The following is a 230,686-nucleotide window of genomic DNA, read 5'->3' as shown; positions in this document are numbered from 1 at the left end:
GCTTGTAGGCCGCAGCATGGAATACGATTTCCGGGTGATAGCGATCAAAAACCTGACCGATCCGGGTCCGGTCACGGACATCACCCAGAATGCTTTCGCGCGGCAAATCGGGGTATTTTTCCGCCATCTCCATATCGATGGCATAAAGATTATATTCCCCGGCATCGACAAGTCTGACGCTGGCCGGACCGTAAGATGCGATCTGGCGCACCAGTTCCGACCCGATAGAACCACCCGCACCGGTAATCAGAACCCGCTTGCCGCCAATCATCTCGCGCACGCGGTCGCGATCAAGGCGGGCCTGCGGACGCCCCAAAAGGTCTTCGATGGCAACAGGGCGAATTTGCAGCGGATCAGCCAAACCTTCGCGCAGATCACCAAGCTTTGGCAGGCGGGCCAACGTCATGCCAAAACGTTCGGCAATCTCGACCCATTTGACATTGTCTTCATGGCGCAGCGCATCACCGGTCAGAACCAGTCGGCGCGGCAGGCCATGCTTGCTGATTTCAAGCTTGTTGATGACCTCTTCAAGCTTGTCGACCGTTGCAAGAACATCCACGCCATGCATGTTGCGCCCGACACGCCCCTCGGTCAGCGACACAATACCGACAACCTTGAACGGCGTATCTGAGGAACGCTCGGTTTCACGAATAAAGGCCTCGGCCTCGTCACCTGCACCAATCAACAGGACCGGCAGACGGGTCGTTCCCTGACGCACCAGTGCCCGTGCAGTCGATTTATCCTTGGCAATTCGATAGGTCAGGCGCGACCCGCCCAGCAATGCCATCAACAGGAACCACTGAATGATTGGGGCCGAACGCGGCATCCAGTCAAGGCGCGAAGTCAAAAACAGCACAAGGAACAGAACCGCAACCGCGACCGAAACAGCCTTGGCAATACGGGTCAGATCATTGAGCGACGCATAGCGCCAGATGCCGCGATAAAGACCGAAATACCAGAATGATGCCGCCGCAATCAGTGTAAACAGGCCTGCCGAAAACAGAATGTTTTCCGTCGCATAGAAACGCACGCCATCGCCAACCCGCAGATACAGGGCCAACGGGAATGAAATTGCAGCCATGAAAACATCATGGGCAAAGGCAATATGGCTTCGCTGTAAAATGCGCGACATGCGGTCCCTAAACGGCAGTTTTCTATTTATTCAAAGGATATACCCGCTTGATACCGCGCGGATAAGGCTTTCTTTTCGCGCCCGCCCGGAAACAAGTCAAGCAATGCGCATCCGCGTCACCGCAATCACGGCTCCGACCGGCCTTTGACCGGCATGCGAACCATCATGCCAACCAGTGACAGGACAACGATCATCGCGGCAATTACCCGCATCCAGTCGGGTGTTTCACTTTGCGCAAAACACACCCCGATCAGGATCAGGTTGCTGATCGCGATCATGGTGGAAACCCGCGCATGGGAAAATCCGCGCTGGATGGCTAACTGATAGAAATGTTCGCGATGGGCCTGCCAGATTTTTTCGCGACGTAACGCTCGCTTGATCAGGGTAAAGGTCGCATCAAACAGGTAATAGGACGGCAGGATAAGCGCCACCACCCACGCCCCCCGGGATGCCAGATCCAAAAGCATCCAGCCCAGAACAAAGCCAAGCGGCACCGATCCGACATCGCCAAGAAACAGCTTCGCCGGATGCCAGTTCCAGATCAGGAACCCGATCATGATCGCAAGGATGCCAAGCCCGATATAGCCAAGTCCGATAAACTGCGGCAGCGGCACCAAAAGTGCGAGAATGAAAACGCCAAGTCCTATTGATCCGGCCTCGACACCGGAAATGCCATCAATCCCGTCCATGAAATTAAACAGATTGATGAACCAGACCCAGGCAAGCACCACCAGAACATGATCAAGCCAGATCGGTACAATCCCGCCCAGAACCGGCTTGTCGATGGCAAAGACACCAATAATCACCGCAACGAATTGCAGGGCAAAACGCACCGCCGCCGACAGATCATGGCGATCATCAAGCCAGCTTAACAAACCAAGACCGGCTGCTGCGGCCAACATCAGCCAGTGGCTGATCGCCGTAACGCCGGTATGGATAAAGACAACAGCAACCAGAATGATCAGAAGCGGGGTAACCGCCAATCCGCCACCGCGCGGGGTTGGCACCGCGTGACTGGACCGATGGTTGGGCATATCAAGGATCGCCTTGCGCCGCAGATAGTTCAAAACCACCCAGGTCAGCAACATCGAGCCAATCAGAAAGATGCTCGAAAAGGTCGCAAGTCCGGCGAAAGTCATCGTTTGGGCGCCCCTGTCCCTGATCGGTGTAAACTGATCCGTCTGGATTAGCCGGACAGCCCCCTGATCGCAAGGTTTTTCACCCTCAAATCAGGGCCGGATACAGGTTAATATGACCTGTCACACAAGGCTGCCATGCCGTTCAAACACACGCTTGATGCTTTACACTTGGCCATGGCGGCCTTAACTACACGAGACAACACGAAACCGGAGATATCCCTTTGACAGAACGTCGTTCCCGTCCAGCACTACGCAATGCCCCGCGCAAACAGCCGGTCGAGGCACCCGATCCGCGTATGCTTGCACTTAAAACATTGCAGGAATTGCGTGGCGGCGAAGTGACCCTGGACGAACTTCTGTCAAAGCATGGCTATGGCATGCCATCACTTGATCGCAATTTCCTGCGTCAGTTGCTTGGGACCACGCTGCGCCATCTGGGCGAAATCGATGCCGTTCTGGCCCCGCGTTATCAGCCGCCGCAAGACCGCGTTGCTGCGCGCCTGACCAACATCCTGCGACTTGGCGTCGCACAGCTGTTCTTTATGGACACGTCTGATTACGGGGCGGTCGACAGTACGGTCAATCTGGCCCGTGATGCGGGTCTGCACAAATACACCAAACTGATCAACGCAGTTCTTCGCGGATTGCAGCGTGACGGCTTTGAATGGCCCGAAGGTGTCGAAGACTGGCAGCTTAACATCCCGGCATGGCTGCGCGGATCGTGGAAAAAGGCCTATGGCGCCGAAACCGCACAGGCCATTGCCGAGGCAAGCCTTGGCCACGCCATGCTCGACCTGTCGATCAAGGATCGCAGCACCTCTGCCGAGTGGGCCGAAAAGATGGATGGCCTTGTTCTTCCGACCGGTTCGGTCCGCCTTGAAAGCGGTCGTCGTATTCGCGACCTTCCGGGTTATCGCGATGGCGACTGGTGGGTGCAGGATGCCGCCGCTGCCATCCCGGCAACCCTGTTTTCGGCCTATAAGGGCAAGACGATCTATGATCTTTGCGCCGCACCGGGCGGCAAAACCATGCAGTTGGCATCCCTTGGTGCCAGTGCGATTGCGGTTGATAAATCCGAAGGCCGCCTGAAACGCGTTTTTGAAAATCTTGAGCGCGTTGCATTGGGGGCGGCAGTTGTCACCGGGGACGCCACCGATCTGGCGCCCGATACCCCGCGTGCTGATGCGGTTCTTCTGGATGCGCCCTGTTCGGCAACCGGCACCATTCGCCGCCATCCTGATATTTTGTTGCGTCAGAATGACAAACTGATGCGCTCGCTTTTGCCAATTCAGACCAAACTGCTTAATCAGGCCGACAAGCTTCTGAATGTTGGTGGGGAGCTGATCTATTGTACCTGTTCGCTGCAACCCGAAGAAGGCGAACATCAGGTCAAATCATTCCTGGCCGATCATCCGAATTATGAACGCAAACCCATCACCGCCACGGAACTTGGCGGCTGGGACGAGGCCATCAACGATGCCGGGGAACTGCGTGTTCTGCCAATCCATATGCAGGATTTTGGCGGCATGGACGGCTTTTTCTGTGCCCGGCTTGTCAAAAAGGCCTGATTTCGAGTCAGAATAACCGCCAAACGCGCAAACAAGGCAGCCATGAGTCCCATTCGGGTGACAGGGCGTCCGATTTGGGTTATGAGAAGCCCGAATTTCCCATATCCCGCATTGCTTCAGGACCCGTGACGCATGACCACGTCGAATATCAAAATCGCACCTTCGATCCTTTCGGCCGATTTCGCCCAATTGGGCGTTGATGTCCGCGCTGTTGACGCAGCTGGCGCCGACTATATCCACATTGATGTTATGGATGGCCATTATGTGCCCAACATCACCATCGGCCCGGACGTGGTCAAGGCACTGCGCCCGCATTCCGACAAGGTGTTTGACGTGCATCTGATGATTGCGCCGGTCGATCCCTATATCGAAGCCTTCGCCAATGCCGGTTCCGATATCATCACCATCCACGCCGAAGCGGGCCCGCACCTGCATCGTTCGCTTCAGCTGATCAAGTCACTGGGCAAAAAGGCCGGTGTGTCGCTGAACCCGTCGACGCCGGAAAGTGTCATTGAATATGTCATGGACATGGTTGATCTGGTTCTGGTCATGACCGTGAACCCGGGCTTTGGTGGTCAGAAATTCATTCCGAGCCAGCTTGAGAAAATCAAGCGCATCCGCAAGATGATCGACGCGACCGGGCGTGATATCGACCTTGAAGTCGATGGCGGTGTGAACCCGGAAATCGCCCCGCAGGTCATCGCTGCTGGTGCAAACGTTCTGGTCGCAGGATCGGCAACCTTCAAAGGCGGCCCGTCCGAATATGCCAACAACATCAAGGCAATCCGCGGCGCGTAAATCGTAGAACGCTGATCACCTGAAATGACAAAAGGCCGGAGCATGATGCTCCGGCCTTTTTCATATCTTGATATGGACCATCGCCGATCAGAAATCGATACAGCGGCCCTTGTTTTCCCAATCGCCAAAGCGTGTTGGTTCCGGGCCTTTGGGACCACCGATTTCCCGGACCTTGGCAGCGGCTTCCTTGAACGCCTTTGCTTCGGCCAGTGCATTGATCGCATCTTGCGACAATTGCGGGGCAACGTCGGCACCAGCGATCTCGCCTGCCTGATCTGCCGGATTGGCATCGGCTTGCGGTTCGGCCTTTTCTTTGGGCGCGACATTATGAATGACGGTCTCGCGGAACTTTCCGGCCATCCGGTTTCTCCTGCTTTGCACGCTTGCGCGCTCTTGAATTCACATTTGCCAAAGAAATAGCGTCATCAGTCCCGGCCCGCAAGCTTTGGTCCGGCGCATCCGAACCGCACAAAACGCATGGGATTTCAGTCCTTTGGAATCAAACACTGAATCGCGATCCGCGCTTTGGCAAAATTTTGGGGAAAACAGACTCTTTCCGTGGGAGCCCAAAGCCGCTATTTCAGGCAGACGAGCAAAACAAGGAGAAACCATGCGTCCAATTCCCCAGCGTATCGCCGAAGAACTTTCGGTTCGTCCGGAACAGGTCATTGCCACCATCGAGATGCTTAATGAAGGCTCGACCGTTCCGTTTATCGCCCGTTACCGCAAGGAAAAAACCGGCGGGCTTGATGATACTCAGTTGCGTACGCTGGAAGAACGTCTTCGCTATTTGACCGAGCTTGAAGAACGTCGCGCATCGGTTCTTGAAAGCATCCGCGAGCAGGAAAAACTGACCCCGGAACTGGAAGCCGCGATTAACGAGGCTGACACCAAGACCCGCCTTGAAGACCTTTATCTTCCATACAAGAAAAAGCGTCGGACCAAAGCCCAGATCGCCCGCGAAGCAGGTCTGGAACCGCTGGCCGACAGCCTGTTCAATGACCCGACCCTTGATCCGGAAACCGAGGCTGCGAAATTCGTCGATGCTGAAAAAGGCGTCGAAGATACCAAAGCCGCCCTTGATGGTGCCCGTCAGATTCTGATGGAACGCTTTGCCGAGGATGCCGATCTGGTTGCCAAGCTGCGTAACCATCTGTGGAACGAAGGCGAAATCACCGCATCGGTCGTCGAAGGCAAACAGGCCGAGGGCGCAAAGTTTTCCGACTATTTCGAGCATTCCGAAAAAATCAAAACCTGCCCGTCGCACCGTGCGCTGGCCCTTTTCCGGGGTCGCAACGAAGATATCCTTCAGCTGAAACTGACCCTTGGCAAAGAGGATGAAGATCGTCCGCGCAGCCAGCCGGGCCGGGCCGAAATCATGATCGCTGCCCATGTCGGCATTGCCGATAAGGGCCGTGCGGCGGATAAGTGGCTGGTGGATACGGTGCGCTGGACCTGGCGTGTCAAATTGTCGCTGTCGATCGAGCTTGATCTGTTTGGCACCCTTCGCGATAGCGCCGAAGAAGGTGCGATCAAGGTCTTTGCCGACAACCTCAAGGACCTTCTCCTGGCGGCACCTGCGGGTCAGAAAGCCACCATGGGTCTTGATCCGGGCGTTCGTACCGGGGTTAAGGTTGCCGTTGTCGATGCCACCGGCAAGCTGGTGGATACCGCTACTGTCTATCCGTTCCAGCCGCGCAATGACGTCGAAGGTGCGATCAACACCATGGCGGCCCTTGCCGCACGCCATCAGATCGAACTGATCGCTATTGGCAATGGTACGTTCTCGCGCGAGACCGATGAGCTTGCCGGTCAGATGCTGAAACGTTTCCCGGCCCTTAAGGCCACCAAGGTCATCGTCAACGAGGCCGGGGCGTCGGTTTATTCCGCATCCCAGTTCGCCGCCGAAGAATTCCCTGATCTTGATGTGTCGCTACGTGGTGCGGCCTCGATTGCGCGCCGTTTGCAGGACCCGCTGGCCGAACTGGTCAAGATCGAACCGAAATCCATCGGTGTCGGTCAGTATCAGCACGATGTGTCTGAAACCAAACTGGCACGATCCCTTGATGCCGTGGTCGAGGATTGCGTGAACGGGGTTGGTGTTGACCTTAACACCGCATCCATCCCGCTTTTGACCCGCGTGGCGGGTCTGACCGAAACGCTGGCCCGCAATATTGTCGGCTATCGCGATTCAAACGGGGCGTTCCAGTCGCGTGCCGATCTAAAAAAGGTCGAACGTCTGGGGCCAAAGGCGTTTGAACAGTGCGCAGGCTTCTTGCGTATTCGCGGGGCACAGAACCCGCTTGATGCATCGGCCGTACACCCGGAAGCCTATCCGCTGGTCGAAAAGATCAGTGCCAAGGCATCCCGGCCGCTGGCAAGCCTGATTGGCGACTCGGCCTTTATCAAAACGCTGCGTCCCGAAGATTTCGCCGACGAGACTTTCGGTGTGCCAACCATCCGCGACATCATTGCCGAGCTTGATAAACCCGGTCGTGACCCGCGTCCGGAATTCAAGACCGCCAAATTCGCCGAGGGCGTAAATGAAATCAAGGATCTGCGCACCGGCATGAAGCTTGAAGGTACGGTGACCAACGTTACCAATTTTGGTGCCTTTGTTGATATCGGCGTGCATCAGGATGGCCTTGTCCATATCTCGCAGCTGGCCGATAAATTCGTCGATGACCCGCGTCAGGTGGTCAAGGCCGGTCAGATCGTTTCGGTCACCGTCATGGAAGTCGACGCACCGCGCAAACGTATCGGTCTTTCGATGAAATCGGCCCCGGATTACGAAGGCACGCGTGAACGCCGCAATGACACTGCCGGGGGTGCCCCGCGCGGTGGCCATGGTGGCGGACGCCCGCAACAATCATCGGGCCCGCGCAACAACACAGGCAATGCAAATCGCGGAAATGGCGGAAATTCCGGCGGTGATGCCGGGGGCGCGATGGCAGCTGCCCTTAAGGCCGCGATGGAACGTCGCAAATAACTGCAATCAACCATCGGGATGATCTTTCAAATGGCGGGATGGCCTGGGCTGTCTCGCCATTTTCATATTCAGGCACCAGGACCAACGGGATGAATTGACAGAAAGCGGATTAAAACCCATTTTGAGCACTCACCAAGGGGAGCCCCGTCAGGGGGCTGAGAAACTGCCGTGTGAAAATCAGCGCAGTGACCCGTTGAACCTGATCCAGTTCATACTGGCGTAGGGACGGTGTGAACGCGATTTTCCGGCGTTCTCCATCTTTCCGACTTCGAACTGGGTCTCCAAACGCACTTGAATTTGCTGCATTGGAGCCTCGACATGACGACTGATCTTTCCTCAACCGCCACCGCCCTGTTTGAAAAGATGCGTGCGACCAATCCGCTGGTCCATTGCATCACCAACTATGTCGCAATGAACTATGCCGCCAATGTCCTGCTGGCAGCCGGCGCATCGCCCGCGATGGTGCATACCCCCGAAGAATCCGGTGAGTTTGCCGCAATTGCCGGAGCTTTGACGGTCAATATCGGCACCCTGTCACCGCACTGGGTCGAAGGCATGATTGCCGCGGCCCAATCCGCCAATGTGGCTGTAAAGCCCTGGGTGCTTGATCCGGTGGCACATTTCGCGACCCGGTATCGCCGCGACGTTGTCGCAGAATTGCTGAAACTGAACCCGACCGTCATTCGCGGCAACGCGTCCGAAATCATCGCCCTTGCTGGCGGACAAAGTGCCGGTCAGGGCGTCGATAGTGGCGATCCCGTTGAACAGGCCGAAGGCGCTGCACGCGCCCTTGCCACAGCACAGAAGGCCGTTGTCGCAGTAACCGGCGAGATCGATTTTGTCACCGATGGCACCCGTGCGGTTCGTATTGCCGGTGGTTCGCCGCTGATGCCGAAAATCACCGCCATGGGCTGTGCGTTGACCGGACTTGTTGGGGCCTATGTCGCAATTGCCAAAGATCAGGCGTTTGAGGCCACTTTTGCCGCCCTGACCAATTTTGCCGTTGCCGGAAGCATTGCCGCACAATCCGCAAACGGCCCGGCATCTTTCATGACGGCCTTTGTTGACGGGCTTCATAATCTTGACGCCACAACCTTTAACGACACTGCACGCATTGAGGCCCTATGAAATCCTTTGATCTGTCGCTTTATCTGGTGCTTGATCCCGATCTGTGCCGCACCCATTCGATGGTTGAAACCACCATGGCGGCCATCGCGGGTGGTGCAACCATCGTGCAGCTGCGCGATAAAAAGGCCGGGACCGAGGGACTTATTCGCATTGGCCGGGAACTGATCGAAGCCATGGCTGCCACCGGAGTCCCGCTTATCGTCAATGACGATATCGAAGCCGCAATTGCGATTGGCGCAGACGGGCTGCATGTCGGTCAGGATGATTTGCCATCACAAATGGCCCGCGAACGACTGGGACGCGACAAGATCATCGGCCTTTCGATCGAGGATGAAACGGTCGCGCGCAAGGTCGACCCGGGCATTGTCGACTATGTCGGCATCGGCCCGGTCTTTGCCACATCAACCAAACCCGACCATAAACCCGCCATCGGATTTGATGGTCTGGCTGATCTGGTAAAGATCGCCGGTCTGCCTTCTGTTGCAATTGGCGGTCTGAAAAAAAATCATGTCGAACCGGTCTTTGGCGCCGGGGCCAATGGCATTGCGGTTGTATCGGCCATTTGCGGCCAACCCGACCCCGAAGGCGCTACCCGTGCCATCGCCGACGCGATTGCGGCACTGAAATAGCCCATCGATATCAATATCCTAAAGACAGGGTCGCGATTGCGCCGACGATCCTGAACGCTTTCACCCCCTGCCCGATCACCCTGTCTGGCAGGGGGTGATTTTGGGGTACGCGCATGGCTGCCCCTCGCGACTTGCACGAAACCGCACGGAAATGCCTCAATTGCGCCGCTAATTCTCCGGCTTCGGGGTGCATCTTGGTTTCATGAGAACGATGCACACAAGCGCGAGGGATGTCATGTTGAAATCTATGCGCAGCAAAAAGCCGGTTGCCATTGCCCTGATCTGTATCCTGACAGGAACAACAGCCGCTGTGGCTGCAATCCGGATTGCGCCGAAACCGACAACTGATAGCGTTACAATCAATTCTGAAAAACCGGCCGGTGAAGTCATCCTGACCCATCAGGACGGGACAATCGCGCTTGATCGGGACTGCCATACCTTTCCATGCAAGCTTGATATCTCGTCGCTGCCAACCGGCGAATATGCCGTCATGATTCGCAATGGCACCGATATCGAGCATCGCAATGCGCTTTATAAGGAATAGGACGTCACGCCTTAACGGGGCAACCGGGCCGATGTGACTCGAAACTCGAAATTTTTCGTCAAATCCCCGGAACGTTTCGGTCGCCCGACTGTTTAGCCTTCAGAAGGCGCAACACCATAGCCCTGCTTCTGCGACCTTATTCCGCGCAATAGCCCCGCAATTTTCCCACAATTACCAAGGGGTGCATTGCATAAGCGGCCCATCGACCTAGATAAAGGCCCAGAGGCATCCTCCCTGCCTAGGGAAATGATCCCTGCAACAAAGGTTTCCAACAGGTTGCACGGGATTTTCACTTTCACCCAAGGTGCAAAAAGGGATATGTTGCGTTACCGCACAGACCAATAATGAAAGTCGAGGAACTGTATCATGGCATTTGAACTCCCAGCACTTCCGTATGCATATGACGCGCTTGCACCGGTCATGTCGTCTGAAACCCTTGAGTTTCACCATGACAAGCACCACAACGCATACGTTGTGAACGGCAACAAGCTGCTCGAAGGTTCGGGCCTTGAAGGCAAGTCGCTCGAAGAAGTCGTTGTTGCATCCTATGGCGACGCTTCCAAAGCAGGCCTGTTCAACAACGCTGCCCAGCACTGGAACCATATCGAGTTCTGGCAGATGATGAAGAAAAACGGCGGCGGCAACATTCCGGGCGAACTGGAAAAGAAAATCGTCGAGGATTTCGGCTCTGTTGATGCCTTCAAGGAAGCCTTCATTCAGGCTGGCGTTACCCAGTTCGGTTCGGGCTGGTGCTGGCTGGCAATGGACAAGTCGGGCAAACTGGTTGTGACCAAAACCCCGAACGCGGAAAACCCGCTGGTTCATGGTCAGACCCCGCTGCTCGGTTGTGATGTTTGGGAACATTCCTACTACATCGATTACCGCAACGCGCGCCCGGACTATGTCAAAGCCTTCCTCGACAGCCTGGTAAACTGGGAATATGTCGCAGAGCGCTTCTCCAAAGCCGGCTAATCAGCCCTGCTTTGAGACAAGATTAAAGAAAGCGGCTCCTACGGGGCCGCTTTTTTTCTTGTTATTCAAGACAACTAGAACTGTAGTTATCGGGTTAGCGACAAATCGATTCCTAATTTGTCTTTGTATACACCAATTCGCTTTTTAGCCCGATCCACAACGTCTTCGTAGAAAAGAACCTCTTGATATAGTTCTCCAAGATTTTGTGAACTCTCGGGGTCTACTAATGGACTTGTACGGAAATAGCCCTTGCCAGTTGGAAATCTAGTCCAGCCCGCTATACGCAAAGGGTTCAACGTGTCGCCAATAATATACCCATAGAATTTTTTGATTCTGCCTTTAGATTTAGCAGCCAGTATATGAGCGTACTCAGACAAATCACCAATGTGATCATCCATGCTAACGCCGGGCGCCTTGAATTCAATAATTATCGCCGATCCCTCTTCACTGAAGAGAGCAATATCTGGTCGTAGCTTTGAATTATCGTCCGTTCTTTTTGCAAGGATTTTTTCAAATGCAACATCAATTTCTGGATCGAATAACGGCGAGCCGTCCTCCCACTCTATCTGCGCAAGTGGTTTATCCGATGAAATATACTCGTAATAGTGGTATTCCTCATTCAGCAGCCAAATGTCATGATCTGCTACTTCTTTGCTATCCTTCTTCATCGGAAAGAAAACGCTATGAATGATTTTTTCGTCCTTGCGACGGCCCTCAACGTCAGGTGCTTGAAAATTCAGTTGCTTTCGGTGGGCTAAACTCAAGACCTCTACGATCGCGGCCCTTCTCACAACCAACTGAGACAGGTTGGCCATATCAAAGTTTTTCAAAGACGCAGTATACATCCAAGAAAGGTCATTGATCTTCTGCCTAAAATCCTCCGAATCTGGCTCCAGATTGAGAATCTCATCCTTTAAATCAACTATGCTTTCTGTCTCAACGACAACCCTTTCCTGATACTTCTTCAATACTCGATCAACTACAGAATGCGCAGTATCTCCGTACCTCACCCTTGTACCAGTATCAGCAAGCATTTTTTCAGAAATGCCAAAGTGCTTGGCAGCACTTTCCATCACTTTTTCTTTATTCCAATCAGGAGGTGTAACGAACTCTGCAATGACGTCGTCAATTACGTCGTAAATGTCTTGATAAGAAATTGGAGCACCTGACACCAAGTCACCACCTTCCAGCTCTTCTGGAAGGTCGTCGAAATCATCTCGCTGCTCATTTACACGATCATCAAGAAAATCGCCCTCAATCAAAACGATATGATGGAATTTCCCAACAGGATTATTCTGTTCAGCTTTGGTTCGGAGATATCTCTTCGTGATGTCTTTAACAGGTGAGGACTTCGCACAAAAGGCAATGGCATTTTTTGGGAGATCGTATGCATTCTTATCTAACTTATAATGAGATACCTTGAACTGCTGTTCAATTTTGATCTGCTCTCCGGTATGAGGATCGCGCTCCTTGACCATAACCGTACGAGTTTCTGAGACCGAGGGTAGGTCTGATTTTCTCAATGAGGCCGTGGCAGGATTACCGTCCTTACCAACCTTTGTTTCAAAAGTGATTTTGAAATCGCCAATTTGCTCATCAAGACCAATCAATCTTTGAAGAAACGATACAAGGACAGACTTTTTTAGAGAGCTCGCCGAAAAAATCTCGGATAAATCCTGCGCCAAGAATTTTCTATTCCGCGCAGTCTCCTTCAAATCTGATAAAGTGATGACCGTTCCGCTTCTAGTGGCGTCCGATGCTGAGGTAGAGAACATCTCGGGGCTAATCTGCTTATGGTCTTCATGAAAATCCAGAGTTCTTTGCAGAAAAACACCTTCTTCCTCAAAAATAGAAACAATATTCACGAGGGAGAAGTGATGGAAGTATTGAATTCTACCAGAACCCTTGCACTTTCCGATTCCAATTACATTCAAATCATCTTTGTACGAGGTGTCTTTGGTTAGAAATGCGAGAGCCTGATCTTTACCGATCCCACAACCATTATCGCTACATGTTATTTGGCAATCGTGCGCTGCTGCACCTAGCAAATCAATGCCCCAAAATTCAACCTTAAAGTGCACTTCTAATGGTTCAGCACTAGGATTGTCGTGCTTGCGAATTAAGTACGAATCTATTGAGTTTGACAAAAGCTCATCAAAGACAACGTAGGGATTTGAACTAAGTTTAGTGTTCTTAAGGCTTCCACGAACATCTAGCATGCAAAAATCTCTCGGGGATCACAAAACAACCAGAAATAATATGCTCTGATTATTCCAGCACTCGGCCGCATTGCGCAATGCAATTTAAACAACACCACCTTCTATCACAAAATCTGCTGATTAAAGCTGCTGCAGTCATAAAGAAACAAAAAACCCCGTCGGCGAACCGACGGGGTTTGGGTCGAACCTGATCGGGCGAGTGATCAGATATCGAATTTGATGCCCTGAGCCAGCGGCAGCTCGCGGGAATAGTTGATCGTGTTGGTCGCACGACGCATGTAACCTTTCCAGGCGTCCGAACCGGATTCACGACCGCCACCGGTTTCTTTCTCGCCACCGAACGCACCGCCGATTTCTGCACCCGACGGGCCGATATTGACGTTGGCAATACCGCAATCGGAACCAACAGCCGACAGGAACAGTTCGGTTTCGCGCACATCGGTCGAGAAGATGCAAGATGACAGACCCTGCGGCACACCGTTCTGAAGCGCGATGGCTTCTTCAAGGGTTTCATAGGTCATGACATAAAGGATCGGAGCAAAGGTCTCGTTACGGACCGTCTCGGTCTGAGCCGGCATTTCAACCACAGACGGGCTGACATAGAAGGCGTTCGGATATTCAGATTCCAGAACGCGTTCGCCACCATGCACAACGCCACCATCTTTCTTGGCATTGGCAAGGGCAGTCTGCATGTTGTTGAAGCTGTCTTCGTCGATCAGCGGACCAACAAGGGTGCCATCGGCAAGCGGATCACCGATTTTGACCGACTTGTAGGCAGCAACGATTTTCGGAAGCAGCTGATCCTTGATGTCCTTGTGAACGATCAGACGACGAAGCGAGGTGCAACGCTGACCACAGGTACCAACAGCCGAGAACACAACCGCGCGAACGGTCATATCAAGATCGGCTGACGGGGTTACGATCATGGCGTTGTTGCCGCCAAGTTCCAGAATGGTGCGGCCAAAACGTTCGGCAACACGCGGGGCAACTTCGCGGCCCATGCGGGTTGAACCGGTTGCCGAAACCAGTGCCACGTCGTGGCTGTCGGTCATGGCTTCGCCGATCTTGCGATCACCGATCACGATCTGATGCAGGCCTTCGGGCGCGTCACCGAATTTCGCCAGTGCCTTTTCAAAGATTTTCTGGCAGGCAAGGGCGGTCAGCGGGGTCTTTTCCGACGGTTTCCAGATCACGGCGTTACCGCAAACCAGCGCAAGCGCGGTGTTCCAGGACCAGACCGCAACCGGGAAGTTGAACGCCGAAATCACGCCAACGACACCCAGCGGATGCCAGGTTTCCATCATCTTGTGGCCCGGACGTTCGGATGCGATGGTCAGACCATAAAGCTGACGCGACAGACCGACTGCGAAATCGCAGATATCAATCATTTCCTGAACTTCGCCAAGACCTTCCTGATAGATCTTGCCGCATTCAAGCGACACCAGACGACCCAACGGTTCCTTGGCAGCGCGCAGTTCTTCACCCAGAAGACGGGCCAGTTCACCGCGACGCGGACCCGGAACCTGACGCCATGCACCGAATGCCTTTTTGGCATTGCTGATGATGTCGGTCATCTCCGCCGGATCGGTTTCAGCAACAACCGCAATCTCGGACCCGTCAACCGGGGTCTGAACCTTAAGGGTGCCATTGGCGATCTCGGCGTCAGTCAGACCAAGCTCGGTCAGGATGGATTTGAAACTCACAGTAAAACTCCCTTCTTTTTAAACTTTCCGGTGATCACCACCGGCCATTCCGTTTGATATCGTTCCGCGATCTATGCGACTTGCGCCACCTTGGGCAGAAGCTTGGCGATGATGGCAAAGGCCTCATCAACCTGATCGAACGGAATGGTCAAAGGTGCCAGCAGGCGCACCACATTGGCGTGTTCACCACTTGGCATTAACAATAGCCCGCTTTCACGCGCCAGTTGCAACAGGCTTTGCAGACGATTGGGCGACGGTTTGCCATCATCTGCAATCATCTCGAAGGCGCGCATTGCGCCAATTCCGCGCATATTGCCGATCACATGCCCGCCGGGCAGATCGCGCAACCATGCGATATGGGTCGCGTATTTTTCGCCAAGCTGCTTGGCACGACCCAGAATGTTTTCAGCTTCGAGCACCTCGAACACACCGGTTGCAGCCGCGCAGGCAACCGGGTTACCCGAATATGTCCCGCCAAGACCGCCCGGTGCGAGTGCGTTCATCACATCCTCGGCCCCGGTGATCGCGGCCAGCGGGAAACCACCGCCAATCCCCTTGCCCATGACAAGGATATCGGGGGCCACACCGGCATGCTCGATGGCAAACATCTTGCCCGTGCGCGCAAACCCAGACTGGATTTCATCGGCAATCAGAACCATGCCGTTTTCATCACACAGACGACGCAACGCCACAAGGAATTCGCCGTCACAGGCGCGGAAACCGCCCTCACCCTGAACCGGTTCGATGACGATGGCCCCGACCGATTTGGGATCGGCAGAAACCGCAAACAGTTTGGCGATGGCATTCATCGCATCCTCAACCGATACACCGGTTTCCGGGCAAGGATATGGCAGATGCCAGACCGGCCCCGGAAGCGGCCCAAGACCGGTTTTATAGGGCTTTGTCTTGCCGGTCAGTGCCAGGGTCGCAAGGGTTCTGCCATGAAACGCCCCTTCAAAGGCGATCACCCCGGGCCGGCCGGTAAAGGCGCGGGCCAGTTTCAGGGCGTTTTCCATGGCCTCGGCCCCGGAATTGGTCAGCATCGACTTTGCCGGGCCTTCAATCGGACAGTTTTTCGCCAGCCAGTCGGTGACCGCGACATAGGGTTCATGGGGCAGCGCGTTAAAGCAGCTATGGGTAAAACGGTCGCACTGGGCGATCACACGATCCATCACAACCGGGTTGCGATGGCCGACAGTCAAAACACCGATCCCGCCGACGAAATCGATATAGCGATTGCCTTCGCTATCCCAGGCTTCAGCATTCAGTGCGCGATCAAGATAGACCGGGTGCACATTGCGCACCCCGCTCGAAACCGAGACGGTCTGACGATCACGAATGGAAGCGCCGAGAGTTTCAGCAGTTTTGTTAGCATCATCACGGGGCATTGGGGCCTGCTCCGACCATTGGTTTAAGTATCTGATTTCGCATGTTCGTTACGAAATCGAATTAAATAACGTTAAGTTCGAGAACCGGGGCATTATCCCGGATGCGCTCATAGCCGAAGACCGACAGATCAAGGGTCTGATAGCCGCCCGTAGCGACGAGCTCGGCAATACCGCGACCAACCGCCGGGCTTTGCTGCAACCCGTGGCCCGAGAAACCATTGGCAAAGACAAAGTTCTTCACATCGGTATGACGGCCAAGGATCGCGTTCTGATCAAGCAGGTTATAGGAATAATGACCGGCCCAGGCATTAACGACCTTGATCGCCTCAAACCGTTCGCAACGCTCATACAGGCCCGGCCAGATGATGTCGTCAAACAGGCTGTGATCGACTTCGAAATCCCAGCATTCCGGATCACGATCTTTGGGCGGTGCAATCCCGGTGATGAAAAACTCACCTTCAGGACGGACATAAAGCCCGCTCGGATCGATCAGCATCGGACAGGTCGCGGTAATGTCGGCAGCATCGCGGCAGTTAAATACGAAAATGCAGCGTTTGCGCGGTTCAACCGGAATTTCAAGACCAGCCATTTTTGCAACCCTGGACCCGCCGGTTCCGGCCGCATTGATCAGGGTGCCACAGCCAAACCGACGCCCGTCTTTCAGGACAACACCGGTAATCTGATCGCCTTCGCGGGTGACTTCAACGACTTCGCCGTCGATATATTCGGCACCGCGACTGCGGGCCTGTTTGCGGAAAGACTGCATCAGGGAATAGGCATCAAACCAGCCTTCGCCCGTGCGGCCCCAGCAGCCAGCCGACAGATCGGATGTATTCATCCACGGATATTTGGCTGCCAGTTCATCGGGTTCCATCCAGACGATATCAGCACCAAATTCTGTCTGGGTCGCGTGGTTCTGCTTGAGGATGTCACGGCCCTGATCGGTTGCCAGAATAAGATAGCCCTTTTCATGCAGGGCAATGTCAACTTCGGGATCAAGGTCGCGCTTCAGATTGCGCAGGAACTCGATGCCATAAGCCGACATTTCGATATTGACCGGGGTCGAAAATTGCTGACGGATCGACGCTGCCGAAAGGGTCGTCGAACAGAATTCGTAATTGGGATCTTTTTCAATCACCAGAACCCGGCCCTTGAAATCATCCCGGCCAGTCAAATGCCATGCGATGGAGCTGCCAATAACCGCACCACCGACAATGATCACATCATAATTTGCGTCAACAGAACCCATTCTCGCCTTCTACCCGATAAATTGTTGAAGCCTTCCGGCCGCTTTCATCCCGGACATTTTATGGTTGGTGCGCTGGATGCAATCCCTGTCCGGAACGGGGAGACATCCTTCCGAAACATTACAAACTGATCACATTCCAGCGCGATGGCCCTTGGCCTGAACGCTTCATATGGTGGCGCGAGGAGGCTTGGAACCGTTTAAAACGTTACGCCTTGGCTGAACAGCAAACAAACGATATATTCGCACCATATCATTCCATTTTGTTATGAACCGGAATTTCCATGCGCCGCTTCCTGCCGTCCCTGACTGCCTTGCAATTCTTTGAAAGTTCGGCCCGTCATCTGTCCTTTACCCGGGCGGCCGAGGAACTTAACGTCACGCAAAGCGCGATCAGCCGTCAGATCAGAACGCTTGAGGAATATCTGGGACGCGATCTGTTTCGCCGGGTCAAAAAACGCCTGAAACTGACTGCTGCGGGCGAAGCCTATGCCGCACAGGTGCGCGATCTTCTGGACCGGGCAGAGGCCGCAACGCTTCAGGTCATGGCCTATTCCGATGCGGGCGGGATGCTCAATGTCGGGACGTTGCCAACATTTGGTGCGCGCTGGCTTGTGCCACGTCTTGGCGATTTCAAGGCAACCTGGCCGGATATCCAGCTTAATCTGATCACCCAGACGCGCGAGTTCAATTTCGACCGCGAAGGCATCGATATCGCGATCCATTTTGGCGATGACAATCTGCCCGGATGCGTGTTTCACCGCCTGATGGGCGAAACCCTGATTGCGGTTTGCGCACCCAAGCTGCTTAAGGAAAATGACGATCTGCCGATTGCGCGTGAAAGGGTGCGCAACTGCACGCTTTTGCAACATTCCACCCGCCCACGCGCCTGGCAGGACTGGCTGGCGGCAACCGGCGTTGCCGTGGTCGACGAGCTTGCCGGACCAAGGTTTGAACATTTCCACATGGTCATTCAGGCCGCCGTCGCCGGGCTTGGATTGGCGCTATTGCCGGAATTTCTGGTGCGCGAAGAGCTTGAAAACGGGCGGCTCGTTGCCCCCTTTGATGTCTCGATCCCCAATCATCACGCCTATTACGTTGTCTATCCCAAGGAAAAGGAAAACAACTTTGCCGTCCGCGCCTTTCGCGACTGGCTGGTTGCGACCTGCAAGGCCGAACAGAAAGAACGCGGATCATCATCAGGCAACGCCGCCTGATCAGACCGCCTGACTGACCAGAACATGTCCGCCCTTGGGATCCTCAATCGCGCGGATCGGACTTTTGAACACCGCTGACAGCAAGTCGGGCTGCATGACGTCTGCAACGTCTCCCTGCGCCACGATCTCGCCGGACTGCAAAACAGCGACCCGGTCGGCATAGGCCGTGACCTGATTGAAATCATGCAGGATCATCAAGACCCCGACATTGTTTTCGTGGGCTTCACGTCGCGCAACGGCCAGCAATGCGTGTTGATGGGAAACATCCAGCCCCGCTGTGGGCTCATCAAGCAAAAGGAACCGGTCAGAACCACACTGCGGGTCATGCACGGCATCTGATGTCACATCAAATCCACCCATTCCCCAGATTTGCACCAGGGCACGGGCCAGATGGACGCGCTGTTTTTCCCCGCCGGACAAGGCCGGATAGGGCCGATCTGCAAGATGATTGATATCGGCAACAGCAATCGCACGGGCCACCAGTTTCTGATCAAGCTGGCGCGTCGAGATTTTCCGAAACGGCGCACGGCCCAAGGCAACCACATCACGCACACCGAACGGGAATGTCATTGAGGCGGCTTGCGGCATTACCGCCCGCCTTTGCGCAAGGTTCAGGGCCGACAAGCTGGATATATCCTGCCCATTTTGCATGACGCACCCTTTGGCTGGTTGGTATTCACCTGCCAGCACACGCAGCAATGTGGATTTCCCGGCACCATTGGGGCCCAGAATTGCCAATACTTCCCCCGGCGCCAAAGCCAGCGAAATATCACGCAGCAAATGGCGGCCACGCGCCACAAAGCTCACGTCCTTTGCCATCAGGCTCATAATCTGCGCCTTTTCTTTTCACGCATCAGCAATCCAAGGAAGAACGGCCCGCCAACGATCCCCGTTACCAGACCAATCGGCAATTCTGCCGGCAATACAATGATACGGGCCACAGCATCCGCCCCGGTCAGCATGATCGCCCCGCAAATTGCAGATGCAGGCAACACATACCGGTTATCCGGCCCGGTCACTAGCCGCACCAGATGCGGGGCCACCAACCCGACAAACCCGATAATGCCCGACACAGCAACCGCTGCACCCACAACCAATGCCGTGGCAACGGTTGCCCGGCGTTTAAGATGTTCGACCTCGACACCAAGATGGCGTGCCTCGGCCTCGCCCAGCAAAAACAGATTAAGCGGTGTTCCCAGCGTCAGCAAATAAACGATGCCCAGGGTCATAATGATCATGGCGGGCATATCGGTCGGGCCGTTTCCGGCAAGCGCCCCCATCTGCCAGAATGTCAGACTACGCAACTGCGCATCGTCGGCCATATAGGTAAAGACACCAACACCGGCAAATGCCATGGCATTGATCGCCACCCCGATCAGCAACATGATTGCGGCATCGGTTTGCCCATCCTGGCGAGACAGAACCCGAATAACCGCCGTTGCAATGACCGCACCGCCAAATGCGGCAACCGGCACACCATAAGGCCCGATCACCGTATAGAAACTGCCCAAAATGATGTGACCGGCAACAATCATGGCCACCGCCCCCAAAGCAGCACTGGCAGACACCCCGATGATACCCGGATCGGCAATGGGATTGCGAAACAGGCTTTGCATCACCGCCCCGGCAAGACCAAGCCCGCCGCCAATCACAATGGCCCGCAGAATACGGGGCAAGCGCAAGGTATCAAGAACACGGGCATCAAATGCATCAATACCAATGCCGGAAATACCGATGCGATGGGCCAGATGCGCAAGCACATCACCCGACGCGATCGGTGCACCACCAATCCCGAGTGAAATCAGGACCGCACTTGCCAGCACCAACATCATGAGGACAAGAACCACCACAGGTCGACGAACCGGCCCGAACTGCCGCAGCGATGATGCCATCAGCTTCACCGTTTTCATCGACCCTGTTCTTGCTTGTGCAGAAATGCCGCCACATCGCGGATTTCAGACGCGGATTCCGGCCCGAACCCGAGTATCGTTGACGATGAAACTGTCAGAACCCTGCCATTTGCCACGGCCTTGTTCAGCCCCAGAACCGGATCGGTTTTAAGGCCTTCGAAGCCGCCATATTGATCAACGGTCGATTGCGGCAGCAATACATAATCAGACTGATCTGCGGCGATGACTTCGGCTGATACCGGTTTGAAGCCGTCAAATTCTGCCATCGGATTTCGACCGCCAACCAGATCAATGATTTCTGCAGCTGTCGTATGGTTCCCGGCCGAAAGCGGCTTACCGTGACCAACCGCCATCAGGAATATGATGCTTGGGCGGTTCGGCTCGACTACGGCCCCCAGATCGGCAATATCGGCACGAATCTTTTGTGCAAGTGTTTGCGCCTCGACAACACGCCCCAGCGCCGCGCCCGCAATGGCAATCGCATCGGGCAGATTTTTCATCTCGTCGAGTGATGGCAGTTTGACAATCGGTATCCCCAGATCACCCAGTTCCTGCAACACATTTTCCGGACCTGATTTCTCGACTGCGACAATCAGATCGGGCTTCAGGCTGATGATCCCCTCGGACGCCAGTTGGCGCATATAACCAACCTTTGGCAGGACTTCGACCACCTCCGGTCGGGTACTGGTGGTATCGGTTGCAATAACGCTGTCACCGGCACCAAGCGCAAAGACAATTTCGGTCGCCGGGGCCCCGACCGTGATTACACGGCCGGGACGCTCGGTGCCATGGGCATTCGCACCAAGCATGGCGAAGCTGAAAATGGCACATAGAATTGTGGTAAAGCTGCGCATCATCTACCCCGCAAGAGCATGCTCTTTGGCGTTAAAACGCGGCAGATCTTCTGCAAGCTTCTGCCATTCCGGATTCTCGGGATCCTTGGGTACACGTTCGCCGCAGAAGATCGCAAAGTTATTGAGATCTGCGTCATAAAGCTCAACCGTGGTGATCACACCTTCGCGGACAGGTTTACGGACAATCCATGCCTCGGCAATCATGTCCATACGCAGATGCAGGGTGAAACGCGGGTCCATGACATTGATCCAGTCCCCCATCTCGCGGATGGTTTTGACCGGACCGGTATGGATCTGTATGGCACCGGCATTGCCAACAAACACCATGATCGGCAAACCGCTTTCCGATGCTGATTCCAGCATGGTTTTAAGCGCATCATTGCTCAGCCGTTCGGCAAATTCGGTCCCGACAAGACGCAGCCCCTGCTGTCGTCCGACATTGAAATCTTTCAGCAACCCGTGGAACTGATGCACATCGGTCATCTTGCGCCAATGGGCACGAAGATTATCCACATCGACCTCTTCATCCTTGCGCGTCACGGCTTTGGGCAACGGCGCCAGGGTTTCGATCCCCGGTTCCTGATTTTCCGCTCGGAATTCATCTACCAGCGCATCATATCCGGCTTCGTTCGATTTGGCGGTCAGGAAGATCTTGTGAATCGCCTGGCCTTCATGATCAAAAAACTGCAGGCTGCGACGGCGTCCTGCGCGCGGATTGTTGGTTTCTACCGCAAATCCATGGCCCCAACGCCCCAGAAACAGGCGAAGGTCTACATCACCATTCAGCACCAGTCCCATTTCACCATTGATGCTGACCGCCCCGAACGTTCCGATCTTTTCATGAACCACACTTGGATTGCGGGTCAGAATCTTGACCTCGCCCAGTTCTTCAAGACGTTTGATCAGGTCACCCCAATCCACATCCAGACGAATAACGTTTTTCCCGGTACCGGCTGCAACCAGTTCACCCTCGGTCAAACCAAGTTCTGATGCGATATCGACGGCATAACCTTTGGCTTCACCGGCAGAAAAGGCCGCCCAGGCTTCTTGTGATGTTTTGAAATTGTTTTCATTCATGGCGTTTTTATACCTCCTGAAAGATCAGACGATGCAAGACACGCATCGTCTGATCCTCGTGCGTTAGAATTTCATGCTTGCGGAAATTTTGAAGTTGCGGCCCGGCTCATAAAGCCCCTGATCAGCAACCTGATAATTGTGATCAAACAGGTTATCGATCCCGGCATTGACCGTCAGACCCGGAACGGTTTCGCTTGCATCCCAGCGGGCAAACAGATCGAAGGTTGCGTAACCGGGAACTTCGCTGCCCGAAGCAATGCGGGTCAGGCGATCAACCATATTGGCGCGACCGCCAAGTTCGACACCGTAATCCTCGAAGCGATACCCGCCCGATACAGCAACCTTGTCGGCCGGAATATTGGCAAGGTTTTCACCGGTACGGGTGTTTTCCCCACGCAAACGCGATGCGGCCAAACCGGCAAAGACAACACCGGTGTCATAACTTAGCTCTGCTTCGAAACCTTTGATTTCAGCTTCGGGAACGTTGACACTTTTGGTTTCGGAACTACCGAAAGTCGCACCTTGCTGTTCGATGTAGTCTTCGATTTCGTTATGGAAATAGGCAACTTTGGCGCGGAAAGCGTCGCCCGCCGTCAGAAGGTTGTCAGACTTGAAGTTTGTCCCGAATTCCCACGTCTTGGCCTTTTCAGCTTCCAGATCGGGGTTGGCGACAAAATTGTTGCCCGGGAAGTGATAGCCGCTGGCATACATTTCGGTCATGGCCGGAGCACGGAAGGCTTCGGCATAACTGACATAGGGCTGCATCCAGGACGTCACGCGGTAGCTTGCCGAGAAGCGCGGGGAAATCGCGCTGTCCTCACGCGACCGCTGACCTTCCGCCGACAGGTCATAGGAGTCAAACCGCACACCTGCGGTCAGATCAAGCGCGTCGGTAACCGCAAAGGCATTGTCGACATAAACGCCATAGATGGTCATTTCCGCATCGGGAAACAGGTTGGCTACAGCAACGCCGTTACGACGGCCTTCCTGTGAATCCTGATAAAGCTCCCCGCCAACCGTTACTGCCAGTTCACGACCGGCCAGATCAAAGCGCGACGTGTTGTTGCCATCAATGCCGATGGTATCAAGTGTGCGTTCATCATGACGACCGTCGCTGACACGCTTTTCATCCAGATCCGTACGCATGCCATAGGCATTTACGTTTGCATCAATCCAGTCGTTACCCAAATCGTGATAGCTGTATCCCAGGACCAGCGAAGATTCTTCGCTTTCGCGATCCACAAGATAGTTGCTGGTGCTGTTTACAGCTGCACCACTATCCGGGGCAGCAGGCAACTGGTGATCATCGCTATAGCGCTGAACGCTCAGCGTCAGACGGCTCGCATCATTGATGTCGATCCCGCCCTTGAACATGCCATTGATGTAATCATCATCGGTATATTGCTGCTTTACGCCATCACCGGATTCAAAATTACCCGTGCTTTCGCGGGTGACGCTGACCAGAATGTCGGTATTGTCGGTCGGGCGACCATAGGCCATGCCATTTGTTGTCAAACCGTGATCAACAGACGCATATCCAACCTTGACCCGCGCACCAATTTTCTGGCCCGGATCAAGCAGATCATTGGCGTCCTTGGTGGTGAGTGCAATGACACCCCCCAATGCACCGGTGCCCTGCATGGTCGATGCCGCACCACGATAGACTTCAACCGATTTAAGGACTTCCGGATCGAAGAAGAAACGACCTTTGTGGCCAACACTCATATTGGCGCGGGCACCGTCAACACGCACAACCACACGGTCACCGGTCAAACCGCGAATGATCGGCTCCTGAACCGTGCTGCGCGGGCCACCATAAATCTCGACGCCGGGCATTCCGCGCAAGATGTCGCTCAGATCGGATGGCTGACGTCGTTCCAGTTCTTCTTCATCGACAACCGAAATTGATGCCGGTGCGTCGATGACCGATGTTTCAAGCTTGTTGGCGGTAATCGTGATTGCATCAAGTGCAATGCTGTTTTCGGCAATCAGGACCGGTTGGTCGGTGGTTGCAGATACATCTGCGGCATCGGTGCCCGATATATTCGTAGCATCTTGCGCATATGCAGCAGTGCCAAGCGCAAATGTTGATACTGTCGCCATAAGCAAGCGCACAGACTTGTTGAAAGCCATAATTTTCCCCTGTAAGGCAGCTTTGGTACCGATTTCGGCTGGCTGGCTGGCTTGTGCGGGGCACTGGCGCGCTGGCTGGCAAATCTGGTCAGATTTGATTGTGTGGCGTTAGTTAGACGCCTTATTTCGTCAGGATTAGCTTGTTGTTCGACGTCATACGAAGGCGGTATTCGTCTCCCTGATGGATAATAATGACCTCGCGGTCAGTTCCCATCAGTTCTTCCACCTGAATATGTTTCGCCTGAGCTGGAACGCCCGGTTTTTCAATCCTGCCTGTGATGTCAGGCATCACAAACTCCTTGTTTATGCACCGACTATATTAATAATGATTTGCATTCCTATATTCAATTGCGAATGAAAGTCAACTGCGCAGTTGCGCCAAAACATGAATGCGGGTCAATTACCGTCCCATTATGTGACAAAGGCCACATTTCCGGGTTGGAAATATGGCCTTTTGCATAAGGACCCTGAACTGATGGCGGTGAGGGAACGCTACCTAGTTGCTGACGCCGATCTTCTCGGACGAACCGGCACGCATTGCAGCGACAAGCTGCACTGCAACCACGATGAACAGGAAATAAAGCGCGACCTGCCAGTCGCCCAGAAGATCATGAAGGGCGCCAAACAATACCGGACCAATCGCCGCAAACAGATAGCCGACGGATTGCGCCATCCCTGAAAGACGGGCGGAAGTTTGCGGATCAGCCCCGCGCATCCCCACCAGCGTCAAGGCAATGCTGATCATGCTGCCCTGACCCAGACCAAGGCATACCGCCCAAAGATAGGGAAGCTCGGTCGTGGCAAACACAAAGCCCGGAATCGCAATGATCAGCGGGATATGCAGCACCAGCATCGCCAGTTTCTTGTTGGCAATTTTCGAATAGATCAGCGGTGCCGCAAAGGCTGCAGGAATACCAAAGACGTTAAAGATCGACAAAAGTGTTGCGGCCTCGGCCTCGGTAATGCCGTGATCGATGAAAACCTTCGCAAGCCAGGCAACCCCTGTGTAAAACATCAGCGACTGACAGCCAAAGAACAGCGCCAGCCACCATGCTTCGGTATTTTTCCAAAGCGATATTTTGGCATTCATCACCGGTGCCGGGGCCTTGTGGCGATAGCGCAGCATCGGCAACCAGCAGACAAAGGCAATTGCTGCAAATACCGCCCACACACCCAGTGACCAGCGCCAGTCCCCATCTGCGGCATTTCGTATCGGAATAGAAATGAATGCGGCAATGGTCGCGCCACTCGACATGGTAAAGGTGTAAAGGGCGGTCACAAAGGCAACATGGGTCGGGAAGCTGCGCCGCACCAGCGACGGAGTCAGCACATTCATCACTGCAATCGCAGCACCCAGAATGATCGTCCCTATCACCATGATGTCATAGGCTCCGCTGGCACGAAGCCCCTGCCCAAGGGCAATAAACAGCAACATCGTAAGAAGCGTTGCCTCAAGCCCGAATTTTTGTCCCAGTCGCGGTGCAAAAATCGACAGAACCCCGAAACTCAGAACCGGCAATGTGGTCAAAAGACCAAGCTGGGTTCCCGACAGCGACAAATCCGTTCCGATGATCTCAGCCAACGGACCAAGCCCGACAATACTGCCACGCATATTTGCGGCCAGAAGCAAAATGGCAAACAAAAAGCCGATATGCGCGCCAAGCCGGTGAAATCCGCGCCCGGCGTCGCTGTTCTGGTCGCTTGATGGGGCCGTCTTGTCAGTCATCGGAAAACTCCGTCTGGATCAGTCATGATCCGGGTTACGTCGTGATGGTGGCACGATCAGAATACGTAAATTCAGGAATGCATCAGACCGCCCTTATACAAAAGCGGTCACCCCCCACAGAACCCGAAGGGCAATCAGAACAAACAGAATGGCAATGATACGCTCGATCCAGGACGCGTGATCGCGCAACCAGGGCAAGACCGCCCCGTGCGATAACCCGATCGCCACAAGGCAATACCACGCCGCATCAATTGCTGCGGCGGTAAAGGCCAGAATGAACTTGCCGCTCCATTCAAATTCAGGCGACACGAACTGGCTGAACAGCGCAAGAAAGAACAGGGCAATCTTGGGATTAAGGAAGGCGATCATAAAGCCGTCACGTGCAGCCTGCCCGACCGAGCCGGAAAGCACACCGGCACCCTCGACATTGAACTTCTCGCCCGATCCCGCTGCCCGCCATGCCTTGATCGCAAGCCAGATCAGATAAAGCGCGCCAAGAATACTGACCGCGTTGTGAAAGACCGGCACTGTCTGAAACAGGATGCCAAGGCCGGTCATGGTGATCACGGCATAAAAGCCGATGCCCAGTCCATGTGCCAATGCGCAGGCAAAACCCGCCTGACGCGATTGCCCGACAGAATAGCGCAGAACAACTGCCAGGCTTGGACCCGGCGTCATCGCACCCAGAACGCAAATGGTTGCAACAGACAACCAGGCGGCAAAGCTCATGACGTTTCCCTTTGGTGGCGCAGGTTTCAAACCCGCCTCGTTTAGCTGCAAAGCTAGCGGCTTGCCAGAACCGTTTCAACGGAAATGAACTATCGCTATGATGGCGCCCTGCGTCACCGCGCATATGGTTGAACAATTCCCGCAAATCACGGTTTTAAATGATGTTTCTGCTGCTCAAGAACGCCAATGTTTTCGCCCCTGCCCCGATGGGCATCAATGATATCCTGATCTGTAACGATAAAATCATCGCCATCGCCCCGGATCTGGTTGTGTCGGTTCCGGGCGAAATCAAAACCATTGATCTTGGCGGCAAGCTAACAGTTCCGGGCTTTATTGACGGTCACGCCCATCTGATCGGGGGTGGCGGCGAAGGCGGATTTGCGACCAGAACCCCCGAAGTCGCGATTGGCAACCTGATCGAAGCGGGCATTACATCAATCTGTGGCCTGCTGGGCACTGATGCCGCAACCCGCCATATCGCATCACTTTATGCCAAAACCAAAGCCCTTCGAACCGAGGGCATCTCGGCTTGGTTCTTTACCGGGGGCTATCGGGTGCCGTCCCCGACCCTGACCGGGAATATCGGCGATGACGTGACTTTCCTTGATGCCTGTATCGGTCTTAAGACCGCAATTTCCGATCATCGCAGCAGCCAAAGCACCGTCGAGGAGCTTGCCCGGATCGCATCACAGTCGCGCATCGGCGGCATGACGTCGGGCAAGGCCGGGTCGGTTGTGGTCCATCTCGGCGATGGTGACGGGCATTTTGATCCGTTGATTGGCGTGATTGAAAATACTGAAATCCCGATTGCCCAGTTCATTCCGACCCATGTCAACCGCAAGCGCGCCCTTCTGGATGCCGCCAAAGACTGGGCAAAGCGGGGTGGCAACATCGATTTCACCACCGGGATTGATGCCGAACCCGATCCGGCCGGATCCGTTAAAACATCGACCGGCATTGCCGAATGCCTTGCCGATGGCGTGCCCCTTGATCGCATTTCGATGACCTCGGATGGCAATGGATCGCTTCCCGATTTTGATGCGCAAGGCAATATGATCGGCCTGACCGTTGCCGGATTTGACACTATACCGCGCGAATTTGCCGATCTTGTCGAACGCGAAAAGCTTGATATCACCACCGCACTTGCACCGATCACCCTCAATCCAGCCCGCATGCTGGGGCTCGATGGCTTCAAGGGACAGCTCAAGACCGGCTTTGATGCCGACATTCTTGTTCTTGACGATGCCCTGGCACCTGACACGGTGATTGCACGTGGCAAACCGGCAATGATCAGTAAGGAACGCCTGATCAAGGGCACGTTCGAGGCTTAAACACTGATATTTCATTGAATTTGACTGTCAAAAGGCATCGAAACCGGCATATTCCCCCGGATCGGTGCCTTTTTCTTGTCATATATGCCCGAATTAACGCGCAATAAGGTCAAACCCCGCTCGTATTTACCCGTCAAGCTTTTGCCAAGACACAGGCAAACCAATGACCTGTGCCAAAATGACGGAAAGGACACGAGAGATGCGACAGACAGCCATTACTCTGGCCGTTGCAAGCGCATTGGGGCTTTCAGCTTGTAGCGGATTGAATGACCGTAATCAGAAGATGCTCAGCGGTGCTGCAATTGGCGCCGGTGTTGGTGCTGTTGGCACCGTCATTACAGGTGGCTGCGTCACCTGTGGTGCCGTGATCGGCGGTGCCATCGGCACAGGTGCCGGTTACATCATGCATGAAAACGAGCAGGCCCGAAAATGATCAGAAAAATTATCCTTTTGACCGCAGCGCTCGGTCTTGCAGCGCCAATCGGCATTTCCACCCCGGCAAAGGCCGATCCACCACCATGGGCACCCGCCCATGGTTATCGCGCCAAGCAACATAAACACCATGGCGACAAGCACCGCTATAACTACCGGCCACGCGAAGATATCTTTGTCTCGAATGGAAGCTTCCTGCGCTGCAACCGTGACACAATCGGCGCATTGATCGGTGCCGGATCGGGTGCTGCACTCGGTTCGACCATCGGCAAAGGTGATGGACGGACTGCGGCGATGATCGGCGGTGCCATTCTGGGCATGCTGGGTGGCTATAGTATCGGCCAAAGCCTTGATCAAAGTGATCTGGCCTGTACCGGTTATACCTTGCAAAATGTGCCGGACGGACGGTCTGTGCGCTGGATCAATCCGGATTCGGGCAACAGCTATAATGTTGTGCCCACCCGCAGCTGGCAAAACACCAGCGGACGCTATTGCCGTGAATATAGCGCAACCGCCGATATCGGCGGAAGACAGCGCGAAACATACGGCACCGCATGCCGTCAGCCCGATGGATCCTGGCAAATTGTGTCATAAAGACGCGTCTTTACGTCGATAGATCAATTGGGAATTTCTCCCGCGAAAGCCCGGCACAGCCGGGCTTTTTTCATACTTTTCATCCAATTTTTGCATCTTAAAGTCACTTGAAATCAATGCCTTATTCGTCGCGCATATACCCTTTTCGTAATTTGATTTACGTTAACGTCACTTTGTATTACAGTCAGACAACAAACATAAAAAAATACAATCAAATATGAGGGAGGCGTTCGTGGATGACATCCTCGACACCGTAAAGGAAAAGCTGCCACAGCTGCGCGGTCTTAATGCCGTTATTGCGTTTGACTGCGGCGATGACGGACATATCGTTGTCGATGCCACCGGTGATGAGCCGGTGATCAGCGACGATGATCTGTCGGATGCGGACTGCATTCTGAAAATCAAGAAAGCCAACCTCGAAAAACTGATCGCCGGAAAACTCGATCCGATGCTTGCCTTCACTTTGGGCAAACTCAAGATCAAGGGATCCATGGGAGTAGCGGCAAAACTGTCATCCATGCTGGACTGACAAGGGCCGAAACGATCCGTTCTGCGGGGGAAACATGCGGCAACGCATCTGGAAACGTAGCGTATCAGCTTTGATCACGGGTATTTTCACCCAATGTGCCGTTCTTTCGATGGCATCTGCGGGGGAAGTCCTGAATTTCCGCGTTCTCAAGGACGGGGAACCCATCGGCTATGAAAAAGTCGAAATCACGCCGACAGCATCTGGTCGCACCGTCAGGGTTGAGACTCTGACCGACGTCAGCGTGCTGTTTCTGAAATTCCATTATGACCACCAGCGCACCGAGCAATGGCACGATGACAAGCTGGTTTCGGTCGAAATCACCACCAATGATGACGGCACACACTACACCTGGCAGGCAAGCTATGATGAAGACTGCTATCAGCTCGCTGGCAAAGGTGTCGGGAAACGGAATGCCTGTGATGGTGCCTGGCCACTCAGCCTGTGGTCCGAGGACATCACGGTAAAAACCGATCTCTATAGCGTCATCAATGCCGAACCTTACGGGGTTCAAACCCGAAAGGTCGGTACAGAAAATGTGACGGTCGAAAACCGGGAAACACCGGCGACCCATTACATCATGTCGGGCGATATCGAGCGTGACCTTTGGTATGGTCCCGACGGGAAACTTCTGAAAACAAGCTTTAAAAGAAAGGGTTACGACATCGACTTTATCCGGGTTGATGCGATGACCCTTCAACAATAAAAGCGGGCGTTTTGAATCAAGAATTTGAAGCGTTAAAAGATTAAGGGAGAAACAGATGTCTAAGCTCAAGATGAGCTGCCTTGCGGGGGCAGCTTCGGGTACAGCAATTCTTTGTGCACTGGCGACCATCGGTACTGCACATGCATCGGGTTTTCAGGTCCGCGAAACCAGCGGCACCCTGCAAGGCTCAAGCTTTGCAGGCATGACAACCCTGTCAACCGATGCCTCGACCATGTCCTACAATCCCGGCACCGTCGGCCAGTATGATGAAACGACCTATAGCGCCGGTGTCACGGTTATCCGCCCGGTTGCCAAGGCGAAAAACACCCTTGCAACTGACGGGTCAAGAACAAGCATTGCCCAGACAGGTGGCGGCTACAAGGATATGGCACAGGATGCCGCAGTGCCAAACGCACATGCCGTCTGGAAACTGAATGAGAATATCAATCTTGGTGTTTCCATTACCTCTCCCTGGGGGTTGGTCACTGACAACGATTCCGATTTCAGCGGACGTTTCTTTGGGACAACTTCGAAGATCAAGACCGTCAATATCAAGCCCGTCGTCGCATACCGGTTTGACAATGGCCTGAGCATCGGTGCCGGTCCGCAAATCCAGCGTTTCGAAGCCCGTTTGGACAAGGCTGTTGCCTCACTTGCTGGTGCAAAAACAGAAGGCAACTCATCACTTAAGGGCGATGATGTCGGCTATGGCTGGACAGCTGGTTTGAACTGGGAACTGACCGAAGCCACCCGTCTTGGCCTGTCCTATAACTCCGAGGTCGAGCACAAGCTTGAAGGCACGATCAAGTTTGACAGTGCCGCCAAGGGTCTTTTGACCCCCTATACGGACCGTAATGCCACAGCCAAAATCACAACCCCGGAAGCCGTCGCATTCGGGATGTCTCACGATCTCAATGATCAGTGGACTTTGATGGGTGATGTACAATGGACCAACTGGAACTCGGTCGGCGAACTGGTGTTCAACTATGATGGTCTGATCAACAGCAACCTCGCCACAAGCGGCAGCACCACCGAATATTACAACTGGGGTACGTCCTGGTTCGGGGCACTTGGTGCGCGGTACCAGTATGATGAAAACTGGGCCTTTACCGGCGGTGTTGCCTATGACGAAACCCCGATCAAGACCCGCAACCGCAATGTGCGCCTGCCGGATTCCAATCGCTACTGGGTATCGTTTGGCACCAGCTACAAGGTTGCTGACTGGGTCGCTTTCAATCTTGGCTACACGCATATCTTCGCTGATACGGCACGCGTCGATCATACCTCGGCAGCACTTGGTAATTATGCAGCCGATTACGAGGCCAGCGTCGATATCATCGCTCTGCAGGCGAATTTCAAATTCTGATCTGCTATAATGCTTGGCACGGGGTGGCAGTTGCCACCCCGACCGGGCTGCTTTTTTTTGCCCGCAAAGTGACGTTAACGTAATGGAGTTAACGCAAGTGAACAAAGTAAACGTCCAAGAAGCTCCCATCCTGATGAATGGCGTTGATATCAGCACGCCAGTTCACACACGTCGGGTCCACGAAATTTTTGATAGTGCCGCGGCGCGTTTTCCGCTGCGGCCCTGCCTGGATTTTCTGGGCCGGATTTATGATTACAAAACCATCGCCGATCAGATTGATCGCGCTGCCGAAGGTTTCAAGCAGCTCGGCGTGCGCAAGGGGGACAAGGTTGGTCTTTGTCTGCCCAACACGCCTTATTATGTCGTGTGTTATTATGCGATCCTGAAATGCGGCGGCGTGGTGGTAAATTTCAATCCGCTTTATGCCAAACGCGAGATTGCCTATCAGATCGAGGATTCCGGCTGTCGCCTGATGGTAACGCTGAACCTTAAACAGATCTATCCCAAGGTCGCGGCATGCCTTGATGAAACCTGCCTCAAACGCATCGTTGTTTGCGAAATGAGCAGCATCCTGCCACCGGTTAAAAGCGTTCTGTTTTCACTGTTCAAACGCAGTGAACTGGCCGACGTACCGACCGACTTGCGTCACATCCCATATGACCGGGTGATTGGCTGCAAGCCGATTGATACGGTGGTTGACGTCGCAGTCAATGATCTGGCTGTTCTGCAATATACCGGCGGCACCACCGGACGCCCCAAGGGCGCGATGCTGACCCACGCCAATCTCAGTGCCAATGTCGATCAGCTGACACGCTGGATGCCGGACGCCAATCCGGGACATGAAGTCACCCTGTGTGTTTTGCCGTTCTTCCATGTTTTTGCCATGACCGTGGCGCTGAATACATCAATCAATCTGGGGGCAGAGCTTGTTCTGCATCCCCGGTTTGAACTGGGAGCCCTTCTGAAATCGCTTGATAAAAAAAGAGCGACAATCTTTCCCGGCGTGCCAACCATCTATACCGCGATCAATAATTCGCCCGAGACCCCAAAGCACGATCTGTCTCATATTCGTTGTTGTATCTCAGGGGGTGCGCCCCTTCCGGTCGAGGTCAAACACCGGTTTGAAGAAATCACCGGGTCAAAGGTGGTCGAGGGATATGGGCTGTCTGAAGCAAGCCCGGTTTGCACCTGTAACCCGGTCAAAGGGGAAAACAAGGAAGGCTCTATCGGGCTTCCAATGCCCTGCACCGAGATCGAAATCCGTTCTCTTGCCAACCCGGAACTGGCCATGCCTTTTGGTGAAAAAGGCGAGGTTTGCATCCGCGGACCACAGGTCATGCCCGGTTACTGGCAAAACGAAACAGCAACCCGTGAAACCTTTATCGATGGCTGGTTGCGGACCGGTGATGTCGGTTATCAGGATGATCAGGGATATACATTCCTTGTTGATCGCCTGAAGGATGTCATTCTGTGCAGCGGATACAATGTCTATCCGCGCGCCATCGAAGAAGCACTTTATCTGCATGACCAGATTGCCGAAGTCACCTGCATCGGCGTGCCGGACAAATATCGCGGACAAGCCCCCAAGGCTTTTGTTCGCCTGAAAGACGGTGTCACCGGGATTACCCCCGATGATCTCCGCGCGTTTCTGGACGACAAGATTTCAAGAATCGAAATGCCACGCGAAATCGAAATTCGCGAAGAGCTTCCAAAAACCATGGTCGGCAAACTGTCGAAAAAGGAACTGGTCGAGGAAGAACGTCTGAAGAGAGAGGGGAAAACGTCTTGAAAAAACAGTGCGTTAACGTCGCATCACACACAACGGAAAAAATCCATGTGACGTTAACGTAAACTAATTGACGTTAAGATAAAAATATATACGATAAGGGGCGAAAGATGACCAAACTTGATGACCGGTTTTATACCGTTCCCGAACTGGCGAAGGATTTGGGGATTACGCCGCGCACCATCCGGTTTTACGAGCAAAAAGGCCTTGTAAATCCGCAACGTGCAGGTGCCACCCGGATCTATACCCGCCAGGACCGCGCAAAACTGTTGATCATTCTGCGTGGCAAGCGACTGGGCTTCAGCCTCAATGAGATCGCTGATTACCTTGATCTCTATGGGGCAGACCCGACACAGGCAGAACAGATCAAAATGCTGCTTGGGCGCGTCCGGGAACGGATTTCTGATCTGGAAGAACAACGCCAGGCACTGGACATCACGTTGGATGAATTGCGCGATATCGAACAACAATCGATTGATGCGCTTGAAGAAAAAGGAATCGATCCGGTTTCGTAACAAGTTCCCCGGATCAGAGGACAGCTCAGGAAGGAAGACATAGCCATGACCAACGCCGTTATTGCCGGATATGTCCGGTCGCCCTTTACCCCGGCCCGCAAAGGGGCCCTTGCCAAGGTTCGTCCCGATGACCTGGCGGCACAGGTCGTTAAAGGTCTGGTGGAAAAGACCGGCATTGATCCCAATGCCATTGAGGACCTTATTCTTGGCTGTGCTTTTCCCGAAGGCGAACAGGGTTTCAACGTTGCCCGCCTGATTACCTTTATTGCCGGTCTTCCGCGCTCGGTCGCGGGTGTCACCGTCAACCGTTTCTGCGGGTCATCCATGCAGTCGATCCATCAGGCCGCCGGTGCAATCGCCATCGGTGCCGGTGATGCATTTATCTGTGCCGGTGTCGAAAGCATGACACGCGTTCCGATGATGGGCTTCAACCCGCTGCCGAACCCTGAACTTTATAAAGCCATGCCAGAAGCCTATATGGGCATGGGCGATACGGCTGAAAATGTCGCGGCAAAATACAGCCTGACACGCGCCGATCAGGAAGCCTTCGCAGTTGAAAGCCACAAGCGCGCCGCAGCGGCACAGGCTGCTGGCAAGTTCGTTGATGAAATCATCCCGATTCAGACCAGAGACGGTGTTGTCTCCGAAGACGGCTGTATTCGTGGTGAAACCACCGCCGAAAGCCTTGCCGAACTCAAACCGGCCTTCCGTGCCGATGGTATCGTCACTGCGGGCACATCTTCGCCGCTAACCGATGGCGCATCTGCGGTGCTGGTATGCTCCGAAGAATTCGCTGCCAAAAACGGCCTGACCCCGATTGCACGTATCAAATCGGTTGCCGTTGACGGCTGCCTGCCAGAAATCATGGGCATTGGTCCGGTGGGGGCCTCGAAAAAGGCGCTGGCCCGTGCAGGCCTGACCTCTGCTGATATCGACGTGACCGAACTGAACGAAGCGTTCTCATCGCAGGCAATAGCAAGCATTTCCGATCTCGGTCTTGATGCTGCCAAGGTCAATATTGATGGCGGTGCGCTGGCCATCGGTCATCCGCTGGGTGCTACCGGTGCACGTATTGTCGGCAAGGCCGCAGCCATCCTGAAACGTGATGGCGGCAAATATGCGCTGGCCTCGCAATGCATTGGCGGGGGTCAGGGGATCGCGACCATTCTGGAGGCGATGTAATGACCACCATCAAACAGGTCGCCGTTATCGGCGCCGGCGTGATGGGCGCGGGGATCGCTGCCCATATCGCCAATTCAGGGACTCCTGTCCTGTTGCTTGATATCGTTCCCGAAGGTGCCAAAAACCGCAATGCAGTTGCCGAGAGTGCGGTTGCCAAGATGCTTAAAACCGATCCGGCACCGTTCATGTCCAAACGGGTCGCCAAGCTGATCACCTGCGGCAATATCGAGGATGACCTTGATAAGATCGCCAAATGTGACTGGATCATCGAAGCCGTCATCGAACGCCTTGATATCAAACAGGACCTTTATCGCAAGATTGATGCGGTCCGTGCCCGTGGATCGGTTGTGTCGTCGAACACCTCGACCATTCCGCTGGCCACCCTGATTGGCGGCATGGATGACAGCTTTGCGCAGGATTTCATCATCACCCATTTCTTCAACCCGCCGCGCTATATGCGTCTGCTGGAACTGGTTGGATCGGGTGTCACCCGTGATGGCGTGATTGACATGGTTGCCGATTTTGCTGATCGCAAACTGGGCAAGACCTGTGTCACCTGCCATGACGAACCGGGCTTCATTGCCAACCGTCTGGGCGTTTACTGGATTCAGGCCGCCATGGTCGAGGCCATGGACCGCCAACTGACCGTCGAAGAAGCCGACAGCGTGATCGGTCGCCCGTTTGGTATTCCCAAGACCGGCGTGTTTGGCCTGATGGATCTGGTTGGTCTTGATCTGATGCCCCATGTGCAATCAAGCATGGCGGGCCTTCTTGATAAGTCCGATCCGTTCCACGCCATTTATCGCGAAAGCGCGCTGGTCAGCAAACTGATCGCCGATGGCTATACCGGCCGTAAGGGCAAAGGTGGTTTTTACCGCCTGAACCGTGAAGGCGGGGAGAAGATCAAGGAATCGGTTGATCTTCAGTCTGGTGAATTCTCCAGATCCGAAAAGGCCCGCTTGGGTAGCGTTCGTGCCGCTGGCAAGGACCCGCGCAAGATGATGGGAGCCGATGACAAGGGCGGCCAGTATGGGCGCGCTGTCATGGGCAAAACCCTTGCTTATGCTGCTTTCATTGCCGAGGCAGCAGCCAATTCCATCGTCGATGTCGATGATGCGATGAAGCTGGGTTATGCATGGAAAACCGGCCCGTTCGAGCTGATCGACGCCATTGGGGTTAATGCCCTGATTTCGATGCTTGAAGAAGATGGTGTTGAAGTCCCGGCATTGCTCAAAAAGGCTTCTGGCAAATCGTTCTACAAGGTCGAGGATGGTGATCTTTACTATCTTGGCTTTGATGGCAACTACGCCAAGGTTACCCGCCCGGATGGGGTTCTTCTGCTTGAAGACATCAAACGCAAATCCGAACCGGTTGCCGGTAACCGTGCTGCATCGCTTTGGGATATTGGCGATGGCGTCGCCTGCCTTGAATTCCATACCAAGATGAATGCCCTTGATGCCGATGTTCTGGGCGCCATCAAAACGTCTATCCGGACTGTCAAAAAGCAGTTCAAGGCGATGGTGATCTATAACGAGGCCAGCAATTTCTCGGCCGGTGCAAATCTTGGTCTGGCCTTGTTTGCGGCCAATATCGCCGCATGGCCGGAGATCGAGAACCTTGTTGAAACCGGTCAGGAAACCTACAAGGCGCTGAAATATTCGCCGTTCCCGGTCGTGGGCGCACCAAGTGGTCTTGCCCTTGGCGGCGGATGTGAAGTTCTGCTTCATTGCGATGCAGTTCAGGCACATGGCGAAACCTATATCGGGCTGGTTGAACCCGGTGTTGGTCTGATCCCGGCTTGGGGCGGATGCAAGGAAATGATCCGTCGCTGGGCCGAGAACCCGAAATTCGTCAAGGGTCCGATGGCCCCGAGCGCCAAGGCATTCGAGATCATCTCGGTTGCAACCGTTGCCAAATCGGCGATGGAAGCCAAGGAAAACCTGTTCTTCCGCGAAACGGACGGCATCACCATGAACCGCAACCGTTTGCTGGCTGATGCCAAGGAACGGGCACTTTCGATGGTCGATGGTTACGAAGCCCCCGAAGAATTCACCTATCGCCTGCCGGGCGAAGCAGCCCGTGTCGCCTTTGAAATGGCGGTCGATGGTTTCCATCGTCTGGGCAAGGCAACCGATTATGACCGTGTGGTTGCCGGTGAACTGGCGCGGGTTCTTGCCGGTGGTGACACCGACGTAACCGAAGAACTTTCCGAAGACGATATTCTTGAACTGGAACGCGAAGGCTTCATGCGTCTGGTCCGTAACGAAGGCACCATGGCCCGGGTAGAGCATATGCTTCTGACCGGCAAGCCGTTGCGCAACTAGGCAGGTCCAGGAGGAAACAGAAATGGCTGAATATAAAGCACCCCTGCGCGATATGCGCTTCGTCCTGACCGAGCTGTTTGATTACAACGACATCAATCAGATGCCCGGTTGCGAGGATTTCACCCCCGACGTCGTTGACGCGGTTCTCCAGGAGGCTGCCAAGGTCTGCGAGGAGGTCCTGTTCCCGATCAACCGGTCGGGCGACGAGGAAGGCTGCACCTGGGATGACGGGGTTGTCACCACCCCCAAAGGTTTCAAGGAAGCCTATCAGACCTTTGCCGAAGGCGGCTGGACCGGCATTGCCTGTGATCCGACCTATGGCGGTCAGGGCGCACCAAAATCCATCAACGCCTTGGTCGAGGAAATGATCTGTTCGACCAACCTGTCCTTCGGGATGTATCCGGGCCTGTCCTTTGGTGCCTATGCCGCCCTGCATAGCCACGCTTCGGACGAACTCAAGGACAAGTATCTTCCGAAAATGGTCGAAGGCACCTGGTCGGGCACCATGTGTCTGACCGAACCGCATTGCGGCACCGATCTTGGCATCATCAAGACCAAGGCCGAACCGCTTGATGACGGGTCCTATGCGATTTCCGGCACCAAGATTTTCATCTCGGCGGGTGAACACGACCTGACGGAAAACATCATCCATCTGGTTCTGGCAAAACTGCCCGACGCCCCCAAGGGCACCAAGGGTATTTCCCTGTTCCTTGTCCCGAAATTCATGGTGGGCGATAACGGATCGCTGGGGGATCGCAACGCGGTAAAATGCGGTTCCATCGAACACAAGATGGGCATCAAGGCATCATCGACCTGTGTCATGAACTTTGACGGTGCCATCGGTTATCTGGTCGGCGAACCCCATCAAGGCATGCCTGCCATGTTCACCATGATGAACCAGGAACGTTTGTCGGTTGGCATTCAGGGTCTTGGACTTGGCGAGGCGGCCTATCAGGGCGCACGCGCCTATGCCAAGGATCGCCTTCAGGGCCGCGCACTTACCGGTGCGAAATCCCCCGACAAGGCAGCGGACCCGATCATCGTGCATCCCGATGTGCGTCGCATGCTTCTGACCGCCAAGGCCACCAATGAAGGCTGTCGCGCGATGGGCATGTGGGTTGCCCGCGCCCTTGATACGGCCAAGCATCACGCCGACCCGGTCAAACGTGAAGAGGCCGACGAGTTCGTTCAGCTGATGACGCCAATCGTCAAGGCACTGTTCACCGATTGGGGCTTTGATAACACCAACCTTGGTGTGCAGGTCTTTGGCGGTCACGGTTACATCCGTGAATGGGGCATGGAACAATATGTTCGCGACGCCCGCATTGCCCAGATTTACGAAGGCACGAACGGCATTCAGGCCCTTGACCTTGTTGGTCGCAAAATGCCGACCAAGGCCGGTCGTTACCTGCGCCGCTTCTTCCATCCGGTTCAGGAATATATCGAAGCCAATGTGTCCAAGGACGGGCTTGGCGACTTTGTCCAGCCACTGGCAAAGGCCTTCATGCGTCTGCAACAGGCCACTGGCGAACTGGCGCAACGCGGCATGAAAAACCCGAATGAAGCCGGTGCCGCTGCAACCGAATTCCTGCGTCTGTTCGGTCTGGTGGCCGTCGGCTTTATGTGGGCCCGCATGGCCGAGATCGCATTGGCCAAGCAGGATGATGACCCGGAAGGCTTCTATAAAGCCAAGCTGATCACGGCAAAGTTCTATATGGAACGCATTTTGCCGCAATCCGGTGCCCTGTTCAGTCAGATGATGTCGGGTTCCTCGACCATGATGGCATTGGACGAGGAGCTGTTCTGATCATGGCACCGGGCCGCACATATCGTCAGATCGCATCACTGGACGGAGCAGCGTCGTGAACCTGATTTTCCGACTGATCCGTGTTGTGATCCTGTCCTTGTTGCGGCCCCGCCTTTATCCGCTTGATCCGTCGAGCTTGCAGTTTCGCGCATGGCCGCTGGACCTTGATATCAATGTCCATATGACCAATTCGCGGTATTTCGCCCTGATGGATCTGGGCCGGACCGAACTGATTGTGCGCAATGGTATCGCCAAGCAGGTGTTCAAGCACAAATGGCAACCGGTTGTTTCGGGCACCACCATGCGGTTCAAACGCGCGATCAAGCCGTTTCAGAAATTCTCGCTCGAAACCCGGGCACTCTATTGGGATGACAAGGGTTTCTATCTGGAACAACGCTTTGTCGCCAAGGGCAAGACACTCGCCCTTGGTGTCGTAAAGGCCGTCTTTGTTGGCCCCCAGGGCATCATCCCGCCCGAGGAAGTCTGTCGTCGGGTCGGTGCGGATCAAACATCACCGATCATGCCCGACTGGCTATCCGGATGGCCGGATATGGAAAGTGCAATCGAAGCCCGACTTGCGATCTAAGGCACGCGATCAATAAAGCGGAAAACACCGCGGGAGGAAGTCACATGACGTCAAATGAAGCTGTATTGCTGAATATGTCCGACGAGATCGCAACGATCACACTGAACCGGCCGGACCGGATGAATGCCCTTGATCAGTCGATGGTCCAAGGATTGTCCGACGCCCTTGATCAGATCGAAGCCGGGATTTCGCAAATCGGTGCGGTGATCATCGAAGGATCGGGGGGCACCTTCATGGCGGGCGGTGATGTGAAATTCTTCCATCAGATGTCCCAATCCCCCGCCAACGAAGCCCGGCCAGTCATCGAAGCCATGATCAATCGCGTTCATGACATCATCACCCGCATCAACGCCCTTCCCTGCCCGGTTATCGCCAAGCTTGAAGGGGCGGTTGCCGGATTTGGCATCAGCCTGATGAATGCCTGTGATCTTGCGGTCGCCGCCGAGGAAACGGTTTTCACCCTTGCCTATATCCATATCGGCACCTCGCCCGACGGCGGATCAACCCATTCACTGACCCGTCTGGTCGGCATGAAAAAGGCCAAGGAAATTGCCCTTCTTGGGGATCGTTTCAGTGCAGACGAAGCCCATGATTGCGGCCTGATCAACAAGGTTGTGCCCGCCGATCTGCTGGCATCGGCAACAGCAAAATATGCAACCCGTCTGGCATCCGGCCCGCGTGGTGCGATTGCCCGGACCAAGGCACTTCTTAATGCCGCCCCCGAGGCCGGTCTTGCCGATCAGCTCGCAGCCGAAGCCAAAGCCTTCGCCGATTGCGCCATAAGCAACGATTTCCGCGAAGGCGTCACCGCCTTTGTCGAAAAACGTCAGCCCCGCTTTGGCAAATCATAAAAAGAATTCAGGGAACAGAAGTAATGGCCACACTTAAAGGCAAAACACTTTTCATCACCGGTGCATCGCGTGGCATCGGCAAGGAAATCGCCCTTCGTGCAGCGCGCGACGGGGCCAATGTCGCCATCATTGCCAAAACCGATGAACCGCATCCGAAACTGCCCGGCACCATCCATAGTGCCGCTGCCGAGATCGAGGAAGCCGGTGGCAAGGCGCTCCCGCTTAAGACCGATATCCGCGAAGAAGACCAGATTGCCGAGGCCGTTGCCAAAACTGTCGAAACATTCGGCGGCATCGATATCCTGATCAACAATGCCAGCGCGATCAATCTGACGCCGACTTTGCAGACACCGATGAAACGCTTTGATCTGATGCATCAGGTCAATACGCGGGCAACCTTTGCCTGCGCGCAGGCCTGCCTGCCGCATCTGTTGAAATCGGATAACCCGCATATCCTGACCATGTCGCCACCGCCGAACCTGTCACCGCAATGGTTTGCCAATCACACGGCCTATACCATTTCGAAATACGGCATGAGTCTGGTCACCCTGGGTCTGGCCGCCGAATTTGCCGATGAAGGCGTTGCTGTGAACTCTCTTTGGCCCGTCACGGTGATTGAAACAGCAGCGCTAAACATGATCCCCGGTCTGGAACAGGGCCGCGCACGCACGCCGCAAATTCTGGCCGATGCGGCGCATGCGATCCTGACGGCACCGTCACGGGATGTGACTGGCGGGTTCTTTACCGATGAGTCCGTCCTTGAAGCCATCGGCATTACCGATTTTGAACCCTACAACCTGACGCCGGGCAAAGCGCCCTATCCGGACTTCTTCCTTGAGCTTGATCGCAATGGAAAGAACGACCCGCAGGTTGCCAGGCTTCTTACGAAACTGGGCAGTTTTCACAAGGCTGCCTGACGATTTGGCGTCGGGGAAGTGTGTGCCCCGACGTCTGGTAGGGGCCTGATTTGACGAACGTGGATGATCCACACGGAAAATCGGGCTCTCTCGCCCGCTGAACTAAACCCGCCCTTTGGGCGGGTTCTTTTTTGGGAAAATGCCGTCAGCCACACATAAAGACACCGCCACATGACGGGCGGTGCCTACCTTCGCAGAAACGCATTAACGTTGAGGGTAAAGATGAAAAAGCGTAAGGCGCGAAGGATTTACCGGGTTACGAAGCCCGGCGTTCAAGTGCCCGCTTTTCCAGAGATTGGCGCGGCATCTCGCAAGCCTTAAGGCTTGGTGTCGGCAACATCATCTGTACCGAAAGAGCCATGGCAAGATCACGATGATCACTGTCCTGATCAAGGAACCGGCTTGACCAGATGCCATCACGGTTGGCCGAAAGAAACGCACAGCGCAACATCGAAAACGACGCCGAACCATAGCAATCCTGCTGACCGGTCACACGTGTCAGCCAGTCGGCAATCGCGTCATGTGCTGCCTGATCAAGAATATCCTGCATATTTGCCCGATCATGGGCCGCAACGCTGTCAGCCGCCAGTGCTTCGCGCAAGGCATTGATCATGCGCTGATTGGCCTGTGCGTCGGACAATCCGAAAGACCGAAGCCAGGCGCGCGCGGTGTCTTCAATCAGACGGGTCATCGCCGCCGACTCAAATGCGGCATAGGAAAAACCCTGTGATGCAACGGTCATGTCGGTCATGTATTCGGCCCTCCGGGCAGTAAACGATCATCGGCAATTAACGCTTCGTTAAGAATAAGCTTCGCCGAAAAAACGCGGGATAATTTGCTCGAATCTGGGCGTTTTTGTGGCGCACAAGATTCCATTAAAACAATTACTTGGTCGGACTGTTGGTCCGTTCAGGGCCCGTTGACATCCCGCCCTGCCATGATCTGGTCCAGCGGCTTGACCGGCCAGGACAGGATCAGGATTTTTTCATCCCGGGTCAGGCTTTCAATCCCCAGACGCGCAAGTTTTTCATAGATGATCCCGATTTCAATCGTCGTGCGCGCATCCGGTTTGCGCACCGGAAGCAATGCTGAATGCAGCGCATTGGCATAAGGATCCTCGATTAGGCGCATCAGGCCGTCCTTGACGTCACCCCCGGCAAGCTCCGAACCGATCCGGGCAAGTGCGCGCAGCTCATCGGGGCTGTCATATTCTTCCGGTGTCAGGAAAAGCTTCATCCGGCGTGCCAGCTTGCCAATCGCAAGGCTGCTTGAATAATGGGTCAGCCAGGGCGACAGAACCAGACCGGCCAGAATGGGCGACAGCCACCAGAAAAACGCCGTATCCACAAAGATCGCCACCGCCCCCCAGATGAGGCCGATCACAATGATCGTCCGATGGGTTTTAAGGGCCGCTTTGAATGGCACACCGGCATCATCGCGTTCCTGCGCATCCCAGCCAACCTGATTGCCGGTCAAAACCGAAAACACGAACTGAGAATGCAGCATCATCATGATCGGCGCTTGCAAGGCGGAATAGACGGTTTCCAGCAACCCACTGACCAAAACCATGACGCCACCATACTTTTTGCGGTCCCGTCCCAGACATACCATCAGGATCGAGATGATCTTGGGCAGAACCAGCATGCCAATGGTAAAGATCAGCAGCACCAGCATTTCAAACGACCGGTCCACCGGCCATTGCGGGAACATGGTGAAATGCCCCGGGAAGAAGCTATAGGTCAGTTGCGTGTTTTGCAGGGTCGCAATGGTCGAGCTGAGCAACAAAAGCAGCCAGAGCGGCGATGAAACAAAGCTCATCACCCCCATAAAGAAATGCAAACGGCTGAGCGGTTTGAATCCGTGCGCCACCATCAGGCGCGCATGCTGCATATTGCCCTGACACCAGCGGCGGTCGCGAATGGCAAAGTCAATCAGGTTCGGCGGCAGTTCTTCCCAGCTGCCTTCAAGCTGCGGGATCAGCCAGCACCGCCATCCGGCCTTGCGCATAAAGGCGGCCTCGACAAAATCATGGCTCAGGATATGACCACCCATTGGCGGTTTGCCCGACAGAACCGGAAGACCACAGCATTCGATAAAGGCCTTGGTGCGAATGATCGCATTATGGCCCCAATAGTTCGAACTGCCCATGCACCAGAATGACAAACCCGCCGACATGGTCGGCCCATGCACGCGCGAAATGAACTGTAAAATGCGCGCAAACAGGGTCTGACGTCCGGTCGGCTGCGGCGGACTTTGAATGATCCCCGCATCGGGGTTGTTTTCCATCAGATAGGCCATATTCACCATGGCCTCGCCCGACATCACACTATCGGCGTCAAACACGATCATATGATCGTAATTGGTCGCATAGGTTTCACAGAATTCCTTGAGATTTCCGGATTTGCGTTCGGTATTCTCGGTCCGGCGGCGGAAGAATATCTTGCCGCGCGCATTCAGGTCAGTACAAGCCTTCGCCCATGCCAGTTCCTCGGCAATCCAGATATCGGGATCACGGGTATCAGACAAAACAAAGAAATCAAACGCATCAATTTCGCCGGTCTCGGCCAGACTTTCGTAACTGGCGCGAAGCCCTGCAAAAACGCGATTGGGGTCTTCGTTGTAGACCGGGATGACGACAACGTTTTTGGATCGCAGTGACCCTTTGCGCACAATCGGTTTAAGCCGCTTGAGCGTAATCGCATCAAGCTTCAGACCACGCAGGATCAATCCGACAATCCCGGTAAAGAAGGACAACGAAATCCAGGCAAAGTTGATGGTAAAGAACGCCACCACCACCATTTCCATGATGGTCAGCTGATCCGCACCCAGAACATCGGCCATCAACCATGCGGCATAGGCCGTTGCGGCAATCGAGGCCCCGAACAAAAACAGACGTCGTTGACCAACGCCCGGTCCACGCAACTGGACGGTCGGATCACATATGGTTGTCTGGGTCTTGTCATTTGCCGGGTCAGAAATCTGACTCATCTGCATTTACCTGATTGTCGAGTCATTCATAAAGGCACGGGATCACGGGCGGGCCGGTTCTGGTTTAAAAGACCCAGGGCATGGTCCATGTTTCGCTCAGGACCTTGTCCTTGTGCAAAAGGAACACCCGCAAATTGCTTGATGCGGCATCACTGTCATCGACCAGATCAAAGAACACGCGCACACCGCCATTTTCGGGGTCCGGCATCACGCGGATATTCTCAAGCCTGCCTTCCGATGCGCTGACATCAGCGTGCAGGTTCTTGGTATCCTTGATGAAATAATCCAGATCACCACCGGCAAAATTCAAGACGAACCGCGCCCGGCCCGCGTCATCATCGCCTTGCGATGCAATCCGCATCAGGCGCGTGTCGGTGGCCTGTGCCAGATCATGCAATCCACCACCGTCGCGCATTGCGGTGATGCTGTATTCCATTGTCATCTCGTCGCCTGCAACCGGTTTGGTTTCAGGCACCCAATAGGCAACGATATTATCGTTGGTTTCAGACGGGCTGGGAATTTCGACCAGCTCGACATGGCCCTTGCCCCATTTTCCCTTGGGCTTTACCCAATATCCGGGCTGGCGATCAAACCGGCGATCAAGGTCCTGATAATGGTCAAAATTCCGGTCGCGCTGCAAAAGTCCGAACCCGATGGGATTTTCATCCAGAAACGAGCTCATCTGAAGATGAACCGGGTTATCAAGCGGTCGCCACAACCATTCGCCGCGCCCGTTATTGATCAGAAGCCCGTCACTTGAATGCACCTCGCCGCGATAGTCATCAAACGACCGGCGACGCTGTTCACCAAACAGGAACATGCCATTAAGCGGCGCAATACCGATCTTTTCCACACCATCGCGGAAAAACAGATTGGCTTTCACATCGGCCTGACTGCGCGTACCCGGTTTGATGTCAAACCGGAAGGCACCGGTAACGCGTGCACTGTCGAGAAGGCCATAAACCGTGATCGTCTGATCGCCCTTTTTGGGTTCAACGATCCAGAATTCCTTGAAGACCGGGATTTCCTCGCCGGTTGGTCCGGCAAGATCAATCGCAAGGCCGCGCGCCATCTGGCCAATAGACTGTCCTTCGCCCTGAAGACGGAAATAGGACGCGCCAAGGAACCGGGTCAGTTCATCGCTGCTATCAACATTGGATAACGGATAACGCAGACGGAAACCGGCATAGCCCTGTGTCGAGAAATCATTGCCCGACAGGCCCGTCTTGCCGAAATCAAACAGACCGGCCGAAAACGGAATGACCTGTACTTCGCCGTCGCGCACCAGATTGATCGCAACCGGCACATCATACATGTTGCCCGGATGGAACAGCTCGAGCGAGAAGTCCGAATTATCGGGATTAAAGAAGGCGCGCTGCGACTTGAAGCGGATCTGGTCGTAATCATCAGAACCCAGATTGGCCAGAACATCGGGCAATTCGCGATGCGGATTTTCAAACGGTGCCTTGGCCAGATTACGTGCCCGATCAATCACCATTTCCGGATCAAACATGACCGGTGCGCTCACCACAGGTTTTTGCTCATCCTCGGGCTGTGGCGTGCCCGGTGCTGCATCATTTTCCTGGCTATCGGTTACGGTTACGGCTTCATCTCCCGCATTCTGCGGTGCTGCTGTTTCCGGTGCTGCAGCGGGTGCAACAGGCCCGGACGCGTCTGATACCGATGCTGCCGCCGGATCAGTCGTTACGGCTGCAGGGTCATTGGCCTGTGCAGATGCCGGCAATGACGCGCCAAGCAAAACAGTTCCGGACGCCAAAGCGACCAGAAAAACATGTTTTAGGGCCAGCGCTGTGCGCTGAGGAAAATATTGCGTCATGCCTGTATACGCTACCAACCATTGGATTTTTTCGATTTGTTGATTGTGCTTGTGCACAAAAAACAGGGCAGGAATGTGTCGCCATCAGGGAAAGAATCCGCAAAGCCCGAACTGGCACTCCGCCATGACAGAATGCTCTATACCCGGATGTCGATTGCACGAAACGCCATTTTTGCATGGGCTATCCCCCTGAAATGCGGTGATTTGCATCTTGACAGAATCCGGAAATCCACAGGTGCCCTTTGGCCTGACTCGCAACAGTTCAAAAAAGAAAAGGCCGACCCATTTCTGGGCCGGCCGGGTATTCAGATGACTGCGAATGCCGATCTGAAAATCTGTTCTGTAATCAGTAGCCAACCGCACAACCATCCTTGCGCGGATCAGAACCAGCCACATATCCGGCATCGGTCCTGGCAATCAGCTGTGCGCCCCCAAAACCGAAATTGGTGCTGTCAGGTGCCTCGACCTTGATCGCATGCCCCTTGGCCTTCAGGGCCTCGATCACATCAGCACCGACCGAGGCTTCAACAGCGACCTCAAGCCCCGAAAGAGCCTGCCAGCGCGGTGCATCGACAGCCGTTTGCGGATCCTGTCCCCAAAGCTGGGTGCGCAAGGTCATTTGCAAATGCCCCTGTGCCTGCATCGGTCCACCCATGACACCAAAGCTCATGATCGGGTTGCCGTCATCGCCCATCAAAAAGGCCGGAATGATGGTCTGGAACGGACGTTTTCCACCTTTGACGAAGTTGGGGTGACCATCTTTAAGGCTGAAACCGTGACCCCGGTTCTGCAGACTGATCGAGGTTCCCGGCACCACAACACCGGACCCGAAGCCCATATAGTTCGACTGGATAAAGGACACCATCATGCCGCTTTCATCCGCCGCAGTCACATAAACCGTCCCGCCATGCTTTGGTGCACCGGCTTTGAAATCCTGGGCCTTGTTGGCATCAATCAGGGCGGCACGGGATTTCAGATAGTCATCGGACAAAAGATGTTCGACCGTGACGTCGGTCATGTAGTCAAGATCGGCGACATAGGCCCGCATATCGGCAAAGGCCAGTTTCATCGCTTCGATTTCAAGATGCAGCGCCTCGGTGGAATCGGGTTCATAATCTGCGATATTGGTATGACGCAGGATCCCCAGCGCGATCAGGGCTGAAATCCCCTGCCCGTTTGGCGGAATTTCATGCAGCTTCACCTTGCCAAACGATTGCGAGATCGTCCCGACCCAGTCAGCCTGATGATTGCCAAGATCCTCTTCGGACAAGGCTGCACCATTTTCACGGGCAAAAGCCGCAATTTTCGATGCAAGCTTGCCGCGATAGAAACTCTCGCCCTTGGTTTCGGCGATATCGATCAGGCTTTCAGCAGCAGCCTTGTTGACAAACAGCTCGCCCGCCTTGGGGGCCTTGCCACCGGGCAGGAAGGCCTCGGCAAAGCCCGGCTGCTTGCCCAAAAGATCACCACCCTTTTCCCAAAGGGTCGCGATGATGGGGGATACTGCAAAGCCACGCGATGCATATTCGATGGCCGGTTCGAACAGCTTTTCAAACGGAAGCTTGCCGAATTTCTCGGAAATCGCACGCCATGAAGATACAGCCCCCGGTGTGGTGACCGATTCCCATCCGCGCTGCGGCATCGTGTCCTGGCCTGCAAAGCGTTCCGGGTTCCAGGCCGCAGGGGCCCGACCCGACGCATTCAGACCATGCAGTTCCTTGCCATCCCAGATGATGGCATAGGCATCGGAACCAAGTCCGTTGCCGGTCGGCTCGACCACGGTCAGGGCAATGGCCGAGGCCAGCGCCGCATCGGCAGCATTCCCGCCCGCCAGCAACATGCGAAGACCGGCCTGTGCCGCAAGCGGCTGGGATGTGGAAACCATGTTGCGCGCCAGAACCGGTGACCGGCGTGAGGCATAAAGCGCGTCGTGACGAAGTTTCATTGGAGTCTCCTGATCGTGGGCTTAATCGCCGTCTTGTTCATCGGTGGCAGGACGGTCTTTTTTACGCATCTTCAGAACCGAGCGAACGCTGAAGATAACAGACAGCAGGGCAGCAGCCAGCAAGACCGCCGAAATCGGACGGGTAAAGAATACAGTCCAGTCACCGTCGCTCATCAGCGCGCGACGCAGGTTGGTCTCGGCGATCGGACCAAGGATCACACCAAGCACCAGCGGTGCCAGCGGGTAATCAAGCGACTTCAACCCGTAACCGACCAGACCGATCGCACCAAGCAGATAAAGGTCAGACACCCGGTTATTGAGCGCAAAGGCCCCGATCACACAGCAAATCATCACTGTCGGCACAATGAACTGCTTGGGAATGTCGGTCACGCGCAGGAACAGACGCATCGACAGCACACAAACCACCAGCATCATCAGCGAGGCGACAATCATCGCAACGAACATGCCATAGGCCAGATCCGCATTATCCATGATCAGACGCGGACCCACCGAGATGCCATGCACCATAAGAGCCGCCATCAGGATTGCATCAACCGCCGATCCCGGAATACCCAATGCAATCATCGGGATCAGTCCGCCACCCGCCGTGGCAGAGTTTCCAGCCTCGGATGCGATCACGCCGTCCGGGTTGCCCTTGCCAAATTCCTCAGGCGTTTTGGAGCTGCGCTTGGCCTGGTCATAAGCCAGCAGGTTGGCAATTGATCCACCGGCACCCGGCAAGGCACCAATAAACACACCAATCAGCGACGAACGTACCAGATTGACCGGATGCATCAGAACTTCGCGCATCACAGCCCAGGTCTTGAATTCGATCACGTCGGGGATCAGTGCCCCCTTGGTGTCTTTTTTGCCGTGATCCTCAACCTCGCCCATCAGCTGGCTGATAGCAAAAATACCGATCAGGACAATCAGGAACGGCAGACCCGGCATCAGGATGTCGGACTCAAATGTAAGACGCGGGCGCCCCATCATCGGATCCGGCCCGATGGTCGCAAGACCAAGACCAATGACACCGGCAATCAGACCACGCATCAACGAGTTGCCCACAAGGCTTGCAACAATCGTCAGGGCAAACACGATCAGCGAGAAATATTCCCACGGACCAAGTTTAACCGCGATCAGCGCCAACGGCGGGGCGGCAACAATCAGGATGATGGTGGAAATCACTGTCCCGAAAAACGAAGCCCAGACACCAAGTGAAAGGGCGCGTCCCGGCTCCCCGCCGCGTGCCATCGGAAAGGCATCAAAGGTCGTGGCAACCGAACTTGGCGTTCCGGGAATACCCAGAAGAGCCGCACTGATCAGACCCCCGGTATAACCCCCGACATAAACCGACAACATCACCGAAACCCCCTGAAGCGGGTCCATGGTAAAGGTCAGCGGCAATGTCAGGATGATGGCCATGGTCACGGTAAAGCCGGGAATGGCGGCTGCGACGATCCCGGCCACGGAACCGATCAGCATGTAAATCAGGGTATCGAATGCGAAAACCTGATGGGCACCGGCAAGAAATGCATCCAACATGATCGTAAACTTCTGTTAGCCCGCGAACAGCACGCCGCGCGGGAGAAATACGTTAAAGACTTCTGCAAACAGCAGGTTCAAGCCAACCGAGAAAATCAGGGCGGCGACCACGGACTGAATGAAGGTCTTTTTCGAAATGCCTGCGATCATCAGCTGGGTGATCAGCAGAAAGACAAATGTCGCCAGCGAGAAACCGGCAAACGGCAAGACAGCAAGGTAGGCAACCAGCAAGCCGAACAGGGCGAAGGAGATCCTGCGAACCTTGACCCAGCCACAAAGTGCTGCGGCAAGACCATCAAGCTGTCCGGCCTTGCGAATATCCATGACCGCGCGAATCGCTGAAATCAGGCACAGGCCTGCCAGAACGGCAAAGACCAGTTGCGGGAATGACCCGGCCCCCAGCGGTTCCCAGCGTGACGTCGGCAACTCACCCGCGCGCATCGACAAATAGACCGAACCCAGCCCGAAAACGACGTAGGAAACCAGCCGTGCAAATTCGGTCCTAGCACGAGAAGCAGCGGGTGCAAGTGCACCCGCTGCTGCTGATTTCTCAGACCCGCTCGTCATCCTGCGAGCTTGCCAACCAGACGATCAACCGTCTCGGACAGTTTGCCGAGATAGGCTTTGTAAGCGTCCTGACCAAGGAAAACAGCTTCGGAGCCGACATTCTTGATTTTGGTGCGAACGTCTTCGTTCTGCATGACTTTTTCAAGGTGGGCTTCAAGGGCATCAGCAACATCCTGCGGGGTACCCTTGGGCAGAACAACACCACGAGTCACAGCCAGATCAAGATCATGGCCCAGTTCCTTGAAGGTGCGAACATTCGGCTCGTCTGCGGTACGTTCCGGCATACCGACGGCAGCAAAGATCAGATCGCCATTTTCAACAAACTGACCGGCAGAGGATACGTCACCGATGGCAACATCAATGTTACCGCCAACCAGTGCACGGATACGCTGACCGGTACCTTCGTAACCGACATAGGAGAACTGGATGTCGAACGCATCTTCGATCATCGCCATGTGAAGATGCGGAACACCGGCAAGGGTCACACCGGCGCGAACCGCACCCGGATGATCCTTGGCAAAGGCGACCATTTCTTCAAAGGTCGAGAAGTTCTCGTTCTTGGAGAAGGTCAGATACTGCGGCGACGAGGTCACCAGCGCGATCGGCATGAAGCTGTCCCAGTTCAGGTCGGTGATGCCTGTACCATTGGAAATCAGCAAACCTTCGTGGATCTGGGAAATGGTATAACCATCTGCCGGGCGTTTGGCGAATTCGGCCAAACCGATATTACCACCAACACCGGGCATGTTGATGACAGGCACTGCCTGACCTGTTTCCTCAGCAAGACCCTGTGCGACAAGGCGCATCAACGTGTCGCTACCGCCACCCGGGCCCCACGGAACAATGAATTCGATCGGTTTTTCGGGATAGTCCTGTGCCTGCGCTGGGCCTGCAATGGCGGCTGCCATCAGACCGGCGGCAACGGCAATCTTGCGGAACATCTCAGTGCCTCCTGATAAATGAACTGGATCAATCGAAACCAATTATTTTTTGGTTCCTTCATTTTGTCGACATATTGTTGTCATCGTAACTTTGTCTTCGCAACCCCAAAAACGCTAAACCACGTATTTTTCGCCTTATACGTGGCTTTTTTACGCAAAATCGTTGCCAAACAGTCCCGTCTGGCGTTAGTACAAATAGCAAATAACCGCAAAAATTGGTTTGGATTGGTTCGAAATGATTGAAATCGAAGGCACCATGAGCCTCTATCTGGTCTGGGGCGCTGCAATGCTGTTTGCCGGCGTTGTTGGCGGCATTATGGCAGGCTTGCTGGGCGTAGGCGGCGGGATTGTTATTGTCCCGGTGCTCTATCACTTTTTGACAACCATGGGTGTTGACGAGTCGCTCCGCATGCAGGTTGCGGTCGCCACCTCGCTGACGACAATCATCGCAACCGCCATTTCCTCGACCCGCAGCCATTACAAAAAAGGCTCGGTCGATATTGCCCTGTTGAAACATTGGGGCCCGGCCATTGTTGTCGGCGTCATCATCGGTACGGCCATTGGCGGCCTTGCCGATGGCCGGGTTCTGACCATTGTCTTTGCCGTTGTGGCTCTGCTGGTTGCCGCTAACATGATACTGGTCAAGGACCGTGAAACCGACGAGGCGAAAAACCCGCCCAAATCTGTCTGGGCGGTTCTTGGCGTTCTGGCGGGCAGCCTGTCTGCCATGATGGGGATTGGTGGCGGAACCATTTGTGTCCCCGTCCTGAATTTCCTCGGCTATGACATCCGCCGCGCGGTCGGAACGGCGGCGGCCATCGGCCTGATCATCGCCCTGCCCGGTACAATCGGATATGCCATGTCAGGTATCGGCGTAGACGGACGCCCGCCCTTCTCAATCGGTTATGTGAACGTTCTGGCAGCGGCCCTTCTGATCCCGATGACGGTTCTGTGCGCCCCGATTGGTGCGCGCATCGCACATACCATCCCGAGACGGGCACTGCGCATGTGTTTCGGCCTGTTTCTGGCGGTAACCTCTTTGCGGATGTTCTACGATCTGCTTAACTGACATCCAGGATCAAGACTTTCGATCCGAACCAGTCCTCTGGGAAATGGCACCTCGCAAGAATAGGTGCGGATTGGTTCGGAAACAGGGAACGCCATAAAAAAAGAATAGTGACCATGAATGACCTTGCGACCCACGGATTGGCTGAAAAGCTTAAATCCGGTTTTGCCCGCGGTGAATATGTCAAAGACGGTCGGGTAATCGCCGAACGCAATCTGGCCGAACAGCTTGACGTCGGACGCCGGGCGCTGCGCAAGGCGCTTGATCTTCTGGAAGCAGAAGGCCTGATCTGGCGTCGACAGGGACAAGGTACTTTCGTCGGCACTCCGCCCACACCACGTCTGCGCAAGCTTGAAGGCATTGCCACCAAAACCAGCCCCTTTGAAATCATGGAAGTCCGCCAGGAAATCGAACCATCCATGGCACGCTTTGCCGCCCTGCGCGCATCGCAGGCCGATATTGATGCGATGCGGATCATGGTAGATAACGCCGCCCGCGCCACCACTCAGGGCGAATATGAAAAGTGGGACGCAGCTTTCCATCAGAAACTGGCGGAATCGGTTAAAAACACCCTGTTTCTGGCCGTGTTCGAAGCCGTCAATGCCGTGCGGCGTGATGCGGCATGGGCACGACTGCGCGAAAGCAGCCATTCCGACAGCCTGATCAACGATCTGAGCGCCCAGCATCGTGATATTGTCGACGCCATCGAACAGCGTGACCCCAAATCAGCCGAAGACGCGATGCGCCGCCATCTGGCACAGGTCGAACAGGCCCTTAAGCAAAGCTAGGCCCCAAGGCGACATTGCCCCCCCCAAAAAACAGGCCCGCAATTTGACGGGCCTGTTTGATTTACGATCCGGGTTGGCTCAGGGTTGCGGTGCAAAGTCCGCAAAAATGCCGTGATAACTTTTACCCGGTGGCTTGGCATAGGCCCCTGCCTTGCTGGTCCGCAATCCCAGCATAGCCATGGCTTCGATCATTTTGACCGCCGCACTGACCCCGTCAATAACCGGCACACCAAGTTCCGCATGCAGGCGATCTGCAATGTCGGTCATACCCGCACAGCCCAGAACAATCGCCTCGGCATAATCATTACGAAGGCAAAGCTCGGCCTGTTTTTTAAGCGCGTCATAGGCCACGGCCGCATTTGCACCCTCGAAATCAAGGGTTCTGACACCGGCCGCCCGTACCACGCATTGCGATGCCGCCCCGTATTTCGACACCAGATGTTCAAGCGGACGCACCGACACCGGCATCGGGGTCACAATTGCAAATCGTGACGCCACAGCGGCTGCCATACGAAGGGCCGCCTCGCACAATCCCATGACCGGCGCTGTCGTCAGGCATCGGGCGGCATCCACCCCCGTATCGTCAAAGCAGGCCACCACATATCCGCCAACCGGATCGGTCAGTTGTTCGGGTGCTGCTTCCAGATCACGGATCACGGAAAGCAATCCGACACTGGCAAAGGCCTCGTCGTAATATCCTTCGATGCTGTCGGGGCCAAATTGCGGATTAAGGGCAATGATACCGGTCTGTGCTGCCACAATCCTTTGCGCCTGATCGCCGACCTTTTTGGTAAATCCCGCCGAAAGGTTGGGATTGATAACAGCGATACGGCTCATGCTTTTTGCCCTTTGCGACGACGCATCAAAAGCACCGATCCCAACGCAATCCCGATCACCAGGAACGAGAATCCGGTTGTCACCGTGCCCAGCGCATAAAGAACCGGCGTGGTCACGTTTGTCGTCATGCCATAAATCTCAAGCGGCAGGGTATTAAGCGACCCGGCCGTCATCAGGGTGCGGGCAAACTCGTCATAGGAAAGCGTGAACGAGAACATCGCAACGCCAATCAGGCTCGGCCCGACCATCGGCAGCACCACATACTGGATCGTCTGCCAGTTGCTTGCCCCAAGATCGCGCGCGGCTTCCTCATAAGACGGATCGAACCGGTTAAATACCGCAAACATGATCAGCAGCCCGAACGGGAAGGTCCATGTCAGATGCGCCCCAAGGGCGGATGTGAACCATTGCGGTTGCCATTCAACGATATTGAACAGCAATCCGATCCCCAGCGAAATCAGGATCGATGGCACAATCAGACTGGCAATCGCCAGATAGAAAATGATGCTGTCACCCCGGAACCGGCGACGAAATGCCAGACCAGCCATGAACGAAACCACAACAGTCACGATCATGACAATCAGGCCAAGTTTGAGCGATCTGGTAAAGGACCCGCCAAAATCGCCCACCGCCTGCCGTTCAAACAGGTTGCCAAACCAGTGGAATGAAAACCCGTTCATCGGGAAGGTCAGACCACCATTCTCCCCCTGGAAGGACAGAATGAAAATGGTCAGCATCGGCCCATAAAGGAACAGGACGAACAGGGTGAAAAAGGCTGCCAGAAAATAGAAGCTTGTCGGACGCCGTTCACGCGTTTTGGCCATGATCACAGCTCCTTCCGGATATCAACAAGGCGCAAAAGCCCGACCACAATCAGCAATACCGTAATCAGAAGCACGACCGCACTGGCCGCCGCTGCGGGATATTGCAAAAGCCCGATCTCGTTGGAAATCTGCAAACCGACCGACGCACTTTGCCCGCCACTCATCAAACGGACCGTGATGAAATCGCCCATCACCACCGTGATCACAAAGATTGATCCGATGGCAATGCCCGGCTTGGACAGCGGCACAATCACCGAACGCAGGGTTTCAAACCCGCTGGCACCGGCATCACGCGCCGCCTCAATCAGGGAACGATCAATACGCATCATGGAATTGAAAATCGGCACGACCATGAACAGGGTATAGAGATGCACATCTGCCAGCACGACTGCGAAATCGGAAAACAGAAGGAACTCAAGCGGTTGATCGACAATTCCCAGATTGAGCAGTGCCGAATTCAAAAGACCATTGCGGCCAAGGAACGGAATCCACGAAATCATGCGGATGATGTTTGATGTCCAGAACGGGATCGTGCACAGCATGAAAAGCACGATCTGCCAGGTCAGACTGCGCACATGGAACGCCAGAAAATAGGCAACCGTAAAGCCGATCGACAGGGTAAAGACCCAGGTCAGCGCGGCATATTTCAAAGTATTGAGATAAATCTTCCAGGTCACGGAAGACCCCAGCAAATAGCTGTAATTATCCAAAATAAAGTCGGGCAGGATCCGGTATTCGTCATAATCCCAGAAACTGACAATCACGATGGTCAGCAACGGAATGACAAGAAAGATCGCAAAGATCGCCGCCATTGGCGTGATCAGAAAATAGGACGATCGTTTGGACGTATCAAAAGCCATTGCCTGTCCCTAAAAGCTCTGTCCCTGAAAACCTGCCGCATGAACGGAATAGTCGGGCAACTGAAATTTATTAACCGGGGGTGCCGGGCGCGGCCAGAACCGCGCCCGATCAATGTCTTTTCTCGCGCGCCTAGGCAGCGATGAATTCGTTCCACTTGCGGACCATGTGCTTGTTCTCGTCCATGACAGAGTTCCAGCACGCGACCGAGCCCATACGCTCTTCATAGGAACCGCCATCGCGAACCGCGCCGGCTTTCTCCATGACCTTGCCTTCGGGGCTGAGGATATCGCCCTGTGCAGCCTTGCCTTCCATCCAGAAGCCCCATTCGTCTTCGGACATGAACTTCTTCGCGGTTGCCGGTGCGGCGCTGTAGTAACCCTGACGGTTAAGATACGCACCAACCCAGCCCGACAGGTACCAGTCGATATATTCGTAAGCAGCTTCAAGCTCGAGACCCGAAAGATGCTTGGCAAGACCGATGCCGCCGCCCCATGCACGATAGCCTTCCTTAAGCGGCTGATAGGTGCATGCGATGCCTTTGGAACGCACGGCGGCAACTGCCGGGGACCACATGGACTGAATGACAACCTCGCCAGACGCCATCAGGTTGACCGACTCATCGAAGCTCTTCCAGAAGGCGCGGAACTGACCGGCTTTCTTGGCATCGATCATGACTGCAATGGTCTTGTCGATTTCTTCCTGGGTCATGTTGCCCTTGTCGCCATAGGTGACTTCGCCCATGGCTTCACACACCATCGCCGCATCCATGATGCCAATCGACGGAATGTTGAGGATCGATGCCTTGCCCTTGAATTCCGGGTCAAGCAGATCGGCCCAGCTGGTGATCGGACGGCTGATCAGGTCCGGACGAATGCCAAGCGTATCGGCATTGTAAATGGTCGGGATCAGGGTCATCCACTGGGTCGGAGCCGACGCAAATTTGACGCTGTCTGCACCTTCAACAAAGCCGACGGTATGCGGGGCAGTACCCTGTGCAATTTCTGAATCCGGGGTCAGCTTGCCATCGATGAACAGCTTGGAAATATATTCGTAGTTTTTCAGCTTGGTGGTGTCCATCGGCTGCATGGTGCCAGCCGGGAAGACCTTCTTACAAATCCAGTATTCGATATCGGCGATATCAAACGAGTTCGGCTGGGTGACCGCACGCTGGGCAACGGCATCCGAATCAAGGGCGGTCATCTGAAGGGTAAAACCAAGGTCTTCCTTGACCTTGTCAGCAACCGCGTTGATGTTCGAAACGCCCGTACCGAACTGGCGCAGGGTCACATTCTTGATGTTCTGCGCCCAGATGGTCGGGAAGCCGGTGATGGCACCAGAACCGATGGCTGCACCCGTAACAGCGGCTGCACCCTTAACAAAACCGCGGCGCGATACACCGGTATCGCTCAGCAAATTCTTCCTGGATTTCTTGGTCTCGATCGTCATGTGAAGCACTCCTGATAGATTGTTTTGGTTTGGTTGGTTATTTAGGCCAGAACATGTGCATGTTCGGGCTTCCAATAGGCGATGAATTTGTCCTGTCGCCTGACTGGCGCCTGCCGAAATTCGCTTTCGGTCTTCATCAGGGTTATTTCCTTGCCGTCGCTTGTGGTAGCAACGATCCTTACCCAAAGGCCGAGATACTCGACCGTGGTGATCTCGACAGGGATTTGCCCGTTTTGGGCCTCTTGCGGGGCCGTTTCATCCAGACCGATCAGGTCGGTACGGATGGTAAATTCAAGCTCCTCGCCCGCCTTGCCATCGGCAAAGCCCGGCAGGAAAAAGCTGTCTGGTCCACGCGCAAGCAGGGTGCCTGCCGGACCGGATTCAGAAACGGTGCCTTTGAAGATGTTCTGCCCGCCCATGAAATTGGCAATGAAGCGCGACCGCGGCTGATTGAAGATTTCCTGCGGCGTGCCTTTCTGGCGGATGATGCCGTCTTCCATCACGACAACCATGTCCGACAACGCAAGCGCCTCGTCCTGGGCGTGCGTGACATGGACAAAGGTAATGCCCAGTTCCTGCTGAAGGCGGCGCAACTCGTCGCGCATCCGTGCCCGCAGGAACGGATCAAGGGCCGAAAGCGGCTCATCAAGCAGCAAAACAGACGGTTCGGTAATCAGCGAACGGGCAAGCGCAATGCGCTGCTGCTGACCACCAGAGAGCTGGTCGGGCTTGCGATCTGCAAATTGCTCCATCTGGACCCGGGCCAGCATCTCTTTGGCCCGATCTTTACGATCCGATGGGGAGACACCTTGCATCTTGAGGCCAAAGGCAACGTTCTCCGCACAGGTCATGTGCGGGAAAAGCGCATAATTCTGAAACATCATTGCGGTGCCGCGTTTGACCGGTGGCAGTTCGGTCACATTGCGATCCCCGATCAGAAGATCGCCCTCGCTGATCACTTCGTGACCGGCAATCATGCGCAGCGTCGTCGACTTGCCACAGCCCGACGGGCCGATCAGACAGCAATACGCCCCTGCCGGAATTTGCAGGTCAATGGATTTGACCGCCTGCGTGCTGCCATAGAATTTACTGACAGCAATTAGTTCGATGGCTCCGTTGCCCTTCATCCGCTCACCCGTCACTGCATGCAAAATTGTTAACAATCCTGTTGTCGATTGCAGGCAAAATGCGTGCCAATTGTTTTTATTGGCAGTTTTATGCGGGAGTCACCGGTAATCTGGCTGTATAGGGCAGAGACGTTGCATGTTTTATGCCCATTAATTGTTCAAATTTTACGCATACCGGTTTTGTTGGGCATTTTACATGCAATTATTTGGCAAGATCAAAATCCGTCGGACGCGATTTTCTGTTGTCTAGATCGTCAACAATTTTGTAGAAAGAAACCATCGCGCGAAAACATGAACGACGGAAAGCATCGTCACGATGGCCAAGGCCGAAGAAACCGGCACCTATAAAGGCAGCGGGAAGCTGCGCCCGGAGGAAATGATCTATCAGGAAATGCTCGACGCGATCCTTGATCGCCGTCTCGAACCGGGCATGAAACTGGTGGAAGAAGATCTGGCCCAGACCTTTGGCGTCAGCCGTGCGCGCATTCGTGCAACATTTCTTCAGCTGGCCCATGACAAGCTGATCAATCTTGTTCCCAATCGCGGTGCCTTTGTTTCCGAACCGACCATTGACGAAGCCATCGAAGTCTTTTCCGCCCGGCGCATGATCGAGGACGGCGTTGCCCGCAAGGTTGCCCTTGGCATGACCGACGAACGCGCAGCCCAGATCAAAAACCATCTTGATCGCGAACATGATGCCCATCATCGCGGCGATCACCGCGCCGCCATCATCCTGTCGGGCGAGTTCCATCTGCTTTTGGCTCGCCTGACCGGCAATCTGGTGATCGAGGAATTTCTTGAACGCCTGATCCTGCGCACATCACTGATCATTGCGATGTATGAAAGCCCGCACCCCGTTGATTGCTCGCACACCGAACATGACGAACTGCTAAAGGCGCTGACAAGTGGTGATCCGGATATTGCCGCAGCGGAAATGTCACGCCATCTTGATGCCATTCGTGACCGCCTGCAGCTTCAGCGCCCCAAACCGGGCAAGACCGATTTCGCCAGCATCTTTGGCCGCACGCCAAAATCGGCAGCCAGCTGACCACCAAAAGCCCGCCATCCCGACACTGTCACCGATTGCAGTGATCCACACCTGTCAATCGTCACGCGTCATTTGCGATGCGTATCAGGTGATTTCCTTTTCGGCCTTGTTGGGTATTTCAAGTCCTAAGGTAAAAGTCTGATGATTGGGAAAGGCGCGAAAATCCCGCCTTTCCCTGTCGCGGTCAGACCGCCCGTGACGTCTGCCAATAGGCATAAAGACCTTCGATGTCACCTGACGTCAAAAGTGTCATGGCCGCCCTGATCTGATCAAGATCCCAATGCCACCATGCCATTTCCAGAAGTTTTCTGATGTCGTCATCGGAAAATCGTTTGCGAATAACCCGCGCAGGATTGCCGCCAACAATGGAATATGGTTCGACATCCTTTGTTACCAAGGCGCGCGAACCAATCATGGCCCCGTCCCCGATCTTGACACCTGGCATGATCATCGCTTCTGCCCCGATCCAGACATCGTGGCCGATAACGGTATCACCGGCAGGCTGATAGGCACTTTGCGCATCGAAAAATGCAGGCTCTTCGTCCATAAAGAAGAATGGAAAGGTCGATATCCAGTCGTTCCGGTGCCCCTGATTACCCGCCATCATAAAGACAGCCCCCGTACCGATGGAACAGAAGCTGCCGACAATCAATTTGTCGACATCATCGCGATCCGGCATCAGGTAGCGGGCACAATCATCAAAGCTGTGGCCATGGTAATAGCCGGAATAATAGCTGTAACGCCCAACGACAATATTCGGATTGGTAACCTGTTCGGATAGGAGCTTGCCCTTGAACGGGCTTTGAAAATAGTTCGTCATGATAAATCCATTTTACGCCAGCACTTGGCCGGCGATGTCGCCTGCGTGGACAGGCAGCACTGTGACCGACATAATGTCGGCCGCGAAAATGGAGCAGATTGCTGTGTTAACCGACTGAATTAATTATTACAAGTCGTATCGGCCATAAGATTGTATAAAATATTCGACGCACTCTCCGTGCTCTGTTAATGTCTGCCCATGCAGCTTTCGCGGCGGCGCCGCAGTATTATAATATTGTATGATGTTTACATCTGTGGTCCGGGAAACTAAGCTGCGCTCAGTTTATCAAGGCTGCGCCATTTGGCCTGTCCGTTCGAGGCAATCCACGCATAGGAGTCGCGGATTGGTTTCGATCATCCGGACAGGTCAAAGAGCATTGCGCACGCCCCGTCAGGCACAGGACATAACCCCACAGGAGACCCACATGCTTAGTGGACAGCATTATATCGCAGGCGAATGGATCAACGGCCCGGATGTCTTCCAGGCTGACAATCCGTCAACCGGCGAGAAGCTCCCGACCAAATTCCAGCACGGCACCGAAGAAATCGTCAATCACGCGGTCGAGGCCGCACAGGCCTGCGCCGAAGAATTTGCTTCGATGCTGCCGGCAAAACGCGCAGAATTCCTGCGTGCGATTGCAGATGAAATTGATGCCCGTGGCGATGCCATCACCGAGATCGGCAATCTTGAATCTGCCCTGCCTGCTGCACGCCTGACCGGCGAGCGCGGCCGTACCGTTGGCCAGCTGCGTTTCTTTGCCGACTGGATCGAAGAAGGTTCATGGTTCGAAGCGCGCATTGAAACCGCACAGCCTGATCGTCAGCCGCTGCCAAAGCCTGATATCCGTGTGATGAACAAGGCACTGGGTCCGGTTGGCGTGTTTGGCGCGTCCAACTTCCCGCTGGCCTTTTCGACCGCAGGCGGTGATACCGCATCCGCCCTTGCTGCGGGTTGCCCGGTGGTCTTCAAGGGCCATGCCGCCCATCCCGGCACGTCCGAACTGGTTGCCAAGGCGATTGAAGCTGCCGTGATCAAAACCGGCATGCCCAAAGGTGTGTTCAGCCTGATCCATGGTGGCACGCGCAAGGTCGGTCAGGCACTGGTTGCCCATCCGCTGATCAAGGCTGTCGGCTTTACCGGTTCGACCGGTGGCGGCCGTGCGCTGTTTGACATCGCCGTTTCCCGCCCGGAACCGATCCCGTTCTATGGCGAACTTGGCTCGAACAACCCGGTCTTCCTTCTGCCCCAAGCCATGGGTGAAAAGGCTGCCGACATTGCCAAGGGCTGGGTCGGATCGCTGACCATGGGTGTTGGCCAGTTCTGCACTAATCCGGGTCTTCTGATCGCGCTTAAGGGTGCGGATCTTGAAACATTCGTTGAAACCGCCGCAGCCGAACTTGGCCAGGTTGGCGGTGCGGCGATGCTGACGGATCGCGTCTCAAGCGCCTATCACGAAGTGACCGACGCCATGAGCAAACATGCCAGCGTCACCTGCCCGCTGAAACGTCGCGATAGCGATGGCAAATTCGAAGGCAGCCCGGCGATCTTCCGCACCACCGCTGCCAACTGGAAAGCCAATCCGGAACTGGCCGAGGAAATGTTTGGCCCGGCGGGTATCATTGTCGAATGTGACTCGGTTGCCGAAATGGTTGCTTTGTCCGCAACCCTGATCGGTCAGCTGACCGCCACCATCCACATGGTTGATGCCGATGCCGATACCGCAGCCGCCCTGCGTCCTGCACTTGAAAAATGTGCCGGTCGTATTCTGATCAATGGCTGGCCGACCGGTGTTGAGGTCTGCCATTCCATGGTTCATGGCGGCCCATACCCGGCAAGCACGGATTCGCGCGCAACCTCTGTCGGGTCGCTGGCGATCAAACGCTTTGTCCGTCCGGTTTCCTATCAGGCCTTCCCGGATGCATTGCTTCCGGCACCGATCAAGGATGCGAACCCGCTGAACATCCCGCGTCTGGTCAATGGCAAATGGCAGATGCCGAACTAGGCACCTGCTACCCACAAAACAAAAAAGGGCGCGTCCAGATCGGGCGCGCCCTTTTTCATTGATTAAACCCAACGATCAGTCCGGGGGCTTGGCCAGCCGGTCACAAAATCAGCTATCGCGCGGAACGCCTTCGATGCCCTCGCTGCCACGGTGATATTTGAAGGTCCCGGTTGCTGTTCCGATCACTTCGCCATCAGCGTTATAGGCCTTGGCCTCGGTAAAGACGATCTTGCGTCCGCCGCCCTGTCTGGTCGCGACCACGCGCACCACACCCTTCTTTGCCATGCCAAGGAAATTGGTGGTCAGCGACAATGTCAGCGTCTTGCGGACATTGCCCGGCACCGAACAGAAGCAGACAGAATAGCCAGAAGCGGTATCAAGCAGGGTCATCAAAACACCCCCATGAAGAATACCGGCGCGGTTAAGATGGTGGTCTTGCAGCTCAAGCTCGATCACTGCGTGGTTTTCCGCCCATTCCACCAGCCGATAACCAAGATGGCCCTGCAAGCCGCTGCCATGGGCCTGTTCAAAGTCAAGATTTTCGTCAATTCCGGTCATGTGGCACTACCCTGTGATCAATTTATGCCAGCTATAGCAGATATACCTGTGATGCGAAAACCTGTCGGTGAGTCGCAGTGATATCGGTGGAAACCTGTCTTGAAAATGCCGCTGCAAGGTGATTTGCGCAATCTCATTGCGCAGTGCAACATTGAATAAGTATTCATTTACAATGCACTAACCACATCGTTCTCCAAACAAGAACGGGATAGCGGTGAAACGAGAATAGTGCGCGCATCCTCCGTTTGGTATCACTGAATTCATCGCAAAGACAGATGATGTCGCAAAGGATCAGAGCCATGACCACGATTGCTTATAAAGACGCAACCAGCATCGAACGTGAAGTCCGTACCGGCTGGTTCACCAGCTTCCTGCAGGCCCTTCAGGTTGCCGTAATCATGAAAGCATCCCATGCCAAAACCCACGCAGAACTGACTGCGGACTGGAACAAGGCATGGCGTCAGGTTCAAGGTTAATTACCCTGTTTGAGGCGGGTGCGACGATCTGCACATCACCGCACCCTATCATGCCTCTTGACGCTTCGGGCTGAACCACCGACAACGGTTCCATGCAAAAGTTTGATATTGTAACCATCCGGCTTTTCGTCGCCATCGTGCGTGCGGGAAGCATCAATGAAGCCGCCAGACGTGAACATATCGCGACGTCGGCTGTATCCCGACGCATTGGCGAACTTGAAGCCATGCTGGGTGTCAAACTGCTGCGCCGCTTGCCGCGCGGGGTCGAACCGACCGAAGAAGGCGCGATCTTCGCCCGATACGGTGAAAAGCTTCTGGGCGATCTGAACCATCTTTCCAACGAACTTCGCGACTTCAACATCGGTGAAAAGGGCAAGATCTATCTTGCGGCTGTCACCTCGGCCATTCTGACCGGACTGCCATCCTTTCTGGCCGATTTTGAACGCGACTTCCCCCACATCACGGTTGATGTCCGCGAACTGACATCGCGCGAAAGTGCCGAGGCCGTTCGTGAAGGCCGTGCCGATCTGGCGATTCTGGCCGATAACAGCCCGCTTGGCGATCTGGCCCATGATGTATTTTGCGATGATCCGATCTGGGTCGTCACCCCAAAGGGCCATCCCCTTATTCCCGATACCGCCAATCCGAAACCGGTCAAATTCACCGAAGCCGCCAAATACGACATCATTTCCCTGCATGAAGGCGGGGTCATTGATGACCTGATCTCCGAGGCTGCCTCAAGGATGAAGATTGATATGCACCCCCATATCAAGGTGGTGCGTTTCGGGTCCCTGCGACAGATGATTGCCGCAGGCCTTGGCATCGGATTTTTGCGCAAAAGTTCAGTCGCGGGCTATATCGGGCATATGAATATCGCCGGTGCCCCGATTGCCGATGACTGGGCCAAGCGCCAGTTGCTGATTGCCCATGACGGCGATGCGACACTGACCAGTGCTGCCCGCCTGTTCCGTGACTATCTTCTGAAAAAATCTGCGGAAACCAGTTTCAAGCCGGTTCTGGGGTAAATCCCGATATCTCAGGCTGATCTGGCCATCCGTTCGGCCCAGATATCCCCGCCAGTCGGGCCAAGCGGCACCGCAAGGCCGCCAAATCGTGCTACATGACGCTTGGCCTCGGCCAGAACCAGATCAGGCAATTCCGCCCATTGACCAACCGGCGGCAGGATTTCAATTTCCTCGCCTGCACGGGCATTAATCAGTTCGGGCAAATCCTGGCGCGCATGTGTGCCGCCACCGGCCAGCATCGGGACAATCACCGCCTTTTTGCGCGATGCAATCGTCCGCCAGTCTGCAAGCGACGGATGGCCTTCGATATTGCCAATACAGATTTCGGCCCCACCGCACAAACGCCCGACCTGATCGCCAAAGCGAACTGTTTCAGGCAGGGCTGCTGTCAGCGTCTTAAGACCATGGGGCACCAGAAACACAGATGTTTCGCCTGATGCCCAACCACGTCTGGCCATTGCGAACATGGCTTTTTGAGCGACCAGATCATCAAATCCCGGCAGATTAAGCGCCGGCGGAAGAATGACCGCATCGCCAAGCCCGGCACGATCAAGATCGCGCGGCAATTCTTCAAACACCAGATAGCCTTCGCTGAAAAACAGCGGAAAGACGATCAGGCGTTCGGCATTACCCGCTTGCACAAGCCCGTCAAGCTGCTCGGGAAGGGACGGCTGGCTGCGCATATAGCCATGCGTCACCGGACCATTCCAGTCAGGCGCGACTGATCGGGCAAGATCGCCTGCCGGATCACCGCCATTGCCGCTATTGCCGTGCGACACCATCATCAATGTTGGCATTTCAAAATCAGACATCTCGTCCAACCCGCTATGCGTCCTTATGGAAAACCTAGTATCCCATACGCAAGATGCAAGCTTCCGGATTGCTACAAAATCGCAAACACCACCTAATTTTCGCAGTGTTACCTATTGCACCAGATCCCAGTGCGGCTGTCCGCCAAACCGGTCATGCATGAAATCCACGAGCAAACGGATGCGCGATGAAAGCTGTCTGCTGGGTGGATAAAGAAGATACAGGAAAATCTCGGGCGGAGTGTAGTCGCACAAAACTGTGACAAGACGGCCCGTCTGCAACTCCGCCCCGGCGATGAAAGTCGGCAACTCCACAAGCCCCAAACCGGCAATCGCCGCATCGCGGAGCACCTCGGCATTGTTACAGCAAAACACACCATTGACCTGCACGGATACCGGCCCGTTTGGTCCGGTCAGTTTCCAGGTCGATCCGGCGGGCAGATTGCCGTAATGCAAACAGGGCAAGGTCGCGAGGTCACTGATATCTGTTGGCTCGCCATTTTTGTGCAGAAAATCGGGTGATGCACAAATCACGCGCCGGATCGGGATGATTTCGTGATCAATCAGGGCCAGCGTTTCGGTCGGCCGACTGATGCGCACGGTCATATCAAAACCGTCTGCAACCGGATCAATGAAATGATCGTTCAAGGCCAGCTCGACACGGATTTCAGGATACATACGCGCAAAATCGACAAGTGCAGGACCAAGATGCAGGGTTCCGAACGACATCGGCGCATTGATGCGAATATCACCTGCCGGTTTTTCCTGATTTTCGCGAATGGATTCCTCCGCCTCATCCAGATCGGTCAGAATGGCTTTGGCGCGCTGATAAAAGGCCCGACCACTTGGCGTGACCGATACGGTGCGTGTTGTGCGGTTCAGCAACTGCACACCAAGATCATCCTCAAGGGCGACCACCGCACGGTTGACCTGTGATCGTGATTGCCCGATGGCCCGTGCGGCTGCGGCGAAGCTTCCCTGCTCAACCACGCGAACAAAGCTTTGCAGACTGACCAGTTTATCCATGGATAATCTCTCTGTTCGGGGTCGTTACGGCACAGGTCGCGCACCACAATGACATGCCAGATTGTCGCATATAGTGCAACACTGTGGGCATAATTACGTTAATTGTCTCATTTCATGAAAAGGGTAATCTGTCTCCAACAGCAAACAACCTCGTTGGAGGCAGACATGATTATCAAAGTAGATGCAAACACCCGTGGCCGCGCACAGTTTGGATGGCTTGATTCCAACCACACCTTTTCGTTCGGTCACTATTACGATCCCAATCGTATGGGTTGGGGACCGCTTCGGGTGATCAACGAAGACCGTGTGATTCCCGGTGCCGGTTTTGACACCCACGGCCACAAGGATATGGAAATCATTTCCTATGTTCTTGATGGTGCCCTTGAACACAAGGACAGTATCGGAAACGGATCGGTGATTCGTCCGGGTCGCCTGCAGCGCATGACCGCAGGTACCGGTATCCGTCATTCAGAATATAACCACTCCAAAACCGATCCGGTTCACTTCCTGCAAATCTGGGTTATCCCCGAAGCTGCCGGACTGGAACCGGGCTACGAGGAAAAGGAAATCGCACGGCGCGATACCGGTTCGGGTCTGAGCCTGATTGGCAGCCGCGATGGCCGTGAGAATTCCATCACCATTCACCAGAATGTCGATCTGTATGTTGCGCACCTTAACGATGGCGAGACCGCACAGCACAGCATCGAAAAAGGCCGCATCGCCTGGATTCAGGTGGCCCGCGGCAGTCTTAAAGTAAATGGCGAAACCCTTAATGCCGGTGACGGTGCCGCAATCAAGGATGAAGACGAACTTGTCTTCTCTGATGCCGACAATGCCGAAGCCCTTGTTTTTGACATGGTGGCCTGAGCCGCGAAGACCGCGCTCCCCCATCCCCAGGAGAAGAATTATGACCTCGCTTACCAGTGACAAACCCCGTTCGATCATCCCTGCCATTGGCAATGTTACGTCCGCCCTTCAGCCGCTTGCCCCTGTGATTATCCGTGTAACCACCGGCCTTCTGATGGTTCCGCACGGCGCACAGAAACTGTTTGGTGCCTTTGGTGGCTACGGCCTTGAAGGAACGGCTGGCTGGCTTGAAAGCATCGGCTTTGCTCCGGGCTTCGTCTTTGCCCTTCTGATCGGCCTTCTTGAATTCGTTGGCGGCCTGATGCTGACAGTCGGTCTTCTGACCCGTCCGGTTGCTGCTGCTGTTCTGGTCTTTATGGCTGTTGCCGTTTCGACCCACCTGCCAGCCGGCTATTTCTGGAACAATGGCGGTTTTGAAATGCCGCTGATGTGGGGCTTGCTGGCCCTGACCGTTCTGATCCAGGGCGGTGGCAAATTCTCGATCGATCGCAAGATCGGCTACGAGTTCTAGGCCTCGTCTCCCTTAACTGCAGACTTCAAACGGGTTGCCTTGAAAGCAGCCCGTTTTTCTTTTTGATCCTCATATGGGGATATTGAAATTCTCGGAAACAGACAAAGATTAGGATCAACACATTTGGTCTTCATCACAGAGCATGTCAGCAACACTCATGAACACCGCCAGACAAAGCAATAGCCAGAATGACATCGAAATTGCCGACGGCCTGCAGCGATGCAAGGGGGACAACGCCCATCGCAAAGCCAATGACCAGAAACGTTTTCTGATCGTCGATGACAGCATCGAGGTGCGGTTTTCCATTCGCCGGATGTTGCGCAGTGCCGGGGCAACCCATGTGGATGTCGCCGAAAATGGCGAAGCGGCCCTGCAAATGATGACCCAGATGGCGCGCAAGCAATCCTCCTATGACGTCATCATTCTTGATTACATGATGCCGACCATGTCGGGCATTGAAACGCTCTATGAAATCAAGCGCCGCAACATCAAGAATTCCGATCAGACCCGCAAGATCATGCTGACCGGGTTTTATGATCAGGATGTGGTGCGCGAAGCCAAATCGGTTGGTGCTGCTTTTGTCCTGTGCAAACCTTGTGACGCTGCAAGCCTTACTGCCGCCATTTCATAATTCACCACGGACGCAACATGCCCGAAAACGCTTCGATCATATTTGTCGACGATGATCCCAATGTTCTGCGCGGATTGCGTCGACGCATGATGGGACAACGCCCGAGCTGGTCGCTGCGTTTTTATGAAAGTGCCGAACAGGCCTTGGCGGGTATGGATGAACAGGAAGCCGACGTGGTGATTTCCGACATGCGCATGCCATCGATGGATGGGGCCGAGTTCCTGCGCATTGTCTCCCGACGGTTCCCGCAAACATCGCGCATCTTGCTTTCTGGCTATGCCGATGAAGTCGCCATTCAGAACGGCACAGCCGCGACCCAGCATTTCCTGACCAAACCATGCAAGGATATCGACATCATCCATGCGGTCGAACGAGGCCTGATCATGCGGCGATATCTGCGTGATCCGTTGCTGGTTGACTTTCTGGGCCGGATTCCCGACGACCTTGTATGGCCTGCAACCTTTCAGCGTCTGCATACAATCTTGCAATTCACCGGCCCCAAAAGCCGCGACGAGCTGACTGAATTTGCCTGTGATTTTCCGGTTCTGACCGCGCTTGGCCTTGAACTGGCGCGTCGCGAGAAACTTGTCGAACCCGACAGTTTCCCCGACCTGATCGGGCTTGTGAAACTACTGGGCATTGAAACCATCAAGGCACTTTGCATTCTGTGGTCCGAGCTTGGTCAGCCTGACAGTTTTGATCCAGATGAAATGGATATCGCGCTGCATCGACCGCTTGTTCTTGGTCAGATGGCCGCAAATATCGCCCGTTTGCAGAAACTGCCCTTTGAAACGGTCGATCAGGTCCGTGCCGCTGCCTTGCTATGCCATATCGGTGAAATCATCATTGAACGTGTCATGCCTGAGGGCTATCAGGCCAGCCGTGAGCGGGCCGATCGTGATGAATGCGACATCATTTCCGCCGAAATTGCCGAAATGGGGTTTGCCCATCCTGCTGTGTCGGCCTGTATCTGTGCCTATTGGGGTTTCCCGCATGAAGTCGTGGAAGAAATTGCTTTCCACCACCGCCCGGAAGCCGCACCAACCCGGAACTCACGGGCATTGCTGATTGTCTATGCGGCACAACATTTTGCCCGCATCGCAGGCGTGGACGGCGAAAAACGTGCACGCAAATATGATCTTGCCAGCACCTTCATATCCCGCTGTGGTGCCGAGAATATCTGGCCGATCTGGCAACAGGCCTGCATTGAAAACCACATCCCGCGCATTCACGACCCGTCGTAATCAGGATCCAGGGTAGCTGCCCCTGGATCCTCGTCGCTCTCATGATATCAGTCTGATTAAAGAGGTGTGGGTGATCTAGCGCAGCAACGCGCTCAGATCACCCGGTCCCTGGGTATCGTTTGGTGCGGAATGCCCGACATAGGACGGATTGAACTTGGGCAACCGGATCACAAACTCTGCACCGTCGATATAGTCGTCGGACAATGTCAGATCGCCGCCGAAATCGTCCTGGATCAGCTTGCGGCAAATCGGAAGCCCCTGCCCGGTGCCAACCCCACGCTCTTTGGTCGTAAAGAAATAGTCAAAGATGCGGTCGCGCAATTCTTCGGGAACACCCGTTCCGTTATCGCGCAAACGGATATAGACATTGTCTGCATCAGAGGTCACAGACAATTCGATCCTGCCCCTACGCTGACCGGTTTCCCGAATCGCCTGCGATGCGTTGACAATCAGATTGATCAGCGCCTGAGACAGATGGTTGCGCCGCCCATTAACCTCGGTCACATCCGACTGGATGTTCACATCAAGATCGGCAATGTGTTTAACCTGGTTGCGCGTCAATGTGATGGCGGTTTCAATTTCCTCGGTGATGGAAATCAGTTCGATCACATCATTGGCCGGATGGGCGAATTTGCGAATGCCTCTGACAATTTCGGCAATCCGTTCCAGCCCCTGAATGCTTTCATCAATGGCAAGCGGCACTTCCTGTACCAGAAATTCGATCTTGTTTTCATCATAATCAAGCTTTGCCGACGGATCGGCCTTGCCACGCCGGACCGCATCAACCAGACCGGAAAAACTGTCCGACAGGAATTCAAGATTGTTCTGGATATATTGTGCGGGCGTATTGATTTCGTGTGCGACACCGCCTGCCAATGTGCCCAATGCATGCATTTTGGAATAGTCGGCAGCTTCTTCGATGACTTCCTGTTCCTGGCGGGCTTTCTGGGCTGCGATATCGGCGGCAAAAACGCGCTGGCGCTGCCGGATCATGAAACCGCCCAGAACCGCAATCGCAACAACCCCGACAAAGAAAAGATAGGTCAGGATTTCGATATTGCGCTTAACGCTGCGAATGTTTTCGGCATTATAGACCGATACAAAATTCGTTGTTCGCACCACGGCCTGTTGCAGTGGTTCACCCATCGGTTCAAGCAAACGGTAAAGTTCTTCAAGCTTGGTTTTCAAACCATCGGCATTTGCCATTGCCCGGTCAATTTCATCAATCCGGTCCTGCAGACTATTGATGGAAGCGGTGACTTCGGGGACGGAGAACAGCACTTTGAAACCTTCGCCATCGCGTAAAAGGAAAACGCGACTGACCAGAATTTCATATTCAAGCATGATTTCTTCGAAGGCATCCTCATCAAGCCCCGACCGGCCAAATGCAGCTTCGATATCACGCTGAATCAGAAAATACTGGCGCTGGATCTGAAAAACGGCCCAGACGAAATTCTCGCGATAGGTGAACCGCTCGTCTTCAAGCTGTCGGACAATGGCCGCTGACAGGACCGCATACAGACCGACAAACAGGACCAGTACGATGAACATGGTCCTGCCTGACCGGTTGGAAAGAAAGTCCTTAATTCTTTGCATCAACCGACTTCACCTGCCAGACGGAATATGACCAATAGGTATCGGTCTGGAAGCGGACATCCTTGTCATAGGGAAACACGACCCAGAACGGACCCTTTTCCCGGACGGACATTTCGGCGTCATTAAGGTGATAGGCCAGAATGGCCTCGTCACTGCGCAACACATTGGTCGGCACGATGACGCTGTAATCATTCAGGGCTGCAACACGCACCAGTTCGGCATCAAGCCCGTAGGTATCAAGCAGCAGCTTGAACGATACGCCCTTGAACTTCTGGACACCGTTGGTCCAGGGGGTCGATGTGTAAAACTCGCTTGCCGGCATTTCCATGAGCTTGTCCATGGAAATCCTGACCACCTCGCCGTCGGGTTTTGTCACTGTCAGAGTGCCACCGGCAAAGGCCGGCATCGCAAAAAAGCCAACCATCGTGACCACAAGTGCAACCAACTTCACATAGCGCATTTGTTTCATATCCATGCTCCCTTACATGCTTCAAAAGTGGCCCCAGCATGTTGATTTAACAATAACTAACGGGTGATTTTATGCAATCAGTCAATCACCCCTAGGCACTTATCTGCGTCTTTGTTCTGGCTTCCCAGACATCAAGTGGCACCGGGCTGCCCAGATGGAAGCCCTGCATTTCGGTAATGCCATAGATTTGCAGTTTTTGAGCGACCTTGTCGTTCTCGATCCCCTTGGCAGAAATCGAAAGCCCCATTTTCGAACAGACCTGTGCGATCCATTCGACAAAGGCATCGTCAAGGAAATCAGTCATCATTCCGGCCACCAGATCACGATCAAGCTTGATCCCGGCAAAGATTTCGTGACGCAACAGTTCCAGCGAATTGTTCCCCGAACCGAAATCATCAATCAGAAGCGCAATCCCCCGTTCGCGCAGACGCGCTGCACTTGCCAGAAGATCATGGTCATCGGGCGCCACCTGATATTCGGGGACCTCATAGGTCACAACAACGCCACGCATCCGCATTTTTTCATAGAAACGGATAACCAGATCGAGAAATTCCGGCGTCTTGAGCGAATAGGCCGAAAGGTTGACAGCCAGATTGCAGCTTTCCCCCAGAAGGTCGCGATAGCGCGGGGCCTGATCGATCATGATCGCCATCAACTGGCTTGTCAGACGGTTGATCACCGGATGATCGCGGCAGGCTTCGAAAATTTCATCAATGCCGAACTCTTTTTCCAGCGACGGAATCCGGCACAGAACTTCCACCCCGCACAGACCAAGGTCACTGGCACGGAAACGCGGTTGCAGAACGGTATAGAAATCAGAGCGGTCAATGGCGGCATTGACCATCATGGGGGTGACACCTTTGCGCGGCTTGGGAACCGGCTTGCTGGTCATGATCACGCGGTCAATAGCGTCTTTCAGAACAGCAACCGAAACCGGTTTGGCAAGAACGCGCGTCACCATTGCCTGATTGATCGCCTCGCGCAGTGAAATGCTTGAAACATTGCCAGACAGCAACATGCGACTGACCATCGGCGCCATGCGCGCGGCCTGTTTCAGGAAGGAAATCCCGTCGAGAGTAGGCATCACCAGATCAGCAATAATCAGGTCGGTCCGGTCGCGATTCTGCGACAACCAGTCCAATGCTTCCTGCCCATCTGAATAGGTGACGAATTCAAAGCTGGTCGAAAGGGTGCGACGCACCGCTGACAACAGCTTTTCATCATCATCAACCATCAAAATGACGGGACGTTTTTTACTGACCACATCCATAAATGGACAACTCCGGTATGCTCTGAAATCTAGGATATCTTGTTGGGCCCTCCAGCAAATTTGCAGCTTGTTTACAAGCCGGGGCTTTGAAGGATCACAGAATAGTGTCAGACTGGCTTTGTCCAATATCCCCATTTGTGGAGGGCACTTTTTAATGACTGAAAAACCGCCGGTGCGGATTGCCTTTGTTGACGATGACGAAAACCTTCTGTCATCTCATCGGCGCAACTTTGCGCGCTTGCGACCCGGCTGGGATGCGGTCTATTTCAATGATCCCTTCATCGCGCGCGATGCCATTTCTGCTGATCCGGCTATTGGTGTCGTTATCCTTGATATTCACATGCCCGGCATGTCGGGGCTGGAACTGGCCGCCGAATTGCGCACACTGCGCAGTGATCTGATCATCGTGATGCTGACGGGATATGCCGATCTGCAATCAGCACTGCTCGCGGTCAATGAGCTCGGCGTCTTTCGGTTCTATCCAAAACCAACCAACCTTCAGACCATTCTCGAGGGATTGGAAGGCGAGATCGCAGCCCGTCAGGGCCATGTTGAAGAAACCCTGCCGACCGACTTTCTTGATCTGTTTGAACTGGGCGTGGTTGCTATTGATGACACGCTTTCGATCCTGCATATGAATGCCCAAGCGGCTGAACTGATGCGCGGGTCATCGCTTGTGCGGTCAAGCAGTCAGGGGCGCCTGATCATTGAACCGGTGCCCGACGGACTTGCCGGTTTCCTGAACCCGCCATCAAACATGGCCCCGCGTGACCATCAAAGCTATTCGGTTGAGCGCGACGGGGAAAAGCTTTCGGTTCTGGTGCGACGCATCCCCAAAAAGACCGCTGGCACAGCAACCTTCATGGTTATTCTGGTCGATCCGGCAAAACAGAAACCGCCTGCGATTGATGATCTGATGGATTTATTCGGACTGACCCGGTCAGAAGCCAAACTGACCCAGAAACTGGCCGAGGGACTCGCCCTTGATCAGGCCGCCGAACTTGTCGGGATATCGCACAGTTCGGCCCGAACATATCTTAAGACCATCTTTTCCAAGACCGGCGTCAATCGCCAGCCGCAACTGATGAAGACGGTCCTGTCTTCAATCCCGTCCCTGCGCTAACCTTTCGGAAAATCAATAGAAACAATATCCTATCGATCAAGGACCATTACATATTTACTTGAAAATGCCCAAGACTCATCTACCCTGAGTTATATTGCTTGAGGAAACCATACAGGTGTGGGGGCATCACGGTTGGTCAGGGACAGACACAAAGCTGATGATATATCGGTTTGTCTCCGCCCGAATTCCAACTGTCATTCCGTTCTGAAACGCGCTTTCGATATCATCGTTGCGACGGTCGTCCTTCTGGCTTTGGCACCTGTCATGATCATGATTGCTGCTGCCCTGCGCATGCTTGGCTTTAACCGCCCGATCTTTACCCAGCATCGGGTTGGCAGGAATGCGACGATCTTTACGATCTACAAGTTCCGCACCCTGCGTGATCAGACCTGTCGTCCGGTTTCCCCCATCATCACCAAATCGGCCGATCTTTTGACCACCAGACTGCGCATCAGCGGGCTTGATGAATTGCCGCAACTTTTCAATGTTCTGCGTGGCGAGATGTCACTGGTCGGCCCGCGTCCGCACAGCCTTGCCGATCACGCATTGTTTTCGTTCACCCTGCCCGGTTACGAAAGCCGCCTGACTGCAAAACCCGGCATCACCGGCTGGGCGCAAATTAACGGGTGGCGCGGTCCTGTGAACGACCATCAACAGTTACGCGCCCGGATTGCCCATGATCTTGATTATATTTCTCGCCAGTCTGCTCGGCTTGATGGCACCATTTTGCTGGCAACTGCCCTGTTGCCATTTCAGAACCGTGCGATCCCCAATGATCCCGCCCATGAAGGTGCATCCGACCAATCGCCTGATCTGCAACATGATTTGCAACATGACCGGCGGTTTGCCTGATGCCACACTGCGCCAACACAGACTTCAGACCTTGCCGTTTGGCATTTATGGTGATCTGCGTGGGCGCCATGTTCTGGGGCAGCCCGCCAGCACAGGCGCAATCAACAGACAGCACCGCAAACCGTCACACAGTCCCCGAAGATCAGCGCCACATCCGGCTCGGCCGCTTCGTTCTGACACCGGAAATCACCAGCCGTGCGCAATATGACGACAATATCTTTCTGACCGAATCCAACCGGCAATCCGATGTGATCACCACCCTTGCCCCAAGACTGGCACTTAGCGGTGACTGGCCGTTTTTTCAGATGCATCTCGCCATGGGTGGGGAACTTGGCTTTTTTGCCAGCTCTGATGACGACAATTATCAGGATGCAGACCTGAAGGCTGCCGGAAGCCTTGATCTTGGCACGTCATCGCTTGACGGGGCGATTGACTGGCAACGTCGTCATGACCCGCGCGGCAGCAACGATGTCTCAACCGCCGCACGGGAACCGGTGATCTATCGCGATGTGCGTGCCCATATCGGCGGACGGCATGTCACCAGGGGCTGGCGATATGAGTCGCGCCTGTCCCTCCGGCGGGTTGAATTTGATGACAGCACGGCAATCAACGGAACCCTGATCCGCAATGATGATCGCAATCGCCTTGAAACCCGTGAAACCATCCGTGCGCTTTTGCCTCTTGATCTTGGGCGCGAAGCCTATGGCGAGATGACGCTTAATCAACGGCAATATGACAGAACACCCGATGATAGCGGCCTTAATCGTGACTCGGCCGGATTTCAAATGCTTGGCGGTATGCGGTTTGATCTGACCGACCTGATCAGGGCCGATCTGGCCGCAGGCTGGATGAGCCAAAGCTATGTCGATCCGTCCTTTGGCAATATCAACGACTATACATTGCGCGCTGATATCGACTGGTCAGTGACACGTCTGAGCCACCTGACCCTGAATGCTGCCCGAACCGTTCGGGAAACCACGGTCACCGGTGCCAGCGGTATTCTGGCCTTTGATTTCGGGATCGGGATATCCCATGAACTGCGCCGCAATCTTCAGATCGGTTTGAATGCCACCTATAGCGATGAAGATTTCCAGCAAGTCACCCGTCAGGACCGCATCGCGACATTCGGCCTGAATGCGGATTATCACCTCAACCGTTTTGCCAGAATCAGCGGTGCAATTGATCACGATATCCGCCAATCCAATAGCAGCGGCGAAGATTACCGCCGTTTGCAAAGCCTGATCAGCCTGAAGTTGGAGATGTAAATGTCCACCAGCCTCAACCGCACCATCACATCAATCATCATCATGCTGACCATCCTTTCGGGGATGTTTGCGATGACGGCTCATGCAATTGCACAGACCCTCTATGCCCTTGATAGTGGCGATACACTGCGCATCACGGTGTTCGGGGAGCCCGATCTTTCGGGTGACTTCACAATTGATGCGCAAGGACGGTTGAACCTGGCACTGATCGGGCCGGTTGTTGTCCGTGGTCAGACCGCCGATCAAACGCGCGCCCTTATTCACGATGCCTATCAGGACGGATATTTGCGCCATCCCGATGTTACGGTCGAAGTCATTGCCTTTCGCCCGTTCTTCATCGTCGGCGAGGTCAATCAACCCGGATCATATGATTACGTGCCGGGCATGAATGTTCTCAATGCCATCGCCATCGGGGGTGGCATGACCTATCGCGGGGATGAAGACGATATCGAAATCCTGCGCGGCAATGATACCGCCCGTGTTTCCATCCCGGCCAATCTGGCAACCATCGTCATGCCCGGCGATATTGTCCGCGTCGCCGAACGGTATTTCTGAAAATACTGCTATTTTCCAATTATACAGAAGATCATACTGCTTGGATCGCAGTAAATCCGTCACTTTTTAGAATGAATAAACAATACGTCGAATTTTGTGACTGTTTGTCAACTTGGCATCTTTACCTTGGCCCCGAATTCATGATGAAATCGAATTTCCGCATCCACCGCGCCAAAAATGAATAACGCAAATCACGTATTTTGCCCCACCATACGGAGTTCTTCAGACATGTCCGGGAAAACAGAAATGCGCCACGGCGGTCGTATTCTGGTTGATCAATTGGCCCTGCACGGCGCGGAACGCGTCTTTCTGGTGCCAGGTGAAAGCTATCTTGCCGTCCTTGATGGTCTGGTTGACCATCCCGCGATTGATCCGATCATTTGCCGTCAGGAAGGCGGTGCCGCCATCATGGCCGAAGCCTATGGCAAACTGACCGGAAAGCCCGGCATCTGCATGGTCACGCGCGGCCCCGGTGCCACCAATGCATCGGCTGGCGTGCATGTCGCCCATCAGGACAGCACACCGATGATCCTTCTGGTCGGGCAGATCGGGCGCGACATGGTGGATCGCGAAGCATTTCAGGAAGTCGACTATCGCAAGATGTTCGAACCGCTCGCCAAATGGGTCGGGCAGATTGATGATATCAACCGCATCCCGGAATATATCAGCCACGCCTATCACATCGCGACATCGGGTCGCCCCGGCCCGGTGGTTCTGGCCCTGCCAGAAGACATGCTGTCCTCAAGCTCCGAGGTAGCAGACGCCAAACCCTATGTCCCGATCGAGGCCAAAACAGCCCCCGAAGATGTCGCACGCTTCCGCGATGCACTGTCCAGGGCCAAGCAACCGATCATGATCGTTGGTGGCGGCGGCTGGACCCGGGAAGCGACGGAAAACCTTAAATCATTTGCACTTCGAAACAATGTTGCCATCGCGACATCCTTCCGCTGTCAGGACTATATCCCCAACACGCACAGCCACTTTGTCGGCGATGTCGGCATCGGGATCAATCCCAGGCTTGCCGAGTTCATCCGTGACAGTGATCTGGTGATTTTGGTCGGCTCGCGCATGGGGGAAATGACGAGCAGCGGCTATAGCCTGCTTGATATCCCCTGCCCGAAGCAGAAGCTGGTTCATGTCTATGCCGGGCCCGATGAACTGGGCCGGGTTTATCGCCCGGATGTCGCGATCAACGCGTCACAGCGATCCTTCCTGCGCGCCATTGCCATGATGGAACCGGTTGATGGCAGTGCGCGTGACGAGATGATTGAAACTGCCCATGCCGCCTATATCGCCTTTTCCACCCCGCTTGATACGCCGGGTGATGTAAAGATGGCCCATGTGGTGGCCCAATTGCGCGACAAACTTCCTGACAATGCCATTGTCACCAACGGGGCAGGAAATTATGCCGCCTTCCTGCATCGTTTCTTCCGCTATCGGGAATATCGCACCGAACTGGCCCCGACGTCGGGATCTATGGGCTATGGCCTTCCGGCATCGGTGTCGGCCAAGCTTGCCCATCCCGATCGTCCGGTGGTCTGCCTTGCCGGTGACGGGTGCTTTTTGATGCATGGACAGGAATTCGCCACCGCCGTTCAATATGGCGCAAACATCATCACCATCGTCGTCAATAACGGTATGTTCGGCACCATTCGCATGCATCAGGAACGCAACTATCCCGGTCGCGTGTCGGGCACCGAACTCCATAACCCCGATTTTGCGGCCTATGCGGTGGCGTTTGGCGGCCATGGCGAAACCGTCATGCGGACCGAGGATTTCGGCCCGGCCTTTGATCGTGCGGTTGCCAGTGGCAAACCCGCGATCATCGAAGTCCAGGTCGACCCACAGGCCTTAACCCCGATCAAGACCCTTGATCAGATCCGGGCAGGCAGCTGAGTCGCGTAACCGAGTTCTGAGAATTTTGGGCGGGATCAGCGTTTGGAAATGCAGATCTCGCCGCTTTCAAGGCCAGCTTTCAGCGCATCAACGGCGACGGCAAGCTTTTCATCAATCACATGCAGATAGGCCGTCCAGTCTGAAAGCTTCTTAAGCTCTTCCTTGCCATCTGAAATGCCACGAAGCCCGATCAGCGGCACATCAAATTTGTGGCAGGCCCGCAGAATGGCAAAGCTTTCCATATCGACCATATCGGCATCAATTACGTCATAGGCCGCCCCCGACACCACATTGGCCCCGGTCGACAAACGGGCTTCGGGGATGCCCGGAATGCGCAATTCCATGCTGATCTCGGCGGGCAAATCCACAAACGGCGTGCAACCCTTCTCAAACCCCAACACAGACGCATCCATATCGCGGTAAGATACGGAAATCGCCTGATAAACCTCGGCCTGCTCCAGGGTCCGCGACCCGGCAGACCCCAGTGTGACCACAAGATCTGGCAAATCATCGGAAAGTTTCAGTTCGGTCAGTGCCGCGGTCAGATTGATCGCAGCCTCCACCGGTCCAACCCCGATCATCAATGGTGTAAACCGCGCTTTGAGGTAATCCCCATACTCCGCCGGTGCCGCCATACAAAACAGCACGTTATGGCCTGCAAGATTGTGGAGATATCCGCGCATAGTATTTGATACCCTAGATGCTCAAGTTTCTATTCCAGCCACTAAAGTAGGGCCATGATGAGTGTTTCGAAAGAAGATTTGCTAGCAAACTTCCGAATCCACACTGCGGTCGATCTAGATTTCGTTATTGGAGAATCCGCCGGTCTGACAGTAGGGATGCAGAGATCGAGCTCTCCCGAATTAAAGCGAAGAGTTTTGGCTGCAATCTCTTCTGTGCTTCTTGGGGTTCAATCAGTCGATGCGGCTAAAAAACGCTATGTCCCTGAAGACATATTTGAAGATCAGGAGCTCTTCCTCGGCGACGAAGTAAGTGTTTTCATCGACGATGCTCACGACGCATTGATGTCCGGAATACAATACCTTCAGAGCCTTGAAGAGCCCTCTTACGGTCGGATTGGTGCGGAGATTTCGCTATACAGAATCCCGAACATCATCAGAAGTGCCCGGCTATTGGCCAACAGAGGTTTGCTCCTAGAAGTAGTACCCCTTTTGCGCCAAGCGCTTGAAATGGTCAGTTGGGCTTATATGGCATTTAATGAAGATGACCAAAAAATCATCGACAAGTTGAAAGCTCAGCATTGTGTTGGATCATTGAAAAAAATTTACCCAAATGCAGGACGGATCTACGGCTACTTATCCCAATTCACCCATTGGGGTCGCAGTATTCATAACCATTTCATAGGCATTGAAGAGGGTAGAGGTGCAATACTGAACGCATCAGTTGAGCACAGAGCGATTTCGTTAGCCTTGTGCCTAACACTAGTCGATGTACTTTTGGAGACGCTCCGAGCCTTATACGCTAATCACTCACATGAATTGATCAGCAACGTACAAGGATGTTTAGCTTGGGAAACAGAACGTAACACATTCAAATACATAGAGAAGATATCCGTTAAATCCCAACTCTCTGAAACACGCCGAATACTAGAATTTGTTTCCTAGGATAAAATAACAGATCTGACAGTTTTCGAACCTGTTACCACTGCCAAAAGAGGACACTGCTTAAGGTACAGATATTCGGAGCCCTATATCTCCGCAGCCTCAAATCGTTCGACGACCATCAGACGAAACAAATCAGGTCAGGCCGCCACAGATCGATTAGGCGCAAACAGCTTGGCCAGGAACCCAAGGCCCAGAACAAGCGCAAGCCCGTCAAAGAAGGCCATGGTCAATACGCCAATTGCTGCAAACCCGGTATTTTCAAGAAGCGGCTCGAAGCACTGATCGTTGATTTCCATGAGCAAGCCGATGATGAGCAGATAGGCCCCGTAACGCTCGGAAAGTTCGTTCAGAATGTGCTGCTTTTCAGCCACTTCTGCGCCGTAACCACGTTTTGTGAGCATTTCTCGCATTTCGAGGAAGACCCCGAACGCAACCAGAATAACCGCAACGTCTTCTTCAAGTGTCACATCCGCATCGAAAATGCCGACTTCAAATGCAAAAGACAGGGTTGCGAAATGTGCCCAGCCGGTCATCACAACCATCGCCATGACCAGAATGGTCCAGATCGCCAGCGAGACAGGATGAGTGGTGAAAACGAAAAACAGCTTCTTCATTGTCATGCCCCCAAACATCAAACCACCCTTTTCCAGTTGGTCCGGCACAGGGCAAACTCATCACATTGATTCCTATCTGAGCGGAACCGGCCGATAAAGCAACTTTTTGAAAATCGGTTATATTTGGCGGGGAAGAATGGCGCACCCGACAGGATTCGAACCTGTGGCCTTTGCCTTCGGAGGGCAACGCTCTATCCAGCTGAGCTACGGGTGCGCAATATAGGGGGCCACGACTGGATCAAGTGGCCCGAGTGCGATGGGTGATACAGGTTTTGGCCCGAACGGGCAAGGGTTTTTGAACCCTGTCCGATCATGTCAGTATCACCGTATCGGGTTAAGGTAACCTTGCCGCCAGAACAGCGCAATCAGCTTTCAACATCACGCCGGTCATAGGGGTCGCGCACGATCCAGGTGCCGTTCCATTCACGGTCCTGTTCGCGGCGTTGCAGGCGTTCCATCCGGTTCATCATCAGCTGGGCGGCAAAGTCGCTGTCATCAAATTCCAGAACCGCCTCGTAAAGCGGTTTGGCCTGGTCAAACGCCCCTTCGCGGTAATGGGTCATCGCGGTTTCATATTTGGACCGCCAGTCGCGCCGTTCGTCGGAAAGCTGACCGCCAGGGGCAAGAACCTCGTAGAGGTAAACCACATGTTCCGTGCCCAGAAGCACCACGTGATCAAGATCGCGCATTTCAATCTCGCCCGCGGCCATATTGGCGGTTTCATGGGATGCCAGAATGCGTGTGCCATAAACCCGGTTGGCCTTTTCCAGACGGTTGGCATAGTTCACACAATCGCCAACCACCGTATAGGCCCGTGATTTATCCGTACCGATCGATCCCACAACCACCTCGCCGGTCGCAATCCCGATCCGGATATCAAGACCATGATCACCAATCAGATCGGCATATTTGGTCTTGAGCGCGTTAAAGCGCGCAACCTGTTCAAGGGCGGCCTGACAGGCATGACGGGCATGGGCATTCTCCCCGCAAAACGGCGGGCCCCAAAAACCGATCACCCGGTCACCGACGAAATTGTCGATGATGCCGCTATGGTTTGAAATCGGTTCGGTCATTGCGGTCAGATAGTCATTCAGGAAATCGACCAGTTTTTCTGGCGGCGTATGTTCGGCCAGCCAGTCAAACCCGGTCAGATTGACGACACTGACGGTCATTACACGCTTTTCGGAGTTTTCAAGCGCGGTTTCCTGATTGATCAGATTGTTGATCACCTTGGGATCAACATATTTGCCAAACCGTTCGCGCATCCGGAACCGCACCCGCAATTCGCGCGACATGCGGTTAAAGGCATCGGCAAGACGGGCGAAATCCCCCTTGCCCTTGAAATCAAGGCTGGTATCGAGCTTGCCCGACTGAATATCGTTAAGCGCATTGGTGGTTTTGCGGACGGCCACCACCACCGCATGAGCCATATAATAGGCCAGCGACACACCGATAATCACCGCGCCCAGCATCATGATGAATTCGGCCTGAATCAGGAAATCCTCGCTGCGCGAAACACTTTCGACCGTATCAGCGGCATATTTTTCAAGGCGCAAGATCTCGTTGCGCAGATCAAGGACGATATTGCGATGAAGGCCACGGACGATATTTTCCTGCCGCTGGGCATCCATAAGGTCGCCATCCCCCACCCGGCTGAGCAACCGTTCCATACCCAGTGAAAACTGCGCGGAAACATCGGCGAACTCACGCATCCGCACATCAAGATCAAGCAAGACCCCGTTTTCAAAATGGCTTGATGCCTGCGCCCGGCCAAGGGCAGCAAAGGTAAAGGTCTTGCGGAAGGCCTGCTCGATCTGGGCTTGCTTGGCCGCAATCTCGATCTCGATACCATTGAGAAGCGGCGCATGCGGTCCGTCATTTTCGACCACGCGCATATAGCGATCCAGAAGCGAAATCTGTTCAAGCTGACGGACGCGAACATCGGAAAGCGCATCCTTGACCGGTGTGACATAGCGCGACACCGCTTCAAGATCGCCATTAATGCCAAGGGACTGGATCACCGAGAAACCGGTCGCCACAAAAAGCCACACGACAAAAAAGGCCGCGACACCCAGGAACTTTGCCCGAATGGTCCTTAGCATGCCGGTCCTGATCCTCCGAAAATCCGTTTATTGCTGGCATATCGGGGTTCCAACGCGTTTAGACAACCCGCGAAATGCCCCGCAACCGATTAAAAATGCTACCTGATCACCGATCAACGGTCAAAAAGCAATCATGATTGCGTGCAGGAATAATTTTCTGCGGAAGTGCGTGCAACCCAGCGGCGGATATCCCCGATCACCACCGGCCCGTTCAGATCACGCAGCAACATGTGATATCCCGCATCATACAGGCAACGGTGATAGGACACCAATTGTGTCTGGGATAAATCACGATCAAGGGCCGCGACCGCGTCAGGCGGAATGACCTGATCCTGCTTGCCTGACAGCAACAGGGTCGGAACCCTGATGTCGCGTGCCCGCCTGCGCGCCAGATCCATCAGGTCGGCAATACCGGCAATCAGATCAACCCGAACCGCGGACATCATATAAGGATCGCGCGACAAACGGCGAAGCATCTCGATATTGTCAGATGGCCAGATATCAAGCCCCCTCCCGGTCAGGGGTAACCAGGGCAGGCTGTGCGAAATGATGGCAAGCGGGGCGGTCTGATACCAGGGCATCATGTCACGGTTCCAGACTGCGGGCGCCACAAGGATCAAACCATCCATCAGATGCCCGCGACTGGCCGCGGTCACAATGGCAACCGCACCGCCCATCGAATTCCCCAGAAGATAGATCGGCGTTTGCGGATATTTTGCCCGCAAAAGCCCCAGGGCATCGCTGGCATCATTGACCATGGTACTGATCCCCGCCCAGAACGGACGCGACGGACTGCGCCCGAAACCGCGCTGGTCAAAGGCATAAACCGCAATCCCCGCCGGGCCGATGGCATCGCCCAGCTCCATAAAGGCATTGGCGTAATCCCCCATCCCGTGCAGGGCAAGGATCACCGCATCGGGATGCTCGATATCACCCCAATGTTGCAGGGCAAGCCCGGTACCGTCACTGGTGCGAAAAACATCTGGCCCCAGCGCAGTCGTCGCAACCGGCGGACCCGCAGGTTTGATCGTCGGCGCACAGGCCGTCAGACCCGTCATCAAAAGACAGGTAGCACAGAAGCGCCAAAGCGATCGGATCATCAAGGGGAACACCAACAAAACAAACGGGTAAGCCGATTTCAAAAATCTGTTCCGACAGTTAAGGCCAAAATGAAAAACCCCGCAAGAAATTGCGGGGTTTTGTCAAAATCATGCCAGCAAGGACAGACGGCTGATGCTAATCACGCAGCCTGTCCGGCGCGGAGCTTGTCATTATCGCGGGTCAGCATCAGGAAGATGTCTTCAAGATCGCCTTCCTCGGTTGACAGATCCTTGATCGCAAGACCGCTGCCCTGAACGGCCTGAAGGATTTCGGCCATCTGGGTGTTGCTCGGGCGATAGTGAAGGGCGATCTGGTTTTCCGACTTCAGTTCTCCCCCCCACGGGGCAAAGACATCGGGCACGGCATTAAGCTCGTTATTCACCGTCAGAACCAGCGTCTTGTGATCAATCCGGCGCAGCAGGGTGCGCTTGTCTTCATGGGCAATGACATTGCCCTTGTTGATGATCGCGATTTCATCACAAAGTTCTTCGGCTTCTTCAAGGTAATGGGTGGTCAGAATGATCGTCACACCGGCCTCGTTAAGCTTTTTGACATAGGCCCAAAGCTGCTGGCGCAGTTCGATATCAACACCGGCGGTCGGTTCATCAAGAACCAGAACCGGCGGGGTATGAACCATTGCCTTGCCGACCAGAAGGCGGCGACGCATCCCGCCCGAAAGCGATCTTGCGTGCGAGTCCGCCTTGTCAGACAGGCCAAGAGCGGCCAGAATCTCGTCCGTGCGGCGTTCCGGTTTGGGCACGCCATAAAGACCTGCCTGCAATTCCATCACCTGACGCGGGGTGAAAAATGCATCAAGGTTCAGTTCCTGGGGCACGATCCCGATGGCACAGCGTGCGGCACGCATCTGGGCTTCGATATCATAGCCCCAGATTTTTGCCGTCCCGCTGGTCTTGGTGACAAGACCGGCCAGAATGTTGATAAAGGTAGATTTTCCGGCCCCGTTCGGCCCCAGAAGGGCGAAAAACGAGCCACGGGGAATTTTCAGCGAAACATTATCAAGGGCCAGTTTTTCACCATTTGACCCCTTGTAGATCTTGGTCAAGCCTTCGACTTCGATGGCATAGTCGGGCATTGCTGTCATAAGTCAGTGATCTCCACTCTTTTCCGCGTCGTCTGTTTGCGCTAAGACGATGGGGCGCCAAGCGTATGCGGAAGTATTGATTGAATATGCCCAATCGGTATCATTCCCGGGAAACCGGGGTCAATGCAAAGCACAGCACGCGGCCAATCCCGATGGTCACACAAGCCTGAAACAGGCAAACTTGGAACTGGATATATGAAGATCACCGAAGAAATCAAAGTCGGCACCCTGAATGTTGCCTGCGACGGCGGTAAAGGTCACCTCGGCCACCCGACGGTTTACCTCAATCTCGAGGACAAGGGCGAGGTGGTCTGCCCGTACTGCTCAAAAAAATATATCTTCGACAAATCCCAGGCTGATCACGCAGCACATTGATCTGCCGCACTCGTAAACGAGTACAAGCATTGCGCGGGGGCCTTTGCGCCCCTATCTGACGCAAGCTCTGCGGATTAATCATCTGTCGTCTGCCTTTGCTGCTGTGAATGCTTTCACGGCCAATTCCACGGGGAACTTCCATGACGTCTTCATCGCCTACGCTCAACAGCTACCGCGCTCTGCCGGATCCGGACGGACATTTTGGCAATTTTGGCGGCCGTTTTGTCGCCGAAACCCTGATGCCGCTGATCCTTGAGCTCGAACAGGCTTACAAAGACGCCAAAAGCGACCCTGCCTTCAAAAAGGAGATGGATTACTATCTCCGTCATTATGTTGGCCGTGCGAACCCGCTTTATTTCGCCGAACGCCTGACCGAGGAACTCGGCGGTGCAAAGATCTATTTCAAGCGCGAGGACCTCAACCATACCGGCGCGCACAAGATCAATAACTGCATCGGCCAGATCCTTTTGGCCAAGCGCATGGGCAAAACCCGCATCATCGCCGAAACCGGCGCCGGTCAGCATGGTGTTGCCACCGCGACCGTTTGCGCACGCTTTGGCCTGCCCTGCACGGTTTACATGGGTTCCAAGGATATCGAACGCCAGTCGCCCAACGTGTTCCGCATGCGTTTGCTCGGTGCTGAAGTCAAACCGGTTGTCTCGGGTTCCTGTTCGCTGAAAGACGCGATGAACGAAGCCCTTCGCGACTGGGTGACCAATGTCGAAGATACCTTCTACATCATCGGAACAGCGGCCGGTCCGCATCCCTATCCGGAACTGGTTCGTGATTTCCAGTCGGTGATTGGCAACGAAGCCAAGGAACAGATCCTTGAAGCCGAAGGCCGCCTGCCCGATCAGGTCATTGCAGCCGTTGGTGGCGGATCAAACGCCATTGGCCTGTTCCACCCGTTCCTTGATGACAAGGATGTCGAAGTGGTTGGCGTCGAAGCCGCCGGTCACGGCATTCATACCGGCAAACATGCCGCCAGCCTGTCGGCCGGCAAGCCGGGCGTTCTGCATGGCAACCGCACCTATCTTCTGATGGATGACGATGGCCAGATCAAGGAAGCCGACTCGATTTCGGCCGGTCTTGATTATCCGGGCATCGGCCCGGAACACAGCTGGCTCAAGGATATCGGGCGTGCCCGTTACGAGCCGATTGGCGACAAGGAAGCCCTTGCGGCCTTCAAACTGTGTTCGGAACTTGAAGGCATCATTCCGGCACTGGAATGCAGCCATGCCATCGCGCAGGTGATGAAAGAAGCACCGAAAATGGGCAAGGACAAAATCATCCTCATGTGTCTGAGTGGCCGGGGTGACAAGGACATCTTTACCGTGGCCGAAGCACTGGGAGTTAAATTGTGAGCGACGCTATCATCGGCGGCAAGGACCGCATCGCCAACCGTTTTGCCAAGCTCAAGGAAGAAGGCCGCGCAGGTCTTGTGACCTTTATCACCGCAGGTGATCCGGACCCGGAAGCATCGTTTGAGATCCTCAAAGCCCTGCCCGAAGCAGGTGCGGACATCATCGAACTGGGCATGCCCTTTACCGATCCGATGGCCGATGGCCCAGCGATTCAAGAGGCATCAAACCGTGCGCTGGCCGCAGGCATGCATATGCGCAAGACCCTGTCTTTGGTTCGCGGTTTCCGTGATCAGGATCATGAAACGCCGATCATTCTGATGGGCTATTACAACCCGATCTATATCTATGGGGTTGCCGAATTCCTTGAAGATGCGCGCAATGCCGGTGTTGATGGCCTGATCGTTGTTGATCTGCCGCCCGAAGAAGATGCCGAACTCTGTGTCCCGACCGTCGAGAAGGGACTTTCGTTCATTCGCCTGACCACCCCGACCTCTGATGACAAGCGTCTTCCGAAACTTGTTCAGAATACGTCGGGCTTTGTTTACTATGTCTCGGTTGCAGGCGTCACCGGTGCCGGATCGGCCAGCAATGATCAGATTATCGAAGCGATGGCACGTCTGCGCCGTCATACCGATCTTCCGATTGCGGTCGGTTTTGGCATCAAGACGGCAGAGCAGGCCGCCGATGTTGCCAAACAGGCCGATGCCGCCGTGGTCGGATCGGCAATCGTATCAAAAATTGCCGAAAGTCTTGACGAAAACGGCAAGGCCACCGATAAGACCGCCTCTATGGTTACCGGCCTTGTGCGCGAGCTTGCAAACGGGGTCAGAAACGCGCGCAAATGAGCGCGGCGTTTGTAAAAGAACCGATATAGACAGAACCAAGGATCAGTATCCGATATGTCGTGGCTGACTGAATTCGTCCGTCCAAAGATTCAGAAACTCGTTCGTCGTCCAGATGTGCCAGAGAACCTTTGGCACAAATGCAAATCGTGCGAACAGATGATCTTTCACCGTGATCTGGCAAAGAACAATCATGTTTGCCAGCATTGCGGACATCACATGCGGATTTCCGCCAAGGACCGTCTTGAGCTCCTGTTTGATGGTGGCAAATACCAGACCATCGAACTGCCGAATGTTCCGGTCGATCCGCTGAAATTCCGCGATCAGAAAAAATACACCGAACGCCTCAAAGCCGCACAGGCCAAAGCAACCTACAAGGATGCGCTGGCGGTGGCCCATGGCGAGGTCGGTGGTCATCCGACCGTCATTGCCGTTTTCGACTTCTCCTTCATGGGCGGGTCGATGGGCATCGCGGTTGGCGAAGGCATTGTTGCTGCGGCCGAACTGGCAACGGTTCAGGATGCGGCACTGATCATCGTTCCGGCATCGGGCGGTGCCCGTATGCAGGAAGGCATTCTCAGCCTGATGCAGATGGCGCGTACCACGGCCGCGATCGAAAAGGTCAAGGAAAAGGGCCTGCCCTATTTCGTGCTCCTGACCGATCCGACCACCGGTGGCGTTTCGGCATCCTTTGCGATGCTGGGCGATATCCAGATTGCCGAACCGGGCGCACAGATCGGCTTTGCCGGTCGCCGCGTGATCGAAAGCACCATCCGCGAAAAGCTGCCCGATGATTTCCAGACTGCCGAATATCTTCTGGAACACGGCATGGTTGATATGGTTGTCCCGCGTAATGAACTCAACGCGACCTTTGGCCGTCTGATCGACATGATCCGCCGCACCAAACCGGGTGCAAGTATCGTTCCGATCAAGGATGCCAAAGGCAAGGCTTCCAAATCCAAGACCCCGAGTGCGGATAAGTAACTTGGCCCGAAGCGACGCAATTCTTGCTCGCCTTGGCAAGCTGCACCCGAAAGTCATTGATCTTTCGCTAGGGCGGATTACCCGGCTTCTTGAAAAGCTGGGTAATCCGCATCTTTCGTTGCCGCCGGTAATCCATCTGGCGGGCACCAACGGCAAGGGCTCCACCCAGGCATATCTGCGCGCCATCTATGAGGCCGCCGGATTGCGGGTGCATTGTTCGACATCCCCGCATCTTGTGCGGTTTCATGAACGCATCACCCTTGCCGGTGAAATGATTTCCGAAGACGCCCTTTGCGACCTGCTTGAAGAAGTCGAGACGGTCAATAACGGCGAATCCATCACATTTTTCGAAATCACACAGGCCGCAGCCTTTCTCGCCTTTGCGCGGGTTCCGGCCGATGTGCTCATCCTTGAAACCGGGCTGGGCGGGCGTGTTGATGCATCGAACGTGATTGATAAACCGGCGGCAACCGTGATCACCCCGATCTCGCTTGATCATCAGGGCTTCCTTGGCGACACCATCGCCAAGATCGCCTTTGAAAAGGCCGGGATCATGAAACCGGGCGTGATCAGCATTCTTGCCCCGCAGATGCTTGAAGCCTTTAACACGCTTGTCACCCGTGCCAACGCGATCAATGCCCCGGTATTTTGCGACTTTGAAGTTTCAGAGGAACGCGAAGACGGCTTTACCATGCGCATTGGCACCACTCACATTGATCTGCCGCTTCCGGCTCTTCCCGGGCGGCATCAGTTTGTGAATGCGGCCACCGCCATCGCGACCGTCCGCCGGGCCAAAATTCCCGGCTGTGATGGCCGGAATGTCGATATCCTTGCCACGGGCCTTAAAAACGCCAGATGGCCTGCACGGCTTCAAAAGCTAACCTCAGGGCCGCTTTTTGATCTTCTGCCCGATGGCTGTGAGCTTATTCTGGATGGTGGCCACAATATTGCTGCTGCCGGGGTGATTGCTGACTGGCTGTCGCGGCAGGAAGATGGCGATACGGTCGTCATGATGGGCATGCTTGATAACCGCGATGCCACGGCGTTCCTTGAACCACTTGCGGACCGGATTACCGCCCTTGCAGGTGTTCCGATCCCCGGCGAACATCAGGCACATCTGCCCGTAACCCTGCGCGATGCGGCAATGTCATGCGGGATCAAATCCGCCTATGCCTGTGATGATTTCAAGGATGCGGTGTCCGCCTTGCTCACCGCCTGCCCCCGGCCGAAACGGGTTTTGATCCTTGGATCGCTGTATCTGGCCGGTTTGATTCTGGAAAATCATTCCTGATCAGGAATATGTAAGAATTTTCTTAATCAATCTGTCAATATCACCGTCCAACATCAAGTGACCAGCCGATTCAAGGATGATTGCATCCGCCGATGGCAGATGGTCGAGATAGGCCTGAAAATGCTCAAAACCGACGATGCGGTCATCCCGGCTGTGACAGAAATGTATTAATTTACAGTCTTCTAAAGTACGAACTTCATCTTCTGTCAAAGTGAATTCGTCTATTTCCCAGTCTGTTAGCCCCCAAAATGGTGATGCCACAATGAAAACGGCCGACAGGCTCTTGTTTTCACGCCAGATATCAGGGTTCCGCGCCAGATATTGCAAGATCACCGACCCGCCCAACGAATGTCCGACCAGAACAGCTCCTTTGCTCGCCTTTGAAACCACCCGATCAACCCCCGAAAGCCAGGCGTCAATGTCGGGACGTTCCGGATCGGGCATATCGGGGGCAATCAGATCAAATCTGGTCCCCAGCCGGGATGTCAGGCGTTCAATCAGTCTGCTACTGCCATTGTCATCGCCTTGCGGCCCGGCACTATGAATGAAAATCAGATCGCGGCGCATCACGCTATCCTCGCCTTGTTCCGGTTCAAAGGGGGACGGATTTAGATGGTCTTGCCAGACAGTCTGGTCAAATGGTCTGGTAAATTGTTCTGGTCGACTAGATATCGGGCAGCTGGACCTTGCCGCTGCGTGGCCCGCCATCACCACCGCCGCCATCCGTCCGGCGAAGGCGCAGGTTTCCGGCCTTGTGAACGCGGCGACGATCATCCTTCACCGGCGGCGGAAGACCATTGCGATCCCCCGATCCCGTATTGTCCGATGAATTGGCAAGACCGCCATATTTGGCGCTATCACGCTTGACCTTCTGGCCTGTGACCCAGGTATAGCCAAGGACATAAAGCAGAAATCCGCCAACCCCGATGGTCAGTGTCAGGAATTGCAGGACCGGAATGAAACTGCCAAATACCTGACCGCCGCCATAAATCATGAAGATACAAAGAGCGGCAACCGGTGCCAGGGCCAAAAAGAAGATGCTGCGCACCTTGTGGCGGATCGGCCCGTAATGCATCAGCATCGCATAAAACAGATACATCAGGGCGACAAACACCACCAGTTTGATCAGCAAGATGAAGTGATCAAAATTGGCAAGCCGTTGATTGCGTTCGTAAATCCCGAAAACAGTGAACAGGCCATGGACGATCAGACCGAAACTGCCAAAGGTCAGAATAAAGCGCAGCCAGACACTGGCGCGAAAAAAGCTGCGCCATCCTGTGTCACTCGGGTTCTTGCCACGGCGACCTGATTTGCTTTTTTTGCCTTTCCGGCTGGCGAGCTTCATGTCTTCTGAAAGCTCGCGCGCCGGACCCGCAGTTTCCACGCCAATGCCCTTGGGGCTGAATATCGGCTTCTCTGTTTTCCGGGCCACGCACCCGTTCTCCCATGTCCCTTGGGATTAACTTATTTGCTACCATAGCAATCCCGAACAAAAGTGATAAGCACAAACAGACAACCTGAAATAAATCTTCGGGAATCCGTGTGTTACCTTATATATTTCGGGTCCGGAACATTATCAAATTCCGCAAACAATCATCATACAAATATGCTGACAAAAACTGTCAGCAGGTCGGGTCTTTTTGGGTCATCAGGTCAGGCTATACTCGACTTGGCTGTCCGGATCGGGCATTCTGCGGACCATCATTTTCCCTCAAGACAAGAGCACGAAACGCATGACTGATTCTGCCCCGTCCAACACCAATACCTCTGCCGGCTCCCCACCGCGCCGCGTCGTACTGGTTGACGGTTCCGGCTTTATTTTCCGCGCTTTCCATGCCCTGCCGCCGATGACCAGTCCCGATGGCACCCCGGTCAATGCGGTTTACGGCTTTTGCACCATGCTGATGAAGCTGCGCGAAGATACCAAGCCCGACCATATGGCAGTCATTTTTGACACCAAGGGCAAGTCATTCCGCAATGATTTCTATCCGGATTACAAGGCACACCGTCCGCCGCCCCCCGAAGAACTGATTCCCCAATTTGGTCTGATCCGCGATGCGACGCGCGCCTTTAACCTGCCGTCAATCGAGCTCGAAGGATATGAGGCCGACGATCTGATCGCCACCTATGCCCGTCAGGCCGAAGCACAGGGTTCTGACGTGATTATCGTGTCTTCGGACAAGGACCTCATGCAGCTTGTCACCGACCGGGTGCAAATGTTTGATGCGATGAAGAATCGCACCATCGGCGCTGCTGAAGTGATGGAAAAATTCGGCTGTGCACCGGACAAGGTCATTGATATTCAGGCCCTTGCTGGCGATTCCGTCGATAACGTGCCGGGTGTCCCGGGGATTGGCGTTAAAACCGCCGCCCAACTTATTGATGAATATGGCGATCTCGATTCTCTACTGGAACGCGCAGGCGAAATCAAACAGCCCAAGCGCCGCGAAAAGCTGATCGAGAATGCCGAACTGGCCCGTATTTCACGTGATCTGGTCACCCTCAAAACCGATGTGCCGGTGGTTGAGGACCTTGATGATTTCGATCTCAAAGAACCCGATCCGGAAGTTCTTTTAAGCTTCATCGCAAGTCACGGCTTTAAATCACTTCTTTCTAAAGTAAAAGCCAAGTTCGGCGGCGATGTTGAATTTGACAGCCCGACCCAGCCCGGCATTGGTGTCAATGATATCAAGGTCGAAAAGGCCGAATATGAACTGGTGCAGGATGAAGAACGCCTAAAACATTGGATTTCAAAGGCCGAGTATCTTGGCACCGTGGCGGTTGATACCGAAACCACGTCCCTTGATGCCCATCAGGCAAAACTGGTCGGCGTGTCGCTTTCGACCGAGCCGGGCAATGGTTGCTATATCCCGCTTGGCCATGTCAGCGGCGAAGCCCAGGGCGGCTTTGACTTTGGCGACAATCCGTCTGAGAACAAGGGCGCACCCAAGCAGATCAGGCTTGAACGCGCGATCGAGCTTCTCAAACCGCTTCTTGAAGATCCGGGTGTGCTCAAGGTCGGTCAGAACCTGAAATACGATATGATCGTTCTGGCCCTTCACGGCATCAATGTCGCACCGATGGATGACACCATGGTGCTGTCCTATGTGCTGGACGGCACCAGCCACGGGCATGGCATGGATGAACTGGCCGAACTGCATCTTGATTACAAGCCGATCAAGTTTTCAGACGTTTGCGGATCGGGCAAAACCCAGATCACCTTTGATCAGGTCCCGCTCGACAAGGCGCTCGATTACGCCGCGGAGGATGCCGACATTACGCTCCGCCTGCATCGTTTGCTCAAACCGCGGATCGCACAGGAACATATGGCCAAGGTCTATGAGACGCTTGACCGTCCGTTGGTGCCGGTTCTGGCCAAAATGGAAAGCCTTGGCGTCAAGGTCGATGCCGAAATCCTCAAAAACCTGTCCGAGGACTTTGCCAAACGCATGGCAAGCCTTGAGGTGACCATTCATGAACTGGCTGGCGAGCCGTTCAATCTTGGCAGCCCCAAGCAGCTTGGCGAAATCCTGTTTGACAAAATGAGCCTTCCGGGCGGCAAAAAGACCAAAACCGGCGCATGGCAAACCGGTGCCGACGTGCTGGAGGGACTGGCAGCCCTTGGTCATGATCTTCCGGCCAGGCTTTTGGAATGGCGTCAGCTTTCCAAGCTCAAAAGCACCTATACCGACGCCCTAGCCCATCATATCAATCCGAAAACCGGGCGCGTTCACACCAGTTACGGTCAGACCAACGTCAATACCGGGCGTTTGTCATCCAACGATCCGAACCTGCAAAACATCCCGATCCGCAGCGAAGAAGGCCGGAAAATCCGCACCGCCTTTATCGCCGAGCCGGGGCACAAGCTTATTTCTGCCGACTATTCGCAGATCGAGCTGCGCCTTCTGGCCCATGTCGCCGAAATCGAAGCGCTTCGCGAAGCCTTCAAAAATGGCGAGGATATCCACGCGGCAACCGCGTCCAAGGTCTTTGGCGTGCCGATAGAAGGCATGGACCCGATGGTCCGTCGCAAGGCAAAGGCGATCAACTTTGGCATCATTTACGGCATCTCGGCCTTTGGTCTGGCCAATCAGCTTGGCATTCCGCAAAAAGAAGCCAAGGCCTTTATCGATGCCTATTTCGAGATTTATCCGGGCATCCGCACCTATATGGACGAGGCCAAGGCATTCGCCACCAAACACGGCTTTGTCCGTACGCTGTTTGGTCGCCATATCCATATCAGCGGCATCAATGACAAGAACGGCATGCGCCGAAGCTTTGGTGAACGCGCTGCCATCAATGCCCCGATCCAGGGCGGGGCTGCCGATATCATCAAACGCGCAATGATCGCGGTTCCCGGCGCACTTGTCGATGCCGGGCTCAAGACCCGCATGCTGTTGCAAGTCCACGATGAATTGATCTTTGAAGCCCCGGAAGACGAGGCCGAAAAAGCCATCAGGGTCATCCGTGACGTCATGGAAAATGCCGCCCATCTTTCTGTCCCGCTGATCGCCGATGCCGGCATTGGCGACAGCTGGGCCGATGCGCATTAATCTGTCCACACACAGATCAGAACCCAAACAAAAAGGCCGGGCAATATGCCCGGCCTTTTCTAGATGCGCCTGTTTGTTTCCCGGGCCTAAAGACCCAGCACTTCACGCATGGAATAAAGGCCCGGTGCCTTGCCTTCGGCCCATTTGGCGGCACGAACCGCGCCCTTGGCAAAGACTTCGCGTGAGGATGCCTTATGGGTGATCTCGATCCGCTCGCCTTCGCAGGCAAAGACAACCGTGTGATCGCCGACCACATCGCCGCCACGCAGCGTTGCAAAGCCAATGGTGCCGTCTTCGCGCGCACCGGTAAAGCCGTCACGGCTGCGCACGGCGACATCGTCAAGATTAACGCCCCGGCCCTTGGCCGCTGCTTCACCAAGACCCAAGGCCGTGCCGGACGGAGCATCGACCTTGTGTTTATGGTGCATTTCAACGATTTCGATATCAGCAACATCCTTATCAAGGATGCTGGCAACCTTTTCGACCAGCGCAAAGGCCAGATTAACCCCGACACTCATATTCGGGGCAAAGATGATCGGGGCCTTTTGGGCGGCGACCTTCAGTTCGTCTTTCTGATCGCCCGAAAGTCCGGTGGTGCCAATCACAAGGATCGTGCCTGTTTCGGCAGCCAGTTGCGCATGTTTCATGGTGGCAGCCGGTGCGGTGAAATCAATCACCGCATCAACGGCTTCGAACAATGCCTTGGCATCATCGCCGACCAGAACGCCGCTTTCTTCAAGACCGGCAATCAGGGTGATGTCCTTGCCGACGAACGGGCTTCCGGGCAGATCGGTGCCACCGCCAACCTCAAGGCCCTTGGTCCGGGCGGTTTCATTCACCAGCATCCGCCCCATACGGCCCGCACAACCAACAATCCCGATCTTCATTTCCGGTCTCCTAGTCACAAAGCTTGCAATTCATGCCCCTGCTTTAGCACAAGCCCCGGGTCGCGCAAAACAAAACCCCCGGCGGGTCTGCCGGGGGTCCTGAATTTCAGGTGGAAAAACGACAACAGGACCTAGTCGGTCAGGTCTTTCCAGATTTCCTTCATCTTGGAAAAGAAGCCTTCGCTTTCCGGGCTTGAGCCTTCTTCACGGGAAATCTCGTCGAATTCCTCAAGCAGTTCTTTCTGACGTTCTGTCAGATTGACCGGCGTTTCGACACTGATTTCAACAAACATGTCACCACGGGCCTGCGACCGCAGGATGGTCATGCCCTTGCCGCGCAGACGAAGCTGCTGGCCCGATTGCGTCCCGGCCGGGATATTGATCCGGGTGCGCGTGCCCTCGATCGTCGGAACTTCAATGGTTCCGCCAAGCGCGGCCTTGCTCATCGGGATCGGGATCCGGCAATAGAGGTTCGCACTTTCGCGCTGGAAGAAGCGATGATGGGCGATATCAAGGAAGATATAGAGATCCCCCGGAGGTGCCCCGTTGGTCCCTGCTTCGCCTTCGCCTGCCAGACGGATACGTGTGCCATCCTCGACACCGGCCGGAATGGTAACCTGAAGGGTCTTTTCCTTTTCGACGCGACCAACACCGTGACAGGATTTGCACGGATTCTTGATGATCTTGCCTTTGCCATGACAGCTCGGGCAGGTGCGTTCGATGGTAAAGAAGCCCTGCTGCGCGCGGACCTTGCCATGACCATTACAGGTCGGGCAATTGACCGGCTGTGATCCTGCTTCGGCACCGGTGCCGTCACATTCTTCACAGGATACAGATCCGGGAATGGTGATCTCGGCCTTTTTGCCTTCGAACGCTTCTTCGAGCGTGATCGCCATATTATAGCGCAGGTCCGCCCCGCGCGACGATCCGCCACCGCGACGTCCGCCGCCCATGGCCCCAAAGATCTCGTCAAAGACGTCGGCAAAACCGCCGCCACCGAAACCACCACCAAAGCCGCCACCGCCACCGGGGCCGCCCTGTTCAAAGGCTGCGTGACCGAAACGGTCATAGGCTGCACGTTTTTCGTCGTCCTTGAGGACTTCGTAGGCTTCGTTGACCTGTTTGAATTTTACTTCGGCTTCGGCATCGCCCGGGTTCTTGTCCGGGTGATACTGCATCGCTTTTTTACGATAGGCGCTTTTCAGCTCGGCTGCGCTCGCCCCTTTGGCGACACCCAACAGCTCGTAAAAATCTTCTTTCGCCATCTGTAACTCCGAAATACGGTCGGGCCGTTCCCGCAATCCTTTGCGTCCGGAACGGCCCGATTTTTCTTTACAGGGCGTCGTTCAAGACGACCTCTGCGGTCGTCTTACTTGTCTTTTTTGTTGTCATCGACTTCTTCGAAGTCGGCATCAACAACACCGTCATCGGCCTGCGAAGCAGATGCACCGGCATCGCCTTCGGCACCTTCTTCGGCCTGCTGTGCCTGATACATGGCTTCGCCAAGTTTCATTGCAGCCTGCTGAAGTTCGTTGACCTTGGCGTTGATGGCGTCGGCATCTTCGCCGTCCTTGGCATCTTTCAGAGCCGAAAGGGCGTTTTCGATTTCCGATTTGGTTGCATCGTCAACCTTGTCACCATGCTCCGAAAGGTTCTTTTCGGTGGCGTGAATGACGGCTTCAGCCTGGTTGCGTGCTTCGACAAGTGCCTTGCGCTTCTTATCAGCTTCGGCGTTGCTTTCCGCGTCCTTGACCATGTTTTCGATTTCGTCGTCCGAAAGACCACCAGATGCCTGGATGCGGATCTGCTGTTCCTTGTTGGTCGCCTTGTCTTTGGCAGACACATTGACGATACCGTTGGCATCAATGTCAAAGGTCACTTCGATCTGCGGAACGCCACGCGGTGCCGGCGGGATACCAACCAGATCAAACTGGCCAAGCATCTTGTTATCGGCAGCCATTTCACGTTCACCCTGGAAGACGCGGATAGTCACGGCCGTCTGGTTATCTTCAGCGGTCGAGAAGGTCTGCGACTTGCGGGTCGGGATCGTGGTGTTACGGTCGATCAGGCGGGTGAAGACACCGCCAAGCGTTTCGATACCAAGCGACAGCGGGGTCACGTCAAGCAGGAGAACGTCTTTGACGTCGCCCTGAAGAACACCACCCTGAATTGCTGCACCAAGGGCAACAACTTCATCCGGGTTCACACCCTTGTGCGGCTCACGACCAAAGAACTCTTTAACGCGTTCCTGAACCTTCGGCATACGGGTCATGCCGCCGACCAGAATAACGTCGTCGATTTCACCTGCGGTAATTCCGGCATCCTTAAGCGCGGCCTTACACGGGGTCATGGTGCGTTCGATCAGATCACCCACCAGACCTTCAAGCTTCGCACGCGACAGCTTGATGTTGAGGTGTTTCGGACCCGATGCGTCAGCGGTGATGAACGGCAGGTTGACATCGGTCTGCATCGACGAGGAAAGCTCGATCTTGGCTTTCTCCGCAGCTTCTTTCAGACGCTGCAGGGCAAGACGGTCTTTGCGCAGGTCGATCTGCTGTTCTTTTTTGAACTCGTCAGCAAGGTAATCAATGATCTGTTTGTCGAAGTCTTCACCACCAAGGAAGGTATCACCGTTGGTCGATTTAACTTCAAAAACGCCATCGCCGATTTCGAGAACCGACACGTCGAAGGTACCACCACCAAGGTCATAAACAACCACGGTGCCACCGTCTTTCTTGTCAAGGCCATAAGCAAGCGCTGCTGCGGTCGGCTCGTTGATGATACGTTTGACTTCAAGACCCGCAATCTTGCCGGCGTCTTTGGTCGCCTGGCGCTGGGAATCGTTGAAATATGCCGGAACGGTAATCACGGCTTCGGTTACCGGCTCACCCAGATGGGCTTCTGCGGTTTCCTTCATTTTCTGAAGAACCATGGCTGCGATCTGGCTCGGGGCCATTTTCTCGCCATTGACTTCAACCCATGCGTCACCGTTTTCGCCAGCAACGATTTTGTATGGGACGAGGTCTTTGTCTTTTTCGACTTCCGGGTCACCGTAACGACGACCGATCAGACGTTTGATCGCAAACAGGGTGTTTTCCGGGTTGGTGACAGCCTGGCGTTTTGCCGGCTGACCGACAAGGCGCTCACCATCATCGGTGAAAGCGACCATTGACGGGGTGGTACGGGCACCTTCGCTGTTTTCAATCACGCGGCCTTCTTTGCCATCCATGACTGCAACGCACGAGTTGGTGGTGCCAAGGTCGATACCAATAATTTTGCCCATAGTAAGTTCCTCTTTTAGCGGCCGGTCCGTCCCGCAGCCTCCGATCTGAAGCGCCGCGCAGGACCTCCTGGGACCAATGGTTGTAATACACGTAATTTTTCTGGGGTCTCTTCATGACCCCGCGCACCTATATATGAAAGTCCCCACAAAGTCGCAAGCGGTCAAAGAGGGGAATCTTGGCTGTTTTTGGCATTCAAAGTGCAATTTTTATCCAATGACGGGCAATATCACCAGGATCACCACGCAAATCTGGCAATTTCGCCCCTGTTTTGAGCCCCCAAAGCACGCTTTTCAAATCGATCATAACCGGGTTGTAAATCCGTCAAATCACGGTGCCCTAACCGAAATATCGGCAGGATTACAACGGGTATGACGCAATACCGTCTCAAGCTTTTGCGCCAGATCGGCCTTTTCATCGGCCCCCAGAAAACCCGCAATTTCAAGACTTTTGCCATGGGTTCGTAAAAACAGCGCGCATTGATCATCTTCGCCACGTTCAAGAATCACGCGCAGCCAATAGGGCTGAAAGTTAAATTCCTGGCGCTCGCCATGCACCGAAATGCGGGTCACCCGAAGGTTGCCATCACGCAGTTCGATGCGTTCTTCCTGACGGGCAGACCGGAAACTGAAATGAAAGGCCAGCGACAGCAACAAAACATCGACACCCAGAAACCCGATCACCGGCCAGGCCCCCACCGACCAGAAAACAAGCCCCATACTTGTGGTGAAAGCCGCCACGATCAGGATGATATTGCGCGCAGCCCGGCGCGACAGCGACCGGGGCGGAAAAAGATCCACCCGATAGATCGGTTTGGCACTGCGGGGCACGGCTGACATCTGACACCTGTTGATCAAAGCGGCCTGTTGCGGTGATTGCGCCATGGTGCGCCGGGCTTTGCCCGACATGCAATCAAAATTCGATTTTTCATCCGGTCGCCTTTATATATTGTCCAAGCAGGAGATCGGATCAGGGATGGCACATATTAATTGATGACCATCCCCAAATCGGCTGAAAAATCAGCCCGTTAGAAAAAGAGAATAAAGTCCATGGCCCGCCCGATGAACAAAGCCGCCATCGAAGAATTTTTCCAGCGTCTGTCTGATGCCGACCCGGAACCCAAAGGCGAGCTTGATTACACCAATCCCTATACGCTTCTGGTTGCGGTTGCCCTTTCGGCTCAGGCGACCGATGTCGGTGTCAATAAGGCCACCAAAAAGCTGTTTCAGATCGTCTCGACCCCGCAGGATATGCTTGATCTCGGTGAAGAAGCCCTGATTGATCACATCAAGACCATCGGGCTTTATCGCGGCAAGGCCAAAAACGTCATGGCAGCGGCCAGAATCCTTGTCGAAAAGCATGGCGGTATTGTCCCCAACGATCAGGAAGCGCTTGAAGAACTGCCCGGTGTCGGCCGCAAGACCGCCAATGTGGTGCGCAATATCGCCTGGGGCGAACATACCATGGCGGTTGATACCCACATTTTCCGTCTGGGCAACCGGACCGGCATGGCCAATGGCAAAACCGTTCTGGCCGTGGAAAAGGCCCTGCTCAAAAAAGTGCCGTCGCGCTTCATGACCCATGCCCATCACTGGCTGATCCTACATGGGCGCTATATCTGCAAGGCGCGCAAGCCGCGCTGTGGCGACTGCATTGTCAATGATCTGTGCAATTTCAAAGACAAAACGCCTGCCGGGGCTTAACTCGGCAGGCGTTTGGTTTCACAAATTTCAATCGCGCTTATGACGGATCAGAAGACCTGATCAAAGGTCGCGGGTGCGGGGGCAACCACCTTGGCACCATCGGGCTGGATTTGCATGATGGCATAGCCGCGTTCGGACTGGCCGTCTGCGGTTAGCCGGAAAATACCATCAACGCCGACAAATCCGTTTGGATTGGTCAGGGCGTCTTGCGACATGTTGTTTTCATCGCGCGCCATCAGGGCAGCCAAGGCCGCACTGTCATAGGCAAGGCTTGAGATACGCGGTGGCTGATTGCCAAATGTCCGTTCAAACCGGCTGGCAAACAGGGTCCAGTTTTCCGGGTTGGGAGCGGCAAAAATCCCGCCCTTAAGGGCTGGCTCAGCAAACAGACCCGGATCGTTCCAGCCAAAGGTGCCGATAAACTGCACCACGGACGGATCAATATCGAAATAGGCAAGAAGGGCTGATACCTGGCGCAAATCCCCGCCGGTAGCCGGCAGGATCAGGGCATCAAAATCAAGTTCGCCAAAGGTGTCGACCCCTTCCAGACGGCGCAAGGCACGCTTTGCCCCGGCACTGCCATCGGCTTCAAGCTGGGCCTTGTGGGCGCGCAGATTGGCACGACGGGCATCATAATTGGCAAAATCGCGGATGGTTTGCTGCAACCCTTCCGAACCGGGCTGATAAAACGCCACCCGGCCAAGGGTTCCGCCAACCCGCGACACAACTCCATTAAGCGCACCGGCAATCTGGCGACCATAGTCATTTTGCGGCAGCAATGCCGCAAACCGGAAATGCCCCTGACTGGTGGCATAGCCCACCGCACGGGCAATCTGGTCTTCGGGGATCAGGCCACTGACCCAGACACCGCTTTCGGCAACCCGGCGATTATTGGAAAAGGCAATGACCGGCACATTGGCCGCTTTGGCAACTTCACTGGCCCCGCTGACCGATTCGGAGAACAGCGGACCAAGGATCATTTTTGCACCGGCATCAATCGCCTGACGCGCCGCATTCTGCCCGCCCTGATAGGTTCCGGCAGTATCAATCGGCATCAGGACAAAATCGTCCCCGGCAATGTCAAACATCGCAAGTTCAGCCGCATGGCGCATCGCCCGACCCAGATCGGCATGCTGCCCCGAAAGCGGCAACAAAAGTGCGACGCGCTTTTCAAACATCGCCGCATCATCATTATAAAGGGTCGGAAGCTGCACCCCCTCGCCCTCGGGCAGGGCCGCATCGCTTGGCCATGGATTGGCATCCGGAATCAGGCCCTGATCAGGCGCGCTTGTCGGATCAACCGACGGCTGGTTGGCCGTTTCGACCGGGGCACCACGTTGCGTACCAAACAGGTCCGTGATACTCGTGGTCGCATTACATGCGGCAAGCCCGATAGAGAGGACAACAACAGATGCCGTCCGGCGTGCAATCCGGCCCCAGGCCGAACCCCGATTCAGATTCTGCAACGCCTGACGCGGCAGCGCCTCATTCTGCATCCGATTCTCTGACGGATGACGTTTCGGACAACCCACTCTCACCTCCCGATAAGTCGTTTCGCACGCAGGGTAATGCGCGTGACGAAGCAAGTAAACATGATGAAAGTCATTTGCCACTTTCATCTGGTCTTTATCTTGTTGCTACTCCAATCGGAAATTTGGGCGATATTACGTTCAGAGCACTCGAAATCCTCAAACGTGCTGATGTTATTCTGTGCGAGGATACCCGCACATCGGGAAAATTGCTGTCGCGCTACGGGGTCAAGACCAAGCGAATCGCCTATCACGAACATAATGCCGCCAAGATGCGCCCGGAAATCATGGAGCGCCTTGGCAAGGGTCAGGGACTGGCACTTATTTCCGATGCCGGGACACCCCTGATCAATGATCCGGGTTACAAACTGGTGCGGGATTGCAAGGCCGAGGGCTTTAACGTTACCGCAGCCCCCGGCGCGTCATCGCCAATTGTCGCCCTGATCCTGTCGGGACTTCCCAGTGATCATTTCTTTTATGCAGGTTTCCTTCCGCCCAAAACCATGGCCCGGCAAAAGGAACTGGCACGCTTTACCGCCATTCCGGGCAGCCTGATCTTTCTTGAAAGCCCCAAACGTCTGGCCGCAAGCCTTGCCGATATGGCAAGCGTGCTGGGCGGCACGCGCGAGGCCGCCGTCACCCGCGAACTGACCAAGATGTTTGAAGAAGTCCGTAACGGCACTCTTGATGAACTGGCCGCCCATTATGAAGAGGTCGGTGCCCCCAAGGGCGAGATCGTGATTATTGTCGGACCTGCCGATGCGAGCGACAACGATCCAAGTGCCGAGGATATCGATGCCCGGTTGCTTGAGCTGATCAAAACCCACCGGACCAAGGATGCCGCCGATATCCTTGCCCGGGAAACCGGCCTTAAGAAGCGCGATCTTTATAATCGTGCGCTTGAACTGGCCAAGGCGGACTAGCCATGCCACATCCCCGTCCCTTGCATGATCAGACATCACATCGCAAGCGGGCGGAAAAGGCCGGACGGCGCGCAGAAGCCGTTTGTGTCTTCTGGCTGCGGCTTAAGGGATACCGCATTCTTGCCACCCGCCATCAAAGCCCGGTCGGCGAGATTGATATCATCGCCAAACGCGGCAATGTCCTGATCGCGGTCGAGGTCAAAAACCGTGCTGATCGCGACACCGCCCTTCGATCCTTGCGCCCCAAACAGCAAAACCGGATTGCGCGCGCACTTGAAAGCTATGCCGGTCAGATCGGACATAGCGGTGATTTGCGGTTTGATCTGATGATTGTGCGCGGTTTTGCCCGGATCGAGCATCTTTGCAATGCCTGGCAGATGGCCTAGACGCCCGATCCCTGGGCAAAACATCACCGGTCGCGATCACGGATGCATTCTGGCCCCTTTGGTAATCTTGTCGACGATGCGTTTGTCGGTGTGAATACCGATGCCGACAAATTTCGCCTGTTCGGGATCGACGCTGGCAAATACATCGCGGTTGGCCGCGTCGTGACCGGTGGCAAACATTTCTTCGATATAGGCTGATGCACACACGCCACGTTCAAGCACCCGGCGGTGAATTTTGGCCATGGTCGCCCCGTCAGCGGCCAGCACGATCGCCGGTTGTCGCGACAGCGGATTATAAATATTCTGCTTCGCATCAATATAGGGTTCGCCGATGATATCGGGTGTCTGGGCGACAATACCGCTCATCAAAAAGGCCGTGACATTAAGCGACTGCCAGGCTTCAAGATCGTTGCGCAAGACCAGCGCGACTTTGGTGTCAAACATATGCATCCTCCAACGGGGCAGATAATCAGGTGATGAAAGAAGCAGTAAATCAAAGCACCGATCCCGGTATTGAACGTTTGTGCAAAAAGCGCGAACGCTTTATCGCCGCCCCGACCAGCGACGGGATCGAACGGATCGAAGCACAGTTTTACGGCAATATGTTCAGCCCGCATCGCCATGACACCTATGCGCTTGGCATTACCATGCAGGGGGTTCAGACCTTTAATTATCGGGGCGAGTTTCGCGCGAGCAATCCGGGCAATGTCATTATCCTCCACCCTGACGAGCTGCATGACGGCGGGGCGGGGACCGATGACGGTTTGCAATACCGGATGCTGTATCTTGAACCGGTCTTGTTGCGGTCCGGACTTGACCGGGAGTCCGATCCCCTGCCCTTTGTTGGCGAACCGGTGATCAATGACCGGGTTCTTTGGGCCATACTTGCCTCTGTGCTTGGCGAACTTGAAAGTGATGTTGATCCCTTGTTGCGTGATCAGTTTGTCGCCGATATCGCCCAGCGCCTGTCACAGCATGCTAGGGCGCCACTTAAACAGCCGCGCTTTAATGCCGCCGACCGGATGGATCAGGTGCGTGCCTTTCTGGAAGACAATTTTGACCGGCCCGTTCAGTCAAACGAACTTGAACAGATTGCCGGTATGGACCGGTTTCGCCTGATCCGGCATTTCCGGGCCCGGTTTGGCACCACGCCCTATCGCTATCTGATGATGCGCCGCCTGCAAAAGGCCCGGGCATTGATGGCACTGGGTCAACCCCTTGCCGGAATTGCCGCGGAAACCGGATTTTCCGATCAAAGTCATTTCAACCGGCATTTTCGTCAGACCTATGGCGTTTCACCGGGTCGCTGGGCCAGTCTTCTCGGGCAAAGCGCACATTGAGCCCGCGCGAATGGTCCAATTTTGTAAAAAATGCATTTTTGCTGATAAACCGTCCCGGATTTTAAAACTCTTTAACCCCAAGGCGCGATGATTGCCCGAAGGACAGAGGGAATTGGGGCGAGACATCACCATATGTCGTCACGAACAGACAACGATTGGCAGGCCAATGCCAAACCGCCGGATCATACGACACGGTATATGCACATATTCAGGCATCTGGTGATCGGGGCAATCTGCCTTCTGCCGCTTTCGGGATGCACGTCACTGGTGATTGGTGCGGGGGCCACGGCCGGAATTGCCGCCATGCAGGAACGCGGTCTTGATGGTGCGGTCAGTGATTCGGCCATTACCGCAGAAATCTGGCAGAAATTTCTGTCACAGGATGACAAACTGTTTCTGGATGTCGAGATCGAGGTCGTCGAAGGCGAAGTTCTTTTGGCCGGACGGGTTCCGTCCGTTACAGATCAGCTCGAAGCTGTGCGCCTGACCTGGCAGGTTGGTGGCGTAAAGCGGGTGATCAATGAAATTGATATCGGATCGGGCAAGTCTTTGATGGATAGCGCAGGCGATCTTGTGATCACGACGCGCATCAAGGCAGCCCTGATGTTTGACGGGGATATTTATGCAATCAATTACAGCATCGAAACCGTAAACGGCACCGTACATCTGATGGGCATTGCCCAGAATGAACGTGAACGCGAACGTGTTATCTCTCATGCGCGCGAAACCAGCTATGTCAAACGCGTGGTCAGTCATATCCGCCTGAAAGATGACGCCAACCGGCAAGGAACCTGATCGATTAGTACCGTAAGCCACATCATCGCACCGACCGATCCGGATCGCCAATGGCTTGTCGATTATGCCAAGGGCCTGAAACCGGATGCCAGTGTTGCCGAGGCGGCCCTGCATTTTGCCCGGCTGAACCAGTCAGCAGACGGGCGCAAACGCGATATCGCACCCTATTTGCACCATCTTGACGATCTGGCCGAACAGCTTCGGGCCGAACTTGCGCGCGCAACCCTGCAACCTGACTTCACGACCCTGTCGGATGCCGCGCGCATGTCGGTTGATGACAAGGAAGCCGAACCGACCATCGAACAGGTGGTCAAAGGCCTTCAGACCGTTATCGCCGAACGCAACGGTTTTCAGGGCGATATGGAAAATTACGACGACATGGCCAATGCCGATCTGTTGCAGGTGATCGAACGCAAACGTGGTCTGCCGGTTGCCCTGGGTCTGCTCTATATCCATGCTGCCCAGCGCTGCGGGATTGCGATGACCGGTATTGATTTTCCCGGTCATTTCCTGTTGCGGGTGCAGGCCAATGGCAAACGGCGGATGATTGATCCGTTTCATGGCTGCATCACCCTTGGCCCCGCCGAATTGCGCGAGCTTTTGAAGTCCTTTAGCGGCCTTGATGCCGAACTTGAACCCAAACACTATCGCCCGTCATCCGACGTCGATATTTTGTTACGACTTCAAAACAACATAAAGGTTCGTGCCCTTCGCGCCGGGGAACTGGCCCTTGCGACACGTGTGATCGAACATAGTTTGCTGATTGCCCCGGAACATGAAGGACTTTGGCATCAGCTCGGCGCACTTTATGCCCGACAGGATCAGGACCATAAGGCGCTTGGCGCGTTTGAACAATTCGTCATGCGCTGTGAAGACCCGCTTCATCGCACCCGGATCCAGGCGGTGATCGAAGAATTACGCGAACGTCTTGATCAGGAAACCGCCAATCAGGATGATCCGAAAGCCATTCCGGCACGCCCGGAAAATTCCGGTCCCGCTACGGCAGAATCCGATCAAAAATCCAATGCGCCGATCCCGCTTTTTCCGGATCGGGATGCCTGAAGCCACCTGTTTCTGACCCGGATTTTGCGCCGCCTTCCGTGAAACCGCCTTCTGCACGCTATTTGTCGCCGGGCCGTGATTCAGCACCGAAAATGACGTATTTTTACATTTAAGATTATTTATTGTTATCTATACTTAGATAAATAAACATGTTCGATAAATCCTAAACCCAAACAAACTGGTTCGTTTGGTTTTCCGTGCGCATCCAATCCGAGGAAACTCCCGCTTCAAAGTCATGTAAGAATGCTTGTTCCGGTATTTTCTGCCTGTTTTTCGGATACAGGACAGGATTTACATAAGAAAAGACTGAATGATTCCCAAACCCGCAGAAACAGGGGCTTTGATCCTGGCCCAACGACCGGCAGACCGGTCTGACCATCCGGTGATTGGTACGACGACAAAAATGAAACCGCAGTCAGATCGAATTTCACCCCCTGTCTGCCCGGAAAAACATCTTTTGTAGTTTTTCGGTTCCTAACGACAGGTTAAACAACCGGGGACGAAACGGTCGCAACACTTGCACCGGGTTCTGCAATGCATATACTCCGCGCCAGTCAGTTTTCCGACGCCCGATCATGCATTCTGCCCGATTGGCGCGTCAGTGCGGTTCACCGGGCTTTGCGGTGCCGTTCAAACCGAACATATTGCAGGAATTGAACTACATGAACGACACCACAATCGACGTCGTTGGTATTGGCAACGCCATTGTTGATGTCCTTGCCCATTGCAAGGAAGAAGACCTGACCCGCCTGAACCTTGTCAAAAACGCCATGACCCTGATCGATGCGGAAACCGCCGACAGCCTTTATGCCCAGATGGGTCCGGGCATGGAAATGTCTGGCGGTTCGGCTGGCAACACCATGGCGGGTATTGCCGCCCTTGGTGGCAAGGGTGCCTATATCGGCAAGGTGCGCGATGATCAGCTCGGCCAGGTTTTCCGCCACGATATCCGCGCCATTGGTGTCCAGTTCAATTCCGCCCCGGCAACCGCAGGGTCACCGACCGCGCGTTGCCTGATCTTTGTTACCCCGGATGGTCATCGCACCATGAACACCTTCCTTGGTGCCTGCACCGAGCTTGGCCCGGAAGATATCGACGAAGATCTGATCAAATCGGCCAAGGTTACCTATATGGAGGGCTATCTCTGGGATCGCCCCGAAGCCAAGGAAGCCTTTGTCAAAGCGGCCAAAGTCGCCCACGAAGCCGGCCGTCAGGTTTCAATCAGCCTGTCTGATTCCTTCTGTGTTGACCGTCATCGCGACTCATTCCGTGATCTGGTCCACAATCATATCGACGTCCTGTTTGCCAACGAAGACGAAATCAAATCGCTTTACGAGGTCGAGACCTTTGAAGAGGCGCTGGCCGAAGTGCGCAAGCATTGCAAGGTCGCGGCTTTGACCCGTAGTGAAAAGGGTGCGGTAATCGTCGCTGAAAACGAACTTTATGAAATCAGCGCCGAACCGGTTGCCAAAGTGGTTGATACCACCGGGGCTGGCGATCTGTTCGCATCGGGCTTCCTGTATGGCTACACCCAGGGGCATGAGCTTCCGGTTTGCGGTCAGCTTGGCGCGATCTGCGCATCCGAGGTTATTTCGCACATGGGCGCACGCCCTGATGCCGATCTTAAGGAACTGATTGCCAAGGCGATCTGACCGGTTTTCGTGACTGATAACAGTCACGTCCAAAGATTTAACGGGACGGCAACAATCGACTGCCGTCCCGTTTTTCATGCCCAAGGATACGGGTTAAGCGCAGATTTCCGGGCATTTCAGCGCAACACAAACATTGACTTTATACAAACTTTAGCGCAAACAGCCCGCATTGCAGAAAAATCAACCCCGCATGGCGCGCACAAAGCTGGTCATTCGCCTCTACATTGGCTATGACAAGGCGGCCTTCGGGCAAGATATATGAAGCCCGGACCAGTAAACATTCAGCATGTGCCGCGTTCTTGAATGGATTGCGCGGAAGTGATGACCTTGTTGATCGAACGATATCGGTCATATGGCTGCTGAATATCTACTGGCCTTGAAACGTTTTACAGACCGATGCGCATGGGCAGCCCCCGGCGCGCGGCATTTTTATTTCTGGAGTCCGCGCCCATGAGCTTGCGCAATATCGCCATCATCGCCCACGTTGACCACGGCAAAACCACGCTGGTCGATTCCATGTTCCGTCAGTCCGGTGTCTATCGTGACAACCAGCGCGTTGATGAACGCGCCATGGACAGCAACGATCTGGAACGTGAACGCGGCATTACCATTGTCGCAAAACCGACCGCCGTTCAGTGGGGCGATACCCGCGTGAACATCGTCGATACCCCGGGCCACGCCGATTTCGGTGGCGAGGTTGAGCGTATCCTTTCCATGGTCGAAGGCGTGGTTCTGCTGGTTGACTCTGCCGAAGGTCCGATGCCGCAGACCAAATTCGTTCTGGGCAAGGCCCTGAAACTTGGTCTGCGCCCGATCGTTGTCATCAACAAGATCGACCGCCCGGATCAGCGCGCCGAAGAAGTTCTCGACGAGATTTTCGATCTGTTCGTATCGCTTGAAGCATCCGACGCGCAGCTCGACTTCCCGGTTCTTTACGCATCCGGTCGTGATGGCTGGGCAGCAGAAAGCCCGGAAGGCCCGAAAGAAAACCTGACCCCGCTGATGGAACTGGTTCTGAGCCATGTTCCGGCACCGGACGTCGATGAAAATGCACCGTTCGCCATGCTGGCAACCATGCTGCATGCCGATAACTTCCTTGGTCGTATTCTGACCGGTCGTGTCTATCAGGGCCGTGCGAAACTCAACATGCCGGTGAAGGTTCTTCGCGGCGATGGCACCGTTGAAACCGGCCGTCTGTCCAAACTGATGGGCTTCCGCGGTCTGGAACGTGTCCCGCAGGACGAAGCCGTTGCCGGTGACATCATCGCGATTGCCGGTCTGACCGAAGCAACCGTTGCCGATACCATCTGTTCAACCGACGTTAACACCGCGATTGAAAGCCAGCCGATTGATCCGCCGACCCTGGCGATGACCTTCTCGGTCAACAACTCGCCGCTGGCCGGTCAGGAAGGCGACAAGGTTACCTCGCGTATGATCCGTGCGCGTCTGGAACGTGAAGCCGAAGGCAACATCGCGATCAAGATCGGTGAAACCGCCGACAAGGACGCGTTTGAAGTAGCCGGTCGTGGTGAACTTCAGCTCGGCGTTCTGGTTGAAACCATGCGTCGTGAAGGCTTTGAGCTGTCGATTTCGCGTCCGCGCGTTCTGTTCAAGGAAATCGACGGCGTCATGTCCGAGCCGTTCGAAGAAGTCCAGGTTGACGTTGACGAAGAATATTCCGGCGTCGTCGTCGAGAAAATGAGCCTGCGCAAAGCCGAGATGACCGACATGCGTTCGTCGGGCGGTGGCAAGACCCGTATCATCTTCATCGCGCCGTCACGTGGCCTGATCGGCTATCACGGTGAATTCCTGACCGATACCCGTGGTACCGGCGTCATGAACCGCGTGTTCCATTCCTATGGCCCGGTCAAGGGTGCGATTGCCGGCCGTCGTAACGGTGCGCTGATTTCCAACGATCAGGGTGATGCAGTGGCCTATGCCCTGTTTAACCTTGAAGATCGTGGCATCATGTTCATCGAACATGGCGAACGCGTCTATCAGGGCATGATCATCGGTGAACATAACCGTGACAACGACCTTGAAGTGAACGTGCTCAAGGGCAAGAAGCTGACCAACGTCCGTGCATCGGGCAAGGACGAAGCTGTGACCCTGACCCCGCCGCGTCGTATGTCGCTTGAAGAAGCCCTGTCCTATATTCAGGACGACGAACTGGTCGAAGTCACCCCGCAGAGCGTGCGTATCCGCAAACTGCATCTTGACCCGAACGTTCGTAAGCGCGAAAGCCGCAAGAAAGAAGGCTGATCCTTCTTTTGCGATGAAATTCAAAAAGGCCGGTTCGATGGATCGGCCTTTTTTCATGCGCACCGAATACCTTTGCCCCACGAAACTGCCCCATGAAACAGCGGCTGGATGGGTTGGCTATTCATTAACCTGTTTGCACTAGCTTCGTGACCACGTGTTTCAGGTTGGGGGAAGTCGATGCACAGCACAGAAAAACGAAGCTGGGGTGAGGCCTTTGGCGCCTTCATTCATCCACGTGTCATCACCATGCTGTTTCTGGGGCTGTCGGCTGGCATTCCCATTCTTCTGATCTTCTCGACCCTGTCGATCTGGCTGCGTGAAGCGGGTGTGGATCGTTCGACCGTGACCTATTTCAGCTGGGCGGCCCTTGGCTATTCTTTCAAATTTGTCTGGGCACCGCTGATTGACCGGCTGCCTTTTCCGGTCTTGCATGGCCTTCTGGGCCGACGGCGCAGCTGGCTGATCATTGCGCAGGGCTGCATCATTGCCGCCATTCTGTGGATGGGGCTTACTGATCCATCCGAAAACCTGACCATGATGGCCTTTGCGGCAGTCGCCCTTGGCTTTGCCTCGGCAACCCAGGATATCGTTATTGATGCCTATCGCATCGAGGCCGCTGATACCGACCTTCAGGCGATGATGAGCTCGGCCTATATCGGGGGCTATCGCATCGGCATGATTGTCGCCGGTGCCGGCGCACTGACCATTGCCGGTCTGTTTGAGGCCGAAGGAACCTATCAGCACTTTGCCTGGACCATGGCCTATGGCTGTATGGCGCTTGCCATGTGTGTGGGCGTGATCACCACCCTTCTGGTGCGTGAACCCGATGCCCCACGAACGGACAGCAAGTATTTCCACGAAACGTCAGACTATCTTCGTTTCCTTGCGATGTTTGCTGTCACCGTCATCGCCTTCATCCTTGCCAATCTTTATGCCGGGGATATCACCGATCCGCTCAAGACTGCCCTGAGCGACGCGGGCATGATCAGGGAGCTGTCGGGCTTTATTGCCGGAACACTGAAACTTGGCATTGCCATTGCGGTTGCCATCCTTGTCGCCTGGCTGACCACCCGTGTCGGCCTGACCCCGACCGGCATGGTGCAGGAAACCTATATCTCGCCGGTAAAGGACTTTATTGACCGCTATGGCAAGACCGCGATCATCATCCTTGCCCTGATCGGGGTCTATCGTATTGCCGATATCGTTATGGGCGTGATGGCCAATGTGTTTTACACCGATCTTGGCTTCTCCAAGGAAGAGATCGCCGCCGTCTCAAAGACCTTTGGTCTGTTCATGACGATTGGCGGCAGTTTCCTTGGCGGGGTGCTGTCGGTGCGCTATGGCGTGGTGAAAATCCTGTTTCTTGGCGCATTGCTGTCAGCCATTACCAATATCCTGTTTGCCTTCATGGCCCATATCGGGCCGGACACCACGATGTTTGTCGTCGTGATCATGGCTGACAACCTTTCGGGTGGTCTGGCGACTGCGGCCTTCATCGCCTATCTGTCGGGGCTGACCAACATTTCCTTTACCGCCATGCAATATGCGATCTTCAGCTCGATCATGACGCTGTTTCCGAAAATCCTTGCCGGGTTCTCGGGCACGGTGGTCGATGCGGTCGGCTATAGCTGGTTCTTTGTCGGAACCGCGATCATCGGCATCCCGGTATTGTGGCTGGTGGTGCTGGCCGGACGCATGACCGAGGTCAAGGACCCCGCAGCCCAACCGGCTTCAGACGCCGACGCGTAATCACACATTGCCCAAAACAAAACCGGACGCCCAATGAGCGTCCGGTTTTTTTAAATCTGGTCTGCGTTACGGGGGTTACCCGCCTTTTACTGACCTTTTCACGCGGCCTGTTCGGCCTCGTCCTGGGTCAGGAGCGCGTAGATCGCGTCGGCTGAGCCAGCCCCGCGCAGTTTGTCGCACATGCCCTGGTTACGCAGCAGACGGGAAATCCGTGCCAGCGCTTTCAGGTGATCGGCACCGGCTTCTTCTGGTGCGATCAGCATGCAGAACAGGTCGACCGGGTGTTCATCAACTGCATCGAACTCAATCGGGTTCTGAGCACGGGCAAAGACCATGTAGAGCCGGTCAAGATCGTTGAGCTTGCCATGCGGAATCGCGACACCACCGCCTACGCCAGTGCTGCCAAGTTTCTCACGATCAAGCAGGACAGAGAAAATCTCGCTTGCATCGCGTCCGGTAACGTCGGCTGCTTTCTCGGCAAGTTCCTCAAGCACAGCCTTTTTCGCACCGGACCGCAGTGCCGGAATGACCCCGGACGGGGTAAGAATAGATGATATGTCCATTTTTCGCGTTGCGTTGTTTGGCTCGGAATCTGTGTTCGTCACGCGCCACCAGCATCTTTATCGTTTGGGTCTAGCCAACCGATATTGCCATCAGAGCGACGGTACACAACATTCAATCCGCCATGTTTGCCATTCCGGAACATCAGTGCCGGAATGTCCCCCAAGTCGAGCCGCATGACAGCTTCTCCAACAGAGAGCGTATCAATGCGATCCGGTGTCTCGGCAACAATCACCGGTTCATAGCCGTTTACGTGATCGTCATCCGAATGATCGTCATCTTCTTGCGCGATTACATAGTGAATCGCATCCAGACGCGCCTGCTCGTGATGGTCCCGGCTTGCGTGATGATCACGCAGGCGCCGTTTATAGCGCCGCAACTGCTTGGTCACTCTGTCGCAGGCCGATTCAAAGGCGGGATAAACTTCATCCGCCGATGCCTTCGCCTGCACCATCATGCCCTTGCCAACATGGACCGATATTTGCGCCACGTAGAGATGCGCCTGTTTGGTGATGGTCACCGTGGCTTCGATCGCGTGATCGAAATATTTCTCTACCGCAGGGTCCAAGGTCTCGACGACGTGCTGCCGAAGCGCATCACCAACGTCAAGTTGCTTACCGATAACCGTAATTTGCATGGATCGCCTATCCCCAGTTGAGTGACTTCCCAGTACATATGGATGTTTGGCGCCCCTCAATCAGGAGGCCGCACCATATTCCCTCGTCATTGCCAAGTCAAGATATGGGTATGTTTCCTTTGATTGCAGTACGTTACAGTGCATTTTTTCGTATAAACGATGCTAGGAAGCACGTGATTTTTTTTCGCGACGACGTTGGACGGACGAAGGAATGCGCATCGCCTCCCGGTATTTTGCCACTGTTCGGCGGGCAATGTCGATCCCTTCCTTCCCGAGCAGCTCAACGAGTTTGTCATCAGACAGAATCTTTTTCGGATCTTCATTATCAATCAATGACTTGATCCGGTGTCTCACAGCTTCGGAAGAATAGGCATCTCCGCCATCCGAAGACGAAATTGCCGTCGTGAAGAAGTATTTCAGCTCGAACATGCCGCGCGGCGTCGACATGAATTTGCCATTCGTGACACGCGAAACCGTACTTTCATGCATTCCGATGGCTTCGGCGATATCGCGCAGGATCAGCGGACGCAGATGCGATACCCCGTGGCTGAAGAACCCGTCCTGCTGGCGCACGATTTCGCTCGCCACCTTCATGATGGTGGTAGCACGCTGATGCAGCGCCTTGACCAGCCAGTTTGCAGTTTGCAGCTTTTCGCTCATGAAGCTGCGTTCTTCGCGGTCGCGCAGGCCCGACCCGATCTGGGCGACATAATCCTCATTGACCAGAACACGCGGCAGGGCCTCGGAATTAAGCTCAAGATGCCAGTTGCCGTTGCCTGCTGATCGCATCAGAACATCGGGGATCACCGGCGTTGCCGCCTCGCCATCCGCGGTTCGACCCGGACGCGGATCAAGCGTCCTGATTTCGGCAATCATGTCATGAAGATCATCGGCATCGACGCCGCAAACGCGGCGCAACCGGTCAAATTCGCGCTTGGCCAGCAAATCAAGATTGGCCAGCAAGGCCGCCATCGCCGGGTCATACCGGTTTTTCTCGCGCAGCTGCAAAGCCAGGCATTCCGCCAGATCACGGGCAAAAATCCCGACCGGGTCAAAGCCCTGAATGACGGCAAGAACCCGTTCGACCTCTGCCATCGGGCATTCAAGGGCTTCGGAAACCTCGTCAAGATCGCCGCTGATATAGCCGTTTTCATCCAGCATATCGATCAGATAGCTTCCGATCATGCGCGACATGGCATCGGCAAAGGCGATGTTGAGCTGATCATCAAGCGACTGGCGCAAGGTTGCTTCATCGGCAAGTGTCTGTTCGAGTCCCGGCAGATCATCGCTGCTGCCCGATCCACCAATTCCGCCAGATCCGCCGGTCCCGCTGCCATAGGGCGAGGCATAATCGTGATTGCCCGCAACCGGTTCGCCATTGCGCGAGATTTCACCTTCGCCGCCATAAAGCGCGTCGCTTGAAACATCCAGCGGACCATCTTCGCTGCCCATGGTTTCACTGGCCGTCAGGCGGTCGGTGCCAAGACGGTCTTCGCGGTCGGCGAAATTGTCAATCGACCGGCTATCAATCCCGTCATCACCATTGCCAACGGCCCCGTCGCCGGTTTCGGCAAAGGTCTGGCCGGGATCAGCCCGCTCAAGCAGCGGGTTTTCCAGAAGCTCACTGTCGATGAAATTGGAAAGCTCGATATTATTGAACTGCAGCAGCTTGATCGCCTGCTGCAGCTGGGGCGTCATGACAAGAGACTGGGACTGACGTAAATCGAGCCGCGCCTTCAGGGCCATTTATACATTACCCCGTGTCAATCCGATCATCCCCCCAAGACCACTATCTTTGTCCGGTGTCTTTATCAGAGGCTGAACCGATCGCCCAGATAAACCCTTCGAACATCGTCATTTCTGACGATTTCATCAGGACCACCTTCCATCAAAACCCGACCATCATGCAAGATATATGCCCGGTCGATAATGTCGAGAGTCTCGCGCACATTGTGGTCAGTAATCAAGACCCCAATGCCACGATCTTTCAGATGACGAACAAGATCACGGATATCCCCCACGGCAATCGGGTCAATCCCGGCCAGCGGTTCATCAAGAAGAACAAAGTTCGGATGGGCGGCAAGGGCGCGTGCAATCTCGCAACGGCGGCGTTCCCCGCCCGACAATGCAAGGGCCGGGGTACGACGCAAATGCTCGATGGCAAATTCCGCCAGAAGGTCTTCAAGATTCTGTTCGCGCTTGATGCGGTCATCTTCGACTACTTCAAGCACCGCCATGATATTCTGTTCAACCGTCATGCCCCGGAAAATCGAGGCTTCCTGCGGCAGATAGCCGATTCCCATACGGGCGCGCTGATACATCGGCATCGCTGTGATATCGCGCCCATCAAGCGAAATCGTCCCGCGATCAGAGGCAATCAGGCCGGTAATAATATAGAAACTGGTCGTCTTGCCCGCCCCGTTCGGCCCCAGAAGACCAACCGCCTCGCCACGCTGGACAGACACCGATACATCCTTGAGAACCGGGCGCTTCTTGAAGCTTTTGCCAAGATTATGCGCCACAAGGCCCTTGTTTGCGGTAATCAGACGCGGACCACCTGCGGCCCCCGCCCCTGAGGATGCTTGCGCACCGGCAGACGCGCCTTGCGTCTTTGCGTCATCGGATTTTACGCCCTTGCGCGACCAGAACAAATTCCCGACCTTTCCTCAGTTACCGGTCCCGGCATCGGCCGGGCTTTTATTTTCATCTTTTTCAGGAACCAGAAGACCCCGAACACGGGACTTGCCACTGCCATTGCCATCTGCTGTCAGGCGACTGACGCCGGTATTGAGATCGACAACGGCGCGGTCCCCGTTCAACTGGTTCTCTCCGCGCGTGATCTTAACCGATCCGATCAATGTGGCGATACCTGTTTTCGCATCATAAACGCCTTGATCGCCCACAACAAAGTCGGTGGCTGTGCGAATATTCACATTGCCTTGACCATCGATGCGACGCAACTCATTTGCGCCCCCCTCGGCGACATCAAACCGTGCGGTCAGGGTATCACCGCGCAAGGTACGATCTTCGGATATTGCCACCGCATTGCCACGCGCCACCGCAATCCGTTCCGTTTCCCAATATTCAAGGCTGTCACGTGCGGTCAGGGTTTCCTTTGGCGTGGTATATTTCAGATTATCCCCGGTCAGAACCACAACCGCCTCGTCAATGTCATAGACCGCCTTGTCGCCGGTTGCGACATCGGTATCGGAGGACAGCTTCACATTGCCAATCGCAATGATGCGGTAAATCTCGCTATTGCCGTCACGATCACGATACAGCGCCTGAAGTTCGTCGGCATCAACCCGCGACGTGCCGCGTTTGGCAACCGCATTGCCCCGCGCAATCAGGATCTGTTCATCGCGACGCCATTCAATGCCGTTATCTGACTCGACCTCCAGACCGCCAGCGCCATTTTGCGCCAGCCCGAGCGGGTTGGCCTGCGCACGATCTGACAGGCCCGACAGGCCAAGAACCGCACCGCCAAGCATCATTGCCGCAACAAGCGTTCCGGTTTTTCGGCTCAGAAGCCCCATTGCGATCATGACTTCCCTTTCAATGCGCTATCGAAAATCACCAGTTTGGATTTTCCCAAAAAGCGGATCACCGCCCCCTTGTTTTCCAGCTCGAACCCGGAATCGGATTTGATCGTGCCAAACGGTCCCTGGCCATCGACCGGAACCGTACCGCTTGCACTGCCGGAATTCATAGCAATTTCAGCTTCTTCGGTGTGAATTTCAAAGCCGTTATCGTGATACATATTGACCGTACCAACAAGGTCGAGCATCCCGTTTTCTTCGGTATAGAATCCCTCATTGGCGGTCAGCGCGATCCAGGATCCGTCTTCAAGCGTGATATCGGCTTGCGGCGCATCAAGATAGACATGCTCGTTGCGTTCCCGGGTTTCGGGGGATTCGACCGCCTCGCGCGCCGTCACGGTAAAGGGCTGCTTTTTGCCATCCACACCAAAGAAGCGCGGATTGCTCATGGCAACATTTTCCATCAGGTCTTCGGGCGATGTCGAAAATCCAAGCCGGAACCCGCTATCCTGAACCTGTTCGATCTGCGGCCACAACACCACCAGCGCCATCAGCGTCAGGGCAATCAGCGGCAAAACGAATTTCAGCATGGTCACGATCATCCGTCGGAACGGATTGATGCGGACTTCGCGCCGACCGGAAGGCAGCCGGTCGCGCGAAAGGCCTTCGGCCCTTTGGGATGCGACCTTTGGTGTGCCTTCAGTGCTCATTGCCTATGCCACCCCTGAACGCAAAAGATCATGGATATGCACAAGGCCGACCGGAATGCCGGCCGCATCCAGCACGAAAAGGGCGGTGATGCTGCGATCATTCATGATCGCAAGGGCTTCAACCGCCAGGGCATCGGCATGGGTAACTTTCGGTCCGGCCGTCATCACGTCACCGACCTTCATCGCCACCAGATTATCGGCCATGTGGCGACGCAAATCGCCATCGGTGACAATCCCGATCAGCTCCCCGGCATCGCCCAGCACACCGACACAGCCAAAGGAATGACCGGTCATGGTCACCAGTGCCTCGGACATCAGGGCATCGCGCGCAATCAATGGCAGGCTGTCTGCGCCATGCATGACATCATGCACATGCAACAACCGCTGACCAAGCTTTCCGCCCGGATGGAAGGTACGGAAATCATCGGCACTAAAACCGCGACGTTCCATCAATGTCACCGCCAGCGCATCGGCAAGGGCCAGCATCGCTGTGGTCGAGGTCGTCGGGGCCTGCTTGTTCGGGCAGGCTTCCGGGCTTGCCGGCAGCACCAGCGGACAGTCCGACTGCTTGGCAAGCGAGCTTTCCGGTTTGCGGGTCATGCCGATCAGCGGCACGTTAAACCGGCGGGTAAAGGCGATGATATCGGACAGTTCCGGGGTTTCACCGGAATTCGACAGTGCCAGAACCGCGTCATCCTTGCCGATCATGCCAAGATCACCGTGGCTGGCTTCGGCCGGATGGACAAAGAAGGACGGGGTGCCGGTCGAGGCAAAGGTCGCCGCGATCTTTTTGGCAATATGACCGCTTTTGCCCATGCCGGTAATCACCAGACGGCCCTTAAGGCCTTCGATCAGGTCGATCGCCTTGCAGAAATCGCCATCAAGCGAGTCTGCCAGTTCGCGCAGCGCGGATGCTTCGATATCAAGAACCCGGCGCGCAATCGCAAGATCGGCCTCAGAAGCCGGAACCGGTGTATTTTTGGTGGTGGGAGCGTTCGGGGTCACTGTCATCTGTTTCTTGTTTGCGTTTCCTGCCCGGAGATAAGGCATATCGCCCTTTCTGCAAGACCAATGCGCCAAAACTATGAACCTGCCGGGTGTGGGGGTCAATTCTATTGAACCCCCATACACCGCCAATCTTCACAGGCGGTTAACCGCACGGCCTAATGGGCAAAAATATCGGTTTCTTCCCAGCCCGACAGATCAAGCGTCGCGCGGGTCGGCAGGAAATCAAAACAGGCCTGGGCAAGTTCGGTACGGCCTTCGCGGGCCAGACGACGATCAAGCTCTTCCTTGGCCTTGTGCAGATACAGCACATCGGATGCCGCGTAATCGATCTGTTCCTTGGAAAGCTCGGGCGCACCCCAGTCAGAGCTTTGCTGCTGCTTGGAAATCTCGACCCCGACCAGTTCACGCAACAGGTCCTTGAGACCATGACGGTCGGTATAGGTACGGATCAGCTTGGAGGCGATTTTGGTGCAATAGACCGGCGCACAGCGCACACCGAGATATTTGTCCATGACCGCAATGTCAAAACGCCCGAAATGAAACAGCTTCAGGACCGACGGATCGGCCAGCAGTTTCTTGAGGTTCGGCGCGCTGTAATCTTCTCCATCGAACTTGACCAGATGGGCATCGCCATTCCCGCTTGAAAGCTGCACGACACACAAACGGTCGCGGTGCGGGTTCAGGCCCATGGTCTCACTGTCGATTGCCACAACCTTGCCAAGGTCAAGATCGTCCGGCAGATCTCCGAGATGGAGGAAATTGGTCATCGCGGTTCTCCAAATGTCAGAATTTGCCTGTTCTTAACACAGCAAACCGCATGTGGCATCGCAAAAAGTCTGGATAGTTAAATGATCTAAGACGACACATTCCACATAGATGCCTATGAGGAATTACCCCTACTCCATGTGGCAAACTTCTTTCGGCGCAGATGAAACTTGTTAGAAATTAATAAATCCAATTCTTGGCATATTCTATAATAATTGTTAGCCATCACGACTAAATCATCATAATCAACCTCATATACATCTCCAATATCACATTCGTTAAATAGATCATTACCCTTCATTTTTCTTTTAAATATATTATCAACTACCCCTCTATTATGTGAGTAAAGATTCCTCAGAGAAATAGAGTATGAAATGATTTTCCTCTTTGATTCATCATCCAAAATTGAATAACCAATTCTACTTGAAATAAATTCATCAATCTCGACAACACCTCCGTATGACAGGCTATTTATTTTTCTATCAACAACAAAACGAACGATATCTTTGTTTCTCTTAAATTTTAGAACATCTTCTACTGATATATTCTCTTTTGATTTAATAATATTTGGATTTTTAAGCGCACAAGCCTGAATGATTTCCGAGAGATAGCATAAAAAATTATCCGATAGGCGAATGCACATATTCTCGGTTTGGTAATCCCGAAACTGCTGAAGTTGCTTGAAAGCACTTTTCCGCTTGGCTGCGTCCTCCAAATTGTATTTTTCTGGATCGACCTTAGAAAGCGCTTCGATCGCGATCTTTCTAGTTTCGTCTTGATGCTGCGCGAGATTAGAAGCGAAGAATAGAAAATTGAAAATTTTGAAATGCCGCTCGAAGAACCGAAAAGCAATCTCGGTACACACTTCTTTTGCCGGGGATAATGGGAACTTTGGATCGTCATCAATCTCATTCATTAGCAAAAAACCTCTGAATGCAGGGGATGAATGTAGGATGACGAGAATAGTTGAAGAGACAATGAAAAACAGGCCCCAAAACGACAATACCCCAGCACATCAGAAATGTGCTGGGGTATGGTGCCCAGGAGAAGACTCGAACTTCCACGACCTAATGGCCACTGGCACCTGAAGCCAGCGCGTCTACCAATTCCGCCACCTGGGCATAGGGGCATCTGGTTTTGTTCGGGCAGTGTCCGCCGGAACGGGGCGGAATATACGCGGTCAGCTTAAAGTGTCAACCAACTTTTTGATGGTTTGGTGAAACTAAATCACCTGACCCGGCCCTGGACCGAAAACACAAGGGTTTCCCTTGGAATTTCGGTCATTCGCGATCACGCCGAATGGTCGAACAAATAGCCAAGAACACCATTCAACCGGTTCCGGCCCTGCTGTGTGGCCCGCAGCCCCGCAGAATCACAGACCAGATCACCCGAAACAATCAGGGTTTCGAGCCGTTCCGAATCCAGCACATCACGCGGTCCCTTGCCAATAATCCGTTCAAACCGCGACACAGGAATGGTTTCATTCAGTCGCAAGCCCATCATCACCATTTCAAGCAGGCGTTCATCGGCCTCAAGCACGGTTTCTTCCTGCGAACCATGACCATGCTTTTCCACCCGGTCGAGCCAGATTTCCGGCGCACGATGGCGACGTACTGCCATCGGAACGGTACTGCCATCAGGCTGGATCACGGCTTCGCGGCCATGCGCACCCGGCCCGATGCCCAGATAATCGCCATAGCGCCAGTAAACGAGGTTATGACGGCTTTCCTGCCCCGGTTTGGCATGGTTGGAAACCTCGTAACAGCGATACCCCGCCGCCTCGGTTTCTTCCTGGGTGATTTCATAAAGCTCGGTCGCAAGGTCTTCGTCAGGCACCACCAGCTCGCCGCGCTGATGAAGCGTATAGAATTGTGTGCCCGGCTCGATGGTCAGCTGATAAAGCGAGATATGACCATTGGCGATATCAAGCCCTTCGCGCAGCTCCTTGCGCCAGGCCTTGGGATCATGTTCCGGGCGGGCATAGATCAGATCGAATGAAAAGCGGTCAAACACCGTGGTCGCAACATCAAGGGCGCGCAGCGCCTCCTTGGCCGAGTGCACACGCCCAAGGAATTTAAGATCGCGGTCATTAAGTGCCTGAATGCCGATTGATACCCGGTTGATGCCATTGGCGGCAAAGGCCGAAAACCGGTCGATCTCGACCGTGCCCGGATTGGCTTCAAGGGTGATTTCAAGATCGTCGGTGACCCGCCAATAGGTCTTGATATCGGCAATAAGCGCCCCCGCCGTTTCCGGGTCCATCAGCGATGGCGTGCCCCCGCCAAAAAAGATCGAACCGACAACACGGCCCGGATGGCGGGCCGCCCCGATGGCAAGCTCGGCCCGGAGCGCCTTGCGCCAGCGGGCGTGATCGACACTGTTCGCCACATGACTGTTGAAATCGCAATAGGGGCATTTCGACAGACAGAACGGCCAGTGGATATAGATGCCAAAGGGCACGGTTTCGGCAAAAGATGCGGACACGCGGAACTCGATCCTGATTGCGGGAAAAGCAGGGCATTTATATCCCTGATACCCGGATAAACTAACACGCACCGCCGATCATGACATCAGCGATGCGTGCATATGTTCAATGCGGGCGCCAAAAGGCCCGGATTATTTAAACCTGATTATTTAAAGCAGGCCTTGACCATCTGGGCAAAGGCATCGGCACGGTGGCTCATTTCATGCTTTTTGGCCGGGTCCATTTCCCCAAAGGTCTGATCATATCCCTTGGGCTGGAAAATCGGATCATAGCCAAAGCCGTGACGCCCGCGTTTCGGCCAGACGATTTCGCCTTCGACCCTGCCTTCGAAATTCTCGACATGCCCGTCCGGCCAGGCCAGTGACAGCGCGCAGATAAAGGATGCCCGGCGGTCGGGATGGTTGCCGATCCCGTTCTGGACTTTTTCCATCGCCATGTCGAAATCCTTGTCCGGCCCGGCCCAGCGCGCCGAATAGATGCCCGGCGCACCATCAAGGGCAGAAACCGCAAGGCCGCTATCATCGGCAAGGGCCGGAAGATTGGCCCCGTTGGCCGCCGCCACCGATTTCAGCTGTGCATTGCCGATAAAGGTCTTTTCGGTTTCTTCGGGTTCGGGAAGGTCAAGTTCTCCGGCCGAGAAAACCTCGATCCCGAAGGGTGCTAGCAATTCACCGATTTCCTTGATCTTGCCTTTGTTGTGACTGGCAATGACGAGTTTTTTTTCCGTAAAGCGACGGGCCATTTTTCTGCCTGAGATTCGGTAGGGGTCAGATGTGAAAAGCGGCAGGTATGGTTCCTGCCGCGGAAAGTCTCGTTTAACTTAAAGACCAAGGGCCTCGCGCTGCTTGGCAAACAGTTCCTTGCAGCCTTTTTCGGCCAGCGCGAACATCTTGTCATAAGACTGGCGATCAAACGGCACGTCTTCGGCAGTGGCCTGAACTTCGACAATGCCGCCATTGCCCGCCAGCACGAAATTGGCGTCCGCCCCGGCATTGCTGTCTTCGGCGTAATCCAGATCAAGCACGGCTTCGCCGTTATAGATCCCGCAAGAAATCGCTGCGACCGGCTGGGTCAGCGGGATTTCCTTGATCAGGCCAAGACGACGCACGCCCTGAAACGCCAGATGGGCCGCAACATAGGCACCGGTGATCGACGCAGTGCGCGTGCCGCCATCGGCCTGAATGACATCGCAATCAAGGCGCATCTGCATTTCGCCCATGGCTTTCATATCGGCCACCGCACGGATCGAACGACCGATCAGGCGCTGAATTTCCTGGGTGCGGCCCGACTGGCCACCACGCGCAGCTTCACGCTGCATGCGCGAATCGGTGGCACGCGGCAGCATGCCGTATTCTGCGGTGATCCAGCCCTTGCCGGTATTGCGCATCCAACCGGGAACCTTGTCCTCGACCGTGGCGGTACAGATGACGTGGGTATCGCCGAATTTGATCAGGCAGGACCCTTCGGCATATTTGGAAATGCCGGTTTCAATCGTTACGTCACGAAGCTGATCGGGGGTACGGCCGGATGGGCGCATGTGTGAGAACCTCTTGGTTACAGATCTTGTGGTTGCAGCTCTGGCACCGACGGATGGATCGCAGATGCAAACAGGCTTGAAATTTGGCCCAAAGTAAGATGACACCCGCCAAAGGTCCAGCAGTTTCCCGGCCCTGATCGACCCGGATTCGCCCAAAACCCATCAGGAATACAAACAACGTTTTCAAACCAAGTACTTGAAACCGGTGTGGCTTCCGGCTTTTGCCCTGCAAGGGCGCAATTGACGTATACCCAATGCCTGACTAAATTCTCCCTGAGCTTGATAACAGCTTTGTCTCGACCCGCAGGCTTGGAACACATGGCCCATTTTGACGATACATTGCTGGGCGACATGAATGCGCGGTCACGTGAAGTGTTCCGCCAGATTGTCGATGCCTATGTCGAAACCGGCGAACCGATCGGTTCGCGGTCGATTGCGCGACGCATGTCCGAAAACCTTTCTGCTGCGACCATTCGCAATGTCATGTCCGATCTTGAAGAGATGGGGCTTCTGGTTGCGCCGCATATTTCGGCCGGGCGCCTGCCCAGTGAAAAGGGATTGCGGCTGTTTGTGAATGCGCTGATGGAGGTTGGCGACCTTCCCAATGCCGAACGTGACCAGTTGACCAAGAATTGCGAACAGGCGGGCTATTCGCTTGATCAGATGCTGGGCGAGGCAACATCAATGCTTTCGGGCCTGTCGCGCTGTGCCGGGCTGGTGGTTGCGCCAAAGACCGATGGCATCCGCCTCAAACAGATCGAATTCGTTGCCCTGTCACCGGGCAAGGTGCTTGCCGTACTGGTGTCGCAAAATGGCAGTGTCGAAAACCGAATCCTTGATGTTCCGGTCGATTTGCCCGCCTCGGCATTGACAGAAGCGGCGAATTATCTAAATACCCGATTGGCTGGGAAGACACTTGATGACGCAAGAGTGCTGATCACGCAGGAACGTGATCGCCTCAAGCAGGAGCTTGATGAACTTTCCGCCACACTGATTGATGCGGGCCTTGCGACATGGGCTGGCGGGATCAAGGGATCGTCCCTGATTGTAAAGGGCCAGTCCCAGCTGCTTGAAAATATCGATACAATCGAACAGCTTGAGACCGTTCGCCGCCTGTTTAACGTGCTTGAGGCCCGCGATCAGATGATTGAATTGCTCGATGTGACGACGGATGCCCAGGGCGTTCAGATTTTCATCGGGTCCGAGAACAAACTGTTTGGCGGATCGGGTCTTTCGATGGTGATTTCACCCTATCAGAATGCTGAAGGCAGCATTGTGGGTGCAATCGGGGTTGTCGGACCGACCCGGATCAATTATGCCCGGATTATTCCGCTGGTCGATTACACCGCCAAACTGGTCGGTCGACTGATTGGATAAATCGCGGCGCTGCGTGTCAGGCCGCATAACGTGAAAGTACAAGGTTAGCCATGTCGGAAACCGCAAAAAACACTCCGGAAGATCTGCAGGATGTAAATGCCGCAGAAGAAACCGCATCTGAGGACGTCGCAGCAGAGGCGACCGGCGCAGAAAGTGAAGAAGTTGTCATCGAAGACCCGATTGCCGCCCTTCAGGCCGAGGTCGCCGAGCTGAAAGACCGTCTGCTGCGTCAGGCCGCCGAGGTGGAAAACACCCGCCGCCGCGCCAAAAAAGACGTCGAGGATGCCGGCAACTACGCGATCACCAAATTCGCCCGTGACCTTCTTGATGTGGGTGACAACCTGCGCCGCGCCCTTGATGCCGCCGGTGACACGTCACAGGCCGACCCGGCCATGAAAACGCTGTTTGAAGGCGTTGAAATGACCGAACAGGCCCTGCAAAAGGCTCTTGAAAAGAACGGGATCGAAAAGCTTGAACCGCTTGGCGAAAAGCTTGACCCGAACCACCATCAGGCCGTGTTTGAACTGCCGCACCCGGAATATCCGGATGGCCATGTCGCACAGGTCATGCAGGCCGGTTACGTCCTTAAGGGCCGTCTTCTGCGCCCGGCAATGGTCGGTGTTACCAAGAACCCGGCCGGAAGCAATCCGTCAAAGGATGATACGCCCGGCGGCAATGTCGATACCTCGGCATAACGACCAGAAATTCAGATAAACCGGTTTTAGCGGATCGGGTTTAGCAAGCACCCCTGCCAGACATACTTGGCGGGGGTGTTTTGTTTGCATTAGGCTGTCGGACAAAAGTACGCTGCCAATCAAGGAATATTTACATGCCGCTCCGCCCCGATCTGATTGAAATCCTGCGCGACGAAGCCGTTCCGATTGTCATTCTGACAGGTGCGGGGATTTCCAAGGAAAGCGGTCTTCATACCTTCCGCGATCCCGATGGCATCTGGGCGAAATACGATATTGCCGAAGTCGCAACGCCCGAGGCCTTCGTTAACAATCCCGATCTGGTGCATTATTTCTATAATGACCGGCGCGCCGGATTGCGCGACCCCGCCATCGTGCCAAATGCCGCACATCTGGCACTTGCACGCCTTGAAGCCGAATGGCCGGGGGATGTTTTGCTGGTCACCCAGAATGTCGATGATCTGCATGACCGGGCCGGATCAAAAAACCTGATCCATATGCATGGCGAGCTTCTTAAAATCCGCTGCAACCATTGTGACCTTCTGACGGTCTGGGCTGATGATCTCGCCCGGGAAACCCCGTGCCCGTCCTGCGGCAATGCGGGGGGCTTGCGCCCGCATGTGGTGTGGTTTGGCGAAATGCCCCTTGAGATGGAACGTATTTATGACGCCCTTGGCAAATGCGGGCTTTTCATTTCAATCGGAACGTCGGGCAATGTCTATCCGGCAGCCGGATTTGTGCAGGTCGCCCGTGAAGAAGCCGAGGCCGAAACCGTCGAGCTCAATCTTGAACCCAGTTCCGGCGCAACCCTGTTTGATCATAGCGCCTATGGGGCGGCAACCGATCTGGTGCCGGGATTTGTCGCGGCTTTGCTCAAGGACTAGAAATTCACAAGATCGCGAAACTGACGCTCGCCTTCGCGGCTAAAACGTACGATACGCGACTCCGCCACCCGCCTGGCCCAGCCCAGATCGTAAAACCGGTCGAGCAATGCCGCGCCGAATGATCCGGCCAGATGGGATTGCCGTGCACTCCAGTCCAGACATTCGCGGCAAAGCGGTCGGCGTTTGCGGCGCAAGGCATCAAGATCAATACCGAATTCCCCGGCAAATGTGATCCCGGCTGCGGTCAGGGCAACATCGTTCAGGTCACTTTCAATCAGATTGCGCTTTGTTAGCCCCTCAAACAGCGCAACCCCCATATCCCCGGCCAGATGGTCATAGCAAACGCGCGCATGGCGTAATTCCGGATCCTTGGGGCCGGTCCGCACCCGGTTATGCCCGACCCGGTTGGCAATCCCCATCAGCACTTCAAGCGCCTCGACAATATCGGGGCCGGAAAGGGTGAAATAGCGATGCCGCCCCTGCTTGCGCGGGGTGACAATCATTCCGGCCTCAAGCTTTGCCAGATGCGAGCTTGCAGTTTGCGGCGTTACACCGGCTTCTTGCGCCAGTTCGGTTGCGGTTAATGCCCGACCACCCATCAGAGCGGTCAGCATGTTTGCGCGCGCCGGATCACCAAGCAATGCAGCCACGCGGGCAATATCGGGTCCTTCTTTCATAGTTCGATGGTAATCGAAGCATCTATGACCGGCAATCGCGATAATGGTCCTGTCACCTGATCTCCTGAAAGGACGTTGTCATGATCACCTGTTTCATCCGCTATGAAATCGATCCATATAAAAAGGATGCCTTCATTGAATATGCCCGCAACTGGGGACAGGCCATTCCGCGCTGCGGGGCCGACCTTGTCGGGTATTTCGCACCGCATGAAGGATCGGTCTCAACCGCCTATGGCATCTACCATTTGCCCGATCTGGCCTCATATGAAGCCTATCGCGCCCGGTTAAAGGACGATCCGTTGGGTCGGGAAAACTACGAATTTTCCCAACGTGAAAAATTCATCCTGCGCGAGGAACGCCAGTTTCTCAAAATTGCTTCCACCCCGCATACGGAGCTGATCAAACCATGATTGCCGTCATCTTCGAAGTCACGCCCCATCCGGCCCGCTATGATGATTACCTTGCCATCGCAGCCGATCTCAAACCGGTGCTTGAGAAAATGGATGGTTTCATCTCGGTCGAGCGGTTTCAAAGCTTGACCACGCCGGGCAAGGTTCTGTCACTATCGTTCTGGCGCGACGAGGAAGCGGTCAAGGCATGGCGCAATATCGGTGAACATCGCACGGCACAGAGCAAAGGCCGAAATACGATATTTGAAGATTACCGGCTGCGCGTGGCAGGCGTGATCCGTGATTATGGCATGCATGAACGCGATCAGGCGCCTGCCGACTCCCGCCATCAGCATGAAAGTCCCTAGATCATAAGTTTTTTTTGATCAGGCCTCTGCCGGTTTCGGGGATGCTTCGTCATCCCCGACCTCTTCTGCGTCGTCAATCTGCTGTGGTTTGGCACCGCCTTTGTAATCAAGCAGCATCACTGCCAGAATGACAATCCCCGCCCCGACAAAAATGACCGGCACCGGCAACATGTCAAAAAAGATCAGATCCATCGCCACCGAGAACGGCAGGGCCGTATAGGCCGCTGGCGACACCACACTGGCATCGGCCACCCGCACGGCCCGCAGAACCATGTAATTGGTCATCATCGCAAAGAAACCGGCCCCCGCCGAATAGGCCCAATCGGCAAAAGACGCCGGCTGCCAGGAAATCAGGGCAATCGGAACCCAGATCACAACTGCGATGATCTGCGGCCAGAACAGCATGGAAAAATTGGTTTCGGTGCGCGTCATGACCTTGGCAAACAGGGTCTGGGCCGAGAAGCAAAAAGCCCCGAACAGGGCCGCGGCAACACCAAGCGGCACCCCGAAACCATCCATGCGCGGCGCGCACATCACCCAAACCCCGACCAGTCCGAGCAGGGTGGCAATCATTTTACGCGCTGTCAGCTTTTCACCGAGAATCACGACGGCGAGCAGGACTGTCAGCAATGCCTCGATAAACAGATAGGCATTCACTTCGGCGATGCTCATCTGGCGCAGCGCAAAGAACACGAAGAACAGCGACCCGTACCACAATATTCCGCGCGCAATATGGGCCATCGGGCGGCGGGTCCTGACTGGACGCACGCCAATAAACATCAGAACGATCAGGAACACCGCAACTGTGGTGACTGCACGCATGGCGATGATCTGTGCGGTCGGGACATCATGGGACACCAGCTTGGCACAGACATCGACAAAAACGCCCGAGGCCATTGCAGCAGTCATCCATAAAACGCCGCGGACATTTCCGCTCAGGCGCATCAGCGTCCCGGTCATGATCGTTTCCAATTTCATGGGTTATTTGGGGGTTTCCGGCAGTCAGGGAGACTGGCTTACGGGGTGGCGCAAGGAGACATCGGAAAATCTTCGGCCGGAAACCCTTTATGCAGATGATACTGCCCGCTTGTTTGGAAAAATACGAATGAAAGGTTTTCAGCCATTGTTGAGTTTTTTTTGCCCCTTTTTAACATCAGTCCTGATAGACAATATTGACGAAGGAAACTGTTCGTATGGAAACACAAAATGCGCCGGAAATTGCCCCCCTTACGCGCACTTGTCGCTTTTGAAGCCACCGCCCGCCACCAAAGCGTAAAAGGTGCAGCCGAAGAATTGCACGTCACGCAAAGTGCCATCAGCCATCAGCTGCGCCAGCTTGAGGAAAACCTTGGTGTTGTGCTGTTCACCCGCAAAGGTCGGGGACTAAGCACGACCAAATCGGCAGAACTTCTTTTGCCGCGCCTGACCGAGGCCCTTGACGGCATTGCCGATATCACCAGCGAAGTCGGCCCGGACAAGGGCAAGGCAATCCGTATCGGCGCGCTTGCAACCCCGGCATTGACCGTATTGCTTTATGAACTTGATAACCTGCGCGACCGGCTGCCATCTGATATTCCCGTCCAGTTCCGCAAGATCGAGTTTGATGACGGGCTTGATCCGCTTGAAATTGATCTGGCTCTTCAAATCGCGCCCAAGGACCTGCCCGGTCCGGAAGACTGGGTAACCGAACTTCTCACCCCGGAAGTCTATACCGCCTTTGCCGCCCCCGAATGGCTGGCAAAGCGCGGCTTTGATGCGTGTCATATCAATGTTTCGGAACTGGGCCCACGTGATATTCTGCTGATTGACAGTGACAGCGAACAGTTTGCCCAGATCGAACAATGGTTCAAGGATGCCAGCTTCTCGCTCGCCGATTGCTGGACCTTCAGCCACCATATCTGGGCACTCGAAGCCGCACGCGCCGGACAGGGCATCGTTGCAAGCACCGATGTCGTTGCACGTAACTATGTCGAACGTGGCGAGCTGGTTCCGCTGAATTTCCCGGATTTCATTTCGCACTGGTGGTATCGCCTTCTGATCCGGCCTGCACGCCAGAAAGACCCTGTCGTGATCGAAGCCGCCAAATGGATCAGGGAACTGATCAATCCCAAAACCGCGTCACTGGCGCGAAAGAAGTTTATGTAAGCAATTTGTCAATTGCCCTTAAGATTTCGTAAGGGTAGGCTCGGGTAATAAAAACGGGCAAAGCTGCACAAAAACGGGGTAAACGGGGTACGTGGGGGGAAGATGACATCCTTGGTGTCGGTCGTGGTCACGACCTATAATTGGCCTGAAGCACTTTCTCTGGTGCTGAATTCGCTTGCCGATCAGAATGATCGTAATTTTGAAATCATCATTGCCGATGACGGATCAGCAGGTCCGACCACACGTGTGATCGAAAATTTTGCAGCAACCTGCCCGGTTCCGGTCAAACATTACTGGCATGAAGATAGCGGTTTTCGCGTCGCCAAGGCGCGTAATGGCGCCATTGCCATGGCCGAAGGCGAACTTGTCATCTTTATTGATGGTGACTGCTGTGTCATGCCCGACTTCATCACCCGCCACCGCAAGGCAGCCGAGGCCGGATGCCTTGTTTCAGGCAAGCGCGTTTTCATCAAGCAGCGCCTGACCAAAACCCTTCTCGAACGCAAATGGGCCTTTCACAAATGGCCGCGCGCAGCCCTTTTTGCCGTATCGCTTTTCGGATTCTGCAATCGACCGTTCCAGTTCATTCGCCTGCCCCATAAAGGCCCCTGGCTTTGGGAGCATGAAAATTGCTGGCGCAAGGCACAGACCTGCAATCTTGGCGTTTTCAAAGCCGATATTGATCGTATTCACGGCTTTGATGAAGCATATGAAGGACATGGCTGGGAAGATTCCGATTTTGTCCTGCGCCTGTTGCGGTCAGGCCTGCGGCGCAAGAATGTCGAATATTGCTCGCCGGTGCTGCATCTGTTCCATGATCGCAAAATTCCAGCGCGTCATCAGGGCGGCCTTGTATCCAACTGGCATCTGTTTAACGAACACCTGCTAAATGATCATGATCGTTTCCTGCCATCAACCGTCGTTGCCCGGGCAGAAACCCCTGAATCGTCTTCTTTATTCGCATCCGCAAAAGAAATTGCCTGATTTTCGACCAAGGATGCATGTGGACCCCCTTGGAAGCTGCGGCAATTCGCGATAAAAGGTCGGCATCATTCTCCTTCGGGTGCATTTTTGCATCTTCGAAGCCGAACACAGCCGTCCCGGATACCGGGGCATGCCTTTATAGAAGCGAAAGGGATTTTCCCAGATGGATCTCAGCAAGATTGCCGTCGGCAAAGATGTTCCGTGGGACGTAAATGTCGTCATCGAAATTCCGCAGGGCGGACCGGTCAAATACGAAGTAGACAAGGATTCCGGAGCTGTCTTTGTTGACCGTTTCCTGCATACCTCGATGTATTACCCGGTCAATTACGGTTTCATTCCTAACACCCTTGGCGAAGATGGTGACCCGGTCGACGCGATGGTCATGTTCCGCGAGCCGGTCGTTGCCGGTTCGGTGATCCGTGCACGCCCGATCGGTGTTCTGATCATGGAAGACGAAGCCGGTCAGGACGAAAAACTGATCTGCGTTCCCCATGACAAGATCGACCCCTACTATACCGACATCAAATCCCACGAAGATCTTCCGCAGATCTTCCGCGACCAGATCCAGCATTTCTTCGAGCGTTACAAAGACCTCGAAAAAGGCAAATGGGTAAAGGTCACCGGTTGGGAAGGCGCTGAAAAAGCTGCCAGCCTGATCGAAGAAGGTGTCGCACGCCTGGCCAAGTAAATCTGGCAAAATAGTCGGCCCTGCACGATTATAATAATTGCAAACAACGCTCTGTTCGAATGACAGAGCGTTGTTTTTTTGACTTTTTGTCAAAATAGACGACAATGCAGTGTGTTTTGGGGCTCTCATAACGTATCGGAATTCGATCCGTGCCCGATGAACAGAACGACCACCCTTCCAGCATCATAAAAATCATAAGTGCCGACATCACGACGCTGGACACAGATGCGATTGTCAACGCCGCCAATCAGGCCCTTTTGCCCGGCGGGGGTGTTTGTGGTGCCATTCATGCAGCTGCCGGACCGGAACTTGCCAGGGCCTGTGCCCCGCTTGCGCCCTGCCCGACCGGACAGGCATGCATCACACCGGGATTTGGTCTGAACGCCCGTTTTGTCATTCACACGGTTGGTCCCGTCTGGGAGGGCGGAAACCGTAACGAGGCCACCCTGCTTGCTGCCTGCTACCGCAACGCAATTCTGATCGCAGTGCGAAACAACCTCAAATCAATGGCGTTTCCGGCCATATCCACAGGAATTTTCGGCTATCCGGAAAACCTTGCCGCCGACATCGCCGTATCAACCATTTGTGAGGCGACTGGCGAAATTGCCGCAATGCCACAAATTTACCTTTGTTGTTTCTCATCCTCGGCGCGCAATTGTCTCGAAGACGCACTGCGCAGATACCAAAAAGGCACGGACTGAATGCAAAGCGACGCCATTGCACATGAAATATCCCAACCGCTTGAAATTACGGCTTCGGCGGATGGTGTCCTGCGCGTGGGAGATCACGAATTTCGCTGTGCATTCGGGGTGAATGGCATCATTGATGCCCACAGCAAGACCGAGGGCGACGGCAAGACACCGGCCGGACGCTGGAAATTGCGCTATGTGATGTATCGCTCTGATCGCAAACCCTGCCCGAGAACAAAACTGCCCGCAACCACCATTTCCTTCTCGGACGGCTGGTGCGATGATCCCGATCACCCGTCCTATAATTGTCCCGTAAGGCTTCCGTTTAACGGAGGCCACGAAAAACTGTGGCGCGACGACAATCTCTATAACATCGTTGTCGTTCTTGGTCATAACGATGACCCGCCGGTACCGGGAAAGGGCTCGGCGATCTTCATGCATATTGCCAAACCCGACTATAGCGGAACCGAGGGATGTATTGCCCTTTCAGAACAGGATCTGGAAACACTTCTGGGTCTGGTGCAATACGAAACCTATATCTGCATCTCACAGTGAAATCATGCACTTGCCGTTTGGGCAGCGACACCCTAGGTTCAAGAGCTGAATTAATTCACGGGACAAGTCATGATTGAAGACGATTATCTGTATAAAAAGGGCGGAATGTCTGGTTTCGGGGCACGTCTGAAAGGTATTTTCGGATCGCGCAAATTCTGGATTCGCAGCCTTGCCGTAATCGTTCTGATCGCGCTGGTCTATTATCCGGCGGGCATGGCGCTTGTACATCGTATTGATGACAATCCCGATTTTACCGGCAATTACCAGGGTGGCAGCCATGCGGTCAGCACCGCTGCCGGTCTGATCGACCGCGAGGTCAACCAGAACCGCTGGACCGCGAACGACCCGTTCTTCCTGCCCGGTAGCGCACTCGACAATATGCCGAACTTCCAGACCGGCATCATTTATGCCCTGTCGCGTTTTTCGATTGAACTGTCCGATCAGATCGGGCGTACCCGCGGATCAAGCCAGGTTGACCCCGATCTTGATGATGCCGCCGGACTTTTGAAATTCCGTGGCGACAAATGGGTATTTGATCCGACCGTCTCGCTGCTGCCCGGTGTGACATCCGAACAGCAATACCGTCAGGCCATCCGCGCACTTGAAAATTACAACAAGCGTCTGACCACCGGCGAGGCCGTGTTTGAACGCCGCGCAGACAATCTTCAGGAAACCCTGAACCGGTTTGCCAATGATCTTGGTTCGGCATCGGCCCTGATTGATGACAAGGTCGATGCACCGTCCCTGTTTGATCGCACCGCCGATGACGTGTTCTATGCGACCAAGGGACGCCTTTATGCCTACAGCCTGATCCTGCGCGATCTCGGAACCGATTTCGAACAGATCATCAATGAACGGCAAATTGCGCCAGCCTGGGCAGAAATGATCGGATCGTTGCAATCAGCCGCCGCCCTTGATCCACTGGTTGTGGTGAACGGGTCAGCGGACGGAATCATTTTCCCCAACCATCTGGCGGGACTGGGCTTCTATCTGTTGCGCGCACGCACGCAGATGCGTGAAATCAGCAGCATCCTGCAGCGTTAAGCGTCATTGCGCCCCGATCTGACCGTACGGGGAATACCTGACTTGCGCGCTGCGACTTGATCTTTTCCGCTTTTTGCCCCATTTAGGGGCTAACCTAATGAAATGCAGATTGTTGAGCGGGCAGCATAAGCCCCGGCAATCAGAGTGAGAGGACAAGCCGACCATGTTCATTCAAACCGAACCGACCCCGAACCCGGCGACACTCAAGTTCCTGCCGGGCGAAGAAGTGATGGGCCGTCTGGGCACCGCGAACTTCGTCAAAAGTGACGAAGCCGTCAAATCGCCGCTTGCGCGCAAGCTGTTCGAAGTTGATGGCATCGCCGGTGTCTTCCTTGGCGGTGATTTCATCACGATCACCAAGGACGATTCCAAAGACTGGCAGACCCTGAAACCGCAGATTCTTGGCGGTATCATGGAACATTACACCTCCGGCCAGCCGGTTCTTGACCAGAATTCCGATGCCGCAACCGGTGCCAGCACCGCTGCCGAAGGCGACAACGAACTGGTCAGCCAGATCAAGGAACTGCTTGATACCCGTGTGCGTCCGGCTGTGGCCCAGGACGGCGGCGATATCGTCTTCCACAAATTCGAAGACGGCGTTGTTTACCTTGAGATGCATGGCGCATGTTCGGGCTGCCCGAGCAGCACCGCGACCCTCAAAATGGGTATCGAGAACATGCTGCGTTATTACGTGCCAGAAGTTCAGGCCGTCGAACCGGTAATGGCTGACTGATCTTTCCGAGTCGTTAAAAAAATCTTTAGCCCGGCGCAAACTTTTGCCTGCGCCGGGCGTTATTATTTTGCGTAAACGGGAAGGTTTACGCGGCGTTTTCAACTTGTGGAAATATTGCCCGTTGCGATCTTTGGCGCTGGAAGGCATAGATATCGTCCACTTGGGATGGACAGTGTTACTGATCCTGGAGATACAAGAATGACTAGCGCAAAAACAGGAAATTACCGGAAAATTGCGCTTGCTTCGGTCACCGGAGCAATCGGTTTACTGTATGTTGGCATTTTTTCCGGAATTGATGTCTCTCCGACCCCAGCCGGGTTCGGGATCGATATTCCTGCGGCCAGCCCGAAAGAAGTCACGGTCACAAAGAAAAAGCCCGTTTATCGCCGGGGACCTGAGGTTGTTGCACTTAACCAGTATTTCAACAGCATCGGTTATGACCTGAGTGATATGACGGAAGTACCGCGCGTCTATATCAAGCGCGTCCCCAAGGGTCTTGGGGAACTGGCATCCGTTGACGAGCGCAAGACGCTTTTCCTTCGCATCATGTTGCCGCTGGCCATGCGGGTGAATGAAGAAATTGCCACCCGTCGTGACCGCCTGATGGCCATCCAGGCCAAAGGCATTTCCGGCACTCCGGTCAGTGCGGCCGATCAGCAATGGGTTGAGCAGCTCATGAAACGTTATCGCGTGACCGATGGCGGAATCACGGCTCTGCTTGAACGTATTGATATTATTCCGACCTCTCTGATCCTTGCCCAGTCGGCCGAGGAAAGCGGCTGGGGCACGTCGCGCTTTGTCCGTGCAGGCAATGCCCTGTTTGGTCAGTGGGCGTGGGGTGACGAAGAAGGGATCGTTCCCAAAGATCGTGAGGAAGGCAAGAATCACGTCATCAAGTCATTTGGCAGCCTGATGGACAGTGTGCGCGCCTATGCCCGTAATATCAATTCCCATCCGGCCTATCAGGCCCTGCGCGAACGCCGCGCGGTTCTGCGGGCCGATGGTGACCTGATCAATGGCTGGGACCTTGCCGAAACCCTGACCAAATATTCAGAACGCGGCGAAGAATATGTCGATAGCCTTCATGCCATCATGCGGGCCAATGGCCTCAATGAGCTGGATGGTCTGACCTTTGCGGCTGGCGATGTTCCTCCGCCGCCAAAAGTTCTGGCCTCACTTGACTGATCACGGTCGACTGGATGGACCAACAGATAAGCAAAAGGGACCCGAACGGGTCCCTTTTTTACTTCGTCGCACGACAGTGTCAGGTGGCAGTCGGAAATCTTATCGCTCCCCGCGATAGATCCAGCCCTTTTCGGACTTCAGCAACCGGATTTCGTTCTCGACCGTGCGCCGGTCACCGGGCTTGAATTCGCCTTCCTTCATTGCCAGCATTTTGGTTTTCACCAGATCAATCGCGTCACTGACCGTATTGCCAACATCATCCATATTTCCGGCAGCCTTGCCCCTTTCGCTGACATCATCGGCAAAGTCGGCGATTGAACGATCAAAGACCAGCTCATAGCGCACCATCACAATAACCTCGTCATCTCCTTCGGAAATGCTGTTGGTTTTGGTGACATTTTCCACATGGCCGACCTTGGCATAGGGATCTTCGCGAAAACGTTCGATCACCGCTGTGGTGATCTCGTCGGCATTCGGCCCGCTGGCCTGTTCGTCTTCACAGGCGGCAAGAAGCGGGAAAAACATGAAAACAGCGAGAAATCGGGTCAGCTGGCCCATACGGTATTTCCTATTTTTTGTGCAATAATGGCATGACATGTTGGTCATATGCCCAAATCATGTGGCAAAAATCGGGTCAAATTGCCTTTGCCACCATATGGTATCACATAAGATATCCATCCATTATTTCAGAAATGCCGTGTCTGGTCAGGACCATATTTCGATCAAAATCGATATCCATGCTGATGCATAATCCGGAACTATGCTCTGGACAGGACACCAAGCTTGATCCTTTATGAATCAAGGCATTGCACCCAAGGCTTCTGGAACTGAATTGTGATTTTTGATCTGATCATTGCATTTGCGACTGTCTGCGTTGCAATAGTCCTGTCGATGCGTTCTGTCGCCTATTTTCCCTTGTGGCGTGCCGTTGTTACCCCGCTTGCATCAATCATTGGCAGCGGTTTTTTGTTGCTTGGCCCGATCCTGAATATCGGATATGGCGGCTATGCGCCGCTGATCATGCTGGTTCTGTGTTTTGTCGCCTATCTGTTTGGCGGTGCGATCCGCTACAATATCGCATCGGGTGAAAAGGCCATTCAGGATGGCGACTTTGGCCCGCTTGCGATCCGGATCGAAACCCTGTCCTCCTGGGCGCTGGCCTTTGCCTATATCATCTCGGTTTCCTATTACCTCAATCTTCTGGGTGCCTTTGCGCTCAGTCTCACACCATTCAAGTCCGGTTTTGACGCCAAACTTCTGACCACCGCAGTTTTCATCACTATCGTTCTGGTCGGATGGTCGCGCGGTTTCAAAAGCCTTGAGAAGATGGAATATGTATCGGTCAGTTTGAAACTGGCGATCATTGCCGGGTTGCTGGTCGGTTTGATGGCGCATTTCGGCCATCGGGCGCTTGATGACGCCCTTATTTTCAATCCGGAAAAAGTTACCGGCTGGTCCGCTGTCACGCTGACCTTCGGATTATTGATCGCCGTCCAGGGCTTTGAGACATCGCGTTATCTTGGATCGGAATATGATGCCAGAACCCGCATCAGATCGATGCGTCTGGCCCAATGGCTGTCGACGGCGATCTATCTGGTTTACATCCTTTTGATTTCATATGTCTTTCGCCCCGATCAGATGTCGCCATCTGAAACCGGCATCATCGACATGATGAAGATTGTCGCCCCGATCCTGCCCTTCCTTCTGGTCGCAGCCGCGCTGGCATCGCAATTCAGTGCGGCAGTTGCCGATACCAGCGGATCGGGTGGTCTGTTTGCCGAACTGTCGCGCAAGCGTATCAGCGAACGCCAGGCCTATTTGCTACTGGCTGTGATCGGCATTGCATTGACCTGGTCGGCCGATATCTATGCGATTGTCAGCTATGCCTCGCGCGGTTTTGCCATCTATTACGGCTTGCAGGCGGGCTTGAGTGCGGTGATCGCGGCCAAACAACAAGCTGGCTGGCATCGGGTCGGATTTTACGCGTTGCTCGCCGCATTGGCCACCGTCATCGCAGTTTTCGGTCAATCCGTCGAATAGCGCCTGCATCAACGCAGCATAGAGACAAAAATGGCGGAGACTGAAAATCAGCTCCGCCATTTTGCAAAAAATCGTCAGATCTTTACCTTAACCGTGCTCGGCCTCATGGGCGGCAAGGGCGGCAAGATTGACAAGATCATTCACGGTCGAGCCCATCTGTGCGATCTGGGCCGGTTTTTCCAGCCCGATCATCACCGGACCGACCACCGTACCCCCGCCAAGCTTGTCCAGAAGCTTCGATGCCGTCGTTGCCGCATGAAGGGCCGGCATGACAAGCACGTTGGCCGGACCGGACAGGCGGCAGAACGGATAAAGCTTCAGCAATTCGGTATCGAGCGCGACATCGACCGCGATATCACCATCGAATTCGAAATCGACATTGCTGCGTTCAAGGATGCCAACAGCTTCGCGGATACGGTCGGTATCGGGGCTGTAGGGGTTGCCAAAGGTCGAATGCGACACCATCGCCACACGCGGCTCATGACCAAGCTGACGGGCCTTCTCGGCAGCCTGGAAGGCGATCTCGGCCAGTTCTTCGGCATTGGGAAGGTTGTGCACGCGCGTATCGGCGATAAACACCGTGCGGCCCTTTGCAATCGCGATCGAAAGACCCATCGGGATTTCGCCCTGCTTGGCATCGATCACGGTTGCGATATCGGTAAAGCTGCGCGCAAAGTTGCGGGTCAGACCGGTGATCAGACCATCTGCATGACCCTTTGCCACCATGACGGAGGCAAAAACGTTACGTTTCTGGTTCACCATGCGCTGGCAATCACGCCACAGATAGCCTTTGCGCTGCAGGCGTTCATACATGAATTCGGCATATTCGGCATTGTGACCCGAAAGTGCAGCATTGTTGATTTCAACACCTTCAAGGCTTTCGATGCCAAGTTTCTTGGCACTTTCATGGATGCGATCTTCGCGTCCGATCAGGATCGGCGTGCCATAGCCCGAATTGCGATAGGCCACAGCTGCACGAATGACCGTTTCCTCCTCGCCCTCGGCAAAGGCGATGCGTTTCGGATGCGCGCGGACATAATCGGAAATCAGCTGAAGATGGGCGGCCGTCGGATCAAGACGACCACGCAGCTGGTTTTCATATTCTGCCATATCAATGATCGGGCGACGGGCAACGCCACTATCCATTGCCGCCTGGGCAACGGCCTTTGGCACCGCAATGATCAGACGCGGGTCAAACGGGGCCGGAATGATATATTCCGGACCATATTGCAGACGACGCCCGGAATAGGCCGCAGCCACCTCGTCAGGTACATCTTCACGCGCCAGCGACGCCACCGCATGAGCCGCAGCAATTTTCATTTCCTCGTTGATCGTCGATGCCTGAACATCAAGCGCACCACGGAAGATATAGGGGAAACCAAGCACATTGTTGATCTGGTTCGGGTAATCCGAACGCCCGGTCGCACAGATCGCATCATTGCGGATCCCGGCAACTTCTTCCGGGCTGATTTCCGGGTCCGGGTTGGCCATGGCAAAGATGATCGGCTGTTTGGCCATCGATTTGACCATCTTGGCCGTCACTGCCCCCTTGACCGACAGACCAAAGAACGCATCGGCACCATCCATGGCTTCTTCAAGCGTACGGGCATCGGTTTCTGCCGCATGCGCCGATTTCCACTGGTTCATGCCATCTTCGCGACCTTTATAGATCACGCCGCGCGAGTCACACATGATGACATTGTCCGGCGACACACCCATGCTTTTGACCAGCTCGCAGCAGGCAATCGCCGCCGCACCGGCACCATTGATGACAAGCTTGATGTCCTTAAGCTCGCGCCCGGTCAGGTCGCAGGCATTGATCAGGCCCGATGCCGCAATGATGGCCGTGCCGTGCTGGTCATCGTGGAAGACCGGAATATCCATCACTTCGCGCAGGCGCTGTTCGATGATGAAGCATTCCGGTGCCTTGATGTCTTCAAGGTTGATGCCGCCAAACGAAGCCCCAAGGAAACGCACGCAATTGACGAATTCGTCGACATCCTCGGTCGAGACTTCAAGATCAAAGCCGTCAACATCGGCAAAGCGCTTGAACAGCACAGCCTTGCCTTCCATCACCGGCTTGGAAGCCAAAGCCCCAAGATTGCCGAGGCCCAGAACCGCAGTCCCGTTGGAGATGACCGCAACAATGTTACCCTTCGAGGTGTAATCATAGGCAGTGGCAGGGTTTTTCGCGATTTCAAGACACGGCACCGCAACGCCCGGTGAATAGGCCAGGGACAGGTCGCGCTGGGTGGTCAGCGGCTTGGATGCGGTGATTTCGATTTTGCCGGGGCGGCCGCTGGAATGAAACAGCAGCGCTTCGCGGTCACGAACCTTGATTTCTTTATCTGACATTATGTTTTCACTGACGCTTGCGTGGTAAGTTGGAAAGCAATCTGTATTGCGTGTGTAGTTTATCCTGATCGACATAAATTCGGTGTGGGACCGTCATGTCGGACCGCCCAATAAATCAGGCTTCGCGCCCCGGGTCAAAGGCGACGTTAACGGCAACCGCAAAATTACGTAGCGTTTTCTGTATGTTGCGATGCAACAATACACATCCTTACCTGTATATTTTGATCCTGTTTTCGCGATTGCCAGTTGACCGCGGGTCCGATCATGACAAATCTGTTGGCAAATAGACGTGATTTTTCAGTGACGTAATTGCGCGATCCCGATCCTGCCATCCGGGCATAAAACACGTTGCAGCGCGCAATAACGGACGGATTTCAAACGGAAAAACACCTTTTCCACGATCCGGAAAAACTCAGAGGAAACAGGGTGATGCAACCGCTTCTAAGGGTTCTGACCATCATCGGAATGACAATCTGCGTCGCGACACCGGGCGTAATGTCCGCAACCGCTGGCGAAACCGTTTCATTCCCCTTTGATCCGGCCACAGGTGAAAGCCGCCTGTATGATGTGGTCAAAACCCGCGAAACCCGGCGCAATCTTCAAAGTGATCAGACAAGCACCAACCGCCTGACCATGTCGATCCCGATAACCGTGACGGGTAAGGATGATCAGGGCTTTGAAATGCGGGCGTCCTATAACGACATCGCCATTACCGCACCAGATGCCGATGACCCGGCCTATCGCCTTGCCACCGGGCTTGCCAGACTGACAGAGGGGTTCGGTTTTGAATTCCGTACAACCGATACCGGCGTTCCGGTTGCCCTGACCAATATGGAGGCGGTCAAAACCGATCTTCTGCCGCGGGTCTTTGCCAAACTTGATGATGTGATCGCGCATTATACTGATAACCCGCGCATGGCCGCGACCCTTGATCCGGTGCGACAGGCCTTTGCCAATATGTCAGCCGGGGCCGGGGTTCAGATCACCCTGCGCGATGTCTTGCCGGTCTTTTCGGTCACGGGGATCGAATTGCCCCTTAACGAACCGCTTGCCATCCATCGGGAAATACCGTGGGAGCTGACCGGATCGAACCTTGTGGTCACTGGCGAGATGAAAATAACCGCGATCAATGAGGATCAGGCGACCCTCACGCTCAGCCAAAGCTACACCCGTGAAAGTGTGCGCAACGGCATTGCCTTTTTGCTTTCGCAGATGGCGGGCATGGACAAGGCATCAATGGAACGCACCACCAAACAGCTCCGCGCCTGGGAAGATTACGACATCCAGACGACGATTACCGCCACCCTGCCGCGATCTGGCGGATGGCCGACCCAGATCGACCATCACCAGACCTTTATCGCCGCCGGTCAGACGCAAACAACCCGTCTGAGCTACAGGCTGGCCAACTAAACGGCCTTTTGGTCGCTATTTCGCGACATGCAGATGGATGTTGGTGGCCCCATGTTTTTCCAGAATGGCTTTTGCCGTTGCTTCGGCACCTTCCATCGACGGATCAAGACGCACCCACAGGATCACGGAGCCTGCGTCAACTGCGCGGGCAAAATCCTCGGTATGGGGGGTGGAGGTAACTTCATCAATGAATTCACGAAGGGCGACCGCACCAACCCCTGCCCCGATCACAATTGCTGCCGGGGCGGTTGCCGCGCCGCCAAACAGGGCAATGGCACCAGATGCCACCAGCGGCACTTCATATTTCACTTCGCCGACCAGTGCGGTCAGCACATCTGACCAGGACCGGCCGTCTGATCCGGCGACATCAATCGATTCATGGGAACTCAGAACCGAAAGATCGGTTCGCGCAAAACCACTGCCCCGCAGTGCATTCACGGCAGCATCAAAGCTGTCTTTCGTATCGAACAATCCGACCAGTTCCGGGGCCTGCGAGGTGGTCTGTTCTGCTGCCATTTTGCGCTCTCCTTGGTGACTGTTTTCCGCTACAAGAATGTCAGTACACATCGACAGTCCTGTCCGGTGCAATACATATATATTTTACGGAAATTCAGGCGTTGCAATGGCATAGGTCAAAAACTATGACTTCGCACTTTGCCACCTCTCGTCAATGCCTTCAGGGTTTGCTATCACAGACGTCATGAACAACATCGCTGATACATCCGACACCACACCGACCGCGCCATCCTTTTCCCGTGAAGGCGCAACACCCATGATGATGCAGTTCCTTGAAATCAAGGAACAGTATCAGGACTGCTTGCTGTTTTATCGGATGGGCGATTTTTACGAGCTGTTCTTTGACGATGCAGTCAAAGCCGCCGAAGCCCTTGATATCGCCCTGACAAAACGCGGCAAGCATCAGGGTAACGAAATTCCCATGGCCGGTGTTCCCGTCCATAGTCACGAAACCTATCTTCAGCGTCTTATTCGCAAAGGGTTCCGTGTTGCCGTCTGCGAACAGATGGAAGACCCGGCAGAGGCCAAAAAACGCGGTGCAAAATCCGTGGTCAAACGCGGTGTCGTTCGCCTGATCACGCCCGGTACCCTGACCGAAGACAGCCTTCTGGATGCACGGCGCCACAATTATCTGGCAGCCGTTTCGGAAGTGCGTGGCAAGGTCGGTCTGGCCTGGCTTGATATGTCGACCGGCGACTTTTTTGTTCAGCCCTGTGATATGGCAGGCCTTCCGGCTGCCCTGGCACGGCTTGATCCGGGTGAAATCCTGTTTTCGGAAAAGATGCTCAACCGCGCAGACGTGTTTGACATTTATGCCGAATACAAAAACATCATCACGCCGCAGCCGACCGCGCGCTTTGATGCTGAAAATGCCCAGCTGCGCCTGAAAAAGCTCTATCAGGTCGAAGCTCTTGATGCCTTTGGCGGGTTCGAGATTGCCGAACTTTCCGCAGCCGGGGCGCTGATTGATTATGTCGATCTGACCCAGAAAGGCCAGATGCCCCGTCTGTCGCCCCCGACCCGTGTGGCCGAGGGTGCGGCGATGGAAATCGATGCCGCCACCCGCCGATCACTGGAACTGATCCAGACCCAGTCGGGTGAGCGCAAAGGATCGCTTCTTTCGGTCATTGACCGCACCCGGACCGGGGCCGGGGCACGGTTGCTGGCCGCCCGTCTGTCGGCGCCTCTGACCAATGCCGAAGAAGTCAATAAACGCCTTGATCTGGTTGAATATTTCCATGATCGCGATGCGCTGCGCTCGGACCTGCGCGCCGCCCTTGGGGAATGCCCCGACATTGAACGTGCGTTGTCGCGTTTGTCGGTTGGTCGTGGTGGTCCGCGTGATCTGGCGGCGATGCGTGACGGTCTGTCCTGTTCCTTTGCGATTGGCAATCTGCTGGCCAAGCCCGATGGCGGCAATGATGGCCTGACCACCCAGCCAGAGGCACTTGGCGATCATTTGACCGCAATGGGCCATCATGGCGATCTGATTGATCTGTTGCGTCGGGCAATGTCGGAAAACCTGCCGCTTCTGGCCCGTGATGGCGGCTTTATCGCCGGGGGATATCACCCGCCGCTTGATGAATTGCGCATGCTTTCAAGCGAAAGCAAAAAACTCATCGCCAATCTTCAGGCCCGCTATACCGAGCAGACCGGGATTTCAAATCTTAAGGTCAAACACAACAACGTTCTGGGCTATTTCATCGAGGTATCGGCCAAAACCGCCGACAAGATGATGGAAGAAGACGAGTTCATCCACCGCCAGACCATGGCAAATGCGGTGCGTTTCACCACCGTCGAGCTTTCCGAACTTGAAAGCAAGGTCTCCAAGGCAGGCGACCAGGCGCTTGCCCTTGAGCTTGAACTGTTCGAGGAACTGGTTGCCGCCGTTCTGACCAAGGCCGACGCCATCGCCAAATGTGCGCAGGCATTGGCCGGTCTTGATGTATCTGCCGCCCTTGCCGAACTGGCCCGTGATCAGGGCTGTGTGCGCCCGAACATTGATAACAGCCTTGCCTTTGACATTCGCGGCGGTCGCCATCCGGTGGTCGAAGCAGCCCTGCGTGAAAATGGCGACTCACCCTTCGTTGCCAATGATTGCCGCCTTGAAGATGAACAAAGCCTGTGGCTGATCACCGGTCCGAACATGGCCGGTAAATCGACCTTCCTGCGCCAGAATGCCCTGATTGCGGTTCTGGCCCAGATCGGCGCATTCGTTCCGGCGGCCAAGGCCCATATCGGGGTGATTGACCGGCTGTTTTCGCGCGTGGGGGCGGCCGATGATCTTGCCCGTGGCCGATCGACCTTCATGGTCGAGATGGTTGAAACTGCATCGATCCTTAATCAGGCAACGGACCGGTCGCTTGTCATCCTTGATGAAATCGGGCGCGGCACGGCGACCTTTGATGGCCTGTCGATTGCCTGGGCTGTGGTTGAAAACCTTCATGAAATCAATCAATGCCGTGGCCTGTTTGCCACCCATTATCATGAACTGACCGCGCTTGCCGCCAAGCTTGCCCATCTGTCCTGTCACACCATGCTGATCAAGGAATGGCAGGGCGAGGTTGTGTTCCTCCATGAAGTCGGTGCAGGCAGTGCGGATCGTTCATACGGCATTCACGTCGCCCAGCTTGCCGGTTTGCCAAAACCCGTGATCAAGCGCGCCGAACAGGTTCTGAAAACCCTTGAAAAGGGCGAACAGGGCGGTGCGGTTTCCAAACTTGCCGATGACCTGCCACTGTTTGCGGTGGCCATCGAACAGGCCGCAAAGGAAGAACGTGCGAGCACCCCTTCCCTGTCAGATGGTCAAAAGGCCCTTCTTGATGCGGTTGCCGATCTTGATCCCGATAACATGACCCCGCGCGAAGCCCTTGATGCACTTTATCGGCTGCGTGCTTTGAAAGACTAGGCAATCAAAACTGTATCTGGCAAAGCTGGATCTGGCGCATGAAAAACAGGCACCTTGCCCTTATATGAGGCAGGTGCCTGTTTTGTTTTGACGAGCAAGCAACACGATCTAACAGCCCGGATTTCGGCACGGCACATGCATAGGGTGCGGTCGCAATAAATTGTCGTTACTATGGTATTGGCTTTAATCGGCACTCAGACCGCAAGCAGGCGCAAGGAAACCGACCAACGTGACCTACAAGATCAAAAAGCAGCGCGAAATCATCGACCGGAAAACAGTCTTTGCCGAGCTTGAAGCGATTGCAAATGACCCGGATCTGAAAAACTTCAAACAGCGCACCGCAGTTCTCAAAAAGCTGAAATCGGTCATGGAGGCCGGTCGCACTGTCATTCGCACCCGCTTTGAAGCCAGCAATTCCGGTCAGGAAACGGTCTTTTCCAACAGCTTCCTGATGGATCAGCTGGTGCGCCTGATCCATGATTTTGCCATCAGTTTTGTCTATCCGCTGCATAATCCCACCAATGAACAGCGCATGTCGATTGTCGCGGTCGGCGGTTACGGGCGTGGCGACATGGCGCCGCATTCGGATGTCGATATCCTGTTTCTGTTCCCCTACAAACAGACCGCCCATGGCGAACAGGTGGTTGAATTCATTCTTTATATGTTGTGGGATCTGGGTCTTAAGGTCGGTCACGCCACCCGGTCAGTTGATGATTGCCTGCGCATGGGCAAACAGGACATTACGATTCGCACCAACCTTCTAGAAAGCCGGTTCGTCTGGGGCGATGAGGAAACCTATAATCTGTTTCGCACCCGATTCATGGATGAACTGGTCAAGGGCAGCGGTCTTGAATTCATTGAAAAGAAACTCAATGAACGCGATGACCGCCATGTCCGGATGGGGGATTCGCGCTATGTGGTCGAACCCAACGTCAAGGATGGCAAGGGCGGCCTCCGTGACCTGCACACCCTGTTCTGGATCGGCAAATATCTTTATCGCGTCAATTCACCGATGGAACTTGTCGACCTTAAGGTCCTGACCCGCAAGGAAGCACAAGGCTTCCTCAAAGCCCAGAATTTCCTGTGGGCAGTGCGGTGCTGGTTGCACTATCTGTCTGATCGCGAAGAAGACCGTCTGACCTTTGACACGCAGCGCGAAATTGCATCCCGCCTTGGCTATACCGATCATGCCGGGGCCTCGGGTGTCGAGCGCTTCATGAAACACTATTATCTGATGGTCAAACATGTCGGCAACCTGACGCGCATATTCTGTGCCGCCCTTGAAGAACGCCATCAGCGTCGCCCGCTGATCCGTTTCCCCGGCAAGCTGTTTGGCACCAAGGAAATTGACGGGTTCGAATTACGCAATGAACGACTGACCGTTGAAAATCTCGGCGTTTTTGAAGAAGACCCGATCAAGATTTTGCGCCTGTTCCTGGTCGCCCATCAGAACGGGGTCGGCATCCATCCCGAAACCCTGCGCTGGGTGACGCAAAGCCTGAAATTTGTCGATCACAAATTGCAAAATGATCCGGTTGCCAACGAGGTCTTTCTTGAAATCCTGACCCACCGCAACAGCCCCGATATTGCCCTTCGCAAGATGAACGAGGCCGGGGTTCTTGGCCGTTTCATCCCCGATTTCGGGCGTGTCGTTGCCCAGATGCAATATGACATGTACCACACCTATACCGTGGACGAGCACACCATCCGCGCCATTGGCATCCTCAACCAGATTGAAAATGGCGAACTGGCCGGAGACGCCCCTGTGGCCACCCGGATCATGGGCAAGGTCATCTCGCGGCGTGTGCTGTATGTTGCCGTCCTGCTTCATGATATTGCAAAGGGACGAGGCGGTGATCATTCCGAGCTTGGGGCCGAGGTCGCCGAAAAGCTCTGTCCGCGTCTTGGCCTGTCACCGGCAGATACCGAAACCGTTTCCTGGCTGGTCAAGGCCCATCTGTGGATGAGCCTGACCGCCTTCAAGCGTGATCTCAATGATCCGACCACGATCAAGGCCTTTGGCGATCTGGTGCAATCACAGGAACGTTTGCGCTTGTTGCTGTGTCTGACCGTGGCCGATATTCGCGCGGTTGGCCCGAATGTCTGGAATGGCTGGAAGGCAACGCTTTTGCGTGAGCTCTACTTTGCCACCGACGATCTTCTGTCGGGTGGCCTGAACGCCGACAGCCGCGATTCGCGTGTTGCCAATGCGCAGATGGCCCTGCGCGAGGCACTGGCCGATTGGCCAACGGACGATATCGAAGACTTCATTGATCGCGGCTATCCGTCCTATTGGCTCAGTTTCGATACCGATGTGCATGTCAAACACGCCTATCTGACCCGGGATGCCAAGAAAACCGGTGCCGAGATCACCGTTGATGTCCGCATTGATACCGAAATCGATGCCACCGAAATCACGGTTCACACCACCGACCATCCGGGCCTCTTTTCCCAGATTGCTGGTGCCATGGCCCTGTGCGGGGCCAACGTTGTTGATGCAAAGATCCTGACCCTTGCAGATGGCATGGCGCTTGATACCTTCTTTGTTCAGGACACCAATGGCGAGGCGTTTAACGACACGGCCAAGCTCGAAAAGTTGCGTGAAACCCTTGAACAGGTGATTTCGGGCCGCCTGCGTCCCAGTCATGAAATCGAACGTCGCCAGACCAAGGACAACTCGCACCGCACCGCCGTCTTCAAGGTCGAACCCAACGTCATCATCGATAACAAGGCCAGCCGCACCCATACGGTGATTGAAATTACTGCGCGCGACCGTCTTGGCCTGCTTTATGACATCACGCGCGCCTTGCGCGACCTGTCATTGCAGATCGCATCAGCCCGTATTTCCACCTTTGGCGAACGCGCGGTTGACGTCTTTTATGTGAAGGATGTGTTTGGCCTGAAAATCGATAGCCGGACCAAATTTGTCCAGGTCAAGGAAACCCTGACGCAATCGATTCAGAATAATTAAGACCCGTGAAATACAAACCGGATTGATCCAGTACCCATATGGCGTCCTTGACGCCACCACGGTATGGATCAATCCGGTAGTTCCAATCTCCGCGATCAGAACGGTATCTTGTCGTATGGAGAATTGTGACGGACGAGGAAGGGTAAAAACCAAATCCGACATCGTGACCTGTTATTCACGATGTCGTTGTCCTCGGAGTGCAGCAGGTTGAGGTGGATCCCCTTATTTCCCCGCCCGTCCAATAATGAGGCTCGCGTCCCAACGAATCCTCAGCGAATTGGAATTTAGTCCCTCAGCAACATGTTTTCTGTGACGACTGTCACAACCGGCGAAAAAAAAATGCCCCGGTTCAACGACTTTCATATTTCTGTGATATAGGTTTACCCGGTTTGCGACGCCTCATTACGACTTCTTCACCTTCACCTGTCAGATTTTCATCCAGCCAGCTTGATAATTGCCGCAATTGGCGATCATCACAGCCAAACCCGACGACTCCTTGAGACGGAATGCTTTCGAATGTCGCTTGTACGCTCCATTGCCACGGTGAGTGGCTTTACCCTGTTGTCCAGATTGCTGGGCTTTTGCCGCGACATTCTGATTGCCGGTATGCTGGGGGCCGGGGGCATGGCCGACGCATTCTTTGTTGCGTTCAAATTCCCAAACCTGTTTCGCCGTCTGTTTGGCGAAGGAGCCTTTTCGGCGGCTTTCATCCCGCTTCTGGCCGGTGACATTGAAAAGCGCGGCATGGAGGCCGCGCGCGAATTTGCCGCACGCGCCATGTCGATGCTGGTGTTGATTACCGGTTTTCTGGTTGCAATCATTGAAATCATAATGCCCTGGGCGATGTATGTCTTCGCGCCGGGCTTTGCCCAGGACCCGGAAAAATTCGCGCTCGCCGTCGAATTGTCGCGCATTACCTTCCCGTATCTTGCCTTTATTTCTGCCGTCGCGCTGATGTCGGGTGTTTTAAACACCCTTCACCGCTATGCCGCCGCCGCCGGGGCGCCGATCATTCTCAATATCTGTCTGATTGCCGCCCTGCTTGGCCTGACACCGATGACCGAAACCCCGGCCCATGCCCTTGCATGGGGGGTGGCCGCCGCCGGTGTCGCCCAGTTCATCTGTCTGGTCATTGCCTGCAAACGCGCGGGATTTGCCATCAAATGGCAGATGCCCAGGGTCGATGACCGGGTCAAACTGCTTGGCAAACGCATGATCCCGGGCATGATCGGGGCTGGCGTCTATCAGTTGAACCTTCTGATCGATACCATGCTGGCATCACTTGTTTCCGACGGGGCGGTGTCCTGGCTTTATTATGCCGACCGCGTACAACAGCTCCCGCTCGGGGTGATCGGTATTGCGATTGGCACTGCTCTTTTGCCGACGCTTTCGCGCCAGTTGCAGGGGGCTGATCCCAAAACCGCGATGTATAGCCAGAATCGCGGCATTGAAATCGCGCTTTTGCTCACCCTTCCGGCCGCGGTTGCCCTTGGCGTCATGGGATTGCCTGTGATCAATGTCCTGTTTGAGCGCGGGGCCTTCGGGGCCGAAGAAACCCGCATGACCGGCCTTGCCCTGATCGTTTTTGCCTTTGGCCTCCCGGCCTCGGTTCTGGTCAAGGTTCTTGCACCGGGCTTCTTTGCCCGTGAAGACACCAAAACTCCGATCCGCATCGGTATTTCCTGCATGATCCTGAATATCGTTCTGATCATCGCCCTGATGCCATGGTTCGGCCATCTTGGCATTGCTGCCGCGACCTCTGTTTCGGTTTGGGTCAATGCCGGATCACTGGGCTTCCTGCTTCATCGCCGCGGCGATCTTGTGTTTGATGCCCGACTGGTCAGACGGTTGCCGCGCATCTTGCTGGCATCGGTTCTGATGGGGGCGGCATTGTGGTTTGCCATTGATGTCTTCTGGGACAATGATGCGCTTTCGGTCATGCGGATCACCATCATGACGGCCTGTGTCATTGGCGGTTTGATGATCTATGGCCTATCGGCCCAACTGCTTGGTGCAACCAACCTTTCCGAGCTCAAGGCGACCTTCAAACGCGGAAAAGCCCCCCGCACGCAATAAATCCGGCCAATTCCCGACAAGCTGCTTGACCTCATCGCGCCGGGCGGCTTAACTCCGCGCTGCTTGCTTGCATGCTCGTCCGCCGGCGGGTGTCCAAAACTTGGCGGAGTATGCAGGCTTTATTGATCATCACTTGAAATGGACGACAACGTTATGGAACGTGTGTTTTCGGGCGCTCAGCCCACCGGTAACCTTCATCTTGGCAACTATCTTGGCGCAATCCGTAACTGGGTTGCCTTGCAGAAGCAGTATGATTGCATCTTCTGTGTTGTTGATATGCATGCCATCACGGTCTGGCAGGACCCCAAAGAACTGCGTTCCAACATCCGTGAACTTGCTGCGAGCATGATTGCGTCGGGCATTGATCCGGAAAAACATGTGCTGTTCAACCAGAGTCAGGTTTCCGCCCATGCCGAACTGGCCTGGATCTTTAACTGTGTCGCGCGTATCGGCTGGATGAACCGCATGACCCAGTTCAAGGAAAAGGCCGGCAAGCATCGCGAAAATGCCTCCCTTGGTCTGTATGCCTATCCGAGCCTGATGGCCGCAGACATTCTGGCCTATAAGGCGACCCATGTTCCGGTTGGCGAAGACCAGAAACAGCATCTTGAACTGGCCCGCGATATCGCGCTGAAATTCAACAATGATTACGGCGTTGAAGATTTCTTCCCGCAGCCCGAACCACTGATCCTTGGTCCGGCAACCCGTGTGATGTCGCTGCGGGATGGCGCGAAAAAGATGTCCAAATCCGATGCATCGGATATGGCGCGCATCAATATGACGGATGATGCCGACACGCTGTCCAAGAAAATCCGCAAGGCCAAAACCGACCCGGAACCACTGCCGAGTGAAGCAGCCGGTCTTGAAGGCCGCCCGGAAGCCAAGAACCTGATCACCATCTATGCGGCCCTGACCGACAGCACGGTTGATGCGGTTCTGGCCGAGCATGGCGGCACGCAATTCTCGGGCTTCAAACAGGCGCTGACCGATGTGGTTGTTGAAAAACTCGCCCCGATCACCGAGGAAATGGCACGTCTTAAAGCCGATCCGGCCTATATCGACAGTGCACTGGCAAAGGGTGCGGAGCGCGCCAATGCCATCGCCCAGCCGATCCTGCGCGAGGTCAAGGAAATCGTCGGCTTCCTTAACAGCTGATCAGATCACCGTTTGAAATGACAAATCCCGCTTGTGCATCACAGGCGGGATTTTTTTAAAACGCGGCATTGCCAAGGACGATCAGATGGCATTGCCCGTCGATTGGGGCTGGTTTTGCTTTTGCATGGCCTGATATTTCTTCAACCCGTCCATCATGGTCTGACTGAACCATGCACCGACCGGTTCTTCTGTCCCGATATGGCTTGATGCGCGTTCCATCAGGGGGTGCATTTCGGCTGCATCCTCTGCTGCGCTGTTGGCCGTATTGTTTGTCGCATTATTCACGCGCGTATCGCTGCTGTGGCTGACCGGGCGCGCTGTCATAGTCCCCTGATCGGCGACCGCATTGCTGCTTGCAACGGCTTCTGCTGCCATGGTCTGTGCCTTGTCACGCCCAAGGGCTGCGTTAAACCGTGCTGCCATTTCGGCAGCGGATAACGGTTCACCGCCGCCAAGATTTGACCGATCTTGAGTGCCCGGATTGTTCACCTTATCCAACACACCATTAAGCGATGATTGTTTAGCCGAGGCACCCGACACACGCTTTGATTCACGCGCTTGGTATTCAGCCATCTCAGAAGAAATCGCCATTGTATTTGCTTCACGACTCAGGCGTCCGCCATTTTGCGCGCGTGCCCATACCGTATTGCCGCCATCATTGCTAAATGTCGGGCGACGAAGGCCATCACTGGCAGACGAGTTTGACGCAATGGTCTGTTTGACGTTCGATACCGGGTTAGTGGTTCCCGCTGAGGCCATGGCAACTGCCAGTTCTGCGGGATCATTAGCGGGCAGCTGGCTTGCGCTTTCGGCCTGGCCAAGCTGGGGCTCGGATTGCGGATGCATTTGTGCAGTTTGCTGTGCCTGCAGCACCGGATTTGCTATCGGTTGTACCAATGCCGCGCTTTGACCCCAAGGCAGATTCAGATCACTTGCCTTGATGCCATAGGCAGCTGCGTTCGAGGCAGTATTGGCCGATGCCAGAATGGTCTGGTCAACCGGGGTGGTGGGTGCTGTTTGCACAATCGTTGCCTGCTCTGCCGCTGAGGTGCTTGCAAGAGCGGATGGCGTTGTTTGCTGCCCGGCCATCCAGGGCAGAACCAGATCCCCCTGATATGTGGCGTCAAAGGCTGCGACATTGGTCGGTGTTGCGGGGTTTTCGGACGCATCGGCAATCGCGGTCCCGGCATCACCGGAACCACCACCAAAGCTGTTCTCGACAAAGGCCATGACGTGCGCGCCGGTATCTTCACCGGTCACAGCATCAACCACGGCATCAATTGCCGCCCCGGCAAGGCCAAAGACCCCGCCAAACAGCCCGCCACCAACGACACGTGCACCGTTACCCAGTTCGTCACCGGTCAGCGACCGGTAAATCATCCCGACACCGGGAATATGTTGCAGGGGATTAATTACATCAATCACATCGCTGAATTCAAAGCCATCCTTGCCGAACATATATTCGGAAAAGCTTCGGCCTTCCGATGTATCGGAAAGCTGGTCAGCCGCGTTGGACTGGGCAAACTTGTTGCCTGCCACATCCCCCGCGACGCCCGGAACGCTACCGGGCGAAATTTGCCGCCAATTTGCACCAATCGACATGATTGTCCTCCTCTTGCCAGATAATTTGCAAAAGGAGTGCCAATTTGTGATTTAATTAATTCATTGAAAAATAAGGATTTTATTCTTAGTAGCTCCGACGCATTCCTGCCTGTCGGAATCTTCTGCCGGGTACCCTAGAACAGATGCCCGGCCCGCTCTTTCTTGGTCTGAAGATAGAATTCATTATGACCATTGGACGGGAATTTGTGCGGAACACGTTCCGACACTTTCACCCCCCAGCTTTCCAGACCCGTCATCTTTTCCGGGTTGTTGGTCAGCAAACGCACCGTTTCAAATCCCAACTGGCGCAACATTTCGGCCGCAGGGCGGTACACACGTTCATCCGCATCAAAGCCAAGCTCTTCGTTGGCATCAAGCGTATCAAAACCACGATCCTGCAAGGCATAGGCACGCAGCTTGTTGACCAGTCCGATGCCACGTCCTTCCTGACGCAGATACAGCACAATGCCGCCCTGCCCGCCCCGCGAGATTTCTGAAATCGCGCCACGTAATTGTGGTCCGCAATCGCAGCGCAGTGATCCGATCAGATCACCGGTGAAACATTCAGAATGCAGGCGGATCAGAACCGGCTTGTCCTTGGCCGGTTCGTCAATCACGATGGCCAGATGCTCCTGCCCGCCATCTTCGGGACGAAACGCAATCACGGTTGCATTTTCGGCATTTTCCAGCGGCACGCGGGCTTGGCTGACCTCGCGCAGACTTGCTGCCGAGGCATTTTCATATCCATTGATGCTTTCTGATTGCAGCACCAGCAAATTCTGGGCACGCGCAAGGTTTTCAAGCTGATCGGGCGCAACCGGTACGGTTACGACAGCAGGCAAAAGGCGGGCAAGTTTGGCCAGACGAATGGCGGCACTTTCGGCCATCGAAACCGGGCGCCAGTCACCCTTTGGCAATGCATCAAGATCAAGCAACGGATTGGCGATCTCGCCCAGACGATCGGCATTGATGCCTGATCGATCCGCACTGACAAAGGCGATAAACGGATCATCCTTGCATGCCCGCCCCAAGGATTTTGCCCGAACGCGCGGAATAACAATTGCCGGTGCTTCGCCTTCGCGGGCAATATCACACAGGCGATCAAAACCGATCTGCGACAGGGGTTCTGCGGCAATCACGGCAACGCTGTGGGCTTCACCATTGTCATGGCCCTGCACCAGGACGACCTCGCCACGGCGCAAATCGGCCACGGCGCGCGACACAGTCACCAGATCGGTGGCCGGGGTCAGATTGCTGTTATTTTGGGCCGGGGCGGCAGAACTTTGAGTCATCGTTATCTTGTCTTTGTGATCACAACATCGCGATCCGGTGGGTATGGGGCTGGATAAGGACCCGGATTACTTAATATAACCGCATTGGTCTGTCTGGTTCGTTTCCAAGTGCTGCGCAAAATCGCAGGAAGATAAACATCTTTCAAGATTTTACGACAAAACTGTCCGGATAAACCGACGACGTGACTGTATTAAGTAAACTGGGTCCTGCACAGGGTTAAAGCGAAAACAGTTTGTTCTTGAAAATGCACTTTAAGGCGCTGATCCTAGGTTATGTACTTTATATAGGGCGGGCTGGCCCGGATGTTCCAGAAAAACAAGAATGTATCCGGCAGTAAGGCAAGCCCAATATATAGACCGGATCGCGCAAGCAGCAAGGGATGGTGAATGTCGACAGGTAAACAGGTTCTTGTGGTCGAAGATGATGCAGCGCTCAGCCAGTCATTGACCGAACAGCTCCGACTGCATGAAGAGTTTGAATGCGTGGTCGCCAAAAGCGGGACAGACGCGCTTGAAGCCGCCAAGGACTCCTATTTTGATGTGATCCTGCTTGATGTCGGATTGCCCGATATGGATGGTCGCGATGTGTGCAAGCTCATGCGCCGGGCCGGTGTAAAATCACCGATCATCATGCTGACCGGTGCCAATAGCGATTCCGATACCATTCTTGGCCTTGAATCGGGGGCCAATGACTATGTCACCAAACCCTTTCGGCTTAATGTCCTGCTTGCGCGCATTCGTGCCCATATCCGCCAGCATGAACAAAGCGAGGATGCCGTTTTTGTGATTGGCCCCTACAGTTTCCAGCCAAGTGCGAAAATCCTGATCGAAACCGCAACCGAAAAGAAGGTCCGCCTGACCGAAAAGGAAACCTCGATCCTGAAATTCCTGTTCCGGGCTGGTGACAAGCCGGTCACCCGCGAGACCCTTTTGGACGAGGTTTGGGGCTATAATGCCGGGGTTACGACGCATACGCTTGAAACCCACGTCTATCGGTTACGTCAGAAAATCGAAAAAGATCCATCCAATGCCGCAATCCTGATCACGGAGCCTGGCGGTTACAAACTGATCCCGTAACCCCGAATTTCCGTCGGTTTTTTTGTATTTCTGCCGTTGGATAAAAAAATCCCGTTCCTTACGGGATTTTTTTGTCACAAACCGTTGGTTCATCCGTCTATGAACTCGGCCTGATTATCCACAGAAAATCAAAAATACGTATTTTTTTGGATAAACCCGCATATTTATGGCGATAAATTCACGATATTTGCGGTTTTTGATGCCAAAATACCAAAATTCCCCTCAATTTAAGGCAATATTGGCCGTTCAATAGCCCCTTGACCCGAAAATAGCCGTTCCAACCCGGACATGCGTAGCACCAAGACGGATTGCTGCCTCGTAATCACCGCTCATTCCCATGCTTTTGATTTTCAATCCATGACGCTCGGCAATCTTGCCAAGCATGGCAAAATGCGGTGCCGGTTCTTCGTCGACCGGGGGAATGCACATCAATCCCCTGATCGGAAGTTTCAGCTCATCCCGGCACATGTTGATAAAATCATCCGCATCCTTGGGCGCGATACCGGCTTTCTGATCTTCTTCGCCGGTATTGATTTGAATGAACAGGTCGGGGCAAAGCCCCGTATTGTCGCGATGCTTGGCCAATGCATTGGCAAGTTTCGGGCGATCAACGGTCTCGATCACATCAAACAGCGCAACCGCATCCTTGAGCTTGTTGGTCTGAAGCGGCCCGATCAGATGAAGTTCGATATCGGGAAATTCTGCGCGCAGACCCGGCCATTTTCCGGCCGCCTCCTGCACCCGGTTTTCGCCAAAGACGCGCCTGCCATCAACAAGTGCCTTGCGAACATGATCTGCTTCATGATTCTTGCTGACACAGACAAGGGTGACCTCGGCCGGATCGCGCTTTACCACGGCACAGGCAGTGTTGATATTGCCCTGAATTTCAGCAAGATTTTCGGCAACATCGTTCTTGCCGGGTGACAGATCATTATCGCTCATGGATGATGGGCCTTTAAACGGTGGCAAAGAATGCACGCCCCAAACGTGCAGAACCAGGATTGTATCAATGGATGACACCCTGATAAAGCAGGCGCGCCAACTCAATTTGCGCAATGGCGGGCCAACAGGTGTCATTGCGCCGGTAATTCTGATGACAGATGATCTGCGTTTGCCCGATCCGGTGGCGGCAATCAAGCAATTACCGCGCGACAGCATGGTTATTTTTCGCCATTACGATCATCCCCATCGCGCCCGCCTGGCCGCAACATTGCGCCAGATATGTCGGGCGCGCCACATCCCGTTTCTGGTGGCAAATGACCTTTCGCTGGCCCTTACGGTTTCGGCAGACGGGCTTCATCTTCCGCAATATCGTATCCTGCAAACGCCGCAGATTTATCGGAAAATTCCGCGTGATATGGTCGTGACATCGGCCTGCCACGGCATGGTGACCCTGAGGCACCTCGCATTGCTCCCGGCCAGATATCGCCCCGATGGTGTTTTGATCTCGCCGGTATTTCCAACCCGAAGCCATCCCGGCGCACCAACCCTTTCGCACAGAACGGTTTTGCACATGGCGAGTATTTGCAAACATCTGGGCATCACCCCGATCGGGCTTGGCGGGATTAATGCAAAAACATGCAGAAATCTGCGGTCCTCATCCCTTGCTTCTTTGGCCGGGATAGGGTTTTCTTCTGGCTGAAACCGCCCAAATCCGGTTGATCGGAGAACCACCGCAAAATGCCCCGCCATCTGCACCCATCGCGCAAAACATTCTCGCGCTTTGCCTCCAGACACGCCTTTCAGTTTGGCTTGCCCAATGTCAGCACCGCTTTAATTCAGCAATCTGACGACAGTCCTGTTTATTTTACGCGCGTAAATTCCCTTTTGCGCCAACAGGTTCTTGGTACTGCCAAAGGTGTCAATATCAAGTCGGATGCTTTTCGGTTTCAGGTACTTCCACGTGCAAAATGGGCAGATACCGATTTTTCCCGAAATTCCGTGCTGTTTCTGGTGCCTGATGATGCGCTGGGCGATTGTGTTGGCATGACACTTTTCCTCAAGGCCCTTCGTCTGCGTTATCCCTCGATCAGAATTGGGGTGCTAAATAGCGGTGCGGCCTCGGACATCTTTGCGCTGGTCCCCGATATCGAGATTTATCAGCTTTTTATCTCCGCCAAACAACTTGCCCGGTTCGACCATGTGATTGACCTGAGCGAGATGGAAGGCTGGAAAGATATCGCGACCATGCCGGTTAATCCGGAAGAAGCGTTGTGCGAAGCCTTTGATATCCCGCTCAGTCCTCTGCCCCCCCGCAAAGTTGGCGCTGGCCCTGAAATGCGGATCGGGATTGTGCCGATGGCATCATCGCCATTACGAACTTTGCCGATTGATCTTGTGTGCAAGATCACAACATTTCTCGATCAGAAGAACACAAGGATCACAATCGTTCTGAATGCCTATCAGGGGGTGATGAAGGCCTATAAGGCAGCCCTCGGAGATTTCGAATCAGAAAACGTCCGGATGATTGATGGCTTCAAAACAATCGGTGATCTGGTAAATTTCGTTTCAGAGCAGGATTATATGGTGGTTGCCGATAGCGGCCCGGCCCATATCACCAAGCTGTTTCAAACCCCCGGTCTTGGCATATATAGCTCTGCCTCGGCCAATATTCTTCAGGGACGGCATCAGAATTTACAAAGCTGGCAAAGTGATTTTGTCGGTCCCCATTGCGCCGCGCCATGTGGTCTTGCCAAAGTGCGGGCAACAGCAGATGGAAAAATCGGCTGCATGGGAAGCTTGAACCTGTCTGCAGCTGAACTCGGCCAATTACCCCAAAAAAGCGATCCGGCTTTGGCCATCGCAATGGTGACAGATCACCCGGTACCTTGTGTTGTACAACTCCACCAGCAAGCACCTGATATTCTTGAAAAACTCAAAACCGACCTGAATCTGAGCTGAACACCAGATCGACGTTCATATCCCCATTGATGGCGTTCAAACAAAGGAAAGGGTGGCCAAAGCCACCCCTTCTTCGTCTGTATCCAATTCCGAAGAATTAGAAGTTCAGAACCAGACCAGTTACAGCGCCGTAACCGTCATTGTCTGCGATAGCAGCATTGTCGGATTCATCGTCGAACCAGAAGATCGAGGATTTCCAGGTCACGCCTGCACCAAGAGTGTAAGCCAGACCGAGGTCAACGGTGCTGACTTCACCGGTACCAGCGAGGTTGGTAACGGTGCTTGACGGATCAATGTCACGGTTGCCGTATTCAGCATAACCATAGGTAAGGGAAACTTTGGCAGCATCCATCGCATAGGAAACGCCAACGTCATATGCGTCTGTATCGCCGCCAGTTTTTTTACCTTTACCCTGTGCGTAGTCATCTTCGATGTGGCCCCAGGAAGAACCGACTACGAAGTTACCAAAACCAACGGTGGCCCCGACTCCGTACCAGTTGCCTTCGCCCTGGTTTTCGCCGACAGCAGAAACACCGAAGGAAATGCCATCGAAGTCAGCCTGGTAGCTTGCGCCAGCAGAAACGATGTTGTCGCCACCAGTTGCGGTGTCGTTGTTGTTCGAACCACTGTCGTCAGCATAGGAAACGCCAGCCTGGAAGCCACCGAAATTCGGGGTGAAGTAGGTGACGCGTTTCTGGTCGCCGCTCGACGGAACAGTGTCGATCAGGTATGCGTCAACCCAGTTGGTCAGATCGCCGTCGTTAACGCCTACCGGGCCAACAGACGGTGCGGTGATACCAAGCGAATCAGCAGCCGAGTCGTCTTTACCGAGTTTAACCTGACCGAAGCCACCGTTTACGAACAGGTACTGTTCGTCGATCTGGTCAGAAGAGGTTTCACCTTCAAGCTCGATGACCGCACCAACTTCGATGCCGTTATCAAGGGTGGTTTTACCTTTGAAATGAACTTCGGTATCGGACTGGAAGGCGTTTTTACGCTCGCCAATGTCCTGGTCAGCAAAGCCAGCCCACTGCTCCATGTAACCACCAACTTCAAGCTGGATTTTCTCAGAAGCCTGAACGTTGCCTGCGACAGCTACAGCGACAAGTGCGCTGGAAGCAAAAAGAATCTTTTTCATCTTTACCCTCAAAGAATGACGTTTCGGGAATGAAGGGTTGAACCGAGCGGCCCTTCAATCTGTCGAGGGTCATAAAGCCAATTAAATGACTTATGGTCAATATACTTAACTAACTATTGGTCATTTATATATCTCAGTGTTGCATTTATGACACGGTATTCGACTACAAATCTCCGTGTATACGAGAAAATCATGAGGTTTCACGTCGTTATAACGATGGTATCGGTCACTTAATTAACTGAAAAATAGATACGTGAATCATGTTTCCGCCGTAAATATCTGTTGGTCATTAATTACGCATGGCGGAATCTCCCGCAAGACAGTTCTTAGCCTCCTGGACAACAGACATTAAAAGAACCCTTCGCCGCAACTCAATCAAGGAAACAAAAAAGCCCCTGTTACAGGGGCTTACTTCAGAGGCATATCTTGTCAGATTAACCAATCCACATATGACTTGTTTCTTCTAATGTGAAACACCTAGAGACCCATCCCGGCAATACCGCCTCGACTCTTCCGAGCTTCATCACTAAAGCAAATCTGATCAAAAAAGAAGGAGGCGGAATATCCGCCTCCTTCAAATTCTTCAACTAACCCAGTGAGGATTAGAAGGAGAGGTTCAGACCGGTTACAATACCGTAAACTTCACCGTCCTGAGCAGCTGTAGCCGCATCTTCTTCGTTCCAGAAGAGCGAAGAAACCCAGGTGACGCCAGCGCCGAGGGTGTAGTTCATGCCAAGGCTAACGCCCTGAACTTCAAGATCGCTGCTAGCGTTACGTACGAGGTTACCAGAAGCAGAACCAGCATACGCTTCACGATCGGTGTATGCATAGGTCAGAGCAACGGTTGCTGCGTCCATGCTGTAGCTTACGCCGAGGTCATAGCCGGTTTTCTCGGTTGCGCCCGAAACGGTACCTGCAGTCGCGCGAGTAGCGTTGAAGTCTTCGTCAGAATGACCGAAGGAACCACCAACGGTGAAGTTGCCGAAACCAACGTTGGTACCGATCGCATAGGACTTACCGGTTTTCGGGTTGTAGTTGGTGATAGCCGAAGAACCTTCACGCGGGCTGGTCGATTCGCCAGCAGCAGAAATTGCGAAGGAAACACCGTCAAAATCACCACGGTATTCTGCGCCAGCGGACAGAACGCTCTTTTCAAAACCGCTCAGTTCTTTGGCATCACTACCTTCAGACGCGGTGCTGTCGGTGTAGGAAACACCAGCGCGGAAACCACCAAGTGACGGGGTGTAGTAGGTGATTTTCATGTCGTCAGAGGACGCATCAGTCCAGACGTCTGCGGTGTTGTTTGCACCCCAGTTGGTGAAATCATCATCGTTCGGGCTGATTGCACCAGCTTTCGGAGCGGAGATGACCATGTCATTCGCTGCGCCGTCTTCAGAGCCGAGTTTGACCTGACCAAAACCACCATTGATGTAGAGGTACTGTTCGTCAACACCAGCTACTTCACCTTCAAGCTCGATCGAAGCACCAACTTCAATGCCGTTATCAAGGGTGGTTGCACCTTTGAAGTGAACTTCGGTGTTGGACTGCTGGAAGTTGTGGCGGTTGCCAAGGTTTTTATCAACATCAGCATAACCAACATGCTGGTTCATGAAACCGCTGACCGACAGGCTAATTTTTTCAGAAGCCTGTGCCTGGCCTGCGAAAGCAACAGCGACGAGTGCGCTGGAAGCTACCAGAATCTTTTTCATCTTTTCCCTCAACGTCTTTGCAAATGCGGTTACCGCATAACAAAATTTAGGTGAGCAGCTTTTTTGTTTTTACCGCTCGGTTCGACGCTATGGAGCCAGTATTTTTCCGTTCCGTCAACGATACTGTGATCAAAATGCGACATTTTTCACATCATGTTGCACAAAAACCACACATGTTTTTATTTGCCCTGCGCCCCATCCGCCTTATAGTGCGGGCAACTGATGAACGACTCTCGTTATTAAGGGCTACACCGTGAACAGTTCTTTCGCCAAAATCCTGTGTATTGCAACCCTGTCTGCCTTCTTGGCAGCCTGTGCCGGCACACAAGAAGACTATGATAATTTCCCAGGATCTGCTCCGGGAGACCGCAAAGTCAATGGGCGTAGTGCGACGCGTGCTGACTTGAAGAAGGAGGGTTCGGTCTTTGGTCAAGACGGCCTGAACATCTTCGGTAGCGAGGATAGCCAGAAAGGTACCGGCGGTTCTGGAATCGGCGTCAACAGCTTCCTCTGGCGGGCAACGCTTGATACTCTGTCCTTCATGCCGTTAAATTCTGCCGATCCGTTTGGCGGCGTGATCATTACCGACTGGTATGCACCGGCCGAAACACCCAATGAACGCTTTAAGCTGACCGCATATATCCTTGGCACTGCGCTGCGTTCTGACGCCATCAAGGTTTCGGTATTCCGTCAGGTCAATGTTGGTCCCAACCAGTGGCAGGATGCTGTGGTTGAGGGAGGAACTGTTACATCGCTCGAAGACGCCATCCTGACCCGTGCCCGTCAGTTGCGTATTGACAGCGCCAATGTCCAATAGGGTCAATGACCGGATATACTTTATATATATCACCTGAATATAACCCCCATTCGCTGGAACGTGACTGGGGGTTCTTCATGCGTGCGCAATACCCCGAGATCTATGCCGGTTTGGCTCACAGCCTTGATGACATGCGTCTGACACTGTTTGCCCGCATCGCGAACATTCTTGCCACGACCGGAAATGACCAAAACATCCAGGCCGATACAGGCAAAGTAGCCGCAAAGGTCACAACGGATGCAATCGCCAAGAGCAGTGCGTCTCTCTATGACGAAGTAGGCCTCGACACCCTGTCACTTGCCTTACTGGCCGACGTTCCCATCCACCGGCCCCTGCACCTGACCCATAACAGTCTGATCGGACAATGGCGCTGGTTGCGACAGGTGTGGCGTCATTGCGTCCCCTTGACCTATCCATCCCGACCAGATACGGGCTTGGAAAAGTTCGCGCCCCACCCTGAAATCGTTGAAGCCATCCGGCATGGCCGCAACAATGCGGCCATTGCCCTGCTGCGGCAAAGCTTTCAAAAACTCGACTCCGGCCAGAGCGACAAAACCTGCATCCGCTATCAAACTTTCCTTGCCAATCTAACTCTGTTTTGCCCTTTTATCGGAACCGAACTATTGTGGCGACAAGGCCTGATCACGGCCGTCAAAGACAGAAGGCTTGATTAAATGAAATTGCGCGCGGTTTTTCCGGTTTTTGCACTCATCACCCTGACAGCACTAAGCGCCTGTGGTTTCCGGCCGCTTTATGCCACCAAGGGCGACAGCTACAATACCGCGGCAAACATGGCACTTGTTGATGTCGCTGTAATCGATGACCGCGTCGGCCAGATAACCCGGAATGCCTTGATCGAGACCCTGACTCCACGCGGTCAAAGCGCCAGTCCACTATATGACTTGAAGGTAAACTTGAGCGAGTCGACCAGTGAACAGGGCTTCACCAAGGACAATGAAGCAACCATTGCCGACTATCTGATCACTGCAACTTACGAGCTGGTGCGCAGACAAGATTCCAAAATTCTGCGCCAAGGCAATGTACGAACCCGTACCAGTTACAACATCGTTGAATCCGACTTCGCCAGCATCGAAGCAGAAAGTGCCGCACAGGCAGATGCTGCCCGCACTCTTGCCCAGCAACTTGCAAACCAGGTCGCCATTGGCTTGCGGTCTCAGTAATTGCCCGGTCGGTGAATTCGTAAATTAATGCGACACCCCATTGCTTTAACCAAGGCGCTTCATGAAGCTTAAAGCAGCCCAAGTTGAGAACTTTTTGCGTGCCCCCGATGCCAAGGCGCAGCTTATCCTGATCTATGGTGAGGATGAGGGCCTTGTGCGTGAACGTGCCGTGAAACTGGCCAGGACCGTGGTCGAGGATCTCAAGGATCCGTTCCGGGTTGTGGAGCTTGGCATTCCCCAGCTTAAGGAAGACGCAGGGCGCCTCCGCGACGAGGCCGCCGCCATCAGTTTTGGCGGCGGACGCCGTGTCATTCGAATCCGCGACATTGGCGAAGCGCAGGCCCCCTTGATTGCTGATTTTCTCACTGATCCTGCCGGTGATGCGCTGATCGTGATCGAGGCCGGCAGTCTGGCATCAAAATCCAAACTGCGTCAGGCGGTCGAGAAGGCCGGCAATGGCATGGCCCTGCCCTGCTATGCCGATAGCGGGCGTGATATCGAAGGCCTGATCCAGTCGATCATGGAAGAACACAAACTGCGCATTGACCGCGATGCCACACGGTATCTGGTGGCCAATCTTGGCTCTGACCGCATGATTTCACGCAGCGAGCTCGAAAAGCTTGCCCTATACGCTCTCAAGGAAGGTCAGGTGACGCTGGCAGACGCCATGGCCTGTGTCGGTGACAGCTCGGCCCGCCATTATGACGATGTCATTCAGGCTGTTTCACAGGGTAATGTCGTCAATCTTGATGCCGCCCTGACCCGTCTGGTCGAGGAAGGCCTCAATCCTGTTGGGGCACTGCGCATGATGATCAGCTATTTTCAGAAATTGCACCTGGTCAAAGGTCAGGTTGACCAGGGCATCAGTGCCGATCAGGCCATGAAATCCCTGCGCCCGCCCCTGTTTTTCAAGGCCGCAGACCAGTTCCGCGCCAGTCTGAATAACTGGGCGGTCAATAATCTGCAACGCGCCCTGCAAATCTTGCTCGAGGCCGAAAAGGATTGCAAAAGCGGTCTGGCCATCCCAGAGACCATTGCCCATCGTGCGATGATCAAGGTCGCGGTCGCCCGTCAGAAACAGGGCCGTCGCTAGCTACACGCTGGCAGCCTGTAAGCCAGGACTAGACATCCCCGTTCTTTTAACACTATCCCTTAATGCTGCATTGCAGCATTTTTGTATGCAGCAAGTTCTCCTACCCATCTCACGCTTGCCTCCCAATTTACCTCCTCTTCGGTATAGCAACCCTGTTTATTGCCCGGCGGCTTCCCATCTCAATCGGTTAGATGCCTGAAAAGCACACATGCTGGTCGATTATAAACACAGCACTTCCGGGACAGAACGGTACTTGGCAAACAGGTGAGAGAGGGACACCAAAATGAGCAATGCACTTCGTCGCACATTTGCAGCTGGCGCATTTGGCAGCGCAATGCTGGCGCTTCCGCTAGCCGGATTGGCAGGAACATCAATCCTGCCTGATGATGCTTTCAATAGCTGCCCGCTTGAAAAGGCGGAGATGGAAACCTGGTTTCAGGGCAAGGAAATCACACTCAATGGCAAGGTGATGGCCGCCAATAGCGCCGCCTTTCCGACGAAAAACACCAATTGCGACTTCTTTAAATGGTCTGCACAAATGTTCTTGTGGCTGACATCCCCTGCCGAGCTGAAATCGACCGGCGACATGACCTATCTTTTCGATGCGGACGGCTTCTATGATATCTCGCCAGAAAATGACAAGGGTGTCCGCAGATTTCTGAAGAATGACAGCCCGATCAACAATTTCCTGATTCGTGTCAACAAACAGGATCAGGGCGTCCCGACAACCATCGGTGAAACCGGTCAGGCTGGTGGTGGCGGTATCCTGATTTCGCAGGCCGGATCGCTTGTTTATTACGGGATCCATACCAATACATTCTATGGCGCATTTCTAACAGGTCAGAAGGCTGGCAAGATCAGTCTTGGCACCTTCTTCCCGACAACCGAGGAAGACAAGACCGCTGTCGTCGAATACGCCAAGGCAAACGGCCTTGATGCCTCGGCCGCAATGGCGCTTGCCATCGAGCTCAAGACGTCATGGATTGATGCCAGCACGGTTCCCGATCCCGAAAACTACATTCAGGTAAAGGCAGAAGTCCCGAAATATGACACCAGCGTTCCGACCCAATGGACATTGGTTGGCACGGAAACCAGGACGCTCGCACTGATAGGGATGCATATTGTCGGCTCTGTACAGGGCCATCCGGAAATGATCTGGTCAACGTTCGAGCATAAAAACAATACGCCGAACGGTACATTCTATTATCAGAGCGGAGCAAACGCCGTTACAGAAGTCAATTTTGACGCGTCTGCCTCTGGCTATACATTCTATGCCCCCAACACACCCGTAAACGGTGTGAATGTTGAAACCGCCCATACCGACAAGCATGGCAATATTGTATTGACCCCACCGGCCACCCGAATCGTTCCGACATCTGTGGTACGCACCAACCCCTGGGGAACGTCCGGACCAGATGCCAACAGTGCCACGGTCAATGCGCAAATTATCTCGATGAACAACAATGTTCTGGGCAATCTCGTCTCGGGTGATATCCGGGCAAATTATGTACAAATCGGCTCCGTATGGACATCAAACGGGATCATCCCCGAAAGCCCGCTTCCAGATCAAACCAACAGTGACGTCGCCCTATTGGCACCTCAGGTCGGCTCTTCACGGCTGGCCAATACCACCATGGAAACCTATTTTCAGGGCACGCAAATGGGAAACTGCTTCCTCTGCCACAATGCCGGCGGGTCACCTGCCCCGGATGGCAGCTTCGGTGACGAAGAACTCAGCCACATCTTCTTTGATCTGGCACCGTTAAGATAGCGTGATCGATCACAGGCAATCCAACTTGAAAAAAAGCGGGCCACCCAATGGATGGCCCGCTTTTGTGTTTCACGTGGAACAAATGCCCTGATCAGCTTACTTGATCAATTCATCGAGTTCATCTTCATCCACTTCATCGCTTTCGATCGGATCATCGCCTTCAGGCCCGTCGATCACGATATCATCAAGATCAAGATCATCATCCTGGCCGTTACTTTCCGGCAAGGTCGCATCCGCGATATTTTCAAGTTCCGCTGTCAGGCTGTCATCGGCTTCTTCGTCCTCGATGAACATCGAGTCGAATTCATTCTCATCCGAATTCGCCGAGTCGCCGAGATCATCCTCGCTGGCAAGGTCAGTGGTCTTGCCATGTGTCAGGCGCTGCAAGATATCGTCAAGCTGCTCCAGCGTTTCATAGCGGATCGAGATTTTTCCCGATGCACCGTCAAAATCGATATTCACCGCCAACCCCAACATGTTGCTAAGGTCGCGTTCCAAAGCCACTGTATCTGGGTCTTTGTTCGAAGATGCCCCACCCGATGATTTTTTCGGACGCGATGCCTTTCCGCCATCGGTTCTGACCAGTTTTTCAGTCTGGCGAACATTCAGGCCCTTCTTCACGATCTGCCCGGCCAGCTCGACAGCATTTTCCGCCCCCAGAAGGGCGCGGGCATGACCGGAGCTCAGCACCTTGTCAGACAGCATCTGCTTGATCGGTGCCGGCAACGCCAGAAGGCGCAGACTGTTGGCAATGTGGCTGCGGCTTTTGCCAAGCGCCTGGCCAAGTGCCTCCTGCGTGTGGGAAAACTCGCTCATCAGGCGGTTATAGCCTTCGGCCTCTTCAAGTGGCGAAAGATCCTGACGTTGCAGGTTTTCAATCAGGGCAATCTCGGCGGTTTCCTGATCGTCGAAATCACGCACAAGAACCGGCACTTCATGCAGTTGCGCACGCTGGGCTGCCCGCCAGCGACGCTCGCCGGCGATGATTTCATAGGTTGTTTCACCGGTTGACGATGCCCGGACAAGAATCGGCTGAATGATGCCCTTCTCGCGGATCGAGGCAGCAAGATCATCAATCGCCTCGTCATCAAAATTGCTGCGCGGCTGAAACGGTGACGGTTTGAGATCGGTGATCGCAATCAGCTGTGTCGTCCCGCCCGGTCCCGGATGACCCGCCGTGGCACTGTCCTGACCGCCAGAAACCGCAACGCTGACATCGTCGTCTTCTTCGCCCAGAAGTGCAGACAGTCCTCTTCCCAAGCCGCGTTTCTTTGCGTCGCTCATGCTTTCACCCCTTCGCGTTTCAGGACTTCACTGGCCAGATTAAGATAGGCCCGTGATCCCGGACATTTCATGTCATAGACCAGCACCGGCGTACCGTGGCTTGGCGCCTCGGACACGCGAACATTGCGCGGGATCACCGTGCGGTACACCACATCACCAAAATAATCGCGCACATCATTGGCCACCTGTGCCGACAGGTTGTTGCGCTTGTCATACATGGTCAAAACGATGCCCTGAATCTCAAGTTCGGGATTGAATGCCTTTTTGACGCGCTTGATCGTACGCACCAGATGACTGATGCCTTCGAGCGCAAAGAATTCGCACTGCAAGGGCACCAATACCGCGTCCGATGCCACCAGCGCATTCAGGGTCAAAAGCCCCAAAGACGGCGGGCAATCAATCAGCACGTAATCAACATCCTGCGGCAGTTTGGCAAGCGATTCCTTAAGCTGCATTTCGCGACGTTCGAAATCAACCAGCTCGATCTCGGCCCCGGACAAATCCATGCCCGACGGCACAATGGTCAATCGCGGGATCGCTGTATCCTGACGGGCTTCCTCAAGCGAATTGCCATTGATCAGCACATCATAGGAACTGATCTGGCGATCCGATGGCCGCAGTCCCAAACCGGTACTGGCATTGCCCTGCGGGTCAAGATCAACGATCAGAACACGCTGATTAACGGCGGCCAGTGCCGTGGCGAGATTGATGGTCGTGGTGGTTTTACCAACACCGCCCTTCTGGTTGGCAACCGCGATGATACGCGGGCGATGTCCCATGCCCTGAGACTGGCCCTGTGATTGGGTCGAAAGCGGTAAGTCAATTACATCAGTCACCGGCCAACTCCTTTTAAGATCATCACGACACCATCGGGATCGACCAGACTGGCATGCGTGGTTACATCAAATGACCAACCGGCATCGCGTGCGTCCGCCAGCTCATCTTCAAAGGCACGTCCCTTCAGCAGCACATAATGGCCACCGGATTTCAGATGTCGTTGCCCCAGCTCCAGCAGCTTTGGCAAAGGGGCAAAGGCCCGTGCGGTAATCACATCAGCGTCGCGCGGTGCAGCGGCTTCAATGCGTTCGCGGGCAATTTCGGTTTGACCAAGCACACCACAGACCCGTGCCGCTTCCATCAGGAACACTGTCTTTTTGGTATTGGATTCCATCATGGTGACATTTCCGGCACCCAAAATCGCCAGGACAATGCCCGGGAACCCTGCCCCGGAGCCAAAATCAACAATTTTACCCTCTGCAGCAATATCCTGCAGATAAGGCCAAAGCTGGGCAGAATCCTGTAAATGACGTCCCCAAACGTCTTCTGCCGTACTAGCGCCAACGATATTAATGCGTGGCTGCCACTTAACGACAAGGTCTGCATAGTCGCTCAAACGGTCCAATGTTTCACGTGAAACATTCAAATCGCGTTCAAACCACGTTTTTACGGGTGCTGAAATGGATTGCATAAATGATTTATACGTCCAGTTTGAAAAACACACCAGACTTGATTTTTTAACTTTTGCGATTTTCATCGCGTCGAAACCGATCAAAACGCGAAAATCACCAAAAATGTTTCACGTGAAACATTGCGGCAAGGCTTTGCCTCCGTAGATAGCATTTGCGAATCAAGGATGTTACCTCTTCTGAAGCACTCCGATCCAGCATCGGTATCGGCACGAGCAACCCGCATCGGCATCACTATTGGAACCGAAACCGGAATCGAAACCACCCCGGGCGCTAACGGTGACACTGATACTGCCACGAAAGAGTGTGGTAAATGTTTCACGTGAAACATTGTCGTTGTGTCGTTGTGCCCTTCTATCCTTGTTGCCCTGTACTCGCCGTGGGTCAGGTGATTTGGGTGTTTTTGCATCCCGGTGTCAGCACTTCCCGACCTGCTGCACAAAGCCTCCCGCCCCGTCGCCTTGTTACCCGCTCTGCAATTTGATGAAGCTTATGGCGCGCAGCGGCCACGAAAAAACCCGGCTGCGTTGACAACCGGGTTTTGGCAAATTTGCTTTGGTTTGAACGGAGTCAAAGAAGTAGCGCCAGAGACACTTATCAGAGACACTGCCAACGACGCTGTCAGAAACAATGTCCTGACAATTGCCCGCAAAAGTATCAGGCGCTTTTCACCGCCTTCTCGCCTGTCTTGTGCTTATGGCTTTTGATATGACCGAGCAATGCGGTGACTGCCGCCGGGGTGATGCCCGGAATGCGTGACGCTGCCCCGATGGTCTCGGGCTGGATTTCCTTGAGCTTCAAGCGAATCTCAGCCGACAGGCTTCCGACCGCATCAAAATCAAGACCACGCGGCAAGCGTAATTCCTCGTCACGGCGGAAGGCCGCAATGTCAGCGGACTGTCGATCAAGATAGCCCTTATATTGCGCATCAATCGTCACCTGTTCCTTGATCGCCGGATCAAGCGCAGCAAGCTGCGGCCAGACCTTGGATAGCGTATCGAAATCAATATCGGGATAGGCCAGCAGGTCATAGGCCGACCGGCGCACCCCATCTTGATTGATCCGGATGTCGAACTTCGCCAGGCCATTTGGCGTTTCGTTCAGCGCAGAAACCTGATCCTTTGCCGATTGAAGGGCGGCTTTTTTGGCGCCCCAAACCTGCTCTCGGGTTGAGGCAATGCAGCCGATATCAAGGCCCCGATCTGTCAGGCGCTGATCGGCATTATCGGCGCGCAGCATCAGGCGATATTCGGCGCGTGAGGTAAACATGCGATAGGGTTCGCGCGTGCCAAGTGTCACCAGATCATCGATCATCACACCGATATAGGCATCGGCCCGGTCAAGCACGAATTCGCGTTCACCGCCATCGGCGACCAATGCCGCATTAACACCGGCAATCAGGCCCTGCCCGGCAGCTTCTTCATAGCCAGTGGTACCATTGATCTGACCGGCAAAGAACAGTCCCGCGACCTTTTTGGTTTCGAGCGTATGACGCAATTCGCGCGGATCAACGAAGTCATATTCGACTGCATAGCCGGGACGGAAGATCTCGACCTTCTCAAGACCCGGAATGGTCGCCAGCATGGCGAGCTGAACTTCCTCGGGGAGCGAGGTGGAAATACCGTTCGGATAGACGGTCGGATCGTCGAGCCCTTCGGGTTCGAGGAAAATCTGATGCTGGTTCTTTTCCGCAAAGCGGACGACCTTGTCTTCAATCGACGGGCAATAGCGCGGACCACTGCTTTTGATCTGGCCGCTATACATCGGCGCACGATGAAGATTGGCGCGAATGATTTCGTGGGTCGCTTCGGTGGTCCAGGTCATATGACACGGGATTTGCGGCACCGTGATTTCGCTGGTCAGGAAGGAAAACGGATCAGGCGGCGTATCGCCCGGCTGTTCCTGCAAACTTGCCCAATCAATGGTGCGGCCATCAAGACGTGCCGGTGTTCCGGTTTTTAATCGGCCCAGTTTGAAATCGTATTTTTCCAGCGTTTCGGAGAGCCCCATTGCCGGGGCATCACCGATACGACCGGCTGGTGTGGTTTTCTCGCCAATGTGAATAAGTCCGCGCAGGAACGTACCCGTGGTCAGAACCACCGCACCGGCACGATATTCAGCACCCTCACCCGTAATCACACCGGCAACACGGTTATTCTCGTCAATGATCAGGTCTTCGACACCACCTTCGAGGATCGTCAGATTTTCCTGATTGGCCAGAATGTCCTGAACCGCTTCACGATAGAGCTTGCGATCTGCCTGGGCACGCGGGCCGCGAACCGCCGGGCCCTTGGACCGGTTGAGCATCCGGAACTGAATCCCGGCACGGTCAATCGCACGCCCCATCACACCGTCAAGCGCATCAACCTCGCGGACCATATGCCCCTTGCCCAGACCACCAATCGCCGGGTTGCAGGACATTTCGCCAACGCGATCGGCGCGATGGGTGACAAGGGCGGTCGCCGCCCCCATGCGCGCAGCCGCTGCCGCGGCCTCGCAGCCAGCATGGCCACCGCCAACAACAATCACATCAAAACGGGTTTGCGACACATTCTGTGACATCGAATTCCTCACTCAATCCCTGCGCTGATCCGCTGGCAGGCTTGAACCTTGTCCGGTTCGAATACGCTTATTCTGTCCAGAAACTGGACCAATGTTTCACGTGAAACATTTCTAGGGACTCTTCCCTAATCTTATTTGCCGATACAGAAGTCCCCAAAGATAATATCGAGCAAGTCTTCCACATCGACACGTCCGGTAATCTTGCCGATCTCGCGCACTGCAAGGCGAACATCCTCGGCAGCAAGCTCTGCGATTTCGGTCTGCAATCCGCGATCAAGATGATCGCTGGCACTTTCAAGTGCGCGCCGGTGTCTCAGCCTGGTCAAAGGCACAGGTCCGGCAAAATCGAGCCCCTCTTTTACGCGAGTTTCCAGCAGTTGCAAGAGGGTTTCGACCCCCTGCCCGGTCATGGCCGATATGGCCAAAACGGGAAGCTCAAGACCAGCCCCTTCAACCGAGACGCCCTGCCAGACGGCGGGCAAGGCATCCTTGGCGCTGTCATCGACCTTGTTGATCAGAATGATGGTCTTGTCATCAATCAGGCGGGCGGCCTCGGGATCGATATGAGGCCAGTCGGCGCGATCGACAACGACAAGCCGCAAATCGGCATTTTCGGCCCGTTCGGTCGCACGCCGCACGCCTTCGCTTTCGATCACATCACCGCTTTCGCGCAGGCCCGCCGTGTCAACCATCGTGACCGGAAACCCGCCCAGATCCAGATGAACCTCGATCATGTCGCGTGTGGTTCCGGCAATCTCGGACACAATGGCGGCATCGCGCCGGGCCAGCCGGTTAAGCAGGCTGGATTTCCCGGCATTGGGCGCACCAAGAATAACAATCTGAAAGCCTTCACGCAGCCGTTCACCGCGGCGGTTATCGGCCAGATGGCGTTTGACCTCGTCATTCACGCTGCGCAAATCGCCATGCACCACCGGGACAATCCCGTCAGGCAAATCTTCGTCGGGGAAATCAATATCGGCCTCGATATGGGCCAGTGCCTTCATCAGGCGTGCGCGCCAGCCTTCATAAAGCGTACCAAGCTCACCGGCCATCTGGCGCACGGCCTGTCGGCGCTGGGCGGCGGTTTCGGCATCAATCAGATCGGCAATGCCTTCGGCCGAGGTCAGGTCCATCTTGCCATTTTCAAAGGCCCGCCTGGTATATTCACCGGGCTCGGCAATGCGCAGGCCGCTCTGGCGCGACAGACAATCAAGCACCCCTTCGATCACAGCGCGTCCGCCATGGACATGCAGCTCGACCACATCTTCGCCGGTAAAGCTGGCCGGACCGGCAAAATAGATCGCCACCGCATCATCAAGCCGTTCGCCCGATAACGGATCACGGATCGGCGCATAGACCGCATGGCGCGGCTTGGGAAGCGCATCGCGCCCCAGAAGCGCACAAAGGGTCTGCCCCGATAACGGTCCCGATAACCGGATCACCGCGACGCCTGCACGCCCGGCCCCGGATGACAGGGCAAAGATGGTTTCTCGGCTTGCAATCATGTTTTGTCCGTTATTCCAGTTATTCAAGTAAGGGTGTGCCGCCAAGCTGCTTTCCCTGCGGCACGTCATCAAATCTTGCAGTCGATATCGTTCAGACCGGCCAAAAGGTCAACATATCGCAGTTTTGGCAAACAGGGTTTTAACAGCCAAAACAAAACGGCCCCTCTTTCGGGACCGTTTGCATTGTTACTGATCGGGGCTGAGCTGCAATCTTCCGACCACCTGCCCGCCAACCAGATGATCATCAAGGATGGCGTCGATATCCTCGGTCGTCTCGTAGCGATACCAGGTGCCTTCGGGATAGATCACCATCACCGGGCCCAGTTCGCACCGGTCAAGACATCCGGCGGTATTGATCCGGGTCATCGGAATGCCGAGTTCCTTGGCGCGGACTTTCATATAATTACGCAACTTGGTCGCGCCCTTGGAATTGCAACAGCCCCGCTCATGGCCAGCGGGGCGTTCGTTCTGACACACAAACACATGTGCCTGATAGTAGTGGTCACTCACTTGGATCAGTCCTTGTTACCGCTGCTGCCCGGTGTGCTGTTGAACTGGCCCCAGAAGGCTTTCTGAAGCTGTTCCCAGTTCTGGATGCCCTGCGGCAGCCAGGTATTGAGCATGGTTTCCGGGTCCATTGCCGCCAGATTGGCTTTCATCCGGTCTTCGATCTCTTGCATCATCGCCTTTTGCATCGGCTGGACATCAGGAAGACCAAAGAAGGTGCGGGCCTCCTCGGGGGTGCAATCAATGTTTACCGTTACTTTCATCGCCCTGATCTCCTTTTGTTTCTGCTTGTTTGTCTGCGTCATTATGGCGACTGAACCGGCCATCTCAATCACAATAACCATATTGGCAGCATATTGGATCATTTACCGGCAATATCACGGATTTGAGACAAATATTACAGCCATTTGCCTTTATGTATGACGCCGTTACCCTTAGAGTCGTTCTAACAGCGTTGCCGGTCATGAGATCATGAAGACGGCCAAGCCACAACGATAACGCCATCCCGGCCCCTTGCGGTCAAACCGGTGGCACAGGACACGACATGGAACTCGCACGGAACAATCTTGGGTCGGAAACCAGCCCCTATCTTTTGCAGCACCGTGATAACCCGGTACATTGGCAACCCTGGAGCACCGAGGTTCTGGCTGCGGCCAAGGCCGCCAACAAGCCTATCCTGCTATCTGTGGGCTATGCCGCCTGTCACTGGTGCCATGTCATGGCCCATGAAAGCTTTGAAGATGACGGCATGGCCGCCCTGATGAATGATCTGTTCATCAATATCAAGCTTGACCGCGAAGAACGCCCCGATCTTGATGCGCTTTATCAGAATGCGCTGGCCCTGCTGGGTCAACAGGGTGGCTGGCCGCTGACCATGTTCCTGACACCGGATGGCGAACCATTCTGGGGCGGGACCTATTTCCCGAAAGAAGCCCGCTATGGTCGACCGGGTTTTGATGATGTGCTGAAAACCGTGTCGCGGATTTTCACCGACAAACCCGACGATGTCCGTCACAACGTCACCCAGATTTCCAATGCGCTGATCAAGATGAATAGCGGGGCTAACGGATCGGTGCCAAACCTTGAGATGATTGATCGCTGCGGGCATGGCTGTTTGCAGATCATGGACGGGGAAAATGGCGGCACATCGGGTGCGCCGAAATTCCCGCAACCCAGCCTGCTGTCGCTGATCTGGCGGACCGGTGTCCGCACCAAGGAAAACGAGCTTCAGCGGATCGTCAAACACAGCCTTGATCGCATGTGTCAGGGCGGGATTTATGACCATCTGGGCGGCGGTTTTGCCCGCTATGCGGTTGATGATCAATGGCTGGTGCCGCATTTTGAAAAGATGCTTTATGACAATGCCCAGCTGATTGATCTTTTATGTGATGTCTGGCGCGTTGATCCCAATCCGCTTTATGCCAAACGGGTTGAAGAAACCATCACCTGGATCTTGCGTGAAATGCGCATTCCCGGCGGGGCCTTTACCGCAAGCCTTGATGCCGATAGCGAAGGTGTCGAAGGCAAATTCTATGTCTGGTCGGAAACCGAGATTGACGACCTTCTGGGCCAGGATGCGCCACTTTTCAAGAAATTCTACGACGTTTCGGCACTCGGGAACTGGGAACATAGCAATATCCTCAACCGCACGGCGTCGGGGCTTGGCCTTGCCGATGATGCGACCGAGGAAAAGCTTCGCGAGTTGCGTGAAAAGCTGCTTGTGGCGCGGGCCAAGCGCATTCGTCCGGGCTGGGATGACAAGGCGCTGACCGACTGGAACGCCATGACGATTGCCGCCCTGGCCGAGGCGTCATTGACCTTCCACCGTGCGGACTGGCTGGATTACGCCAAGCTTGCCTTTAACTTTGTCACCAGCAGCCTGATGAAGGGTGACCGCTTCCTGCACAGCTATCGCGATGGCAAGGCCCAGCATGCCGGAATGCTCGAAGATTACGCCCATATGATCCGCGCAGCCCTGCGGCTGTTTGAATGCTTTGGCGAGGATGCCTATCTGCGTGATGCGATTGCCTGGTCGGAAACGGTCGAAACCCTGTTTGCCGATGCCAAGGGCGGCTATTTCCAGTCCGCTTCGGACGCCAGTGATCTTGTCGTGCGCCAGAAACCCTTCATGGATAATGCCGTGCCATCAGGCAATGCCATCATGGCCCAGAATCTGGCAAAGCTCTATGTCCTGACCGGTAACAGCACATATCGTGATCGGGCGGAAATCACGCTTTCGGCCTTTGCCGGACGGATTGGCGAACAATTCCCCAATATGCCCGGATTGCTTCTGGCGGCTGAGATGTTGCAAAACCCGGTCCAGATCGTGCTGATCGCCCGGGATCGCTCGCAGACCTATCTTGATATGCGCCGGGCCATTTTTGGCTGCTATCTGCCCAACCGGGCGATTACCATTCTGGGCGATGGTGATCCCCTGCCCGATGGTCATCCGGCCCGGGGCAAAACCGCGATTGACGGCAAGGAAACCGCCTATGTCTGTCAGGGGCCTGTTTGTTCGGCCCCGGTGACAAATGCCGATGACCTTGCCAAACTGCTTGCCGATCTGCCAAACAGGGCGGCATAAGGCAGCCCAAGGATAACTGCGCCACCACCGTGCTGACCACAGCACCGCATTTACAATCACGAAAGACCCCGTCATGCCCCAGATTTCCATCAATAGCCCGGTCGGCGCGCTTACGATTTTCGAGTTTGACGATCAGATCGTTGCGCTTGATTGGGGATTTGTTGATGAAATGGAAACCAGCCCGGTTCTGGAAGAAGCCAAAAAGCAGCTCACGGCCTATTTTGCCGGTCAGCTTGAAAAATTTGATCTTCCCCTGGCACCTGACGGCACCGATTTCCAGAAGGCGGTCTGGGCAGCAATGTGCGACATCCCCAAGGGCAAGACCGCGACCTATAAGGAACTTGCCGCGGCGGCGGGATCGCCCAAGGCCTTTCAGTCGGTCGGATCGGCCTGTGGCATGAACCCGATCCCGATCATCATCCCTTGCCACCGGGTTCTTGCCAGCGGCGACAAACCGGGCGGCTATTCCGGTCAGGGCGGGCTCGAAACCAAGCGTGATCTGCTCAAGATTGAGGGTGTCGAGCTTGTTATCGGCGATGATCAGGGCAGTTTTGATCTTTAGAACCCGGATCACCGCACGGGGTTTTGCGGCCCGTGTTTTCATCCTGCGAAATACATAACTCGCCTGCTGCAAATCGGGCTTTTCTGACCTAAACTCAATCCATTGACGAAACAGACGTTCAAAAGAACGAAACAATGGGAGGTCACAAATGACCAAAGCATTCCGCTTTTACGAAACAGGCGGCAGCAATGTGTTGCGCTTTGAGGATGTGGAAGTTGGCACACCGGGTGCGGGCGAAGTCCGCCTGCGCCAGAAGGCCGTCGGCCTGAACTATATCGATATCTATTTCCGGTCGGGTGTTTACCCCGCCCCGTCGATGCCATCGGGTCTTGGGCTTGAAGGCGCTGGCGTGATCGAGGCGATTGGTGACGGTGTCACTGATCTTGCGGTTGGTGATCGCGTTGCCTATGCCGCACAGCCGCTTGGTGCCTATGCCGAAGCCCGCGTCATGCCGGCCAAGGGACTGGTCAAAATCCCCGATGATGTCAGCTTTGAACTGGCGGCGGCTGCAATGCTTCAGGGCATGACCGCGCAATATCTTCTGCGCCGGACTTATAAGGTGCAAAAGGGCGATACGATCCTGATCCATGCGGCTGCAGGTGGTGTGGGCCAGATTGTCTGCCAGTGGGCCAAACATCTTGGAGCCACTGTGATCGGCACGGTCGGATCACAGGAAAAGGCCGAGATCGCCAAGGCCAAAGGCTGCGATTACCCGATCCTCTATCGCGAGGAAACAGTCTCCGAACGGGTCAAGGAAATCACCAATGGCCAGGGTGTTGAAGTTGTTTATGATTCCGTTGGCAAGGATACGTTCGAAGACTCACTTAAATGCCTCAAACGCCTTGGTACGATGGTCAGTTTCGGTCAGTCATCCGGCGCAGTTCCGCCCATCACACTGGCACAGCTTGCCCCGGGCGCGTTTTTCCTGACCCGTCCGAGCATCTTCACCTATAACGCCACCCGCGAAGAGCTTCTGGCAAGTGCCGATGAGTTGTTCGAGGTGCTGAAATCCGGCGTGGTCAAGATCGACATTACCGCAACCTACCCGCTGGCCGATGCCGCCCGTGCCCATGACGATCTCGAAGGCCGCAAAACCAACGGCTCCATCGTCTTTACGGTCTGATCAAGCCGAAACTTAACAAGAATAGTTCGATTGAATGTTAGGAAGCCGTTACTGTTTAGTAACGGCTTCCTTGTTATCGAGACTTTAGATACCTATTAAAAAATCCATATAATTCAATGTATTGAGTGGTTTTTCACCTTCCGTATATAAAAATGTTTTGATATCTCTATAAAATCGGTAGTTAAATCTACACTTTATAAATTAATCCAAACCAGCAGGTTTATGTTTAGGACAATCGTTGATGTCGACTTCAGAAATTAGAAATTCTGTAATAAGCGCTTTCAATTCGGGAAAATCTTCTCAAGATCCGTATCAACACTGGTTCATTGAAAACGTCCTGCCGGTCGAAATTGCCAAAAAAGTATGTTCCCTTCCGATTCTGGCACCTGTTCTTGATGTTAATGCAGGGACACGCGAAGCAAACAATTCAAGTCGCCGGTATTTTGATCAGGAAACGATTTCTAAATACGAAACAGCAAACGACATTGCGCAGGCGTTCCATTCTCGCGAGGTTGTCGATGCTGTCGAAGACGTTTTTGGGGCTGATCTGAGCGAAACACGCATCAGGCTTGAATTCGCACAAGATCGCGATGGTTTCTGGCTGCAGCCCCATACAGATATCGGTGTGAAGCGTTTTACAATGCTTCTCTATCTATCGGATGAGCCCGGACACGAAAAGCTTGGAACGGATATCTACAAGGATGCGGAAACACATATAAAGGCATCCCCGTTTCTGCCGAACTCGGCATTGATATTTGTCCCTGCAAGCAACACCTGGCATGGCTTCGAAAAAAGAAGCTTTTCCGGGGTCAGAAAATCATTGATCATCAACTACGTTACCAAGGATTGGCGCGCTGTCGAGCAGCTTCCCTTCCCCGATGAATACGTTAAATAACGATCATCACGTTCACTCGCAAAACCACATAGCCAGCTAGATGACAGCTTCTTTGTCATCGCTATGTACTGCGCGCACATCACGGGCAATGGCATCAAAGCGCGCAGACAGGCCGTCACTGACTTCGCGGCACGGGGCAATCACCGCCTCGGCCCAGTCGACATAGGCCAGGATCTGTTTTTCATCCCAGCCAATCGGGGTATCGGTCAGCATCGCCCCGACATTGGCGACTTTATCGGCCAGTCGGACCAGCTTGGCTCCCGGGGTCAGGTTGGGGGCATTTTCGACCTGTTTTGCCTTGCGATCATCGCGTGGCAAGGCCTTGTCGTCGCTGACCTCAAGAACAATGTCGGCAATGGCGTCGTTAAAGCAGGCGGCGATTTCGTCGCGGGTCGCCCCGCAATCCTCGATCACATCATGCAGAATTGCCGCACAAAGGATGGTTTCATCCGTATGGGGTTCGCATTCAACAATCAGGCGGGAAACCTCAATCGGGTGATTGATATAGGGTTCCTCGGCCGGGCCCTTGCGCCGCTGGTCGCGATGGGCGCGCGCGGCAAAATCAACGGATTTGAGTAAAAGCTGCATCAAGCGCAATAAAATAGTGAACCAAGAACCCCAGATTCACATGGCTCATGCGTTGTTTCAAGCATTCATGTCCTATCGACTTCGAAAATCCCGTCCCTACATACAAAACAGAGATGTTTTTCAATCAGGAGGGCCTGGCATATGTCACAGGACATGCGACTGAAACTGACCTTGCGCAATGAAAGCAGCCAAAACCCCCTGCATCTGAGCTCGTTGGCACCAAGCAGTGGCTGGCAAACCGATCCACCGCACCATCTCGATATCGGCGATGAGGCCACCTGCGAGATTACCACCGCCAGCGAACTGGCCATCACCATGCGCTACGGCACCCATCATATCGGTTTGCATCTGGGCAATGGCGCATTCAGCTTTGAACCGGGGGATGCCCGGGCGGAAGGCCAGAAACTGGATGGTCACACCGCCGAACTGACACTGATCCTGGCCTGAAGCGACGATGACCGGGCTTGGGATTGCCACTCCGAAAAGAGCCCGGCATAGATATATTCATCACCCCAACGCCCGTTAAAACAATCATTTTCGATCAGATGCGCCTCGCGACGAAAACCAAGCCGTTCGACAACACCGGATGACCCGGCATTCTGCGCATCAAGCCGTGCAAAAATCCGGTGAAACCCGAAATGCGCAAAGCCCAGATCGACAATTGCCCTGACCGCCTCGGTGGCATAGCCGCTGCCTGCAAAATCCGGGTTGAAGATATAGCCAACCTCGCCTTGACGGGCATTGATACTGGCAAGTTTCAAAAGAACCTCGCCCAACACAGCGCCATCTTCCCGGCGTGTGACCGCAAGGGTGAAAACATCGCCATCCTGCATGAATTGCGCACGCAGCAGATCGGAAAACTGTTGCTTCAACGCATCGCCCGCCGGCGGGTCGCAATAAAGATAACGATACACCGCAGGCAACGCGTGATAGGCGGCGTAGCCCTCAAAATCAGAAGACACAAACGGGCGAAGGAAGAGACGGCTGGTTTCGATCGGGAACGGCGGCAAGGACAAATTCATTTTAAAACAGGTTGTTATTGATTGGGCGCCCTATCTAGGCAGCCTTTTTCAATGCTGCAAGTCGGCCCTGTGACCTTGATCATGCAGGTCCCCTTTCCAATCATCAGACAATAAAAAACGGGGCCCACAGGACCCCGTTTAATCATCAGACAATTATCTGTATCCGGCCATTTACGCCGGATGTCGATTATCCGTTCATGGAATCGAAGAAATCGTCGTTGTTCTTGGTCGATTTGAGTTTGCCCAGAAGGAACTCCATCGCGTCCTGCGGACCCATCGGGTTGAGGATACGGCGCAGAACCCACATCTTGGACAGGACGCTTTTATCGACAAGCAGTTCTTCCTTACGGGTACCCGATTTAAGGATATCAATCGCCGGGAAGATACGTTTGTCAGACAGTTTGCGGTCCAGAACCAGTTCGGAGTTACCGGTACCTTTGAATTCTTCAAAGATAACCTCGTCCATACGCGAACCGGTATCGATCAGGGCGGTTGCGATGATGGTCAGCGAGCCGCCTTCTTCGATGTTACGTGCCGCACCAAAGAAGCGTTTCGGACGCTGCAGGGCGTTGGCATCGACACCACCGGTCAGGACCTTGCCCGAGCTTGGCACGACGGTGTTATAGGCACGGGCAAGACGGGTGATGGAATCAAGCAGAATGACAACATCATGCTTGTGTTCGACCAGACGTTTTGCCTTTTCAAGCACCATCTCGGTGACCTGAACGTGACGCTGGGCCGGTTCGTCAAAGGTCGAGCTGATAACCTCACCCTTCACCGAGCGGTCCATATCGGTCACTTCTTCCGGGCGTTCATCAATCAGAAGAACGATCAGATAGGCTTCCGGATGGTTTTCCTCGATCGCGTGCGCAATGTTCTGCAACATCACGGTTTTACCGGTACGCGGCGGGGCGACGATCAGGGCACGCTGACCTTTACCAAGCGGCGACACCAGTTCGATGACGCGGTTGGTGGTGTCCTTGTTGCCTTCCTGGTCGCATTCCCGTTCCATGCGCAACGGCTGATCGGGATAAAGCGGGGTCAGGTTGTCAAAGTTGATGCGATGACGGACTTTTTCCGGCGCATCAAAGTTGACCTTGTCGACCTTGAGCAGCGCGAAATACCTCTCGCCTTCCTTGGGCGATCTGATCTGCCCTTCTACCGTATCGCCGGTCCGCAGACCAAAACGCCGTACCTGGCTCGGGCTGACATAAATGTCGTCGGGCCCGGCAAGATAGTTTGCCTCCGGGCTCCGCAAGAAGCCGAAACCATCGGGCAGCACTTCGAGAACCCCCTCGCCAAAAATGGCATGGTCGTTCTCGGCCAACTGTTTGAGAATGGCGAACATCAGCTCCTGTTTGCGGAGCGTGCTGGCATTTTCGATTTCGAGTTCCTCAGACAGGGCAAGCAGCTCGGTCGGAGATTTCTTTTTGAGTTCCTGAAGATGCATATGTGCGTTTAATGATCTGTGGTTGCCAGATAAGAGAGGATATGGGCGAAGATTTTGGGATAGGATAAGAAGTGCGGTTGACCGTCAGGCAAGGCGCTCAGGATTGCTGGGGCGTGCGGACGGTTCCAAACCTTGTAGTTGCAAGAAAGGCAGGACTTTTCATGTTTCTGGATCGAAACACCCCCGATTGATAACCTCGAACGCCATAATAGTCAAACCGTGTTTCACGCAATGCAGCTATTTTGCAGCCGATGTTGTTCAAAAAGCACGTTTCTGTTGCCAGATCACGGATATAGCGGCGTAAAACCAGCGATTTACGGGATCCACAAACAGTTCGACTGTCTTCAAAGTCCTGCCATAACTCCCGCCATAACAATGTGCAAGCGGCCCTAGCCTGCCTGAACCTTGTGAACGGAACTCAGGAATTCTTCGACCTCCTGGCGCAGATCAAGCGCAACGCCGGTCACACTTTCACACGCCACCAGAACATTCTCGGCCGCCTGTCCGGCCTGATCGGTTGAAGCCCGGATTTCATCGATATTTCCCGATACCTCACTGGTCCCGTTCGAGGCCCGTTCGATATTGCTGGCAATTTCCGATGTTGCCGCCTGTTGCTGATTAACTGCAGCCGAAAGAGAAGCCGAGGTGGTGTCAATATCACCGATCCGCTTGCCAATCCGTCCAAAGGCCGCCACCGCCTGTTCGGTTGCATCTTGCAGATTGCCCATCTGGCCGGTGATTTCATCGGTGGCCCGCGATGTCTGGGAGGCAAGATTTTTGACTTCATTGGCAACCACGGCAAAGCCCTTGCCCGCTTCGCCAGCACGCGCAGCCTCAATCGTTGCATTAAGAGCAAGCAAATTGGTCTGTTCGGCAATATCGCGAATAAGACCGATCACTTCGCCGATCTTGGCCGCCCCGGTTTGCAAGGCATCGGCAATGGTATCAGCCGCACGGGCATCACGGGCGGCATCAGAGGCAATATCGGCTGCGGCAGAAATCTGGCGTGAAATTTCGAGAATGGAATTTGCCAGCTCCTCGGTCGCCGAGGACACAGCCGCAACATTTTCCGATGCAGTATAGGCATTGCTTGCCACCACACCGGCCCGTTCGCGGCTAGTGCTGATCACGGTGGTCATGTTTTCGGATGTCGAGCGCAAATCATCGGTCGAGCGGCCAATATCGCCCAGAAGCTTGTCGACCCTGCTTTCAAACGCCTTTGCCAGTTTTTCGATCTGTTCGGTCTGGGCAATGCGCCGGGCCTGATCGGCTTCGCGCTGCTTGCTCATTTCCCGGTTCTGTTCAAGATTCTGTCGGAAAATCTCGACCGAACGGGCCATATCGCCCACTTCATCGCCGCGATCCTGACCGGTGATCGTGCAATCAAGATTGCCAGATGCCAGTTCGGTCATGCTTTCGGTCATTTTCCCGATCGGAACAGTGATGCTGCGCCCGACCGCAAGCACAAGCGTACAGGCCACCGCGATCACGATCACCAATCCGGCAAGGGTGGCATAGAAATAGGTTTCGGCTGTCATCAGCTTGTGTTCGGCAAGCCCGTTCAGGCTTTGGGCAATGTGATCTTCGATCTGTTTATAGAGATTGATCTTGACCGTGACCTTGGCAAACCAGTCATCGCCGCGAATGTCACCTGTTGTGCCGCTTACCGGGAAATCAAGCGCCAGCGCGCGCAAATCATCGACCTCCTTGATTGCCGGGTCCTTTAAGGTCTGATCATAAAATGCCCGGATGTCGGCCGGTGCGAATTGGGCAAAAACCGCGAGATAGGCGCTCTGCAAGGTCACCAGTTCAACAAACCGGCGATAAAGATCAGGGGCGAATTCGCCCTTGCCAAAGCCCACCGCCCCGGCCGCACGTTCAAGACCGGCGCGTTCCTTGGCCTGCATGAAATTGTTATAGGCAGCAATGACCCGCAGGATTTCCGGATCATTGCTCAGCCCGCCCATGACATTGACGGTCGACAGCATCCCCGAAATGATCGAACTGTAAAAACCAACCGTTTCACCCAGTTTCAGTTGCAGATCATCGACCTTTTGCCGGGTGGCGGGAATCTGGTCCATCAGGGTGACAAAACGGTTGATATCGCGCCCAAGAGACGGGTCGTAATCGGCCAGGTCAAAGGAGGCGATCACAGTGCGCAAGGCATCCATACTGTCATCGGAAAGGTCGCGCTGCGCGGCCAGTTGCGGTCCGAATTGTGCCCCGGACGATCCGATATATCCGGCCGATGTTCCCCGTTCCTTTTGCAATTCGTGAACGGTCGCGCCGAGATAACCGGCAAACTCGGTCAACGCACGGATTCTCGACAGTTCATCCATTTGCTGGAAACGGCCACTGACAATCACAATTGCCAATATCACCAACCCGGCCACCGGCGGGACAAGTGACAGGATGATTTTTGGTCCGATACGGATAGAACTGAACATGCTGGCCCCCGAAGATACTGATTTCGATGGCCGCCAGAAATTACCCACTCCCGGGCAAGCAAGCCCTTTCCGGTCCTGTGAAAGGCCGGGCGGGTTGCTTTACAATTTTATCGGGTGAAGCTGTCACATTTCCCCCATCAGGTTGATATTGGGGTGCAGCGCGGAAAATCAAGTTTTCTTGATATGCCAAAATCAACAGACCGGAACAGAACGGTTTTCAACCGCCGATCCGTTTGACATGACAGGCCATCAGCGCAGTGCAGCGCAGTTACGCATGGCGTTCGCGAATGATTTCAAGCATGCGGCTGAGCTGATCGTCACTAAGCCCGGCAATCCGTTCGGAAAGAAGATTGGCAAGCTCGGTCGCTTCGGGTTCAAGTCCCGCCGTATCAACGGTGATTTTCGGGTGTGAAAGCTGTGCCAGGCGCTTGATATCGTCGACCTCGTCCCAGACCAGATTGAAATAGCCGCAAATCTGCTGCACCAGACCGGGGCTTGGCCGACCGCGATGGCCATGTTCAAGCGCCGACAAATAGGCCGGTGACAGCTGCAAGGCCGTTGCCATATCGGTCAGGGTGACATTGTTGCGGGCCCGTAATTCCCGAATGCGATTACCAAAAGGTGTCACGGGCGTCTCCGTTTCAACAAAACATAAAAGGCCCCGGCACCACCATGCTGGATCTGGGCCTGATTGATGGCAAGAATACGATTTCGCAGGCGCGGCGCACTGAGCCATTGCGGGGTCCGCTGACGCAACAACCCGGTACGGCCATATTCATCAGCCCGCGATCCCTTGCCCGTGATTACCAGAACACAGCGTTTTCCAGCCTGCCAGCTTTCCTCGATAAAGGCATTAAGCGCATTGTGGGCAACATCCTGGGTCATGCCGTGCAGGTCGATGCGACCATCAATGGTCATCTTGCCTTTCTGGAACTTATTGGCCGTCGAGCGGTCAATCCCGTCGGTCACACCGGGCTTGAGATCAGCCAGCGTTTGCTTTTTGATCTGCGGGCCACGATCGGCATTGCGGGCCGACGGCAAATTGCGCGCCGCCCGGTTTTCCTCGGACCGTTCAAGGTTTTCAGCCAGATTGTCGGGCAACTGGATGGCCGTATCGCTGGTATGGATGTCATCATCAGGTGCACACATGGCATCATCACCCTTGCGCCGTTTGGTGCGCAAGGGTTTGACGTCACGTGTAAAGACCTCCCACAGGGTCTTTTCCGCGTCACTGACGGTACGGCGTCGTTTATTTGTTTTCTTTTGTGTCATCCACCAGAACGATATGCAGTCGGCGCGGTCCATGTGCGCCAAGCTGTATCGTCTGTTCGATATCGCCCGTTCGCGAAGGTCCGGTCACCCAAAGGAATGTTCGCGGCATATTGCCGTGTCCTTCCTTTTCGCGCAACCGCGCCCATACCTCTTCATAGGTTCCGACGATATCAGATGCCTTCAAAACAACGATATGGGTGTCTGGCAGCATGTTGAGCGTATAGGGCGTGCCTACCCCGCTGCGCAGCATCAGGCTTCCGGTTTCGGCGACACCGCTGAAGCTTGGCGTCACCGAAACAGCGTCTTCCGGACCGGCGATCCCGGTTGAAACTTCGAGTGCCGTATCACTCCAGGGCAACCCGGAAACCGCAGAATCCGGGGATGTTTTAATCCGTGCGGGTAAATTGTGATCAGCAAGGAAACGGGCCACTTCGCGCGGAATGTCATTATCGCTGACCACCATGGCAACGGTCGCATTGACACTTTTTGCCATTTCCTCAAACAGTTCGACCTGCTTGGGATGGGCAAGCTGGGCACGCTTGGGCACCACCGGATTGGCTTTGGGCGATGACAAACGTTCGGTTACGGAAACCGGCGCAGCTTCGCCCGCGCCCCGGCCAAGACTTTTGCGAATCCGGCCCAGAATCGCATCGCGCGAGGAGGTGTTGGACGAGGTGCTCATTTCGAACCTCCCTGCTGTTTTTGTTTTTCGGCCCAGAGTTCCTTGAAGGTTTTGCCCTCGGGCGCCGGAAGATCACGCATGTCGGTCCAGCCCCCGGCAAGCGGCAATTTGGCGATCTTGCCCTTGCCGCCTGACATTTTGCCCAGAACCTTTGAGGCAATCCCGGTGACGGCCCGATAAAGCTTTGGTTTTGAAGCAAAAAACGCCCACGTTTTGATACCGTAACGGAATGAGGACGGACTGAGATGTTTTTCGAATTCCCGTTCACGCCAATGACGCATCATTTTGGGCAGCGGGATCCGCATCGGACAGACTTCTTCGCATTTCCCGCAGAAGGTCGAGGCATTGGGAAGATGCCCGGCCTCGTCCACGCCAATCAGCGATGGAGAGAGAACCGATCCCATCGGACCGGGATAGACCCAGCCATAGGCATGACCGCCCACCGCCCCATAGACCGGGCAATGGTTCATGCAGGCCGCACAACGGATACAGCGCAACATGTCCTGGAACTCGGTGCCCAGCATGTTAGAACGACCATTATCAAGCAGGATCACGTGATATTCTTCGGGCCCGTCAAGATCGCCATCGCGTTTCGGGCCGGTCGAAAACGTCGTATAGGATGACATTTCCTGACCCGTGGCCGAGCGGGCCAGAACGCGCAGGATACTTGACGCGTCTTCAAGGGTCGGCACCACTTTTTCAAGGCTGGCAATCGCAATATGAACCCGCGACAGGGTCTGGGTCAGATCGCCATTGCCTTCGTTGGTGACAATCACCGAGGTGCCGGTTTCGGCAATCAGGAAGTTCGCCCCGGTAATCCCGATATCCGCGGCAAAGAAATGTTCGCGCATGACTTCGCGCGCTTCATCAAGCAATTCCCGCGGTTCGACCAGTGACCTGTTGGGATCGCGCCCGGTATGGGTTTCGCGGAAGCTGTCAGCGACCTGTTCCTTATGAACATGGATGGCCGGTGCGATGATATGGCTTGGTGGTTCGTGCCTGAGCTGAATGATATATTCACCAAGATCGGTCTCGACGACTTTGAGGTCCTGTTTTTCCAGGAAGTCATTCAGGCCGATTTCCTCGGAAATCATCGATTTGCCCTTAAGGACCGATTTGGCGTTCTTGTCGCGGCAAATCTTTGCCACCACTTCACGGGCCTCGGCGGCATCGGCACACCAATGGACATGACCGCCATTGGCCTTGACGTTTTCTTCGAACTTCAAAAGATAATGGTCAAGATTTTCAAGCGTATGATTCTTGATGTCCCGGGCCTGATCGCGCAGCGCCTCAAATTCCGGCATTTTTGCCGCGGCCGCAGAACGCTTTTCCTGAAAACCGGATTTCAGACGGCCAAGGGCACGTTGCAGGCTTTCATCGCGCAACGCGCCATGGACGTTTTCCTTGAATTTCGGGGATGTTGACACATTCATGATGCTTACTCCCCACCCGTCTTGGAATTTGATCCGGCAATTGGCGGGGCGGCCATGGTCATATCGGCCAGCACTTCGGCAACGTGGCGAACTTCGACATCCGATCCTTCACGCGCAAGCTTGCCCGCCATGTTCATCAAACAGCCCATATCCCCTGCCAAAAGGGTTTTGGCCCCGGTCTGTTTGATATCTTTGGTCTTGTCACCGACCATCTTGCCGGAAATTTCGGGATATTTGACGCAGAATGTCCCGCCAAAACCACAGCAGGTTTCAGGTTCGGAAAGTTCGGAAATCTCAAGCCCCTTGATGGAATTGAGCAATTTGCGCGGCTGTTCCTTGACCTTGAGCTCACGCAGGCCCGAACAACTGTCATGATAGGTGACCTTGCCCTCGAAACTTGCCGGGACCGCATCGACCTTCATCACATCGGTCAGGAAGGAAACCAGCTCGAACGTCTTGTCAGACAGAGCCTTGACCTTGTCGGCCATGGCCGGATCATTGGCAAACAGTTCGGGGAAATGCTTTTTGATCATGCCGGCACAGGACCCGCTGGGAGCAACGACATAATCATAATCGGCAAACATATCGATCAGCGGCCGGGCGACCTTGCGCGCCGATTCATTGTCACCGGAATTATAGGCCGGTTGCCCGCAACAGGTCTGATCCATGGGCACATCGACCTCGCACCCTGCTTCTTCAAGCAGCTTCACTGCCGAAAAGCCGACCGTCGGCCGGAACATATCGACAAGACAGGTCACAAAAAGACCAACGCGCGGTTTTGAAGGCGTCATGGCGTATCCTCTCTCGGGCTTTTGGGCCATTGACGGATGTTTTGTGCGGGCAGGAATCCGTCTGGCCGAAATCTCTTATAATTGGTATTACCAATTTCGGGCGGACAGGTCCAGACCAAGAACATTACGACTGTCATTATTTACAGAGCACGACACATCAAACCCGGCCCTGCACTTGCAGGAACCGGTATGGCATCGTGCCCGGTAAACCCGGTAAAAAAGTACCTAGTTCTCGTCGATCAGCTTTTTGAGAAGATCGATCATTTCGGCCTTTTTGTCGGCACCGATGCGATCATCAAGCTGTTTTTTGTGGATCTCGCCCTTTTCAAGTACCCGCGCATACAGCTCGCGTCCCTTGGGGGTGATATAGCTGGCATAGGAACGACGATCACCTTCAACACGAATGCGTTCGATCAGGTCGTCATCTTCCATCTGGCGCAGCGACAGGGTCACTCCGGACTTGTCCCGTCCGGCAGCACGGCAAATCTCGACCTGGGTAATACCGGGATTTTCATGGATCAGGACCAGAAGCGTAAAATTCCCCGGTCGCAGGGAATCGTTCCCGAGAATCTCCGAGAAATCCGAGAATGCTTTTTCATAGGCGCGGCGCAAATAAAATCCGATGAAATCTTCAAGCGGACCCAGCGCGACATCGTTGTTTTTAGCCAAGTTTTTAATCTCGTTCTATTGAAAGACACGGAAATCGGACCCGATCAACGCCATGTCTTTTCGAATAACTTCGTTACTTCGAAATATCAACTATATCCCGCACACCGGTCTGGGCCATAGCATTCGTCAGCTCTGTCTGAAGCATGGTGAATGCTTCTGCCGCACCATCCTGCCCAAGTGCCGCAACACTATAGAGAAACGCCCGTCCCATCAGCACAAAATCAGCCCCGGCCATCAGGGCCTTGAGAACATCTTCGCCGCTTCTGATCCCGCCATCAACAATCAGCGGGAAATCAGGCCCGACCGCATCGCGGACCGGTCCGAGCGCATCAAGGGTTGCCGGTGCACCATCAAGCTGCCGCCCGCCATGATTGGAAACCACAATGGCATCCACGCCCTCACTTGTGGCCCTTTGTGCGTCCTGTGGCGACAAAATCCCTTTCAGGATCAGCTTGCCCGGCCATTTCGAACGGATATCGGCCAGAAGATCCCAATCCAGCCGACCAGAACTTTGCTTGGCCATCAGGCTGGCAAGCGATGTGGTACTCGCCCCCGGTTCGGCATAGCGTTCAAGATTGGCAAAGCGCGGTGCCCCATGGCGCAAAACGCCAAGCGACCATTTCGGGTGACTTGCCAGTTCCCAGATGAATCGCGGCGTGATTTTAAGCGGCAAGGCAAACTGGTTGCGCAAATCGCGACGTCTTTTGCCCGGACGCGGCACGTCGGCAGTAACAATCAGGGTATCATATCCGGCGATGCGGGCCCGTTCGATCAGATCATCAACGATTTCCTGCGAACTGCCGACATATAGCTGGAACCAGCCGGAATTCGGCGCACAGTCGCGCAGGTCTTCAAGCTTGGCGGTCGACGGGGTCGATGCGCAATAGGGCACACCGGCCTGTTCGGCCGCGCGGGCAAGAAACCGGTCAATTCCCGGCCAGGCCAGTCCGGCAAGTCCAACCGGGGCCACTCCGTATGGTGCCGCCCAGGACTTGCCGAGAAACCGGGCCCGGGTTGACAGATCCCCATCAACATTGATCAGGGCGCGTGGTTCAAGGATACGGTTGATAAAAGCTGCACGGTTGCGCCCCAGACCGGTTTCGGTCCCCGCCCCGCCATCAATAAAGTCAAAGGCAAAGCGCGGCATTCGCCGCCGCGCTTTTTCCCGTGCATCATCAAATGAAACAAGTCGCGACATGATATCAGCCCTTGCCAACACCATGCGATGTCGGACGGGACGCGAAATCACGCAATGCGTCGGCATCGGCAACAAAACCAAGTCCCGGTTTTTCCGGCAGGGTGATTGTCGAGCCGACACGATCGGGCAGGTTGCCATAGAGCGCGCGGCACATTTCGACCGATATCAGATGCCATTCCACCAGACCGCCATTTGCCATGCCCGCATGCAGATGCATGTTATGGAACGGGAAGGCACCGCCATTTGCCATCGTGACATTGTGGGCCTGGGCCAGGGCTGCAACTTTCGCACCGGCTGTCAGACCGCCACAAATCGCGACATTGGGCTGAATCACGTCAACCGCGCCAGCTTCAAGCAGGTCACGGAACCGGAAAAGCTGACCTTCATTCTGACCGGCCGCAGTCCGCATTCCGGTCTGTTCTCGCAAGTCACGCATACGTTTCACATCATTGTCACGCAGCGGTTCTTCAAAGAAGGTCACATTATAGTCTCGCAAACGATCAGCAAGATAACGCGCCGACGACGCATCCAGGCTGCAATTTGCATCAATGAAGAGGTCGCAATCGCCAATTGCCTCGCGCACAATGCGGACACGCTGGATGTCTTCGTCAATGATTGCGCGTACCGATGCGCCATCATTGCGTTTCTTAAGGGCATGATGGCCGACCACCATCTTGAAACGTTCGACACCATCATTTTTAAGATGCTTTGCCGCATCAGAAAGCTGGTCACGATCAAAGGAGCCAAAACCAAAGGTCACATAAAGCGGTACTTCGTTGCGTGCACCGCCAAGCAGACGCCAGCAGGGCTGATCGACCACCTTGCCAAGAATGTCCCAAAGTGCGAGATCAACCGCCGAAACAACGTGGCTGGCGTAACCGGTCTGGCCACGCGGGCTGAGCAGCCAGTATAGACGTTCGGCAATATGTTCGCGGTTGAGACTGTTCAGGGAAACGATGTTCGGTTCGACAAGTTCACTGATGATCCCGGCAATGACTTCCTCGTCGGTAATAGCGGTAAAACCATGCCCCACCACCCCGTCTTCGGTTGTAATCTCGATCACAACACAAGACAGTGCCGTTTCAACATCAACCGGTCCAACAGCAAGGTTTACCGGGATATAGGCCGGGATGGCCTTAACGGATTTGATGGCAAGGTTCACGTTTCTTCTCCTTGATTTATAAGGCTTTTGTTCGGGTTTCTGCGACCCGAAAACGATAAGTTTGAAATAATGTATAACTAGATAGTTGACTACTAGAATGTTTATAGTCAATCTAATTTTAATGATCGACACCAGCGAGAATGTGCGATCACAGAAAAACCCTGGGAGGATCCAAAATGCGATTTATGACCAAGACAGCCATTGCAGCCCTGATCGGAATTTCGTTCGGCGCAGCTGCCTTTCCGGCCCAAGCCGAGTTTCCTGAAAAGCCGGTAAAACTGATCATTCCGTTCCGTGCCGGTGGCGGCAGTGACGGTCTGGCCCGTGCCGTTCAGGCAGTTATCGAAAAAGAAAAACTGCTGCCAGCGCCGGTAGTTGTTGTGAATGCCGATGGTGCAGCAGGCACAGTTGGTACCCGTCACGTGCTTGAATCAAAGCCGGATGGCTATACTGTCCTGCAGATTCATCAGGAAATGTTTGCCGCCGCCGCCCTTGGCCGCGTGAACTATAGCCCCGCCGATTTTGAACCGGTCATTCAGGCCAGCCAGGGCTGCATGTTTGTTGCTGTGCCAATCGATTCCGAATTCAACAGCCTTCAGGATATGCTCGACTACGCCGCGAAGAATCCGGGCGATCTGAAACAGGCCGACGATATCGGAAGCGCAACGCACTTCCCGTCTGCACAGCTGATGGCGGCTTCCGATACCAGCTGGACGATTGTTCCGACGGGCGGAACGTCAAAACGCTTTGCCGCATTGAAAAGCGGATTGCTTGACATGGCATTCATGTCTGCATCCTGGATCACGCGCGGCAAGGAAGATCTGAAACCGCTGGCGGCTCTTGGTAACGAACGTTTTGACGATGCCCCCGATCTGCCAACCGCCAAGGAACTCGGCTTTGATGTCGAGGCCTGCCTGAACCGCCGTTACTGGGTTCCGGCCGGAACCCCGCAGGAAAATATCGACAAACTTGCCGATGCGATTGAAATCGCCCTGCACAGCCCGGAAGTTGCGGCCTATCTCGAGAAAAATGGTGAAACGTTGTCCATCAAACGCGGACAGGAGCTGAAGGATGCGGTTGCGCAGGACTATCAGCGCTATGTTGACGTGGTGGAGATCGTCAAGAAGTCTTCTGCCAAATAGAAACCCTTTGTAAAAGGCGTTCCCTGTTCGCAGATGACACCCCGCCCCGATCAATGATCGGGGCGAAATTGGAGTAGTCCAATGTACCGCTTCCTCACTCAGAACGCGGTAGCGATTGTTTTCCTACTTCTGGTCGCCGCTTTTGCGGCGGCCAGCCTTTACGGAAGCAGCCTGCTACCCCCTGCCAGCTACGAACCGCTTGGCAGCGCCGCTTTTCCCAAAGCCCTTGGACTGATCACTCTTGGTCTGGTTGCCTTGCAGGCGATCAGTCTGATCAGAAATCATTCCGGCACTGAATCCCCAATGGATCCGGAAAGTGTCACCCGGTCCTTTTCCTGGAAGAAATACCGCAAACCGGCGCTGATGCTGGCGACCATGGTGCTCTACCTTGCGGCCATGTCCTATGCCGGGGTTGATTTCCGCATTTCAACATCGGTCTTCCTGTGTCTGGCCATGTGTCTTCTGGCCCGACCCGACAGTCCGAAAAAGGTTCTTTTGATTGCCGGAAGCAGCATCGTGCTTGCCGTCGTGCTCGACCTTGTTTTCAAGCATCTGTTTTATATCGATATCTAACGTCCCGGCACAGATTGCGGGGTCAGGAGTATCTCAATGCTCGACGCATATATTTATGTCTTTACGTCCGGTCTGATCTGGATTTTTGCCGGAGCCGGGATCGGGATATTTGTCGGTTCAATCCCCGGCCTGTCTGGTGCAATGGTTATTTCACTGACCTTGCCGATGACTTATTTCATGAATGGCAATGATGCCTTGCTGTTGCTTGTATCGATGTATATCGGCGCAACAACCGGCGGGTTGATCAGTGCGACCCTGATGCGGATGCCCGGCACAGAAGCCGCAATCATGACCACCCTTGACGGCTATCCTATGGCGGCCCGCGGCGAACCGGGACGGGCATTGGGTCTTGGCGTTCTGGCATCTGTCTTTGGCGGTATTTTCGCCTGGGTGATGCTGGCTGTTCTTTCGCCGCCCTTGTCGGCAATCGCAGTTAAATTCGGGCCCTTTGACATCTTTGCCATGACGGTTGTCGCGCTCAGCCTGATTGCCGCAGTATCACAGGGCAGTCTTCTGGCCGGCCTGATATCGGCGGCCTTCGGCGCAATGCTTTCCCTGCCCGGAATTGATCCGATTTCTGGCTCCATCCGCCTGACATTCGGCTTTTCGTCGCTTGATAACGGTTTGACCCTTTTGCCGGTTATTCTTGGCATGCTGGTTCTGGGACAGGTCCTGATTGATTGTGAAGGTGTTCTGAGCGGCACCAAGGCAGGCAAGGCAAAAGCCCGCGTTTCCATGCATTGGCGCGATGTCACCAATTATCTGATGACTTATATCCGGTCTTCCTTTATCGGCACCTGGATCGGCATTTTGCCCGGCGTTGGCGGAACAGCTGCATCTGTTGCGTCCTATTCCGTGGCCAAGGCAGCCTCCAAAACCCCGGAAAAGTTTGGTAACGGTGCTGAAGAAGGCATTATTGCTGCTGAAACTGCAAATAATGCGGGTACGGTCGGCGCACTCGTACCGCTGATCACCCTTGGCATTCCCGGGTCAGTGATTACGGCGGTTTTGCTTGGGGCGATGGTCATTCACAACCTTAATCCCGGCCCGCTGCTTTTCGCCGAAAACCCCGACGTTGCCTATACCATCATTGCCGGTGCCCTTGCAGGCAACCTTGCGATGTTTCTGATCATGGTGGTCGCAACACCGTTTCTGGCCAAACTTGCCCATATCAACAAAGCCTACCTTCTCGCGCCCATTGTTGTGTTCTGTATGATCGGGGCTTTTTCGGTCTCAAGCCGGTTCTTTGATATTGGTGTCATGCTGGTATTTGCCTGCCTGGGATATGTCATGACCAAGGCCCGGATCCCCACGGGAGCCTTTATCATCGCCTATATCCTGACCCCGATGGCAGAACAGAATCTCAGATCCGGTCTGGTAATTTATGATGGCAGCTTCTTGCCACTCATTACCAATCCGGTATCGGGCATTCTTCTTGCGATTGCGGTTCTTTCGATTGTCTGGAGCCTGCGCAGCGAATTGAAATTGCGTAAAAAGCAGAAGGTATCGTAATGCCAGATCCTGTTCCAACATTCGGACTGATCGTACCACCGCGTGAAGGCCAGATCCCCCCCGAAGCACAGCATATCTATCCGGATATGAATTTTATCGCCCGCGGTCTTGGTCTGGTGGAAATGGCCCACAAGGATTACGACCGGGTCATCGCCGATACTGCCGATCATGCCATTTTGCTTGCTGCATCGGGTGCAGATGCGGTCAGTCTGATGGGAACGTCGCTAAGCTTTTTTAAAGGCCCGGATTTCAATGAAAAGCTGATTTCAATATTGAAATCAGCAACCGGGCTGCCTGCCACCACGATGAGTCAGGCGATCATTGATGGTCTGGCCCGGTTTTCTGCCAAAAAAATTGCCGTTCTGAGCGCCTATGAAGACGATGTGAATGCCAAGCTGTGCGACTATCTGTCTGTCTATGGCATCAGGGTAATGAAAATCGCGGGCCTCAATATTCGCAATATTGCCGATCTGCCGCATATTTCGGGCGAATATCTGATGGCGCGGTGCCGGGAATTGCTGATGCAAAGCGGGGAATGCGATGCCTTGCTTATTTCATGTGGCGGGTTGCGGACGATTGATCTGGCACCGACCCTTGAAAAGGAAACGGGAATTCCGGTGGTTTCAAGTGCCGTGGCGGGACTTTGGGCAACGGTCAATCTGATCGGTGATCAGAAACACCGCGACACATTCGGCATGCTGTTTGCCGATCCGTCACAGAACTGATTCCAGCCGTTTCCTATTCATCAAGACCCGAGAGATCGATACATCCCAGGCCGTTATTTCCAAGATCGAGCATCGCCCGGATGAACCCGTTTTCAGGGTTGGCTGAAAGCCCGTGAGAGCGGCGATTTTCAACAAAGAAACCGTCAGTTTTAAAAAGATCAAGCTGTCTTTGCAGGCCGGATATATCGTCATCGGGAACATCGCCACTTATGGCAATGTAAAGGTAGCAACTGCGATAGGGCACGACGCCGTCAATCTCGGGAAGATCTTCCCCCCTAGCCTCGTCATTGGCCTGATCAATGTAATAGCGCAGCACATTGCCACCAATTGCAATCAGATCGACACGATCTGCCCGCATCATCGGCAAAAGAAGCTCTTCACGCGGTACAATAACCAGTCTTTGTGCCCCGCGCGCCCGCAAATAGGTTTCACGCGCCGACCCCATCAGGACACCGATGCGAGCATCCTCAAGGATGTTGGAAAATCCCCTTTCCGCCCAGCCATGCATTGCGAAACCATAGAGATTCCATATCGTCCGACTGACCGGACCAACCCATTTGAAACTGTTTTCACGATCCTGCGACCGGGTCATCGGATAAATGACATGACCGCTTTCGTGATCGGCTTCTTCAAGCTGTCGTTTCCAGGGCATCTGATCGACAAGTCTGGCCTGTAATCCGGCCTTGTCAAAAAGTTCGATTACAAGACTGTCAAAATATCCCGGTTCACGCCGACCGGCTGACCGGCTGCGTGCATTTTCGGAAAGATGAATGACATAGTGCCCGTCAAATGGAGCATGATCACTTTGCGCATGTGCTTCACCCCTGTTCTCATGGGCGAAAGACACAGATAAATCTGGAATTGGAATAAAGAGAAAAGAGGCGGCCAGAACAAGTGAACTGATGCATTTGGCAATATGCCGATCGCGGAAACGGGATTTCAGGCTATTTCGCCTCCCCATATCACGCCTCTTGTTTCTTTAACCAAAGGGCGTCTTTGACCTTGCTTTCGATATAGGCCTGATGGGCGGCAAGTTCTGCCTCACTTATGACATGCGGACGCGGTTCAAGCCGGTTTGATTTCGGACCAAGAACGCGTCTTCCATTGCCCTGATCATTGCCATCGCCATCCTGTGCGTTGGGATCAAGTGACAGGCCATGCTGACGCCCGCCCAGAAGTTCAAGATAGACCCGGGCAAGCAGATCGGAGTCAAGCAGTGCCCCGTGCAGGGTACGGTTGGAGTTGTCGATCTTGAAACGGCGGCACAATGCATCAAGGCTGACCGGGGATCCCGGAAACTTTTTGCGCGCCATCTGCACTGTATCAAGCGCACGGTCCATGGCGATGCGCGGCTTGTTCAACCATTCAAGTTCCGCATTAAGGAACTTCATGTCAAAGGCGGCATTGTGAATGACAAGAACCGAATCCTCGCCAATGAATTCGATGAAATCATCGGCAACCTCGGCAAAGACCGGCTGGTCTTTCAGGAAGTCATCGCCAAGCCCGTGAACGTCGAAGGCCTCTTTGGGCATCGGGCGCTCGGGATTGATATATTGGTGATATTGCCGCCCGGTCGGCATGTGATTGATCAGTTCGATACAGCCAATTTCCACCAGGCGGTGGTCTGCATAGGGATCAAGGCCGGTGGTCTCGGTATCGAGGACAATCTCACGCATAAAATCTGGGTCCGATGGTCAGCTTAACTGGTCAATAATGCCTTGAATATATTGAAAAGTCACCGCACGTCCCAACCCTGTCGGGATGACATAATCGCACCGTTTGCGCTTTTCAATATCGGGCATCTGTTTGGACAGAATGGCGGAAAATTTTTCATCCGTCATCCCTTGTCGTGCAAGAACACGCTGACGTTGAACAAACCCCGGTGCGGAAACAACCGCAACGGCATCGCAGCGTTTTTCACCGCCCGTTTCATATAAAAGCGGGATATCAAGCACCACCAAAGACCGTCCCAGCATCTGCTGGCTGCGCAAAAACCGGATTTCAGCCGCCCGCACCAGCGGATGCAGAATCGCTTCGAGTTTTTTAAGAACTTCCGGATCGGAAAATGCCCGTTTGCCCAGTGCCTGCCGGTCAATCCTGCCATCTTTGATAATATCGGGAAAAGCCGCCGCAATCGGATCAAAGGCAAGTCCGCCCGGTGCCATCAGGATATGGGTGGTTGCATCGGCATCATGGACCGGCACGCCAAGAAAACGAAACATCGATGCCGCCGTCGATTTTCCCATCCCGATCGACCCGGTTAAGCCCAATATCACCATAACAGGATTACCTTTATATGCTTAATCAGGCGAAAGAACGAAATCGCGCAGTTCCTGGGTAACTTCCGGATCAATGCCGAACCAGCGATGAAATCCCGGTCGGGCCTGATGAAGCAACATACCAAGACCATCGACAATCGGGTTGCCGCGCTCACGCGCCTGGGCAAGAAGATCCGTGACCAGCGGCGCATAGACAATATCGGTGACAAGGGCCGATGTCGGCAAACCATCAAGGTCGATATCGAGTTTCGGCTGCCCGACCATGCCAAGACTTGTCGTATTGACCAGAAGCGCCACGTCCGAAAGGACATCGGGCGACAAAGGCCAGTCAATAACCTTGAGACGCGGATCGTTGAATTCGCGTGTCACATCCTCGGCCCGTTTGCGGGTGCGGTTGGCAATCCGGATTTCAGGGCTTCCTTCGTCGAGAAGGGCAACCAGAATGGCGCGCGATGCCCCGCCCGCGCCCAGCACCACCGCCGGACCGGATGTAAAATCGATCCCGGGGGCTTCCTGACGCAGGTTTTCAATAAAGCCGAACCCGTCGGTATTATCACCCAAAAGCCTGCCATCCTTGGCAAAGGTCACGGTATTGACCGCCCCGATGCGACGTGCCCGGTCCGAAAGCTCGTCACATTCGGGCATGGCCATTTCCTTTTGCGGGATGGTGACATTGACCCCGGAAAAGCCCAGATTTCGAAGCGAAATCAATGCTGCCTGAAAGTTTTCCGGCTCGACCGGCAGGGGCATGTAACTGCCATCAATCCCGTATTTCGCAAGCCAGTAGCCATGCAGGCGCGGCGATTTGGAATGCGATACCGGCCATCCCATCACACCGGCCAGACGCGAGGTTCCAGAAAGGGTACGGTACGGAATACGGGCTGTCATGATGCGATAGTTTCCTGCCTGACGGGAGTTATTCGGGTTTTCGTTTTGTTTTAAATAATGTGCCAAACCGCATGGATGCCCGCCTGAGCGGGCATGACGAAAAAAGAAGATTTTTCCAAAACCGTCACTCCCGCAAAGGCCGGAGTCCACAAGGCTTGGCAAAGTGCTTTTTATGCCTTGAGCACACCATGATCGCGCAAGAAACCGATCAGTGGCAATAACGGCAAGCCAAGAACCGTGAAATAGTCGCCGCGCACTTCGGTAAAGAGCTGCGCACCAATGCCTTCAAGCTGATAACCGCCAACGCAATTGAAAATCTCTTCACCGGCGGCATCAAGATAATCTTCAAGCCATTCATCGCTGAAATTGCGCATCGTCAGATGGGCGGTATCAATCGTGCCCCAGATGCGTGACCCTTCCTTATATATAACAGCGGCTGAAACCAGCTGATGGGTTTTACCCCGCAGGGCCAAAAGCTGTGCTCTTGTATTGTCACGGTCGCGCGGCTTATCAAACCAGATGCCATTGCATTCAAGCATCTGGTCAGCGGCAATCACAATCCCGTCGGGCTGCTGACGATACATGCGCAGCGCCTTCATTTCCGCCAGTGTTTCGGCAGCTTCGGCGGCACTGGCCCCTTCGGCCTTCATCGATTGTTTATAGCCTTCCTCGTCAATCATCGAGGCGACTGCTTCGCAGGCGACACCTGCATTAGTCAGCATGGCATGACGGGTCTTGCTGCTGGAAGCCAGAATAAGCCGATGGTTCATAAGTCTTTATATCCTGTTCGAAAGTCCGTTAGTGACCGCGCCGGTCATACATGGTTGCCAGGATCATGGCAGCGGTTTCTTCAATGGATCGGCGGGTGACATTGATAATCTTCCAGCCGCGATCGGTAAAATAGCGTCTTGCCTGATGGACTTCATCGCGCACGGCCACCGGATCAACATAATCACCGCCCTCGCCGCGTTCGATCTGACGCAGGCGATTTTTGCGGATCGAAACCAGCTGATCAACATCCTTGATCAGACCAACCACCAGCGGCTTTTTGAGCTTATCAAGTTCAGGCGGCAGCGGACATCCGGGCACAAAGGGAATATTGGCCGTCTTGATGCCACGATTGGCCAGATAGACCGAAGTTGGGGTTTTCGATGTTCGCGACACACCGACAATCACCACATCGGCCTCTTCAAGATCCCAGCCTGATTGGCCGTCATCATGAGACAGGGTGTAATCAATTGCCTCGATCCGGCTGAAATATTCCTCGTCCATTTTATGAAGGGCGCCGGTACGACCCCGCGATTGCTGGCCAAGGTAACCGGCCATCATGGTCACGGTATTATCAAGGACGTGACTGTGAGGCACCTGAAGCCTGCGACAGCCTTCTTCGAGTTTGCGGCGAATGTCGCTGTCAAACACGGTGTAAAGGACAATGCCGGGATTGCGTTCAATATCGGCCAGAACACGGGCCAGCTGGGCGTCGGTTCTGATCAGCGACCAGACATGTTCATGGGCACGCACATCGGGAAATTGCGCAATACAGGCGCGCGCGACACCGTCAACAGTTTCGCCCGTTGAGTCCGAGACCAGATGAAGATGAAAAATATTGTCTGTCTCGACCATATGCTGTCCGTTTTTTGATCACTTTTCGCAATGCAAGCCTGCTTTATCCACTTTTTGCGCGCCAAGCGATTTTTCCAAGTTTTTTAAAACCCGGATTTGGGTGTTCGATATTCCGATCACTAACCGGACGGATAAGGTATATTAGCCCAACCCGGAGTTAAGCAATCGGAGTCGGGCCTGTGGACAATTGTGGATAACGGGAGCGACTCCGGCCCGATTTTTTCCACAGGAATTATCCTCCCCCTCATACAAACTTTCTCAAGGCGTCTGTCCCGACCGGGATAAGTAATTATTTTTTCCCGTAATAGCAGGGATAAGAAGGCAAAAACCAGTCTTATTCACCTTATCCCCGTTATTCAAAATCGGCTTTTCCCAAGCTCAGGTCTGGGAGTCGTTCGGAGTCGTACACAGTTTTCCCCAAACCCGTTTGAGATGAATCATTTTTCCCGAGTCGGAATGTGAATAAACTGTGCACTAAATTTAATCCCTGTTATCCACAGGTATCCACCTACAAACAACATCCTTTTTTATTAAATAAGGTTTTGTTAGGCAGAACGTGGAAAACGTCCTGGCTCAGTTCCCAGGACAAAATTCACGGAAACGAAACTGGCCACCTGGTCCTCGGGTCAAAGACCGGAACCAGATAAAAAAGCGATCGGGACAGACGAACAGGAAACCAGATGCCCAATACCACGAAGACTTTCTTGCGCGCCCTTAGCGGTGAAACCTTGCCGGTACCGCCAATCTGGCTGATGCGCCAAGCAGGTCGATATCTGCCAGAATACCGTGCAACCCGTGGAGAAGCAGGATCATTTCTTGATCTTTGCTATAATCCCGATCTTGCCTGCGAAGTTACGTTGCAGCCGCTCAGGCGCTATGACTTCGATGCGGCAATTCTGTTCTCCGATATCCTCGTTATACCGCAGGCACTTGGGCAGCATTTGGCATTCAAGCAGGGAGAAGGCCCACAGCTTGAGGCCATCCGCGATGCTTCGGGCCTTGGCAAACTTTCGGTCGAAGGCATCCATGACACGCTTGGACCGGTCTATGAGACGGTTTCGAAGCTTTCGGCAGCCATCCCGTCGCACACGGCCCTCATCGGCTTTGCTGGCGCCCCATGGACCGTTGCGACCTATATGGTCGAAGGCAAGGGGTCCAAGGATTTTGCCAATATCCGCCGCTTTGCCTATGGCGATCCGGACGGCTTTGCCCAGCTGATCGACATTCTGGTCGAGGCCACCACGCAATATCTGCTCAAACAGGTCGAAGCCGGGGCCGAATGCATCCAGCTGTTTGAAACCTGGGGCGGTGTGCTTTCTGAAACCGGCTTCAAGCGCTGGGTGATCGAACCGACCAGACAGATTGTTGCCAATTTGCGGGCGATCCACCCGGATTTGCCGATTATCGGCTTCCCGCGCGGGGCCGGTTTGCATCTGATTGATTTTAAAAACCAGACCGGTGTGACCGGTGTTGGCCTTGATAGCGGGGTTCCGCTTGATTGGGTGGCAGAAAATCTTCAGAAACTGGGCCCGGTACAGGGCAATCTTGATCCGATGTATCTGATCACCGGTGGAGATGCGATGCTTGCCGAGACCAGACGGATTCTTGATACGCTGGGCAACGGGCCGTTTATCTTTAACCTTGGTCACGGCATTACCCCGGAAACGCCGCCGGAAAATGTCGAGAAACTGGTGAAATTTATCCGCAATCAATAAGCATCAAGTGCAGGCAATGACTGCATTTTATTTCGTGATTATTGAAATCAATCAAATCGATTGGAAAATTCAATGCGTATGATGGGTTAAATCCGTTGCGTATCCGCCCTGTTTGACCAATATAGGGCACGGAGCGGGACGGGTTTATCCATTGACGAGATTTCCGGTTGGTCGGAACTGGTCAAAACGCCATGTAAGGATAATCCTATGTCCGAGACGACGCGCAAGAAACGCGCCATTGTTCTTTTCAATCTTGGCGGCCCGGACAGCCCGGAAGCCGTCGAACCGTTTCTGTTCAATCTGTTCAATGATCCGGCGATCATCAGCTTGCCCAATCCGTTCCGGTTTTTGCTGGCCAAACTGATTTCGCGCCGTCGCGCACCGATTGCCCGCGAGATCTATGATCATATCGGCGGAAAGTCACCGCTTCTGGAACTCACCCGGGAACAGGCGGATGCCTTGCAGGCAGCCCTGAATTCCGAAGATGACGGCTATGAAAACCGTTGCTTTATCGCCATGCGCTATTGGAAACCGTTTGCCGATGAAAGTGCGCAAGCGGTCAAGGCATGGGGTGCCGATGAGCAGATATTGCTGCCGCTTTATCCGCAATTCTCGACCACGACCAGCGGATCATCGGTCAAGGACTGGAAACGGGCCTGTCACAAGGTTGGCCTGACTGCACCGATCAAGACCGCCTGTTGCTACCCGACCAATCCGGGCTTTGTCGAGGCATCAGCCGAGATGATCCGCGAAGGTTACGACCGGGCATTGGCCAAAACGGTCGAACTTGGCATTGATAAACCGCGTGTCCTGTTTTCGGCCCATGGCGTGCCCAAGGCGGTGATTACCAAGCGTGGTGACCCCTATCAGTCGCAGATCGAAAAAACATCGGCCGCCGTGGTCGAAAAGATGGCGATCGAGGGACTGGACTGGAATGTCTGCTATCAAAGCCGGGTCGGTCCGATGGAATGGATCGGTCCGTCGACCGAACATGAAATCGAGCGGGCCGGACGCGAAGGCAAGGCCATCGTTGTTGTGCCAATTGCCTTTGTCACCGAGCATTCGGAAACCCTGGTCGAACTTGACATCGAATATGGCGAACTGGCCCATGAAAAGCAGGTTCCGGTCTATGAACGTGTGCGCACGGTCTGTTCCCATCCGAAATTCATCAATGGACTTGTTTCGGTTGTGAAACAAACACAGGATGAACTCGATCAAAAGGGCTCCGACGATTACACGGTGGAAAGCCGTGGCTGGTGGTGCCCGGACGAACATTCCTGTGCAAATGCCAAACAGCCGGGTCTCAAGCCCGCCGGGGTATAGGTAAAAATGCAAATGATTTCAGGCGGGTTCCGTTTTGGGACTGGCCTGTTTGCTGTTATGGTTTGAAAAATTCCGCGCTAGGTTTGGTAAAGCCAACAGCATCAGACCGTTCAGTCAGAGAAGAGAGAGATGGATACATACAGCATTGTAAAATCCCTGCATGTCATCAGTGTCATTGCCTGGATGGCGGGGCTTCTCTATTTGCCGCGGCTTTATGTTTATCACTGTGAAGTTGAACCGGGCTCGGAAGCCAGCGAGAAATTCAAGATCATGGAACGGCGTCTTTTGCGCGCCATCATGAACCCGGCAATGATTGCAAGCTGGGTATTTGGCGGATATCTGATCCATGTTGCCGGTGTGATGAGCGACGGCTGGTTCCATGTGAAGCTGTTATGCGTCGTGCTGATGACGATTGCCCATATGATGCTGGCCCGTTATCGCCGGGCATTTGAAGCCGACGCCAATACGAAATCCCAGAAATTCTATCGTATTTTCAACGAAGTACCGACGGTCCTTATGATCATTGTGGTCTTTATGGTGATCGGGCGTCCGTTCTAAACAGCATTGCCTATTCGGCATAGCGTCTAAACATTACGATATGAAAATAAAAAGGCCGCCAAACCGGCGGCCTTTGTTTTGGTATCGAACCAAGTAGAGAACAGATTGGGTCAATCAGGCATTTCCAGCCGGCTGACCTTCCATCTGTTTTGCAAATTTCTTGCGGAAAAGATCAGCAAAATCAATCTGCTGCATCATCAGCGGCGGGAAGCCGCCATCGGCAGTCAGGTCTGCGATGATCTTGCGCACATAGGGGAACAGCAGGCGCGGAACTTCGATCATCAGAACCGGCAGACGGTGTTCGTCGGCAACATTCAGGGTGACCACACAGCCATACTGAAGTTCTGCGATGAAAGCGACCTTGTCGCCAACGTCTGCTTTGACATTGATCTTGATGGTCACTTCGTGAAGTTTCTGATCCTGGGTGGTGCGTGCCTCGACATCGACATCGATGTTGATTTTCGGCTGCTGCTGCAGGGCAACGCTTTCCGGTGCATTCGGATTTTCAAACGAAAGATCCTTGATGTACTGGGTATGGATCGTAATCGGATTGCCGGCTGGCTGCTGCTGTGCGCCGCTTTCTGCACCGGTGGTATTCTCGGCCATTAAAGTCTAGCTCCCTTGAGTCTTCGGTCTTGGTCAGAAAAAAGCCTTCAGGCTGGTGATTTGCGCAAGCGGTCCCGACGAGGATGTTGATTACCTTGCGGGGCTGTGGTCACAAACCGGCTGAACTGCTTGTTTCTGACGCCGTGCAATTACGGCAGATCAATTGGCCTAGCACGGATAACAGCCACGGGCAAGCCAATCAGATTGTCTGCAAAGCCCATATTTCTGCGGTTTTAAGTGATGGTCAGGCTGCGCGGGTTTTGAAATTACAGGCAGAATCACAAACAGAATCATAGAAGGCTGGCCGTTTGATTTGGCCAGCCTTGTGAATTTGTGATTTTACGGTGAAATTGCCGTCTAGCTGCGCGGTGGCAGATTTGGCGGAATACCGGAATCTGTCTTGCTGTTCATATCCCGGTCAGACGGTGTGTCATCGTTGCGCGCACCGTTGGTATTGCTGCTGACATCTTCGAAATCGCCATCAATGATCGGACCGGCCCCGCGACGGCCAGTACCCCGGCCAGCACCTGTTCCGGCACCCATGCCGCCACCCATACCACCGGGGCGACCCGTATGACTGCTGCGCCCGGCACCAAAACCGGCACCGCCAAAGCTTGTGCGGATATTGCCCGACTGGACCAGTTTCATGATGACCTTTGCCCCGACCAGCTGGCGCAGGGGCGGAACCAGAAGCAGGAAGCCCATGGTATCGGTGACAAAGCCCGGCGTCAGAAGCAAGACACCGGCAATCAGGATGCAGATGCCATCAAACATCGGACCGATAGGCATTTCGCCCTGATCCATCTGGCTTTGGGCCTTGGCAAGGGTTTGTAATCCCTGTGCGCGCATCAGCGACGTTCCAAGAATAGCCGTCAGAATGACGATGCCGATGGTTGGCCACAAGCCAATCAGTTCGCCAGCCTGAATAAAGACCGCGATTTCAATGATCGGCATTGCGACGAATATCGCCAGGACATAAAAACCCATTTTTTCTCCGTTCCTTGCGCCTTTGACCGCAGATTTTCCGGTAATTGGATCGTATTTTAACGTCATTCCTGACGCTGTGCTTAAACAATTGCAGAAAACAACTTGGATTTCAGTGATTTCCTATTACTCTGCAGTCTGTATTGGTCGGGAAACTAGTGCCATAACGCGACAAAAATGCGGCAGAGCGCCAGTATCATCGCCATATGATGGTGAAGACGATCACACGACAGAGCGTGATCATCGGTTGCCCTTGCATTTGGTTGGGTTCATACCATCTCTCGACCACGGTTGTGATATAAATCCGGCCTGTTTGAAACCACTAGGATCAAGAGATCGGTCTTGCAGTATTTCGATATCTTTTTATTCGCACTGATTGCTGTTTTTCTTGTGCTGCGTTTGCGGGGTGTTCTTGGCCGCCGTACCGGCAACGAAAAACAGGGGCCATCCAATATTTTTGGCCGTCAGTCCCATGAACAGGATGCCAATGGCGCGCAGAAGGATGCGACCGCGCCCAAGACGGACAATGTCTATCGTTTGCCTGATTCTGCAAACGAACAGGATGCGACAGATGTTCCATCAGGCACCTTTGCGACCTTGCAGAAGATTCAGAAATTCGATCCGAGCTTTACCCAGCAGGACTTCCTGAATGGCGCGCGCATGGCGTTCGAAATGATTGTCGAATATTTTGCCAAGGGCGACAAGGATGGCCTCAACCCGCTGCTTTCGGCAGAAGTTTACAAGAACTTTGCCGCAGCAATCGATGCCCGCGCCCAAAAGGGCGAGCATGAGGAAACCACCCTTGTCGGCATCAAAAGTGCAACCATTCATGATGCCAGCCTTGAAGGGCGCACGGCCTATGTCACGGTCAAATTCGTCTCCGAGGAAGTCTCGGTCATTCGCAATGACGAAGGTGACGTGATTTCCGGTGATCCCAATCAGGTGATCGAGGCCGAAGACCTTTGGACTTTCGCGCGCAATATCGAAAGCCGCGATCCCAACTGGCAACTGGTGGCAACCGAAACCCCGGAAGAAGAAACCACCGACTGACGGGGTTCTTGCGAGATCAGAAATTCTGGGCGATCCGGGCAACCGGGTCGCCTTTTTTATTGTCCGGGCTGGCAAGGTTTGATGGCAAGTGCCTGCGGTTATCGGCTTGTTAAGCATGTTGCGGGCAAAATTGGTGCGTTCGTGCGCCGCAATCTTGCCGGTGCTGTCTGCCTTGCCAAGTCATGCCAATGCCATGCTAATGAACGGGTTCTATCTTGAAGCGACGTCTGGTTCTTTCCCGCAGTCTTTCCATTATCTCTGTTCTTGTTGGCGCCGGTGCTGCCCTGATCTGGATGTTCTGGCCGCAAATTACCGGCCAGTTCGAAGCACCCCCAAAGCCGGAAGATGAACTGAGCCTGCGCCCGGCGACTTTCACCATGCTTGATGGCTGGCAATCCGATGACATGCGCCCGGCCATTCGTGCCTTTGCGCGGTCCTGCAAGGCGATGCTGCGGCGCGATGATGACAAGATGGTCGGACCTGATGGGCGCATGGGAACCATCGGGCAATGGCGCAATGTGTGCGAAATGGCGGTATCGCTTGATGTTGACGCCCTGCGCAAGGAAGATGCGCGCGCGTTCTTTGAAAGCGATTTCAAACCCTATCTCAGTGGCAATGCCAATAATCCCGAAGGCCTGTTCACCGGCTATTACGAACCGGAATTGCGTGGCAGCCTGACCCGTGAAGGCCCATATCAGACCCCGATCTATCTGAAACCCGACGATATGATTTCGGTCGATCTTGGCGATTTCAGTGACGAGCTGAAAGGCAAGAAACTTGTCGGACGCCTGACAGGCAGCAACCTGAAACCCTATTTTGACCGGGCCGCGATTGAACAAGGGGCGCTTTCGGGCCGCGATCTTGAAATGGTCTGGGTTGATGATGCGGTTGACGCCTTTTTCCTGCAAATTCAGGGGTCCGGACGGGTAGTGCTGCCCGATAACAGCGTATTGCGCATCGGATATGCCGCCACAAACGGGCATCCCTATTTTGCGATTGGCCGCGAGCTGATTGAACGCGGGGCTTTGACCCGAGAAACGGTATCACTTCAGACCATCCGCAAATGGCTTCACGACAATCCCGGCGAGGCCGACGGGGTAATGAATACCAACGCATCCTTTGTGTTTTTCCGCCCGCTTCAGACTGACCCGACCGATCCGACAGCAGGTCCCCTGGGATCACAGGGGGTTGCGCTCGAACCGGGGCGCTCCCTGGCGGTGGATCGCCGTTTCCATGCCATGGGAGTACCGGTGTGGGTTGAAACCCGTGATCCGATGAATGCGGACCGGTCATTTAACCGGATGATGATTGCCCAGGATACTGGCGGGGCGATCCGGGGGCCGGTGCGCGGCGATATCTTTTTCGGACCGGGCGAAGATGCCGCATTGTTTGCCGGTCATATGAACCGCAAGGGTCAGAAATATGTTTTGCTGCCCAACAGCATTGATCCGGCGAGCTGGGAACCGAAAGCAACGCAGTGAATGGTCAAGTCTGACCAGATTATCATTTGAAGCAGGGTTTAGAGGTCATCACATAGCACTTGATCCGGTTCGATCTTGGCAAACCAGAAGGAAAAGCACTTTATGCTCCGTCACATTGTACTTTTGCAGGTCGCTGATCACATCCCGGCAGATCACATTGATGCCATCATTGACCAATTGGCAAAAACCGCCCTGTCCCTTCCTGGCACAAAGGCCTTTTGTGGTGGCAAAAAGAAGATTGGAAGCGGTCTTAGCCAGGGTTTTACCCATGGCTATAATATCGATTTCGTCGATGAAGCCGCGCGGGACGCCTATCTGGCGGAACTTGATGGTGACCGGGTCGGTAGCAGATTGTCCGAAATCACCGTCGGGGGGCTTGGCGGGATTCTGGTGATGAATATCGATATCAGCAATATCCAGACCCCGGATAAAACCCCTGATCAAAAACCGCAATTGCGATGGGTTTGATCGGATAGATATAGTTATCTGATCTTGTTTTCAAGATAACTTGGTCTTCTGACCGGAAAACATCGCCATAAGCTTTCCACCAAAGACGTTAATAACAAGTCCGGCCATCACCAATGCCGCCGAGATCATCTTGATCGGACCAAAATCCTCGCCCAGAACCAGGGCCGAGGTCGCCATGCCGACAATCGGCACCAGCAGGGTAAAGGGGGCGACCAGCCCGACCGGCAAGCTCGAAAGCAACCGTCCCCAGATCGCAAAGCCGACCAGTGTCACCGGATAGGCCAGATAGAGGATCGAGCCAACACCGATCCAGCTGATCTGATCGCTCAGTGTGGCCAGATTTGCGCGGTCTTCGGTTGCAAAGGACAGAATGGCCAGCGGGATTGGCGGAATCAGGCTGGCCCAGACGACAAAGGACAGCATCTGAACCGAACCGGCCTGTTTCATGATGATATTGGCCACACCCCATGCGGCGGCGGCTGCAACCACCAGAACAAGGCCGATGGCGGTAATTGATCCGTCGGAGACAAACATCAGCAACCCGACCCCGAAAAAGGCCACCAGCATGGCGACATAGCGATGCGGGCCGATCTTTTCGCCCAGCACAAACATGCCCAAAATCAGGGTAAAGAAGGCCTGGAGTTGCAAGACAAGGGATGAAATCCCGGCCGACAAGCCCAGATCCATGCCCAGAAACAGCAGGGAAAACTTGATACAGCCCAGAACCACACCAAAGCCGACCACATATTTCCAATGACATTTCGGCCGCGGCAGGAAGAACACAGCGGGCAAGGCGGCAAAGGCAAAACGCAGCGATGACAGCAGGATCGGTGGCATTTCACCCAGCCCGAGCTTGATCACGGTAAAGTTCGCACCCCAGATGGTGACGACCAGAAGAACTGCGAAAAACTGACCAAGTGACATGGGGCTTGGGACCTTGCGGAGGTTTTGCTGGGGTATTGGGGCGTGTGGGGAAAATTCACGCTATGCCTGTCATCGTCGTTCGACAATCAAAACAATGTCATGGTGACAAAGAAAAACACCGGACAGCATCGCCATCCGGTGTTGATCGAAATCCCAGAATATCGTGATGTCAGAGCAGGTTACTGTGCAGCAACCACAGCTTCATCACCGGAGTCATCCACGCCCGCACCCGATTTGCCGCAGCCCGAAACGCGGGATTTGCGCAGGCGCTGGCTTTCGGATTTCAACTGACCGCAGGCAGCAAGAATGTCGCGGCCGCGCGGCCAGCGGATCGGCGCTTCATAGCCGTTATCAAGCAGGATCTGCGCGAATTTCTTGATGTCGTTGGTGGGCGTGCATTCATAATCCGAACCCGGCCATTTGTTGAACGGGATCAGGTTGAATTTGCAGTGAATGCCCTTGACCAGCTTGGCCAGCGCGCGGGCGTGCTCGGGCTTGTCATTGACGCCCTTGAGCATGACATATTCCATCGTGATCGGACGCGAATTGGACATGCCCGGATAGTTCCGGCAGGCATCCATCAGTTCCTTGAGCGGGTATTTCTTGTTGATCGGCATGATTTCATTGCGCAGATCATCATCAGGCGCATGCAGCGAAATCGCCAGACCGACACCAAGTTCCTCGCCACAGCGTACGATTTCCGGAACCACGCCGGATGTCGACAGCGTCACACGGCGGCGCGAGATCGAAATACCTTCGCCATCCATGGCAATGCGCAGGGCATCGCGGACATTTTCATAGTTAAACAGCGGCTCGCCCATGCCCATCATGACGATGTTGGACAGACGACGAATGCCATTGGCCGGGGTCGGCCATTCGCCATAGCTGTCGCGTGCCACCATGAACTGGCTGACAATTTCGCCCGGTGTCAGGTTGCGCACCAGAAGCTGGGTGCCGGTATGGCAGAATTTGCAGGTCAGCGTGCAGCCGACCTGTGATGAAATGCAGACAGCACCGCGATCTTCGTTGCGATCGGGGATATAGACCGTCTCGGCCTCGTTACCGTCATGGAACTTCATTAGCCATTTATGGGTATCATCCGAGCTTTTCTGATCAGCTGTCAGAACCGGACGCCCGACATAGAAATCCTGCGAGATACGATCACGCAGCTTTTTGGAAATATTGGTCATATCGTCGATGTTGGTCACACCGCGGTTATAGATCCAATTCCAAAGCTGTTTGACGCGAAACTTGCTTTCACCCATGTCGGCCATGAGTTCGGTCAGTTCTTCGCGGGTAATCCCGACCAGATCGCGCCGACCGTCGGCAGCCTGCCCATTGGCGGCGCGCGTAACGAAGTCGGACAGCGATGGCCCGTCCTGCGTCGCAGGGGCATCGGTCTGGGGTGCGTTTTCGGTCAGGACGTCGGTCATCCCGGGGTCTCTCTCTTGGTTCTTGTGGTCTTGCGGGTCTTGTCTGGGGGCTATGCGTTTTACGCGATCGCGTGACTATACCAGAAAAGATGCAAAAATGCTTGGCCCCGCATATAGCGGGGCCGGGCGAAATTAGAAACGATAAATTTCACATTGCTGCTATCGCGCATATGCAATCAGGGTTGCACATAAAAGGGACGCAGCATCACCTATCGGTTTGCAAAACGCGATCAGTTGACCGGCTTGGTGTTGCAAGCCTTTGAAATAGCATTATAGGCGGCCGTAAAGCCCGACAGCGAATAGGTATCGGTGGTTTTGGTATCACGCGTTGAATAGCCAACCACGACCATGTTCGAACCCGATTTCATGGCACTGACAAGCTTGCGGTCGGTTTCAGCATCAACCGCCCAGGCAGAATCCGCATGGGTAAACAGGCTGAATTTCTTGGAATCGATTCGAAGATCGACCGTGCTTTTGTCCTTGTAGGTGTAACCGGTAATGAAGCTGACTTCATTAAACAGTTTCAGACCCGGACGGTGAGTTACCATCACGTAAATCTTGCCGCGCTGGGTATAGTCACCTTTGGCCGATGTCGGCTGGCTGCCCATATAGCAGACTTTCTGACCTTCTTCGGAATAGGTGTAAGCTTCCCATTTGCCAAAAACGTCAATCAGCTTGGGCGAATTCTGGGCCTGCGCGCTGGTGGCAGGAATGCTGATCGCAATCACTGAGATAAAGGCTGACAGGGCAGCGGCAATCGAAGTTCTGACGAGACGATGGGCGTGTTTTTTCATGAGGTCGCGTATCGTGTCTGAAGTTTCGGGACAGGCCCAAACGGGCCAGGAAGGAGGTAATAAAGCCATCAGATATGGCAAATTTATGAGGTTGCCTGGCTGAGTCTGCCGACAAAAGGTAAAGATTAAACCAAGATGATCAGCGCGATCTGCGAATTGGCAGGCTGGCGGGTGATTTCCGGTCCTATCCGTTGGCGAGATTCAATTTTACAACCTGATCAAGGCAATCCTGAACCGAAATTACGCTGTTTCCACGGCGCATACGGGCCAGCATGTGAGCCAGTTCACGTGGTTGTCCTTCTGCCTTGGGAACAAAAAAGGCATCAAAGGAACATTGTTCGGAACGATATTGCCAGACGCGGATTTCGCCTTCGCCGCGGACCATTTCCGGTGTGCCGATTCTGGCTTCAAAGGCGTCTTCTGACAGGCCCTTAAGCGTTTCGCTCGGGATTTGCTTGAACGGGATGGCAGCGGTTTTGCCCGGTTTGGTATTTTCAGGCTTCTTGCGGACAACCGGTCGTGATGTCTTGATCTGGCCGCTTTCTTCAAGCTTGCCATAGTTGGTATTGGTGGTGCCTGGCGGTACGGCATTGCCGCCACAGGCACTTAAGCCCACGGCAATCAGGGCCAGAATGCACAACACCCCGAACGGACGGATGATGTCCGATCGGGGTGTCTGTATGGTCAAACCAACTGCGCGCACGGGACTTAGGAATCTTCCGATTTGCGCGGAATGGTGATCGCCGCGGTGGTACCGGCGCGCGACAGGCCATCGTCGCTGCCCTCGACATAGTCGAGTTCACCTTTGATGCGGGCACCATTTTCGATCTGCAACGATCCATAAGTGATCTTGCCGTTGATTTCGGCGGAATTGATCACGGTGACGCGACGTGCGGTCAGGTCACCTTCGAACTTGCCACTGATTTCTGCTTCGTCAACCTGTGCCGACCCGATGAAGGAACCGCCTTCGGACACTTCAAGACGGGTGCATTCCTTGATCTGGGCTTCGACAACGCCCTCGACGACCAGAACGTCACAGGAACCGATTTCACCCTTAAGCGTGATATCACGACCGACCGTCAGCTTTTTGCCCTCGGCATTGCTGGCCGCACTTGCAGGACGGCCCGAGTTGCCACGGGTCGGGATTTCAAGCGGGCGTTTCGGGATTTCCGGGCGGAAGCTGGTAGAATGCGGTTTACTGGACATTTGCGGTTCATCCTTTGTGCGCGGCTTGGTGAAGAGCTGCGGCTCAGTACGTTTTTCTGTTTTTACGGCACTGCCAGAGGCGTGCTCGGATGCGATCTCTGTCGACCTGGTCGTGGTCCCGGAAAGGGTGCCTGATCCATCCTTGACAGATGTATCGGACGAAGCCGCATTACTGTCGACTGTTTTATTGGCTTTTTTCTTCCCAAACATTGGATGACCAGATCCTTGTATTGCAGTTTCGGTTCAGCAATCCGCTCTCCGTCTGCCTTGTGCGTGCCGTGTCATGCGGCGGTGTTCCAGCGTTATGCACTTTGGGGCACAAAGGTGCCAAGGCGAACAGAATAGTGGACCATAAAGGCTGTTGCGATAATTGGCGCGACCAGATTGACCACCGGAATGGTCATCAGGAATGTCAGGCCGATACCGGCAAGCCAAAGCTTTTTCTGGCGACTTTGGCGAATGGTCTCAACCGTGCGTGCATCATAACGGCGTGCCGCAACCAGTTCAAAATATTCGCGCGACAAAAGATATCCGTTCATCGTGTAGAAGGCGATGACATAAAGCGGACCGGCCAGAAGAAGTGGCAAAATCAGAATGTTAAGCGCCAGTGCCGTCAGCGCGAATTTCAGGCCGCTGATCAGGGCCTCGGAAATCGGCTGCGGACGGGTTTCGGGCAAGGTCGGGTAATGCTTGTCTTCGACCGCATCGGCAATCTGATCAAGCAACAGGCTTGAAATCAGAACCGTGGCTGCGGGAAACAGCAAAATCACCAGCAACATCAACCCGATGCCAAGCAGCCAGTCGACCGCACTTTCAAGCCAGCCGCCATCGGTGAAAAAGGTAATGGAATTCAGGCCAAGCCAGATCAAAACCCAAAGACCGATAATGGTGGCCAATGCACCGGCAACACCAATCAGTACGACTTTGCGAAAACGCGGGTCGGAAAATTGTGCGATGGATTTCAGAAAGTCATTGATCATCGAACGTGTCGGTCCTGTCGTGTCATTTGGCGAACTTTGCCTGCAAGGGAATCATGCCTGATGTTCCTATGCAATTAAAATTAACAGCCCGTGAAATCTGCGCAAAAAAGCAGAAAATTTCCCAAATCCGGCCGGGTCGGGACCCAAACCAAGTTTTCCGTCTTATCGTGGCGTTTGGGCAAAAAAAAGGCGTCCGGCCAGGGGGGAGAACCGGACGCCAGCGCTCCGATGATCTGGAGCGTGAGGAAAGGTAGGGGAGACCTCTTCCTCACACCGGGTTCCCATCATTAAGGGGAACCTTGTGACAGACTCACATATAGGAAGCTCGCTGCCCCTCCGCCATAGCATCCGGGCCGAAATTTGCCCTGCCTCACGAATGTTTGAGTGATTCTGAACAATGGCCGGTTTCATTACGAAACCCCAATGGCGACAAGGGTTTGAATCAAAAAATATTTAACAGTAACCGGCCCGAAAGCCGGTCTGTCTGATCGGGCAAGACAGATGAGAAATTTTTATGATCAGTTGCCACTTTGCGGCCAGATACGCTTGAATTTGAACAGGGCCGGATCAAGCGCAACGCCCTCTTCGGTGTTGAAAAGCGTTACTGTGGTTTCAATCCCGGTCGGATCGGTGACGATCCACTGGCGCAGCTGCATCGGTTTTTCGGCAAAGACCAGCGTCACACTGCCTGCACCCGGATCGGTTTTACGGACCAGTTCAACGCGGATGGTTTCGGCGGTGCGCTGAAAATTGACGACTTTGACCTTGTCGGTCAGCGAGATGTTTTCCGCCAGAATGATACCGGCCGGGGTTTCATCAATGTCGAAATAGGTCGGCGCATTGATTTCCTTGTCATAGTAAATGAAATCATGCCCGGTCGAGACCAGAAGGATTTGTGCCGGCGGGTTATATTCAAACCGCATCTTGCCCGGACGTTCCATGAACAATTCGCCCTCGGCGGCCCCGCCATCCGAGGAAATCTGTACGAAATCGGCCTTGAGCGTGGTGATATTCGCCAGATAGTTTTCGATCTTGCTGATCATTTCCGGGCTGATTTTGTCAGCCGACTGGGCGTGCGCTGCCTGTGGCAGGAAAGCGACGCTGGCAAGGGTTCCAAGACCGATGGCAGTGGCAAGGACACTTGCAGCAATCAAGGACCGGCTTTTCTTGCCGATATTTTGCAAATGTGCCCTGGAATTCTTACGCGAAAAAGTCATGTGCCTGTCCGGTCTTCAAAACAAATAATTGATGGCGATTGCGGAAGATGAATGGCGGATGATAAAAATCCTGCCAAATGTAATCGCAACATCTTACATATCGCATCATTTGGCCGGGAAGGCCAGCCGGGTCAAGCCATGCCCGCAAATGATCACAATTGGCCGTTTTGGGCCATAATTGTCGACATGCAGGTCAGGGGCAGCACCGTCCCGGTGAACAGGAGAACGCGTTTAATGAGCCGTATCGTCGCCATCCAGATGGATCCGATCGAATCAATCGATATCAAAGGGGACTCCACCTTTGTCATGGGCCTTGAAGCCCAGGAGCGCGGATATGAACTTTTGCATTATCATCCCGATGACATGTTCTATGACCGCGGCCGCATCAAGGCCGAAGTTCGCCCGATGACCCTGCGCTACGAGCATGGCAATCATCATGATCTTGGCGCGTCCAGGGTCATTGATCTGGCAAAGGAAACCGACGTCATCCTGATGCGTCAGGACCCGCCGTTTGACATGAATTACATCACGGCGACCCATTTGCTTGAGGCGATCCATCCGGAAACATTCGTGGTCAACCATCCGGGCCATGTCCGCAATGCGCCAGAAAAGATCTTTGTCACCGAATTCCCCGATCTGATGCCGCCAACCCTGATCACGCGATCGGCTGCGCGCATCCGTGAATTCCGCGAAGAATTCCACGACATCATCGTCAAGCCGCTGTTTGGCAATGGCGGGGCGGGTGTTTTCCATCTCAAACCGGGGGATGAGAACCTTAATTCCCTGCTGGAACTGTTTGCAGCCCAGTCGCGCGAACCCTTGATGGTTCAAGCCTATTTGCCTGATGTGCGCAAGGGCGACAAACGCATCATTCTGGTTGACGGCAAACCGGTTGGCGCGATCAACCGTGTTCCGGCCGAAGGCGAGGCGCGATCAAACATGCATGTTGGCGGTGTTGCCGAGAAATCGCTTCTGACCCCGCGCGAACTTGAAATCTGTGACCGCATCGGGCCGGAGCTTAAAAAGCGCGATCTGATCTTTGTCGGGATCGATGTGATCGGGGATTATATGACTGAAATCAACGTCACCTCGCCGACCGGCTTGCAGGAAGTGAACCGCTTTGACGGATCGAAGCTTGAAAGCCTGATCTGGGATGCGATCGAGACGCGCCTGTCCTAAGTGAACGGCTTTTTCGAAATCAAGGGGCAAGTGATCCGGGTCGCTTGCCCTTTTTTGTTTCGATTGCTTCTCTGGACTTCAACAATCCGTTCAGGATGTGGTCAGGTTTTATGTCCATCAACACGGAACCGCCTTACCGACTGAACGTATAAGTGACGTAGCACTTCGGCAGATGACAGGGACAGATGACAGCCAGCACGCCATCACCAAGCACTGATACCGACCTGTTCGGGCCGTTCCTGTTTGCCCGTGGCGGCACCGGTCAGATATCGCGGATCGCCGCACTTGTGGTTGCGCCCGAAGGGCTCGACATTCCCGAATTTCGCACCGATTCCGGCCAGCCTGTTCTACCGGAATTGCTGGCGACACTTTATGGGCGCTGCTATTGGCGGTTTGAGTTCGAGCTTCCCGCCAATGCGGGTGCCTGTTATCATTTCGGAAGTGAAACGTATTCTGTCTGCACGGATTTTACCGGTGATCTGCGGATTGGGTTTGTGTCCTGTAACGGGCAGGAAGACGGTGATCTTGACCGGCCGCTTGAAGACCGCAATGCATTGTGGATTGATCTGGCCAGACAACATCAGGACAGGCCTTTTGCGTTGTTGCTCCATGGCGGGGATCAGATTTATGCCGACGGGGTGTGGGAGTGTCATCCGGGCATCATTGCCTGGGACAAGGCGCGCCGCCGCCAGAAACTTGCCACGGCATTTACCGAAGACATGCGTGATGCGGTTCTGAAATTCTATCTTGATCATTATCTGGCGATCTATGGGCAACCCCAGATCAGTCATATGCTTGCCCGCGTGCCGTCGCTGATGATGTGGGATGACCATGATATTTTTGATGGCTGGGGCAGCCACAAGAAATGGTTTCAGGGATCACAAGTGGCGCGTGGCATGTTTGCCTGCGCGCGGGCGGCATTCTGTTTGATGCAGCTTGCAACCAGTCCGGATACCGGTCCGAAAACCCTGCCTGCAATGGTGCTTGACCGGGACGGAAGAAGCCTTGGCTGGCGGGTGGATTATCCGGGGCTGAGCCTGATTGCGCCCGATCTTCGATCCGAACGGACGCCCAATGACATTATCGGTGATCACGGCTGGCGCGATCTTCCGGGTGCCCTTGAAACCATACCCGATGGCAACCGCATCCTGTTGATGTCGAGCGTGCCGGTGATTGGTCCGCGCCTGTCACTGGTCGAGATGTTTTTGCATCTGTTGCCCAGCGCCCAGAAATATGAAGACGATCTGCGTGACCAGTGGCAAAGCCGATGGCACCGGCGCGAATGGTGCCGGTTCCTTGAATTGCTTGAACGCATTGCCAATGATCATGATCATGAAATTACCCTTCTGTCGGGGGAAATCCATGTTGCAACCCGCGGGACTTTTGAAACAGCGGGTAAAACCCTTCATCAACTGGTGGCCTCGGGCATTTCCCACACCGCCCCGCCGGTGATGTTTGCAAGGGTGTTGGGTTTGCTTGCATGGATCGGGGATCATCCGTTGCCGGATCGCCCGACCAGACTAAAACCGCTGCCGGGGCGCAAAGGAACCTATTGTGCAGCGCGAAATTACCTTACACTGGCCCGCAAGAATGAACGCTGGGATGCAAACTGGCATCTTGAGGGGATCGGCGAGACACCGGATCTGACGATATAGGGCGTTACAAAATCCGTAACGTTCAATAACGGCAAGGGATTTTGACCATGATGCAGCTTTACTATTCTCCAACGTCACCTTTCTCGCGCAAGGTACGTGTTGTTTTGCGTGAACTGGGTCTGGAAAAACAGGTCAGTGAAATCCTGATTGATCCCTGGACCGATGCCGCCCTTCGCGCCCATAACCCGCTGGCCAAGGTTCCGACCCTGATCCTTGAAGACGGGATGGCGGTGTTTGAATCAGCGGTGATTTGCGACTATCTTGACCAGCTGGCCCGATCAAAAGGCCAGTCCGAAGGCGTGATTCCCCAAAGCGGGGCGGAGCGGCTTAATGCCCTGAAATGGCAAGGACTTGCCGATGGCATGATGGCGGCGACGGGACGCCTTTTTGCCGATTCAAAGCGCGATGAAACAGATCGTTCCGATTTCGTAATGGAACGTCAGGCAGCCGCAGTACAAAGCGCAATTGATGCCATCCTGGACGGCCTGCCGCAATTGCGGACCGAAGCGCCACATATTGGCACATGGTCGGTTCTGGTCGGGCTTTATTACATTGATTTCCGCTGGCCCGAACGGCGATTTGACATTCCGGTCCGGGTACGCGACTGGATGGCGATCATGTCCGAACGGGAATCTTTGACTGAAACTGTGTTCCATTTGCCCCATGACACGGATTGACAGCGATCAGAAGCCAATTGCCTGCGATCAGGTCATGGGTTAAAGCCATCGTGAAACCTGCCTGATCGCGCTATAATGCGATTTGGCCCCATTCGATGAAAAGAGCCTTCATGACCGAACCGACAATCACCAAAGCCATGCGTGAACGCGCTTGGGCCCGTGCCGCCCGCATTGACGGGGAGGACGCCCGCATTGTGCGCAAGCATGAAGCCAGCGGCATCACCATGAAAAAGGAAAGCTTTGGCAAGTTTCGCAATTTCGGCTGGACCGTTGTGAACGAAGAAGCTGTACCCTGCCGCAAGGAATTCCTGCCACCGCAGGACGGAGCGGATAAAAGCGACGACTGATCGTTGCGAGGCCCTTTTCCTGTTTTTACTGCTGCCTGTCGGCAAATGTGATGGGCCGTGAATTGACATTTGATCTGCCAGACGGCGCAATGGGTGCAAATCCCTTGCGCCTTTTTCTTTGATCATACTGGCAGGATGACATGTCAGAAAATGCTGCCTTGCCGCCATCGGGCATCTGCGACATCGCGTTTGTACCCCTTGAGACCATCGCCCCTGATGACATTATCGCCCATATGTCCGATCCGCGAATGGCAACGCATATGCCGTTGCTTGACGGGCCGTGGGATCAGGACAGCTATCAGCAATTTATGGCCCATAAATCGCAATACTGGCAGCGTGACGGGCTGGGGCATTGGGTGATCCTGTGCGATGGCGACTATGTCGGCTGGGGCGGGTTTCAAAAAGAGGGTGAAGACTGGGATTACGGGCTGGTTTTAAGGCCACAGAATTTCGGACTGGGCATGGTGATCACCCGCAAGGCGCTTGATCTTGCCCGTTCGGATCGGCGCATTTCCTCTGTCACGTTTTTGCTGCCGCCAACCCGCACGAAACTGGGGGCGTTAAAACGCATGGGGGCTGTGTTTGACGGGCAGGTTAGCCATGAAGGGGCAGTTTTCCTGAAATACCGGCTTGATACTGCTTAGCCGGATCAGGTTTTTCTGACGGGGTCGCAGCCTAGCGTTCCGGTTCCTGCGAAAGACTGATCAGATCGGCCAGAAGTTGTTGTGCATTGGAGCTGGCGACCAGACTTTCGAGCTGATCCTGGGTTTCCTTCCAGATCGGAAAAGCGCGCACCAGAAGCGCCATGCCGTCCTTGGTCAGGCTGAGCAACCGGCCGCGTTTGTCCCTGGGGTCCGGGGTGATTTCAACAAGTCCGCGTCGTTCCAGCGGTTTGAGATTGGCGGTCAGCGTGGTGCGATCCATCGCCAGAAGATCGGCAACATCTTTCATATGTGGTGGTGCGGGCCGGTTTAGGGACATCAAAAGCGAATATTGCCCGCTGGTCAGATCAAGCGGTCGAAAGGCATCGTCAAACCGCCGTGCAATCGTGCGTGCCGCCCGCCTGACATGCAGGCAAAGGCACGAGTCTCGCACCATAATGGTATCGGCAAACGGGACCTTCTGATCGCTGTGGTTGAAATCTTTTTTTGACATGGAATAATTATGTTGATATCAACGTATTTGTCAAACGGGAAAATCATAAAAGACTAATCAATCATCCGGTTTGAGTGTCGCCGCCGATCCAAATTCATTCTGCCCGGCAAGGAGGATGCCCCATGCAGAAAATTAGCCCCTTTTTGTGGTTCAACGGCAATGCCGAGGAAGCCGTCAATTTCTATGCCACGGTTTTTCCGGGCACGAAAATTGGCAAGGTCATGCGTGGCACGTCTGCCGGACCCGGTCCGGAGGGACAGGTTCTGACCATCGGATTTGAGTTGTTCGGACGGCAATTTACGGCGTTCAACTACCCGTCGGAATTCAAATTCACCGAAGCCGTATCCTTTGTCGTTGATTGCAAGGATCAGGCAGAGGTCGACTATTACTGGGATTGTCTGTCCGAAGGCGGCGAGCCACGCGATTGCGGCTGGGTCCGCGACCGGTTCGGCCTGTTCTGGCAGATCACTCCGACCCGTCTGATTGACCTGATGACCGATCCCGATCCCGGGATCGCTGCGCGGGCGGCTGGGGCCATGCTGACCATGCAAAAAATCGATATTGCCAAGCTTGAACGTGCCTGTGCCGCAGGGTGAGGCTGCTTATCCCTCGTTCGTCAAACATCTGACCCCCTCGTGTCACCAACAAAGGATATGTCTGATGAAACATGCGACCAGCAAAGACTATCAGGAGATCAAAAACGTTTTTGACCGCTGGATTGAAGCGGCCAGTAATCGAAATGTTGATGCCATCATGGAACTTTATCACGACGATATCTGTTCCTATGACGCGGTCGGGCCGCTGCAAATTAACGGGCGGGCCGACTATCATGCCCATTGGCAAAGCTGCATACCCGATCAGGGCGACATGATTTTTCAATCACAGGAACCGGTTATCCGGGCGTCTGGCCATCTTGCGGTGGCACATTTCCTGATCCGGTGTGGCATTCGTAACCCGGATGGCAGCGAACAGGCCAGCTGGATGCGCGCCACCAGCCATCTTGAAAAGCAGGGTGGGCACTGGCGCATCATGCATGAACATTTTTCGGTGCCTTTTGATTGTGACAGCGGTGAAGCCCAGTTCGGGCTGGAGCCGTGACCCTTGCGACCACCTTTTTTACAAGGAATATCCCGATGAAACTGATCACTTATCTGAATTTTGATGGCAACTGCCGTGAAGCATTTGAGTTTTACAAATCTGTTCTGGGCGGTGAATTGATCATGATGGCCTATGGCGATACGCCGATGGCCGGTGACATGCCAGACCATAATGACAAGATCGCCCATGCCTGCCTGATGGGGGATGACTGGCATCTGATGGCATCGGACTGCCCGCCTGGTTACTTCAGTCCGATGCAGGGCATGAATGCCTCGCTTCATTTTGAAGAGCCCGACGAAGCAAAGAAAATTTTCGATGCGCTTTCGGTCGGTGGCACGGTGACCATGCCGTTCGAGGAAACCTTCTGGTCGCCGGGTTATGGCATCTTTGTCGACCGGTTCGGCACGCCCTGGATGATCAATACCGAGATGCCCGCCGATGCGCAGGCAGGATCCGCCTAGTCCGCTGTTGATAAACGATTTGTTGCCCTGATCCCCGTTTCCCGTCAAAGTAATGCAACTTGTGGTTACGGGGATCAGCCAGCATGACAGCGCGGGTTACGACAGTTGCCTTTGCCGGAATTGAAACGATTGCCGTCGATGTTCAGGTGCAAATGGCAAGTGGCCTGCCGGCTTTTACGGTGGTAGGGCTGCCTGACAAGGCCGTTTCCGAGGCCCGCGAACGTGTGCGATCCGCCCTTTCCGCGATGGGACTGGCTTTGCCGCCCAAACGGATTACCATCAATCTTGCACCCGCCGATTTGCTTAAGGAAGGATCGCATTTCGATCTGCCGATTGCCCTGGGCCTTCTGGCCGAAATGGATGTGATCGGCCATGAGGATATCGAGCGGTTTCTGGTGCTCGGCGAGCTTGGCCTTGATGGCAGTATTACCAAGGTTGGCGGGGTTTTGCCCGCTGCAATGGAAGCCGGGATGTGCGAATGCGGGATTATTTGCCCGCGTGATAACGGGGCCGAAGCCCTTTGGGCCGGTGATCTGGAAATCCTCGCGCCCAAGACGCTGATCAGCCTGATCAATCATTTCAAGGGAACGCAGATTCTTGCCCGTCCGGTCCGCCATGAGGACGGCGAAATCAGCGAATTTCACGGCGACCTGCGCGATATCAAGGGACAGGAAAGTGCCAAGCGCGCGCTTGAGATCGCAGCCGCCGGTGGGCATAACCTTTTGATGTCGGGACCACCCGGATCGGGAAAATCCATGCTGGCCGCCCGCCTGCCCGGTATTTTGCCCGATCTTGATGCCAGACAGGCGCTTGAAACCACGGTGATCCATTCGGTGTCAGGATTGCTGCCTGCAGGCGGGCTTATTCGCACCCGCCCCTTCAGGCAACCGCACCATTCAGCATCCATGCCCGCCCTTGTCGGGGGTGGTCACCGGGTCAAACCGGGCGAGATTTCACTGGCCCATAACGGGGTGTTGTTTCTTGATGAATTGCCGGAATTCCAACGCAATGTGCTGGATGCCCTGCGCCAGCCGCTTGAAACCGGGCAGGTTTCCGTGGCGCGCGCCAATGCGCATGTGACCTATCCGGCACGGGTGCAACTGGTCGCGGCGATGAATCCGTGTCGTTGCGGCTATCTGGGCGATAATGATCTGGCCTGTACCCGTGCGCCCAGATGTGGCGAGGATTATCAGGCAAGGTTATCGGGGCCGCTTCTCGATCGCTTTGATATTCAGATCGAGGTCCCGGCGGTAAAGCCTGAAGAACTTGATTTGCCAGCCAATGGTGAAAGCAGTGCGATCATTCGCGAACGGGTGTTTCTCGCCCGGGAACTGCAAATGTTGCGATATAAAAACGAAAACATATCGACCAATGCGCTGGCCGATGGCGAAGTCCTGCAAGAAGCCGCGGCTTTGGATGCTGACGGGCGCAGATTGCTTCAGGATGCGGCGCGTCAGATGAAGCTCTCGGCGCGCGGCTATCACCGTATTCTTCGGGTGGCCCGCACCATCGCCGATCTGGCCGGAAGTGCGGGTGTCAAACGCGGCCACATTGCCGAGGCGCTGAATTACCGGCAGATGGTTTATCGGCGCTAATCCATCATTGTTGGTACTTTTGCACCCTTGTCGCAAGACATTTGAAAGCGCTTGCCGTCTTGCCAAATCTTGGGTGCCGATCATTGCTGACCTGGGTGAGATCATATGCGCGACAGGCCGTTCTGTTTTCGGATGATATTGATAAGGCCGCGCAAGCCCGGATGATTGTTGTGGCGGCTGCTGTAATACATATGGAAGGGATCATCAGATGATGCATAGTCTTCCAGCACGATTTCAAGCTGCCCGCTGGCAAGCTCGTCGGCAATCCGTGATTCCAGCAGATAGGCCAGTCCAAGTCCGGCCTTGGCGGCCGAAATCGTGGTCGCCGTGTCCTGAATGGTGATGTGGCCGGGCACGCGATAGCTTTTCTGATCCGGGCCGGTGCCAAGTTCCCAGGGAAAACGCGAATTGTCACCCAGAAGAAGTTGCAGGCATGTGTGATTGCGCAGATCTTCGGGGGTATCGGGTTTTCCGTGCCGTTCAAGGTAGTTTGGTGCGCCTGCCACCACCCAGCGTTGGGGTCCGCTGAGGGCGACGGCAACCATGTCTTCCGGGACCAGATGCCCATACCGGATGCCGGCATCATATCCTTCTGCGACAATATCAATCGGCCGGTTTTCAACAACAATGCCGAGGCTGACGTCGGGAAAGGTCTTGGCAAATTCAGGTAGTGCGGGGGCGATGAGAAGGTGTGCGGCATCGGAAAAGGCGTTGATGCGAACCTCGCCAAAGCTGGCGGCACCGGGTGCATCAAGCGTCTGGAGTGCTTCATCGAGTTTGTCAAAGCCCTCTGCAAGCTTGGTTGCAAGGTCCTGACCCAGTTCGGTTGCCACGATTGCGCGGGTGGTTCGATTGATCAGCTTTACGCCAAGGCGGCTTTCCAGACGGCGGATCGCGTGACTTGCGGCCGACGGTGAAAGCCCGAATTCAATGGCCGCAGCCTTGAAACTCTGGCGGCGGACAATTGCCAGAAACAGGCGTAGATCGGCAAACTCTGCGCGGTCGATTCCAGCCAAGTTGAACTCTATTCACTTTGTGGATGATTTCAATTCATGAGAAACCACACCACACCGGTCCGTGCAACAAGTAATCTGGCCAAAAGTCAGACAATTTAGCCGGAGGAATACGATGAGTGATATTCAGGCAATCAGGATTCCAGACCTGATGTCGCGGCGTGTTTTGGTAACCGGGGGCTCAACCGGGATCGGGGCCGAGATTGTCCGGGGGTTTGCCGCGCAGGGTGCCAAGGTTGCCCTTCATTACAATGAAAGCCGTGAAGCAGCACTTGCCCTTCAGGCAGAGTTTCCTGAACATGTCTTTCCTGTTCAGGGCGATATGAGTGTAACGGGTACACCGTCGAAAGTTGTCAGGGAAGCCGCCCGGATTCTTGGCGGGCTGGATGGCCTGATCAATAATGCTGGCGGCATGCTCGGACGTGTGCCCACAACCGAGGTCGAACCTGACCATTTTGACCGTGTCTTTGCCCTGAATGGCAAATCGGTCTGGGAAGCCACGGTGGCGGCGTATCCTTACCTCAAAGCGTCGGAAAACGGTTTTGTGGTCAATACGACATCAATTGCTGCGCGCAATGGCGGCGGCGGTGGTGCTGTGCTGTATGCGGCGGCAAAATCCTTTGTCAGCAGCCTGACACGCGGACAGGCAAAGGAATTTGTGGCAGACGGCATTCGCGTGAACGCTGTTTCGCCGGGTCTTATTCAGACGCCGTTTCATGACCGCTATACACCGCCTGATGTTCTTGCCGCGCAAAGCGCAACAGTACCGATGGGCCGCGTGGGCCGACCGGATGAATGTGTCGGGGCGTTCCTGTTTCTCGCCTCGAACGCCATGGCGGGCTACATCACAGGCCAGATCATCGAGGTCAATGGCGGCCAGTTAATGCCTTAGGAGCAACAATACATGAACTACAGAAAATTTGGTAAGACAGGGCGCACGGTTTCGGAAGTCGGTTTCGGTGCCTGGGCCATTGGTGGCGCCTGGGGCGATGTTTCAGAGGCTGACGCGCGTGCGGCCCTGCATGCCGCCCTTGATAATGGCACGACCTTCATTGATACCGCCGACGTTTATGGTGATGGCCGGTCGGAAAAAATCATCGCCGATGTCATGAAAGAACGCGGTGGCGAACGTCCGTTCATCGCAACCAAGGCCGGACGTCGCCTCGATCCGCATGTGTCCGAGGGCTACAACAAGCAGAACCTGACAGCGTTTGTTGAACGCAGCCTTAAGAACCTTGCGACGGATTGTCTTGATCTTGTGCAGCTTCATTGCCCGCCGACAGAGGTTTTCTATCGCCCGGATGTGTTCGAGGTGATGGAGGAAATGGTTACCGCCGGGAAAATCCGCAATTACGGTGTTTCGGTCGAAAAGGTCGAAGAAGGTCTCAAAGCCATCGAATATCCCGGCGTCGCGTCGGTTCAGATCATTTACAACATCTTCCGCCAACGCCCGTCCGGACTTTTCTTCCGCGAGGCAAAAGCAAAGAATGTCGGGGTCATCGTCCGTGTGCCGCTGGCATCGGGCCTTTTGACGGGCAAGATGACAAAGGAAACCGCCTTTGCCGCAGACGACCACCGGGCGTTTAACCGCAACGGCGAGGCGTTTGACAAAGGCGAAACATTCGCCGGTGTGCCGTTTGATGTCGCGCTCGAGGCTATTGAGGAAATCCGCCGACTGGTTCCGGACAATATCACCATGGCGCAGTTCGCCCTGCGCTGGATTCTGATGGAAGAGTCGGTTGGTGTTGTGATCCCGGGGGCAAAGAATGCAGCCCAGGCAGCAGCGAATGCGGCGGCAAGTGATGTTGCGCCACTGCCGCCGGAAGTGATCGGCGAACTGCGCAAAATCTATGAGCAGCGCATCGCCCCGCACGTCCATCATTTGTGGTGATCAAACGTTTCCATCGGCTGTGAAGAGTCATGATGCAGATAAAGGGGTACCAAGCCTTTGGTATCCCTTTTTTTGCGTTTTCGGACGGCAAAAGCGGGGCCGTGTCGTTGAGTGATCGACAGATGGTTTATTGCTGGTAGTTCAATAACGGTTTTTAAGCGGCATCCTGCTGCTGCAGGCCGGTAATCATGCCGATGATTTCGTTTTTATCTGTCTTGGCGGTTTCGCGAATGCCGATCTGCTGGCCGCGACGCAGTACACAGATGCGATCGGCCAGGCGGAAGACCTGATCAAGGCTGTGGCTGATGATCAGAACACCGATATTGCGGGCCTTGAGAGATTCAACGATTTCCTCGACCTTGGCGGTTTCGGCAACCCCAAGGGCTGCGGTCGGTTCATCCAGCAGGATGACCTTTTTGGCCCAGCGGGTCGCACGAGCAATCGCCACCCCCTGACGCTGCCCGCCCGAAAGATCGCGGATGGTCGCATGCGGGCTTGGAATACGAACATCAAGTTCGTCGACCAGCTTCTGGGTTTCGGCAATCATGGTCTTGCGATCAAGAAGGCCAAAGCGATTGGTGATTTCACGCCCCAGGAACATGTTCATGTAAACACTTTGCTGATCGGCAAGGGCAAGGTCCTGATAGACTACCTCGATCCCGTGGGATCGGGCGATTTCGGCACTGGCCATCGAGACGGTTTCATCCTCGATCGTGATCGTGCCGGAACTCGGCGCATACACGCCCGATATGATCTTGATCAGGGTCGATTTTCCTGCGCCATTGTCCCCGACAAGGGCGACGATCTCGCCGGGATGGATATCAAGCGAGAAATTCTCGATGGCCGTTACGGCACCGAAATGCTTTTGAATGTCTTTAAGGCTCAGGACCGGTTTTTGGCTGTTCATCCCTAATCTCCTATACCGGCCAGGCGGCTGTTTCGCCAAAGCTGTTTTCAATGGTTTCAACAACCGGATTACCGGTCGAAATGCCCGATACACCTACCACATAGGCGCGTGTGACAAAGGCCTGCCCGCGGAACCCGAACACGGCGGTATTGCCCGGTTTCGGGGCCTTTGGCCCGGTGGCATCAATCATCGCGTAATAATCGATCATGGAGGGTGGCGGGACTTCAACGGACCGAAGTGCGGTGCTTGCGGTGGTCGGTTCATCGGAAACGATGGCCTGCACGTCATAATCGGGGAAGATCGGATCAATATAGAACCCGCCGCCAAAGCAATATGCCTTGCCACCCGAAAGATGCGAGACCTCGGTCAGATAAAGAACCGCTGGCAGTTCGGGCAAATCTTCAACCACATGCAGGGCTGTGGTGCCATGAATGCCATTGCCCGGTTCGCACTGGGTCGCGCCGGCTTCGGCAAGACCGGCCAGAAGCACAGATGACGTGGTGCCCGGTGCATTAATTTCGATATCAGAACGACCGCGTTTTGCCAGAAGATCGGCTGCCTTGGCAAGCGTGCCCAGATTTTGGGTCGGCAGGACCTTGCGGCTGTCATGATCAAACAGCAAGGCGGGGAATGTGGTGATACCGGCAAAGCGCCCGCCGTCAAGATCATCAAGGAAATCAGCAACTTCTGCGATATCATCAGCAGCAAAGCCGCCTTCATGGCCGCGATAGAATGTATCCCCCTCGGCATGGATGCGGGCCAGAAGATCCTGAACATAACCGGCCTTTTTGGCCGCCGATGCGGCTTCTTTGGCCTTGATGTCGTTAAAGACGGTCCAGTAATCCGGGCGGAACCGTTCGGCTGCGGCGTCGGCTTCGAACTTTGCTACCTGTTGCAAATGGCCAAGATGGCCAACCCGCAATCCGGCATTATGGGTTGCACGCGCACACGCCATGTCGACTGCAACAGACCGGTCAATACCGCCACGCATGACCGCATGCGAGAACGAGCTGGCACGCCCGACCTGCTTGGTCATGGCAAAGATTTTAAGGCCGTGCTTGTCGGCTTCGGTTTTAAGGGTGCGGGCATTGGCCTCGACCGCATCAAGATCAAGGATATAGGCATTTGCCGGAACCTTGCCGTCGCGGTGAAGGGCCATCGCGGCTTCGATGAATTTCGGGTTGCGGCGACGCAATACATCAAGAAACATTTTTTGCTCCTGCGTTCTGGATTACCGCGCTTTTTCGCGCAACGAGACAGCAACCGCCGCCAGAATGATAAGACCCCGGACGATCATCTGATCGGAAACCGAAAGCCCCATCAGGATCAGCCCGTTATTAAGCATCCCCATCATCAGTGATCCGATCAGCGCGCCAATGATGGTGCCCTTGCCACCATGAAGAAGCGTGCCGCCGACAATGACAGCAGCAATCACTGTCATCAGATCTGATTCCCCAAGGGTATATTTGGCGGCCTGCAAGCGCCCGGCATACAGCAGTCCGGCAAGACCGGCGAGCGCACCCGAAAGGGTCAGGACATAAAGGCGAATGCGCGCGACCTTGATGCCTGAAACACTTGCTGCGCGCGGATTGTCACCGGTTGCCAATACATGCGCGCCAAAACGGGTTTCACGGTAGATGAAATGTCCGATGGCAACCGCCATCACCGTCCACCAGATCAGGGACGGAATGCCAAGGAAGCTGCCCGAGCCAAAGAAACCGGCGAAATCAAGATCCAGAACCGGGATCGAGCGCAAATTGGTCATGGATCGCGCAATCCCGGCAAACAGTCCCATGGTCGCAAGGGTGACCAGAAATGATGGCAAACGGACAAAGGCAACGACTGCACCATTGACTGCGCCTGCGACAATACCGGTCGCCATGCCGGCAAGAATACCGGCTGTCATGCCATATTCATTCATCACGACGGCGGCTGCCAGCGCAGACATGGCAACGATGGAGCCAAAGGAAAGGTCGATCTCGCCAGCTGAAAGCACAAAAACCAGACCAATGGCAAGGATGGTCGCCGGTGCGGTTTGCAACACAATGTTCGAAAGGTTTCTGACCGACAGGAACCCGTTATCACCAAGAGTTACGGCAAAGAACAGGAAGATCGCCAGAAAGCCGAAATAGACGACATATTGCTGCAGGTTGATCTTGCCCAGTATCTTGCCAGGCGTGCTTTGCGCCGGGGATTTTGCAGATATCGGGGTGCCGGTTTTTGATTGAGACATGGCAGTCACTTTCTTGGGCAGAACGGCAAGGTATTAAGGTGCGGAAAAGTCGGGAAGTTTAAATGCAGGACGGCCGCAAGAGCCGCCCCGCATCGTCGTATCTATGCCGAGATCAGTTCAGCGTTTTGATGACAGATTCCGGTGCTTCGCGGTTAAGCGACTCTTTCCAGCCTTCAAGCACATTGGCCTTTTCGACTGTCAGTGCCGGGGCCACGATAAAGGCCGGGGTTTCTTCACCCAGAAGCGCCTTAAGGCCGGTTGCCGCCATTGCGCGGCCGAGTTCATAGGCCTTGTCGGCAACAATCGCGGTGACATTGCCATCGCGTACCATGTCAAGCGCGACCGGTTCGGACAGATCAAGCGTCACGATCTTGGTGTGTTTGTTGCCACTCGCACGAAGGGCGGCCAGAACGCCATCTGCCGGTTCGGCCCAGGTGACATAGATGCCGTCAAGGTCCGGGTGCTGGAGCAGCATGGCAGATGCCAGTTCCTCGGCGCGAGCCGGGTCGGTAATGCCTTGTTCTGCAACGATTTCAATGCCAGGATAGTCTTTTTCGATTGTAGTTTTAAAGGCATTGTCACGCTGGTTGGTGACGTAATAGGTGGCATCGTGGAAGATCCAGCCAACCTTGCCCTTTTCACCGATATCCCTGGCAAGGGCATCTGCGGCCTGTTTGCCCATCTCGAACAGGTCATCGGTGACGATGGCGGCATAGTCGCTGCCATGTTCGTACCCGGATGGCAGGTTCGACAGGAAGACCAGCTTGGTATTATTGGCAACCGCCTCGCGGAAGGCTGCGGCCGAGGTCACCGGATCAAGCGGCAGGGCAAGGATCACGTCGGGTTCGACGGTAAGGGCGGTTTCAATGTCACTGCGCTGACGGGCGGCATCAAATCCAGCATCGGTGGTCACGGCGATTGAAACGCCTGCCTTGGCGAATTCATCGGTGGCACCAGCCGAAACCGCATTGATGAAATCAGACGAGGTATGCCACAGCAAAGCGGCCTTGAGGCCCTTTTCCTTCAGGCTGGCAAACTCGGCGTCCGACAGGGTGATTTCGGCACTTGGCGTTGCGGTTTCGCCGTTCGGACCAACGGTCTGGGCATGGGCGAGTGCGCTTGTCATCATGATACCGGCGATCAGACCGGTTTTAAGCAATCCCTTGATCAGCATGAGCCATTCCTCTGATAGATAATGTGTTTTTTGTCTTGTTTGGTCTTGTTTTTGGTCGGTTCTGGTGGTGGTAAGCTGTCGCCTGGTCTCAGTCTGCGACTCCGCAATAACGGGCCATAAAGCAGGCAAAGGCGACGATGCCTGCAAAATATTCTTCGATATCAACGCGTTCTTCGAATGTGTGGCAGTTGCGGATATCACCGGGCGCGCAATAGACCGCCGGTGTGCCCAGCTCGTTGACAAAGAACGGGGTTTCCGACCAGAACGGCGCGCCTTCAATGGTGCCCCGTCCTGCCATCGCACCAGCGACAGCCTCGGACAAAGCGCGCACTTCGGGCAAAGTCGGGTCGATTTCGGCGGCTGATCCTCCAAGCGGATGATCACGACCAGCCGGATAGCTGATCGAAACTGCAATATCGGGATCAACGATGGCGCTGCGAATGATGTCTTCCATTTCGCGGGCCGCATCATCCAGGCTTTCGCCCGGCAACAGTTTGCGGATCAGCGACAAAGAACATTCTTCCGGAACCGCAATGAAACCGCCGCCGGTCAGTCCGGTGATCAGAAGGAAGCCCTCGCCGATCAGGTCGTGA

At 54.6% G+C, this 230,686-nt stretch carries 216 protein-coding genes, 2 tRNA genes and 1 riboswitch (2 of these 219 running past the window's edge); of the genes, 106 read left to right on the top strand and 112 right to left on the bottom strand.

Features of this window, described 5'->3' with window-relative positions:
* Both WA318_RS02705 and WA318_RS02700 read right to left on the bottom strand, forming a co-directional pair.
* Positions 1-1,132: the 5' portion of a polysaccharide biosynthesis protein gene (locus tag WA318_RS02705; protein WP_336079903.1), read on the bottom strand. The gene continues 830 nt to the left of window position 1, outside the view; 1,132 of the gene's 1,962 nt are visible here — the first part of the coding sequence; it begins with the start codon at positions 1,130-1,132; its stop codon lies beyond the left edge, outside the window.
* Between the two features lie 125 nt (positions 1,133-1,257).
* Entirely contained in the window at positions 1,258-2,271 is a 1,014-nt protein-coding gene (locus WA318_RS02700) for an MraY family glycosyltransferase (protein ID WP_336079902.1), read from the bottom strand.
* A 221-nt stretch (positions 2,272-2,492) separates the two neighbouring features.
* On the opposite strand from WA318_RS02700, the gene WA318_RS02695 reads away from it, so the two are divergent.
* On the top strand, positions 2,493-3,839 hold the full coding sequence (locus WA318_RS02695; RefSeq protein WP_114096540.1) for an RsmB/NOP family class I SAM-dependent RNA methyltransferase: 1,347 nt from the start codon (positions 2,493-2,495) through the stop codon (positions 3,837-3,839).
* 132 nt (positions 3,840-3,971) lie between these two features.
* A complete protein-coding gene (gene rpe / locus WA318_RS02690) occupies positions 3,972-4,637 on the top strand; it encodes a ribulose-phosphate 3-epimerase (RefSeq protein ID WP_114096539.1) in 666 nt (221 codons plus the stop codon).
* Between the two features lie 87 nt (positions 4,638-4,724).
* On the opposite strand, the gene WA318_RS02685 is transcribed toward rpe, so the two are convergent.
* Positions 4,725-4,997: a DUF1674 domain-containing protein gene (locus WA318_RS02685; RefSeq protein WP_336079901.1), complete on the bottom strand. Its 273-nt coding sequence runs from the start codon at positions 4,995-4,997 to the stop codon at positions 4,725-4,727.
* A gap of 250 nt (positions 4,998-5,247) precedes the next feature.
* Between WA318_RS02685 and WA318_RS02680 the strand changes: the two genes are divergently transcribed.
* The 5 genes from WA318_RS02680 to WA318_RS02660 all read left to right on the top strand — a co-directional run bounded on the left by WA318_RS02680 (position 5,248) and on the right by WA318_RS02660 (position 10,899).
* Positions 5,248-7,626, top strand: coding sequence for a Tex family protein (locus WA318_RS02680; RefSeq protein WP_336079900.1), 2,379 nt, complete (start codon positions 5,248-5,250; stop codon positions 7,624-7,626).
* A gap of 125 nt (positions 7,627-7,751) precedes the next feature.
* Positions 7,752-7,869: riboswitch (TPP riboswitch) on the top strand.
* A 75-nt stretch (positions 7,870-7,944) separates the two neighbouring features.
* A complete protein-coding gene (gene thiM / locus WA318_RS02675; RefSeq protein ID WP_336079899.1) occupies positions 7,945-8,754 on the top strand; it encodes a hydroxyethylthiazole kinase in 810 nt (269 codons plus the stop codon).
* Positions 8,751-9,383, top strand: a complete 633-nt coding sequence (gene thiE, locus WA318_RS02670; RefSeq protein WP_336079898.1) for a thiamine phosphate synthase — start codon at positions 8,751-8,753, stop codon at positions 9,381-9,383. Before thiM ends, thiE begins: the two co-directional genes overlap by 4 nt.
* Positions 9,384-9,618: 235 nt before the next feature.
* Positions 9,619-9,927: a hypothetical protein gene (locus tag WA318_RS02665; RefSeq protein WP_258548584.1), complete on the top strand. Its 309-nt coding sequence runs from the start codon at positions 9,619-9,621 to the stop codon at positions 9,925-9,927.
* 366 nt (positions 9,928-10,293) lie between these two features.
* Positions 10,294-10,899 (top strand): superoxide dismutase, encoded by a 606-nt coding sequence (locus tag WA318_RS02660; RefSeq protein ID WP_114096533.1) that lies wholly within the window; start codon positions 10,294-10,296, stop codon positions 10,897-10,899.
* 86 nt (positions 10,900-10,985) lie between these two features.
* Here WA318_RS02660 and WA318_RS02655 read toward each other — a convergent pair whose 3' ends face one another.
* The 4 genes from WA318_RS02655 to WA318_RS02640 all read right to left on the bottom strand — a co-directional run bounded on the left by WA318_RS02655 (position 10,986) and on the right by WA318_RS02640 (position 17,458).
* Complete coding sequence (locus WA318_RS02655; RefSeq protein WP_336079897.1) at positions 10,986-13,118, bottom strand: hypothetical protein; 2,133 nt, start codon at positions 13,116-13,118, stop codon at positions 10,986-10,988.
* Between the two features lie 203 nt (positions 13,119-13,321).
* Entirely contained in the window at positions 13,322-14,821 is a 1,500-nt protein-coding gene (amaB, locus tag WA318_RS02650) for an L-piperidine-6-carboxylate dehydrogenase (RefSeq protein ID WP_181850138.1), read from the bottom strand.
* Positions 14,822-14,892: 71 nt separating this feature from the next.
* Positions 14,893-16,209 carry an aspartate aminotransferase family protein gene (locus WA318_RS02645; protein ID WP_336079896.1) on the bottom strand — a complete coding sequence of 439 codons (1,317 nt, stop codon included), beginning with the start codon at positions 16,207-16,209 and terminating at the stop codon, positions 14,893-14,895.
* A gap of 61 nt (positions 16,210-16,270) precedes the next feature.
* The gene (locus tag WA318_RS02640; RefSeq protein WP_336079895.1) at positions 16,271-17,458 is read right to left on the bottom strand and encodes an NAD(P)/FAD-dependent oxidoreductase; all 1,188 of its coding nucleotides are present in this window, start codon (positions 17,456-17,458) and stop codon (positions 16,271-16,273) included.
* A 281-nt stretch (positions 17,459-17,739) separates the two neighbouring features.
* On the opposite strand from WA318_RS02640, the gene gcvA reads away from it, so the two are divergent.
* Positions 17,740-18,672, top strand: coding sequence for a transcriptional regulator GcvA (gene gcvA, locus WA318_RS02635; protein ID WP_336079894.1), 933 nt, complete (start codon positions 17,740-17,742; stop codon positions 18,670-18,672).
* Here the strand turns inward: gcvA and WA318_RS02630 are convergent, their stop codons facing one another.
* From WA318_RS02630 to WA318_RS02595, 8 genes are all read right to left on the bottom strand, one after another.
* Entirely contained in the window at positions 18,673-19,500 is an 828-nt protein-coding gene (locus WA318_RS02630; protein ID WP_336079893.1) for a heme ABC transporter ATP-binding protein, read from the bottom strand.
* Entirely contained in the window at positions 19,497-20,582 is a 1,086-nt protein-coding gene (locus WA318_RS02625) for a FecCD family ABC transporter permease (RefSeq protein ID WP_258548583.1), read from the bottom strand. Before WA318_RS02625 ends, WA318_RS02630 begins: the two co-directional genes overlap by 4 nt.
* Positions 20,579-21,439, bottom strand: a complete 861-nt coding sequence (locus tag WA318_RS02620) for a heme/hemin ABC transporter substrate-binding protein (RefSeq protein WP_336079892.1) — start codon at positions 21,437-21,439, stop codon at positions 20,579-20,581. Before WA318_RS02620 ends, WA318_RS02625 begins: the two co-directional genes overlap by 4 nt.
* Positions 21,440-22,513: a hemin-degrading factor gene (locus WA318_RS02615; RefSeq protein WP_336079891.1), complete on the bottom strand. Its 1,074-nt coding sequence runs from the start codon at positions 22,511-22,513 to the stop codon at positions 21,440-21,442.
* Between the two features lie 63 nt (positions 22,514-22,576).
* Positions 22,577-24,646, bottom strand: coding sequence for a TonB-dependent hemoglobin/transferrin/lactoferrin family receptor (locus tag WA318_RS02610; protein WP_336079889.1), 2,070 nt, complete (start codon positions 24,644-24,646; stop codon positions 22,577-22,579).
* Between the two features lie 121 nt (positions 24,647-24,767).
* Entirely contained in the window at positions 24,768-24,935 is a 168-nt protein-coding gene (gene hemP / locus WA318_RS02605; RefSeq protein ID WP_114096525.1) for a hemin uptake protein HemP, read from the bottom strand.
* Positions 24,936-25,142: 207 nt separating this feature from the next.
* A complete protein-coding gene (locus tag WA318_RS02600; protein ID WP_336079886.1) occupies positions 25,143-26,372 on the bottom strand; it encodes a CynX/NimT family MFS transporter in 1,230 nt (409 codons plus the stop codon).
* Between the two features lie 93 nt (positions 26,373-26,465).
* Positions 26,466-27,101 carry a LysE family translocator gene (locus tag WA318_RS02595; protein WP_336079884.1) on the bottom strand — a complete coding sequence of 212 codons (636 nt, stop codon included), beginning with the start codon at positions 27,099-27,101 and terminating at the stop codon, positions 26,466-26,468.
* Positions 27,102-27,259: 158 nt separating this feature from the next.
* On the opposite strand from WA318_RS02595, the gene iadA reads away from it, so the two are divergent.
* The 14 genes from iadA to WA318_RS02525 all read left to right on the top strand — a co-directional run bounded on the left by iadA (position 27,260) and on the right by WA318_RS02525 (position 42,024).
* Positions 27,260-28,432 (top strand): beta-aspartyl-peptidase, encoded by a 1,173-nt coding sequence (gene iadA, locus WA318_RS02590; protein ID WP_336079882.1) that lies wholly within the window; start codon positions 27,260-27,262, stop codon positions 28,430-28,432.
* Positions 28,433-28,631: 199 nt separating this feature from the next.
* Positions 28,632-28,865, top strand: coding sequence for a hypothetical protein (locus WA318_RS02585; RefSeq protein WP_336079880.1), 234 nt, complete (start codon positions 28,632-28,634; stop codon positions 28,863-28,865).
* A complete protein-coding gene (locus WA318_RS02580; RefSeq protein ID WP_336079878.1) occupies positions 28,862-29,458 on the top strand; it encodes an RT0821/Lpp0805 family surface protein in 597 nt (198 codons plus the stop codon). Before WA318_RS02585 ends, WA318_RS02580 begins: the two co-directional genes overlap by 4 nt.
* Positions 29,459-29,690: 232 nt before the next feature.
* Entirely contained in the window at positions 29,691-29,987 is a 297-nt protein-coding gene (locus WA318_RS02575) for an SCP2 sterol-binding domain-containing protein (RefSeq protein WP_336079877.1), read from the top strand.
* A gap of 34 nt (positions 29,988-30,021) precedes the next feature.
* Positions 30,022-30,690 (top strand): DUF6134 family protein, encoded by a 669-nt coding sequence (locus WA318_RS02570; protein ID WP_114096520.1) that lies wholly within the window; start codon positions 30,022-30,024, stop codon positions 30,688-30,690.
* Between the two features lie 55 nt (positions 30,691-30,745).
* Entirely contained in the window at positions 30,746-32,056 is a 1,311-nt protein-coding gene (locus WA318_RS02565) for an OmpP1/FadL family transporter (protein ID WP_114096519.1), read from the top strand.
* 97 nt (positions 32,057-32,153) lie between these two features.
* Positions 32,154-33,845 carry a long-chain-fatty-acid--CoA ligase gene (locus WA318_RS02560; protein WP_336079876.1) on the top strand — a complete coding sequence of 564 codons (1,692 nt, stop codon included), beginning with the start codon at positions 32,154-32,156 and terminating at the stop codon, positions 33,843-33,845.
* Positions 33,846-33,952: 107 nt separating this feature from the next.
* On the top strand, positions 33,953-34,357 hold the full coding sequence (locus tag WA318_RS02555; protein ID WP_114096518.1) for a MerR family transcriptional regulator: 405 nt from the start codon (positions 33,953-33,955) through the stop codon (positions 34,355-34,357).
* 45 nt (positions 34,358-34,402) lie between these two features.
* Complete coding sequence (locus WA318_RS02550) at positions 34,403-35,539, top strand: thiolase family protein (protein ID WP_336079873.1); 1,137 nt, start codon at positions 34,403-34,405, stop codon at positions 35,537-35,539.
* Positions 35,539-37,863 (top strand): 3-hydroxyacyl-CoA dehydrogenase/enoyl-CoA hydratase family protein, encoded by a 2,325-nt coding sequence (locus WA318_RS02545; RefSeq protein WP_336079871.1) that lies wholly within the window; start codon positions 35,539-35,541, stop codon positions 37,861-37,863. Before WA318_RS02550 ends, WA318_RS02545 begins: the two co-directional genes overlap by 1 nt.
* 22 nt (positions 37,864-37,885) lie before the next feature.
* A complete protein-coding gene (locus tag WA318_RS02540; RefSeq protein ID WP_336079870.1) occupies positions 37,886-39,670 on the top strand; it encodes an acyl-CoA dehydrogenase C-terminal domain-containing protein in 1,785 nt (594 codons plus the stop codon).
* Positions 39,671-39,725: 55 nt separating this feature from the next.
* Complete coding sequence (locus tag WA318_RS02535) at positions 39,726-40,256, top strand: thioesterase family protein (RefSeq protein WP_114096514.1); 531 nt, start codon at positions 39,726-39,728, stop codon at positions 40,254-40,256.
* A 44-nt stretch (positions 40,257-40,300) separates the two neighbouring features.
* Positions 40,301-41,107 carry an enoyl-CoA hydratase/isomerase family protein gene (locus WA318_RS02530; protein ID WP_336079867.1) on the top strand — a complete coding sequence of 269 codons (807 nt, stop codon included), beginning with the start codon at positions 40,301-40,303 and terminating at the stop codon, positions 41,105-41,107.
* Between the two features lie 23 nt (positions 41,108-41,130).
* Positions 41,131-42,024: an SDR family oxidoreductase gene (locus WA318_RS02525; protein WP_114096512.1), complete on the top strand. Its 894-nt coding sequence runs from the start codon at positions 41,131-41,133 to the stop codon at positions 42,022-42,024.
* A 256-nt stretch (positions 42,025-42,280) separates the two neighbouring features.
* Here WA318_RS02525 and WA318_RS02520 read toward each other — a convergent pair whose 3' ends face one another.
* From WA318_RS02520 to WA318_RS02490, 7 genes are all read right to left on the bottom strand, one after another.
* Positions 42,281-42,775: a hypothetical protein gene (locus WA318_RS02520; RefSeq protein ID WP_336079864.1), complete on the bottom strand. Its 495-nt coding sequence runs from the start codon at positions 42,773-42,775 to the stop codon at positions 42,281-42,283.
* A 158-nt stretch (positions 42,776-42,933) separates the two neighbouring features.
* Complete coding sequence (gene mdoH, locus WA318_RS02515; protein WP_336079862.1) at positions 42,934-45,012, bottom strand: glucans biosynthesis glucosyltransferase MdoH; 2,079 nt, start codon at positions 45,010-45,012, stop codon at positions 42,934-42,936.
* A gap of 64 nt (positions 45,013-45,076) precedes the next feature.
* Positions 45,077-46,849, bottom strand: a complete 1,773-nt coding sequence (locus tag WA318_RS02510) for a glucan biosynthesis protein (RefSeq protein ID WP_336079861.1) — start codon at positions 46,847-46,849, stop codon at positions 45,077-45,079.
* Positions 46,850-47,195: 346 nt separating this feature from the next.
* Positions 47,196-48,794, bottom strand: coding sequence for a gamma-glutamyltransferase family protein (locus tag WA318_RS02505; RefSeq protein WP_336079859.1), 1,599 nt, complete (start codon positions 48,792-48,794; stop codon positions 47,196-47,198).
* Positions 48,795-48,815: 21 nt separating this feature from the next.
* Entirely contained in the window at positions 48,816-50,339 is a 1,524-nt protein-coding gene (locus WA318_RS02500) for a tripartite tricarboxylate transporter permease (protein WP_114096508.1), read from the bottom strand.
* Between the two features lie 15 nt (positions 50,340-50,354).
* Complete coding sequence (locus WA318_RS02495) at positions 50,355-50,906, bottom strand: tripartite tricarboxylate transporter TctB family protein (protein WP_114096507.1); 552 nt, start codon at positions 50,904-50,906, stop codon at positions 50,355-50,357.
* On the bottom strand, positions 50,903-51,847 hold the full coding sequence (locus tag WA318_RS02490) for a tripartite tricarboxylate transporter substrate binding protein (protein WP_114096506.1): 945 nt from the start codon (positions 51,845-51,847) through the stop codon (positions 50,903-50,905). The genes WA318_RS02495 and WA318_RS02490 overlap by 4 nt, the downstream gene beginning before the upstream one ends.
* A gap of 235 nt (positions 51,848-52,082) precedes the next feature.
* On the opposite strand from WA318_RS02490, the gene WA318_RS02485 reads away from it, so the two are divergent.
* Together WA318_RS02485 and WA318_RS02480 are read left to right on the top strand one after the other, a co-directional pair.
* Positions 52,083-52,916 (top strand): sulfite exporter TauE/SafE family protein, encoded by an 834-nt coding sequence (locus WA318_RS02485; RefSeq protein WP_114096505.1) that lies wholly within the window; start codon positions 52,083-52,085, stop codon positions 52,914-52,916.
* A 113-nt stretch (positions 52,917-53,029) separates the two neighbouring features.
* Positions 53,030-53,701 carry a FadR/GntR family transcriptional regulator gene (locus WA318_RS02480; protein ID WP_114096875.1) on the top strand — a complete coding sequence of 224 codons (672 nt, stop codon included), beginning with the start codon at positions 53,030-53,032 and terminating at the stop codon, positions 53,699-53,701.
* A gap of 78 nt (positions 53,702-53,779) precedes the next feature.
* Here WA318_RS02480 and WA318_RS02475 read toward each other — a convergent pair whose 3' ends face one another.
* The 5 genes from WA318_RS02475 to WA318_RS02455 form a co-directional block, all read right to left on the bottom strand.
* The gene (locus tag WA318_RS02475) at positions 53,780-54,538 is read right to left on the bottom strand and encodes an aspartate/glutamate racemase family protein (RefSeq protein WP_114096504.1); all 759 of its coding nucleotides are present in this window, start codon (positions 54,536-54,538) and stop codon (positions 53,780-53,782) included.
* Positions 54,535-55,362: an ABC transporter permease gene (locus WA318_RS02470; RefSeq protein WP_114096503.1), complete on the bottom strand. Its 828-nt coding sequence runs from the start codon at positions 55,360-55,362 to the stop codon at positions 54,535-54,537. The genes WA318_RS02475 and WA318_RS02470 overlap by 4 nt, the downstream gene beginning before the upstream one ends.
* Before the next feature lie 2 nt (positions 55,363-55,364).
* Entirely contained in the window at positions 55,365-56,222 is an 858-nt protein-coding gene (locus tag WA318_RS02465; protein WP_114096502.1) for an ABC transporter permease, read from the bottom strand.
* A gap of 130 nt (positions 56,223-56,352) precedes the next feature.
* Positions 56,353-57,669 carry an ABC transporter substrate-binding protein gene (locus tag WA318_RS02460; protein ID WP_114096501.1) on the bottom strand — a complete coding sequence of 439 codons (1,317 nt, stop codon included), beginning with the start codon at positions 57,667-57,669 and terminating at the stop codon, positions 56,353-56,355.
* Between the two features lie 41 nt (positions 57,670-57,710).
* Entirely contained in the window at positions 57,711-58,796 is a 1,086-nt protein-coding gene (locus tag WA318_RS02455; RefSeq protein ID WP_114096500.1) for an ABC transporter ATP-binding protein, read from the bottom strand.
* A gap of 316 nt (positions 58,797-59,112) precedes the next feature.
* On the opposite strand from WA318_RS02455, the gene WA318_RS02450 reads away from it, so the two are divergent.
* Positions 59,113-59,844, top strand: a complete 732-nt coding sequence (locus WA318_RS02450) for a GntR family transcriptional regulator (protein ID WP_114096499.1) — start codon at positions 59,113-59,115, stop codon at positions 59,842-59,844.
* Between the two features lie 184 nt (positions 59,845-60,028).
* On the opposite strand, the gene catB is transcribed toward WA318_RS02450, so the two are convergent.
* On the bottom strand, positions 60,029-60,664 hold the full coding sequence (gene catB / locus WA318_RS02445; RefSeq protein WP_336079852.1) for a type B chloramphenicol O-acetyltransferase: 636 nt from the start codon (positions 60,662-60,664) through the stop codon (positions 60,029-60,031).
* Positions 60,665-61,088: 424 nt separating this feature from the next.
* Between catB and WA318_RS02440 the strand changes: the two genes are divergently transcribed.
* Complete coding sequence (locus WA318_RS02440; protein ID WP_336079851.1) at positions 61,089-62,666, top strand: aldehyde dehydrogenase (NADP(+)); 1,578 nt, start codon at positions 61,089-61,091, stop codon at positions 62,664-62,666.
* A gap of 108 nt (positions 62,667-62,774) precedes the next feature.
* Here the strand turns inward: WA318_RS02440 and WA318_RS02435 are convergent, their stop codons facing one another.
* A complete protein-coding gene (locus WA318_RS02435; protein WP_336079850.1) occupies positions 62,775-63,224 on the bottom strand; it encodes a PaaI family thioesterase in 450 nt (149 codons plus the stop codon).
* 299 nt (positions 63,225-63,523) lie between these two features.
* On the opposite strand from WA318_RS02435, the gene WA318_RS02430 reads away from it, so the two are divergent.
* Both WA318_RS02430 and WA318_RS02425 read left to right on the top strand, forming a co-directional pair.
* Positions 63,524-63,700: a hypothetical protein gene (locus WA318_RS02430; RefSeq protein ID WP_181850136.1), complete on the top strand. Its 177-nt coding sequence runs from the start codon at positions 63,524-63,526 to the stop codon at positions 63,698-63,700.
* Between the two features lie 92 nt (positions 63,701-63,792).
* The gene (locus tag WA318_RS02425; protein ID WP_114096495.1) at positions 63,793-64,725 is read left to right on the top strand and encodes a LysR family transcriptional regulator; all 933 of its coding nucleotides are present in this window, start codon (positions 63,793-63,795) and stop codon (positions 64,723-64,725) included.
* Between the two features lie 11 nt (positions 64,726-64,736).
* On the opposite strand, the gene WA318_RS02420 is transcribed toward WA318_RS02425, so the two are convergent.
* Together WA318_RS02420 and WA318_RS02415 are read right to left on the bottom strand one after the other, a co-directional pair.
* On the bottom strand, positions 64,737-65,537 hold the full coding sequence (locus tag WA318_RS02420) for a sirohydrochlorin chelatase (RefSeq protein ID WP_336079848.1): 801 nt from the start codon (positions 65,535-65,537) through the stop codon (positions 64,737-64,739).
* A gap of 111 nt (positions 65,538-65,648) precedes the next feature.
* Positions 65,649-66,560 carry a LysR family transcriptional regulator gene (locus tag WA318_RS02415; RefSeq protein WP_336079846.1) on the bottom strand — a complete coding sequence of 304 codons (912 nt, stop codon included), beginning with the start codon at positions 66,558-66,560 and terminating at the stop codon, positions 65,649-65,651.
* Positions 66,561-66,725: 165 nt separating this feature from the next.
* Between WA318_RS02415 and WA318_RS02410 the strand changes: the two genes are divergently transcribed.
* The 4 genes from WA318_RS02410 to WA318_RS02395 all read left to right on the top strand — a co-directional run bounded on the left by WA318_RS02410 (position 66,726) and on the right by WA318_RS02395 (position 69,813).
* A complete protein-coding gene (locus WA318_RS02410) occupies positions 66,726-67,427 on the top strand; it encodes a pirin family protein (RefSeq protein ID WP_114096874.1) in 702 nt (233 codons plus the stop codon).
* A 40-nt stretch (positions 67,428-67,467) separates the two neighbouring features.
* Positions 67,468-67,938, top strand: a complete 471-nt coding sequence (locus WA318_RS02405) for a DoxX family protein (protein WP_114096492.1) — start codon at positions 67,468-67,470, stop codon at positions 67,936-67,938.
* A 157-nt stretch (positions 67,939-68,095) separates the two neighbouring features.
* Positions 68,096-68,569 (top strand): response regulator, encoded by a 474-nt coding sequence (locus WA318_RS02400; protein WP_114096491.1) that lies wholly within the window; start codon positions 68,096-68,098, stop codon positions 68,567-68,569.
* A gap of 17 nt (positions 68,570-68,586) precedes the next feature.
* Positions 68,587-69,813 (top strand): response regulator, encoded by a 1,227-nt coding sequence (locus WA318_RS02395; protein WP_114096490.1) that lies wholly within the window; start codon positions 68,587-68,589, stop codon positions 69,811-69,813.
* Between the two features lie 75 nt (positions 69,814-69,888).
* Here the strand turns inward: WA318_RS02395 and WA318_RS02390 are convergent, their stop codons facing one another.
* The 3 genes from WA318_RS02390 to WA318_RS02380 form a co-directional block, all read right to left on the bottom strand.
* A complete protein-coding gene (locus WA318_RS02390) occupies positions 69,889-71,364 on the bottom strand; it encodes a sensor histidine kinase (RefSeq protein ID WP_114096489.1) in 1,476 nt (491 codons plus the stop codon).
* Positions 71,365-71,395: 31 nt separating this feature from the next.
* Positions 71,396-71,878 carry a molybdopterin-dependent oxidoreductase gene (locus tag WA318_RS02385; protein ID WP_114096873.1) on the bottom strand — a complete coding sequence of 161 codons (483 nt, stop codon included), beginning with the start codon at positions 71,876-71,878 and terminating at the stop codon, positions 71,396-71,398.
* A 91-nt stretch (positions 71,879-71,969) separates the two neighbouring features.
* A complete protein-coding gene (locus WA318_RS02380) occupies positions 71,970-73,148 on the bottom strand; it encodes an EAL domain-containing response regulator (RefSeq protein ID WP_181850135.1) in 1,179 nt (392 codons plus the stop codon).
* Between the two features lie 154 nt (positions 73,149-73,302).
* On the opposite strand from WA318_RS02380, the gene WA318_RS02375 reads away from it, so the two are divergent.
* From WA318_RS02375 to WA318_RS02355, 5 genes are all read left to right on the top strand, one after another.
* A complete protein-coding gene (locus WA318_RS02375; protein ID WP_336079838.1) occupies positions 73,303-74,271 on the top strand; it encodes a DNA-binding response regulator in 969 nt (322 codons plus the stop codon).
* A 132-nt stretch (positions 74,272-74,403) separates the two neighbouring features.
* Positions 74,404-75,123: a sugar transferase gene (locus WA318_RS02370; RefSeq protein ID WP_336079836.1), complete on the top strand. Its 720-nt coding sequence runs from the start codon at positions 74,404-74,406 to the stop codon at positions 75,121-75,123.
* 68 nt (positions 75,124-75,191) lie between these two features.
* Positions 75,192-76,388, top strand: a complete 1,197-nt coding sequence (locus WA318_RS02365; RefSeq protein WP_336080436.1) for an outer membrane beta-barrel protein — start codon at positions 75,192-75,194, stop codon at positions 76,386-76,388.
* Positions 76,389-76,943, top strand: a complete 555-nt coding sequence (locus WA318_RS02360) for a polysaccharide biosynthesis/export family protein (RefSeq protein ID WP_336079834.1) — start codon at positions 76,389-76,391, stop codon at positions 76,941-76,943. It begins immediately after the preceding gene.
* 228 nt (positions 76,944-77,171) lie between these two features.
* The gene (locus tag WA318_RS02355; protein WP_336079832.1) at positions 77,172-78,839 is read left to right on the top strand and encodes a thiamine pyrophosphate-binding protein; all 1,668 of its coding nucleotides are present in this window, start codon (positions 77,172-77,174) and stop codon (positions 78,837-78,839) included.
* Positions 78,840-78,874: 35 nt separating this feature from the next.
* Here the strand turns inward: WA318_RS02355 and WA318_RS02350 are convergent, their stop codons facing one another.
* Positions 78,875-79,522, bottom strand: coding sequence for a 5'-methylthioadenosine/S-adenosylhomocysteine nucleosidase (locus WA318_RS02350; protein WP_336079830.1), 648 nt, complete (start codon positions 79,520-79,522; stop codon positions 78,875-78,877).
* A gap of 54 nt (positions 79,523-79,576) precedes the next feature.
* Between WA318_RS02350 and WA318_RS02345 the strand changes: the two genes are divergently transcribed.
* Positions 79,577-80,464, top strand: coding sequence for a hypothetical protein (locus WA318_RS02345; RefSeq protein ID WP_336079828.1), 888 nt, complete (start codon positions 79,577-79,579; stop codon positions 80,462-80,464).
* A 137-nt stretch (positions 80,465-80,601) separates the two neighbouring features.
* Here the strand turns inward: WA318_RS02345 and WA318_RS02340 are convergent, their stop codons facing one another.
* From WA318_RS02340 to WA318_RS02320, 5 genes are all read right to left on the bottom strand, one after another.
* Positions 80,602-81,078, bottom strand: coding sequence for a hypothetical protein (locus WA318_RS02340; protein ID WP_336079826.1), 477 nt, complete (start codon positions 81,076-81,078; stop codon positions 80,602-80,604).
* A gap of 137 nt (positions 81,079-81,215) precedes the next feature.
* Positions 81,216-81,292, bottom strand: a tRNA-Arg gene (locus WA318_RS02335).
* A 151-nt stretch (positions 81,293-81,443) separates the two neighbouring features.
* Positions 81,444-83,180: an adenylate/guanylate cyclase domain-containing protein gene (locus tag WA318_RS02330; protein ID WP_336079824.1), complete on the bottom strand. Its 1,737-nt coding sequence runs from the start codon at positions 83,178-83,180 to the stop codon at positions 81,444-81,446.
* A gap of 131 nt (positions 83,181-83,311) precedes the next feature.
* On the bottom strand, positions 83,312-84,280 hold the full coding sequence (locus tag WA318_RS02325) for an alpha/beta hydrolase (RefSeq protein WP_336079822.1): 969 nt from the start codon (positions 84,278-84,280) through the stop codon (positions 83,312-83,314).
* Between the two features lie 140 nt (positions 84,281-84,420).
* Complete coding sequence (locus WA318_RS02320; protein WP_114096479.1) at positions 84,421-85,383, bottom strand: ABC transporter ATP-binding protein; 963 nt, start codon at positions 85,381-85,383, stop codon at positions 84,421-84,423.
* Positions 85,384-85,578: 195 nt separating this feature from the next.
* Here WA318_RS02320 and WA318_RS02315 point away from each other — a divergent pair, with 195 nt between their 5' ends.
* The 5 genes from WA318_RS02315 (at position 85,579) to WA318_RS02295 (ending at position 90,239) form a co-directional block, all read left to right on the top strand.
* The gene (locus WA318_RS02315; RefSeq protein ID WP_101247009.1) at positions 85,579-85,758 is read left to right on the top strand and encodes a zinc-finger domain-containing protein; all 180 of its coding nucleotides are present in this window, start codon (positions 85,579-85,581) and stop codon (positions 85,756-85,758) included.
* 140 nt (positions 85,759-85,898) lie between these two features.
* Positions 85,899-87,122 carry a tryptophan synthase subunit beta gene (gene trpB / locus WA318_RS02310; protein WP_114096478.1) on the top strand — a complete coding sequence of 408 codons (1,224 nt, stop codon included), beginning with the start codon at positions 85,899-85,901 and terminating at the stop codon, positions 87,120-87,122.
* On the top strand, positions 87,119-87,967 hold the full coding sequence (gene trpA, locus WA318_RS02305) for a tryptophan synthase subunit alpha (protein ID WP_336079818.1): 849 nt from the start codon (positions 87,119-87,121) through the stop codon (positions 87,965-87,967). Before trpB ends, trpA begins: the two co-directional genes overlap by 4 nt.
* Before the next feature lie 54 nt (positions 87,968-88,021).
* Positions 88,022-88,948 (top strand): acetyl-CoA carboxylase, carboxyltransferase subunit beta, encoded by a 927-nt coding sequence (gene accD, locus WA318_RS02300; protein ID WP_114096476.1) that lies wholly within the window; start codon positions 88,022-88,024, stop codon positions 88,946-88,948.
* A gap of 1 nt (position 88,949) precedes the next feature.
* Positions 88,950-90,239 (top strand): bifunctional folylpolyglutamate synthase/dihydrofolate synthase, encoded by a 1,290-nt coding sequence (locus WA318_RS02295; RefSeq protein ID WP_336079815.1) that lies wholly within the window; start codon positions 88,950-88,952, stop codon positions 90,237-90,239.
* Here WA318_RS02295 and WA318_RS02290 read toward each other — a convergent pair whose 3' ends face one another.
* Both WA318_RS02290 and WA318_RS02285 read right to left on the bottom strand, forming a co-directional pair.
* Positions 90,240-90,806 carry an alpha/beta fold hydrolase gene (locus WA318_RS02290; protein ID WP_336079814.1) on the bottom strand — a complete coding sequence of 189 codons (567 nt, stop codon included), beginning with the start codon at positions 90,804-90,806 and terminating at the stop codon, positions 90,240-90,242.
* 97 nt (positions 90,807-90,903) lie between these two features.
* The gene (locus tag WA318_RS02285) at positions 90,904-91,671 is read right to left on the bottom strand and encodes a hypothetical protein (protein WP_336079812.1); all 768 of its coding nucleotides are present in this window, start codon (positions 91,669-91,671) and stop codon (positions 90,904-90,906) included.
* Between the two features lie 301 nt (positions 91,672-91,972).
* Here WA318_RS02285 and polA point away from each other — a divergent pair, with 301 nt between their 5' ends.
* Positions 91,973-94,792 (top strand): DNA polymerase I, encoded by a 2,820-nt coding sequence (gene polA / locus WA318_RS02280; RefSeq protein WP_336079810.1) that lies wholly within the window; start codon positions 91,973-91,975, stop codon positions 94,790-94,792.
* 86 nt (positions 94,793-94,878) lie between these two features.
* On the opposite strand, the gene dapB is transcribed toward polA, so the two are convergent.
* The 4 genes from dapB to WA318_RS02260 form a co-directional block, all read right to left on the bottom strand.
* The gene (gene dapB / locus WA318_RS02275) at positions 94,879-95,679 is read right to left on the bottom strand and encodes a 4-hydroxy-tetrahydrodipicolinate reductase (RefSeq protein WP_114096471.1); all 801 of its coding nucleotides are present in this window, start codon (positions 95,677-95,679) and stop codon (positions 94,879-94,881) included.
* 131 nt (positions 95,680-95,810) lie between these two features.
* On the bottom strand, positions 95,811-96,944 hold the full coding sequence (gene dnaJ / locus WA318_RS02270; RefSeq protein ID WP_114096470.1) for a molecular chaperone DnaJ: 1,134 nt from the start codon (positions 96,942-96,944) through the stop codon (positions 95,811-95,813).
* Between the two features lie 104 nt (positions 96,945-97,048).
* The gene (gene dnaK, locus WA318_RS02265) at positions 97,049-98,962 is read right to left on the bottom strand and encodes a molecular chaperone DnaK (protein ID WP_114096469.1); all 1,914 of its coding nucleotides are present in this window, start codon (positions 98,960-98,962) and stop codon (positions 97,049-97,051) included.
* A 327-nt stretch (positions 98,963-99,289) separates the two neighbouring features.
* A complete protein-coding gene (locus WA318_RS02260) occupies positions 99,290-99,799 on the bottom strand; it encodes a DUF2244 domain-containing protein (RefSeq protein WP_336079806.1) in 510 nt (169 codons plus the stop codon).
* A gap of 222 nt (positions 99,800-100,021) precedes the next feature.
* On the opposite strand from WA318_RS02260, the gene nth reads away from it, so the two are divergent.
* Positions 100,022-100,663: an endonuclease III gene (nth, locus tag WA318_RS02255; RefSeq protein ID WP_114096871.1), complete on the top strand. Its 642-nt coding sequence runs from the start codon at positions 100,022-100,024 to the stop codon at positions 100,661-100,663.
* Positions 100,664-100,710: 47 nt separating this feature from the next.
* On the opposite strand, the gene WA318_RS02250 is transcribed toward nth, so the two are convergent.
* Positions 100,711-102,159 (bottom strand): penicillin-binding protein activator, encoded by a 1,449-nt coding sequence (locus WA318_RS02250; protein WP_258548580.1) that lies wholly within the window; start codon positions 102,157-102,159, stop codon positions 100,711-100,713.
* Positions 102,160-102,269: 110 nt separating this feature from the next.
* Between WA318_RS02250 and rsmI the strand changes: the two genes are divergently transcribed.
* Together rsmI and WA318_RS02240 are read left to right on the top strand one after the other, a co-directional pair.
* Positions 102,270-103,115 carry a 16S rRNA (cytidine(1402)-2'-O)-methyltransferase gene (gene rsmI / locus WA318_RS02245; protein WP_336079804.1) on the top strand — a complete coding sequence of 282 codons (846 nt, stop codon included), beginning with the start codon at positions 102,270-102,272 and terminating at the stop codon, positions 103,113-103,115.
* Between the two features lie 2 nt (positions 103,116-103,117).
* Positions 103,118-103,501 carry a YraN family protein gene (locus WA318_RS02240; protein ID WP_114096465.1) on the top strand — a complete coding sequence of 128 codons (384 nt, stop codon included), beginning with the start codon at positions 103,118-103,120 and terminating at the stop codon, positions 103,499-103,501.
* 36 nt (positions 103,502-103,537) lie between these two features.
* On the opposite strand, the gene WA318_RS02235 is transcribed toward WA318_RS02240, so the two are convergent.
* Positions 103,538-103,945 (bottom strand): DUF2000 family protein, encoded by a 408-nt coding sequence (locus tag WA318_RS02235; protein ID WP_114096869.1) that lies wholly within the window; start codon positions 103,943-103,945, stop codon positions 103,538-103,540.
* Between the two features lie 32 nt (positions 103,946-103,977).
* On the opposite strand from WA318_RS02235, the gene WA318_RS02230 reads away from it, so the two are divergent.
* The 6 genes from WA318_RS02230 (at position 103,978) to WA318_RS02205 (ending at position 112,361) form a co-directional block, all read left to right on the top strand.
* Positions 103,978-104,841, top strand: a complete 864-nt coding sequence (locus WA318_RS02230) for an AraC family transcriptional regulator (RefSeq protein WP_336079802.1) — start codon at positions 103,978-103,980, stop codon at positions 104,839-104,841.
* Positions 104,842-104,973: 132 nt separating this feature from the next.
* Positions 104,974-105,636 carry a BON domain-containing protein gene (locus WA318_RS02225; protein ID WP_336079801.1) on the top strand — a complete coding sequence of 221 codons (663 nt, stop codon included), beginning with the start codon at positions 104,974-104,976 and terminating at the stop codon, positions 105,634-105,636.
* Between the two features lie 168 nt (positions 105,637-105,804).
* Positions 105,805-106,698: a SirB1 family protein gene (locus WA318_RS02220; protein WP_258548578.1), complete on the top strand. Its 894-nt coding sequence runs from the start codon at positions 105,805-105,807 to the stop codon at positions 106,696-106,698.
* 662 nt (positions 106,699-107,360) lie between these two features.
* The gene (locus WA318_RS02215) at positions 107,361-108,350 is read left to right on the top strand and encodes an adenosine kinase (RefSeq protein WP_114096867.1); all 990 of its coding nucleotides are present in this window, start codon (positions 107,361-107,363) and stop codon (positions 108,348-108,350) included.
* 450 nt (positions 108,351-108,800) lie between these two features.
* Entirely contained in the window at positions 108,801-110,612 is a 1,812-nt protein-coding gene (gene typA, locus WA318_RS02210; RefSeq protein WP_114096461.1) for a translational GTPase TypA, read from the top strand.
* Between the two features lie 177 nt (positions 110,613-110,789).
* Positions 110,790-112,361: an AmpG family muropeptide MFS transporter gene (locus WA318_RS02205; RefSeq protein WP_336079797.1), complete on the top strand. Its 1,572-nt coding sequence runs from the start codon at positions 110,790-110,792 to the stop codon at positions 112,359-112,361.
* 98 nt (positions 112,362-112,459) lie between these two features.
* Here WA318_RS02205 and ptsN read toward each other — a convergent pair whose 3' ends face one another.
* From ptsN to rph, 13 genes are all read right to left on the bottom strand, one after another.
* Entirely contained in the window at positions 112,460-112,924 is a 465-nt protein-coding gene (gene ptsN / locus WA318_RS02200) for a PTS IIA-like nitrogen regulatory protein PtsN (RefSeq protein WP_114096459.1), read from the bottom strand.
* Positions 112,925-112,962: 38 nt separating this feature from the next.
* Positions 112,963-113,559 carry a ribosome hibernation-promoting factor, HPF/YfiA family gene (hpf, locus tag WA318_RS02195; protein WP_114096458.1) on the bottom strand — a complete coding sequence of 199 codons (597 nt, stop codon included), beginning with the start codon at positions 113,557-113,559 and terminating at the stop codon, positions 112,963-112,965.
* Positions 113,560-113,721: 162 nt separating this feature from the next.
* Positions 113,722-115,305 carry an RNA polymerase factor sigma-54 gene (gene rpoN / locus WA318_RS02190; protein ID WP_336079794.1) on the bottom strand — a complete coding sequence of 528 codons (1,584 nt, stop codon included), beginning with the start codon at positions 115,303-115,305 and terminating at the stop codon, positions 113,722-113,724.
* Positions 115,306-115,370: 65 nt separating this feature from the next.
* Positions 115,371-116,210: an LPS export ABC transporter ATP-binding protein gene (lptB, locus tag WA318_RS02185; RefSeq protein WP_114096456.1), complete on the bottom strand. Its 840-nt coding sequence runs from the start codon at positions 116,208-116,210 to the stop codon at positions 115,371-115,373.
* Positions 116,211-116,225: 15 nt separating this feature from the next.
* Positions 116,226-117,104 (bottom strand): LptA/OstA family protein, encoded by an 879-nt coding sequence (locus WA318_RS02180; RefSeq protein ID WP_336079791.1) that lies wholly within the window; start codon positions 117,102-117,104, stop codon positions 116,226-116,228.
* Positions 117,101-117,808 carry an LPS export ABC transporter periplasmic protein LptC gene (gene lptC / locus WA318_RS02175; RefSeq protein WP_114096454.1) on the bottom strand — a complete coding sequence of 236 codons (708 nt, stop codon included), beginning with the start codon at positions 117,806-117,808 and terminating at the stop codon, positions 117,101-117,103. The genes WA318_RS02180 and lptC overlap by 4 nt, the downstream gene beginning before the upstream one ends.
* A gap of 3 nt (positions 117,809-117,811) precedes the next feature.
* Positions 117,812-118,819: a KpsF/GutQ family sugar-phosphate isomerase gene (locus WA318_RS02170; protein WP_336079789.1), complete on the bottom strand. Its 1,008-nt coding sequence runs from the start codon at positions 118,817-118,819 to the stop codon at positions 117,812-117,814.
* 152 nt (positions 118,820-118,971) lie between these two features.
* Positions 118,972-119,583 (bottom strand): ribonuclease D, encoded by a 612-nt coding sequence (locus WA318_RS02165; RefSeq protein WP_336079788.1) that lies wholly within the window; start codon positions 119,581-119,583, stop codon positions 118,972-118,974.
* A 113-nt stretch (positions 119,584-119,696) separates the two neighbouring features.
* Entirely contained in the window at positions 119,697-120,497 is an 801-nt protein-coding gene (locus WA318_RS02160) for a hypothetical protein (protein WP_336079787.1), read from the bottom strand.
* A gap of 118 nt (positions 120,498-120,615) precedes the next feature.
* A tRNA-Leu gene (locus WA318_RS02155) sits at positions 120,616-120,702 on the bottom strand.
* Between the two features lie 169 nt (positions 120,703-120,871).
* Complete coding sequence (gene hemW / locus WA318_RS02150) at positions 120,872-122,065, bottom strand: radical SAM family heme chaperone HemW (RefSeq protein WP_336079785.1); 1,194 nt, start codon at positions 122,063-122,065, stop codon at positions 120,872-120,874.
* A gap of 146 nt (positions 122,066-122,211) precedes the next feature.
* Positions 122,212-122,808 carry an RdgB/HAM1 family non-canonical purine NTP pyrophosphatase gene (gene rdgB, locus WA318_RS02145; RefSeq protein ID WP_114096450.1) on the bottom strand — a complete coding sequence of 199 codons (597 nt, stop codon included), beginning with the start codon at positions 122,806-122,808 and terminating at the stop codon, positions 122,212-122,214.
* A 78-nt stretch (positions 122,809-122,886) separates the two neighbouring features.
* The gene (gene rph, locus WA318_RS02140; RefSeq protein WP_114096449.1) at positions 122,887-123,603 is read right to left on the bottom strand and encodes a ribonuclease PH; all 717 of its coding nucleotides are present in this window, start codon (positions 123,601-123,603) and stop codon (positions 122,887-122,889) included.
* 318 nt (positions 123,604-123,921) lie between these two features.
* Here rph and hrcA point away from each other — a divergent pair, with 318 nt between their 5' ends.
* The 3 genes from hrcA (at position 123,922) to WA318_RS02125 (ending at position 126,556) form a co-directional block, all read left to right on the top strand.
* Positions 123,922-124,980: a heat-inducible transcriptional repressor HrcA gene (hrcA, locus tag WA318_RS02135; protein WP_114096448.1), complete on the top strand. Its 1,059-nt coding sequence runs from the start codon at positions 123,922-123,924 to the stop codon at positions 124,978-124,980.
* Between the two features lie 50 nt (positions 124,981-125,030).
* Positions 125,031-125,675 (top strand): nucleotide exchange factor GrpE, encoded by a 645-nt coding sequence (grpE, locus tag WA318_RS02130; RefSeq protein ID WP_114096447.1) that lies wholly within the window; start codon positions 125,031-125,033, stop codon positions 125,673-125,675.
* 134 nt (positions 125,676-125,809) lie between these two features.
* Positions 125,810-126,556: an NAD-dependent deacylase gene (locus WA318_RS02125; protein WP_336079780.1), complete on the top strand. Its 747-nt coding sequence runs from the start codon at positions 125,810-125,812 to the stop codon at positions 126,554-126,556.
* Here WA318_RS02125 and WA318_RS02120 read toward each other — a convergent pair.
* Positions 126,553-127,233, bottom strand: coding sequence for a helix-turn-helix domain-containing protein (locus tag WA318_RS02120; RefSeq protein WP_336079778.1), 681 nt, complete (start codon positions 127,231-127,233; stop codon positions 126,553-126,555). The two genes, WA318_RS02125 and WA318_RS02120, sit on opposite strands and share 4 nt — an antisense overlap.
* Positions 127,234-127,313: 80 nt before the next feature.
* Between WA318_RS02120 and WA318_RS02115 the strand changes: the two genes are divergently transcribed.
* Together WA318_RS02115 and WA318_RS02110 are read left to right on the top strand one after the other, a co-directional pair.
* Positions 127,314-127,643: an NIPSNAP family protein gene (locus WA318_RS02115; RefSeq protein WP_114096444.1), complete on the top strand. Its 330-nt coding sequence runs from the start codon at positions 127,314-127,316 to the stop codon at positions 127,641-127,643.
* The gene (locus WA318_RS02110) at positions 127,640-127,990 is read left to right on the top strand and encodes an antibiotic biosynthesis monooxygenase family protein (protein WP_114096443.1); all 351 of its coding nucleotides are present in this window, start codon (positions 127,640-127,642) and stop codon (positions 127,988-127,990) included. Before WA318_RS02115 ends, WA318_RS02110 begins: the two co-directional genes overlap by 4 nt.
* Positions 127,991-128,008: 18 nt before the next feature.
* Here WA318_RS02110 and WA318_RS02105 read toward each other — a convergent pair whose 3' ends face one another.
* Positions 128,009-128,950, bottom strand: coding sequence for a DMT family transporter (locus tag WA318_RS02105; protein ID WP_336079775.1), 942 nt, complete (start codon positions 128,948-128,950; stop codon positions 128,009-128,011).
* 246 nt (positions 128,951-129,196) lie between these two features.
* On the opposite strand from WA318_RS02105, the gene WA318_RS02100 reads away from it, so the two are divergent.
* The 8 genes from WA318_RS02100 to WA318_RS02065 all read left to right on the top strand — a co-directional run bounded on the left by WA318_RS02100 (position 129,197) and on the right by WA318_RS02065 (position 136,013).
* Positions 129,197-130,135 carry a LysR family transcriptional regulator gene (locus WA318_RS02100; protein ID WP_114096442.1) on the top strand — a complete coding sequence of 313 codons (939 nt, stop codon included), beginning with the start codon at positions 129,197-129,199 and terminating at the stop codon, positions 130,133-130,135.
* 102 nt (positions 130,136-130,237) lie between these two features.
* Positions 130,238-131,119, top strand: a complete 882-nt coding sequence (locus WA318_RS02095; RefSeq protein ID WP_114096441.1) for a glycosyltransferase — start codon at positions 130,238-130,240, stop codon at positions 131,117-131,119.
* Positions 131,120-131,282: 163 nt separating this feature from the next.
* On the top strand, positions 131,283-131,807 hold the full coding sequence (gene ppa / locus WA318_RS02090; RefSeq protein WP_114096440.1) for an inorganic diphosphatase: 525 nt from the start codon (positions 131,283-131,285) through the stop codon (positions 131,805-131,807).
* Positions 131,808-131,956: 149 nt separating this feature from the next.
* On the top strand, positions 131,957-132,508 hold the full coding sequence (locus tag WA318_RS02085; protein WP_336079771.1) for a macro domain-containing protein: 552 nt from the start codon (positions 131,957-131,959) through the stop codon (positions 132,506-132,508).
* The gene (locus tag WA318_RS02080) at positions 132,509-133,051 is read left to right on the top strand and encodes a L,D-transpeptidase family protein (protein ID WP_336079769.1); all 543 of its coding nucleotides are present in this window, start codon (positions 132,509-132,511) and stop codon (positions 133,049-133,051) included. It begins immediately after the preceding gene.
* 69 nt (positions 133,052-133,120) lie between these two features.
* A complete protein-coding gene (locus WA318_RS02075; protein WP_114096438.1) occupies positions 133,121-134,095 on the top strand; it encodes a DUF2333 family protein in 975 nt (324 codons plus the stop codon).
* A gap of 163 nt (positions 134,096-134,258) precedes the next feature.
* Positions 134,259-134,828: a NifU family protein gene (locus tag WA318_RS02070; protein ID WP_114096437.1), complete on the top strand. Its 570-nt coding sequence runs from the start codon at positions 134,259-134,261 to the stop codon at positions 134,826-134,828.
* Positions 134,829-135,026: 198 nt separating this feature from the next.
* A complete protein-coding gene (locus WA318_RS02065) occupies positions 135,027-136,013 on the top strand; it encodes a glucosaminidase domain-containing protein (protein ID WP_336079766.1) in 987 nt (328 codons plus the stop codon).
* A 99-nt stretch (positions 136,014-136,112) separates the two neighbouring features.
* Here WA318_RS02065 and WA318_RS02060 read toward each other — a convergent pair whose 3' ends face one another.
* Positions 136,113-136,571 (bottom strand): hypothetical protein, encoded by a 459-nt coding sequence (locus WA318_RS02060; RefSeq protein WP_336079764.1) that lies wholly within the window; start codon positions 136,569-136,571, stop codon positions 136,113-136,115.
* A 276-nt stretch (positions 136,572-136,847) separates the two neighbouring features.
* Here WA318_RS02060 and WA318_RS02055 point away from each other — a divergent pair, with 276 nt between their 5' ends.
* Entirely contained in the window at positions 136,848-138,053 is a 1,206-nt protein-coding gene (locus WA318_RS02055) for a hypothetical protein (RefSeq protein WP_336079762.1), read from the top strand.
* Positions 138,054-138,140: 87 nt separating this feature from the next.
* On the opposite strand, the gene WA318_RS02050 is transcribed toward WA318_RS02055, so the two are convergent.
* Positions 138,141-140,408: an NADP-dependent malic enzyme gene (locus tag WA318_RS02050; protein ID WP_336079760.1), complete on the bottom strand. Its 2,268-nt coding sequence runs from the start codon at positions 140,406-140,408 to the stop codon at positions 138,141-138,143.
* 429 nt (positions 140,409-140,837) lie between these two features.
* Between WA318_RS02050 and WA318_RS02045 the strand changes: the two genes are divergently transcribed.
* Positions 140,838-141,818: a hypothetical protein gene (locus WA318_RS02045; RefSeq protein WP_336079758.1), complete on the top strand. Its 981-nt coding sequence runs from the start codon at positions 140,838-140,840 to the stop codon at positions 141,816-141,818.
* A gap of 15 nt (positions 141,819-141,833) precedes the next feature.
* On the opposite strand, the gene WA318_RS02040 is transcribed toward WA318_RS02045, so the two are convergent.
* On the bottom strand, positions 141,834-142,334 hold the full coding sequence (locus tag WA318_RS02040) for a hypothetical protein (RefSeq protein WP_114096431.1): 501 nt from the start codon (positions 142,332-142,334) through the stop codon (positions 141,834-141,836).
* A 184-nt stretch (positions 142,335-142,518) separates the two neighbouring features.
* Here WA318_RS02040 and mutS point away from each other — a divergent pair, with 184 nt between their 5' ends.
* The 4 genes from mutS (at position 142,519) to trpS (ending at position 151,444) form a co-directional block, all read left to right on the top strand.
* Positions 142,519-145,242: a DNA mismatch repair protein MutS gene (gene mutS / locus WA318_RS02035; protein ID WP_114096430.1), complete on the top strand. Its 2,724-nt coding sequence runs from the start codon at positions 142,519-142,521 to the stop codon at positions 145,240-145,242.
* 229 nt (positions 145,243-145,471) lie between these two features.
* Positions 145,472-148,213, top strand: a complete 2,742-nt coding sequence (locus WA318_RS02030; RefSeq protein WP_114096429.1) for a [protein-PII] uridylyltransferase — start codon at positions 145,472-145,474, stop codon at positions 148,211-148,213.
* A gap of 516 nt (positions 148,214-148,729) precedes the next feature.
* The gene (gene murJ, locus WA318_RS02025; RefSeq protein WP_114096428.1) at positions 148,730-150,289 is read left to right on the top strand and encodes a murein biosynthesis integral membrane protein MurJ; all 1,560 of its coding nucleotides are present in this window, start codon (positions 148,730-148,732) and stop codon (positions 150,287-150,289) included.
* Between the two features lie 153 nt (positions 150,290-150,442).
* Complete coding sequence (gene trpS / locus WA318_RS02020) at positions 150,443-151,444, top strand: tryptophan--tRNA ligase (RefSeq protein WP_336080435.1); 1,002 nt, start codon at positions 150,443-150,445, stop codon at positions 151,442-151,444.
* 81 nt (positions 151,445-151,525) lie between these two features.
* Here the strand turns inward: trpS and WA318_RS02015 are convergent, their stop codons facing one another.
* Together WA318_RS02015 and ribA are read right to left on the bottom strand one after the other, a co-directional pair.
* Positions 151,526-153,046 carry a hypothetical protein gene (locus WA318_RS02015; protein WP_336079754.1) on the bottom strand — a complete coding sequence of 507 codons (1,521 nt, stop codon included), beginning with the start codon at positions 153,044-153,046 and terminating at the stop codon, positions 151,526-151,528.
* Between the two features lie 134 nt (positions 153,047-153,180).
* Positions 153,181-154,338: a GTP cyclohydrolase II gene (gene ribA, locus WA318_RS02010; RefSeq protein WP_336079753.1), complete on the bottom strand. Its 1,158-nt coding sequence runs from the start codon at positions 154,336-154,338 to the stop codon at positions 153,181-153,183.
* 387 nt (positions 154,339-154,725) lie between these two features.
* Here ribA and WA318_RS02005 point away from each other — a divergent pair, with 387 nt between their 5' ends.
* Entirely contained in the window at positions 154,726-155,415 is a 690-nt protein-coding gene (locus WA318_RS02005; RefSeq protein WP_114096425.1) for a response regulator transcription factor, read from the top strand.
* Positions 155,416-155,661: 246 nt separating this feature from the next.
* On the opposite strand, the gene WA318_RS02000 is transcribed toward WA318_RS02005, so the two are convergent.
* A complete protein-coding gene (locus WA318_RS02000; protein WP_336079752.1) occupies positions 155,662-156,357 on the bottom strand; it encodes a YggS family pyridoxal phosphate-dependent enzyme in 696 nt (231 codons plus the stop codon).
* Positions 156,358-156,424: 67 nt separating this feature from the next.
* Between WA318_RS02000 and WA318_RS01995 the strand changes: the two genes are divergently transcribed.
* Positions 156,425-157,057: a thiamine phosphate synthase gene (locus WA318_RS01995; RefSeq protein ID WP_336079750.1), complete on the top strand. Its 633-nt coding sequence runs from the start codon at positions 156,425-156,427 to the stop codon at positions 157,055-157,057.
* 38 nt (positions 157,058-157,095) lie between these two features.
* Complete coding sequence (locus WA318_RS01990) at positions 157,096-158,316, top strand: lipopolysaccharide heptosyltransferase family protein (protein WP_336079748.1); 1,221 nt, start codon at positions 157,096-157,098, stop codon at positions 158,314-158,316.
* Positions 158,317-158,413: 97 nt separating this feature from the next.
* On the opposite strand, the gene WA318_RS01985 is transcribed toward WA318_RS01990, so the two are convergent.
* Complete coding sequence (locus WA318_RS01985; protein ID WP_336079746.1) at positions 158,414-159,454, bottom strand: porin; 1,041 nt, start codon at positions 159,452-159,454, stop codon at positions 158,414-158,416.
* A gap of 602 nt (positions 159,455-160,056) precedes the next feature.
* Complete coding sequence (locus WA318_RS01980) at positions 160,057-161,163, bottom strand: porin (RefSeq protein ID WP_336079744.1); 1,107 nt, start codon at positions 161,161-161,163, stop codon at positions 160,057-160,059.
* A gap of 403 nt (positions 161,164-161,566) precedes the next feature.
* Here WA318_RS01980 and WA318_RS01975 point away from each other — a divergent pair, with 403 nt between their 5' ends.
* The 5 genes from WA318_RS01975 (at position 161,567) to WA318_RS01955 (ending at position 166,025) form a co-directional block, all read left to right on the top strand.
* Entirely contained in the window at positions 161,567-161,980 is a 414-nt protein-coding gene (locus WA318_RS01975; protein WP_336079743.1) for a DUF3576 domain-containing protein, read from the top strand.
* 77 nt (positions 161,981-162,057) lie between these two features.
* Positions 162,058-162,654 (top strand): hypothetical protein, encoded by a 597-nt coding sequence (locus WA318_RS01970; RefSeq protein ID WP_336079741.1) that lies wholly within the window; start codon positions 162,058-162,060, stop codon positions 162,652-162,654.
* Complete coding sequence (locus WA318_RS01965; RefSeq protein ID WP_336079739.1) at positions 162,655-163,161, top strand: hypothetical protein; 507 nt, start codon at positions 162,655-162,657, stop codon at positions 163,159-163,161.
* Between the two features lie 61 nt (positions 163,162-163,222).
* Positions 163,223-164,254: a DNA polymerase III subunit delta gene (gene holA / locus WA318_RS01960; RefSeq protein WP_336079738.1), complete on the top strand. Its 1,032-nt coding sequence runs from the start codon at positions 163,223-163,225 to the stop codon at positions 164,252-164,254.
* 283 nt (positions 164,255-164,537) lie between these two features.
* Positions 164,538-166,025, top strand: a complete 1,488-nt coding sequence (locus WA318_RS01955) for a hypothetical protein (protein WP_336079737.1) — start codon at positions 164,538-164,540, stop codon at positions 166,023-166,025.
* Between the two features lie 96 nt (positions 166,026-166,121).
* Here WA318_RS01955 and WA318_RS01950 read toward each other — a convergent pair whose 3' ends face one another.
* The 7 genes from WA318_RS01950 to WA318_RS01920 form a co-directional block, all read right to left on the bottom strand.
* Positions 166,122-167,309: a ParB/RepB/Spo0J family partition protein gene (locus tag WA318_RS01950; RefSeq protein WP_336079736.1), complete on the bottom strand. Its 1,188-nt coding sequence runs from the start codon at positions 167,307-167,309 to the stop codon at positions 166,122-166,124.
* The gene (locus WA318_RS01945) at positions 167,306-168,088 is read right to left on the bottom strand and encodes a ParA family protein (RefSeq protein WP_147251921.1); all 783 of its coding nucleotides are present in this window, start codon (positions 168,086-168,088) and stop codon (positions 167,306-167,308) included. The genes WA318_RS01950 and WA318_RS01945 overlap by 4 nt, the downstream gene beginning before the upstream one ends.
* A 53-nt stretch (positions 168,089-168,141) precedes the next feature.
* The gene (rsmG, locus tag WA318_RS01940; protein ID WP_336079734.1) at positions 168,142-168,843 is read right to left on the bottom strand and encodes a 16S rRNA (guanine(527)-N(7))-methyltransferase RsmG; all 702 of its coding nucleotides are present in this window, start codon (positions 168,841-168,843) and stop codon (positions 168,142-168,144) included.
* A gap of 589 nt (positions 168,844-169,432) precedes the next feature.
* Positions 169,433-171,337 carry a tRNA uridine-5-carboxymethylaminomethyl(34) synthesis enzyme MnmG gene (gene mnmG, locus WA318_RS01935; protein ID WP_336079732.1) on the bottom strand — a complete coding sequence of 635 codons (1,905 nt, stop codon included), beginning with the start codon at positions 171,335-171,337 and terminating at the stop codon, positions 169,433-169,435.
* A gap of 131 nt (positions 171,338-171,468) precedes the next feature.
* The gene (gene mnmE / locus WA318_RS01930; RefSeq protein ID WP_336079730.1) at positions 171,469-172,842 is read right to left on the bottom strand and encodes a tRNA uridine-5-carboxymethylaminomethyl(34) synthesis GTPase MnmE; all 1,374 of its coding nucleotides are present in this window, start codon (positions 172,840-172,842) and stop codon (positions 171,469-171,471) included.
* 186 nt (positions 172,843-173,028) lie between these two features.
* Positions 173,029-173,352 carry a (2Fe-2S) ferredoxin domain-containing protein gene (locus WA318_RS01925; protein ID WP_114096410.1) on the bottom strand — a complete coding sequence of 108 codons (324 nt, stop codon included), beginning with the start codon at positions 173,350-173,352 and terminating at the stop codon, positions 173,029-173,031.
* 5 nt (positions 173,353-173,357) lie between these two features.
* The gene (locus WA318_RS01920) at positions 173,358-173,612 is read right to left on the bottom strand and encodes a DUF6489 family protein (protein WP_114096860.1); all 255 of its coding nucleotides are present in this window, start codon (positions 173,610-173,612) and stop codon (positions 173,358-173,360) included.
* Positions 173,613-173,893: 281 nt separating this feature from the next.
* Here WA318_RS01920 and WA318_RS01915 point away from each other — a divergent pair, with 281 nt between their 5' ends.
* The 4 genes from WA318_RS01915 to WA318_RS01900 all read left to right on the top strand — a co-directional run bounded on the left by WA318_RS01915 (position 173,894) and on the right by WA318_RS01900 (position 178,513).
* The gene (locus tag WA318_RS01915) at positions 173,894-175,933 is read left to right on the top strand and encodes a thioredoxin domain-containing protein (protein ID WP_336079727.1); all 2,040 of its coding nucleotides are present in this window, start codon (positions 173,894-173,896) and stop codon (positions 175,931-175,933) included.
* A 73-nt stretch (positions 175,934-176,006) separates the two neighbouring features.
* Complete coding sequence (locus WA318_RS01910) at positions 176,007-176,495, top strand: methylated-DNA--[protein]-cysteine S-methyltransferase (RefSeq protein ID WP_336079726.1); 489 nt, start codon at positions 176,007-176,009, stop codon at positions 176,493-176,495.
* A gap of 148 nt (positions 176,496-176,643) precedes the next feature.
* A complete protein-coding gene (locus WA318_RS01905) occupies positions 176,644-177,618 on the top strand; it encodes a quinone oxidoreductase family protein (protein WP_336079724.1) in 975 nt (324 codons plus the stop codon).
* A gap of 241 nt (positions 177,619-177,859) precedes the next feature.
* Positions 177,860-178,513 (top strand): 2OG-Fe(II) oxygenase, encoded by a 654-nt coding sequence (locus tag WA318_RS01900; protein ID WP_114096406.1) that lies wholly within the window; start codon positions 177,860-177,862, stop codon positions 178,511-178,513.
* Positions 178,514-178,549: 36 nt separating this feature from the next.
* On the opposite strand, the gene WA318_RS01895 is transcribed toward WA318_RS01900, so the two are convergent.
* Positions 178,550-179,101, bottom strand: coding sequence for an HD domain-containing protein (locus WA318_RS01895; protein ID WP_114096405.1), 552 nt, complete (start codon positions 179,099-179,101; stop codon positions 178,550-178,552).
* Positions 179,102-179,242: 141 nt separating this feature from the next.
* On the opposite strand from WA318_RS01895, the gene WA318_RS01890 reads away from it, so the two are divergent.
* On the top strand, positions 179,243-179,548 hold the full coding sequence (locus tag WA318_RS01890) for a hypothetical protein (protein ID WP_336079721.1): 306 nt from the start codon (positions 179,243-179,245) through the stop codon (positions 179,546-179,548).
* Here the strand turns inward: WA318_RS01890 and WA318_RS01885 are convergent.
* The 11 genes from WA318_RS01885 to WA318_RS01835 form a co-directional block, all read right to left on the bottom strand.
* The gene (locus tag WA318_RS01885) at positions 179,515-180,123 is read right to left on the bottom strand and encodes a GNAT family N-acetyltransferase (RefSeq protein ID WP_336079720.1); all 609 of its coding nucleotides are present in this window, start codon (positions 180,121-180,123) and stop codon (positions 179,515-179,517) included. The genes WA318_RS01890 and WA318_RS01885 overlap by 34 nt on opposite strands.
* 187 nt (positions 180,124-180,310) lie before the next feature.
* Positions 180,311-181,573 carry a transcription termination factor Rho gene (gene rho, locus WA318_RS01880; protein WP_114096402.1) on the bottom strand — a complete coding sequence of 421 codons (1,263 nt, stop codon included), beginning with the start codon at positions 181,571-181,573 and terminating at the stop codon, positions 180,311-180,313.
* A gap of 389 nt (positions 181,574-181,962) precedes the next feature.
* Positions 181,963-184,020, bottom strand: coding sequence for a methyl-accepting chemotaxis protein (locus WA318_RS01875; RefSeq protein WP_336079719.1), 2,058 nt, complete (start codon positions 184,018-184,020; stop codon positions 181,963-181,965).
* Positions 184,021-184,288: 268 nt separating this feature from the next.
* Positions 184,289-184,648: a helix-turn-helix domain-containing protein gene (locus WA318_RS01870; RefSeq protein ID WP_114096400.1), complete on the bottom strand. Its 360-nt coding sequence runs from the start codon at positions 184,646-184,648 to the stop codon at positions 184,289-184,291.
* Positions 184,645-185,292, bottom strand: coding sequence for a Smr/MutS family protein (locus WA318_RS01865; RefSeq protein ID WP_336079716.1), 648 nt, complete (start codon positions 185,290-185,292; stop codon positions 184,645-184,647). Before WA318_RS01865 ends, WA318_RS01870 begins: the two co-directional genes overlap by 4 nt.
* A complete protein-coding gene (locus WA318_RS01860) occupies positions 185,270-185,974 on the bottom strand; it encodes a LutC/YkgG family protein (RefSeq protein ID WP_336079714.1) in 705 nt (234 codons plus the stop codon). Before WA318_RS01860 ends, WA318_RS01865 begins: the two co-directional genes overlap by 23 nt.
* Positions 185,971-187,407, bottom strand: a complete 1,437-nt coding sequence (locus WA318_RS01855; RefSeq protein ID WP_114096397.1) for a LutB/LldF family L-lactate oxidation iron-sulfur protein — start codon at positions 187,405-187,407, stop codon at positions 185,971-185,973. Before WA318_RS01855 ends, WA318_RS01860 begins: the two co-directional genes overlap by 4 nt.
* Before the next feature lie 5 nt (positions 187,408-187,412).
* A complete protein-coding gene (locus WA318_RS01850) occupies positions 187,413-188,198 on the bottom strand; it encodes a (Fe-S)-binding protein (protein WP_114096396.1) in 786 nt (261 codons plus the stop codon).
* A gap of 225 nt (positions 188,199-188,423) precedes the next feature.
* On the bottom strand, positions 188,424-188,867 hold the full coding sequence (locus WA318_RS01845; RefSeq protein ID WP_336079711.1) for a MarR family winged helix-turn-helix transcriptional regulator: 444 nt from the start codon (positions 188,865-188,867) through the stop codon (positions 188,424-188,426).
* 73 nt (positions 188,868-188,940) lie between these two features.
* Positions 188,941-190,065, bottom strand: coding sequence for an alpha-hydroxy acid oxidase (locus tag WA318_RS01840; protein ID WP_336079709.1), 1,125 nt, complete (start codon positions 190,063-190,065; stop codon positions 188,941-188,943).
* 4 nt (positions 190,066-190,069) lie between these two features.
* Positions 190,070-191,227: a mandelate racemase/muconate lactonizing enzyme family protein gene (locus tag WA318_RS01835; RefSeq protein ID WP_114096394.1), complete on the bottom strand. Its 1,158-nt coding sequence runs from the start codon at positions 191,225-191,227 to the stop codon at positions 190,070-190,072.
* Between the two features lie 176 nt (positions 191,228-191,403).
* Here WA318_RS01835 and WA318_RS01830 point away from each other — a divergent pair, with 176 nt between their 5' ends.
* The 4 genes from WA318_RS01830 to WA318_RS01815 all read left to right on the top strand — a co-directional run bounded on the left by WA318_RS01830 (position 191,404) and on the right by WA318_RS01815 (position 195,179).
* The gene (locus WA318_RS01830) at positions 191,404-192,369 is read left to right on the top strand and encodes a tripartite tricarboxylate transporter substrate binding protein (RefSeq protein ID WP_220150263.1); all 966 of its coding nucleotides are present in this window, start codon (positions 191,404-191,406) and stop codon (positions 192,367-192,369) included.
* An 81-nt stretch (positions 192,370-192,450) separates the two neighbouring features.
* Positions 192,451-192,942, top strand: a complete 492-nt coding sequence (locus tag WA318_RS01825) for a tripartite tricarboxylate transporter TctB family protein (protein WP_114096392.1) — start codon at positions 192,451-192,453, stop codon at positions 192,940-192,942.
* A gap of 36 nt (positions 192,943-192,978) precedes the next feature.
* A complete protein-coding gene (locus WA318_RS01820; protein ID WP_114096391.1) occupies positions 192,979-194,454 on the top strand; it encodes a tripartite tricarboxylate transporter permease in 1,476 nt (491 codons plus the stop codon).
* A complete protein-coding gene (locus WA318_RS01815; RefSeq protein WP_336079704.1) occupies positions 194,454-195,179 on the top strand; it encodes a hypothetical protein in 726 nt (241 codons plus the stop codon). Before WA318_RS01820 ends, WA318_RS01815 begins: the two co-directional genes overlap by 1 nt.
* Positions 195,180-195,192: 13 nt before the next feature.
* Here the strand turns inward: WA318_RS01815 and WA318_RS01810 are convergent, their stop codons facing one another.
* The 6 genes from WA318_RS01810 to WA318_RS01785 form a co-directional block, all read right to left on the bottom strand.
* Positions 195,193-196,026 (bottom strand): substrate-binding periplasmic protein, encoded by an 834-nt coding sequence (locus WA318_RS01810; RefSeq protein ID WP_336079703.1) that lies wholly within the window; start codon positions 196,024-196,026, stop codon positions 195,193-195,195.
* Between the two features lie 115 nt (positions 196,027-196,141).
* Positions 196,142-196,855 carry a DNA polymerase III subunit epsilon gene (gene dnaQ / locus WA318_RS01805; RefSeq protein ID WP_114096388.1) on the bottom strand — a complete coding sequence of 238 codons (714 nt, stop codon included), beginning with the start codon at positions 196,853-196,855 and terminating at the stop codon, positions 196,142-196,144.
* 18 nt (positions 196,856-196,873) lie between these two features.
* A complete protein-coding gene (coaE, locus tag WA318_RS01800; RefSeq protein WP_336079701.1) occupies positions 196,874-197,458 on the bottom strand; it encodes a dephospho-CoA kinase in 585 nt (194 codons plus the stop codon).
* A gap of 21 nt (positions 197,459-197,479) precedes the next feature.
* Positions 197,480-198,346, bottom strand: a complete 867-nt coding sequence (locus tag WA318_RS01795) for a shikimate dehydrogenase (RefSeq protein ID WP_336079700.1) — start codon at positions 198,344-198,346, stop codon at positions 197,480-197,482.
* Positions 198,347-198,516: 170 nt separating this feature from the next.
* Positions 198,517-199,116, bottom strand: coding sequence for a Maf family protein (locus tag WA318_RS01790; protein WP_114096386.1), 600 nt, complete (start codon positions 199,114-199,116; stop codon positions 198,517-198,519).
* Positions 199,117-199,144: 28 nt separating this feature from the next.
* Positions 199,145-199,969: a pyruvate, water dikinase regulatory protein gene (locus WA318_RS01785; RefSeq protein ID WP_114096385.1), complete on the bottom strand. Its 825-nt coding sequence runs from the start codon at positions 199,967-199,969 to the stop codon at positions 199,145-199,147.
* 680 nt (positions 199,970-200,649) lie between these two features.
* Between WA318_RS01785 and hemE the strand changes: the two genes are divergently transcribed.
* From hemE to hemJ, 3 genes are all read left to right on the top strand, one after another.
* On the top strand, positions 200,650-201,684 hold the full coding sequence (hemE, locus tag WA318_RS01780; protein WP_336079697.1) for a uroporphyrinogen decarboxylase: 1,035 nt from the start codon (positions 200,650-200,652) through the stop codon (positions 201,682-201,684).
* A gap of 207 nt (positions 201,685-201,891) precedes the next feature.
* Complete coding sequence (gene hemH, locus WA318_RS01775; protein WP_336079696.1) at positions 201,892-203,007, top strand: ferrochelatase; 1,116 nt, start codon at positions 201,892-201,894, stop codon at positions 203,005-203,007.
* 129 nt (positions 203,008-203,136) lie between these two features.
* A complete protein-coding gene (hemJ, locus tag WA318_RS01770; protein WP_114096382.1) occupies positions 203,137-203,565 on the top strand; it encodes a protoporphyrinogen oxidase HemJ in 429 nt (142 codons plus the stop codon).
* Between the two features lie 114 nt (positions 203,566-203,679).
* Here the strand turns inward: hemJ and secB are convergent, their stop codons facing one another.
* Entirely contained in the window at positions 203,680-204,171 is a 492-nt protein-coding gene (gene secB, locus WA318_RS01765; RefSeq protein ID WP_114096381.1) for a protein-export chaperone SecB, read from the bottom strand.
* 357 nt (positions 204,172-204,528) lie between these two features.
* A complete protein-coding gene (locus tag WA318_RS01760; protein ID WP_336079693.1) occupies positions 204,529-205,158 on the bottom strand; it encodes an FxsA family protein in 630 nt (209 codons plus the stop codon).
* A gap of 339 nt (positions 205,159-205,497) precedes the next feature.
* Between WA318_RS01760 and WA318_RS01755 the strand changes: the two genes are divergently transcribed.
* From WA318_RS01755 to WA318_RS01745, 3 genes are all read left to right on the top strand, one after another.
* Positions 205,498-206,205: a Tim44/TimA family putative adaptor protein gene (locus WA318_RS01755; protein ID WP_114096378.1), complete on the top strand. Its 708-nt coding sequence runs from the start codon at positions 205,498-205,500 to the stop codon at positions 206,203-206,205.
* Positions 206,206-206,420: 215 nt separating this feature from the next.
* Positions 206,421-207,686, top strand: coding sequence for a murein transglycosylase A (gene mltA, locus WA318_RS01750; protein WP_336079690.1), 1,266 nt, complete (start codon positions 206,421-206,423; stop codon positions 207,684-207,686).
* 102 nt (positions 207,687-207,788) lie between these two features.
* Positions 207,789-208,154, top strand: coding sequence for a Dabb family protein (locus WA318_RS01745; protein WP_336079688.1), 366 nt, complete (start codon positions 207,789-207,791; stop codon positions 208,152-208,154).
* A 30-nt stretch (positions 208,155-208,184) separates the two neighbouring features.
* On the opposite strand, the gene WA318_RS01740 is transcribed toward WA318_RS01745, so the two are convergent.
* From WA318_RS01740 to WA318_RS01710, 7 genes are all read right to left on the bottom strand, one after another.
* Positions 208,185-209,078, bottom strand: coding sequence for an EamA family transporter (locus WA318_RS01740; RefSeq protein WP_336079687.1), 894 nt, complete (start codon positions 209,076-209,078; stop codon positions 208,185-208,187).
* A 179-nt stretch (positions 209,079-209,257) separates the two neighbouring features.
* A complete protein-coding gene (gene rlmN, locus WA318_RS01735; RefSeq protein WP_336079685.1) occupies positions 209,258-210,511 on the bottom strand; it encodes a 23S rRNA (adenine(2503)-C(2))-methyltransferase RlmN in 1,254 nt (417 codons plus the stop codon).
* 230 nt (positions 210,512-210,741) lie between these two features.
* Positions 210,742-211,305 (bottom strand): invasion associated locus B family protein, encoded by a 564-nt coding sequence (locus tag WA318_RS01730; protein WP_114096372.1) that lies wholly within the window; start codon positions 211,303-211,305, stop codon positions 210,742-210,744.
* Between the two features lie 184 nt (positions 211,306-211,489).
* Entirely contained in the window at positions 211,490-211,993 is a 504-nt protein-coding gene (locus WA318_RS01725; protein WP_147251914.1) for a hypothetical protein, read from the bottom strand.
* A 20-nt stretch (positions 211,994-212,013) separates the two neighbouring features.
* The gene (locus tag WA318_RS01720) at positions 212,014-212,511 is read right to left on the bottom strand and encodes a bactofilin family protein (RefSeq protein ID WP_258548574.1); all 498 of its coding nucleotides are present in this window, start codon (positions 212,509-212,511) and stop codon (positions 212,014-212,016) included.
* 302 nt (positions 212,512-212,813) lie between these two features.
* Positions 212,814-213,491 (bottom strand): EI24 domain-containing protein, encoded by a 678-nt coding sequence (locus WA318_RS01715; protein WP_336079682.1) that lies wholly within the window; start codon positions 213,489-213,491, stop codon positions 212,814-212,816.
* Between the two features lie 518 nt (positions 213,492-214,009).
* Positions 214,010-214,708, bottom strand: a complete 699-nt coding sequence (locus tag WA318_RS01710) for a LolA family protein (protein ID WP_114096367.1) — start codon at positions 214,706-214,708, stop codon at positions 214,010-214,012.
* A gap of 234 nt (positions 214,709-214,942) precedes the next feature.
* Here WA318_RS01710 and gshB point away from each other — a divergent pair, with 234 nt between their 5' ends.
* The 5 genes from gshB to WA318_RS01685 all read left to right on the top strand — a co-directional run bounded on the left by gshB (position 214,943) and on the right by WA318_RS01685 (position 219,210).
* Positions 214,943-215,887: a glutathione synthase gene (gshB, locus tag WA318_RS01705; protein ID WP_336079680.1), complete on the top strand. Its 945-nt coding sequence runs from the start codon at positions 214,943-214,945 to the stop codon at positions 215,885-215,887.
* Between the two features lie 185 nt (positions 215,888-216,072).
* Positions 216,073-217,542, top strand: a complete 1,470-nt coding sequence (locus WA318_RS01700; RefSeq protein ID WP_336079678.1) for an alkaline phosphatase D family protein — start codon at positions 216,073-216,075, stop codon at positions 217,540-217,542.
* Between the two features lie 47 nt (positions 217,543-217,589).
* Positions 217,590-218,219, top strand: coding sequence for a glutathione S-transferase (locus WA318_RS01695; RefSeq protein WP_336079676.1), 630 nt, complete (start codon positions 217,590-217,592; stop codon positions 218,217-218,219).
* A 110-nt stretch (positions 218,220-218,329) separates the two neighbouring features.
* Positions 218,330-218,566 (top strand): hypothetical protein, encoded by a 237-nt coding sequence (locus tag WA318_RS01690; protein WP_336079674.1) that lies wholly within the window; start codon positions 218,330-218,332, stop codon positions 218,564-218,566.
* Positions 218,567-218,706: 140 nt separating this feature from the next.
* On the top strand, positions 218,707-219,210 hold the full coding sequence (locus WA318_RS01685) for a GNAT family N-acetyltransferase (RefSeq protein ID WP_336079672.1): 504 nt from the start codon (positions 218,707-218,709) through the stop codon (positions 219,208-219,210).
* A gap of 31 nt (positions 219,211-219,241) precedes the next feature.
* Here WA318_RS01685 and WA318_RS01680 read toward each other — a convergent pair whose 3' ends face one another.
* Positions 219,242-219,721 carry a MarR family winged helix-turn-helix transcriptional regulator gene (locus WA318_RS01680; RefSeq protein ID WP_336079671.1) on the bottom strand — a complete coding sequence of 160 codons (480 nt, stop codon included), beginning with the start codon at positions 219,719-219,721 and terminating at the stop codon, positions 219,242-219,244.
* Between the two features lie 122 nt (positions 219,722-219,843).
* Here WA318_RS01680 and WA318_RS01675 point away from each other — a divergent pair, with 122 nt between their 5' ends.
* The 4 genes from WA318_RS01675 (at position 219,844) to WA318_RS01660 (ending at position 222,875) form a co-directional block, all read left to right on the top strand.
* On the top strand, positions 219,844-220,317 hold the full coding sequence (locus tag WA318_RS01675) for a VOC family protein (protein ID WP_336079669.1): 474 nt from the start codon (positions 219,844-219,846) through the stop codon (positions 220,315-220,317).
* A 64-nt stretch (positions 220,318-220,381) separates the two neighbouring features.
* Positions 220,382-220,819: a YybH family protein gene (locus WA318_RS01670; RefSeq protein WP_336079668.1), complete on the top strand. Its 438-nt coding sequence runs from the start codon at positions 220,382-220,384 to the stop codon at positions 220,817-220,819.
* A gap of 35 nt (positions 220,820-220,854) precedes the next feature.
* Positions 220,855-221,280 carry a VOC family protein gene (locus WA318_RS01665; protein ID WP_336079667.1) on the top strand — a complete coding sequence of 142 codons (426 nt, stop codon included), beginning with the start codon at positions 220,855-220,857 and terminating at the stop codon, positions 221,278-221,280.
* A gap of 83 nt (positions 221,281-221,363) precedes the next feature.
* Positions 221,364-222,875 carry a YifB family Mg chelatase-like AAA ATPase gene (locus WA318_RS01660; protein ID WP_336079666.1) on the top strand — a complete coding sequence of 504 codons (1,512 nt, stop codon included), beginning with the start codon at positions 221,364-221,366 and terminating at the stop codon, positions 222,873-222,875.
* Positions 222,876-222,976: 101 nt separating this feature from the next.
* Here WA318_RS01660 and WA318_RS01655 read toward each other — a convergent pair whose 3' ends face one another.
* The gene (locus tag WA318_RS01655; RefSeq protein WP_336079665.1) at positions 222,977-223,891 is read right to left on the bottom strand and encodes a LysR family transcriptional regulator; all 915 of its coding nucleotides are present in this window, start codon (positions 223,889-223,891) and stop codon (positions 222,977-222,979) included.
* A gap of 112 nt (positions 223,892-224,003) precedes the next feature.
* On the opposite strand from WA318_RS01655, the gene WA318_RS01650 reads away from it, so the two are divergent.
* Positions 224,004-224,780, top strand: a complete 777-nt coding sequence (locus WA318_RS01650) for an SDR family NAD(P)-dependent oxidoreductase (RefSeq protein ID WP_336079664.1) — start codon at positions 224,004-224,006, stop codon at positions 224,778-224,780.
* Positions 224,781-224,792: 12 nt separating this feature from the next.
* Positions 224,793-225,779: an aldo/keto reductase gene (locus WA318_RS01645; protein ID WP_336079663.1), complete on the top strand. Its 987-nt coding sequence runs from the start codon at positions 224,793-224,795 to the stop codon at positions 225,777-225,779.
* A gap of 154 nt (positions 225,780-225,933) precedes the next feature.
* On the opposite strand, the gene WA318_RS01640 is transcribed toward WA318_RS01645, so the two are convergent.
* The 5 genes from WA318_RS01640 to WA318_RS01620 all read right to left on the bottom strand — a co-directional run.
* Complete coding sequence (locus WA318_RS01640) at positions 225,934-226,686, bottom strand: ATP-binding cassette domain-containing protein (RefSeq protein WP_114096354.1); 753 nt, start codon at positions 226,684-226,686, stop codon at positions 225,934-225,936.
* A 10-nt stretch (positions 226,687-226,696) separates the two neighbouring features.
* Entirely contained in the window at positions 226,697-227,896 is a 1,200-nt protein-coding gene (locus WA318_RS01635) for an alanine racemase (protein ID WP_336079662.1), read from the bottom strand.
* 21 nt (positions 227,897-227,917) lie between these two features.
* On the bottom strand, positions 227,918-228,919 hold the full coding sequence (locus tag WA318_RS01630) for an ABC transporter permease (RefSeq protein WP_336079661.1): 1,002 nt from the start codon (positions 228,917-228,919) through the stop codon (positions 227,918-227,920).
* A 112-nt stretch (positions 228,920-229,031) separates the two neighbouring features.
* On the bottom strand, positions 229,032-230,093 hold the full coding sequence (locus tag WA318_RS01625) for a substrate-binding domain-containing protein (protein ID WP_336079660.1): 1,062 nt from the start codon (positions 230,091-230,093) through the stop codon (positions 229,032-229,034).
* A gap of 88 nt (positions 230,094-230,181) precedes the next feature.
* Positions 230,182-230,686, bottom strand: the final stretch of a protein-coding gene (locus WA318_RS01620) for a M20 family metallopeptidase (protein WP_336079659.1). It continues 770 nt past the right edge of the window; only the last 505 of its 1,275 coding nucleotides appear in the window; the start codon falls outside the window, past its right edge; it ends in the stop codon at positions 230,182-230,184.

The organism is Thalassospira sp. CH_XMU1448-2 (assembly GCF_037027285.1).
GTDB lineage: Bacteria > Pseudomonadota > Alphaproteobacteria > Rhodospirillales > Thalassospiraceae > Thalassospira > Thalassospira profundimaris_C.
Note: the sequence above shows the minus strand (reverse complement) of the source record. Positions and strands in the feature narration are given on the sequence as shown.

Bases quoted from the DNA above. Each gene is read 5' to 3' on its own strand.
- WA318_RS01815 (WP_336079704.1), top strand. From the start codon at position 194,454: ATGCCAGATCCTGTTCCAACATTCGGACTGATCGTACCACCGCGTGAA.
- WA318_RS02405 (WP_114096492.1), top strand. From the start codon at position 67,468: ATGACCTCGCTTACCAGTGACAAACCCCGTTCGATCATCCCTGCCATT.
- WA318_RS02685 (WP_336079901.1), bottom strand. From the start codon at position 4,997: ATGGCCGGAAAGTTCCGCGAGACCGTCATTCATAATGTCGCGCCCAAA.
- WA318_RS01745 (WP_336079688.1), top strand. From the start codon at position 207,789: ATGCTCCGTCACATTGTACTTTTGCAGGTCGCTGATCACATCCCGGCA.
- WA318_RS02205 (WP_336079797.1), top strand. From the start codon at position 110,790: ATGCACAGCACAGAAAAACGAAGCTGGGGTGAGGCCTTTGGCGCCTTC.
- WA318_RS01990 (WP_336079748.1), top strand. From the start codon at position 157,096: ATGCCCCGCCATCTGCACCCATCGCGCAAAACATTCTCGCGCTTTGCC.
- ppa (WP_114096440.1), top strand. From the start codon at position 131,283: ATGGATCTCAGCAAGATTGCCGTCGGCAAAGATGTTCCGTGGGACGTA.
- WA318_RS01740 (WP_336079687.1), bottom strand. From the start codon at position 209,078: ATGTCACTTGGTCAGTTTTTCGCAGTTCTTCTGGTCGTCACCATCTGG.
- WA318_RS01890 (WP_336079721.1), top strand. From the start codon at position 179,243: ATGTCACAGGACATGCGACTGAAACTGACCTTGCGCAATGAAAGCAGC.
- WA318_RS02625 (WP_258548583.1), bottom strand. From the start codon at position 20,582: ATGAAAACGGTGAAGCTGATGGCATCATCGCTGCGGCAGTTCGGGCCG.
- WA318_RS02375 (WP_336079838.1), top strand. From the start codon at position 73,303: ATGACTGAAAAACCGCCGGTGCGGATTGCCTTTGTTGACGATGACGAA.
- WA318_RS02455 (WP_114096500.1), bottom strand. From the start codon at position 58,796: ATGAAGGGCAACGGAGCCATCGAACTAATTGCTGTCAGTAAATTCTAT.
- WA318_RS02100 (WP_114096442.1), top strand. From the start codon at position 129,197: ATGCGCCGGAAATTGCCCCCCTTACGCGCACTTGTCGCTTTTGAAGCC.
- WA318_RS02555 (WP_114096518.1), top strand. From the start codon at position 33,953: ATGACCAAACTTGATGACCGGTTTTATACCGTTCCCGAACTGGCGAAG.
- WA318_RS01760 (WP_336079693.1), bottom strand. From the start codon at position 205,158: ATGGGTTTTTATGTCCTGGCGATATTCGTCGCAATGCCGATCATTGAA.
- WA318_RS01640 (WP_114096354.1), bottom strand. From the start codon at position 226,686: ATGAACAGCCAAAAACCGGTCCTGAGCCTTAAAGACATTCAAAAGCAT.
- WA318_RS02355 (WP_336079832.1), top strand. From the start codon at position 77,172: ATGTCCGGGAAAACAGAAATGCGCCACGGCGGTCGTATTCTGGTTGAT.
- WA318_RS01720 (WP_258548574.1), bottom strand. From the start codon at position 212,511: ATGTCCAGTAAACCGCATTCTACCAGCTTCCGCCCGGAAATCCCGAAA.
- WA318_RS02440 (WP_336079851.1), top strand. From the start codon at position 61,089: ATGCTTAGTGGACAGCATTATATCGCAGGCGAATGGATCAACGGCCCG.
- coaE (WP_336079701.1), bottom strand. From the start codon at position 197,458: ATGGTGATATTGGGCTTAACCGGGTCGATCGGGATGGGAAAATCGACG.
- WA318_RS02470 (WP_114096503.1), bottom strand. From the start codon at position 55,362: ATGGCCAAAACGCGTGAACGGCGTCCGACAAGCTTCTATTTTCTGGCA.
- holA (WP_336079738.1), top strand. From the start codon at position 163,223: ATGAAGCTTAAAGCAGCCCAAGTTGAGAACTTTTTGCGTGCCCCCGAT.
- mnmG (WP_336079732.1), bottom strand. From the start codon at position 171,337: ATGTCACAGAATGTGTCGCAAACCCGTTTTGATGTGATTGTTGTTGGC.
- WA318_RS01635 (WP_336079662.1), bottom strand. From the start codon at position 227,896: ATGTTTCTTGATGTATTGCGTCGCCGCAACCCGAAATTCATCGAAGCC.
- WA318_RS01790 (WP_114096386.1), bottom strand. From the start codon at position 199,116: ATGAACCATCGGCTTATTCTGGCTTCCAGCAGCAAGACCCGTCATGCC.
- WA318_RS02565 (WP_114096519.1), top strand. From the start codon at position 30,746: ATGTCTAAGCTCAAGATGAGCTGCCTTGCGGGGGCAGCTTCGGGTACA.
- accD (WP_114096476.1), top strand. From the start codon at position 88,022: ATGTCGTGGCTGACTGAATTCGTCCGTCCAAAGATTCAGAAACTCGTT.
- WA318_RS01685 (WP_336079672.1), top strand. From the start codon at position 218,707: ATGTCAGAAAATGCTGCCTTGCCGCCATCGGGCATCTGCGACATCGCG.
- WA318_RS02325 (WP_336079822.1), bottom strand. From the start codon at position 84,280: ATGATCCGATCGCTTTGGCGCTTCTGTGCTACCTGTCTTTTGATGACG.
- WA318_RS01885 (WP_336079720.1), bottom strand. From the start codon at position 180,123: ATGAATTTGTCCTTGCCGCCGTTCCCGATCGAAACCAGCCGTCTCTTC.
- polA (WP_336079810.1), top strand. From the start codon at position 91,973: ATGACTGATTCTGCCCCGTCCAACACCAATACCTCTGCCGGCTCCCCA.
- WA318_RS02095 (WP_114096441.1), top strand. From the start codon at position 130,238: ATGACATCCTTGGTGTCGGTCGTGGTCACGACCTATAATTGGCCTGAA.
- WA318_RS01945 (WP_147251921.1), bottom strand. From the start codon at position 168,088: ATGGGACATCGCCCGCGTATCATCGCGGTTGCCAACCAGAAGGGCGGT.
- WA318_RS02610 (WP_336079889.1), bottom strand. From the start codon at position 24,646: ATGGCTTTCAACAAGTCTGTGCGCTTGCTTATGGCGACAGTATCAACA.
- WA318_RS02450 (WP_114096499.1), top strand. From the start codon at position 59,113: ATGGCCAAGGCCGAAGAAACCGGCACCTATAAAGGCAGCGGGAAGCTG.
- dnaK (WP_114096469.1), bottom strand. From the start codon at position 98,962: ATGGGCAAAATTATTGGTATCGACCTTGGCACCACCAACTCGTGCGTT.
- rpe (WP_114096539.1), top strand. From the start codon at position 3,972: ATGACCACGTCGAATATCAAAATCGCACCTTCGATCCTTTCGGCCGAT.
- WA318_RS02400 (WP_114096491.1), top strand. From the start codon at position 68,096: ATGAACACCGCCAGACAAAGCAATAGCCAGAATGACATCGAAATTGCC.
- murJ (WP_114096428.1), top strand. From the start codon at position 148,730: ATGTCGCTTGTACGCTCCATTGCCACGGTGAGTGGCTTTACCCTGTTG.
- WA318_RS01785 (WP_114096385.1), bottom strand. From the start codon at position 199,969: ATGGTCGAGACAGACAATATTTTTCATCTTCATCTGGTCTCGGACTCA.
- WA318_RS02360 (WP_336079834.1), top strand. From the start codon at position 76,389: ATGTCCACCAGCCTCAACCGCACCATCACATCAATCATCATCATGCTG.
- WA318_RS02595 (WP_336079884.1), bottom strand. From the start codon at position 27,101: ATGAGCTTTGCCGCCTGGTTGTCTGTTGCAACCATTTGCGTTCTGGGT.
- WA318_RS01900 (WP_114096406.1), top strand. From the start codon at position 177,860: ATGTCGACTTCAGAAATTAGAAATTCTGTAATAAGCGCTTTCAATTCG.
- WA318_RS02510 (WP_336079861.1), bottom strand. From the start codon at position 46,849: ATGACGCAATATTTTCCTCAGCGCACAGCGCTGGCCCTAAAACATGTT.
- WA318_RS02645 (WP_336079896.1), bottom strand. From the start codon at position 16,209: ATGCCCCGTGATGATGCTAACAAAACTGCTGAAACTCTCGGCGCTTCC.
- WA318_RS02165 (WP_336079788.1), bottom strand. From the start codon at position 119,583: ATGACCAATTTCCTCCATCTCGGAGATCTGCCGGACGATCTTGACCTT.
- hemP (WP_114096525.1), bottom strand. From the start codon at position 24,935: ATGCCTGACATCACAGGCAGGATTGAAAAACCGGGCGTTCCAGCTCAG.
- grpE (WP_114096447.1), top strand. From the start codon at position 125,031: ATGTCGGAAACCGCAAAAAACACTCCGGAAGATCTGCAGGATGTAAAT.
- hemH (WP_336079696.1), top strand. From the start codon at position 201,892: ATGTCCGAGACGACGCGCAAGAAACGCGCCATTGTTCTTTTCAATCTT.
- WA318_RS02620 (WP_336079892.1), bottom strand. From the start codon at position 21,439: ATGATGCGCAGCTTTACCACAATTCTATGTGCCATTTTCAGCTTCGCC.
- WA318_RS01675 (WP_336079669.1), top strand. From the start codon at position 219,844: ATGCAGAAAATTAGCCCCTTTTTGTGGTTCAACGGCAATGCCGAGGAA.
- WA318_RS02250 (WP_258548580.1), bottom strand. From the start codon at position 102,159: ATGCAGAATGAGGCGCTGCCGCGTCAGGCGTTGCAGAATCTGAATCGG.
- WA318_RS01625 (WP_336079660.1), bottom strand. From the start codon at position 230,093: ATGCTGATCAAGGGATTGCTTAAAACCGGTCTGATCGCCGGTATCATG.
- WA318_RS02315 (WP_101247009.1), top strand. From the start codon at position 85,579: ATGAAGATCACCGAAGAAATCAAAGTCGGCACCCTGAATGTTGCCTGC.
- WA318_RS02230 (WP_336079802.1), top strand. From the start codon at position 103,978: ATGAAAGAAGCAGTAAATCAAAGCACCGATCCCGGTATTGAACGTTTG.
- WA318_RS01950 (WP_336079736.1), bottom strand. From the start codon at position 167,309: ATGAGCGACGCAAAGAAACGCGGCTTGGGAAGAGGACTGTCTGCACTT.
- WA318_RS01955 (WP_336079737.1), top strand. From the start codon at position 164,538: ATGAGCAATGCACTTCGTCGCACATTTGCAGCTGGCGCATTTGGCAGC.
- WA318_RS02425 (WP_114096495.1), top strand. From the start codon at position 63,793: ATGCAAAAGTTTGATATTGTAACCATCCGGCTTTTCGTCGCCATCGTG.
- WA318_RS01690 (WP_336079674.1), top strand. From the start codon at position 218,330: ATGACCGAACCGACAATCACCAAAGCCATGCGTGAACGCGCTTGGGCC.
- WA318_RS02070 (WP_114096437.1), top strand. From the start codon at position 134,259: ATGTTCATTCAAACCGAACCGACCCCGAACCCGGCGACACTCAAGTTC.
- WA318_RS01820 (WP_114096391.1), top strand. From the start codon at position 192,979: ATGCTCGACGCATATATTTATGTCTTTACGTCCGGTCTGATCTGGATT.
- WA318_RS02525 (WP_114096512.1), top strand. From the start codon at position 41,131: ATGGCCACACTTAAAGGCAAAACACTTTTCATCACCGGTGCATCGCGT.
- WA318_RS02465 (WP_114096502.1), bottom strand. From the start codon at position 56,222: ATGGCTTTTGATACGTCCAAACGATCGTCCTATTTTCTGATCACGCCA.
- WA318_RS02115 (WP_114096444.1), top strand. From the start codon at position 127,314: ATGATCACCTGTTTCATCCGCTATGAAATCGATCCATATAAAAAGGAT.
- typA (WP_114096461.1), top strand. From the start codon at position 108,801: ATGAGCTTGCGCAATATCGCCATCATCGCCCACGTTGACCACGGCAAA.
- WA318_RS02420 (WP_336079848.1), bottom strand. From the start codon at position 65,537: ATGTCTGATTTTGAAATGCCAACATTGATGATGGTGTCGCACGGCAAT.
- dapB (WP_114096471.1), bottom strand. From the start codon at position 95,679: ATGAAGATCGGGATTGTTGGTTGTGCGGGCCGTATGGGGCGGATGCTG.
- WA318_RS01895 (WP_114096405.1), bottom strand. From the start codon at position 179,101: ATGCAGCTTTTACTCAAATCCGTTGATTTTGCCGCGCGCGCCCATCGC.
- WA318_RS02435 (WP_336079850.1), bottom strand. From the start codon at position 63,224: ATGACCGGAATTGACGAAAATCTTGACTTTGAACAGGCCCATGGCAGC.
- WA318_RS02500 (WP_114096508.1), bottom strand. From the start codon at position 50,339: ATGTTGGATGCATTTCTTGCCGGTGCCCATCAGGTTTTCGCATTCGAT.
- WA318_RS02495 (WP_114096507.1), bottom strand. From the start codon at position 50,906: ATGACGAGCGGGTCTGAGAAATCAGCAGCAGCGGGTGCACTTGCACCC.
- WA318_RS02120 (WP_336079778.1), bottom strand. From the start codon at position 127,233: ATGAAAGAAGGACCCGATATTGCCCGCGTGGCTGCATTGCTTGGTGAT.
- WA318_RS01985 (WP_336079746.1), bottom strand. From the start codon at position 159,454: ATGAAAAAGATTCTTTTTGCTTCCAGCGCACTTGTCGCTGTAGCTGTC.
- WA318_RS02380 (WP_181850135.1), bottom strand. From the start codon at position 73,148: ATGGATGTGGTCAGTAAAAAACGTCCCGTCATTTTGATGGTTGATGAT.
- mutS (WP_114096430.1), top strand. From the start codon at position 142,519: ATGAACAACATCGCTGATACATCCGACACCACACCGACCGCGCCATCC.
- trpB (WP_114096478.1), top strand. From the start codon at position 85,899: ATGACGTCTTCATCGCCTACGCTCAACAGCTACCGCGCTCTGCCGGAT.
- WA318_RS01855 (WP_114096397.1), bottom strand. From the start codon at position 187,407: ATGAATGTGTCAACATCCCCGAAATTCAAGGAAAACGTCCATGGCGCG.
- WA318_RS01970 (WP_336079741.1), top strand. From the start codon at position 162,058: ATGCGTGCGCAATACCCCGAGATCTATGCCGGTTTGGCTCACAGCCTT.
- mnmE (WP_336079730.1), bottom strand. From the start codon at position 172,842: ATGATTGCAAGCCGAGAAACCATCTTTGCCCTGTCATCCGGGGCCGGG.
- dnaJ (WP_114096470.1), bottom strand. From the start codon at position 96,944: ATGGCGAAAGAAGATTTTTACGAGCTGTTGGGTGTCGCCAAAGGGGCG.
- WA318_RS02570 (WP_114096520.1), top strand. From the start codon at position 30,022: ATGCGGCAACGCATCTGGAAACGTAGCGTATCAGCTTTGATCACGGGT.
- rho (WP_114096402.1), bottom strand. From the start codon at position 181,573: ATGCATCTTCAGGAACTCAAAAAGAAATCTCCGACCGAGCTGCTTGCC.
- WA318_RS02475 (WP_114096504.1), bottom strand. From the start codon at position 54,538: ATGAGCCGTATCGCTGTTATCAATCCCAACCTTTCGGCGGGATTTACC.
- WA318_RS02050 (WP_336079760.1), bottom strand. From the start codon at position 140,408: ATGTCAGATAAAGAAATCAAGGTTCGTGACCGCGAAGCGCTGCTGTTT.
- WA318_RS02480 (WP_114096875.1), top strand. From the start codon at position 53,030: ATGAATGACCTTGCGACCCACGGATTGGCTGAAAAGCTTAAATCCGGT.
- ptsN (WP_114096459.1), bottom strand. From the start codon at position 112,924: ATGGACATATCATCTATTCTTACCCCGTCCGGGGTCATTCCGGCACTG.
- WA318_RS02390 (WP_114096489.1), bottom strand. From the start codon at position 71,364: ATGTTCATCGTACTGGTCCTGTTTGTCGGTCTGTATGCGGTCCTGTCA.
- WA318_RS02630 (WP_336079893.1), bottom strand. From the start codon at position 19,500: ATGAGCCTGATGGCAAAGGACGTGAGCTTTGTGGCGCGTGGCCGCCAT.
- WA318_RS01825 (WP_114096392.1), top strand. From the start codon at position 192,451: ATGTACCGCTTCCTCACTCAGAACGCGGTAGCGATTGTTTTCCTACTT.
- WA318_RS01920 (WP_114096860.1), bottom strand. From the start codon at position 173,612: ATGAAAGTAACGGTAAACATTGATTGCACCCCCGAGGAGGCCCGCACC.
- WA318_RS01645 (WP_336079663.1), top strand. From the start codon at position 224,793: ATGAACTACAGAAAATTTGGTAAGACAGGGCGCACGGTTTCGGAAGTC.
- WA318_RS02615 (WP_336079891.1), bottom strand. From the start codon at position 22,513: ATGAATGAAAACAATTTCAAAACATCACAAGAAGCCTGGGCGGCCTTT.
- WA318_RS02345 (WP_336079828.1), top strand. From the start codon at position 79,577: ATGATGAGTGTTTCGAAAGAAGATTTGCTAGCAAACTTCCGAATCCAC.
- WA318_RS01965 (WP_336079739.1), top strand. From the start codon at position 162,655: ATGAAATTGCGCGCGGTTTTTCCGGTTTTTGCACTCATCACCCTGACA.
- WA318_RS02395 (WP_114096490.1), top strand. From the start codon at position 68,587: ATGCCCGAAAACGCTTCGATCATATTTGTCGACGATGATCCCAATGTT.
- hemJ (WP_114096382.1), top strand. From the start codon at position 203,137: ATGGATACATACAGCATTGTAAAATCCCTGCATGTCATCAGTGTCATT.
- rlmN (WP_336079685.1), bottom strand. From the start codon at position 210,511: ATGACCGACGTCCTGACCGAAAACGCACCCCAGACCGATGCCCCTGCG.
- WA318_RS02225 (WP_336079801.1), top strand. From the start codon at position 104,974: ATGTCGTCACGAACAGACAACGATTGGCAGGCCAATGCCAAACCGCCG.
- WA318_RS02600 (WP_336079886.1), bottom strand. From the start codon at position 26,372: ATGACTGACAAGACGGCCCCATCAAGCGACCAGAACAGCGACGCCGGG.
- WA318_RS01915 (WP_336079727.1), top strand. From the start codon at position 173,894: ATGGAACTCGCACGGAACAATCTTGGGTCGGAAACCAGCCCCTATCTT.
- WA318_RS01695 (WP_336079676.1), top strand. From the start codon at position 217,590: ATGATGCAGCTTTACTATTCTCCAACGTCACCTTTCTCGCGCAAGGTA.
- rpoN (WP_336079794.1), bottom strand. From the start codon at position 115,305: ATGGCCCTGAAGGCGCGGCTCGATTTACGTCAGTCCCAGTCTCTTGTC.
- hpf (WP_114096458.1), bottom strand. From the start codon at position 113,559: ATGCAAATTACGGTTATCGGTAAGCAACTTGACGTTGGTGATGCGCTT.
- catB (WP_336079852.1), bottom strand. From the start codon at position 60,664: ATGACGAACTATTTTCAAAGCCCGTTCAAGGGCAAGCTCCTATCCGAA.
- WA318_RS02000 (WP_336079752.1), bottom strand. From the start codon at position 156,357: ATGAGCGATAATGATCTGTCACCCGGCAAGAACGATGTTGCCGAAAAT.
- WA318_RS02290 (WP_336079814.1), bottom strand. From the start codon at position 90,806: ATGCGCCGCGATCTGATTTTCATTCATAGTGCCGGGCCGCAAGGCGAT.
- WA318_RS02640 (WP_336079895.1), bottom strand. From the start codon at position 17,458: ATGGGTTCTGTTGACGCAAATTATGATGTGATCATTGTCGGTGGTGCG.
- WA318_RS02180 (WP_336079791.1), bottom strand. From the start codon at position 117,104: ATGATCGCAATGGGGCTTCTGAGCCGAAAAACCGGAACGCTTGTTGCG.
- WA318_RS02530 (WP_336079867.1), top strand. From the start codon at position 40,301: ATGACGTCAAATGAAGCTGTATTGCTGAATATGTCCGACGAGATCGCA.
- WA318_RS02550 (WP_336079873.1), top strand. From the start codon at position 34,403: ATGACCAACGCCGTTATTGCCGGATATGTCCGGTCGCCCTTTACCCCG.
- WA318_RS02215 (WP_114096867.1), top strand. From the start codon at position 107,361: ATGAACGACACCACAATCGACGTCGTTGGTATTGGCAACGCCATTGTT.
- gshB (WP_336079680.1), top strand. From the start codon at position 214,943: ATGAGCCGTATCGTCGCCATCCAGATGGATCCGATCGAATCAATCGAT.
- WA318_RS02505 (WP_336079859.1), bottom strand. From the start codon at position 48,794: ATGAAACTTCGTCACGACGCGCTTTATGCCTCACGCCGGTCACCGGTT.
- WA318_RS02170 (WP_336079789.1), bottom strand. From the start codon at position 118,819: ATGACAGTGACCCCGAACGCTCCCACCACCAAAAATACACCGGTTCCG.
- WA318_RS01850 (WP_114096396.1), bottom strand. From the start codon at position 188,198: ATGACGCCTTCAAAACCGCGCGTTGGTCTTTTTGTGACCTGTCTTGTC.
- WA318_RS02235 (WP_114096869.1), bottom strand. From the start codon at position 103,945: ATGTTTGACACCAAAGTCGCGCTGGTCTTGCGCAACGATCTTGAAGCC.
- thiE (WP_336079898.1), top strand. From the start codon at position 8,751: ATGAAATCCTTTGATCTGTCGCTTTATCTGGTGCTTGATCCCGATCTG.
- WA318_RS02585 (WP_336079880.1), top strand. From the start codon at position 28,632: ATGCGACAGACAGCCATTACTCTGGCCGTTGCAAGCGCATTGGGGCTT.
- WA318_RS01730 (WP_114096372.1), bottom strand. From the start codon at position 211,305: ATGAAAAAACACGCCCATCGTCTCGTCAGAACTTCGATTGCCGCTGCC.
- WA318_RS01860 (WP_336079714.1), bottom strand. From the start codon at position 185,974: ATGAGCACCTCGTCCAACACCTCCTCGCGCGATGCGATTCTGGGCCGG.
- WA318_RS01910 (WP_336079726.1), top strand. From the start codon at position 176,007: ATGCCCCAGATTTCCATCAATAGCCCGGTCGGCGCGCTTACGATTTTC.
- WA318_RS01630 (WP_336079661.1), bottom strand. From the start codon at position 228,919: ATGTCTCAATCAAAAACCGGCACCCCGATATCTGCAAAATCCCCGGCG.
- WA318_RS02415 (WP_336079846.1), bottom strand. From the start codon at position 66,560: ATGGATAAACTGGTCAGTCTGCAAAGCTTTGTTCGCGTGGTTGAGCAG.
- WA318_RS02410 (WP_114096874.1), top strand. From the start codon at position 66,726: ATGATTATCAAAGTAGATGCAAACACCCGTGGCCGCGCACAGTTTGGA.
- WA318_RS02665 (WP_258548584.1), top strand. From the start codon at position 9,619: ATGTTGAAATCTATGCGCAGCAAAAAGCCGGTTGCCATTGCCCTGATC.
- nth (WP_114096871.1), top strand. From the start codon at position 100,022: ATGAACAAAGCCGCCATCGAAGAATTTTTCCAGCGTCTGTCTGATGCC.
- WA318_RS02680 (WP_336079900.1), top strand. From the start codon at position 5,248: ATGCGTCCAATTCCCCAGCGTATCGCCGAAGAACTTTCGGTTCGTCCG.
- rdgB (WP_114096450.1), bottom strand. From the start codon at position 122,808: ATGGCCCGTCGCTTTACGGAAAAAAAACTCGTCATTGCCAGTCACAAC.
- WA318_RS01670 (WP_336079668.1), top strand. From the start codon at position 220,382: ATGAAACATGCGACCAGCAAAGACTATCAGGAGATCAAAAACGTTTTT.
- hemE (WP_336079697.1), top strand. From the start codon at position 200,650: ATGCCCAATACCACGAAGACTTTCTTGCGCGCCCTTAGCGGTGAAACC.
- WA318_RS01680 (WP_336079671.1), bottom strand. From the start codon at position 219,721: ATGTCAAAAAAAGATTTCAACCACAGCGATCAGAAGGTCCCGTTTGCC.
- WA318_RS01830 (WP_220150263.1), top strand. From the start codon at position 191,404: ATGCGATTTATGACCAAGACAGCCATTGCAGCCCTGATCGGAATTTCG.
- WA318_RS02240 (WP_114096465.1), top strand. From the start codon at position 103,118: ATGCCACATCCCCGTCCCTTGCATGATCAGACATCACATCGCAAGCGG.
- hrcA (WP_114096448.1), top strand. From the start codon at position 123,922: ATGGCCCATTTTGACGATACATTGCTGGGCGACATGAATGCGCGGTCA.
- WA318_RS01700 (WP_336079678.1), top strand. From the start codon at position 216,073: ATGACAGCCAGCACGCCATCACCAAGCACTGATACCGACCTGTTCGGG.
- WA318_RS02520 (WP_336079864.1), bottom strand. From the start codon at position 42,775: ATGACCGACATGACCGTTGCATCACAGGGTTTTTCCTATGCCGCATTT.
- WA318_RS01905 (WP_336079724.1), top strand. From the start codon at position 176,644: ATGACCAAAGCATTCCGCTTTTACGAAACAGGCGGCAGCAATGTGTTG.
- ribA (WP_336079753.1), bottom strand. From the start codon at position 154,338: ATGACTCAAAGTTCTGCCGCCCCGGCCCAAAATAACAGCAATCTGACC.
- WA318_RS02700 (WP_336079902.1), bottom strand. From the start codon at position 2,271: ATGACTTTCGCCGGACTTGCGACCTTTTCGAGCATCTTTCTGATTGGC.
- thiM (WP_336079899.1), top strand. From the start codon at position 7,945: ATGACGACTGATCTTTCCTCAACCGCCACCGCCCTGTTTGAAAAGATG.
- WA318_RS01665 (WP_336079667.1), top strand. From the start codon at position 220,855: ATGAAACTGATCACTTATCTGAATTTTGATGGCAACTGCCGTGAAGCA.
- secB (WP_114096381.1), bottom strand. From the start codon at position 204,171: ATGGCCGAGAATACCACCGGTGCAGAAAGCGGCGCACAGCAGCAGCCA.
- WA318_RS02040 (WP_114096431.1), bottom strand. From the start codon at position 142,334: ATGGCAGCAGAACAGACCACCTCGCAGGCCCCGGAACTGGTCGGATTG.
- WA318_RS02160 (WP_336079787.1), bottom strand. From the start codon at position 120,497: ATGAATGAGATTGATGACGATCCAAAGTTCCCATTATCCCCGGCAAAA.
- WA318_RS01840 (WP_336079709.1), bottom strand. From the start codon at position 190,065: ATGTCGCGACTTGTTTCATTTGATGATGCACGGGAAAAAGCGCGGCGG.
- WA318_RS02655 (WP_336079897.1), bottom strand. From the start codon at position 13,118: ATGCTAGATGTTCGTGGAAGCCTTAAGAACACTAAACTTAGTTCAAAT.
- mdoH (WP_336079862.1), bottom strand. From the start codon at position 45,012: ATGAGTCAGATTTCTGACCCGGCAAATGACAAGACCCAGACAACCATA.
- trpS (WP_336080435.1), top strand. From the start codon at position 150,443: ATGGAACGTGTGTTTTCGGGCGCTCAGCCCACCGGTAACCTTCATCTT.
- lptC (WP_114096454.1), bottom strand. From the start codon at position 117,808: ATGAGCACTGAAGGCACACCAAAGGTCGCATCCCAAAGGGCCGAAGGC.
- WA318_RS02660 (WP_114096533.1), top strand. From the start codon at position 10,294: ATGGCATTTGAACTCCCAGCACTTCCGTATGCATATGACGCGCTTGCA.
- rph (WP_114096449.1), bottom strand. From the start codon at position 123,603: ATGCGCCCATCCGGCCGTACCCCCGATCAGCTTCGTGACGTAACGATT.
- WA318_RS02015 (WP_336079754.1), bottom strand. From the start codon at position 153,046: ATGTCGATTGGTGCAAATTGGCGGCAAATTTCGCCCGGTAGCGTTCCG.
- WA318_RS02105 (WP_336079775.1), bottom strand. From the start codon at position 128,950: ATGACCGGGACGCTGATGCGCCTGAGCGGAAATGTCCGCGGCGTTTTA.
- WA318_RS02005 (WP_114096425.1), top strand. From the start codon at position 154,726: ATGTCGACAGGTAAACAGGTTCTTGTGGTCGAAGATGATGCAGCGCTC.
- WA318_RS01865 (WP_336079716.1), bottom strand. From the start codon at position 185,292: ATGACACAAAAGAAAACAAATAAACGACGCCGTACCGTCAGTGACGCG.
- WA318_RS02385 (WP_114096873.1), bottom strand. From the start codon at position 71,878: ATGAAACAAATGCGCTATGTGAAGTTGGTTGCACTTGTGGTCACGATG.
- WA318_RS02045 (WP_336079758.1), top strand. From the start codon at position 140,838: ATGCAACCGCTTCTAAGGGTTCTGACCATCATCGGAATGACAATCTGC.
- WA318_RS01980 (WP_336079744.1), bottom strand. From the start codon at position 161,163: ATGAAAAAGATTCTGGTAGCTTCCAGCGCACTCGTCGCTGTTGCTTTC.
- WA318_RS02065 (WP_336079766.1), top strand. From the start codon at position 135,027: ATGACTAGCGCAAAAACAGGAAATTACCGGAAAATTGCGCTTGCTTCG.
- WA318_RS02340 (WP_336079826.1), bottom strand. From the start codon at position 81,078: ATGAAGAAGCTGTTTTTCGTTTTCACCACTCATCCTGTCTCGCTGGCG.
- WA318_RS02080 (WP_336079769.1), top strand. From the start codon at position 132,509: ATGCAAAGCGACGCCATTGCACATGAAATATCCCAACCGCTTGAAATT.
- WA318_RS02430 (WP_181850136.1), top strand. From the start codon at position 63,524: ATGACCACGATTGCTTATAAAGACGCAACCAGCATCGAACGTGAAGTC.
- WA318_RS02060 (WP_336079764.1), bottom strand. From the start codon at position 136,571: ATGGGCCAGCTGACCCGATTTCTCGCTGTTTTCATGTTTTTCCCGCTT.
- WA318_RS01660 (WP_336079666.1), top strand. From the start codon at position 221,364: ATGACAGCGCGGGTTACGACAGTTGCCTTTGCCGGAATTGAAACGATT.
- WA318_RS01715 (WP_336079682.1), bottom strand. From the start codon at position 213,491: ATGATCAATGACTTTCTGAAATCCATCGCACAATTTTCCGACCCGCGT.
- WA318_RS02330 (WP_336079824.1), bottom strand. From the start codon at position 83,180: ATGCTAAGGACCATTCGGGCAAAGTTCCTGGGTGTCGCGGCCTTTTTT.
- WA318_RS02490 (WP_114096506.1), bottom strand. From the start codon at position 51,847: ATGTTCCGCAAGATTGCCGTTGCCGCCGGTCTGATGGCAGCCGCCATT.
- WA318_RS02260 (WP_336079806.1), bottom strand. From the start codon at position 99,799: ATGTCAGCCGTGCCCCGCAGTGCCAAACCGATCTATCGGGTGGATCTT.
- WA318_RS02540 (WP_336079870.1), top strand. From the start codon at position 37,886: ATGGCTGAATATAAAGCACCCCTGCGCGATATGCGCTTCGTCCTGACC.
- WA318_RS01875 (WP_336079719.1), bottom strand. From the start codon at position 184,020: ATGTTCAGTTCTATCCGTATCGGACCAAAAATCATCCTGTCACTTGTC.
- gcvA (WP_336079894.1), top strand. From the start codon at position 17,740: ATGCGCCGCTTCCTGCCGTCCCTGACTGCCTTGCAATTCTTTGAAAGT.
- WA318_RS02125 (WP_336079780.1), top strand. From the start codon at position 125,810: ATGCCGCTCCGCCCCGATCTGATTGAAATCCTGCGCGACGAAGCCGTT.
- WA318_RS01710 (WP_114096367.1), bottom strand. From the start codon at position 214,708: ATGACTTTTTCGCGTAAGAATTCCAGGGCACATTTGCAAAATATCGGC.
- WA318_RS02320 (WP_114096479.1), bottom strand. From the start codon at position 85,383: ATGACAGCAATGCCCGACTATGCCATCGAAGTCGAAGGCTTGACCAAG.
- WA318_RS02545 (WP_336079871.1), top strand. From the start codon at position 35,539: ATGACCACCATCAAACAGGTCGCCGTTATCGGCGCCGGCGTGATGGGC.
- WA318_RS02460 (WP_114096501.1), bottom strand. From the start codon at position 57,669: ATGACGATCGAGACCAAGAAATCCAGGAAGAATTTGCTGAGCGATACC.
- WA318_RS01795 (WP_336079700.1), bottom strand. From the start codon at position 198,346: ATGACAGCCCGTATTCCGTACCGTACCCTTTCTGGAACCTCGCGTCTG.
- dnaQ (WP_114096388.1), bottom strand. From the start codon at position 196,855: ATGCGTGAGATTGTCCTCGATACCGAGACCACCGGCCTTGATCCCTAT.
- WA318_RS01995 (WP_336079750.1), top strand. From the start codon at position 156,425: ATGGATGACACCCTGATAAAGCAGGCGCGCCAACTCAATTTGCGCAAT.
- rsmG (WP_336079734.1), bottom strand. From the start codon at position 168,843: ATGAAAATCGCAAAAGTTAAAAAATCAAGTCTGGTGTGTTTTTCAAAC.
- WA318_RS01650 (WP_336079664.1), top strand. From the start codon at position 224,004: ATGAGTGATATTCAGGCAATCAGGATTCCAGACCTGATGTCGCGGCGT.
- WA318_RS02485 (WP_114096505.1), top strand. From the start codon at position 52,083: ATGATTGAAATCGAAGGCACCATGAGCCTCTATCTGGTCTGGGGCGCT.
- WA318_RS02110 (WP_114096443.1), top strand. From the start codon at position 127,640: ATGATTGCCGTCATCTTCGAAGTCACGCCCCATCCGGCCCGCTATGAT.
- WA318_RS02580 (WP_336079878.1), top strand. From the start codon at position 28,862: ATGATCAGAAAAATTATCCTTTTGACCGCAGCGCTCGGTCTTGCAGCG.
- WA318_RS02365 (WP_336080436.1), top strand. From the start codon at position 75,192: ATGTTCTGGGGCAGCCCGCCAGCACAGGCGCAATCAACAGACAGCACC.
- iadA (WP_336079882.1), top strand. From the start codon at position 27,260: ATGATGTTTCTGCTGCTCAAGAACGCCAATGTTTTCGCCCCTGCCCCG.
- WA318_RS02350 (WP_336079830.1), bottom strand. From the start codon at position 79,522: ATGCGCGGATATCTCCACAATCTTGCAGGCCATAACGTGCTGTTTTGT.
- WA318_RS02075 (WP_114096438.1), top strand. From the start codon at position 133,121: ATGATTGAAGACGATTATCTGTATAAAAAGGGCGGAATGTCTGGTTTC.